Below are 230,686 nucleotides of genomic sequence, written 5' to 3'. Positions count from 1 at the left end.
ATGTAACTGGGTGGATTGAACCCAGCGATGAACCATTTGTATTTGAGAATCGGGTAGTTGGTGGAGCAATTCCCAAAGAATATATCCCAGCTTGTGAAAAAGGTTTCCGCGAGGCGATGACAACAGGAAAACTGTCAGGCTATCCGGTAACTGGGGTGAAAGTCGTGCTGGATGGAGGTTCCTATCATCCAGTTGACTCTTCGGAATTGGCGTTTCGCTCTGCTGCTCATCAAGCACTGGAAAATGCGATCGCCCAAGCTAAACCCTATATCCTCGAACCAATTATGCTCGTCGAAGTGGAAACACCAAACGAGTTCATAGGTAGAGTCCAGGGTGATATATCATCCCGTCGCGGCTTGCTGTTGAGTTCCGAGACAATGCAAGGATACTCTGTGATTCGCGCCGAAGTACCATTAGTGCAGATGTTTGGCTATTCTACAGACTTGCGATCGCTCACTGCCGGTATGGCAACTTTTTCAATGGAATTTGCCTGTTATCGCAAATCCTAAGCCACATGGGCAACTAGCATCTTGAATTAGTTATTTAGGGACACAATTATTCTGTGTCCCTTTTATTTTTGCGATCGGGTTTACTCGTCGCGTGATACCATTTCACGAAGAATCTGATACAGATGTAAACCCTAAAATTCTTGCTACATCTAAGTTTTTTAATTGCGAATTGTGAATTGGTATGAGTGGTATGAATACTCGCCCATACGCTTGTAAAGAAAGCAATACTGTTTGATAATGTTTCTACCTATACCAGCAGTTTAAGATGCAAATCGGCACAAAACAGCGAATAATCTTGTTTTACCGTTAAATTTCTCACTGATAGAGTCGTTATTATAAATTATTCATTATGGAAGCAAGCTTTTTCACTACAGTTGCTCTACCTATAGCCTTAGCAATTATTATGCTGGGAATGGGTTTATCGCTCACACCCGCAGATTTTCAACGTGTCAAAAATTATCCCAAAGCCGTCACCATTGGCTTGATTAGTCAGTTAGTTCTTTTACCAATTATTGGTTTTGCTATTGCGAAATTAGTACCCATGCAGCCTACCATTGCTATGGGTTTAATCATAATTGCGCTTTGTCCAGGTGGGGTATCTTCCAACGTAATTACATTCCTGGCTAAAGGTGATGTTGCGCTGTCGGTGACTTTAACAGCTTTGAGTAGTTTGATTACCGTTTTGACAATTCCAGTATTAGCAAACCTCGCATATCAACACTTCATCGGACAAACTGCGGCGATCGCTCTACCTATTGGTGCAACAATAGTACAAATCTTTCTGATGACACTGCTGCCTATCGGTTTAGGAATGGGAGTGCGTCAGTTATTCCCAGAAGTTGCCCATCGTTTAGAAAAGGTGACTAGCCGTTTAGCCGTTGCCTTCCTGGCTATAATTATTCTCTTACTAATTGTTCGTGAGTGGAATCGTCTCCCTGGCTTTATTCTGCAAGTAGGAATTGCTGTGGTGCTGTTGAACAGTGTCTCAATGCTGGCGGGGTTTTATATTAGCAAACTATTTAACCTCAATCCGTCTCAGCAAATCTGCATCGCCATTGAGGTGGGGATTCAAAATGGTACACTAGCGATCGCCATTACCGCCGGAATACTCAACAATCCTGATATGGCAGTACCAGCAGCCGTTTACAGTTTATTTATGTATGTGACAGGGTTAATTGCGATTAACTACGGTAGAAAGTTAGCTGCAACTACTCCCATTCCCCAAACTCTAGAAAGTAAGGTTTAGCATAATTCAAGATACAGGCTTGACCGAGTAGCAATATGTTATTTTCATCTGACTATAGCGTTGCTTCATCTGCTCAAGTAAAAATTTATCTGCGTTTATCTGCGTCCATCCTCTTCAATCGGCGGTTAAATTTGGTTTTCTGCGCCAACTCCGTTTGAGTCAGATTATTTTTGACGCGCAGTTGTTTTAATTGTCTGCTCAAAGATAGCTTTATCTCAATGAAAGCTACTTCATCAGATGATAGTTCGAGAAAGTCGGCTGCATCGCCTATGCGCCAAGCTGCGGCTTCCAGTCGTTGACTTTTATTTATATCCATCTAAACTCCCCTTACCTCCGCGTTTAAAATCTCCTGTAACTCCCACTCTGATAACTGCTGCACTTCAATTTCCATATCAAAACAGTCTTGTGCAGCAGCAATCAAGGCCGTCATAATTTGTTCGAGGCTGTAAGGGAAATGAAGGTTATTGAATGACTCTGTACCAAATACTTGTGCAAACAGTTCCGCATCTGGTTGCAAGCGAATGGAACCATGTTGCAAAATTACGTTACCGCGTTTGAGTTGGGCGCTACCAATGAGTTTTGCGCCATTGGGTAAAATTAAATCTGCACCTGTCGCCGTCCCAAAGCAGTTGGGGTTATGGATGTAGCCGCGCCCAGCTGTACCGTAGCTTAATTCCACACCAAGCGATCGCCATCCTTGAATTAAAAATTCACAAATCTTTGTATATGCTTGTAAACGGTTTCCAGCTAAACCCGATGTAATGACAGCGTAGGTTAAATCGCCTTGGTGTAATACTGCTCTTCCACCAGTGGGACGGCGGACTAAATCTAGTTTTTTACCTTGCCAAGTTAAATTCTCCCATGCTTGGGGATATTGTCGTTGATGATAGCCGAGAGAAATAGCAGCTGGCGACCAAGTATAAAAGCGCAGAGTTGGAGGATGCTTTCTGAAATGGTGTTGTTCTAATAACCATTTATCGATCGCCATCTGTAATTTACCAGAGGCTTCTAAGAAAGGAATCAGTCGCCATACCTGCTTGTTAGACATGAATGATTACTTAAGCAAGACCAAACTCAGATTGTAAAGCTTCATCGTTGTTATCGGCGATCGTGGCAACAATCGTAATTAACCGTGAGACTTCCCCTGGAGACAACTCCGCTAGGGTACGTGTTGAGATGACAACAACTTTATCATCAATGATGCCAAAACGCGCTTCAAAAGTACTAGAGCAATTCAACTCTAAAAGGTAACGCATTAATTTTGGTTCATCTTTGGCGGGTAACTTTAATACGACAGACCAAACTGTGAAGGTGTCTTCGTCGCTTGTACCCGTGAGTTGTACAAACACTTCCACACTACCGTACTTAAACTTCCAGAGATATCCACCTTCTGGACTCTGGCTAACCATTGCGCTGTCATCTTGTTCTAGAGAGTCGATGACATTTTCAATAATTTCTAGATGGTCGAGGGTAGCTGTGTCTTGCATTAGTTCGTTAAGAAATTCTTCAGTTAGGTTTTCTTGAGAGATTGCCATAAGAATTTTTGGTTCAATATGTTTACTGGTGTAGGACTTACGCAGTGAGACGAAAAAACAAGGGTTTGGGAAGGGTGTAGGGGTATGGGGTGTATGTATCCAAAACCCTTACACCGTTCGGCTGACGCTCACGGCGAAGCCCCTAAACCCAATCTCCACAGACCATCTTTGTGCGTAAGTCTTGTGGTGTATCGGTAGAGAATTCAGAATGAAGGGAAAAGGGTTGAAAATCTCCACTTCGGTGAATTCTGCTGTAACTACACATACTTTATAGCTTGTCAGCAAAATTAGTTTTAGTTCCCTAAGTGATAATCTGGTCATCAGTGACTAGACTAACGCGGAAAAGGATAGGCTGAATTATGTCATCTCTCTCTCAAACTGTGCAAACTTCTGATGTGCGTCAATTGGGGATTAACCCTAACCATTGGTATGTAGTTGCACTGAGTACTGAGGTAACTAATAAACCCGTGGGAGTGATATTATGGCATCAAGCGATCGCACTTTACCGCGACAGTACAGGTAAAATCCACGCCTTAGAAGACCGTTGTCCCCATCGTCAAGTTAAACTCAGCCACGGACAAGCGATCGCTAATGAATTAGAATGCGCTTATCATGGTTGGCGGTTCAATTCATCGGGTGAATGTACAGCAGTTCCTTATTTAGCTGCAAATCAAAAATTACCAAACTGCCAAATTCGTCGTTACCCAGTCAAAGAACAAGATGGTTTTATTTGGCTATTTCCTGGTGATGCAGAATTAGCTGTTGAACCAATGGGTTTACCAGAATGGGAACATCTGAATTATATTGCTTCAGTTGCAGTCATTAACTGTCAAGCCCATTATTCTTATTTAATTGAAAACTTGATGGATATGTATCACGGACATTTACATCAAGATTTACAAGCTTGGGCGGCAGCATCTTTACAAAATATCGACGAAGATAATCACCGTGTAGATGTCCATTATACTGCCCAAAGTTATTATAAAATCGATAAAATTTGGTCAATTTCTCAATTATTTTTCCCCGCATTACGAAAACTCCATCCAGAGCCGTTGGATGTGAGTTATGTCTATCCCCATTGGCAATCTACATTAGGGAAAGATTTTAAAATCTATTGTTTATTGTGTCCTATAAGTGAAACTCAAACCAAAGCTTATTTAATTCACTTCACCTCACTCAATGCCTTTTGGCGATTACATAAATTACCTGTCTGGTTTCGCCGATTTATTAAAGATAGTTTATTTAATGCCGCTAAAAAACTACTTGAAGGTTTAGTAGTGCAGGATGTAGAAATGATTGAGGAAGAACAACAGGCATATTTACAAAATCCGCAACGGCGCAATTTTGAGTTAAATCGAGCTTTAGTTAGTGTGCAGAAATTGATGCGGAGTCAAGTTGAAAGATTAGGCTGAGATATCAGTAAATTATCTACAGCAATCCTATCTGAGTTGTGAAAACATATTATTTTAAACGAACCGCAAAGGACACAAAGAAAGAGAAGGAGAAAAAGAAGGAGAATTTCACAAATGATTTAGGATTACTATAGTTGTAATTGACATTGTTGAAAAATATAGTTGACAGTGGCAAATAAATTGTCTAATTCATAAATAGTGAATGGTGTAATATTTCTAGTGAAATTTTGTGCTTCTAGTTTACCAAATTGCCAAACTGCACCATTAGAAACAATCCCATAGATAACTAAAGACAATTCTTGATTGAGTCTTTGAGCCGCAATCATTTCAGCTAAACATTGCGCCCAACCTGCTTCAAAATTATCTTGTTTCGCTTCTACTAAAATAAAGTATGGTTTATCAAAAACTATTTTCCCTAAAGGCGAACGTTTAGCCAAAATATATTCAGGAAAACCTGATAATTGCTCATCATAGCTTAGTGATTGATGACTCCATAAAGTAAACTTACTATTATACTGCTTCCAAACTTCTTTCAAAACTGGATAAATTAAGTTCTCACAAATAGCAAACTCAGAATTATCCACGACACCTTCGCGCATAACGATTGCTAAATCTTCTCGGAAATATTGAGGAATATTAAACTCTGTTGCTAGAACAAAATTAGCTTCTGTGTAGATAATCTGAAATGTTTTGAGAACTTCGCTAATAGATTTATAACTACTAAAGGCCATACTCACCTCCTGAAGAATTGCTTTACCTTAGCTGTATTTTCCAGTTTGCAACAATAATTGTAATGAAGGGCGATCGCCAAGTATCTTAGAAATAGGTTTGATAGTTGTGGAGTGGCGATCGTGAATACTCAGGAATTCCTGCGATTGATCGATAAACAGGTCTCATGTCCGCAAACCCTACCAAAAGCACTACAAGCTCTGTGGTATGACAAAAAAGGCGATTGGAACCAAGCTCATGAAATAGTCCAAAATGCCCATGATGTTGATAGTGCTTGGGTTCACGCTTACTTACATCGTCAAGAAGGCGATTTGCATAATGCGCGTTATTGGTATCATCGCAGCAGTCAGCCAGAGTTTGTGGGCGAGCTAAACCAGGAATGGGAACAAATTACGTCTCTATTACTGAAAAAGGTCAACACTACTCATGGATGCTGAACAACTCAAACGCAGTTACGATGCAGGGGAGAGATATTTTCCGGCTGCAAATTTAAGTCGAGCCAGGTTAATTTCCGCTTACTTACCAGGAATTAATTTGTGGGGAGCAGACTTGAGCCAAGCGAACCTAGCCAAAGCTAAACTCTGGGGAGCAGACTTGAGTCAAGCTAATTTAGCTCAGGCGAATTTGACGAGAGCTAATTTATGCGGTGTCAAATTAAAAGAAGCAAATCTCCGGGGTGCGAAACTCAACTTTACTAAGCTGTATGGTGCAGATTTAAGTGGTGCTTATTATGATGACAGCACCCGCTTTTCTAGAGGATTTGACCCTGTAAAGAACAATATGCGGAAGTTTTAAGTTTCGGTGGGGTTGAGATTATAGCGGTTCTCAGTTCAATGAGGTACACCTCAACTCCACCCGCAAGCAGGGAGGAGAGCGTTTGCGTAAGAAAATGCGGGGTGGATTCTGACTGTATTACAAGCAAGTGAAAACCGCTATAGTAAGCAGTACAGACACGCATAAATCTGACGAACAGACAGCACTGGAGTTCCCTATGATTCGACCGAGTACGCCCGATGATTCAGAGGCATTAATCGCGATTGCTGTAGCAGCAGAGCTATTCCCCGCGAGCGAAACCGAAGAACTGAGCAAAGTGCTGGCGAGTTACTTCAGTGGTAACATCGGCGAGGGTCATGTGTGGCTCACCGATGAGGAGAATGGGAAAGCGTGCGGGGTCGCCTACTACGCACCTGCCCCGTTTACAGATGGGACATGGGACTTGTTAATGATTGTTGTGCATCCCAACTATCAGAGGCAAGGGCGAGGAGAAGCGTTAGTAAAGTATGTGGAAAATGCCTTACGGGCAAGTGGTCAGAGAATTTTGTTGGTCGAGACTTCGGGGCTGCCCAGCTATGAACGAGCGCGGGCTTTCTACAAAAAGTGCGGTTTCGAGGAGGAGGCGCGTATTCGGGACTTCTACAAGGCAGGGGAAGATAAGGTGGTGTTCCGCAAGGCTTTGAATGCGGAATAGACCACATAAGCGTTTTCTTTTGACAAAGCTTCTGAATGAAGAAGCTAGAGGAAGAATTTAGCTATATCAATACCTCATTACAACTCTTCTGCGACTGGTAAGGGGAAGATTTCGCCGGCTAAGTAAGCATCAAAATTCTTCTGGAAGTATAGCCAAGAAGTCATATCTTCCCCCTCGGAGAATGCTTTGGGAGCTTGTTTATATAAGGGAACGCGGTGATTAATTTCATCTTGCAGTAGTTGGGGTAATTCTGCTAAACCACCAACTTTAGAGCCAAAAGCACTATAGATGAGATTACCAGCGCGATCGCCCATTTTCATCCACGGTAGCCATTGCCCAATCCTATCCCAACTCAGCTTTAGTTGAGAAACAGAATTGAGTTCTGAATTGAATAAATCTGCGGTTGGAACAGATAATTTAAATAATTCTGCGGCTTGATAAGTTTCATAAGGACTATATTCGGCAAATTTTGGATCTTCTGCCAAAGGATTTGGATAAGTTGGAAAAATATCAAATACAAAAGTTGTCGTGTCTCCCTCAACTTGGGCTGGAAATTTACCTTTAAAATGTCCTTGTACCGGATTATTCGCAACGTGTAATACAGGTACAGTTTCACCAGTCCAAGGATTTTCCCATTTGGGCAAAATTTCTTCTGTTTCTGGGTTTAAGTAATAAGTGAGTTCACGAGAAGTAAAATCCCAACTATCTTCTCCTGTGGAAATACATCTACTAACACTCACACCCAAGATTTTAAATAAGAGTTTTCTTTTCTCTCCAGGAATAAAACTATAAATCTTGCCTTGCCAAACTAAAAATGTCGATTCATTGGCATCAAGGGAAGAGCGAGTTTTGACCCATTGTTGTGCATCAAACTCTTTCACTGTTGTGACCATTTTGCGTCTCCTAATTTAACAGAATAAACAAAGGGTAGTCTTAAACAAGGCAAAAATGAAAAGTGCTGAGTTGAAAGTGCTGAGTGCTGAGTTAAAAGACCGCCCGCACTCCCCTACTTCGCCTCACACTCTTTTTCTGGCTCCTGAATTCTTCTTTCAGTTTATTCATCTACTAAATCATTTGCTAATTCGTGGTGTAGCAAGTTTTTACCCCTTTTTTTAGCACCGTACATTAAATTATCGGCTCTTTCGAGAATTTCTGTGACTGAAGCTGGCGGTTTAATAAAGGTAATTGCGCCAATACTCAAGGTGACAGGCCAATTTTCTGCCTGCATGATAGATGATAAGGTTCTGTGTAATCTCTGTAATACTACTGCGGATGCTTCATAACCAGTACGTGGTAATAAAATTGCAAATTCATCACCTCCAAGTCTGGCGATAACATCAATTTTACGTAGATTATTTCTCGCATTTTCCGCAACTAAACATAGCAGGCGATCGCCAACAGTATGCCCAAACTGGTCATTAACAAGTTTAAAGTTATCAACATCAAAATATGCAATAGTTATTGGTTCTTGATGTCTTAAAGATTTATGAACTTCAAAGTTGACTAATTCTAAAAAAAATGACCTGTTATGTAGCCCTGTTAAAGCATCAGTCCTCGCTAGTCTTTCTAAGTTTTTTAATGTGAGTTTTTGTTGTGACAAAAGATAGTTGGTAAATAAGAAAAATACTAAAACTACAACAGTATTCCAATAAGGTACTAAGGGATGTAAATAGTGAAAATTTGGTTTTTGATTGACTACTAAATTTGTAACTGCACTAATCAATGAAATTAATACGCCACTGCAATTATCAGCAAACCAAGTTGCAATGCCAATCGGAATTAAGTAAAAAATTGCTATTAATATTTCTGGTGGGATTTGGTAGTCTAACCAACCTATCAAGCTTGTGAGAAAAACACTGAGGGAGATTACGCACCATTTAGGTTGATTATCTAGGATTTTCATTAACTTCATGTTCTTTCGGCTTCACTGCAACATCTTTTGCAGTTCCTTATTAGTTATCAGCTTCACCTTATTGTTCACCCAATCACATATTTTAGGTTTTGTCAATGTTAATCAAATTTATTTTCTCAATAAAATAATCAATCCAAGCCGTAATTTGGGATTAAAGATGGGTCAAAAATCAATAATAAAGTTATTTGAGTTCATAAGACAAATTGAATACATAATTATAACTGGTTAAATTCTTATCTGTTATGGTCGTAGTCACATAGCTGAGAACAGTACTGATTGCTCAAGGCTTTGAAATTACGGAGTTTCTCCGCAGCAGTCTGCCATCATATTAAATTGATAATTGCTGTACAAGACTGTTTTTTATGTCTCTATCATCATTATTTAAATTGATATTAATAGTTTTTACTAAAGTCTCTCTAATTAGAAAAACATCTTGATCGCTTGATAAATTTATCTGGATATTTGAGAATTCTTTTCGTTATTGTCCATTTCTCCGGATAAGTAAAAAAATACCTGAATAGTAATTCACATAATTTTTCTACACCACAACTTATGGAACTGCCTCAGCGCGTGTCAATTCGCTACAAAGACACTTCCTACAATATGAGTGAGATCCGCCTAAAAACAGTGCAACTAGCATTCAAAATTTGGGAAGAACAAAGCAAACCTCGCAAAACTGAGTTGTATGATTTTATCTTGACTTGTCTGAAACAATTTGACCGTCAAGACCGTTTTATTGTTTCATATCTATTCTTAGAGTTAACAGATATGATTCGTAATTCTTCCTTAGAAAGAACGATGAGAGAGGTGTTAATTAAAACGGCTTTTCGGGAGTTTGCTTGTGCGTTGACAGATTTTGAAAATGCGGAGAAATAGGATTATGGCAAAGTGCTGAGTGCTGAGTACTGAGTAGAAACTCAGGAACATCAGGGATTTCAGCTATAAATATAGTCCTAATCTATACTTTGATTGCTATCAATCAGAGGAATTTACAAGTCAAGAGTCAGAATTTAATTTTATCTTGTCAATTAGTGGAGTAAAAATACCGCCACTAATCGATTCTGACTCCTGAATTCTGACTTCTGAATTCTTATTCAAGGTGATGTTTTAGCGGGTTTTAAATTTCTGGCTTTATAGAAGGTTTCTAGACTTTGGCGATCGCCAACGAAACGCCAATGCCAAGGTTCATAACTCACACCTTGCACATTATCTTGAGGAAAAGACAACTCAAAACCAAAGCGGGCGGCGTTTGCTTGTAGCCAGCTAAAAGCTTTGGTTTGATCAAAGTTAGCCTGAAGATTCGTAGCGGGTGCGGCTCCGTCTCCGACATCTACCGCATAACCTGTGTGATGCTCACTATGGCCTGGCGGCGCACTGAGGGCGGCTCTTTGGGCCGGGGTTTGATTGCGTTGCGCCCCGACTTCAAAAAATAATTGCTCTTGTTCTTTCACAGAGCGAAAGCCAGAAATTGGCACTAAAATTACCCCAGCACTCCGGGCGGCTTGAGTCATGGCGCGAAACTTTTCGGCGGCGGCTGTTCGCATTCTGATGCGGCGATCGCTTGTAATCGCTGCTAACTCTGATTCTGGTGCTTCTGGGTAAGCTAAATGTCCCAACACCGCATTATTATCTTGGGGATTTGCTGAGTTAGTCGCGCCGGGAGTGGTGACAGTCGAGGAATCTGCTGGTGAAGATGAAGAATCGGTGATTTTTTTCGGTGTAGTGAGAGAAAAGAAAAAACCACTAACTACAGCCAGCAAGATAAATCCTGCGACTCCCCCAATAATCAGAACTAAAGGTTGTAAGGGTGTTTTGGACGAGACATCAGGAGTATCGCGTAAAGCTACTGGAATGTCATCACCAGAATCACCGGACGAATTTGGGGCTTTTCCAGAAAACCCAGCTTTATTCAAGGGTTAACTCCTGCTTTTGTTCAAAATTCATAACAGACTGTAGACTGGACAGAGATTAGCATATTCGGTACATATTACATCTGTCTTTGTTAGGGAAATTTTGGCAAACCTCCTAGAACTATACGTCAAACTGGCAGGCTTAATTTTAATCGGATTTTTTCTGGGACGGAAACTGCCTGCCGCAGTTCCACAGCGTTTGGGTCAGTTCCTTTTTTGGGTGGGAGTACCTGTCAGTATTGTGGCTTTTTTACGCCAAGCTGACCTGTCGGCACAGATTTGGATTGCACCTGCGATCGCTCATTTAGCGATTTTATTAGGTGCATTTTTGGCTTGGTTAACAATCAAAGGACAAGCTTATCTGACAAACACAACTTTTCAGCACCCAACTCAGGGAAGTTTTCTCTTGGCGGCAATGGTCGGCAATACAGGTTATATCGGCTTTCCTGTGACTTTAGCAATGGTCGGGCAAGATTATTTTGCTTGGGCTTTATTCTACGATTTATTGGGGTCACTGTTTGGTGCTTATGGTTTGGGTGTCGCTCTCGCATCTCATTATGGCGATGGTGGCACAAACTATTGGCAAATGACTCAAGCCATATTAATTAACCCAGCCTTGTGGAGTTTTGGCTTGGGTTTATGGTTTCGCCAAATTAGTATTTCTCCGACGGCAGAATTTTATCTGGAAAAATTGGGTTGGATTGCTGTCGCTTTATCTTTAGTATTAATTGGAATGCGCCTTTCGCTGCTGACTTCTTGGCACAATTTCCCCCAAGCCGCCATCAGTTTGGCCATCAAAATGCTTTTAGTTCCCCTGCTGCTTGGCAGTACTTTATCTTTATTTGGCGTGACTGGTTCCGCCGCCAAGGTAATTGTTTTACAAATGGCAATGCCGCCAGCATTTGCGACAATGGTGCTGGCTGAAACTTTCAATCTTGACCGTAACCTCGCGGTGACTTCCTTAGCCTTGGGAGTCTTGCTGTTGTTGGTGACTTTGCCTGTGTGGCTGTGGCTATTCTAAATTTTAGATTTTAGATTTTGGATTTTGGATTGGTAAATTCAGTTGTAGGGCAATAATTTGTCAGCATAATTGACTTAGCTTTGCTGCCAAATCTGCGGGGCTGGTATGTTCGTAATGTTCAAAGGGTTGGTGAATCCAAGGATTGTCCGGTAAGTAATCGACGTAATAATCAGGTTTAATCACTGAACAGGCTTTATACCAAACGACGGCGCTGCGAATTTCCGCAATTGAGGAATCGACATTTTCCCGTAACCAAGGAATTGTCTGTTGAAGAGTAATTCCAGAGTCTACCAAGTCGTCAATTAACAGGATATGGGAACCTAACTTTTCCGTGGTCATGGTCAAATGATGGGAAACAGTGAGATTACCTCGCACTTGTTTGCCGGGGCCGCTATAAGATGATGTCGCTAAAATGGCCAATGGCTTTTGATAAATCCGAGAAATAATATCTCCAACTCGCAGTCCGCCTCTGGCTAGGCAAACAATTTGGTTGAATTCCCAACCAGATTGATATACCTGAACCGCCAGTTGTTCAATTTTGTAGTGATATTCTGACCAAGAAACGTAAAGGTCTGGCATAAAAAAAGTAATTTTGAGGTAATACTGATAGCGATCGCAAACTTTTTATTTTAATCCGAGCCTCAGATATTATGAACGATTCTGACCAAAATCCGGCTTTGAGTCCAAAACTGGATTTTAAAACCAAATTAGCTTATGGTGCAGGTGATTTAGGCCCAGCAATTACCGCTAATATTTCCATATTCTTCTTGTTAGTCTTCTTTACCAATGTCGCTGGGATTCCCGCCGGGTTGGCTGGGAGTGTATTGTTGATTGGCAAAATCTGGGACGCTGTTAATGATCCGTTTATCGGATTATTAACAGATAAAACCAAATCTCGGCGCTGGGGTCGTCGGCTACCTTGGATGTTATATGGTGCGGTTCCTTTTGGGATTTTCTTTTTCTTGCAGTGGATTGTACCGCAATTTAGTAGCGATCGCAGTACAAATATTGGGGTTTTGTTTTGGTATTACGTCATAATTGGGTTAATATCGCAGGTATTTTACACCGTTGTGAATTTGCCTTACACGGCGATGACTCCTGAACTTACCCAAGATTATGATGAACGCACCAGTCTGAACAGTTTTCGCTTTACTTTTTCGATTGGTGGCAGTATTTTATCGTTGATTTTAGCGCAAATAGTATTTTCGCAAATTCCTGACCGTCAACAACAATATTTTGTCTTAGCAGCGATTTGTACTGTAATTTCTGTAGTTTCCCTATATTGGTGCATTTTTGGAGTTCGCGATCGCATTTTAGCCTTTGAAGCCAAACGCATCCAACTAGAAGAACCGCCATCAATCCCATTTTTTGAACAGTTAAAAATTGTTTTTACCAATCGCCCGTTTTTATTTGTCATTGGCATATATCTATTTTCTTGGTTGGCTGTGCAAATTACAGCCAGCATCATTCCTTATTTTGTGATCAACTGTATGAAACTCAAAGAAGCAGATGTTCCGACAGTGATGATTGCTGTCCAAGGCACTGCTTTAGTTATGTTATTTGTGTGGAGTAATTTAAGTAAGAAAATTGGTAAAAAACTTGTTTATTTTCTCGGTATGAGTTTATGGATAATCGCCGCCGCCGGACTATTTTTTTTACAAGCTGACCAATTAGTTTTAATGTATATTATGGCTATGATGGCTGGCGTAGGTGTATCCACAGCGTATTTAGTTCCTTGGTCAATGATTCCCGATGTGATTGAATTAGATGAACTCCAAACCGGACAACGCCGCGAAGGTATCTTTTATGGTTTCATGGTTTTGTTACAGAAGTTTGGGTTAGCATTCGGATTATTTCTTGTCGGTAACGCCTTACAATCTGCTGGTTTTAAAGAAGCTGTAGCGGGACAAAGCACTTTACCAATTCAACCAGAATCAGCACTCACCGCTATTCGCCTGGCTGTCGGCCCTATCCCCACTGTTTGTTTAATTTGTGGTTTAGTTTTGACATATTTTTACCCCATTACTAAGGAAATACACGCGGACATATTGTTAAAACTCCGAGAACGTCAGGCAAACAACTCATAAATAATTTTTGGCACTATTTGAACTGAAACTATCTACAAATATGTTTTTAATAGTATAGAACTACAAGATATTCAACTTCAGCAGTTGGATATCTAAAATTCTGCTCACAATTCAGCACTCAGAAGCCAAAATTGAGAACCAATTCAGAATGAATGTTTATCGCCTTTCTTCCCTGGCGAAGTATAAACCGAACTAATTAACCGCAGATGCACGCAGATAAATTTGTACATCAACAGGTCGGGAAATTCTATATTCTGATTATGACTCCTGAATTCTGACTTCTGAATTCTTACATAAATAGGACTTACGCATCAAAACAAAAAATCAAGGGTTTTGGCGAGGGTGTAGGAGTTCAGGGATATGGGGGTGTACTTATTTAAAATCCTTACACCCCAAACCCTTTCACCCTTACACCCAATCTCCACGAATAATCTTTGTGCGTAAGTCCTAATAAAATCAAACATCCTCAAACTCGTAGTTACTGATTATGTGCCAGCTGCTAGGGATGAATTGCAATGTACCCACAGATATTTGCTTTTCCTTTGAAGGTTTTTCCGCACGGGGAGGCAAAACAGATGATCATAGCGATGGTTGGGGTATTGCATTTTTTGAAGGAAAAGGCTGTCGCTTATTGTTAGATGACAAACCTTCGGTGACATCTCCCATAGCAGATTTAGTCAGACGCTATCCCATCCACTCTACTCATGTAATTGCCCATATCCGTAAAGCAACTCAGGGAGAAATCGCCTTAAGAAACTGTCATCCCTTCCAACGAGAACTGTGGGGAAGATATTGGGTATTTGCCCATAACGGCAATTTACCAGATTTCCATCCCCGGAATATGGGTTTTTACGAACCTGTGGGTGATACCGACAGTGAAAAGGCCTTCTGTATTATGTTAGAAACTCTCCGAGAAGCTTTTCCTGAAGGTAAGCCGCCTTTAGAAAAACTTAATGTTGTGCTACGTCAAATTACGGCGGAAATCGCCCAAGTCGGTGTTTTTAACTATTTGTTGTCGGATGGAGAACATTTTTTTGCCCACTGTTCGACAAAACTCTCCTACATCGTCCGTCAGGCCCCCTTCGCCGCCGCCCATTTGATTGATCAAGATATGACGGTGGATTTTCGGGAGTTGACTTCCCCACGCGATCGCGTCGCCGTTATCGCTACTACCCCCCTCACCGACAACGAAGTCTGGACAACCATCCAACCAGGCGAATTACTAGTCTTTCACGACGGTTTACCCCAAAAATAACCATATTCTTCTATGGGGCTGTTATTTGATTTTTGAAAAAATACAGTACAAATCAAACCTGACTACTATAACTTTTAAACTATTGTTTATAGGACTCATATTTGATTTATGAAAAAAATCAGTACACTCAGGTCAAACTTCTTTCCTACTCTCTACTCCCCATTCCCTACTCCCTGCCTACACAACTAGATTCAGAAATCAAATCGGATTCCTATATGCTAAGTTGCGTTCAGAAATAGTATTCTTACTCCCTACTTCCTACCCCCTGCCCAAATTACTATCTTTGATTGCAACTTTGTATTAAATCAAGGTAGAGATTTCTCTAAAACAAGTTTAAGCAAAATTTTGGCTTGGGTGTTCAATTTTTTGATAACTATAGCAATCCTCAAAAAATTACCAACAAATCTACTCCCCACATTCTGGGATAAATTTCCTTAAAAAAATTAACATTATTGTTGCAATCCGCTAAATCGCCAAATTCTGGCTGAAAATTATAAACCCTCAGCACCACATCTCAAAAGATAGATTAATTATCTTTTTATTTTTGATTCATCATCGATAACATTCATATCTTGACCATCACTAATCGGGACAAATTTGTTACTAATTGCCTCTACCATATTTCTTGGCTATCAAAAAGTGAATAATACACAAATATAAATATTGCGATGACTATATGTATATATTTCATGGGTACTGTAAAGAGTATGTAAAGATGCTTTTGGTGAGAATAGACACCTCAGTAAATATACAGTACAATTTCAATAAATTATTTAGATATTACCTAGTTTATTCAACTAAATAATCATAGGTATAAACCCCCTATCTAGCTGTGGGATTGTCTTTCTGTGTCAAATACATCTTTAAGCTTGATGTTTCGCTGTTGGATGAGCGATCGCTAATGATCAAAGGATGGTTAAAATAGAGCCTAAATATGAGTGCTTGTATGAGAATTCATAAAGGCACCAACAATGCAGAGATCAATAACAACTAACAATATCCTACATACCAATTTGACATAAATAATACATCAATTAACCAGCTAAAAACATGCTCATACTCTGAGAAGAGTGTAGTGATTTTACTGGACAACAGTAATGTTCATACAAGATTCAGAAAATTGGTATTGTTTAATCTTAAATTTTACTCACCCTGCAATATCTTGCAAAAGTTTCTCAGTTATCTATGGACTGATGTACTGATGTCACGAGAAACTTCTTCAGAAACTTTGCAAAATCACATTCTATAAGACTTAAAAATCAGCTAAAAAACAATCTATTCTGCAAATGTGTTTCTGAAAAATTTTGGAGAAAACTTTATAAAAAATTACTTTGTTATGTAATCTAAATATGCTTCAGTTAAATATGTTTGTAATTGTTGAAAGCAACAGTAGCCGCCAGGACTATGTTGCGAGTTGTGTATGAATAATTTAACTGAATTGTATTGCTGTGATGCTGAAACAATATGCTGAGAGAGTCAACCATCAGCATAATTTTCATTTTTGAAAACAGCGAAAATTGCAGTTTAAAAACTTTCAACTGGCTGAATCAATCAATTTATTTAGGTAAAAGTTATGGCAAATATCAACGGTACCAATGGCGATGACAACCTGATTGGCACAACTGGCGATGATATTATTACCGGCCGTGGTGGAAATGATAATTTATCAGGTAATGGCGGTAGCGATATTCTAGACGGTGGCGCTGGAGATGATAATATTTCCAATTTTGCAAGCACTGGAAATAGCATCCTTGATGGTGGCGCAGGCGACGATGTATTGGATGTGGATCAGTCTAGCGGTGATAACCTAGTTGATGGTGGTGCCGGTGATGATTATCTCGCCGCCGTAGGTTCCTCTGGGGTTAACGTTCTCAACGGTGGTGGTGGACAAGATATCTTAAACGCGGATCAGTCAACAGGCAATAACCTGCTGAATGGTGGTGGTAATGATGATTTTCTCTCAGCGATCGCATCTGAAGGTAATAACGTCCTTGATGCTGGAGGCGGTAACGACACACTAAATATCAATCAGTCCGATGGCGATAACCTACTTGAAGGCCGTGCTGGTAATGATCAACTGTTGGCTGTTGGTACTTTTGGGAATAACATCCTCAATGGTGGAGATGGCGAGGATACATTAAATGCTGACGATTCCATAGGTAATAACACCCTCAATGGTGGTGGGGGTGCTGATTATATTACGGCTGTGGGTTCATCTGGGAATAACACCCTCAACGGTGGAGGAGATGCTGATACCTTAGATGTCACCGATTCCACAGGGGATAACCAGCTAAATGGGAATGGTGGTGACGATACCTTGACAGCATATCGTTCCACAGGTGACAACACACTCAACGGTGATGCAGGCGCGGATACCTTGGATGTGGATCAGTCCAGTGGCGATAACACCCTGGATGGTGGTGTTGGTGATGATTCTTTGTTTGCGATCGATTCCACTGGAGATAATACTCTCTATGGTCGTGATGGAGAAGATATCTTAAACGTAGATCAATCAACAGGTGCTAATTCTCTCTATGGTGGTGCGAGTAGTGATTATCTGACTGCCGTTGGTTCCTCTGGTAATAACACCCTCAGTGGCGAAGGTGGTAACGACAGATTATTTGTCGATCAGTCCACAGGCAATAACCTACTAGAAGGTGGTGGTGGGGATGATGAACTGTCGGCTGTCGGTGCTTTTGGCGATAACATCCTCAATGGTGGAAATGGTCAGGATACATTAAATGCAGACAATTCCACAGGAGATAACCTGCTGGATGGTGGTGATGGGGCTGATTATATTACGGCTGTAGGTTCATCCGGTTACAACACCCTCAACGGTGGCGCAGGTGCTGATACCTTAGATGTAACCGATTCTACAGGTGATAACATCCTCAATGGCGAGAACGGCAATGATACCCTGACAGCTTATCGTTCATCTGGTTATAACACCCTCAACGGTGGTGCTGGTGCTGATACCTTAGATGTAGATCAGTCAAGTGGCGACAATTATCTCTATGGTGGTGGTGGCGACGATTATCTGTCAGCAATTGATTCTACTGGAGATAATAATCTCTACGGTGATGATGGAGAAGATATCTTAAACGCAGATCAATCCACTGGAGAGAACTATCTCTATGGAGGTGCTAATGATGACTCTCTGTCTGCCGTTGCTTCTGAAGGTAATAACCTCTTGGATGGCGAAGGTGGCGACGATATCTTAACTGTTGATCAGTCTAGTGGCAATAACCTGCTTGAAGGTGGTACAGGGAATGATGAACTGTCGGCTGCTGGTTCATCTGGGAATAACATCCTCAATGGTGGAAATGGTCAGGATACATTAAATGCAGACAATTCCACAGGAGATAACCTGCTGGATGGTGGTGATGGGGCTGATTATATTACGGCTGTAGGTTCATCCGGTTACAACACCCTCAACGGTGGCGCAGGTGCTGATACCTTAGATGTAACAGATTCTACAGGTGATAACATCCTCAATGGCGAGAACGGCGACGATACCCTGACAGCTTATCGTTCATCTGGTTATAACAACCTCAACGGTGGTGCAGGTGACGATACCTTAGATGTAGATCAGTCAAGTGGTGACAATTACCTCTATGGTGGTGGTGGCGACGATTATCTGTCAGCAATTGATTCCACTGGAGATAATAATCTCTACGGTGATGATGGAGAGGATATCTTAACAGCAGATCAATCAACAGGCGATAACTATCTCTATGGTGGTACTGATGATGACTATCTGTCTGCCGTTGGTTCCGAAGGTAATAACCTTCTGGACGGCGGAAATGGCAACGACATCTTAATTATTGATCAGTCTAGTGGCGATAATACCCTTGAAGGTGGTACGGGGAATGATGAACTGTCGGCTGCTGGTTCATCTGGCAATAACACCCTCAATGGTGGCGAAGGCGACGATACAGTAAACGCAGACAATTCCACAGGCAATAATGTCTTCAATGGTGATGCAGGCGCTGATTATATTACGGCTGTGGGTTCATCTGGTAGGAACTTCCTCAATGGTGGCGAAGGCGACGATACTCTAGATGTGACGGATTCCACAGGTAATAACGTCCTCAATGGCCAAGACGGTAACGATACCCTGACAGCTTATCGTTCCACAGGTGATAACATCCTCAATGGTGGCGCAGGCGACGATACCTTAGATGTAGATCAGTCAAGTGGCGACAATTACCTCTATGGTGATATCGGTGATGATTTCTTATCGGCAATCAATTCCACTGGAGATAATACTCTCTACGGTGGTGATGGAGAGGACATCTTAGACGCAGATCAATCAAGTGGCGCTAATTCTCTTTATGGTGGCGCTGATGATGATTATCTGTCTGCCGTTGGTTCCGAAGGTGATAACCTCTTGGATGGTGAAGATGGCGACGACATTTTAATTGTTGATCAGTCCAGTGGCGATAACACCCTAGAAGGTGGGGCTGGTGATGATGAACTGTTGGCTGCTGGTTCATCTGGTAATAACACCCTCAATGGTGGCGAAGGCGACGATACATTAAATGTTGACGATTCCACAGGTAACAACACCCTCAATGGCGATGCAGGAGATGACGAATTGTCTGCCCTGGGTGCATCCGGTAATAACAACCTCAACGGTGGCGGAGGTGATGACGCAATCTATGTGAGTACTGCCTTGCAACAGTCACCAACCTTGGTAGTACAAACAGTTGACGGTGGCGCAGACTACGATTACCTTTTTGTTGATTACAGCAACGCTACAGCCGGCATCACTTCCACATACAACTCGTCAACCAATAGCGGTAGAATTACCGCAGGCACAAATCGAGTTAACTACAGAAATATCGAAAGTCTGGAGCTGATTGGTACAGCCTTCAGTGACAACATCATAGGAACCAACGGCAACGATACACTTTCTGGTGGCAGTGGTGGCAATGATGTTATCAACGGCGGTGCTGGGGATGATTATATTTCAGCGATTGGTTCATCTGGTAATAACACCCTCAACGGTGGCGAAGGTAACGATAGGTTAATAGTTGATGAATCTACCGGGGATAACCTGCTGAATGGTGGTGGCGGTAACGATACTCTATCTGCTTATCGTTCTGAGGGTGATAACACTCTCATTGGTGATGCAGGTGACGACACATTAGATGCGGATGAGTCCATTGGTAATAACACCCTCAATGGTGGTATCGGTGATGATCATCTTTCAGCGATTGGTTCCACTGGGAATAACACCCTCAACGGTGGTCTTGGGCGCAATATCCTAAATGTGAATCAGTCCAGTGGTAATAACACCCTCAATGGTGATAATGCTGACGATGTGTTGTTGGCAGATGCTTCTGTGGGCAATAACACCCTCATTGCTAGAGGTGGTAATGACAGATTAAGTGCGGAATATTCTGAAGGGAATAACCTGCTTGATGGTGGTGCTGGTGATGACTATCTGTCTGCTGTTGGTTCCTTTGGCCTTAACACCCTCAATGGTGGTCATGGTAACGATATAGTGACTGTTGACTATTCCAGTGGTAACAACCTACTCATTGGTGACGATGGTAATGATACCCTGTCTGCTTATCGTTCCACGGGCGATAACACTCTCATTGGGAATACAGGGAGTGACATATTAAATGCCGATGAGTCCACTGGTGATAACACCCTGAATGGTGGTAGCGGCGATGATTATCTCTCGGCAATTGGTTCCTCTGGTGATAACATCCTCAACGGTGGCGCTGGACGCAATACCTTAGATGTCAGTCAATCCACAGGTAATAACACTCTCATTGCTGATACCGGGAACGATACCCTGTCGGCTTATCTTTCTGAGGGCGATAACACTCTCATTGGTAATGCAGGTGACGACACATTAGATGTAGATCAGTCCAGTGGTAATAATACCCTCGAAGGTGGTAACGGTGATGATTATCTTTCGGCAATTGGTTCCTCTGGTGATAACATCCTCAACAGTGGTGTTGGGCGCAATATCTTAGATGTCAGTCAATCCACAGGTGATAACACCCTCAATGGTGGTAACGGTGATGATGTGTTGTTGGCAGATGCTTCTGTGGGCAATAATATCCTCACTGCCGCAGGCGGTAATGACAGGTTAAGTGTGGAATATTCTGAAGGGAATAACTTACTTGATGGTGGTGTTGGTAATGATGAATTGTCCGCCGTCGGTTCGTTTGGCATTAACACCCTCTATGGTGGTATTGGTAACGATGTGTTGACGGTTGACTATTCCAGAGGCAATAACATACTCAATGGTGACAGTGGTAATGATACTCTGTCGGCTGTAGAAGCTACTGGGAATAACACCCTGGATGGCGGTAGCGGAAATGATACTTTGATTGGTGGTAATGGCAATGATTTTCTCATTGGTGGCGTAGGTAATGACTTGATCACGGGTGGTAGCGGTGCAGATACCTTTGTCTTTAATCGTTTTAATGAAGGTATTGACACAATTACTGACTTCAGCATTAGTAATGACATCATTCAGATATCTGCGGCTGGTTTTGGTGGTGGTTTATTAGCTGGGGCGCTATCGATTAGTCAGTTTACCTTGGGAACTGCTGCAAGCAACACCGATCAAAGATTCATCTATAACAATATTACTGGTGCGTTGTACTTTGACCAAGATGGTAATGCTGGTGGATTCAGACAAGTACAACTAGCACAATTGTCTGGTGCGCCGGCTTTGAATGTCAGCAATTTTGTGATTGTTTAAAGACTGTCGCAAAGCTAATTATGAAATTGCAATAGTACAGAAAACAAAGGTTACGCCATCAGCGTAACCTTTTTTCTATTTATTAATTATTTGTGGGAGCGATCGCCAATCATAACCCAATATTTTACCTGTTGTGAAAAGTAGATAACCAATAAAGAATAAGGCTGAGGTGGCAATTAACAATAGCAAGTTAACTGAGGCAAAAATCCGACCAGTAAATATAATTATGAGGATTCCGATAGCAATCAAAATCCAGCCCAGATGACGATTGATCCGTTGTTGACACAATACAAAAATCCCAGCAAAACAAAGCGCAATGCTAGGTAAACCAAAAAATATGCCGATTCTCACATTGGCAGTTAACAGTACAATGCTGGCAACTATTAAACTTAAACCTATCAGCTTAGTTGTTTTATCTACCACTATTGGTTGCTTCTGCTGAACTGGTGGGGGTACAACTTGCGTGCTATGAACTACTGTTGCTAAAGCTGGGGAATTTTGCCAAATGAAAGTGATGGCATCACCTTGACCAAAGTTAATGCGATCGCCTACTTTTAACTGATATCTAGTTCCCGCGTCTAGCTTGACATCGTTAAGAAATGTGCCGTTAGAACTACCTAAGTCTTCAATCAAGTAGTTGCCATTCTCGACGATAATTTGAGCATGAGCGCGAGAAACAACTTCTGCATTTGGCAAACTGGAAAAATCAATATCTGGGGGATTTTGGTCATTTGACTTACCAAGCCGGATGACCGTTAAATTTGGTGGTATGTCAAAAGCGGTGTTGGTTTGAACATGGAATAGCTGTAAACTTAGCCCTGTAGTGCTGAATTGATTGAGATTTTGCATGGCTTACGGTTGTATCGCTAATCCTATGTTAAATAGTTTAGGCGATCGCTGACACCTTTGCGTATTTACCCAGAGGCATGATTGATTTTATCTCTACTACTAGCAGTCTTAGTTGATAGGTGAATAAGTAGTTGGACAAAATTAAATTCATTCGTGGTGATAGGGAACAGGTAACAGAAAAAATGTGTGTAATTAATTTTGTCTGGATACTCAACAAAGACAAGGGAGAGATGCTATTTGTGGTTTAAGCATTTTTGTGTAACTTTACCGAAATCTTAATCAAAAATTCTGTCCCTTTACCTGGTTCGGAAACACATTCCAAGCTACCACCATGTTTTTCGACGATAATTTGGTAGCTAATCGATAATCCTAAACCTGTGCTTTATTTCCCCGATTTAACTCCCGCCTACGCAACTTTACTAAAATTCGGACTCGCCGCTTGAACTGTTCAAAATCATCTGCACTCAATTTTTTTTTTTGCCAGACTGGACGTTGCATAAGTCGCTCAGTCCATTCATTTATCTTGGGATAATTACTCAAGTTAATGCCTAAACTTGGTAAGGAAGACACAGCTATACCAGCAACTATATCTGCTAAAGTTAACTGTTCACTGCCAAAGTAGAAAGAATTACCCAATAATTCCGTCAAGAATAGCAGCACTTTATCTATATGTTGTGTGGCTTTAAGAAATTGTGGTGAGGCTGTATTTTCATAAATTAATGAGACTATTTGTGGAAATAATTCATTAGCAGTCACATACTGTACCATCCGCACTTTTGCTAAAGCTTGATTTTCTTTGGGTAGTAGTGAAGGTGTAGGATATTTTGCTTCTAAATAGTCCATAATTGCCAGAGATTCGACTATTTGTAAGTCATCATCAACTAGGACTGGAATATGATGAAAAGGATTAACTTTTAAAAATTCTGCTTGTAATTGATCACCATCTAAATTCATCAAGATTGGCTCAAAAGCAATTTCTTTTTCTAGTAAAGTGAGCCATACACGCCGCGCATTCGGGGAAATGGGATTGTAGTAAAACTTCAACATCAGGTAATATTCCTCAAAATAAAAGACCGAACGGTTTGTGATTAGGCAAAAAAATGAATAATTATCCAAGAAAGATAATTATAGAAAGTGGTATTTTGATTTACGACTTAGGCATAAATTTAAACTTCTACCTTGTAATTCAAATTTAATTCATCTCCGGTTGTTCCTCTAATGCCCCAGTTAGATTTTGCAGTTTCAAAAATGGTAATTTCAATATCATTCAGAGAAATATCAAAGGTTTTATGAATATTTTCCATAAGTTGGTGAAGTAGCTGTTTTTTGGTTTCGATTGAGCGCCCTTCAAACATGATAATTTCGATGACTAGATAATTATCTGACCTGTCTTGAGGATAGTAAAAGTTTTCTGCTTCTAAGGGGAAAAATCGCTGAAATTTCTTTTCAGGGGTAACTTTGATAATTTCTATTAGTGCGGTATGAATAATGTGGGATAAATCTGATTTAATTGGATTTAGTTTATCGGCTAAACCATATACTTTAACTTGTACCATAGCTTTTAAGATTAGTGTTTATATACTGTTTTAAATGAGTAACTGCTCTTTGGATATGAATTACATCGTTGTATAATTTGCTCATCATGATTGCACCTTCTAAGGTAGCAATAATAATAGTTGCGACTTCCTCAGCATTTACTTCAGTGCGAATTTCACCTCGATTAATTCCCTTGGTAATAATTTGAGAAATTAAGTTAAGCCAAGAGTTCATTGCTTGTCGCGCCCGATCGCGCAATGCTGGATGAGCATCATCACTTTCAATTGCTGTATTTAACAGTGGGCAACCGCCTTTAATTGGCGGATGCTCAACAAAGCTGCTAAATACTTCCATAATCGCTTCTAGACGTTCACTTGCATGGTGTTTACTCCGAATTGCGGCTTTTGTACGCTGACTGACAAGCGCGATCGCAAAATCAAAGGCTTGGAGTGCTAGTTCATCTTTACTAGAAAAGTGATTGTAAATTCCTCCTTTCTGCAATCCGGTAACACGCATAATATCTGAAATTGACGAACCCGCATATCCCTGTTGGTTAAACAGTTCCGCCGCTTGTTGGAGAATGCGAGTTTTGGTTTCTTCACCTTTGGACATAAAAGCATTACCGACCGATTGGTCTGATTAAAAAATAACATAATAAAAAGTGATAAATCAATCCTGACAGAAATGATTAAGAATAAATACAGTCATGGTGATGAATTATGCTTCCCAACCGTTACCAAAACCTTAATCGGATTCAGCAACTTGACCCAGTAACCGACCATAGCCAGATATATTATCTGATGTCGGGTTATGAATTTTCGTGGGAGATGCAGCGATCGCTCGAAATAGCCTTAATGCGAACTTACTGTGTTCCCAGCATGTCTAAATTACTCGATAAGACCAAAGAATTTCATCAGCGTCCGCAAAAACGCTATGACGACACATCGATTTTGTTGGTAGAAATTGTTAAATGGGGTTATGAAAGCGATCGCGGTCAACAAGCATTGCAACGGATGAACGCCATCCACGGACGCTTTAAAATTGACAACGCCGATTTCTTATATGTGCTTTCGACCTTTATTTATGATCCTATCCACTGGAATGCTAATTTTGGTTGGCGGTTGATGTGCGAGCAAGAAAAATTAGCGTCCTTTTACTTTTGGCGAGAAGTCGGTAAGAGGATGCACATTGAAAATATTCCCGAAACCTACGCAGAATTTGAACGCTATAAACTCAATTACGAAAAGGAAAATTTTCGCTATTCTGACACAAACCGCCGTATTGGAGAATCAACACTTGCTTTATTTTTAAGTTGGTTTCCTTGGTGGATGCGAAAACCTTTGAAACCAATCGTCTATGCCTTACTTGATGAGACAATGCTTGATGCCTTTGGTTTTGAACATCCTTCACCATTGCTGCGTTCTTTTATGGTCAAAATCCTCAAATTCCGCGCCAGATTAATGCACTGGCTTCCACCTCGGACTCAGACTAATTTTTATATTGATTCTCCTATCCGCAGTTACCCGAATGGTTATGAAATAGCTAATGTGGGGCCAGAGGAGAAGCCAGAAAAGTTACAGATGAAGTAAGGTTTGTGGTTGAGTAAGCGATCGCTGGGCGGTAAAACTGCAAAAATTAGGCATTGGTGATTCAATTACTCAAACCTGATATAAACTATGAGTCAACTTCCCGATACACTTGAAGATGCGATCGCTCAAGCCCGTGAGGCGACAAAAGCCGCTTTAGCAGACGGTTACAATCGTGTCCAAATTGATTTGCTGTTCCCAGAACTCAAACAAATGCCCATAGCAGAACAATTTATACCGCTATTTGCTGAATATGAATCGCGGTTGAAAGTGTTCTTTGCTGATGCTGGTGGTGCAGCCTTAGCCCGCCGTGATTGGGTAGATGCACCATTCCAAATTCTGGATATTGGTACAGGTAGGGCTGTTTCGATTCAATCTAAAATTCAGCCAGAAGACGAAATTTTCTTATTTGTTTCCCCCACTTCTGTGGAAATACCCCAATTAGAAAAAGTTTGTGAAATTATTGGCGATCGCCCATTGGTCATGTTAAATCCACGCCTCGAAGATTCTGGAACTGTGGGTATTGGTTATGCAGCCAGACAAATTCGCCAACGGTTTTTGAATACCATTGAATCTTGTTATTACCTGCGCCCAGTGGATGAAACCACGGCTGTATTTCGCTGCTATCCTGGACAGTGGGAAGTTTTGGTACAAAAAGGCGAAAATTGGGAAATAATTGCCGAACTACCCAACAAACCATCAGGCGATGATATAGATTATCTTCTCCTACAAGGGCGATCGCAGGGTTCAAGTGACGCTACACCCGTGAAAAAGCCCAGTATGTTTAAGAGTTTGCAACGGTTTATCAAAGCCTTGAGTAGTTAGTCAAGCTGGGGTAGCAAAGGAATATATCTTTGCTACCTCTGTGTTGTAATAAAAAAAAAGGTAGGAAGTCCTACCTTAATACCCAAAAAAAAGCATTTTGTAACCAAATACAGCATTCAATATCACACATAGATGTGACGACGATATTGCAACCACACGACAATGTTGTGAATCATCTTACAGCTTGACGGCTTGGACTAGTTTGCCATCTTCCATCTGCACAATGCGATCGGCTATGTCTAAAATGCGATGATCATGCGTCACCATCAGGATTGTACAACCTTGTTCCTTGGCGAGTTTTTGCATCAGATTGACAACATCTCGACCTGATTGACTATCGAGGGCGGCTGTTGGTTCATCGGCTAAAACAATTTTGGGATAACTCACCAAAGCGCGGGCGATCGCAACTCGTTGTTTTTGTCCGCCTGATAATTTGTCGGGATAGTAATGTAAATGATTTCCCAAGCCAACTTGCTCTAACATCTGAATTGAGCGAGTTTGGATTTCTTGGGAACTAATATGAGTGTGTAATTCTAAACCAACTTTGACATTCTGCACTGCTGTTAAACTACCATGCAGGTTGTGTGCCTGAAAAATGTAACCATTATGGCGGCGAGTTTTAACTAATTGTTCTGCTGTCGCACCACAAAGTTCTTGTCCTAAAATCTGCAAGCTGCCAAATTGTGAAGAACGCAACCCACCAACTAAAGTCAATAATGTAGTTTTACCAGAACCAGAAGGGCCTGTCAAAATAATAATTTCACCAGCGTTAATTTCTAAGTTGATTTTAAACAAAACTTGCTTACGCAATGGCCCATAACCAAAGTAGTGATTGAGATTTTCAATAGCAATAATGGGTTTGTTTGTCATAAGTAATTTGTGGGGTTTAGCTCCCCGACTGCTTCAAGAAGTCGATGAGCTTAGTGATCACGAATGATTTAAGATTGCTATACACAAACGATACTAAAATTGAAAAATATATTGCTGCTCTTTGTACAGATAATATGAACACTAACACCGTCAGTTTACCTGCTCCCCTGGAATTAAATATTGACTTAACTGATGAGCAGTTTTTTCAACTTTGTCAAAATAATCGTGACTTGAGATTTGAGCGTACAGCTACAGGGGAATTAATTATTATGCCACCTACAGGAAGCGAAACTGGTTACTACAATGCCGACATAACTTATCAGTTAAGAGGTTGGAGTCGCCAGAATCAGCTAGGAAAATCTTTTGACTCTTCTGCTGGATTCAAACTTCCTAATAGTGCAGAACGTTCCCCGGATGCGTCGTGGGTGAAGATGGAACGATGGAACGCTTTGACTCAAGCTGAAAAAGAAAGATTTGCACCTTTGTGTCCCGATTTTGTGGTGGAATTAATGTCTCCCAGTGATTCTCTAGAAAAGACACGCGCCAAAATGAGAGAATATATGGAGAATGGCGCGAAATTGGGATGGTTAATTAATCGCCAACAGCAGCATCTGGAAATTTATCGCCCCAATCAAGAAGTTGAAATTTTGCAAAGTCCAAAAACTTTATCGGGAGAGGATGTTTTACCAGGATTTATTTTGGATTTGACGGAAATCTGGTGATGATTTTTGTCTCTTTGAGAATAGGCTATAAATATCCAACAGGATTTAGCGATCGCACTTACAAAGGTAAGTATTGAATGCAATTTTTCAATTCTTCAGGATCAGCAGCTTTAGCAATAATTTCTAAATCACGTACACAATCACCAACAGAAACTCTTAGTTTATGAGCATAAATTACACCCGCAAAGTCTATAGCTTCACCTTGACGACGGTTGGCTTCCGCTAAAAAATCTTCATCTTGGGAAAACAAAACTCGCTCAAGTTCTGTTGCGCGATCTAGTATGAGAGGATCTGGAAAACCAGTACGCTGATCTTCTTGTACTGTTAATACATCTACACCCCGCATTCGCAATCCAATTGTAATCCCCCGATGGACGTTCTCATCTATATAAAGAGCGAGGCTCACTTAATTAATCCTTCCGCGCGGAGTCTTTTAGCTAACGGGGATTCTCCAGCTTCTAAACGCAATCTTTCTGCATACTCAAAGCGTCGCTGCATATCAGCATCAATCTCTGCTTTGTGTTCCCAATAATAAGCTAAAGCTGAATGAATCTGACTCATGTTCAAATGTGGATACTGAAAATGTAATTCTTCTGGACTCCAACCATAGGCATGAATAGAAGTAACTAATTCCACAACTTTCATAGAAGTTCCAGTGATGAATGGCACATTATTTTCATCAATCAGAATATATTTATATTCAGTAGCCGTTGTTTGGTTCATAATTTATCAAATGCTCAAATTATTACATAGATTTAACATAGCCTACTCAATCTTTATAGTGTTTTCTAGTCTACTGAGGTACGAAGTTATCTGTTTCCATCTGCGTAGCCTGCGGCAAGCCGCTTGCGCGTCTACATCCGCGTCCATCTGCGGTTAATTATTCTTGTTATAGCAATCCTGTCTGAGTCGTGAGAAATTTCCTTTTTAACAAACCGCAAAGGACGCAAAGGACACAAAGAAGGAGAAGACAGAGGATTACACAAGTGATTTAGGATTGCTATAGTACCTCACCAGAATGAGAACCGCTATATTCATAAACAAGTATAAAGTTTAAAAATTGAGTAAGGGAACGCAAATTAAGTGAATATTCTCCATCATTTGGGCTTGAAAATCACTAGATAACTAATATTATCATGCAATTGCTTGGCTTTTAAAACATATCCGCAGGGTCAGCAGATTGGAGTTTACGAGTAGCGATCGCCCCTGAAATTGCACACATAATAAAAGTGAGAATTATTACTTGTAATCCCCGCATTAAAGTCATATACATTGGCAGATTTGTAGCAGCGCGAGTTAGTTGATAAAGTCCTAAAGACACGACAACTCCCGGAAGAAAACCAAGTAATGCTAAAATTAATGCCTCTTCAAAAATGACACCAAGTAAATAGTAATTGCGGTAGCCAATGGCTTTAAATGTGGCATATTCTCTGATATGAGCATTCACATCAGCAGAAAGAACTTGGTAAACAATAATTACCCCCACTACAAACCCCATTGATACACCCAGACTAAAAATAAACCCAATGGGTGAGTTGGTTCGCCAAAAGTTATTTTCAAACTCAATAAATTCGGCATGAGTTAACACTTTGACATCATCTCTCAAGTGTGATTTCAAAGCCATTGCTACTTGTTTTGGTTCATAGCCAGGTTTGACTTTAATTAAACCCAAACTAATACTACTGGACTGGCGGCGAGGAAATATCCGCAAAAAGTTTTGGTCGCTAGTCATCAAGCTACCATCTGCCCCAAAAGACGCACCAACTTGGAACAATCCACTAATTCTAATTGTGCGTCGTTCCATTTCTGTAGTGAGAATTTTACCTTGATCAATTTGGGCGATCGCTTTTTGATAATCACCTCTGGCACCACGGTCAAATAGTACGTTATCAGGTAAGGCGATGGTTTGTAATTGTTGGTTGACATCGGGTAAATCAAACACTGGCTTATTAGGATTAAACCCAATGACTAACACCCCCGTCTCACGGCGCGTTTGGGGATTCTTCCAAATACTGTTACTGAAATACATTGGTTCGGCTGACTCAACCCCCGGTACATCCATCGCTTGATACAAGCGTCGCCGCGAAAACGAAGACATACTTTGCAAGTTACGGGCTTGAGGACTCAGTAATACAATATCGGCTTTTAAACTGCGATGCAGTCTTGTATTACTGTCATACAATGCCCTCTCAAAGCCAAGCTGCATAAACATCAGCACATCAGCAAAGGCAATACCTGATAATGCTACTAACAGCCGACTTTTTTCATGACTCAGTTGCAGCCATCCCAAAGGTGTGCGTCGCTGAATGTGTTTGATTATTCCCATCATAAATTAAGTGCTGAGTAATAAGAGTTAAGTAATAAATTACCCTCCTGCCTCCTCAAATTTGAATCACCACTTTCACCTGCATATTGCTGAGGGTGGCTGCTTTTTGAGTAGATGTTTTATCGAGTCGGATATGTACTTCTACGATTCGGTTATCAATGTTACTCAGAGGATCAGTATTCACGAGATTTTGTCGCCGCACTTGTAAGCCTTTGCGTTCTACGGTTCCTTGCAATTCAATGGGTAGAAAATCACCAACGATTTGGACTTTTTGTCCTGGGCTGACTTTACCGATATCGCTTTCGTAAACTTCGGCGACGACATACATTTGGCTAGTTTGTCCAATATCCGCAATGCCATCATTACCAATTAATTCCCCTGGCTGGGCGTGAATTTCAATCACTTGACCATCTTGGAGCGATCGCACGTAAGCTTGTTGTAAATTTACCTTAGCCCGATTCATTGCTGCGATGGCGCGGTTGACTTCGGCTTGGGCGGCTTCTACATCGACTTGCGGCACTTCGGTAATTTGGTCTAATGTAGCTGCGGCTTCTTGAAGTTGTTGTTCACTAGCTGCTTGAATGCGTTTTAACTGGGCTTGGGCTTCCTGGAGACTTTTTTGGGCTGTTTCTAAACTTAAACTTTTGCTATCGCGTTGGGAAACGGAAATTGCACCTTCTTTAAACAGAATTTGATAACGGTTGTTTTCAATAACAGCGTTGGCGACTTCGGCTTGTAAGCGGGAAACAGTGGCGACTTGAGCAGCAATATCACCTTGACGTTCGGCTTGGAGGCGGGCAATTTTCGCGGTTTGGGCGGCAATTTCTCCGCGTTTTGCCCCTGTTTTGGTACGATTTAGGTTTGCTTGGGCGACTTTTACTTGTTCTTGTGCTTCTTTATATGCTGCTTCTAAGCGATCGCGGTTATCTAAAATAGCAATTATTTGCCCTGCTTTTACCTTATCCCCTTCATTAATTAATAATTGTTCGACTCGACTAACTTCTGTTGAGGTCGAGGCGGAGAGTTTTATCAGTTTTCCTTTTGGTTCAATTCGCCCTAAAGCTGTGACTGTTTTGATTTCTGGTAACAGCACAGATGAACTTTGCGCTTTTTGATTAGCAACTTCCCGAAATTTCAACACAGTAAAAAAACTGCTGCCAATTACAGTTAAAGATACAATAGTCGCTATCAAAAAAGGTGGACGGAAAATTAACTGACGAGATATCGGTCTGCCTAGCTTTGAGTTCTGCACGATAGCATACCTTTGAAACCATTCCAATTGGTTGATTCAAATTCCGGTGGCAAAATAGAGTTTTGGTAAATGTCATAACCCAGTTTTGATGATTGGATATTGAAAAGAATATAGAGGTGTAAAATCACACCTACACCCTCATACCCTTACACCCTTATCTATGTAAAACCTGATGTAGATGCTCAACGGTTATTCAAGAACAATGAAGCGGGAAATATAAAACTAAACCGTATAGTTATATAATTAGGATTATACTAAACCGAGTAGTTTAGTCAAGCGATCGCGAAAAAGTATTTACTATTTAAGAGCATTGCTAAACTTACTTCCGAATCAGGTGTTACAGCTACAGGACTTCAGCAGTGAGAGGAAAAATCAAGGGTGTGAGGGAGGGTGTAAGGGTGAAGGGGTGTATGTTAGGACTTACGCAAAAAAACGAAAAAATAAGGTTTTAGTAACGGGTGCAGGGGTATGAGAGTGTAAGGGTGAAAGTATTCAAAACCCTTACACCCCCACACCCAATCCCCACAGACAATTTTGGTGCGTCAGTCCTGGGCTACAGAAAATCTTGAGAACGATTACAAAATCAGGAATATTGCAACATGGCACGCCCAAAAGCGGGAGAAATTGACCGTTCCAATTCCACAGAAAAAGTCGAAAAGATTCTCCAAGGGGCAATGCAGGAGTTTCTCGCCCACGGCTACGCGGCTACGAGTATGGATAAGGTAGCAGAAGCCGCCAACGTTTCTAAAGCCACGGTATACAGTCATTTTCAAGATAAAGAAGGTTTATTTCGGGCATTAATCGAAAAATTGGCAAGAAAGCGGTTTCATTCAATTTTAGGTACTCAACCCCTCCAAGGGGAACCTTATATTGTGCTGCGGCGGTTAGCCAAAACTGCTTTAGACCAAATGGTGAATGACCAAGAATATCAAGCATTTGAGAGGCTGTTAATGGGAGAGTCGGCGCGTTTCCCAGAATTGGCCCAGGTATTTATTGCGAGTATTGCCAAACCCGCAATTGAGACTATCAGTAAATATTTAGCGTCATGTTCGGAATTAAACATCCCTGACCCAGAAGCCACAGCCAGGATACTCATTGGTTCACTGGTGCATTTTGTGATGACCCAAGAGATTATGCACGGTAAGAATATTATGCCAATGGAGAGCGATCGCTTGATTGATGCCTTAACCCACCTCATTGTCAATTGCGCTGATTAACCGCTTGGATTTTCCATAAACCAAAAACTTGCTTTTTTCCTATATAAATAGGTTCTAGATTATAGTTAACACTCAAATATAGGCGTAAATTTCTTGATGGGTAGAACAAAAATAGATTGTCTTTTACTTGAGAAATGACCAAATTTTGAGGCTGAGTAGTTAGCTGAAAATTCACATCGGCATTGACTATATGAGTTAATCCTAAAATAGAGGGGAATTTAGCATCACTTACTAATAAAGGCTGAGAAGTTTGATTGATCACCTCAGCAACTTGATTTAATCTTAAATTATTTGCTGTACCTTTATTCCACCAAATATCAGCCGAAGAAATAATTACACCAGATATCACCCCACAGGAAATGATAAAAATCGTAATTAATCTCCAGATATTTTGCCATTTTATGCTTTGAATGGCGACTAACTTACTAGCTAAAAGATGGGCAACTGTTAATTGTATTCCTAAAAATGTTGGTATGAGATATCTCACAACTACTGAACGCCTCCCGCCAAAGATAACATCGGGAATTATTAAGCTTATGGCTGTTGTTAAAGTTAAAGTAAATATAAATAACCAAGTGGTTTTAGGTGTTGAACAATAGAGATAGTAAAGTCCATAACCAATCAAAACTATCAATGCTAACGTAAATGGTATCAACCAAATTATTGTTTTAAATGGTGTATTTTCATTAATAATTACCCAATCAAGAAAAATTCGCGTGATATTTAGCAGCCATCTCCCAATGAATGCGGGTAAACTCGTTGCTTCGGTTATCCAATCTAACCTTTGAATTCTGCCAGAGATTTTACCTTGATAAATAACTATCAGCCAAGGAATAAAAGCGACAATAGCGGCTGTGACAGATAATAAATAAGCAATTAATGACGGAGTTTTTTTGAACCCATTAATACCTAATATATAAATACCATGACCAAGCACCACAAAAATTGAGAATAAAAATGTGTAAAAACTCAAAATTAGGGAAATTGTATAAATAACCCAACTAAGCAATGTTTTTTTTCTTAAAGCTAAGAGAATTGTGTAGTTAGCAATAATAATAGTTAACGTCCATAAACTATATTCTCTAGCTTCCTGAGCATATAATAAATGAAACGGCGATATGGCTATCAGTGAAACAGTTATCCATCTTGTTAAAGATGATGTAAATAGTTCTCGGCATAAATAATATACGCTGACTAAAGAAAGTACACTAATGACGGCAGATAAACTCCTAATTATAGCGACCGAATTACCAAACCAAGCTGACCAAAACCATGCCAAAATATAATACAGTGGTGGATGTTGAGAATCTTCTATAGCCAGCCGCGTAATTGCACTACTGACACCTTGGGTTGGATTGATTTGTTGATATTGTTTTAACATGCCAACATTAACAATTTCACCATGATAAAATTTGTCAACAATTTCTGTACTGGGATGACCAGAAAGCCATAATGAAGTATAAACTTCATCATTCCAATAAACTTTGCCATCAAGGTTAATAAACCGGAAATAAATTCCTAAAAACAAGATAGAAATAACAAGAACTTTTAGCCAGATATATTCTTGTTTGTAATGTAGAATTTTCATGGTTAGAAAAATGAGAGAGTATTTACCAGGACTTACGCACCAAAATTGTTTGTGGGGATTGGGTGTATGGGTGAAAGGGTATGGGGTGTAAGGGTTTTGAATACTTACACCCTTACACCCTCATACCCCTGCACCCTGTTCTAAAACCTTATTTTTTCGTTTTTTTGCGTAAGTCCTATTTACAAAGTCAGGTTTTAGCTGAATGCACTGCCGTAAAACCTAAATTTTACTCATCCGGTCGTCAGTACACTACCGGAGAAATACTCTCTCTGGCTGGATTTCTTCAGCTAACTATTGAAATAAAATTGGAAAAAGTGATTTTTTATACACTTTTTTGGATATTTCAGTGTAAAGCAAGCGGTTATGCTGATGAAGGTACTGCAATTAACCGCATCTCTAATTCAATATGAGCCGTTACCAGCCATAAACGATGTAGGTTGATTCTTGAGGGCTGACGCAAGAAAACGAAAAATTGAGCTATTCCCGTCAGCAGCCCCACGCCGTCCCGAAGGGCGGCGATGGGAAGAATGACGGGGCGATGACGAACACGCCCCCGAATTAATGTCAGCCGCTAGGCTGACGGGATGAGTGGGGTGGGTGAGGAATCGCCAATTGGTCTTGAACACAAGTCGCGGAGTCTTGGTTTTGCACGTATTGTTTTAAAACCTCGACAGTCACCCCACCGCACGAAGCAATGAAGTAGGCACTATTCCAGAACACAGGTTTATCCCAGTAGACACGCTTAATCTCTGTCAAAAAACATGAGCGAATTTGTTGACTTGTGTAGGATTTTAAGGCGTTGACAAACTTTGATAATTGCATTTGGGGATAGTACCGGAATAACAGGTGAACATGGTCACTTTCGCCATTAAATTCAATGACCTCACAACCCCATTTCTGGGATATGTGGTTAACTAATTCACCTAATCGAATCAACATGATTGGTGTAATTACTTTCCTGCGGTACTTGGTAGTCAAAACCAAATGTTACGCTAAGGCAAACCATCAAACTTTGCAAAATCACAAGATCCACAGTTGAAAATTTGGCCGATTTATTTGAACCAGAGAAAGATTAGACAAGAATGCGAATAGCCTACCAGTACCGTCTACGTCCAACCAAGCAACAGATAGCCACGTTTGAACAATGGCTAGAATTGTGCCGTCGTCAATATAATTATCGACTTGGTGAACGGTTCAACTGGTGGGAGCAAAATCGATGTGACATTGATCGTTGTTCATTGGAAGTTTGTCACCTGCCACAGTTAAAAGATAAGCCCAGTTACTACAGCCAAAAGCGCGAATTAACCAACACCAAAACTCTGTTTTCTGACTATAAAGAACTTCCCTCACATACGCTACAGGACGTAATCGCACGGGTTGAAAAGACATTTGACCGTTGGCTTAAGGGCGATAGTAATGGTAAAAAATCAGGTCGTCCACGCTTTAAGGGTCAAGGGCGTTATCGTTCATTAGCGTTTCCCGACCCCATCAAACCAGAACACATACAGGGTAAATTCATTCAGTTACCCAAAATCGGCAAAGTCAAAATGATTTTGCACCGTCCTATCCCTGACGGTTTCAAAATTAAAACCGCCACGATTACCTGTAAAGCTGACGGATGGTACATCAGTCTTAGTTTGGAAGATGTGACAGTGCCTAGCACTAAAACTGATGTCATCCCCGCGCTGGATAACACTGTGGGTATTGACATGGGGTTGAAATCATTCTTGGTTACAAGCGACAATCAAGAAGTACAAATTCCCCAGTATTACCGCAAAGCCGAGAAGAAACTGAAACGGTTACAGCGTCAATTATCCCGTAGAAAAAAAGGGTCAAAACGTCGTCAAAAATCTATTAAACGTGTTGCAAAATCTCATTTAAAAGTTGCTAACCAGCGCAAAGATTTTCACTATAAAACAGCGATATGGTTATTCACTAAATCTCAGGTCATCGCACATGAAAACCTAAATATCAAAGGACTAGCAAAGTCCATGCTTGCCAAGTCCGTGACTGATGCTGGATGGGGTCATTTTCTACAAATTCTCAACACCAAGGCTGCAAGTGCTGGGTGTTTGGTAGTAGCGGTAAACCCTAACGGCACAAGTCAAGAGTGTTCTGACTGCGGGGCGATAATTCCCAAAGTGCTTGCTGACCGATGGCACAGTTGCCAGTGTGGTGCTAGTTACGACCGTGACCACAACGCGGCGCGAAATATAAAACACAGGGCGGCGGGGCATCCCGTCCTTCAAAGCTCAGGAAATGTCCGACGGGTTGCCGGGAGTCACTGAGAAGCCCCCGCCGTCCCGGAGGGCGGCGCGGGGAGTATGTCACTCTTCAAGGTATTCCAAACCCTTACACCCGTCCCAAGCAACAATCTTTGGCTGTAAGTCCTGGAAGAAGAAAGCACAAATTTTGTGACCTCTATGCCAACAATTTAACCCCCAGATAGATAAAAATTTGTATGCTGAAGTTAACAGGTCTTAATAGTTCTTTTTAAAGATTGTGCAAGAAGATTTTAGATTAATCGTCGATTTAGTATTAGTTTTGGGAGTCGCAGCCTGTGGGGGGTTGTTGGCATCCCTGTTAAAACAACCAGTGCTGTTGGGGTATCTCATCGGCGGAATGGTTGTTGGGCCTGCGGGGCTAGGACTGATTAAAGAGGTTATTCAAGTAGAAACTTTGGCACAGTTCGGGGTAGCCTTCCTTCTATTTGCCTTGGGCGTGGAGTTTTCTTTTGCAGAATTAAAAAAAGTAAAAGCGATCGCTCTTGGTGGAGGTGGACTACAAATCGCCTTGACAATCTTAGTCACAGTGGTGGTGTGTGGCTTAACGGGTGCTTGGGGCAGTTTACCCGCTAAAGGTGTATTCCTGGGGTCAATTCTTTCTTTATCTTCTACCGCCGTTGTCCTCAAATGCTTGATGGAGCGCAACGAAACAGAAACGCCCCACGGACAGGTAATGCTGGGGATTTTGGTAGTACAGGACTTAGCTTTAGGGCTAATGCTGGCTGTTTTACCTGCGCTGCACGCACCAGCAGAAGTGATTGGTGTAGCTGTACTCACAGCCTTGGTACGGATTGGCTTATTTGCGGCTGGGGCAGTTGTGGCTGGTATTTGGCTGATACCGCCATTGTTGCGAATGTTAGCCCGTACGGAAAGCCGGGAATTATTTTTACTCGGTGTAGTGGCTTTGTGTTTAGGTATTGCCCTACTTACAGAATATTTGGGCTTATCAATTGAAATGGGGGCGTTTGTCGCCGGCTTGATGATTTCTGAGGTGGAATACGCCGACCAAACCTTAACTTATGTAGAACCGCTACGAGATATTTTTGCTAGTTTATTCTTCGCCGCCATTGGGATGCTGATTGACCCGGTGTTTTTGTGGAACAACCTGGAATTAATTTTAGGGTTAGTGGCGTTGGTGTTTGTGGGTAAGTTTTTGATTATTACGCCCTTAGTGAAACTCTTCCGCTACCCGTTGAAAACAGCTTTAATTGCTGGGTTTGGACTGGCACAAATTGGGGAATTTTCCTTTGTGTTGGCTAGTGAAGGTCAAGCATTAGGGTTGGTATCTCGACGTATATATTTACTCATTTTAGGAACTACAGCCGTTACCCTGATATTGACTCCTTTTGTGCTGCGGCTATTACCATTTTTGTTTAACTTTGCCGAATCGATGCCTTGGCTGAAACCTTATTTAGCAGGAGAAGGTGAAGCCAGAGATGTATCGGAAGAATTACCTGTAAAAGACCATATAGTTGTTTGTGGCTATGGGCGGGTAGGTAAAAATTTGGTGAAGTTATTGCAACAGCATGACTTACCTGTGGTAGTCATTGACCAATCCGAAAGCCGGATTCAGCAGTTACGAGATGCGGGTGTAGCTTATGTTTATGGTAACTGTGTGAGTTTTCACGTTTTAGAAACCGCAGGCGTAAACCATGCGAAAGGAATGGCGATCGCACTTCCTGACCCTATGAGTACTCGTCTGTGTTTAAAACGCGCTTTAGAATTACATCCAGAATTAAATTTGGTTGTTCGCGCCACCCAAGACAAAAATATTGAGGTGCTTTATCAATTAGGGGCGCGGGAAGTTGTTCAACCAGAATTTGAAGCAAGCTTAGAAATGGCAACTTATTTATTAAACGATCTAGGCTTCTCACAATTTATCGTCCAGCGAGAAATGCAGCAAATCCGCAACGATCATTACTTGGATCTGCGCCCAGAACGTTCTGCTTCTGAGGTTTCCCGCGATTTAGACCAAGCCACCCGCGACTTAAATCGGCGCTGGTATCCCTTACCTGCAACTTCACCTCTCATTGGCATGAGTTTAGAAGAAGCGGATATGCGTTACTTAACAGGGGTCAGCTTGATGGCGATTCGCCGCGCTAATGGCACAGAAATCGACTATCCCAACAATCTCACAAAATTAGAGGAAGGCGATCGCTTATTAGTGGTTGGCGAATCAGAAGAACTAGCAGCCTTAGAAGAATTTGCCCAAGGTAAAATAGCTGTTCCCGGAGAAAATAGTGCTTGTCAATGGATAGCAGTCGAGGCTGATTCTCTCGTTGAGAATAAAACCCTGGCTGACTTAAAAAATCACGAAAAACCATTACAAATCCAAGCACTGCGACGAGATGGTAAGTTTATTCGCCGCCCTGACGAAAAAACAGAACTGAAAGTTGGCGACCAAGTATTATTATGTGGTAGCTTACCCAGTCTGAATCAACTACAATCTTTATTCACCACAGCCAACAAAATACCTTTGTCTATCCCCATAGCCAAAGCGAGTGAAGCACAAACCATCAAAGAGTTTCTGTCTTGAAAGTGCTGAGTTGAGAGTGCTGAGTGCTGAGTTTTGAGTGCTGAGAAAAAATACTAGCCCCTAGCCTCTAACCTCTAGCCTCTAGTCCCTAGCCTCTAGCCCCTAATCAACCCTTGGGTTGAAGATAGACGATCGCTTGTTTCCAAATGGTTGTTTGCTGGCTGTTTTCATCGGCAATACAAACACAACCGGGGTCTTGCCATAAAATCTTACCTGTCAACAAATCGCCTGTGACTAGTTTGAACTCAACTACTGCGGCTTGTTTAATCAGGTTCTGTACTTGGCGAATGCTTGGCAATGAAGTATCAAAATCAGTGGTCGCCATGTTTGATGATGGTTTATGCACAATAAAAAATGTTTTCTGTAAGGAGTTGTAAAGTATGAATTATTGATTATGAAGGATAAAATTTCATCCTCGCCTGCGGCAAGCCACCCAAAGGGTGTCTACATACTTTACACTTCATACTTTCCTAATCATTGATAATTCATCATTAGCAAAATGGCAATTGAATTTACTAAGTATCACGGTCTAGGCAACGACTTCATTTTAATTGACAATCGCGGGGCAGCCACGCCAGTTCTCACACCAGAGAAAGCCGTTGAGTGGTGCGATCGCCACTTTGGTATCGGTGCAGATGGTGTAATTTTCGCCTTACCAGGAAAAAACGGTACTGATTACACCATGCGGATTTTTAATTCTGATGGTTCAGAACCAGAAATGTGTGGTAATGGGATTCGCTGTTTAGCGGCATTTCTCGCCGATTTAGAAGGTATATCCCGCACTCAAGATAAATATCGCATTCATACCTTGGCGGGGACAATTACACCCCAACTAACACCGGATGGTCAAATCAAGGTGGATATGGGTTTACCACATTTACTAGCTGGCGAAATTCCGACTACCCTGGGTGTGGCTGATGCCAAAGTGATTAATCAACCCCTAGAAGTCGCTGGACAAACTTGGGAAGTAACCTGTGTGAGTATGGGGAATCCCCACTGCATCACTTTTGTGGAAGATGTCGCCGCCATTCCCTTAGAAACCATCGGCCCAAAGTTTGAACATCACCCAGTGTTTCCCCAAAGAACCAACACCGAATTTATTCAAGTGGTAAGTCGTGACTACCTAAAAATGCGGGTATGGGAAAGAGGCGCAGGAATTACATTGGCTTGTGGTACAGGTGCTTGTGCTTCTTTAGTGGCTGGTGTGTTAACTGGAAAATGCGATCGCGCCGCGACTGTAGAATTACCAGGAGGTTGCTTAGAAATTGAATGGTCAGAAATTGACGAACGAATTTATATGACTGGCCCCGCCGAACGAGTGTTTAAGGGTACTGCTTGAAGCAGAATTTAGAAGTCACGCGGTGTGAAACTTTCTCTCCAACTTAACCCCCAACCCCTTCCCTGGTAGGTAAAGGGGCAAGATTCAAAGCCTCTTTCCTTGTAGGGGCTACCGTGTACACACAAGTCAAAAATTTTCATGTTCAACCACATCCCGCCTAGAACTAAAGTTCCAGGCTCATAGCCAAAGTCCACAAAGCGTGGACTGTCAGACATTTTTAGTTGAGTCATCTTGAGATGACTTGCGCTATGAGGCTCGGAATTCATTCCGAGGCGGGACAGATGCACTACACGAATATTTGTGTGTACACCGTAGCGGTTACTCAGCAACACCAGTTCGCTCAAGTCGGCACAGAGAGCCGCGCGACTGGCTGCTCAGCACTCAGCACTCCTCATTGCTTAACTGCTTTCATTGACAAACTAATCCGTTTTAATTTCTCGTTCACTTCCAAGACTCTCACTTTGACAACTTGTCCCACCTTGACGATTTGTTTGGGATCTTCCACAAATCTATCGGCAAGTTGGGAAATATGTACTAAACCATCTTGATGTACACCAATATCAACAAATGCACCAAAATTGGCAACATTTGTGACTATTCCTTCTAATTCCATCCCTATTTGTAAATCTCTAATTTCTTTGATGCCTTCTTTAAAGGTGGCATATTTAAATTCGGCGCGGGGGTCTCGTCCTGGTTTTTCGAGTTCGCTGAGGATATCCCGTAATGTCGGTTCACCAATGGTATCGGTGACATATTTTTTCAGATCGAGTTTTTTGAGTTTTTCCGCAATTTGACTGACTTGATTTAATTTAACGTTGAGGTCAGATGCGATCGCTTCTACAACTGAGTAACTTTCAGGATGCACAGCCGTATTATCTAAAGGATGATCACCATTGCGAATCCGCAAAAATCCGGCGGCTTGTTCAAAAGCTTTCGGCCCTAATTTCGGGACTTTCAAAAGTTGGCGGCGATTTTTAAAGGCACCATTTTGATTGCGATAGGTAACAATGTTGTTGGCAACTGCGGCTGTAATCCCAGACACAAACGTTAAAAGTTCTTTAGAAGCTGTATTTAAATCTACACCCACAAAGTTGACGCAGCTTTCTACTGTTTCATCTAGTTTTTTTCTCAACAGTTTCTGATCAACATCGTGCTGATATTGTCCCACACCAATAGATTTGGGATCTATTTTGACTAATTCTGCCAAAGGATCTTGCAAACGGCGACCAATACTAATCGCACCCCGCACTGTCACATCTAAATCAGGAAATTCTTCTAACGCTACTTTGCTGGCAGAATATATTGATGCACCAGATTCATTCACCATTACTTTAATTGGTTGACGGTCGAGAGTTTGTAATACTTGGATGACAAACTCATCAGTTTCCCGCGAAGCTGTCCCGTTACCAATCGCAATTAGCTCAATTTGATATTTTTCAAGCAAATTTTTAATCGTTTGTGCTGCTTTTGTGCGTTGTTCTGCTGCTTGGTGGGGGAAAACTGCCTGATACTCTAAAAATTTGCCTGTTTCATCTAAAACAGCTACTTTACATCCAGTTCTAAATCCCGGATCTATCGCTAAAGTCGGTTTCATCCCCGCAGGTGCAGACAGCAATAACTCCCGCAAATTAGCCTCAAAGGTTTTGATCGATTCTATGTCTGCATAATCTTTTTTGGTAGAAATTACTTCTGCCGTCAGAGAGGTTTTCATCAGCCGGTTAAACGCATCTTTCAGCATCGTCTGATAAAAATCTCGAATATCTCTGACTTTGGTGCGAATTACTTGAGATTCGAGATAACCAAGCACATAATCTTCATCAAAATTAATATCAAAGCTTAATATTCCCTCCGCTTCACCCCGACACAATGCCAACATATTGTGGGGAGCAATATTTTTGACTTTGATTTGATAATTGCGGTACATCTCAAATTTAGTTGTACCTTCAGGATGATCATCTTTAATCCGAGAAACAAAAACTCCAGCTTCTAGGAAATAGTCACGCAAATAAGCCCGCAGTTCAGCTGTTTCAGCTACTGCTTCAGCAAGGATGTCGGCTGCACCTTTTAGCGCCTCATCTGCGGTTTTTACACCTTTCTCTTCAGAAATATACTTGCTTGCTTCTGCTGCTAAAGATGCAGCTACACCATTTTTAATATTGAGAGATTGAATAAACTCAGCTAAAGGTTCTAATCCTTTTTCTTTGGCAATGGTGGCACGGGTGCGGCGCTTTGGTCGATATGGTAAGTATAAATCCTCAAGTTCGGTTTTTTGTTGACAAGAGATAATTTGTGCTTTTAACTCATCAGTGAGTTTACCTTGTTCGGCGATCGCATTTAAAATTACAGATTTTCTTGCCTCTAATTCTGTTAAGTAATTGTACTTATCAAACAAATCGCGCAATTGCACTTCATTCATTTCACCAGTGCGCTCTTTGCGGTACCGTGCAATAAACGGAATCGTTGCACCCTCCGCCAAAAGTTCCAGCGCGTTCTGCACCTGATAAGGTTTAAGCTCTAGTTCAGCTGCTAAGAGTTGAGGAATGTTCAGCATTGGGTATCTAAGGGAAAAACGTTACTTCTAAAGGTAATATCCTAGATAGATATTATAGTGACAGCACTGAGTGTTAAACTTATTTACTAGACAATTACGGAATCTTGATTTGCTGACTGTTTCTTTATTTAGAGTATTGTGAAGAAAACATCTTTAGATGTAAGATTGACAGCAATCATTATGAATAAAACTTTAAATTAAAATTTCTTAATCCTTGGCATCTTAAATTTTAGGAGAAGAATTGCAATGCCTTTGATTTTTTTAATCCCTTTATTCACTGGTTTAGCAACTGGTTACTTATCAAAAAAATGTAGCGATGAACTAGCTTACTTAACTGGCGTGTTTACTATTATCAGCCTAGTAGTCAGTCTAGTCTTAGCACCTTGGCAAATCCAGCTATTACTGTTGGTAGTTGTATTTGTCAGCACTAATAAACTTTTACGAGATAACGATAAAAATTATACGCATGTCAGTAAGAAATAAGTAGAAATTATTAAGTGATAAGAAGATGCGATCGCTACCAGATTCATTGATGTTTGCATAGATGTTTTATGTATACATCAAGAGTATAGTCTGCGATCGCTTTCCATAACAGCAACATTCAACGTTCTCAAAATTTTAATTAATATTGGAAGGAATAGCTGTCATCCAAATTCTCTAAAATCTAGAACCTTATACCCCAATAAGGTTCAGTTAAGAGAATAGTAGGCTGGGTGTAGCGATAGCGAAACCCAACAAAGTATGAGTGAATGTTGGGTTCCGTTCCTCCACCCAACCTACACAAATCTAAGTTGTTGCCTTAACTGAACTGTATTGCCTTATACCCTATCTGACTTTATTGGGATTTACGCAAAAAAATTCTCACACTCTCATTCCTCTGTGAACTTTGCGTCTCTGTGGTGTGATTTTCCGTAGCCTGGGCGTAAGTCCTGTTTGTTAATTATAAATAATGAAGAGAATATTGGTCGTTTAACAGGGTATATTAATTCGCCTACAAGCAAATTTCAGAAAATATTTCTAATAAATTCAGGTTTTGAATATTAATAATCAATATTTGACTGCTTAAATTTTTTATTTAAAATTTACAAATAAAATAGAAAACACACCAAACTTTTATTTGAGAAGTTTAGGTCAAATTTGACTTTTCCTCATTATTGTAAGATGTCTATTAGGTAAATGACACATTCTTGAGAAAATCTAGCCTTGCTTAATTAGCGTAATCAAAGTTATTTGAACTGCGATTAAACTGTTACTTTTGCTTTTTTGTTGCCATATCTACGTTTTAACGCACCCAGTCCTACAGTACCTACACCAAGACCAAGCATAGTGATTGGTTCGGGAACAGGCTGTGGGTTGGGGTTATAATTGGCATTGTAAAATGTGTCACTTCCCCCACCGGGAAAACTAATAACATGAATAGCTAACTGCAACTTACGATTTATGAGGGCATCAATCACATTATTATAGTTTGCAGTAAATTGAAATCCCAACGTTTCTCCACTTTGAACTGCGGCCGCGTTACCTGCATTTTGTTGCCCTCCAGTTACTCTTGTTCCACCAAAAGTTTCACCATCCCATCCTGGAATATTATTACTTTGTGGTGAATTGGGAAGACTTGTGTTGAAATTGACATAACTGCCAGCGTTACTTACATTAGGCGTAACACTAGACAAAAGACCACTTATACTAGGATCAACACTGAAAGCAACATCTCTAATAGCAGTACTTTGTGAAGCAGGACTATTGTTGGAAAAACTAAAAAGAACTGTGCTTGCAGTGTTTTGAGTCACATTTACTGAAAAGTTACCTACATAAATGTCATTAACTTGCTGTGCAGAATCTGCTGGAAAGACATTCTGAAAATTGACAGTAATAGCAGCAGCCGGTCTAGCAGCAGTTGTAACAACTGCTATGCTTGTTCCTACTAGCAAAGTAGAAAGAAGTGAAGTATGCTTCATTAAGTTTATTGGAACCCGAAAAGACAATGCCTTAAAAATATACTGTCCAATTTTCAGTAAATCAATAGGTATAGTATTTAACTTCATCAAAAATTTATCAAAATAAAATATTCAGTTATTTTAAAATTTAATTGGTTTTCATAAATCACAAACTATCCATTTCCCTCAACACTAGTGCATATTGTGAGGAATCAAGCTGATACAGAACAAGCTCTATAAGAACATAAGGCTGTTAGTAGCAGTATGTTTAGTTAACTTGCTATCAAAGCAAAATATCTTAGAACATCTGTGCATGAAATCTATATAAGGGTGTATTAGCTTGATTGATACAACAAGCTACTAATATCATGATTTTACAAACACTTTTTTAACTGTTACTAACCACACCCAGTATATTCAACGGTAAAATCCTTAAATAATCTAAAGCTTGCTCTATCACGGAAGCATCCGTTTTACCTACCCTCACCACCATCAAAACCCCATCCGTATAAGGTGAAAGTACACTAACATCAGACAGCCCAAAGAAGTGAGGAGCATCATAGATGACTAAATCATAATCATCCTGAAAATCTGCCATTAATTGCTTCATTTTTTCAGAAGCCAGTAATTTAATTGGATCATCAGGTGCGGGGCCAGCCGTGATCAAAGATAATTGCTCCATAGAAGGTAGTTTGTGAATGACTTCACTGACTGGTAAATTTGTGGATAGTAAACTACTTAATCCCCATAAATTCTTTAAATTAGCTAGGTTGTGAACCATCGGTTGGCGAAGGTTGGCATCTACTAATAGTACTCGTAGCCCCATTGCTGTAGCTGTTTGAGCTAGATAAAAAGCAACGATAGATTTTCCATCGCCAGGCGTAACCGAACTAACAACCAAAGAGCGTACTTGAGAATCAGGTTTAATTTGTTGAATATTTGTATATAGGAATCTTAACGCATCTAAAAATTCAGTTGAATAACTGCTATATTCCTGAGCAATTGAAATATCTGTATCTTGACTACCTTCTAGTAAAGAATTAAATATCTTAATCGGAAAAAACTTTGATTTGGAAGTTCGAGATTGAAGGGCTTTAACTTCATTATCAAAAGGCACATTTCCCAATAAGGGAAAATTGATTTTCTTTTTCAGCTTGATCACACTATGGTAAGAGTTATCTATTTTTTCTAGTAATAAAGCAACTCCAATACCTGCTGCTAGACTTATAAAAAAGCCTATAATTAAATTTCTGACTCGACTAGAAGCAGTTACAAGTGATGGCTGAAGAGGCGGTTGGATTAACTGCCATCCTAATTCTGTTTGAGATATTTGAATTTCCAAATTCTCGCGGGTTGATAAAAACCGATTCAAACTCTCATTCGCAAACTGTAATTTGCGTTGTATCTCCGTATATCTCCGTGCTAAAATTGGCACTTGCTTACGTTGTTGTGCTACCTGTGTTTCGAGTTTGGCAATTTCGTTGCTTTGTAAATCCAAAGATTGAAGCTGAGTTTTTAACTCGGCTTCTCTTACGCTTAAAAAGCGTTGTCCTTCTTGTTGCAATACTGGTATCAAACTATCTCTTTTTTCTTTCAGAGTTTGCAGTTTTGGGTTAGCATCTTGCAAAATGGTTGACTCTGTAGCAATTTGGGAGTTTAACTCCGTTACCTGATCTAAAAGTTTTTGATATAAAAAAGCAGTATTGAGTACTGTTGTTTTTCCGTTATCTGACTGGAGCAGACTTAACTGATTACGGACTTGCGTTAACTGTAGATTAATATTCTGTCGCGCCTCAGCTAGAGAATTAGCTTGTTTATCCAGCAAATCTCCTTGATTATCTGGATTGTTAAAATTGTATCTTTGACGAAAAATTTGCAGTTCTTGTTGAATTTGATTAACTCGGCTTTGTATCGATGGCAACTGTTTATCAATAAATTGCAGCCCTTGACGCAATTTGGTTTGTCGTCTTTTTTGGCTATATTCTATATAGTCTTTTGAAATTACATCTAATACTGCTTTAACTTGATTTGGGTCTTCTGATCGATAGCGAATGTCTATAATCTTGGTTTCACCTAGCCGATTAATCGTCAACGCTTGTAGTAAAGATTGATAAGTGATATTTGGATAAGAAACTCGCAACTGCTCAAGAATATTAGTCATCAATTCAGGACTTTTGAGGACTAATATTTGACTATCGTAGTCAAGGGTTGAAGTTTTAGGATTATTATCTTGAACAATATTTACTGATTCAGTATCATTGTTAATCGGTTCCACTAACATTAAAAAGTTACTTTCATATTCTCTTGGCTGCTTACTGAGCATGACATTCACAACCACAAAAGTCATGACAGCCATCGATACTCCCACTATAACTAGCGATCGCCGTTTTAATACGTTGAGCCAGTCCTTGATACTAAAATTTTCTTCTTCTTCTTCACCCCAGTTAACAGGCATTGCTTGTGGTTGCGGTGATAATGGCTTATATTTGCCATTTTGTTCAGCGTTTAAGCTGGGATATGATTGTTCACTCATTTTCGTCACTTAAATTATGTTTTAATTATTTTTAAGAATAATGATGAACCTTCCAGTATAATATTGTTTCTGTCTCTGTAACACACATAAGTAAATCTGTGTTCACCATTAATTATTTAGTAGTTAGCTATTGAATCATAGATAAATACTTGTCCAAATAAAAAAGTAGTGTATTATACGTTTTGCTTTGATCAGTATTGTGGTAATCGATAAAATCCCATATAGAGTATCTACACAGATTCTAATTGATACAACACATCTGTATTATAAAGATTTAATTATTCTATATGTAGATACCTTGATACGCGCGTAACTCAGAGATTAGCTCAACATCAATTACTCTGATTCCGAGACAAAATATTTGGACGGTACTGAAGGGATAAGCTTTACATCAATTGCCTCCCCATCACTGGTACGATGACGAAGCAAATTAAGTACTACCACAATTTCAATAATAAATAAGTTCATATAGGAATACGGTTTGATTCCTGAATCTAGTTGTGTGGTGCGCGTTCGCAAAGCGTCTCGCAGAGAAGCGAAGCGCAAGCACGATACGTAGGGAGTAGGGAATGGGGAGTAGGGAGTAGGGAGTAGGAAAGAAGCCTGCTCTGGGTGTACTGATTTTTTTCCCAAATCAAATATGAGTCCTAAAGTCTGGTTTGAATCGCTAACACTCAACTAGTCACCCCAATGTTAATTATACTACTAAGGGGTTTAGGCTGTATAATCAACCTCCCTACAGAATCAACTATTTACCTGCTACTTAAGCTGGTTTGGTAGCTATTTTTGGATTCTGTAATATTTACTTCATATAAAGTTTAATACAAAGCTAAAACAGCCTTTTATGAAGAAACATCTGAAAAATCTTCTGAGAAAATGAACTTTCTATGAAGGATACCAGTTACCTTTAAAACATGGTATCTTATATTTCGTGATCACACTTACGTAAACTAAAGATATTTTGATTTCAATTAGGAGGAAAACCAATACTTAAGAGAAATTTATTAAGTAGTAAAAATAAGTAATTACAAAAAAAAGCAAAAAATCATAAAAGAGGGTGACATCCATTTAATTATTGTAAGCTTGCATACTTTTTAAGAAGTAGTAGTATATTGAAAAATAGTGGTGATTTTTATGTAGCTTAAAACAGCTAACAAATGAAATAGTAGTCACTTTCACATAGTAGAATGCTTGACTGGCGATCAACATAAATCCTTTATCTGGCAAATAGTGACGGTTATTCTTGCTTTTTATTGCTTCTATGTGTTCCCAATTTTGAGAAAAGTATTGAACTCAGAACTATAGCTAGATAGCCTAAATAAACTAAAAAATATTAGGTGAATCACAGAGGATACTAGTTGCAAATCAAAGATCCTCTATGAACCTGGAAAAAAAATCATCAGTCAATATAAGCAATATTTTCAGTTATTAGGATTAATGACTTAGGCAGTTCGGGAGTGTCGTAAACAAAATTTTAAAATTATCCCGTAGGACACAGCCGATGAAATTAAATGAATGGATTAATAACAAATTTGTACCCTCTATTTCTATTCCCATAGAATCCGAAAACGAAGCACCTGTAAAAAGCCAGAAATCTATCAAATTATCTGTAATCACTCAGTTTTTTCCCCCTGATTATGCTGCTACAGGACAGTTGATTGAAGAACTCGTAAAACAGCTAGGGCAGCAAGGTGTAAATGTTGAGGTATTTACAAGTCAACCTGGTTATGCGTTTCAATCTCAGGCGGCTCCCGCCGTTGAATGGGTAGACCGGATTAGAATTCAACGCTCACGTACTGCTCAACTTTGGTCTGGTAGGATTCGTGGTAAAGCCGTTAATGGTGTTCTATATACTTTACGTGCATTACTATATCTGTTCCGGGCTTGGCGGCGCAACAACATATTATTAGTTACTACAGCCCCACCATTTTTACCAATTATTGGATATTTAGCTTATTTATTATTTCGACTACCTTATGTCTGCATACTTTATGATCTATACCCAGATATTGCGATCGCTCTAGGTGTAGTTTCTCCAAATAGTTGGTTAGTGCGTTTGTGGAATGAAATTAACAAACAAGTTTGGTTAAAATCTCAGGGGATTGTGGTACTTAGCCCCGCGATGAAGCAAAAAATATTAGCCCATTGTCCAGAAGTGGCTGATAAAATTGCAGTAATACACAGTTGGGCTAACCCGGAAGCAATTGTCCCAATTCCTAAGAAGGAAAACTAGTTTGCCCACGAATACAATCTAGTTAACAAATTCACTGTGCTTTATTCTGGCAATATGGGTCGCTGCCATGATATAGAAACCATGTTAGAGGCTGCAAAACAATTGCAAGATGAACCAATTCAGTTTGTGTGCATTGGAGGCGGTGCTAAACGTGAAGAATTAATCAAAGAAGTAAATCGTTTAGGGCTAGAAAATTTTACCTTCCTACCTTATCAAGATAAACAAGTACTTCCCTATTCTTTAACAGCCTGTGATTTATCACTAGTGAGTGTAGATTCAATTACAGAGGGTTTAGTTGTACCTAGTAAACTTTACTCAGCTTTAGCAGCAGGTAGACCAATTGCTGTAATTTGCTCCCAGTCTTCTTACCTTAGAGAAATGGTGGCTGAAGCTAACTGTGGGAGTACATTTGAGAATGGAGATAGTCAAGGGTTAGCGCAATTTATCCGTTTCCTCAGCCGTGACCTCCAAGTAGGCGAACGTATGGGCAAAGCTGGTCGTCAGTATTTGCGATCGCACTTCACACCAAAAGTCATATCTCAACAATACTTACGTGTTCTGCAACAGGCAATATCATCTGATGAACTTATGACCAAATCTCAGAGTAATGTAAAGTAAGCTTAGTGAGGTTATTAAAGTTTGGTAATTTCGCAATAATTATCAAATTAATAAAGCCACAAATGTTCAACTACATGGTATAAAAATATCATCAGGTAAATACAAAGTTAAAAACTTGATTGAATTAAACTGTACTTCAATAACATTAAGTTATTGATTAGAGTTTAAAAGCTGGTTTCAAGAGTTTCCAGAGTTGTGAAATAATTAACCAACAAAGGTAGCAAAACAAACAAAATTACCATTGTAATTGAACATTTTGGCTGTATTTTCAAGGAGTTGGGCTTTGATGGTCTTCTTTTGATCTCAGTCCCTCCAACGCAACCTTCCTTGCTCATAGTTGTTGTCTATACAGGAGGTGAAATTGCAGAGAAGGTGTGACCGAAATCGGAAACGTTCTAAACGACGCGGAATTTACTGTCCGATTCATGGCTGTTATCTTGATAGTGTCAGTCAGAAATATCAGATATTTGCCGATAAACCAGGTCAATTACAACAAAGGGGAATGAGTCGGCGGAATGCCTTAATTTTAGTAGCAAATCGAACAGCCGTTCCTCTCGAAGGAGAATGGTTAGAAGCTTTTTGGTGTGAACACTGCCAACAAACCAAATGGTATCACGTCCGTAAACGTGACGATCATGCTTATGAAATTTCAGCAGCACCACAAGAACTATGGCAACAAGCAACAGGAGTGATTAGTTCTCACGGAAATCCTTCCGTAAGTGAATTTACCCGCCGCAGTGCTAGGGATGTTACCTATCAAGGTCTTAATGGTTTCCAGTTTGTGACTTAAGCCTATTAACTTTTGCAAGATATTAATATTCAATCAATAACTTATGAGTAGTACAAATATTAGCTCCAAACAAGAGTTGGTGATTGAAGCGGGACGCAGTGAACAGCAGTATTGGAAAGATATATGGCGTTATAGAGAATTATTTTATTTTCTGGCTTGGCGGGACATTTTGGTCAGGTATAAACAAACTGCGATCGGTATTGCTTGGGCATTAATTCGCCCATTTCTGACGATGGTAGTGTTTTCAGTCGTCTTTGGACAGTTAGCAAAACTGCCTTCCCAGGGTGCGCCCTATCCGATTTTAGTATTCTCCGCTATGTTACCTTGGCAGTTCTTTGCTAACTCCCTTTCCGAGTGCAGCAATAGTTTGATAGGTAATGCCAATTTAATTTCAAAAGTATACTTTCCTCGCCTCATTGTGCCTACTAGCGCAGTGGTAGTTAGTTTTGTAGACTTTATGATTTCGGGGATAATTTTACTAGGATTAATGGCTTGGTATAACTATATTCCAACTTGGCGAATTGTCACCTTACCATTTTTTATTGCCATTGCATTTGCAGCTTCAATGGGTGCAGGATTATGGCTGGCTTCTTTAAATGTTAAATATAGAGATTTTCGTTATATTGTCCCATTTATTGTTCAGTTTGGATTATACATATCACCAGTAGGATTTAGTAGTACCATAGTTCCTGAAAAATGGCGGTTTTTGTACTCCTTAAACCCAATTGTTGGTGTAATTGATGGTTTTCGTTGGGCAATTTTAGGGGGAGAATCGAACTTATATTTACCCGGCTTTTTACTTTCTTTGGGCTTAGTATTTCTATTATTTATCAGTGGAATTTGGTACTTCCGCAGAATGGAACGTACATTTGCAGATGTGATTTAGAGGAACAAGCCGAACAAGAACAGCAACGGGCTGAATGATTGGCTCAAAGATTGCGATCGCTCGGTGTAGACCCAGATACTTTAGAATAATTTTAGGATTCGCACCGATAAGTTTTGTGATAGGTGTGCAATCAATTAAAATCCTATTTATTAACAAACAAATATATTAACTAATATCTAAAAACCTTATGTCTGACACTGTAATTCAGGTAGAAAATCTCGGTAAAAAATATATTATTGGGCATCAAACCCAGGAAAAATACACCGCACTAAGGGATGTTATAGCTAATGGTGCTAAAGGTTTATTTAAGTCATTCCAAGACCAAAAATTTAAACCTGCAAATTATCAGGAAGAGTTTTGGGCTTTAAAAGATGTCTCATTTGAAATTAAGCAAGGTGATAGAGTTGGAATTATTGGACGCAACGGTGCAGGTAAATCTACACTTTTAAAAATTCTCAGTCGTATTACTGAACCCACCCAAGGAAACATCAAAATTAAAGGCAGAGTTGCTAGTTTATTGGAAGTAGGTACAGGCTTTCATCCAGAGTTGACTGGGAGAGAAAATATCTACCTCAATGGCGCAATTTTAGGGATGAGTAAGGCAGAGATTAAACGCAAGTTTGATGAGATTGTAGCCTTTGCAGAGGTCGAGAAATTTTTAGATACGCCTGTCAAACGATACTCTTCAGGGATGTATGTGCGGTTGGCATTTGCGGTAGCAGCGCATTTAGAGCCAGAGATTTTGATTGTAGACGAAGTATTAGCAGTTGGAGATGTGCAGTTTCAGAAAAAATGTTTAGGCAAAATGGAAGAGGTTGGTAAAGAGGGGCGAACTATTTTATTTGTTAGCCATAATATAGGTGTAGTGCAAACACTTTGTAATCGGGGTATTTTTTTACAAAAAGGGTCTGTAGACACAAATGATAGTTCTTATGTAGCGATTACTAGCTACCTTAAATCTTTGGAAGCATCAGTTACAGAAAATTTATTAGATAGAATAGATCGGCGTGGTAAAGGTTTAGTCAAACTATCTCATATACAAATCACTACAGGTGATGATTATTCTTCAACAAAATTATCAACTGGTAGACCTGCTCGTTTTGTTTTTTACTTAACAGATATAAAGCCAAAACTGTCATGTATTTTTACACTTTATGATCAGTATGGACAGCCAGTTATCAACTTTAATAGTAAGATTCACGGTACACAAGATTTAACAGACTCACAAATAGGAAAAGCTTGCATTTGTGAAATTGATGAATTGGGGTTATTACCTGGACGATATCGTATGAATGTCGCTATTCTCAGTGATGGTGAATTACAAGATGCTATAGATGCAGTAACCGTTATAGATGTTGAGCCAGGAGAAATGCGAGGGCGGCCTATGGCGGTTGCTAGTGGATATGGCAACACCTGCGTATATCATAGATGGATTTTACCAGTCTAAAATTAAGATAAAAACTAAGACTTAAAATTAGTAAAAAAAATTTTATAAAAAGATTTTGTGATTTATATGAAAATTTGTTTATTTGATCCAGGGTTAGAAAATAATCAAGGTGTCCCAAGTGCCAATCTAGGAGACTTAATTATTCAAGAAGCTGTTAGTAGAGAGCTTCACAGCTTGTTCCCAAATGGAGAATTTATAAACATTGCAACTCATGAATTTCCTACAGTTGCTCATATCCTCGCAGCCACTAGTTGCCCACTAATTTTTGTTGGTGGGACAAATTTGTTGGGTTCTAGAATGGACTACTACAAGCAATGGAAGGTATCTCTACTACAAAAAATTATATTGAGAAAGGCAATTTTGCTCGGCGTTGGTTGGGAAAGATATCAAGTCAGACCAAATTTATACACCAGAACATCCCTACGTGCTGTACTCTCCAATCAACTAATACATTCTGTTCGGGATAAATATACTAAAGAGAAACTTGAATCGGCGGGTATCAATAACGTTATCAACACTGCCTGCCCAACGATGTGGCCGTTTATAGATATGGATTTTCAAAACATACCCACAAAAAAAGCGGAAAATGTACTGTTAATGCTAACTGATTATTCACAGTGTCCAGAATTAGATCAAAAACTGCTAGAACTAATAGCCGCTAAATATGAAAAAGTATTTGTATGGCCTCAAGGTAGAGGAGATAAAGAATACATATCAAATCTTGTTTCTAGTTTGGCTATACCAGTTGTCATGTTAGAACATTCCTACAGTTCATTTAAAGACTTCCTCAATTCTGGTGTTTCATTTGATTATATAGGTACAAGATTACACGGTGGGATTAAATGTCTTTTAGCAAAAAAACGAGCATTAATTATAGAAATAGACAGCAGAGCTAAGGAAATAGCCAAGGATACTAATCTACCTACCTGTGACCGTGAAGATTTTCCTAGAATTACTCAATGGATAGAAACAGCATCAAAAGTAGAAATTAAAATGCCTAAAGATGCAATCGATAAATGGAAATCTCAATTTTCTAAATTCACTAAAAATTACTAACTTTTAAAACCTACATACACCTAAATAGTAATGAATATGAAAATAGCGATTATTAGTTATGAGTATCCCCCAGATACAGCCTATGGCGGAATTGCAACATATATGTATCAGATTGCCAAAATGCTCACTCAACGAGGACATCTTGTAGAAGTATTCGCATGTAGTCCTTATAGAAGTGGAACTCATATAGAAGATGGTATTAAAATTCATCGGATTCTTGAAGAGAATCGTACGAACAGACGCAATTTTTCTGGTCGGATAGGTAAAGTATTTGCTGAACGCCATACAATAGTTCACTTTGATGTTGTTGAAGGAGCAGAAGCTGGCGCTCATACAAAAGGCTCTCTAGAAATAAATCCCGATATTCCACTTGTTATTAAGCTCCATACTCCAACTTTTATGATTGATGAAATCAATTATGTGGAGCCATCTTTACAGATGAAAATTCGCCGATTTTTTGGTGCATTGCGTCGAGGACAGAAACCAAAACCATTTTTTCACGAGCTTTATAATATAAATACCGACATTGAACGTTTACATACTTTAGAGGCTGATGAGATTACAACTCCATCAAAAGCTCTTGGTGAAAAATTAATTGCTGAGTGGCAACTACCTTCAGAAAAGGTTTTTCATATACCTAATCCTTATATCCCTAGTGAAGAACTGCTCAACATTCCGGTTGAAACTCAAACCGATGTAGTTACCTTTATTGGCAGATTAGAGCTTCGTAAAGGTGTTCTTGAACTTACTCAAGCAATTCCAAATATATTACAACAGTATCCAAAGGCAAAATTTCGTTTTGTTGGCGCACTATGGCCTTCACCTCAACCAGGCTTAGATATGCGGCGATACATAGAAAAGCAGTTAAAACGCTATAGTAATTCTCTAGAATTTACTGGGCCTATACCTCTTGATTCTATTCCTTCAATTTTAGCTACCACTGATGTTTGTGTTTTTCCTAGTCGTTGGGAAAATTTCCCGAATGTTTGTTTAGAAGCAATGGTAGCAGCTCGTGGTGTAGTAGGCAGTAACGCGGGTGGTATGTTTGATATGTTGGATTCGGGCAAAGCAGGATTACTAGTTCCTCCTCATGCACCTGACAAAATTGCTGAGGCGGTTGTTGAGTTGCTGAAAAATCCAAAATTACGTATGCAACTTGGAAGAGTAGCACGCGATCGCGTTCTTAGCGAGTATAACTTAGAACGAATTGGTGCTTTACAAGAAGCTAGTTACATTCGAGCAATTGAGAGAAGACAGGCTTTAGGAAAAAGGGTTGCTGATTATGCAGTGTAGCAACCAGTTTTATCGAAAAAATATTAATTAGTAAAAAAACTAGGATATTCCATGCCTCAAATTTTCAAAAATCTCAAAAGTCTACCTTACTTAAGAAAATTATTCTTTTTTTTTGTTTGTATTTTAAATCAGAATAAGAAAAGTATTATTGGTTCATCTAACAAAATTCATATTGATACACAAGGTACTTTTCCCAAACTGAAAAATGTAGTTATTAAAATTTATGGTAATGAAAACAACATAATAATAAAGCAAGGAGTTAAACTGTTAAATTCAAAAATTGAAATTCATGGAAGTTGCCATCAATTAATTATAGAAGATTATTGCCACATCCAAGGGAGCTATTTATGGATGGAAGATAATGATGGTTTATTAAAAATCGGTCGTGGAACAAGTTTTGAAAAAGAAGTCAAAATATGTGTAACTGAAGCCAATTCTCAGATTAATATCGGTGAAAACTGTATGTTGGCTTACGGTATTGTAATCAGAAGTGGAGATTCTCACTCAATCATAGATTTAGAATCAAACCAGCGCATCAATTATGCTGAAAATATAAATATAAATAATCATGTGTGGATTGGTACTAATGCCCAGGTGCTTAAGGGAAGCAACATAGGTAGTAATAGTATTATTGCTGCGGGAGCTATTGTTACTAAAAATATTCCTGAAAACTGTATAGCAGCAGGTGTACCAGCTAAAGTTAAAAAAGAAAAAGTAACTTGGGTTAGAGAAAAAATTATCAGAACGTTAAATTAGTTAATAAAATTTAAAACAAATAATATTACTTATGTTTTCAAAAAAACTCATTGAATTAAATTCTTCTAGATTTTATTTGGAAAAGTTTGTTAAAGAAGCAGCTGAATCTCTTCCAAGTAGAGCAATAGTCCTTGATGCTGGTGCTGGTAACTGCCCATATAAAAATTTATTTTCTCATGTTAAGTATGAAGCAGCAGATTTTTGTCAACTTGATACAGAATATGGAGCAATAGATTATGTATGTGATTTAACATCTATACCTGTTGATAACAATAAGTATGATTTAGTGATTTGCAATCAGGTTATAGAACATGTACCGGAACCAGAAGCTACTTTAAAAGAGTTATATAGAGTTTTAAAACCCGATGGTCAACTATGGCTGTCAGCACCTTTCTTTTATGAAGAACATGCTATTCCATATGATTTTTATAGATATACCCAATTTGGTCATAAATATTTATTTGAAAAAATTGGTTTTAAAGTAAAAAGGATAGAGCGACTTGAAGGGTATTATGGAACCTTAGCTTATCAATTAGAAACAGCATCTAAATCTCTTCCCACTAATCCAAAATTTTACGGCGGTGGTTTTTCTGGTCTAATTGGAACTAGCGTTGTCTTATTTTCTAGACCATTATTTAAAATTTTATCATTCATATTTTCGTGGTTAGATACCAAGCATAAAAATGTAGCTTCTGGATATTGCAAAAACTATGTAGTTGTTGCTGAAAAACCAAATACATAAAATTTATAATTATGAAAACCAACAAGATTAATACATCTCATATTAGTGAATTATCATATATGCCACAGTTGGATGCTTTAAGAGTATTTGCTGTTTTTTTTATAATGATTGCTCACTATGTTCCAGAAAATAACTTTTTTTATTACCTTTTTCCCTGGGGAGGAATAGGAGTTAGACTTTTCCTGGTTCTAAGTGGTTTTTTAGTAACTAGTATTTTATTACGTTATAAAAATCAAATTGAATTAGAAAATAAAAATTACTGGCTTATAATCAAAAAATTCTATTTGCGTCGAGTATTACGTATTATACCGATTTACTATATAACTATTGTTGTTGTAACAGTTTTTAATATTGATAATATTAGGCAACATTTATTTTGGCATCTTACCTATTTGTCTAACATTTATGTTTCACTACATGGCTGGATTGGATATGCTTCACATTTCTGGACATTAGCTGTGGAGATGCAATTCTATCTTATTTGGCCTTTTATTATATTATTTGCTAATAGAAAATATTTAAAAGAAATTATATTAATAACCATAATAATTGCTCCTATATCTCGTATGCTTTTTTCGCTTATAGGTGCTGATACTGCTGCAATAGCCTTTACTACGTCTAGTTTTGATGGTTTAGGATTTGGGGCTTTAATAGCATATTATAACTGGGAGTCTCCTATATCTCAAAAATCTCTAAGTAAACTTGGTAATTAATGTGCATAAGAAATTGTTGTCAGTATCAAGTATACATCTCATGAATAATCGAATTAGTTTAATAATTTGTACCCATAATCCTCGCAAAGATTATCTTGATAGAGTAATAAACTCCTTAAAAATTCAAACATTACCCATGACAGAATGGGAATTTCTACTAATAGATAATGCTAGCGATCGCACTTTAGCAAAAGAAATAGATATCACTTGGCATCCAAACGCTAGGCACATTAGAGAAGATAATCTTGGGTTAACAGCAGCTAGACTAAGAGCTTTTAAAGAAGCAAGTAACGAAATTTTGGTTTTTGTAGATGATGACAATGTTCTAGATGCCAATTACCTGAAAAATACATCTGAGATTGTACAGGGAAACCCTCATTTAGGCGCAATTGGAGGTAAATCATTACCTGAGTTTGAAATTGAACCAGAATCTTGGATTAACCAATTCTCAGTTTGTTTAGCACTGCGGAATCTTGGGGATGAACCATTGATTTATTTTGCGAAGAAAACAGATTGCTCGTCTGCTCAATATCCACCATTTGCACCTATTGGTGCTGGGTTAGTATTGCGACGAAAAGCGGCTCAAGTTTATGCACAAAATGTTTCTCAAGATAGTTCTAGATTGGCATTAGGACGAACAGGTAAACAGTTAATTTCCGGCGAAGATAATGATATTAACTTGACTATATTAGAAGCTGGTTGGGGAGTTGGTTACTTTCCGCAATTGCAACTGACTCATTTAATATCTGCAAATCGTTTAAGCAAAGATTATCTGGCGCGTCTCAACCGTGCTTCATCACGCTCTTGGGTTCAGGTTTTAGATGCTCATAACATTCGTCCTTGGCAGAAAATACCCAGTTGGACTGTTGTACCAAGAAAGCTAAAGGCATTTTTGAGCTATCAACCTTGGAAAAGTCCTGCTAATTACGTCAGTTGGCAAGGTGCTTGTGGAATTTTTGAAGGTTTAAGCACTTTATCAAGTCAGTAAGGTCATCAAACCTAAAGTTCTTGACTGTATTAAGCAATTAAATCATTTGATAGATAAATTTTACTTGGGGATTAAATGCTAATTTATAGTAGACTCGGTAACAACTTGCGCCAGTTTGCCAAAACATGGCGGTTAGGAGCGATCGCCTATAAATTATATTATGCTCCCAAGGGATTTGTGCAGAAAACCATGCACAGAGGTGCATTGAATATGGCAGTAGATCATTTGTCAAGCCTACAGATGGAAAAGGCTGCTTATGGTTTACCTCCAATTAAGACACAAAATTCACAACCGCCACTGGACATCTATTTTTTGACTGGGCGAAAGTTTTGGTATCAAACCTGCTTTTGTGCTTACTCTATGGCACAAAATACCAACCTGACCTTACGTCCAATTATTTATGATGATGGCTCTTTAGAAAAAAACTATCAAGACGAAATCATCAGGATTTTCCCCAATGCGAAAATCATTCTCAAGCCAGAAATTGAAGAATACATCAATCAATACCTACCTGAAAATAAATTTCCTTATCTGAGAGAACGCCGCCTAAATTATCCAAATATGCGGAAAGTGACAGATATTCATGTGGGTTCTACAGGTTGGAAACTGGTACTTGACTCAGATATGTTATTTTTCCGTACACCAGATTTTCTATTAAACTGGCTCAAATCTCCTCAACAGCCTTGCCACATGGTGGATGTAGAAACTTGCTATGGTTATTCTGACGCTTTAATGACTTCCCTAGCACAAGCAAAAATATCTGAGCGGTTAAATGTAGGAATCTGTGGGTTAAAAAGCGAAGATATTGATTGGGAAAAACTGGAATACTGGTGCAAAACAATGATTGAGCAACAAGGTACTCACTACTATCAAGAACAAGCACTTGTCGCTATGCTGATGGCTGGTAAAGCTTGTGCAATTGCACCATCTGAAGATTACATTGTTATGCCTAGTCGAGAGGAAGTGATTGAGCCTAAAGCTGTGTTACATCACTATGTTTCAGACTCAAAGCCTTGGTATTTCCGCTATGGCTGGAAGAATAGCTTCCATAAAATATTCTTAACACATTAAAGAGTAGTTCCAAACATACAATACTAAATCAAGAAATATAAATCATGCAAAAAAGTAACAAAATCATCCAAGGCTTATGGATAGGTGGAGAGCTTTCTACTATGGAGCAACTATCTATCGCCTCCTTTATAAAGTCTGGTCATGAATATCACTTATATATCTACAATGATGTTCAAAATATTCCTAAAGATACAGTAATTAAGGATGGCAATGAAATTTTACCATCTGAAATGATTTTTACATATCAATCAGGATGGGGAAAAGGAAGTTATGCGGGATTTGCTGACCTCTTTAGATATCACCTTTTAAGGAAAAGAGGTGGTTGGTGGGTAGATACTGATGTAATTTGTCTCAAGCCATTTGATTTTGAATCAGACTCAGTAATCTCTTCTAGTTATGAAGGTAAATGGGGAACTGTGGCTAATACTTGTGTGTTAAAGCTTCCCGAAAATGATTATTTAGCTAATAGTCTTTGTGAAATTAGTCAGCAGAAAGATTTGGGAAACATAGCTTATGGTGATATTGGCCCATTGCTATTACAAAAACTTGTAAGTGAACTGGATTATAAAAAACATTTGGTTTCTCACGAAGCATTTTGTCCAATCACATGGAGAGCCGTCAATAAAATAGTTTACTCTACTGAAAAAATGACAATGAAAAAAGCAGTTAAAGCAGTTAAAGATTTAATTAGGCCCATTATTTATCCCGAAACTAACCCAGGTAAGATTACTTCAAATAGTTACGCGGTTCATCTCTGGAATGAAATATGGCGGCAAAATAAGTTGGATAAAAATGCTAATTATGACAAAAACTGTTTATATGAACGCCTCAAGGCAAAATATTTATAATTATTTATGGAAAATAAACCTTTAGTTTCAATCTTAATACCTGCTTTCAATGTTGAAAAATGGCTAGCAGAAACTCTAGAATCTGCCTTACAGCAGACATGGCAAAACATAGAAATTATTGTTGTAGATGATGGCTCGAAGGATAATACCTTAGCAGTGGCTAAAAGTTTTGCTTCATCTAAGGTCAAAGTCATTAGTCAAGAAAATTCCGGACAAAGCGCCTCAGAAAATCGGGCTTTTCAAGAGGCTCAAGGAGAATTTATCGAATATTTAGATGCTGATGACTTGCTAGCACCTGACAAAATTGAGCGTCAAATACAGCTTTTAGGTGATAGTAATTCTGAGTTTGTCGCATCGGGAGAATGGGCAAGGTTTTACAAATCCCCGGAAGAAGCTTTATTTATTCCTCAACCTCTTTGGGTAGATATGTCACCTGTAGACTGGCTAATTTGCGCCTGGGAAGGACATTACATGATGCACGGTGCTGCTTGGTTAGTTCCACGTAAAATTGCCGAACAAGCAGGGTTATGGAATGAAAAGTTATCTCTCATCAACGATTTTGATTATTTCAGTCGCATTTTGCTAGCTAGTCAAGGAGTTAAGTTCTGTCCAGGAGCCAAAACTTATTATCGGTCGGGAAATACAAGCAGTCTAAGTGGTTCTAAATCTCGCAAAGCATGGGAATCTGCTTTTTTAGCTCTAGAACTTGGGACTAATAATCTTTTGTTAAAAGAAGACAGTCCACGTACACGCCATGCTTGTGCTACTGTTTTTCAACGCTTTATTTATGAGGTGTATCCTGATGTACCAGACCTACAAGATAAAGCAGCAGCCAAGGTTCAACATTTGGGTGGTTCTGATTTAACACCTTCAGGTGGGCCAATGTTTAAATTAATGTCTGGTTTTTTAGGCTGGAAATTGGCAAAAAAAGTGCAACAGCAAGTTTATAAATATGGTTATGCCAAAGCTGGTCTTGGTTGGAAACTCTCGAAATTAAAACAGAGAATTATTTTTAATCCTTAGAATAAATAATTCAATTTTTTATATACTTTCTTTGAAAAAATTATATATGAGTTTTATCTAAAATATATGCTGAAAACTAAATATTCTCAATCAGTCACCCTTTCACATCCTGCTCCTACTCCTTTTGTCCAACAGGTCGGTAGAGCGTTGTTTGAAACAAACCTTCTAAACCGATTTACCACCACAATTGTTTATAAACCGGATGCTCAATGGTTAAATTATCTTAATTCAGTAGCAAAGTTATTAAAAGTTGATTTAAGTAAACAGCTATCACGCCGTTCTGTTACGGAATTTCCTTTATCTCTAGTCAGAGATTATCCCTGGCATGAGGTCTTTCGTCTGTTAGTAGGTCGCTTAGATAAAGATAAAAGACTCACAGATGTGGTATTCCATTGGGGAAACAAGGGTTTTGACCAATGGGTGGCGCGTTCTGCTTTAGCAGGTGCTAAAGCTGTGTATAGTTACGAGACAGCTTGTGTGGAAACCTTTCAAGCTGCCAAAAAACATAACATAGCGTGTATTTATGATGTACCTGCGCCAGAACATGATTTTGTCACTCATCTTCTCAATGAAGAAATTGAAAATTATCCAGAACTGAATACTTCTTACTGGAAATATGTTCTGACCCTTCAAGAGCGTCGCACTCAATGGCGCAGGCAAGAATGGAATTTAGCTGATGTTGTGATTGCTAATTCCGAATTTACTAAGGCTTCCTATGCGGCGGCTGGTTTGGATGTAGAAAAAGTTCGAGTTGTACCTTATGGCGCACCGCCCATTACTACCGAGGTATCTGAGGGTAGTTCGGCAGCAGAGCCTCTGCGATTTTTCTGGGCTGGAACTTTCAGTATTCGCAAAGGCGCTCACTACCTATTAAAAGCTTGGAAAAAACTGCAACCAAATTCTCAAGCCCGTCTGGATGTGTTTGGTGCTTTGGAATTACCCAGTTCTTTGGTTCAGGACTTACCAAAAGAAATCAAAATTTCTGGAACTGTCCCCCGTTCTGAGCTTTATGAACTCTATCGCCAAGCTGATGTGCTGGTATTTCCGACTTTATGTGACGGCTTTGGCATGGTTGTGACTGAAGCATTTGCTCAGGGTTTACCAGTGATTACTACCAACCGGGCTGGTGCGGCTGATTTGGTAAAACATGGTGTTAACGGCTTGATTATTCCCGCCGGAGATGCTGATGCTTTAGCTGAGGCTTTGGACTGGTGTTTAACCCATAGACAGGAACTCAAAGCTATGCGAAAAGCGGCGCTAGAGACTGCTGCTAGTTGGCAGTGGTCTGATTATCGCCGCACTTTGATTGAAAAGATGTTGGATGGACTCAAGGCTGCTGGCTACACCCTATGAAACAGCAACGGATATGTCTAGTTAGTCCTGGTCACGTTGCTTCTAACCCACGATTGGTGAAAGAGGCGAATGCTTTGCATGAAGCTGGCTTTCAAGTCAGGGTGGTTGCTGGAGATTATATGGCAGCGATTCGCCCCTTAGACCAAACTATTTTGTCACAAGCTCCTTGGGCTTGGGTGCAGGTAGGATTAGGTTCTAGACCGAGTTACTTAGCGCGTAGGCTATGGCAAACTTTAGCCCGTCGTGTGACAAAAACTGGCTGGATTCCTGACATATCGATCGCTATTTGGGCGCATAGTACGGTCAGTTTTCAACTTGCTAAAGCGGCGGCGGCTGAACCAGCCGACCTTTACATAGCTCATAATTTAGCAGCACTCCCCGCAGCTGCCATAGCTGCTCAATATCACCATGCGCGATTGGGTTTTGATGCTGAGGATTTTCATGTGGGTGAGTTACCTGATACACCAGAGTATCAGGCGGAAATTGCGGTGCGCGATCGCATTGAACGCACTTTTTTACCCCGTTGTCATCACTTAACTGCTGCTTCACCAGGAATTGCTGCTGCTTATGCCGAACGCTATGGGGTAAATATGCAGCCAATTCTCAATGTATGTCCCTTGTCAGAAGCACCGACATCACCCTGTAAACCCCAAACCTCACAACCCTCGCTTTACTGGTTTTCCCAAACTATTGGCCCTGGTAGGGGACTGGAATCAATTATCCAGGCAATGGGGCAAATGCAGACCCCTGTACATCTGCATCTGCGTGGTCTTGTGGCTGCTGGATACGCACAACAGCTAAAGGAATTAGCGCAAAAGGTGGGTATTGGCGATCGCCTCCATTTGCTTCCGCCTGCACCCCCATCAGAAATGGTGCGCCTAGCTGCCCTTCATGACCTGGGCTTATGTTTAGAATTAAATCAACCCTTCAATCGAGCTATATGTTTGACAAACAAAATTTTTACATATCTTTTGGCAGGTTTACCCATACTTATGAGCAAAACACCTGCCCAAGAAGAAATTTATGAAGAATTAAAAGAAACAGCTTTATTAGTAAATATTCATGAACCAGCCGCCATAGCCATCGCTTTGGATCAGTGGTTTTCTAACCCAGTTAAATTGAAACTAGCTTGTGCTGAAGCTTGGAACTCAGGAAGAGAAATTTATAACTGGGACATAGAGAAACAAAAGTTTTTATTATTGATTAATCTTGCTTTTAAATAATTTATTTACTAGTTATATTGATTAAGTTATGAACCAAGAAAGTTTAATTAAATACTCAGAGGAATTTAAGCAAAAATTATCACGTCAGCCAGTAAAATCGAGATTACGTTTGCTCGCATTTAGTTTACAGCGTTTTATCAATAATTGGCGACTTCAGCAGCTTAATAAGTTACTGTCTGAGGATAATTATAAATCAATTGTTAGAGTACCCCCTTACCTACAAGAACCACCTTATAAATATCAAGGCTACCAAGGCCCTTGGATAGAAGACTTCTTTTACAAATACTGGATTAATAATAATATACATAGCCACTGTATTTATTTACCGATTTTGTTTGATAGTTTTTTCCTTCATAGTCAAGTACATAAATATACTCCTAAACAGTTTGAGTATATTTATACTCAAATACTACAAGTTTTAAAAGAATCTATACATCCCGATAAAATGTATTTTACCGTTTTAGGGATGTACGATTTTCCCATTTGGGACTGGCATAAATTCCCCAAAAATGTATTAGTCTTTAGTGCTGGTGGTGGTGGAGATATTCCTATTCCCTTGTTAAAAGGAAGCCCTTCATTTAAGTGTGATACTAAAGAAATATTGGTTTCTTTTATGGGCAGGTTAGGTGGAGCAAGTAATGCTGGCAATGTGCGGCAGCAAATGTATGAAGCTCTGAAAGATTTTGCTTACTTTGGGCAGGGTGCTAATTGGCGCAGCATCATGGAAAAATCAATATTTACCCTATGCCCACGCGGTTTGGGAAAAACTAGTTTTCGCTTGTATGAAGCAATTAGTGTCGGTTCGATTCCCATTTATATATGGGATGATATAGAATGGTTGCCCTATCAAGATATATTAGATTGGTCAGAAATTGGGATTAGTGTAAATATTAAAGACATCGATAAAATACCTGAATTAGTACAAGCCTATTCTCAGGAAGATATCTCCAGAAAACAGCAACGCATAGCAGAAATTTATGCAGATTTTTTTACTCTTGAAGCCGTATGTCGCAATATTTTACGTATGTTAAATAATTTCCATAATTTAACAGACATCCAAAAAATTACTAGCCAGCGTAAGGTGTAAATAATCATTATGGATTTAGTACAAAAATATAGTTGTAAAGTTCGTTTTGCTATGTCTAAACTGCCGTACTTCCCAGTGAAGTACCATTTGTCTACTGACCAAGCAAAATCAATACCAATTTTCTGGTCTAAAGTTATGCCCTTTTTCAATTCAGAAAAAGGATTATTTAACTTTGAGCTTTGGGGTTGGGATGTGCGTGAGCTACGCTTCCTGAATAAGTTCCTTTTACCAGGAATGGTTGTCTTTGATATAGGTGCTTATCACGGAATTTATTCAGTAATAGCAGGTAAACAAATATCACCTACAGGTCAGGTTTATACATTTGAACCAACACCATCTCACTATCGTCGAATCAAGCAGCATCTTTGGTTAAATAAAATTGACAATGTTGTAGTTGAGCAACTAGCTTTAAGTAACTCAGACGGCACAACAGAGTTTCATATTCCCGTGAGTGGAGTCATGACTGTTGGCAGTTTAAAACCTTCATTATCTAGTAGAGGCAAACTCAAAGCAATTAAGGTAGAGACAAAAAGATTAGATACCTATGTAGAAAAACAAGGAATAGAAAAAATTGACATCATGAAGGTTGATGTGGAAGGTGCAGAAATGCTTTTTCTCGAAGGAGCTAGCCACACAATAAAACGTTTCCAACCTTTATTAATTTTAGAAGCAATTGATGTTTCTTGTGAGCCTTGGGGTTACAAAGCATCTGAACTGCTATCTAAAGTTAAGCAAGACTATGATTACGTTTTTTATGAGTTTGATGAGCAAGGCTATCTTAGTCTTCATACCATTCGTGAAACTTACCCAGCAGTGAGTAATTCCAATTTCTTGGCAGTGCCACGCCTCAAGGTCGATTTTGTCACACCTTTCTTAGCTAAAATATAGATAGAAACTTATCTTATGACATATTGGAATCCACAATATAAAGTTCTAGACCACCGGCGTGGTATTACTGCCTTATGGGCGATGCTTTTTCATGGTTTTGGCACTACTTTTAATAAGTCTCTTCACCTATTGGTAGAAATAATCAAATCTATTGCTGCTCCTGGTTGGTTAGGAGCGCATATCTTCTTTATCGACAAACAATAGCTAAACAAGAAAAATGAAATTAATTATGAAAATTTAAAAACCAATCACATCTGGGAATATATACTAAGTTATGTTTGGGTTTCATTTATTATTATGTTCCATAAAATGAAATAAATAACCATATTTATATGAGAAATGTATATTTAGAATTAATAAGGGGAATAGCAGCACTGGTAGTTTTTAGTGGACATATAACCCTTTATATCAATGGATTTAGAGAAGTTTTGGGGAAAGCTACAATGCTAGTCAATTGGGGAACTGAAGCAGTGATAGTTTTCTTCCTTCTCAGTGGAACAGTAATTCGGCTATCAATGGATGCAAAACCTAAAAGCAAGCTGGAATTTATCCAAAAAAGAGTTGCTCGAATTCTTCCATTGTATGTTGTGGCTATAATTTTAACCATTCTAATTACACTGATTGCTAGAAATGTACCGAGTTTATCAATTGTCATAGGAAATTTACTATTTTTACAAACCCTCCAAGGATACATTTGTCCAACAATATGGGCGAATATGCCTTTATGGAGTCTTTCTTTCGAGGTTTTCTTCTATTTGATTTACGCCATCACAATAGGAAAGCATCAGCAGAAGTTATTATTAATGTGGTTTATAATCAGCATTTTTACTATTATTATTCAGTGGTTATTTCCATTATCAGGACTGTTTGGGCATTTGACTATTATGTTTGCCTATTCAAGTATTTGGCTGTTAGGATATTATTTAGTAGATATCTCCAAATACATAAAATTTAATTTAATCCAATCTTCCGTTTGGATTGGACTTCTACCAATGACTTCGAGATTGAACTTTTCAGATGAATATTTTTTAGCAGCAAAACATTTTATAGTGAGTTGTACAATTATTCCACTTTTTATTTATTTGATTAATCAAGAAAAAACGTTTCCCGAAGCCAATAAAGGAATAAAATGGAAATGGTTTCTATGGATAACGGTTTATAGTGTAATCTTAATCTTTAATTTCCACAGCCAATCTCTATTAATATCTAAAATAATTTATGCTATCTTGCCATTTTTGATTATTTTTATCTTGTCATTGCATAAAAACAAACTGATATCAATACATATTAATCAAGAATTTAGTTTATTCATTGGGCAAATTTCGTATGCACTTTATATTATACATACGCCAGTTATGTATGCAGTCAACTTCCTATCACTTCATTTAAGTATAAAAATAAGTTTATCAGTAATAATACCTCTAATTTTTGCTTACATACTTGAATATTATGTTCATCCCCCAATAGCTCGGAAAATTATTGGCTGCGGCAAAAGAATTTAGGACTTACGCAAAACATGTCCCAAACTCTCATTTCTCCGTGAACTCTGCGCCTCTGTGGTTCGTTCTTCCGTAGCTTGTGCGTAAGTCCTAGAATTATTAGCTAGTTTTTACTTAACAATTTATGAGACCGTAACTGCTAACTATATTACTATGAAAATATTGGTAACGGCTGATCCAGAATTACCAGTACCACCAAAACTATACGGTGGTATTGAACGTATTGTTGATTTACTTGTCACAGGATTGCAAGCTCGTGGACACACTGTGGGACTGGTGGCTCACCCTGACTCAACATCACCTGCAAATCAGTCTTTCAGTTGGTTGGGAAAGCGATCGCAAAACAAATTGGATGCAGTCCAAAACACATTCACCCTATGGTCAGCAGTAAAGCAGTTTCAGCCTGATATTGTCCATAGTTTTTCCCGCATCCTCTATTTATTACCCTTGTTACCTTCATCTGTTCCGAAGGTGATGTCTTATCAAAGATATCCCAGTCATAGCACTACTAGTTGGGGTGTCAAACTTGCTCAGGGTTCTTTGACCTTTACAGGTTGTAGTGATTATATCTGTAAGATTGGACGCAATGCTGGCGGCGTTTGGCATACCATCCACAATTGTGTAGAACTGGAAAAATACACTTTTCAACCAAAGGTAGCTCCCGATGCACCTCTGGTATTCCTCAGTCGAGTAGAACGGATTAAAGGAGCGCACACAGCGATCTCAATTGCCAAAAAAACTGGACGCAGCTTAATTATTGCTGGTAATCATTCCACAACTGGGGAAGCAGGTCAATACTGGCAAGAAGAAATAGTTCCTCATTTGGGAAAAGATGGCATTGAGTATATTGGCGCTGTCAACGACGTGCAGAAAAATGAACTTTTGGGACAAGCTGCTGCCATGATTGTCCCCATAGAATGGGAAGAACCTTTTGGAATTGTTTTTGCTGAAGCTCTGGCTTGTGGTACGCCTGTCATATCCTGTCCCAGAGGAGCATTACCAGAGATTGTGCGTCAAGGCGTTGATGGCTACCTGATTAATAGTATTGAAGAGGCTATAGTAGCAGTAGAAAAATTACCAAATATTCAACGTTATAACTGCCGTGAACGTGTAGAAAAATATTTTTCTGCTGATGTTATAGTAGATAATTATGAGAAAATATACCAAAAACTTTTTACTTAAAATATAATTTGTTTGTATATCTTAATTATCCATACTTTTTACTTTAAGTTAATAAGGTTTTCTCGCTAAATTATCAAATTTACAGGTCAAGTGATGATGAATATATCTGGAATATCAAATAAATCTTTAATAGGAAAAATTTTGCGCTGGCCACTGAAACTCATTCCTCAGACAACAGTCTTGCCTATTCTACAGGGTAGACTAAAAGGTAAGCGGTGGATTACTGGTTCAAGTCAACATGGTTGTTGGTTAGGCAGCTATGAATACGATAAGCAAATTCTATTTGAACAAACTATTAGAGAGGGAAGTATTGTATTTGATTTAGGAGCACATACTGGTTTTTATACACTTTTAGCTTCAACATTAGTTGGTGCTAAGGGGAAAGTATTTGCATTTGAACCAATGCCTACGAATATTAAGTATTTAAAACAACACATTCAATTAAATAGTATATCTAACGTTACTGTTATAGAGTCTGCTGTTTCGGATACTACAGGTATTGATTATTTTGAATTTAATTCCTCTAGTTTTCAAGGACAATTATCATCAAAAGGTACTTTGGAAGTTAAAACAGTTAACCTTGATAATTTAATCTTCAATGGCGAAATTCCTAATCCTAACTACATAAAAATAGATGTAGAAGGAGCAGAAATGAAAGTTTTCGATGGTGCTAAATCTATGCTAATGAACGCTCATCCAACAATCTTTCTAGCAACTCATAGTCATGAACTTCATAAACAGTGTATCGATTTTTTGACTTCATTAGGCTACACAATCAAAGCTATTGGTAATAGTAAAATAGAAGAATCGGAAGAAATAATTGCGGTCTATAAATAAAGTAACATTTGTGTGAATCAACGTAAAATACAGCTTGTTATTGAAAAATTAGATTTTTTATTTAGGGTGTAAGGTGTTTAAATTTGAAACATAAAGTTTTAATCGTCAGCCCCCATTTTCCACCAGTCAATGCGGCTGATCATCAACGGGTGCGAATGTCTCTACCCTATATGGAACAATTCGGTTGGGAAGCACATGTTCTGACAGTCCGTCCAGATTGTGTTGAAGGAATTCAAGACCACTTACTATTAAAAACAGTTCCCTCTTATATTCCCATTACATATACAGGGGCATTACCTGTTCAACAAACTCGACGTATTGGTATTAGCAATTTGGGACTACGATGTTTACCATATATGTTACAAGCAGGCGATCGCTTAATTCGCCAAAAAAAATTTGATTTAATCTACTTTTCCACAACTGTATTTCTCACTATGTGGCTGGGTAGTATATGGTATCGTCGCTTTAAAATACCTTATGTCCTGGACTTTCAAGACCCTTGGCTGAGTGATTACTACAGACAAACAGGAACTCAGCCACCAGGAGGACGCTTTAAGTATGGATTTGCTCAATTCCAAGCCAAACTATTAGAACCAAAGGCTTTAAGTCAAGTTGCTCATATAATTAGCGTTTCACCAGCATATCCAAAAACCTTACAACAACGCTATCCACATTTAAAACCAGAACAATTTACTGTTCTACCTTTTGGTGCACCCGAACCTGATTTCTCAGCACTTTCTAGCCTGAATATTCAGCAAAAAATCTTTAACCCCAATGATGGTAAACGCCATTGGGTGTATGTAGGCAGAGGCGGCTATGATATGGCTTTAGCGGTGCGGTCTCTATTTTTAGGTATTCAGTCACACCGTCACCAGAACCCAGAAATTTGGCAGTCCGTGCAGTTGCACTTTGTCGGTACTAGCTATGCTCCTGGTAGTTTAGCTGTTAAAACTATAGAGCCAATAGCCCAAGAACTAGGGGTTGCAGATTTAGTAACAGAACATCCTCATCGTATTCCCTATTTTGAAGCCATACAAATTCTTGTGGATAGCGACGCTATTCTACTAATTGGTTCTGATGATCCAAGTTATACAGCTTCCAAACTATACCCCTGCATTTTAGCTAAAAAACCAATCTTGGCAATTTTCCATCACCAAAGTTCTGTAGTTGATATTTTACACCGTTGTCAAGCTGGTCAAGCAGTAACCTTTACTTCCAACAATCAGCCTGGAGATTTGCAAGCCGAAATGATTGCTCAAATCAATAGTCTACTATCCATACCCAAAGGATTACAACCGAAAACTGACTGGTTAGCATTTCAACCCTATACAGCGAGAGAAATGACACTTCAGCAGTGCCAAATATTTGATCAGTGTCTTGTTAATTCTTGAAGCACTAAAACTTTATAAAGTTTTTTTTTGATTTCTATGTTTTACTGGCAACGCCAAATACTATAAATTATGTTCATAATAAAAGTAATTCTTAACAGTATTAATTCATAATTTATTATACATACTGTAATTAAAATACTAACTGGTAAGAGTTTGCAGCTACTATTAACTTTATATAATTTGCGCCTTATGTGAATTAAAAATTATCAAGCAATATCCAAGATTTCAGCCTTAGCTTAAATCTCAAGCTCTAGCCTGATTAACGATAGTACGCTGTTTCAGCATTCAACTCAAATAAGGCGTAATTTATGACTTCCAAGTTTAAGTTAGAAACCCCCATAGAATTTAGCAAACGTCAGAAGCGTTGGATGTTGAAAGGCTTTTGGATTGCTCTAATCTTGGTGGTAGTTAAAATTATGACTGCTGATGCACCATCCCCTAGTAAAGCAGGTGCATTGTTAATTGCCGTAATGTCTCTACTACCCGCCTATTTATGGTGTGCTGATCGCGCTAAAGGACTGCCACTATTTCCAATTATGGCGTTAACCTACCTAGCTTCACATGCTTTCCCTTTAGTTTCCAAGAACCCTAATGTTCTTAAATACAGTGAATCATTACATTTTAATGCAGCTGTAGTCGTTGCGATTTTTTTGGTAGTAGGAACGATAACATGGCTGAGATTGGTTCAACATGAACCGCAAGGTAAGTCTGTAATTAAAGTATTTAAACCAAAACAAATAACTCCCTTTTTCCTGCAAATCATCTTTTGTTCTATCTTATTTGATCTTTTACAGAATACTGGGTATATATGGCAAATAATTCCGGGACAAATTTATACAACACTGAAAACCGCACTACCAGCTCTTACTAGCCTTGGATTAATGATCCTAGGCTATCAATTAGGTGCTAAATGTTTAAGTCGTCAACAGGCGATCATATTTTTGGGTCTAATAACGTGTTTGGTATTTCAAGCCGGTGTCAGCCTTTATCTAAACATAGGAGGCGTGTACACTGTCTTAACCAGTTTGGGTTGGATGCTAGGCAGTGGTAAGCTTCCTTGGCGATTACTATTAGTCACTTTCCTGATCATATCATTCCTCAATTTAGGTAAATCAGAAACTCGCGCGATTTACTGGAATAAAGGAGCAATTCAGCCAGGACAATATACAACTGTGTATGTTACCTGGATTAATAATTCCTTGAAACAGATAAATATTCATGAAAACAGCCTAAATAAGCCTAAACAAAAGTCAGAAAGTATCAATGATAGAGCAAGTCTGATACATATTTTGATGAAAGCTATTTCTGATACTGGTACTATAAGAGAATATTTGAACGGAAAAACTTATGCAATTATACCTCAGTTGTTAGTGCCTAGAATATTGAATCCAAATAAGCTTCGTGGGGCTGAAGCAACTAATATGTTAAACATTCACTATGGCAGACAAACATACGAACAAACTCTTACTACTCAGATTTCTTGGGGTATGTTACAGGAAGCTTACGCCAACTTTGGCACGATAGGTTGTGCTGGGTTAGGAGTCTTTTTAGGCAGTTTATATGGTTATGTTACTCGTTTAGCTATGAAAGTTCCCATCACATCTTATCGTTTTTTAATTTCACTAGCTTTAATAATGTTATCAGCCAAAAATGAAGTAACTCTTAGCTCTTTTTTGAGTATATTGTCCCAAGTTTTAATGCTTTTGTTTGCTATTAGAATTGTCTTAATGAAAAACACTACATGTTATCATTACCCAAACACATATAGAATTAGCTATTGAAAATATATAATTTGATTTTGCATAAGATTCACTAGCCATTTATTTATGCCTTATTAGCTTTTCCCTACTGTCAATTCAGAAATCAGACCAGAATACTGCATTTTTCCAGTAGGCTTCTACTTTTATTATTTGAATAACCAAATTAAATCAAATTAATAATTATCAAAATTATGCTGAAAAATCGTATTAATTCATTTGATGGACTCAGAGGAATAGCTATTTTATTAGTAGTGATATATCATTCGCAAAACACTATTAAGTTTGATAGTGATATTTGGAACGTATTATCAATATTCATAGCGAATTCTAGTTTGGGAGTTAGAATATTTTTTGTATTAAGTGGTTATTTAATAACGAGGATTCTTTTGAAAGAAGTTAATGAAACTGGTGTTATTAATTTGCGAAAATTCAATGTAAGACGAGCGATAAGATTGTTTCCTAGCCTCTATTGTTTTGTTGTATCAGTTTTTTTAATCAATGCAATTGCTGGTTTAAATATTGCGAACAAAGATTTTATAGCCGCATCAACGTTTACATGGAATTACTTTGGTATTTTTGAAACTATTTCTTATGGTAAATTTGGAGGAACTTGGTTTTTTGGACATTTATGGACTCTGGCATTAGAAGCACAATTCTATTTACTATGGCCTCTAATGTTATTATTTATAAGCAATAAATACCTACATAAACTATCCCTATTCTTAGTTTTGTCAATGCCAATTGTGCGTGTAGCTAGTTATTTCCTGTTTCCTGTCACTAGAGGATATTTAAATATAATGCTACATACATCAATTGATAGTATTATGATGGGCTGCTTTATGGCTATCTTGACTCAATCACCTATTTATAGAAACCGCATTTCTAAGATAAAGGGTTATTATATAGCTATGTTGGTTACATGGCTAGTATTTATTTCTCCAATTTTAGATTACTTAATTCGTGGGTACTTAATTTCTATTGGTATAACTTTAAATGTAATCTGTTTGGGAATATTAATTGTTTGGCTCCATAATAATCCCAGTTCTTATCTAAGTAAATTATTAAGCAATCCTATTCTCGTTTATGTAGGACAAATTTCTTATAGTGTTTATATATGGCAACAATTATTTTTAACTGATCAAAATACTACGATTACAGGAATATTTCCTTACAATATTGGATTTAGTATTCTAGCAGGTATGGTTTCTTACTATTTAATAGAAAAACCTACATTTAATCTCAAGGACAACAATAAAATTTTAAGCACTTTAGGGTTAAGAAAATAATTTATTTACTAATTAAAAATATATATTATGTAATGAAAAAATTAGCAATTATCTCTACACATCCGATTCAATATTATGCTCCCTGGTTTCGCTATGTTACCCTTAACAAGAATTTGTCTCTTCGAGTATTCTATCTTTGGAACTTCGGCATTACTCCAAAAGTTGATGTAGGTTTCAAACAAGTCATTCAGTGGGATATTCCACTTTTAGATGGCTATGAATATGAATTTGTACCTAATGTTAGTACCAATCCTGGTGTTCATCATTTATTAGGGTTACAAAATCCCTCTTTAGTCTCCCAGATGAAAGCCTATAATCCTGATGCGGTACTTTTGATGTGCTACAACTACGCCAGCATCTATAACTTTTTGGCGAACTGGAACTCTCGTGAGATACCGTTGCTATTTCGGGGTGATTCCCATCGCCTACTAAAACCTACTGGTATCAAAGCATGGGCGCGTCGGCAATTTATTACCCAGGTTTATCGACGTTTTGCGGCTTGTCTTTATGTGGGAAAAGCCAATTATGAGTATTTTCAATATCATGGCGTACCGAGTAATCGTTTATTTTTTTCTCCCCATGCTATAGATAACTATCGCTTTTTCGCTCAAGCTGATGATGCCCAACAACAAGCAATGCTTTGGAAGCAAGAATTGGGTATCCCATCGGATCATGCAGTAATTTTATTTGCCGGGAAATTTGAAAATAAAAAGCGTCCTTTAGATTTGCTACAAGCTTTTTTGGCAGCCAACTTGTCTCAAGTCTCCCTGTTATTCGTCGGTGCAGGTTCTCTAGAGGCGGACTTAAAAGCTGTAGCAACATCACACAAAAATATCTACTTTGCGCCTTTTCAAAATCAAACCTTGATGCCTCGTACCTACGCGATCGCTGATTTATTGGTGTTACCCAGCTACGGGGCTTCAGAAACTTGGGGATTGGCAATTAACGAAGCGATGTGTTTATCTCGTCCAGTTATTGCCAGCAGTCATGTAGGTTGTGCTGAAGATTTAATTCATCACCAACACAATGGGCTGGTATTTTCTGCTGGTGATGTGTCAGCTTTAGCTAGTAGCCTGCAAGAAGCATTTTCTGATCGCCAGCGTTTGCAATGTTGGGGGCAAGAAGGCAAAAAGATTGTGTCTCAATACAGTTATACTCAAGCAACTCAAGGACTAGAAGAGGCACTTGACTATGTAATTTCATCTATCACACTAAATAAGCGTCAGGTTATTGATTCAATTAAAGCTAGGTAAACACAAATCTCCTACATAAGTTTCTCAAGCTGAATTTTTGCTAGTAAAAAAATCAAGTGATTAAACAAACTTTTTCTAAAAATAAATATAATTTTCACCTCTGGTTTCCTGCCCTATTCAACTCAACAGGCGGGATTCAACGTTACTCCTCTTTGTGTCTGACAGCATTTCAAGGTCTTTACCCTGATGGTGCCTACGACATTGTGATTAAACACGATACAGATGTACCAGCAAAGTCTGCTAATTTATGTTTTCATACGGCTGGTCATTGGCCTCTAGCCTTACGTACTCCTGCCCTGGCTGCACAAATGGTTGGTCTTGGGCTTGTGCAACGTCCCAACTTGATTTTTTCCACCCATCCCAACTTTAGTGTGACAGCTTACTGGTTGAAAAAGTTAATAGGCACTCCCTACTGGGTTGCAGCACATGGGATTGATGCTTGGGATATCCAAAATCCCTCGGTCAAGAAAGCCCTAGAAAATGCTGACCTGATTTTAGCCGTAAGTAGCTATACGCGCGATCGCCTCCTCCAAGAACAAAACTTAAAACCAAATCAAGTCGTCGTTTTACCCAATACCTTTAATGCTGATAATTTTCAAATCGCACCCAAGCCAGACCATCTCCTCAAACAATATGGCTTAAATTCTCAACAGCCAGTGATTCTCACCGTCACTCGTCTTGCCCAATCGCCCCAGAGGTGCAAGGGCTATGACAAAATTTTGCAGGCTTTACCGCAAATTCGTCGAGTTATTCCCAATGTGCATTACGTTTTGGTAGGAGAAGGAAATGACCGACCCAGAATTGAACAACTAATATCCCAATTGCAACTCCAAGACTGTGTAACATTAGCTGGCTACATTCCTGATGAACAACTGCGAGATTATTATAATCTTTGTGATGTTTTTGCTATGCCAAGTAAAGGTGAAGGATTTGGCATCGTTCACTTAGAAGCACTGGCTTGTGGTAAAGCTACCTTGGGAGGTAATAAAGATGGGGCTGTTGATGCCCTTTGTCAAGGTGAATTAGGCGCACTTGTTGACCCAGATGATATAGAGGCGATCGCTTACAATATAATTCAAATTCTGCATGGTACATATCCTAATCCTCTGTTATACCAACCAGAAGAACTGAGACATCGGGTAGTCAACAAATTTGGTTTTGAACGCTTTCAAAAAAGCATTGATTATTACCTAAAAGATTATATTTTGGAGAATTAATTTTCTCTGTTTGTTTAAGCTGAATTTATTTTGATAAACAGTCTCTAACATCACAGCCAACCTCTTTTCAAACAACCTCTAAACTATCTTGAACTACTATTTTTAATCAAATTAATATGAAAGTATTACATATTATTCCTTCAGTAGCATCAGTTAGAGGTGGGCCAAGTCAAGCAGTAGTAGAAGCAGTGAAAGCATTAAGAAATGCCGGAGTAGAAGTAGAAATTGCTACTACTAATGATAATGGTGATGATTTACTTGATGTGCCTATTGGTAAACTGGTTGAGTATAAGCAAGTGCCAGTATGGTTTTTTAGGCGCTTTTCCCCCAAAGTTAACTCGATCAGAGAATTTGCCTACTCTCAAGACTTAACTACATGGTTGTGGCAGAATGTTTCTCAGTATGACTTACTTCACGTCCATGCTATTTTTTCCTATCCTTCTACAATAGCAATGACTATTGCTCGTCTGCAAAGAGTACCTTATATTGTTCGTCCTTTGGGACAACTTTGTGAGTGGTCATTGCAACAAAGTTATCAAAAGAAGCAACTATATCTGAAACTTATAGAGAGAGCTAATCTCAACTACAGTAAATGTATTCATTTTACTTCAGAACAAGAACAACAAGAAGCCGCACCATTAAAACTACGTTCGCCATCTTTTGTTGTCCCCCACGGGTTGTACATTCCTCATGTGATTCCTAATGCGCGTCAGCGTTTGCGGCAACAATTAAATTTACCAGATGATGAACCCATTATTTTATTTTTATCTCGTCTCCATGCCAAAAAAGGGCTAGATTATCTAATTCCAGCTTTGAGTAAACTATCAGATTATCGCTTTACTTTTGTTATAGCAGGTAGTGGAGATGACGATTATGAAAGTAAAATTAAATCCTTGGTAGTAGCTCATGATCTGCAAAACCGTACTCATTTCACAGGATTTGTGAAGGGGGAAAATAAAGATTTACTACTGCAAGGGTCTGATTTATTTGCACTTACTTCTCACTCAGAAAACTTTGGGGTAGCTGTTTTAGAAGCTTTAGCGGCGGGGATTCCTGCTATAATTACACCTGGCATTGCTTTAGCTAATATGGTAACAAAGGAAAATTTGGGTTATGTTGCCGAGTTTGATGTAACTGCGATCGCAACTTCTATCAAGCAGGCTTTAGATGATCCCCAAGAGGCAAAAAAAAGGGGCGATCGCGCTCGGAAATTCATCAGTGAAAACTATACCTGGGATTGTATTGCCTCGAAATTGATTTCAGTTTATACAGAAATAAAGAAAATTCCCAATTTTACTGCTTTCAATTAGTACAGATATTGAATAATATCAATTAGCAGAAAAATTAATACGAGTATTGAAAATATATCTCGTATTTTAGCAATCTATTTATATCACAAACATTAATTTAAATTTATTGAGCAATGCTAGAAGAAATTACTCCTCTCATTCTCACATATAACGAAGCCCCAAATATTGGTAGGACACTTCAACATCTTACCTGGGCTAAGACAATCATAGTTATCGATAGCTATAGTACAGATGAAACCTTAGAAATATTATCTTCCCATCCACAAGTTAAAGTTTTTCCCAGAAAATTTGATACTCACGCTCAACAATGGAACTTTGGGTTAGCTCAAGTTGTCTCTCAATGGGTGCTTTCATTAGATGCAGACTACATCATTAGAGATGAACTTACTGCTGAAATTGCCGCTTTACAAGTAGATGAGCAAGTAAATGGTTATTTTGCCAGATTTAAGTATTGTATTGAGGGTAAACCCTTGAGAGGTACAATACTTCCCCCACGCCAAGTTTTATTTCGTAAAGATACAGCGATATATATAGATGATGGACATACTCAACTTTTGCAACTAACTGGGAAGTCTGCTATGTTGTCCAATCATATCCATCACGATGATCGTAAACCCTTGAGTCGTTGGTTATGGGCGCAGGATCGTTATATGGTGATTGAGAGTAAAAAGCTACTGGAAACACATGATAATGAACTGAGTTTAGGCGATCGCATCCGTAAACAAAAAGTGCTAGCTCCCTTTATTATCTTATTGTATTGCCTGATTCTCAAAGGTGGAATCTGGGATGGCTGGACTGGTTGGTACTATGCTTTTCAGCGAATGCTAGCCGAAATCTTGTTATCCATTCGTTTAATTGAGTTAGAAAAATTGCATAATCAGCAAGAATAGACTAATGTGGCTCACATCATCCAAGCATTTAGTCTAGTTATGAAATTATCGCCATACCTACTCAAACAAAATTGGATGTTGTTGTTAGTGGGTTTTATTCTCGCTATACTACTCACTATTCCTGTCCGATTAGCGATCGCTTACTACCAAGCTCCCCAATCTCAAGCTATATTAACCCTTGGCGGTGGCTCAGATAGAGAAGAATTTACTGCTTCATTTGCCCATTTTTATCCAGATTTGAAAATTTGGGTCTCTTCTGGCTCTCCTCCCAAAAGAGCAAGAGAAATTTTTCACGCCGCAGGTATTGATAAAAATAGAGTTTACCTTGACTACGAAGCTACAGACACAGTAACTAACTTTACCACTTTAGTAGATACTTTTAAACAACAGCAGATACAACACGTGTTTCTGATTACTTCTAAATTTCATATGCCCAGAGCCAAGGCGATCGCTACTATCATCCTTGGTAGTCGAGGTATTGCCTTTACTCCTGTCTCTGTACCATCTCACTCAACAGAACTAGAATCTATTTTTCGCATTCTTCGTGATATTCTTCGTTCTCTACTTTGGATAATTACAGGTTATACAGGTGCATAATTTTAACCTGAACGTTAGTTTATGCACTCATAGCACATATTTATAAATACTAAAAAAATGAAACCCACGTATGAGTTTCATCTTTTTGCAATAATTTTTTTAACGAAGGCTAGATGTGACGTACCTAGCCATCAAAAGATTACTTTTTCTTGAACTACGCTGATTTTTTTCTAGCCCAGCGTGTTTCCTTCCAAATCAGAATAAACAAAACTGCGGATATCAAAGCTCCTATATTCCATCTTACAGAGTTTTTCAGTAAATTGAAAGTTACAGAAGACTGATTTGTTTGCTTTTGAGTTTTGAGCTGTTGCTTGGTTTGGTTGAGTTGTGAAAGAATTTGATTTTTGACATCTTCAGGACTTCTACCATTTAATGAACCACCTTGGCGCTTAATTAAATTATCTATGTCTGTGGGTGAAGTTTTATTTAGTTGCTCTTCAACCTGATTAGCTTGAGAAAGTCTTTGTTCATAGCCAGTCTTAATTTGCTCAAGGTTAGTGTTATACAACCTTATTGTGTTAAGCACACCTAAAGGAATTAGCAGCAAGTATAACAATGCAACTAACAGACTTAAACGAGATAATAAAGCCAAAATACCTGATTCCCATCTGGCTCGTTTGGCTAACTTACCAGAAAAGATAAAAAGTAATCCAATTAATGGTATTCCCACTTGGTTTACCAACCTGCCCATCGTTTGGAATTCCCAAGTAGGATTCATAAAGCTTGGTGGCACAAAAATATCAATTAAGTCTAGAAGTGCCAACAACAGCATACCGTAGCCAAGAAAACGCCAAAGATTAACTAGTTCTAGTAGAGGTTGTATATTGCCTACTAGTTTACTTAATTTAGTGAATTCTAACTCAACAAATTCACGGATGTCTGTTTCACGAGCATTAGATTCATTAATGTTAGATTCACGAATGTTTGTTTCAGCCATAATTAAAAGGTAAATAAATTACAAAGGTAAAGTTATTAAAATTCAAGGTTTAGGAAATCGAGGTTGCCACCACTGATACCAAGAAAACCAAGCTTGTTCCAGTGTTTGGTAGGCTTCTTCAGGGGAAGAATTTTTTAAAGGAATTGATAAATATACCCATAAACAGCGTTTGTCTAAAAGGGCTTCTTGTCCTAGTAAGATTGGTACTATTCGATTAAAGCTGATATCTTGAGAAAAGCGATTATCTCTAAACTGTGTATGAGTAAAAGTACTACCTCCTCGTGGGTTGATACAAGCACTGAGATAGGCTTTTTGTTTGTCTACACCCAGTCCGTAGTATCCTATTTGCTTTTGCTGACGCACTGTAGTAGATGATTTTATGCCGATATTGCGTTTAATATATACACCAATATCTGCATAATAAAAATTCTGTAAATAGTGCATTTCAATATCTAGAGGCAAATCATTTTTCAGATATTGATAATGTTTTTGTGCTAATAAATCTTTACTCTCCTTATTTAAAGGTTGTGATGATGTAGCCAATATAGGCTGCCATTCTGCTAAAGGAACTTCTTGCGGAAAAACAAAAGTATTAACTTTTGGTTTATCTGGATTAGGAAATAAAATTGATTTTCCTAAAACTAATATTCCTGAGCAAAATATTAAAGCTAAAAACTTAATACGGGTTTCTTTCCAGTACATTACTCTGCATAATTTATATTGTTTTTACTTTCGTTTTCATTTCTACTGAGTAAAAACCAGCAGAAACAGCATAAGAATATACTAGCAATCATAGCGAATATAAGAGAACCATCCCCTTCATGCCAGTATTCAAATGCTTGTTTATCACCCTGAGCAACTAAAATAGCCATTAATGAAACACGAAAACCATTGACAATAAATCCTATTATTGTAGCTAATATTGGTAACATAATTTTTTGATATGATTTAAAATCAAACATAAAAATAAATAATACTGCTAGGCTAACTAAATCTAAGATCATATCTATCCCAGAACAACCAGAATATACTTCTATAGTTCCTGTTGGCAAACTAACAATAATTCCAGAGCGAGTTACTTTAAAACCTGTATACCAAAGAATGGCTGTAGAAAGTTTAGCAGTTAAAATTGATAGGTCTATTGTTATCAAAAACAACAAATTTCTTATAGTTAGAAAACACAATAGTAACAGTTCTTTGTAGTATTGTTTTAAGCCTTTATAACCAGAAGCAAGTAGAGCAAGACCAAAACCAGAAAACAACGGAGGAAATAAAGATAATATTCCGATATTTATCTGAAATAAACTAATTATAAATATAAATGATATAAATATTAAACCTATAGAACTAGACAATAATCCGCTATCAAAATTTAATTTCTGCTTCTTTTCTTTCAATAAAGTAAAAATAACAATAAAAAATAAAACATTGATGCAGAAGTTAGTTGTTTCGTCTTTCCTTGCAACTAGTGTTAAGTTAATTGCTACTAATGAACTACCTATTCCTAATAACCATAATTCAATGTTTTTTAGTGATTTAAACAAGGTATTTTGCATAGCCATTTTACTTTCATCGTTTTGCATATACGTATAGTATGTATCTCTAGATATAAATTGGCTTTTTTATTAGAATGAAATTGCTTTTTATTAGCAAAAAATCATCCAATATCAATATTAAATTATCTAGATAGTAGGAGTATAGAATTAAAAGTGAATATTTTTACACCTTACTCCTGGGACACTTTGCTGATAAATAAAATTAAAGTTATTGAGTCGTTATACGAGCTTATGTAAATACATTTGCATACAACGTACAAATAATACAACCTTTAGCTAAAATTTTTCATCAAATCTTCATTTAATGTCCGAGTATATTCTGAGCTATGTTCTCCTTCTACATCAAAGAACATCTCTTATTTTGCCAATCCTGGCAGGCACGATAGGCTTATTGCCTATTGTTGTGTTAAAAACTGATTCGACCCTAATGACAAAAATATTCTTCATAATCTTTATAGTCTTACAAAAAATAAATTTCAGAGATACTTTATCAAGAAAGTAAAGCTGAAATCTGTCGAGTGCGTTATGGCAATGCTCAACGCCCTGTATATCTCTGTCTTTCACGGATAATCTTCACTCTTTTAAACCCTCAAAATCTTGTCTAGCCGTAACACACCCTACTTAATAGTTACTTTTCACATCATCCATATTCGTGCAAGATGAGTTATTTTTTATACTTGACATTAATAAAATAGGTTTTTGCTTTGCGTTTATGATGTGAAATTAAAATCAAGGGTTTCTAGATAAACTCTAAACTTTACTTCAGGTAAGGAATACAGGTTAGTATTAATTTTTATTTCTTATTTAATTCCATTATAGAAACAACATAAGCATCAAGTTGAAAACCTTGATTTAGTAAGCGTTTCACATCTTGGTTATCATATTCAGTTTTTTATCAGTACCATCAATCATACTTAACTTAATAGTAAGCGTTTAATAGCATCATACTTGGCTCAAGCTTTGATTTACTAAGTACTTTAGCTTGAAAAGTGTAGATCCTCTTATAAGAGTTTCATATTTTAAAAGTTCTTTATCCCAAGAAATGCTGAGGTTGTTAGGTCGATTCGTAATATATTATCTCAAGTGTCGTTCCGTAATAATTCGTGAACGTAGTAGCAGCTAGTTAACTGCAATTCCCTGTTTCCTATTTTGATTCGGCTTAGAGGAGATGATAAAAAATAAAATTAGTAAATTTTTACTATACGCTGCGATCGCGTTAGTATTTAGCTTGTCTAGTGTTGTTCATGCACAAACTCCTATTAATGCAACATCTAGCTTTCAAGTAGCTGCCAACACAAGTACCATTCCATCAAGCTCTATTGCACCTTGGCCAGTTCTTCAGCGTATAGACGCTCTCAATTTTTCATCCAATGTTGGTTTGAAGACTATTTGGGGCGATTATTGGGAGCGTAGCGAGGAACCGTTTTCCGTCAACTTCGTTTCCGTAACCCAAGAGTTGACTAACGCTGCAAATGGCAATTATGCAGTGTACAACAACCTTGATTTAGGTAGTGGCGTAGAGGCGCTGATGTTACGTATTTCTTTGCCTTCTGGTACAAATAGTGTTGAAGTGCGCCTCGGCTCGGCTAGTGGTTCTGTAGTAGGAAATTGTAGCATCAATAGCACTGGCTCTACGTCAGCTTACCGTACTGTTCTTTGCCCTCTAAATAAAAACCTCGCAAAAGGGACACAAAACTTAGTTATCAGGTTTACGGGAATCAGCACTAGTTTGCGTTTTAATTGGTTTGCCTTTTGGGCAAATAACACAGTACAGAAAATTGACGAGATACAAAAAGTTCAAGATAGTAAGTTTGTCAATCAACCTGCACCATTTAAACCAATAGCAGGCAGTGCGGTACGGACAAAAGATATGCTGCCAGGAAGTTCTGAGATTTTAGCTAAATCATATAGTCTGTGGTCTCCTGGCAAAACATGGGAATGCCCTAAATGGATGCACGATACTTATTGGACGAAGGGGGAAGATGGTAAGGTTTACCCCACATGGCACTCGCCTGTGGATTTTAACCCTGAAACGAACACTTATTGTACATACGGTCATGAGCATGGTGATGACCCGCGCGGTTCAGAGGTGTTTAATATCGCAGGTATGCCTGCTTTTGGTTATGTCAACGAACAGTTAGCAGCTAATAATCCATCTAACCCATCTGTTCACAGACATGAAGATCATTTTGGTCATAAGGTTCTTGTCGCTAACAACTGGCGGATGTATGATGCCAGCGATGCCAGCAAAAAGACAACCTGTGATGCTGTTATCAAAGTCCACATGGGTTCACATTCAGCAGATGCTCTTGTGAACACGGCACATGAGATGTTTGTCTCTGGAAAATGTGATGGTCATGAACCATTTAACTTAAAACAATTTGCTTTATTTGGAGTGCCAGGATCGTTTATTGAGCCTCAAGCGCATTTATGTACACTCCCCGTTACACCTGCAATCACACCAAATCCCACCAATCAGCCAAATGGTGGTTTTCATCGTGCTATTCCGACGGCGGGATGTTATGTACGGGGAACCCAAGATGAGCAATCTTCGTGGATTTTAAAAAGAAACATTGAATTTTGGCTAACGAGTTTTGCTGGACGTAGTTTTTATTTTACGGTTACAAATCCCGCCCGTTTTTATGATCCCTCGTCTGCAACTAAAATCAAGAGAACAGTAGATGTTTGCTATGATTCAAACCATCCTCTTTCTAAAACCTTATTATGCCAAGAAGTTCTAGCCTCTGGAAGCAAGGTTACATGGGATGATCCTCGTTCGCCTTTCCGGGGAACAGTTCATTTAAATACCCATTTCTCAGGACTGGAATTTGCTAATTCTTCAAATTCTGTAATTTATACAGATGCTTACGGGAAAAACAAAAGAACATCACCTGAGCCTGCTAATGGAATTACCTTGAAGCAAATTGTTCCTGTCCAGGGTTTTAGGTATAGGGTCGATGGCAATGCTAGTGTTTTTCCTGCTGGAGACTATTCAGCAGCCGGGAAGAATGGGGTAAGAGCGCCTAATTAAAAGCAAAATAATTAATTGCCAAAACAGTCTATGTACAAACGCCATAGACTGTTTTTGTCTCTTGCAGGACTTACGCAAAAATTCTCAAAAAGCTTAATTTATCGTAGACGCGAAGCGGCTAGAAGTTACGCACTATACAAATCAACCATAATACGTGTAACGGTATTTGGTTGTTTCAAGCGTTTTGTATCACCCAGATTTATTAGCATATTTGCGATCGCTAAGTGCTAAACATGGCTGACACAGCCAAATTGTGTGTAGTACTTATGTACGATGCGTAAGTCCTAGCGGCTTCCCGCAGGGTACCGCCAAGTCGCCTTCGCGTAGCGTCTCCGTCAGGAGAAGAACGCCAAGAAATCGTAGAGTCTGCGTAAGTTCTGTCTTGATTAGTGGAAGTATTGTGCCTCATTCAGAAGGATAGAGAATAATACTATGAGAGATAACATTTTTCATTATTATCTCTATACCTATTCATATTCTTTTTGTGGTAACGCAAGTTCTAACTCGACATTTAAGTACATCCTACTAAGTTTCAGTGAGTGATCTCTATATAGCGGTTCTTATTCCAGTGAGGTACATTTCCCTAGCCTCTAGCCTCTAGTCTCTACCCGGATTTCTCCATCTACTTGTACTGCACTCAACCGAGAAACGCTATAAGTAGACTACAATGTTATTGAGGAATTTACTCAATAAATGCACCTCTCAAAATATCTCTTGTGTATCTACATATCTTTATAATCATCAGATTTCAATGCTGTTAAGCATTGTCTTATGTTAGATAATTAAGTTCATCAATAAATTAAATAGAGTTTATTGATTTTTTATTCTTTATTCTTTATTCAGAAGAAACTATTAAACTTTTGTCAGCAATAAAAAACAGTAAACATAATATATGTTTATTGCAAAGATTTGATGAAATATGCAAGTTAATATTGTAAATTTACGGTACTTCTGAAATCATTGTTTTTACGGTTACTAGTATAGCTCAATTAATTCATCAACCATCATGTTAGTTACATAACGAATGTGGTTACTCATTGGAGTTAATTGATACTTGTATTAGTATTCGCAAACTAACATCAAAAAAATAAACTGGAGCCTTATGAAACAATTTCAATCGGTGTTGTTTGGGGCAACATTAGCAGCTACAACAGCAGCCGCAGTTGCTTTTACTCCTTCTTCGGCACAAGCTATTACTCTCTATGGTGAGTTAGAGCTTCAAGGTGCTGCGGCAGTCCAGAGACTATCACCCAGTCAAGTTTCCATAAATTTTACCGATGTGAAAACGGTCGTATCAGTGCCAACTTTCTCTGATCTTAGTCCCTCTCTTGGTGCTGGTGTACCAGGAGTCCTTCCTATTAATATTGGAGGTGGTTCAGGAATTGATATCCAAGATTTAACTCTTAACCTGGTTTCAGGTACTACTTATGCGACAGCAGCCGTTACATCCTTCCTGAATTTTGGTCAAAGGTCACTAGACGGAGGAAATACATTTGCAGCATTAACTTTTGATCTTAATCCTGCCCAATTTTTTGTTCAAACAATCCCTAATGGCGGTCTAGCTGTATCATTACTGGGTACAACAGGTGTCTGGCGATTTGGTGAAGATATCGTTGGTACAGCTCAAATTAGCGCAAACGACATAGGGAACGTAGGTGGTTACACAATTACTGCAACTGCTGTACCAGAACCCATAACAATGGGTGGTCTAGCTGTGGGTGCTGGTTTTGCTGGTTTCCTCAGAAAACGTTATGCCAAAAAAGACAAGCAACTCACAAAAGCCTAAGTTCAATAATTTTGAACTCAATATCAAATAACGGCTTTTATATTCATTGAGTGTTCCGCTAGTAATATGGTTAAAAAAATTCAAAGCCAAATTTTATGATGAAATTTGATTTGAGTTTTTACACTAGCCATACATCAACTCAGACCAAAGCTAGAGTTTAGTTTTCTTAGCAAGTTCATCATATCTATAAAATTTAGAAAAGTTGGTATTGCTGAGTAAAAGTATAAATTTGTTTCATACAGAGGCACAAAGAGTAAATTTTTAAGACTCAAACTTCTAAAATTTAACCTCAATTCAGCAATACCAAAATTTTGTTATCCCAATTCCATAAGATATAGCGTTTCTCGGTTGAGTGCGGTACAAGTAGATGGAGAAAAGAGGCTAGAGACTAGGGACTGTTTTCAAACTCTGTGATCCCCCCAACCCCCCTTAAAAAGGGGGGCTAAGAAACTCTTAAAGTCCCCCTTTTTAAGGGGAGCCACTGCGTTGCGGAGGTTCCCTCCGTTGTAGCAAGTGGCGTGGATTTAGGGGGATCTAAAAAGTTAGGAGGCAAAATTAATAGTTTTAAAACACGCCCTAGAGGCTAGAGACTAGGGAAATGTACCTCACTGGAATAAGAACCGCAATAATACGGTTCAGTTAAGCAGCAAAGTAGGTTGGGTGAAGCGATAGCGAAACCCAACAAAGTATGTATGGATGTTGGGTTTCGTTCCTCAACCCAACCTACGCCAGAATTGGTTTTTAGTTTATTAACTGAATTGATATATGCGCTTAGATAGCTACACTCTTGGTACTTATACTCCTGGCGCACCTTTATGGAAACAAGTGTTGTGGTATTTCCTCGGTTCTCCGTTAGTGCAGAATCGGTGGTTAACTGCTTCAGGGTTAAAAGTGTGGTTACTCAGAAGTTTTGGAGCGCAGATAGGTGAGAATGTGCGGATTAAACCAGGAGCGCGGGTGAAGTTTCCCTGGCGATTAACTGTAGGTGATCATGTGTGGATTGGAGAAGATGCTTGGATTGATAATCTAGCAAATGTGACAATTGAAAGTCATGTATGTATATCTCAAGGGGTGTATCTATGCACTGGGAACCATGACTGGAGTCATCCCGATTTTAAATTAATGACTGCGCCAATTCACATTCAAGAAAGTAGTTGGATTGCTGCAAAATCAGTAATTGGCCCTGGAGTCACTGTTGGGAAGGGTGCGGTGTTGACTTTGGGTGGAGTTACAGGACGTTCTTTAGAAGCGATGACAATTTATGCTGGGAATCCCGCCCAACCTATTAAGCAGCGTAAGATTTAATTGTGGTAGAAGGCGATCGCACCATAAATCATATCGAGAATAGCACCTCGACTCCGCTCGGTGATCGGAAGCAGAGGGGTGATGGAAGTGATTTGTATTAGCAACTTTGGGAAATGGTATAAGATTTAACAACAGTGGTGAAGAGCGATCTCACTATATGTCAGGTACATCTCCAAGGATGCTGTGTTTATAATTCTGAGGCTGTATCTGGGGCAATAATTTCACCAGTACCTATTTCGAGAATCATATCTTGATCAGTAATTAATTCACTCAATTCTTTGACTTGTAAATTCATTTGTTCACAAGCTTGTCGGAGTTCTTGGGCAAAAGTATTGAGATCATCGCCATAGCCACATTGATAAGCAGCAGTTTCAATTCCTAGTTTGGCATTTGCTCTGGCACAATCTACTAATTCTGTGCCGTACAATGGTTTTGCAGATGGCATAATTCTATTATTTATTGATTAAATGTTAGTTTTAGATTAGCCATTCTTTAAGTATTGACACATCCCTCGGATGGCAGAATCATTACTACAAAATCATAATTAAGTACTCAAAATTGAGAACTTTCTCTTTATTCTTAAAACCAGAATTTTTAGGTAGTAGCAGCAACTTCACTCAAAATTCAGGATGATTTGGGTGTGGAACTTTGTCAGATTCTGGGTGTGTGAGAAAATACTTTGGGCAGAAGTACATCTTGGCCATAAAATTCTACACGGGGAACTAAACAGAGTGCATCCCCAATTTACTGTTAGCCAAGGAGTGTTGTTGTGGACTTATCCCGTATTCCTGCTCAACCAAAACCGGGTATTCTGAACGTTCTGATTGAAATCCCAGGTGGAAGCAAGAATAAATACGAGTATGACAAAGAACTGGAAGCTTTTGCCCTAGACCGAGTGCTTTATTCTTCGGTAAGATATCCCTACGACTATGGTTTTGTGCCGAATACTTTGGCTGATGATGGCGACCCTCTAGATGGGATGGTGATCATCGATGAGCCAACTTTTCCTGGTTGTATCATTGCTGCACGCCCAATAGGTATGTTAGAGATGATTGATGGTGGCGATCGCGATGAAAAAATTCTTTGTGTACCAGACAAAGACCCACGCTATACCCATGTCAAATCTCTCAACGACGTAGCGCCACACCGTTTAGATGAGATTGCTGAATTTTTCCGCAGTTATAAAAACTTGGAAAAGAAAGTAACTGAAATTCTCGGTTGGCAAGATGTTGGTACAGTTTCAGCTTTGGTAGACAAGTGCATCCAAGCTGCTAAATAATCTTTGAGTGCTGAGAGTTGAGCAAACGCCTACAGCATCTATATGTTAGTGCTACATAATAGGCAACATACTCAGCAACGCCAGTTCGTTCAAGTCGGCAGAGCCGCCCACACGACTGGCTCCTCAGCAATCTTCACATTTGAGCTAAAATCATTTTGATCTCGGAATCAAAAAATAAACTGCTATGAGTGATAGAGAAACAGTTCTGGAACTTGTGAAAAGATTACCTCCTCACGTCTCTCTTCGTGATATAGTGCGGGAAATTGAGTTTATTGCTGCTGTCAGAGAGGGTTTAGCAGAAATTGACCAAGGTCAAGGAGTGTCGATTGAGGCTGTTGAGCAAATGATTGCAGCATGGACTACCAAGTAGTTCTCTCTCCAAAAGCTATAGGAGATTTGGAAGCTATTGTTAGGTACATTGCCTTAAGTAATCCTGAAGCTGCAAGAAAATTGGGTCAGCAACTCTTGGAAAAAACCAAAGAGTTAAGCCAGTTTCCTCTCCGAGGTCAAAGAGTACCGGAATTTAATGATTCTCATATCCGTCAGCTGATTCTTAAGCCTTACCGAATTATTTATCGTGTAGAAGAAGATAAACAACGAATCAGTATTGCTAGGTTTTGGCATTCGGCACAAGAGAGCTTAGAGCTTTAAAGAAAACAGGACTCACGTAAGTGTCACAATTGGTGGTTGGTGCGTGACGCGATAAATCTGATGACTATGTTCAAATCTTCTCGTTGCGTCACACACCCTACAGAAAAAATATGCCAGTTGCGTAAGTCCTAGAAAAATTGAGTTTAAAACCCTGTCATTTTACAACGGCTGGATGCTTTTGTGATACTAGAGTCAGGCAATCAAAAAACCTCAAAAATAATGCAGCGTACAGTTCTTTTGGCAAAAATACACAATTGCACCCTGACTGGGGCGAATATTAACTACGTAGGTAGTATCAGCATCGATGAAATGTTGTTAGACAAGGCTGGTATTCTACCATACGAGCAAGTGCAAGTCGTCAATGTTGCCAATGGTGAACGCTTTATTACATACACAATCAAGGCTCCAGCCAATTCGGGAATTATTGAGCTAAATGGGGCGGCGGCACGTCTAGGCATTGTGGGCGATCGCTTGATTATAATGGCTTACGGGCAGTTCTCTTTGGAAGAGTTAAAAAATTACTCTCCTACGGTAGTCATTGTGGACGAAAAAAACCGACTATTAGAAGTGCGGCACTACGATGACCTGCTCAGTAAGGTCTAAATTGTCAGAAAAATGTCAAATCTTGCGCCGTCGGATTTCCAAAGTTCCGTAACTGAAACCGCAACTACAACCGCTAGTAGTTCCGTGGGTGAATTTTTTGTGCAATTTTGGGGTGTCAGAGGTTTAATCGCCACCCCAGCTAGTAACGCCGATCGCTATGGCGGAAATACTGCTTGTGTAGAAATACAAGTAGCAGGTAAACGCTTGATTTTTGATGGTGGAACTGGTCTACGTATTCTCGGTAAATCTTTGCGACAACTGCAACAACCGATAGAAGCACATTTATTTTTTACCAATTCTCAATCAAATCGCATTCAAGGGTTTCCGTTTTTTGCACCAGCATTTGTCCCAGAAAACCGCTTTCATATTTATGGTTCGGCTGCTTCTAACAGTGCTTCGATTAAACAGTGCCTTTGTGATCAGATGTTACAGCCGCACTTTCCTTATCCACTCCAGGTAATGCAGTCGGAATTGCATTTCCATAATGTGATTCCCGGTAATGATGTGCAGCTAGATGATGTCACAGTTACCACAGCCTTGATTAATCAAACACAGCGTTCTGTTGGCTACCGAGTTTCCTGGCAGAACAAAAGTGTTGCTTACGTTACTGATTTAACCAAAAATGCTGATCCTGTTGATCAAGAGCAGATTTTACAACTGGTAAAAGGTGTAGATTTGCTAGTTGCAAATGCTACTTACGTTCCACCAACAGCCAATAGCCACGAATCGACGGATGTACACTGGCAAGCGGCTGTAGAAGTAGCCCAAAATGCAGCAGTGAAGAAATTAGTGATTTCCCATCACCATCCCGATGATGAGGATGATTTTCTGGATCAGGTGCAAACTGATGTAAAAGCAACTTTTGCCCAAGGTTTACTAGCCTGTGAAGGTCTGGTGTTATCTATTGGTGAATAATTTACTTGATACATTTGAGCGTGCCGTATACTCCGCGAGTTTCCACCTGTACACAGTCTGGATGAAAACCTGCGGCGATCGCAATTTGCTGCAATTCATCGGCAGTGAAGAAGCGAAACACTATGCTGGGTAAGGGTTGGAGAAATTTATTGGACAACAGGACAAGCGATCGCTTGCTGTAAACAAGACATCATAATATTTGGATTGTAAAAGTAATTAAATATGCTGCAAGGCATTCTGGGAAGTTGAATTAACTATTTGCTTCAACTCTTGCAATTTAGCCGCGACTACACCATTAGTTAATAGTTCTTTGGCTGTGGCGATACCTGATGCCATATCTGAACACATACCACTGCGCCAGAGATAAAATCCCCCATTCCATAAAGCTGTTTGTAATAATTCCCCTGGTTTGCCTGCTAGAACCTCTTGAATTTGGGTGATTAATTCTTCAGTGGTGCCTAAAGGGACATTTTTGGTGGTAAACCCGTAATCATGGGGTGAGAGAAATAACCTGGCTAAATCTGGGGATGGGGATAAAGCGATAATTGCGGTGCGATCGCGCGGTAAGTCACCACTTCCTTCTAAGCCTTTAATCAAGGTATATTTTCTTACTCCATTTAACTCTAATGCAGATTGAAACATTCCCTCGGTGGGGGGATGAACAAACCCGGCAATTAAGTGAGCATTACCCGCATAAGGACACCAAATTAATTCCATTGTGGCAAAGGGTGGACGTTTACCGAGTTGGTCGCGGTATTCCCAAATACTGTTAGTTAAGGGGAAATGACGAGGTGTGTAGATAAAGCCAATTTTGGTTTGTGCAAAGACTTGCTGGGTTTGAGGTAACGATAAAGCAGTCCAATCAACGCCTAAACCTTGCCAAACTTCGATTAAAGGTAAACCATATTTGGTGGGCAAGCGATCGCCACCGTGCATCACCACAGGTTGTCCAGCCGCCGCGAGAATTAAAGCTGTAACGTTGCTAATGGGTGCAGTCCGAGTTCTGCCATCATAAGGTATTCCCAACACCATCACAGGTGATGTAGCGTTGATCGGCTGGAGTTTTGGCCCTAGTTCATTGTATGTATCTAACATTCCTGCCAACTCTTCGCCCGTTGGTCGTTTGATGCGATGGGCAATTAAGAATGCGCCGATTTGGGCTGGTGTGGCTTCTCCCAACAAAATCATTTTAGTAGCGATCGCAGCTTCCGCACGAGTTAAATTTTCGCCTGTGTGATTGCCACTGCCTACCTTTTTGAGTAGTTCCCTGAAGATATTGCTCATATTTGGTCACTGGTCATTTGTCATTGGTCATTGGTCATTGGTACAGAAATTGACCCTCCAAAGTTTAGATTTTAAATTTTGGATAGTGGAATTGAATCTAAAATCCAAAGTCTCAAATTGGTCGCTCCCTTTATGGGTGCAGACAATCTAAAATCTAAAATCCAAAATCTAAAATTGGTTGACCATTGACTATGGACTGTTGACTAATCATACTTCAGGAAGCCGATCGCTGTTCTTTTGATTGCGGCGGAATATTTTCTAACACCAATTCCCAAAAATGTTTAATCGGGGGAATTTGCAGGCGGTCTTGGGTTGTGACCATAACGACGCGGCGAGTCAACCCAGAATTATCTAAGGGATTATTAGCTAAAGGACGCACGGCTAAAGTTGAGTCGTGACGCGATTCGACTAACGCCGAAGTCGGAAGTAAGGCAATTAATTCACCTTGACGCACCACACCCCGAAACGCATCTAAAGTATTGACTTCTAAAGCCGCATGGAGTACTGCTTCTAAACGCTCAAATTTATCTTGGACTAACCGTTGCATTCCATAGCCATCTTTAAATACCACTTGGGGATAACGCACCAATTCTGACCAAGGAATGCGTTCATATTGGGCGAGAGGATGATTAGCGGCGATGAGGACTTCGATTGGTTCTTCGTATAAAACTTCCACCACCATTTCCCTGCCGGTGGTTAAAAAGCGATTATTCATGACGATCGCTAAATCTACTAAACCATCTTTGAGAACCTTCAGGGCGCGATCGCTCCCCAAAGATGTTACCCGCAACTGGACTTCGGGATAATCTCGGCAGAACTTTTGTAATACTGGCGGTAAGTAAGAAGCACAAAGAGAATGAATCGAAGCAATGCACAACTCTGGTTGCTTACCCGCCATTAAGTCTACTAATTCTTGGGTAGCAACTTGCCACTCCTGACAAATCTTGCGGACACGCGGCAATAAACGTTCCCCGCCCAAAGTTAATTTAGCATGAGTATTGCGGTGAAACAGTTCCACACCCAAATCTGCCTCTAAAGCTTGAATTTGGCGGCTGATAGTTGATTGAGTGACACCACATTGTCGGGCTGCTTGTTGGAAGCTGCCACTGTCTGCGATCGCCAAAAAAGCTTGCAACTGTTCTAGTCGCATGTGAAGGTAGCCTGAATTACATTTACGGCTCTCATCAAGTTAACGGTTTTCCTCCCAAAATTTAGTAGAGTTTGCTACATCTGCTCATAATTGACATATCTTAATAGAAATTTAACTTTTTCTTGTGATCTAAATAAACCGCAGCCGTCAAAAGTCAGTAGGAATTGGGGTCAAAGATGAAAATATCAATTATTACGGCTACATACAATAGACCGCAAAAACTCTACACAGATGCACTGAAGAGTTTAATTAACCAAACTGACCATGATTTTGAGTGGGTTGTAATTAACGATGGCGGCAACCAAGAAACTAGAGAAATTATTGCGGTGTTGCAAGTGTCGTTTACTATTGTTTATCAAGAAATAGAACATTCATCTGTTGGCTTTGGACTCTGCTACGCACGTAATACCGGACTAAATCTAGCTACAGGCAATTTAATTACATACTTAGATGATGACAATAGCTTAGAACCAGAGTTTGTTGCTGTTACCAAGCATTTTTTTAGAGAAAATAACTTTGTGAAATACAGTATGGCAGTGCAGCAGCGTCGCCGAGATGTGGTTTGTCAAGATAAAATCATCCGCACCAGTAAAGTTTTTTTGTCTCCCAAAAATCCTCACTGTACACTTGATCAATTAATTACACAACAAGAGATTTTTGATAGCAATGGATTCACCCACTATCATGACGATACCCTCAAATGGAATCCTGACTATCGAGTATTTGCCGACTATGAATTTTTACTCCAATGCACTAAAAAATATGGCAGTAGTCAATTTCAAATCAACCGCCAAGTTTTAGTGAATTATACTCAATCATCCCAAGGCACTATCGGGGGTTCTCATTATGGTCAGTGGGCAGCAGAATTAAAACAGATAATGAATCAGGCTGGTTTGTACTCGCTGACATCACATCAAATTGCGCGAATTCACCAACTCATCCAAATCTATAATCACAAAGCAAATCACCGCGCACCTGCATTTGTCGCAGAACCTTCCCACCAGGACAAATCATGAAATTTCTCCAGCCTGTACTTTTGTTTGTCCTATGCTTTACCTTGGTAAGCGTGCATTCCTTTGGGCAAACCGTTATGACCGCAGCGCCTCAATTGTTGACAGATCCATTTTTGCAACTACCTACGGCAAACTCAGTCAGAGTAGTGTGGTTTACGGAGTTTGCCGGGAATCAGCATACAGTTGCTTATGGGGAAAATTTGCAGCAAACTGCCAAAGCCACAACGATTAAACTCAGTCGCACCAGAGAAGACCAAAAATCCAGAGTTGGGAAGCAAACCCAAGATGGACAAGTTTATCAACAACCAACAATGCGGGATATTTGGCGACATGAAGCGGAGGTGACAGGGTTAACGCCAGGAGTGCGAGTGAATTATCGAGTTAGCAGTACAAGAGAAGATGGCGCGACTGTTAGCAGTGATGTTTTTAACCTGACAGCCAAACCGGAACCGGGAACACCACTCAAAATCCTGTTAACTTCCGACCATCAACTCAAGCCAATGACCGCCGCCAACCTACAAAAAGTCGTAGAAACAGTGGGAAGAGTCGATGCAGTGTGGTTTGCTGGTGATTTAATTAATGTGAGCGATCGCGCCTCGGAATGGTTTGATGATAATCGGGGTAATGCTTTATTTCCTGGCTTACAAGGTCATGCTAAATATGAAATGCAGCATAATGGCGTGAAAGTCACTTACACAGGCGGGCAAATTATCCAACACGCACCCATGTATAGTTGCATTGGTAATCATGAAGTCATGGGGCGTTTTGGTAGGAAAAACAGTTTAAATGATGAATTTGATGATACCTTTCCCCGCGCGGTTGCCCAAAAATTATATAGTGGCAAATCTCTAATTGATCATTCTTTTAATACAATTACCTACGAAGAAATTTTGAGCTTACCTGAAAGTAAATCAGGTGGAAAAAAATATTATGCAGTTAGTTTTGGTGATGTGCGTTTAATAGTTTTATACATCACAAATATGTGGCGCACACCCAAATTAGACGGAAAATCTACAGGTAGATATCGAGAAGCAGAAAAAGATTTAAATAACCAAGAAAATTGGGGTTATGGGCAGATCATTTATGAGCCAATCGCCAAAGGTAGTACACAATACAATTGGTTAGCAGCAGAACTCAACAGCCCAGAATTTCAACAAGCAAAATACAAAGTTGTGATGTTCCATCACCCGCCCCACACCTTGGGCGATAATATAGTTCCAGCGTACACCGACCCAATACAAATCAGCGATCGCAATCAGCAAAACAAAATTACCTCTGTGCGTTACGAATATCCCAAAAACGCTGACTATATTATCCGTGATGTTGTCCCTTTACTGGAAGCAGCTAATGTGCAATTAGTCTTTTATGGACATTCTCATTTATGGAATCGCTTTATTAGTTCTGGGGGAATGCACTTTTTAGAAACCTCAAATGTGGGTAATACCTATGGTGCTGCTTGGGGCGAAAGAAAACGAGAAGTTCCCACCAACTATCAAGAAAAATATGTTGACCTCGGCGACCCCAATGGTTTAGAACCTGTGGTACCAAACATCGCACCAATATTAGGTGAAAATGGTCAACCAATACCTTATATAGCTAGTAATAACATTACTGTTTTTAGTATCTTTGATACCAGCACAGGTAAAGTAAGTAGCTATCTTTTTGATACGCGCAAACCAGATTCAGAAGTGATCAAGTTTGATGAATTTCAGTTGGCAAGATAGTTAGGACTTAGGTAGGACTTACGCACCACAATTGTCTGTGGGGATTGGGTGTGGGGGTGTAAGGGTTTTGAATACTTCTTACACCCTCAATACGGTTCGGTTCGGATAAGAAACTTACTTGTGTAGGCAAGCAAGGGTGCAGGGGTGAAAGGGGGAACGAAGGTACGCTCTCCCCTGCACCTGAAGCTCCTCCGCCCCCCTGCTCACCTCAACAGATACATTTGTTAACCGAACCGTATTGCTTACACCCTCATACCCCTGCACCCTTTATTAAAACTTATTTTTTCGTTTTTTTGCGTAAGTCCTATTAGGTTTGGAGAAGTCACACATCCCGTTATTTACTCCTCACCCTTGCTCGCTTTTCTTCCTGGCTACCCAGAACAATGGGAATGGTGAAATGAAACTGACTACCTTGGTCTTTCCCTTGCGACTCTGCCCAAATTTCTCCGCCCCAACCATTGACAATTTGCCGACAAATTGCTAAACCCAAACCTGTGCCGCCTGCGGTACGCCGTAGCGCCCCTTCTTCCTGATAAAAGCGGTCAAATACCACCTCCAAGCGATTTGGCTCAATACCCCGTCCGGTATCAGCCACGGTGACTTCTACCATCTGATTGCCGTTTTGAGAGGCTTGAATGGAAATTTCCCCGTCAGAGGGCGTAAATTTGCAGGCGTTGTCGATGAGTTTTGCCAAGACTTCCACTAACCAATCGCCATCGGCTTTAACTAAAGGTAAATTTTCTGTGATTTGGGTTGTGATTTGGGGCGGATTTTCCATTGAAGGGCGGGTGCGAGTGCGACTCAGGGCTAAATCCACACATTCTTGTAAGGTGAGTGATTCGGGATGCCATTCTACGCGGCCGCTTTCTAGGTTAGACAGGGTGAGAAAATCCTGGACGAGTTTCCGCATCCGTTCGGAATCGGCTAGGGCTGTATTTAACATTACCTGCTGTAATTCCAAAGGCATATCTGGTTCGCTGGCGAGGCTTTCTAAGCAAACTTGAATGGTAGATAAGGGGGTACGCAGTTCGTGACCGGTAATGGCTATCAAGTTGCTGCGGGTGCGATCGAGGGCTTCTAGTTGTTGGTTGAGTTCTTCGAGGTTGGCGTAGGCTTCGGCTTGAATTAAAGCGGCCCCGATTTGGGTGGCGATCGCTTTTACCAAGTCAAGTTCTCCGGCTTGCCACTGGTGGGGCGGTACACTGCAATAGTGTAGTTCCACAATCCCCAGCAGTCTTCCCTGAGATAATACTGGTTCCATTAACCAGGAACGAATACTGTATTTTTTGGCAATTAAGGACAGATTTCTAGAACTGCTGATTCGCAAATCATTATGTGTATCAGCTACACAAACACCTTCCCCTAGCTGTACAACTTCCTGAAACAAAGCATTGTTATCTAAATCCCAAGTTTGCCCACACACCGATAAAACGCCAGTCGTCAAAAATTCATGTTCAATTGTGGCTTGGGCTTGTGTGGCTTGAGCGCGGTAAATTAAACAACGACTTGTCCCTAAGTGTTGTCCTAACTCTTGGGCGGCGATTTGCAAGACTTCATGGGGGTCAAGCGATCGCCTAATTGCCGTACTAATAGAATTAATTAAACGTTCTTTACGGGCTTGGGCAATAATTGAGCGATAAGCTTTGTGTAATTTATACTGACTAGCTTGCAAATAAGTTACCAATCGCTGCACAAAAGGATCTGTATCGATATCACAAGCAAATTCGGGTTGTCCGATTTGAGAGTAAATTCTTGGTTCCCCAATGCCAAACCTTTGGCGGGCTTCCTTGATTTTATTTGCCAAGTCTGGGCGATAAATTAAAATCCTGTCCAATAGCAATTGTGCCGCTTTCAGGCTAACTCCTCGCTCTGATGTCCATATACCCTCAAACCTGCGGGCTGTGTCTATATCCAAACCAGTACTAAACTCTGGCACTTGCTGATTTTTGGTAATAGAACCCAAGCTTTCTCGACACACTAAGCAAGTAGCATAATTATCAGCAACCACTACTAAGTGCCACTCTTGCGTTAAAGCATCATCTGGTTCAAAGGCTACTTTCTCATAGTATTCCGAGCTATTGGCAAAGTCCGTTTCTGGAGCAGCTAAAACGTATATTTGATTACTGCGCTGCGCCAGCCTTTGATAGCGATGAGCTTCTTGGCGATAAAATCGCTCGCGTTGAAAGCTGGCAATTACCAAAGGTCTGTCTAAAGTCGCCGCCAAAACCTGATCTTCCATCGCATGGGAGAGGGCGGTTAGTGAAGCTTTGAAATATAGCTGGGGTCGCAGGTAAGGAATGGACTGTAGCAGATCACTCAGCACAGAAGTCGAAATGCTCATGAATATTATTTAAGGAGCCACTTTCACAGAAAAAATCCACGTCACAGCTGCATTGTACAAATTACAATCAACTCTCAAACTAGATAGACCGTTAGATTATGTAAAGAATCCTAAACAGCACCTGCAAAAGGCAGTATCAGCAATTAACTGCCAATCTAGGTTGCTAAAAGTCAAAACAGGCTTTTGGTACATTGTTCAGCTTTTAGTCATCAGATGGCAAGTTATTTTGCTTGACTGCACAAGGAGGAAGTGCCTAGAGGTTTCTTGACAAATATCCCAGTCTCTAGTCAAGTTCAAACCCAATAACGGAGATCAATTCCGTCAGCATCTTTGTTTAGTCAGGCATAGACGTGGTATTGCCATTCTCTCAAGATGCTATGGTCTGGATAGAAATTGTGTTTGTTGATCTAGATTTTGCCCATTGGGATGATTTAAGTCCTAAGCTACTACGCTCAATATACATTTTCGGTCAGAACTGCCCTTTCGTTAACCAAAAGTTGATCAAATCTGAAGTCTGAATTGACTTCTCTGTTAACTGCCCCTCGGTACTGCCTCTTACCTCAACCGCCTAGCGGTAAGTCAAAAGGCAAAAATGAAGAATACTTTTGACTTCTCCGACGTTGCTAGAGTACCTCCTGACTTGACCCGAATTTCTCAGGTATGGGTAGGGGGTGTGGGGAGTGTGGGGAGTGTGGGAAGTTTGGGGGGTGTGGGAAATCTAGGCTTGAAAGTGCTGAGTGCTGAGTAAAAATGCTAGTCCCACTTTCATGCTTGGCTATGAAACAAGTTTCATCGGGACTGCCTTCTGCAATCAGCCCCATAAATCTCCAATTTACTGGTTTTTCGATAGCTTTGCATCTTTTTGCAGCCTGATGAACGTGGAATTCTGGATTTTGCTTTGATTGTGGAGCTTTAGTCCCAAAATACAAGATAAAGCAAGTCAGGTGGGAGTATATACCAGGGTTGATTTAATATCTGTGAAAATCCTGTAATATCAGCCTTGACTTTCACCCCAGACAATATAAATTTATAAAGATTTGTTATGTAAATTTTCTCCCATAAGTTTCTCAGAACTTATTTTTCACAGTTCTGAACAGAATTTTTTGCTTGGATTTTACTGCTGTTGAACTGCTCAAAGTTACTCCGACTACGAAAACATAGACTTATACACGGAACATTGGCTGATGACACCGGATTTGCTAATCACCCAAGATAAAATTTCATTGGACGGCAAGACTTTTATCCCCGCAGAACAATTACCTATGTCAGAGTGGCCTTGTGTGGTAAGTGAACGACCACAACCCACGCTGACGGTAAAAGATGATGATTTATTCTTAGTTACAGATACAATAGGGAACATTTCAGGCTGTTCTCTGAATGATGGCAACCCCAGTATGGGATTGTTTTGTTGTGATACGCGATTTCTCAACCGTTTAGAATTGCAAATTGAAGGGCGATCGCCTACACTCCTAAGCAGCACAGCAGAAAAGGGATTTTCTCTTTCGATTTTGTGTACTAATCCCAGAATTGACGATCGCCTCAAAGCTGATAGTATAGGCATCCGCCGCGAAATCGTCCTCAATGGCGCACTATTTGAAGAAATCGAAATATCTAACTACAGCACCACTACTGTCAGCTTTGAACTCAGCATCAGCTTTGATGCTGATTTTGTTGATTTGTTTGAAGTGCGGGGTTATGAACGACCCCAACGAGGTAAACTTCTACGTCTAGTAGAACCAATACACGAAGACGCAGCCCAATTTAATGGTGATGGTGCTGTACCTGTATCACCTCACCCAGAAGCCCAGAAAGCCGAATTCTTAACCTTAGCTTATCAAGGTCTGGATGGCTTAATCATGGAATCGCGTATTCATTTCCAGCATTACCTACCAGATCACTTTAAAGGTTACACAGCCGTTTGGCGTTTAGAGTTAGCCTCTCATGAAACTCAAAAAATTGGCTATCGGATTAATTTGTTCACTAACAATACTTCCAGTTCTACCGTCAGTGCTGCTTTTACTCTAGGACAAGCTAAAGCCGCAGAAATGATGGAAGAACAAAATTGGGTACAACAAATTACCCGCATTAGTTCCGATAAAAGTACACTCAATCACATCATTAACCGCGCTGAACAAGATATGTACTTGTTACGCCAGTCCTTCGGCAAGTACAAGACAGTTTCTGCGGGCGTACCTTGGTTTTCGGCGTTGTTCGGCCGAGATTCGATTATTACGGCTTCCCAAACCTTAATCTTAAACTCGCAAATCGCCAAAGAAACTTTGCAACTATTAGCCGCTTACCAAGGTAAAACCGAGGACGAATGGCGCGAAGAAGAACCAGGTAAAATTCTGCACGAGTTACGCTTGGGTGAAATGGCGCGTTGTCAAGAAATTCCCCACACACCTTATTACGGTACAGTTGATGCTACGCCTTTGTGGTTGATGCTGTATGGTGAATACTACATTTGGACTAATGACCACGAAACCTTAGAACAGCTTTGGCCAAATGCTTTAGCCGCAATGGAATGGATTGACCGCAACTTGCAAGCAACTGGCTATTTGAGTTACTATCGCAAATCAAAACGCGGTTTAGCTAATCAAGGTTGGAAAGACTCTGGCGACTGTATTGTTGACCGTAAAGGAGATTTGGCTAACGGGACTATTGCTTTGTGTGAAGTCCAAGCTTATGTTTATTCCGCTAAAATCCGTTTGGCTGAAATTGCCCGAATGAAGAAGCGGTTAGATTTAGCAGACCGTTGGCAAGAAGAAGCCAAAAATTTGAAGTTGCGGTTTAATCAAGACTTTTGGATAGAAGACCAAGATTTTTGTGCTTTAGCTTTGGATGGCGAAGGTAAACAGGTAGATAGTGTGACATCTAACCCTGGTCATTGTTTACAGTTGGGCATCTTTACCCCAGAAAAAGCCTATAGTGTGGCGGAAAGGTTACGCGCCCCCGATATGTTTAATGGTTGGGGGATTCGGACTTTAAGCAGTTTATCGCCAGCATACAATCCAATGGGTTATCACACTGGTTCAGTGTGGCCTCATGATAACTCTTTAATTGCAACGGGTTTGCGATCGCTCGGTTTAATCGATCAAGCCTTGGAACTTTTTCAAGGTATACTCGACATGACTAATCACCAGCCTTATCAACGTCCTCCAGAACTGTTTTGCGGCTACGAACGCAATGGTGATAACGCCCCTGTACAATATCCTGTGGCTTGTACACCACAAGCTTGGGCTACAGGTAGCGTGTTTCAAATGCTACAAATGATTGTCAATTTAGTCCCAGACGCGCAAAATAACTGCCTACGAATAATCGACCCCGCTTTACCAGAGTCGATTAATCAACTGTCATTTCACAATTTACGAGTTGGTACAACAATTCTTGATTTGGAGTTTGAGCGTTCTGGTAATACTACTGCCTGCCGCGTAGCAAAAAAACGCGGTAATCTCCGCGTAGTTATCGAAGCTTAATCAAACAATATGAAGTATCAATGAGGCTGGAGGCTAGTACAACAAGGCAAAAGTAAAAAGGTGAGCCATTGCGGTGGACGGGTTTCCCGGCAAAAGCAAATGGTGAACCCGAAGGGCAAAAGGAAAAAGAAAGAATATTCATACCACAAGCCTTTTAGCAATTTCTTATGGTCTGTTTATTTACGCCAATCTGTACTAGGGGCTAGAGGCTAGGGGTTAGAAGTTCAAATTTCAGACTTTTGTGTGGCTTTAGATATAAATATCTAGCCCCTACTCCCTACTCCCTACTCCCTACTCCCTACTCCCTACTCCCTACTTTTCATGATTTTCACTCTTTTGTCCTGGAGAAGCTTCATAAATTGCATCTAGTTGTTGTCTAGCATCTTCAACATTAATGGAACGCATAACTAATAATGGTTCTTTAATGATGTTGCCATTGCTATCTAATAATTCTGGATGGGGTACTGATTGTCTCCCTGAACGATAATTTCGATTTGCTGAAGGTGTGGCTTGATAATTTCGCTCTCTGTCAATAAAACTAAACATAACTAAGTTGCGAATTAAGTTCGCCACTGCAATACAAGCCAAAATCGTAAAAGCAAGAATATAAAGTAGGTGCAACATAATGCGGGTTTCCTCCAGGGCAGCAAGTTTAAAAACCTTATACTGAAAAGCTTCGCTGAGGTTGGGACTCGCAGCGAGTGTAGATTTTTAACGCACTTTTGATGCGCTTATATGATTAATATGAAAAATTTGTCAAGGCTTATTCAATTAACGGTAGCATAGGATACATTATTTGTTAATAAAAAATTTATTAAGTATTTTATAGTATCTATGCGAAGTGTGTGATGTGTCACTAACTCCAGCTAGAGCTATGACTTTTCTTTTTCTTGATGAAAGCGCATCCCTACATTCCAACATTCTGTAACCAATTGATGCCAAGGCGCTAAGGTTGTCATATCCAATCCGACTTGTTTATCAGTGGCTGCAAATAGCATTTTTGCTGTGTTTAGTTCTGTTTGTGCTTGCTTGACTCGTAACAGCAGGTTAGATTGTTCTTGATGACTCATAAATGAGAGTTGCTCAGTTTCTAAAAGGTGGCGCGATCGCCCAAACCAATAGTCAAAGTCTTCTAACAAAGGCTCTAAGACCGTTTTCAGCAACTCAGTCCCTGGTAAATTTGAGTCTTGCATAGCTATGAAGGATACTTCTATTTTTCTTATTAATATTAACGTTTTTTACAAAACTTAACATTATTATATGCTATGTCCTCAGAAAGATAGTAAAAAAAATCTGTCATAATGATTACGAAAAGCAAATCTTCATCAAGAACACAGTAATTTAACCTAAGAAAATTCAGGCTAAAGACTGTAGACAGAAGAAAACACAGTCGGCAAGCTAAGATTAAGTTTCATACTTCAGACTTTACACTTCATACTTCATACAATGCTAGAGTGCATCCAGGACAGCTAAAAGTCCGTCAAGCTGAAATATAACCCTATGTTATATTTGGGTAAGCTTTTCAGCATTTTAACTAATAAATTACTTTTTGCAATTACTTCGCCAATGGTTCAGCAGCCAATGTCGCCTAATCAAAATCTGCATCAAGCAGAACAACCAGAAAAAATTTCTTTACCCCGTACCAGCGAATCAGAGACTTTAAAAAAGATTCGCCACACAACTTCTCATGTGATGGCAATGGCAGTGCAGAAGCTGTTTCCCAAGGCGCAAGTGACAATTGGCCCCTGGATTGAAAATGGATTTTATTACGATTTTGACAGTCCAGAGCCATTTACTGACAAAGACCTCAAAGCCATCCAAAAAGAGATGGCGAAGATTATTAATCGCAAATTGCCAGTAATTAGAGAAGAAGTCAGTCGGGAAGAAGCTGAACGCCGGATTAAGGCAATCAACGAGCCTTATAAATTAGAAATTCTGGCAGATTTAAAAGAACCGATTACTATTTATCACTTGGGTGATCAATGGTGGGATTTGTGCGCCGGGCCTCACGTTGAAAATACTCAAGAATTAAACCCCAAAGCCATTGATTTAGAAAGCGTTGCGGGTGCATATTGGCGTGGGGATGAAACCAAAGCGCAACTACAGCGCATTTACGGTACTGCTTGGGAAACTCCCGAACAACTAGCTGAATACAAGCGCCGCAAAGAAGAAGCACAGCGCCGTGACCATCGCAAACTCGGTAAAGAATTGGGTTTATTTATCTTCTCCGACTTAGTGGGGCCGGGTTTACCTTTATGGACTCCCAAAGGCACTTTATTGCGGAGTATCTTAGAAGACTTCCTCAAGCAAGAACAACTCAAGCGTGGATATTTACCTGTGGTGACTCCCCACATTGCGAGGGTGGATTTATTTAAAACTTCCGGTCACTGGCAAAAGTATAAAGAAGATATGTTTCCCTTAATGGCTGAGGATGAAGCCGCCGCCGCACTTGAGCAAGGCTTTGTCATGAAGCCAATGAACTGTCCCTTCCACATCCAAATATATAAGAGTGAATTACGCTCTTATCGGGAACTACCGATGCGCTTGGCAGAATTTGGCACGGTCTACCGCTACGAACAGTCAGGGGAATTAGGCGGTTTAACCAGAGTGCGCGGTTTTACTGTGGATGACTCGCACTTGTTTGTCACCCCAGAACAACTCGATAGCGAATTCCTGAACGTGGTGGATTTGATTTTGTCGGTGTTCAATAAACTGCAATTAAAGAACTTCAAAGCTAGACTGAGTTTCCGTGATCCTGCTAGTGATAAATACATTGGTGGCGATGAGGTTTGGGATAAAGCCGAAGGTGCAATTCGCCGCGCTGTTCAACAGCTAGGAATGGAACATTTTGAAGGTATTGGGGAAGCCGCATTTTATGGGCCGAAGCTTGACTTTATCTTTAAAGATGCGTTGGAAAGAGAATGGCAATTAGGGACTGTGCAAGTTGACTATAACTTACCAGAACGCTTTGATTTAGAGTACGTTGCTGAAGATGGTTCGCGCAAACGTCCGGTGATGATTCACCGCGCACCTTTCGGTTCCTTAGAACGGCTGATTGGGATATTAATTGAAGAGTATGCAGGTGATTTCCCCTTGTGGTTAGCACCTGTGCAAATCCGATTGCTATCTGTCAGTGATGCACAGCTAGAGTTTGCGAAATCTGTAGTAGCGAAAATGCTGACCTTGGGTATCCGTGCCGAAGTTGACACCAGTGGCGATCGCTTGGGTAAATTAATCCGCAACGCCGAGAAAGATAAAATACCAGTAATGGCAGTGGTAGGTGCAAAAGAAGTTGAAACCAACTCCTTAAGCATCCGTACCCGTGCTTCTGGGGAATTAGGCGCAATTTCTGTAGATGAAGTGGTGCAGAAATTGAAAGATGCGATCGCTAATTTCGATAACTTCTAATGAAGAGTGCTGAGTTGAAAGTGCTGAGTGCTGAGTTAAAAGACCGCCCACACTTCGACAAGCTCAGTGCATCGCAAGGGGCAGGGCATTTACCGAGTACGAAAGTGCTGAGTACTCTTTTTCTTACTCAGCACTCAGCACTCAGCACTCAGCACTCAGTACGGTATGTTATGGATAAGTAATTTTAGAGATTTTTGTGAGCGAAACTGTTTATATTGAGACTAGTATTTTAGGATACTTAACTGCCAGATCAACAGACAATTTGATTCTGGCAGCAAACATGAAAATTACCCAAGATTGGTGGAATATTCGTCGTAATTCTTTTGTGCTGTATGCTTCTGAGATTGTAGAGGATGAAGCAGCCAGAGGAGATGCAGCGATCGCTGCTCAAAGGTTAAATCTGTTACAATCTCTCCCGTTTCTCGATCTCACAGAAGAAACTAGAGAACTTGCACAAGAGTTTTTACAGCAGAGTAACTTACCACCCAAAGCCTCTAATGATGCTTTACATATAGCATTAGCAACAGTTTATGGTTTGGACTACTTGTTAACATGGAACTGTAAGCACATGGCAAACGCCCAAATCCAGAAAAAATTATCACAAATTAGCTCTGAACTTGGATATGAGTTACCCATCATTTGTACACCTTATGAGTTGATGGGATATGACATTGTAGGAGAATAAACTATGTATAAAGATGAAATTCTAGAAGAAATTCACCAGCACAGAGAAGAATACGCTAAATCATTGAACTATAATTTGAATGCAATCTTTAATGATCTACGTAAGAAACAGATCGCTCACGGAGATAAAGTGATAAAACTTCCAATTAAGCGACGCTTGGCAAAATCATTGCAATCGACAAAAACTGAAAACTTCTCTCCTCAAGCTTAAAGTATTTGTGCAGGTTAGAGCAGTCTTTGGCTTTATGCGATCGCTTGGGTAAATTAATCCGCAATGCCGAGAAAGATAAAATACCAGTAATGGCAGTGGTAGGTGCAAAAGAAGTTGAAACCAACTCCTTAAGCATCCGCACCCGCGCTTCTGGGGAATTAGGCGCAATTTCTGTAGATGAAGTGATACAGAAATTAAAAGATGCGATCGCTAATTTCGATAACTTCTAGTACAAACTAGGCTGGGTATTACCCAGCCGAAAAACTAATATTAAATATTCAGTCTATGAGTACCACAAAAGATAAAGTTCAATCTCTTTTGCAGCAAATACCAGATGATTGCTCAATTGAAGATATTCAATACCATTTGTATGTCATAGAGAAAGTTATGCGAGGATTAGAAGTAGCCACTCAATTGGAAGGTAAAAATCAATTACGTAATGCCAGCCAAAGACATTTATCATGATTGTGTAAAAAACGCCCTTATTAAAGATGGGTGGCAGATTACTCATGACCCACTTAGCCTGAAAATTGGCAAGAAAGATATTTTTATTGACTTAGCAGCAGAAAAACTTTTGGCAGCAGAAAAACAGGGAAAAAAGATAGCTGTAGAGATAAAAAGTTTTGTTGGTATGTCGGAAGTAGAAGACCTCAAAAATGCTCTCGGTCAATACATTTTGTATGAAAAAATTTTGCAACGTCTTGAATCAGAGAGAATTCTTTATTTAGCTATTCGTGACACAGTATTTAACAAAATTTTTGCAGAAGAAATTGGCAAAATTTTATTGGAAGACAATACCGTAAAACTGATTGTATTCGACTCACAAGCGGAGGCAATTACCACATGGATAGACTAGAAACTTACCAAAATATAATCCGCAACATACTCAAATCATATCTGAACATTTCTTATGCCAATGCTGATATTCGTAATCGAGCAGCATTTGATTCAGAAAATGACGAGTATTTGATTATTTCTGAAGGTTGGAACGATAAACAACACCTCCACAGTTGTTTAATTCATATTGAAATTATTAACGGTAAAGTTTGGATTCAGTGCGATAATACCGAAGATGGTATTGCAAACGAACTTGTGCAAGCTGGTATCCCTAAAGAAGATATTGTTTTAGGATTTCATGAGCCTGATGTTAGGCAATATACAGGATTTGCCATTGCTTAAAATGCTTACTTGCGACTCTTAGGTAAATTAATACGCAACACCGAGAAAGATTAATTAGTATTTTAGAGTATAAAAATTGACGTTGATAGTAAATAAAGTTACAGTGGTGATTGCAAATCTTTGGTAGGCAAAATAATGGATTTTTCTCGTCTGGAATACATTAAGAATATAAGTGATGATGGGAAAAAATGGGCTTATGAGTACTACAAAGTTAGCGGATACTACCACTTAAACTTTAAACAGGGTAAAGGAGTAGAGAATCATGCTTTACACTTACCGAAAGGGGCATTAATAATCCTGTCTCAAAACCCATTCGAGCAAGAGCGATATCTGACCCACGTAGTTGAACTGGTTAATGAAGGAAGCGAAGATAAACTCCAATGGGACGAATCAGAACAGTGGGGTATTTTTAGATGGGTGAAGGTTCACTGGGTCGCTGATTTCAATAACCCTAGTAAAATTCCCATGGATAAAGAGGTAATGCAAGCGAATTGGGGTTTGTTCGATACGAAAGCAAAATTACTAACTGGCGAAAAACTCATGTCTCGCTGGGGAAACATAGAAAATTTAAGAACGCATTTACAAGCAGTTTTTGAAAAATAGTTAAACAGAGGGTGTTTGAGTTGCTTGAGGCATATTGCAAGCTTAGTATAACTAAGGTATAACTATAAATATCGGCGATTACTGTCAAAACCCCTATGAAAACTGCTATTTCGCTACCAGATTCAGTTTTTGAAGAAGCAGAAGCACTTGCTACACAGTTAGGCATATCACGCAGTGAACTTTATACGAAAGCATTGCAAGCGTATCTGCAAAAGTATAACCGTAATCAAATTCTGAGCAAGCTGAACCAAGTTTATTCTCAAGAATCTTCAGAACTAGATCCACTGTTGGCAAAGATGCAATATCTGTCCCTACCACATGAGGATTGGTAATGTATCGGGGTGAAATTTGGTGGGCAAACCTACCTGAGCCAGTAGGTTCTGAGCCTGGGTATCGTCGTCCTGTTTTGATAATTCAAGATGATACGTTTAATCAAAGCCGCATCAGTACAGTTATAGTTGCTGTTATTACCTCCAATCTTCAATTGGCACAAGCCCCAAGTAATGTATTGTTACCGTGTGAAGCATCAGCCTTACCTAGAGATTCTGTTGTTAACGTATCTCAACTTTTGACTATTGATAAAAGCTTTTTAGTTGAACGAGTTGGAGCATTACCAGACTACTTGCAAGAAGAAGTGGATGAAGGGCTACGAACAATTCTATACCTCTAGCCAAGCTTAAAATGCTCGGTTGAGTGCCATAAGTATTGAAATTGAACAAATCAACCAGTTACATGGGATGCTGGTTGATTGGTTAGGTGAGTATTTGCAGATGTCTGTTATTTCTTCTGTTACGGTTAATGTCCCCGCTACAACTGCTAATTTGGGGCCGGGTTTTGATTGCATCGGTGCAGCTTTGACGCTGTGTAACCAGTTTAAGTTTACACGCCTAGATGAAGGTGGTTTAACTATTCATGTCACAGGTGCAGAAGCCGAACGAGTGCAAACTGATGAGAGTAATTTACTTTATCAGGCGTTTTTGAAGTTATATCAATATATAGATCAGACTCCACCGCCTGTGAAAATTGAGATTGGTTTAGGTGTACCTCTAGCGCGGGGTTTGGGTAGTTCAGCGACGGCAATTGTTGGTGGTTTGGTGGCGGCGAATCAATTGGCGGGTGAGCCTTTGTCTCAGGTGCAGGTGATGGAGATTGCGATCGCAATGGAAGGACATCCTGATAATGTAGTTCCAGCATTAATCGGCGGATGTCGTCTGGCGGCTACTAGTGAAACTGGTTGGGAAATTTGCGATGTACCTTGGGATGAAAATATTGTGCCAGTCGTGGCGATTCCCAATTTTGAACTCTCCACCTCAGAAGCGCGGCGGGTTTTACCTACTGAATTTAGTCGGGCAGATGCAATTTTCAATACTGCCCATTTAGGATTATTGTTACGCGGCTTGGAAACTGGCAAAGGAGAATGGTTAAGGGCGGCTTTACAAGATAAGTTGCATCAGCCTTACCGTAAAGCTTTGATTCCTGGTTACGATGCGGTGAATGCGGCGGCGGTGGCGGCTGGTGCATTCGGTATGGTGATTAGTGGCGCAGGGCCGACATTGTTGGCTTTGGCGGATGCGGCACATTCTCAAGCTGTAGAATTGGCAATGGCTTCAGCCTGGAAAGACGCAGGTATTGAAGCCGAAGTGCGATCGCTTGCTTTAGACACCCAAGGCGCAACAATTTTATGAAGCAGCCAGGAGGAAGATGAAAAATTTTCCCCACTCCCCACTCCCTACTCCCTACTCCCCACTTTTAACTATGGAGCAGATTCAAGTCGAGATAGCAGCACTCAAATCGGAAATTCAAGTTCTTCAGCAAGAACGGGCTGCACTTAATCAAAATCATGGGATATCTGGCGATGATCATTCACCTTCGGCAATTGTTGAGGCGTACCGTCGTCAAGCCAGAGAAAATCCCCAGTTATCAGTGGAACTCAAAGGTATCGATGATGCGATCGCTGCTTTGACAACCCAGCTACAAAAAAAACAAGCCCAATTTGCACGTTGGCAAGTTGAATCCAAACAACTTACCATCGAGCAACAACTAGAAGAAGCGAAAAAAGTGGCACAGGTTCACGCCGATCGCGTTAACGAACTAGCAGCAGAATTAGCCGACGAAATCCGTCAGTTAAAAGCCACTGCTGATTATCTCAGTCCTTTATATTGGCAGGTTTACTACAAACCTTTCATTACCGGATTCAAGACAATCTCCGTTCCTTATGTTCGTTCTGATGGGGAAGTTTGGACGATTGTCAACCGTATTGTTTAGCGCACAACCCAACATCTTTAGGGTAAACTTTCCCTTGAGACATATAATTTATAAAGAAATGTAACGGTGGTATAAGCCACCGTTTTTGTTGACGTTACAAAACTTTATATCTAGAATGGACTTGCCATCTAATTGGATGAGTATTTATTCCTGATTATGGGCAGAATAGGAGAAGTGATGAGTATATATTCTCAGCAAAAACCAAAATTTAATGTTTCTAGAGATAAATAACGTTTACAAAAGTAACGATTCCTTAATATAATGTAATTAAAAGCGAAAACAAAAAACGATTGTCAGAAGTGATGAATGCTATGGATTTTCCCTGGCTAACTGCCATAATTGCCTTGCCCTTGGTGGCTGCCCTAGCCATCCCCATAATTCCAGACAAAGAAGGAAAAACAGTCCGTTGGTATGGTTTAGGTGTAGCGATCGCGGACTTTGCCTTAATGATTTATGCCTTTTGGAGTAGCTACGACTTCCAAAGTTCAACTTACCAATTCGTCGAAAAATACTCCTGGGTTCCCCAAATCGGTTTAAATTGGTCTTTAGCAGTTGATGGCTTATCGATGCCCCTCATCTTGTTAACAGGCTTAATCAATACCCTAGCAATCTTCGCGGCTTGGAAAGTAACCAACAAGCCGCGATTGTTTTATGGGTTGATGTTGGTGATGTACAGCGCCCAGTTGGGTGTGTTTCTTGCCCAAGACTTGCTCTTGTTCTTCCTGATGTGGGAAATCGAGCTAGTTCCTGTATACCTGCTGATTTCAATTTGGGGTGGTGCTAAACGCCGTTACGCTGCTACCAAATTTATTCTCTATACTGCTGCTGCTTCCATATTTATTCTTGTAGCCGGTTTTGCGATGGCTTTCTCTGGTGACAACTTCACCTTTGACATCGCATCTCTGGGAATGAAACAATATCCTAAAGCTTTTGAATTATTAGTTTACGCTGCTTTATTAATTGCCTTTGGTGTGAAGTTGCCTATCTTCCCCTTACACACCTGGCTACCCGATGCTCATGGTGAAGCATCCGCACCTGGTTCCATGATTTTGGCTGGTGTGTTGTTGAAGATGGGTGGTTATGCCTTAATTCGCTTCAACATCGAAATGTTACCTAACGCTCATGTTTACTTTGCTCCAGTTTTAGCAATCTTAGGTGTAGTCAATATTGTTTACGGTGCTTGCTGCGCCTTTGCTCAAACCAACCTCAAACGCCGCTTGGCTTACTCTTCAATTGCCCACATGGGGTTTGTGCTGATTGGTTTAGCTTCCTACACAGAAGTGGGTATCAGTGGAGCCGTGTTACAAATGGTTTCCCACGGTTTGATTGCTGCTAGTTTATTCTTCTTATCTGGTGTAACTTACGAACGCACCCACACCTTAATGATGGATAAAATGGGTGGCATTGGTAAGGTAATGCCGAGAACCTTCGCTTTGTATACTGCTGGTGCAATGGCTTCTCTGGCTTTGCCCGGAATGAGTGGTTTCGTCGGCGAATTGATGGTATTCCTCGGTATTGCTACCAGTGATGTTTACAGTTCCAGTTTCAAGATTGTAGTTGTACTTCTGTCCGCAGTCGGTGTGATTTTGACACCAATCTACTTGCTGTCTATGCTGCGTCAAGTGTTCTACGGTAAGCAAAGTGAAGAGTTACATCTAGATGCTGTAGTTCCTGATGTTAAACCTCGTGAGTTGTTTATCACTGCTTCTCTGTTACTTCCCATCATCGGTATTGGTTTGTATCCCAAACTAGTAACGCAGACTTATGATGTGAAAACAGTAGAAATTGCAACTCACGCTCGTCAAGTTCTACCAGTTGTAGCTCGTCAACAACCAGCAAGCCTTTACTCTCAAATTTTTACTGCGCCAACTTTAGCTAATGCTCAAGTGGAAAGTTTAGTTAATATTTCAAAGTAAAAGTAGATTCACAACAAGGGTGCTGAAAGTAAATTCTAATATGAGGGGAATATGGGGGTGATTACCAAATCACCCCTTAAATTTTTTTAGTTCAGGACTTACGCAGAATCATGAAAAAACGAACCACAAAGGGCGCATAGACGCGGTAGCGGCTTCCCGCAGGGTAGGACACGAAGTTAAGAGGATTCGAGAGGGTTTTTGCGTAAGTCCTATAGTTTAGAGAATAAATAGCTCAGACTGGAAGTCTGGGACTGTTATAGGGTTCTGTCTTATCGATGTCTTAACCGACTTGGCTAATGCCATAACTAATTTTCCCAACTATAGATCCAACAGCAAATATTTGACGTATACCTCTGTAGTGCCAGCAACACAGAGGTTTTAAATTCTGAATTAGACTCAAGGATATTTAAGCCCCTCTCCGACGCGGAGAGGGGTTTGGGGAGAGGTCATTGAACTCACGTTAAATTTATTTTTTAAATTTATAGATCCAAGTTGCTGTTCTTGACGTATTTAATCTTGAAAACCAACAAAACAAGTATTCTACATCAACAGAATACATAGTAACGTGGAGTATTTACTAATATGAAAAGTCCAACAACGACCAATCAAAAAAATTGGCGAAACTTTAGTTTTGCTAATATCAAAGTTCTTATAGGTGTCAGTTTATTGGCTTTAGGTATAACAGTAGGTTGGACAACTTTAACACCAAAATCTGTAACCGCTTCTGACCACGATGATGGGGAAGTCGATACAAAAGGACGCAATTTAAATTTGACTGATTTATATGTCTTCCGTGAGCAAGACCAGAACCCAGCAGCGCGTAAAGATGATTTGATTTTAGTGATGAATACAAATCCGCGATCGCTGGCTCGGCAACAGTATTATTTTAGTACGAATGCTCTATACGAATTCAAAATTAGCCGGGTGACTGATCGAGATGCAACCCCTACAGGTCGAGAAGATGTGATTCTGCGCTTTCAATTTGATGAACCCAACAGCAGAGGCGAACAACCATTTAAATTGACTGTAATTGCTGATCGTTATAGAAGTAGCGATCGCGGCATCACTACTCCTCTAAGTGTTAATCCCAACAACCCTACTATTAACAACTTATATTTGCGTAAAACCCTCAGTCACTGTTTTTGCCGGACTGCGTGAAGACCCCTTTTTCTTTGATGTTGAACAGTTCTTCCGAGTGCGTGCAGGTGCTTTAGGTATCGGCCCGGCTGTGGGTTTTCGTCCGGCTGATCAAGCCATTGACTTTGCCAAAGGCTATAACGTCAACTCCATCGTCGTCAGAATACCCCGTTCTCTAATCGCCGGAAATACCAACGCCACAGTATTTGATGTTTGGCAAACCATCTCATTTAAAAACTATGCGTATGGTAAATTCCAACAAGTTGAGCGTCTAGGAAGACCTGGAATTAATGAAGGTTTAGTAGTCACTAACGATTTTCTTAACGCCTTTAATAGCATTCCCCCAACAGCCGATTTAAGCCAAGCCGCAGCACCTGTAGGAGCAGAAGCCAAAAAGACACTTAAAGCCTTGGGTAATAGTGACCAACGTGCTGATGCACTGCTGGCAGCATTTCTTCCTGACGTGATGCGAATAGATACTAATGTCTCCAGTGGTTATGCTAATGCTCTCAATGCTAAAGGCAGTCCTGTCGCTGGACGTAAGCTGACAGATGATGTCATTGATACTACACTTAGCGTTTTGACTAACGGTGCTGTGACTAGCGATAACGTATCTTATGCAGGGACTCCCGGCAACCCATCCCAAGGACATCAACCTTTAGTCTCGCAATTTCCTTACCTAGCATTACCAAATTAAGGTATCTTCCAGCCCTGCTGCTCTGCTATGTCTACATATTAATTTTCGGTTGGTGAATTATGGCGTTGCTGATTAGTGGGATGGTTTTTGTCTCACGCAAAGGCGCAAAGGCGGAAAGAACAAGAGTTTTCAAAGTTGAATTTTTTGATTTCATTCCACATTTATGCAACGCCCTTGTCTTAGCGTATGTCTGCGTAAAACAATGCAAATACAGCTTTTTCACTACAAATTCCCCGGCAAAATCCTTTGGGTGTTGATTACCGCCCCTATATTATTTATCATTCCTCTTTACCTCAACTCGCAACCAAATTCGCCCTACCGCTATAACTTTTCTCTCTCCTTACCTGGGACTGAAAATAGCCGAGCCACATTACAACAAGAAATCGCCTTTTACCAAACTAAACTACGACAAAGCCCTGATAGTGGTTTGAATTTAACAGCATTAGCGCAAGCATACTTAAAAATGGCCAAAGCTACGGGCGAAAGTAACTGGTATTTATTAGCAGAACAGGCAGCTAATCGCTCTCTGTCTCATTTACCATTCCATAATCAAGGTGCAATTCTGGTTCTGGCTCGTGTTGCCCAAGCTAGACATGACTTTGCCGCCGCGATTCGCCTATCTCAGCAAGTCTTACAATCTCAACCCACTAATGATCATGCTCTGGCTATCTTAGTCACATCAAATCTGGCGACGGGCAATTTAACCGCCGCTAGAACCGCCGCCGATGCTTTGGTGAACAAAATTCCCACCCAAGGTAACTTAACTTTACAAGCTTTGGTATTAGTTGCCCAAGGCCAAGATCAAGCTGCGATCGCCACTTTTAAAAATGCTTTAGCAACTGAAGAACCGGGAGAACTCGGTACTTCCGCTTGGACAAGGGTTGTATTTGGGCAATTTTATGACAAACGCGGACAGCCCGATTTAGCCTCAAGTCTCTATAAAGAGGCTTTACGCATTATACCGAGGTATCCTTTAGCATTGTTGCATCTAGCAGAATTGGCAATGCGTCAAGGTAATTATCAGCAGGCTGAAAGTTTGTACGCCCAAGTTTTACCTAATTCGCAAACATCATCCACCATTTTTGACCATGCTGTGTTTCGAGGTAGGGCGAAAGTTCTGCAATTACAAGGTAAAGCCACAGCCGCACAAACACTGTTAACTCAAGCAGAAAGCTTACTGCGACAAGAAAACGCCGGACATACTAACGGTTCCTTTGGACATCGGCGAGAGTTAGCCAGGTTGTTATTAGAAAAGAATCGCCCTCAAGATACGGCTGAGGCTTTATCGCTAATGCAGGCGGAAATTAAGATTCGCCGTGATGCTCAAACACTAGATACCTTGGCTTGGGCTTTGTTTCGCGTTGGACGTTTCCGGGAAGCGCAACAGCAAATACAAGCAGCCTTGCAATTAGGTACGCGAGATGCAGGTATGTTTTACCGTGCGGGGATAATTGCCAAAGCCTTGGGAAATCAACAGCAGGCTTTGAATTACCAGCAGTTAGCCCAAAGTGTTGATCCGACTTTTAACGCCAAGGCGCGGCTGATATCAGGACTTGGTTTAGATAATTTGGGAATTTAGGGGTGATGATAACTATGTGGCGCAGATACCGAGTGGCTTTCATCTGTTTGATTGCAGCATTTTTAGTAGTAATTGGTTGGGCTAGTCCTAGTCAAGCACATTGGGCTGATTTGGCGGTGGCGGAGGTGACGGTAGAACAGACAAAAACAGCAATGATTTTGACCTTTCCTACAGCTTTAGTACCTGGGGTTGATGATAACCGTGATGGACAACTCTCCATTGATGAAGTTACCACCAATCAATCAGAGTTAGAAAAATTTTTTGGCGATCGCATCCGTCTGATGGATGCACAAGGAGAACCTGGAAAACTAGCGGTGGCTGCAACAAATAACTTACCTGGGAATATGGCGAGTAACAGTAAGACTCACAGCACATTAGAGCTAACTTATACTTGGGCGCAACCAGTCACCGGACTAGTAATTAACTACAATTTATTTCTCCCCAATGTCGCCACTTCTCGATGTCTCGCCACCGTGCTGCAAGGGGGACAAATTCGTAATTTAGTCTTCACTCCCGAACAACGAGAATTTACTTTAATTAACCCTCCAGTATGGCAACAAATTAGTAGCTTTGTCTGGCTAGGAATTGAACATATTTTGACAGGTTATGACCATGTTTTATTTTTAATTAGTTTATTAATGCTGGGTGGTGGTTTTGGTTATTTAACTAAAGTAGTTACAGCTTTTACTATTTCTCATTCTGTGACTTTGACTTTGGCTGTATTGGATATTGTGACTTTACCAGTCAGGTTTGTCGAAAGTGCGATCGCCTTAACTATTGTTTATGTAGCGGCGGAAAATTTCTGGCGTACAAGTTTACGCTGGCGTTGGTTACTCACTTTCATTTTTGGATTAATTCACGGGCTAGGTTTTGCTGGGGTTCTCAAAGAAATTCATCTGAGTCAATCTAATTTGGCTTTATCCTTAGCTAGTTTCAATGTGGGTGTAGAAATTGGACAAATAGCGATTGTCACTATTGCCTTTGTGATTTTCCGTACCATTAAAAAATATCCTGGGGAATTAATAGTACGTCGTTGCTTATCTGCTGTTGTTGTGGGGTTGGGATTAATTTGGTTTGTACAACGAGCCTTTTATTAAAGCCCTGAAAGAAGTATTCATATCAGGACTTACGCACAAAGATTATCTGTGGAGATTGGGTGTAAGGGTGAAAGGGTTTGGGGTGTAAGGATTTTGAATAATTACACCCTTGCCAAAACCCTTAATTTTTCGTTTTTATGCGTAAGTCCTACATATATTTCCTACTTTCAAAAAAGTAAAAACTGTGATGTCAATTGAAAGTTTTAGATACCCGATTTCTTCAAGAAGTCGGGTATCTTTGTGTTCATAAATGATGCAGGACTTATATGTGAAATAAAATCTTTTCTAAGGACGATAAGTATTAGTCCGAGGGCTACGAACGCCAGCAATAGCACCTATTAATGAAGCCGCTAAACTTAATAATGAACCCAGCACAAACCACCATAAAGCTCTAGAAGTAGCCGCAGCAGCTTCACGAGTTTGTTGAGCAGTTATGTTCGGTACATTTTGAGGTACTGCTAAACCACCAGGTTGTTGTACTTGGTTGATAACGTCACCAGCATTAGAAGCAGCAATTCCAAAAGCACCAGATACCCCACTAGCTAATAGCCAAGAACTCAACGCCAAAGTAGTAGCCCAAAGAATTGCACCATTGAGCAAAGCTGTATTCCGGCTCATCGGGCCACAAGCACGACTAGTTATCCATCCCCCAGCAAATAGTGACAGTAATAAAGCCACAGTTGACCAAATTCCGACATTACCAGCCACATCAGGAGCTATTGTTCGAGGTGCGCCAGAATCAGCCACTCTACCTGCACCGATCGCGGCAAAAAATGCACTTAAAATTAACTGTGTAGCTAAAGCAATTAACACCCCGGAAATTATCGGCCCCCAGCGCACACGGTCATGATAATCGGCTACTCTACTAACTACCGCCGGATCAGTTACAATCTCGTCACCTGTGCGATTTACGTATGACATAGTTTATTAGCTCCTTGACTATTTTTTAGTAAATTTTTTTCGCTATATTCATGCTTACGTTTAAAATTAAATTGCTCTTTTCACTTTTTCATATCTATCAACAGAAAGACTTGTTTTATCTATCTAGGGTAAGAATAAATTTAAAAAGATGTAAAACTTCAAGAGAGGAAATTTAGAAGTCATAATTGATTATCTTTTTAATTATTTAGGACTTACGCAAAACACCTCTCAAACTCTCATTTCTCTGTGAACTCTGTGCCTTTGTGGTACCCTGCGGGAAGCCGCTTGTGCGTCTACGATTTTCCGTAGCCTGTGCGTAAGTCCTGTTATTATGACCATAAAAATTTTTAGATTTATTCGCTAATAAGTAATTTGGCACTAACATTACCTATTAGCGATTATCAACAGATGATGAAAAATCTTGTCAGTGACTAACGCATTCTGACGGCTGTACCTGTGGCAGTAATCAACATCAAAACTCCAGACTGGTCAACATTGATTGTTCCGGTATCGATTTCAATCCCAACAACGGCGTTTGCACCTAATCGCTGTGCGCGTTGTTCTAATTCTAAGAGTGCTTTTCTTTGACCTTCTTCAAATAAACGTTCGTAGCTACCGGTGCGACCACCAATCACATCTCGAATGCTGGCAAAAAAATCTCGTAAAAAATTGCTACCGTAAACAACTTCCGCAGTTACAATACCTAAATATGAATCAATTACAGCACCTTGAATTACATCGGTTGTAGTTAAAATCATAAAATCATCTCACAGGTAACAGGTCAAGGAATATTGTACGTCTGAGATTGTTATTATTGGGGTCACTGCTGACGCAAAATTAAACTTAGTGTTGCAAAGCAAGATAAAAATTGATACAGAAATTAAATATTTTAGGCTTTAAAATTAGCATCGTTGTAGTAATATTAGCCAACGATAATAAAATCGTTAGCAAAATCAAGACAGAAGTCTGTTATTGCTGATTTTCAGCTTCAGATAGGGAGTATACTGAATATTTCATACTTGTATAGTAGTCTTGTTGGATATGTAAACAAGAGAGATTAGGGAGACAAGGAGGACAAGGTAGAAAAGGGAGAGATGTTTGTCAATCTGCTATTGATGAGATGGTTCAGTAGAAACTCGAATAAAGTGGTGTCGTTTGCAGCTTGGGAGTTTATAAAATATTAATATTTCGTAAAACAGAATAAATACAGTTTTCAAAAATCCATATTTTTGTTTTAATGTACAAGAAAAAAGTTGCTAGAAGTTCAGGAAATTTACTGTGTACAAACGCATATCACTTATAGTTAGTGCTTTGTTATTAGGATGTAGTGTGGTTACGATTCCTGTGAAGGTTCAGGCGCAGGTCTTAGTCGCCCAAGCAAAAAACCCAGAATTAAAGGAATTGTTTGAAGAAGGTCGCAGACAAGTTGATGCGGGTGACTATAACGGAGCGATCGCCACATATCAAAGAGCCGCAGCCCTAGACCCCAAGAATGCTAAAGTATACTCTGGCATGGGTTATTTGTATGCCCAACAAGGCAATTATCAAGCTGCTTTAGTTGCTTATCGTCGGGCATTGGGTCTTGACCCTGATAATAGTGATTTCTTTTATGCTGTAGGTTACATCAAAGGTAACTTGGGTGATACCAAAGGCTCTAGAGATGCTTACCGTCGCGCCATTCAGCTAAACCGTAACAATTTGAATGCTTATCTGGGATTGGGCGTTACCCAAGCTCGTTTAGGAGATTATGAAGCCGCTAATTGGGCTTATGAACAAGCTATTGGTATAGATCGCAACAATCCTCAGATATATGAATTTATGGCGGCGATGTTTAAACAACGTCGCCAGACAAAACAAGCAAATAGCTTACTACAAAAAGCTCGGAGTTTATACCAACGCCAAAATAACCCCGATGGCGTTGACAGAGTAGAAGCAATGTTGCGGGAGTTGGGCGGTTGAGGTTAATCTAACTGTCTCCCGGTTAATTCCACAAAAATATCTTCTAAATTAGAGGGACGCACCATCATTCCGGTTTTATCTGATTGTTGATTCAGATAATTGTTTGCTGCTTCTAAAGAAGGGAAAAATAAATATTCCCAGCGTCGGGCGCTATCATTACCCGCCTCGGTGATTCCCAATTGTTTCATGACCAAACCTTCACCGTGAGCAGAACGCAACTGTTGGAGCGTTCCTAAAGATATAAGTTTGCCACTATCCATAATCCCGATGCGTCCCGGCCCGGTTGCTTCAAAAGCTCCACACAAGTACTCGACTTCATCCATGTAATGAGTCGTCAGTAACATTGTCATTCCTTGCTTGTTTAAATCTCGAATAATTTCCCAAAGTCGCCGACGAGTTTGGGGGTCTAGTCCGACAGTTGGTTCATCCAAAAATAAAATTTGTGGTTGGTGAAGTAACGCCCTGGCTATTTGTAATCGTCGTTTCATTCCGCCAGACAAAGTTTTGACTAAATCATCTCTTCTGTCTGCTAGTTCCACATACTCTAGCCACTGATTAATTAGTCGTTGTCGCTGTGGGTTGGCTATACGATGTAGCCGCCCATGCAATTCCATATTTTCCCAAACAGTTAAATCACCATCTATACTAGTTTGCTGCAAAACAACACCAATGCTCTGTTTTGCTTGTATTGGTTGTTTGACAACATCATAACCAGCCACTTCTATATGTCCTTGGGATGGTTGGGTTAATGTAGTCAACATCCGAATTGTGGTTGATTTCCCCGCACCGTTCGGGCCTAGCAGGGCAAAAATTTCTCCAGGTGCGATCGCAAATGATAAATCATTAACTACAGGAATATTTTTGTAAAACTTGAAGACATTCTCTAACAGAACAGCAGCAGTCATGGATAACTTTCTTAACATTCAGTTCATCACATAGACTATCATTCGTTGAGTGCTGTACACTGAGCGAACTTGTACTGAGCGCAGCCGAAGTAGTCGAAGTGTGAGTGTTGAGTGTTGATGGGTGTGCCTTGTGCAAATTAGACACACCCATATTGAAGGAAGTATCTAGAGTTTAGATTTTACCCAGGAAACTTCTTCAATAAATCATCGCCAGGAATTACTGTTGTATAGAATACATAATCATTATTAGCAACATAGCGACGGTCTTGTTTAATAATTGACATAAACTCTCTATGTCCTTGACGCATCCGCCCTACAAGACAACCAGCACTGGCATTTTTAATATCATTACTAGGCGCATCATAGCCCCAGTGTTGATTGATGTAGAAAAGACCAGTGTCTGTTTTATCACCAGACCGTTTAAAATCCTTGTTGAAATCACGGTGAACAGTCAATGGTGCAACTTGTACTAATGCTTCGTGACGTTCTGCATTCCCATGCAAACCTACAGCCCAAGCTTTGTATTGTCCAAACTTAATTCTGGCTGCACCAGCAGAATTCATGGGATTTACTGTGTAATATCTGCCGGGTTCGGTGGTTGCTTGCCAGTGATCGACGATTTTGGGAGTACCATTGACGACTTCGATGACAATGCGGCGATCGTTAAAAGCATTGGGTGTGTCACTGTTGAGATTCCAGTCACCATCTATACCTTCAACATAAACAATATTGTATTCTTTAGGGGCAGTAAAGACTTGATAATTTTGTGCCAGCATATACTTCACAATTCTGCTGGCAATGTCGTTACCTAGTTTTAATTCAGGTTTGGGTAATTCGTCGCGTTTGGTTTCAATCAATTCCTTAGCAGTAACCGCACCTATATAATCTGGCTCATCAATTTTCTTTAATTCTTGAAATTTTTTGATAGCAGCCGCAGTTACAGGGCCGAATTTCGCATCCGCAGGTGGTTCTAATAAATCTAAGCCAATTAATAGTATCTGAATCTGGCGAGTCAAATCCTCATCTTTAGCAACAGCCTCAAATCCCCACTTTTCTTCTTTACCTAAGAAATCTTGTAGTTTCATATTGCACCTATCTTCGTTTAGTTCTAACTAGGTATAAACATCATTTCCATAATTGGGAATGTTGTTGGAAACTATACTCGCGGCTCAAAATTTCAGCCGTGAATTTTAGTATTACTTTACTATTCAAGGCAACTTCAGTAATTTACGCAAAAGTAATTCGGTATTTTTGATAAAATCTAATTTGTAGGCTGGGCATTGCCTCTGTAAAATCTGGGAATATGCTGCAAAAATCATAGCAATGCCCAGCTTGTGTTAGGTAGGCGCTACAGTGCTGTCATAATTAACTATCCCGCCTCAGAATGAATTCCGAGTCTCATAGCGTAAGTCATCTCAAGATGACTCAACGAGAAATGTATTCCAGTCCACTTAAGTGGACTTTGGCTATAAGCCTGGAACTTTAGTTCTAGGCGGGATGTAGTTGAACATTTTTGACTGATGTAACACGTAGGTTAACTAGGTGTAGAAACAGGTATGGCTTGATAAGCATTTTTGATGGCTACCCAGCTACTAGCGATGGGCATTCGCCAGCCTGTACCAAAGGCGCGGTCGGTAATTTTCAAGCCGGGGGGTGCTTGGCGGCGCTTAAATTCGGCACGGGCAACCATTTGAATTACTCGGTCTACAATTATGGGGTCGTGACCTGCTTCAACTATTTGGGCGGCTGATTCATGATCATGAATGAAGCGTTGCAAGATGTCGTCTAAAACTTCATAAGCTGGGAGGGAATCTTGGTCAACTTGGCCGGGTTTGAGTTCAGCACTGGGGGCTTTGGTGAGGATATTGTGCGGGATAATTTCACTTATGAGTGCTGAGTGCTGAGTGCTGAGTGCTGAGTGCTGTTCACTGAGCGTTCGCGCAGCGTCTCCGTCAGGAGAAGTCGAAGTGTGAGTTTTGAGTGCTGAGGGATGGGAGTTTAACCAGTGGCAAATTTTATAAACGCGGGTTTTGGGAACATCGGCGATGACTGCTAAACCACCGTTCATGTCACCGTAGAGGGTACAGTAACCAACGGCCATTTCTGATTTGTTGCCAGTGGATAATAAGAGATAGCCAAATTTGTTAGCGATCGCCATTAATAAGTTACCGCGAATCCGGGACTGAATATTTTCCTCAGCTATGCCAAATTCTGTACCAGCAAACAAGTCAGCAAGGCTATGATCAAAACCTTGCATTAATTCGCCTATCGGTAAAATAGTGGTTTGAATGCCTAAATTTTTACCTAATGCCAACGCATCACTTACAGAATGTTCTGAACTGTAAGGTGATGGCATCAGGACACCGAGGACATTTTCTTTACCTAATGCTGCTGTTGCGATCGCAGCGACTAATGCAGAATCTACGCCACCACTTAAACCTAATACTACTTTAGAAAAGCGACATTTCAAGGCATAGTCTTGCACACCCAAAACCAAAGCTTGCCAGACTTCCTCTTCTTCTGATTCGCTCTCTGGTGTTAAAGAACTTAACTCTAAATCTCGTGTTTTTTTGTTAAATTCCACATTTACTAAATCAGTGGCAAAACCACGGGCGCGACACATAATTTCGCCTTGACCATTTAACGCAAAACTATAACCATCGAATATTAAATCATCATTACTACCGACTTGATTGACATAAATCATCGGCTGTTGAAAGCGCACTGCACTATGTTTCAACATCGATTCTCGAAACTGCGGTTTGCCGACGCTGTAAGGTGAAGCAGATAAGTTAACAATTAAATCTACACCCAAAATTGCTAAGTCTGCAATGGGATTAACAGCATAACTACGTTTGCCCCAAAATTCTTCATCATTCCATAAATCTTCGCAAATAGTTACCCCAATATGAATATCATCTAAAGTGAAATGATTTGGTTGTAACCCTGGTTCAAAATAACGGTCTTCATCAAATACATCATAAGTAGGCAACAGCCGCTTATAAAAAATTTGCTTGACTTTCCCCGATTCTAATAAAGCAATACTATTAAATAAACTTTTACCGCCAGTGATATGAGATTTGGTATTTGGTTCAACAGTGCCGACTAAAACAGCTAATTCTGGTGGTAAATCTCTGGCTAATTGTTGTAATGCCGTACTCATAGCCGAGACAAAACTAGGATTTAATAATAAATCTCTGGGTGGATAGCCACACAAAGAAAGTTCTGGAGTTAATAATAAACGTGCGCCTGATTTTACTGCATCTTGGGCGGCTTCTAGAATCTTTTGGACGTTTCCTGGTATATCACCAATGGTTGGATTAAGTTGAGCGATCGCAATTTTCATAAGAAGTAAGAAGTATGAAGTATGAAGTATGAAGTATGAAGTATGAAGTGTGAAGTGTGAAGTGTGAAGTATTTAGACGCGCAGAACGCCTCTCCCTTGGGGAGAAGGGTAGTGTGAAGTAGCAATTTTATGCTTTAGTTTTTTATGTTCAGTTTTTGGACTTTCATCCGGCAAACTTTTTTCAGACTTCAGACTTCACACTTCACACTTTAAATAAACACCAAAGGTTTATCTTTAAAAGGTGCAAAAGCCTCAGCGTCGAATTTATATAAACTAGCTGGTCGACCTGCACCGCGTGATACCTTTACTCCGGTATCGCACAAAAAACCTAACTTGAGTAGTCGCGCCCGAAAATTAGAGTAATCAGAAAAGTTTTCCCCTAAAACTGTTGTATATAGCTGATACAAATCGTTTAAAGTAAACATTTCTGGTAACACTTCAAAGGCGACTGGGCTGTACTCTAATTTATTTCGCAGTCGTCTGTGACCATAAGTTAGCAGTTGATTATGGTCAAAGGCTAATTGTGGCACTTGTTTGACGGGATACCAAGCAATTCCCGCGACTTTATCAGCAATTAATTCGGCTTCTTCAAACCTGACAAGGGCAAAATAACTTACTGATAAATAACGCACACCATAACTATCGGTTGCTTCTCTGGGGTCGCGGTTTGGCCCGCCAAAGGTATACAACTGTTCTAAATAAAGATTGTTGACTCGGATTTTTTCTGCCATGATGCGATAGGCCGCATCTTCTAAAGATTCGCCTTGACGTACTAACGTCCCAGGAAGACTCCAAGAATTTAAAAATGGTTCTTGCTGTCGCATGACTAAGAGAACCAAAAGTCGATTTTGAACAGTGTCTACAGAAAAAATTACATTATCCACACCTACCTTAAAATCAGCCAAAGGTTGTTGATTTAGCGGAGTTGGAATCTTTTTGTGGTTGCGTCCTGGCATTTGTACAAATGCTGTTGATGAATATAGGCAACAATGGGAGCTATCAGGGCTTGAGTATCTCCATGCTCACGATAAGCTGTTGAGGATACATTTAAACCTGTGAGGGTAGCGATCGCAATTTTTCCTCCCAGCTTTTGGATTGCCTCTAAGCTAGATTCTTCTATTGCATATCCTGGTCGTGGCACAACCATTAGTTGCACTTGCTGTAATAAATCTTCAATTCTATACCAGCGTGGTAGTTGGTTGATCAAATCTGAACCAATAACTAAGGTGTATTCTGCTTCTTCACCCCAGTGCTGTTTGGCTTTTTCCACTGTTTCTAGGGTGCGCCAACTACTTAAATCTTGCGTCACTGCTACGTTATCTCTTGGCGCATCCATGTCGGCAATTAATAACCGCAGCATCGCCGCCCGATGTTCTAATTGTGTTTGATGGGACTTAAAGGGATTATCTGCCGCCCAAACTGCCACCCAATCATAACGTTCTGACAACCACCTTAAAATCTCTTGATGCCCAGCCGTTGGCGGATCAGCACTTGTACCAAATAAAGCTATTCTCATCATTTACCTCTGTGTCCTCTGCGTCTTGGCGGTTCGTTCCTTAGTCTTCTCAGTCAATTCCTGCAACTCTTCAGAAATATCCACCGGCAAAGCCACAGGGTTTGATATCTGCCTTGTTTGTTCTGGCAAACTAGCGACTGTTATGGCGGTTCGTTGGCGAATGTCTGCTAAAGTTTCTGGCAGTTGCACTCGTTCGCCTTGCTTCATGAATAATTGCAATAAAGGTGTTTCTGATTGCGGTGTTTCTGTGATTAACCCCAACCTATCAGCTTTTACCTTACCGCCAACAAATGACCGAAAAATCTGCTTGCGTCCGGGATAAGTCCCCTTACCACTGGACTGCTTCATGACGGGAACGCCATCAATTTCCACGAGTTTATAAACCCCGTTGACAGGCGTACCTGTTACCAGTCGTGTTCCCAAACCATAACCATCAATGACTGCCCCAGCCGCTTTGAGTCTGGTGATTTCCCATTCATCTAAATCACCACTGGCAACAATTGGCACATTTGGTAGTAGCGATCGCACTTGTTTTGACAAGCTTACCAAATCTCCAGAATCCAGTCTGACTCCTGATAATTCCATTTCCCCTGCATTGACTTTGGCTGCCAAATTTTCCGCCGCCGCGATGGTGTCGTAAGTATCAATTAACAAGGGCGCACCGGGAAAATAGCGATGAAATGCCGTAAAAGCTTCTGCTTCACTGCCTTCCATCGCTGACAACGCCATGACCAAGGCGTGAGCCATCGTACCACTTGGCTGCTGACCTAGTTGTAATGCTGCTAACACATTCGAGGTAGCATCTAATCCTCCCGCTAAGGCTGCCCGCGCTGCCCATAACGCTCCTTGGGGACTGAATGCCCGCCTTGTGCCGAACTCTAAAAGTTTGGCTTGTTCCCCGGCCACATCACGCAGACGGGCGGCTCTGGTGGCAATCAAAGTTTGATAATTGATGGTATTTAAGAGGTAAGTTTCTATTAGTTGGGCTTGCCAAAGTGGCGCTTCAATTCGCAAAAATGGTTCGTTGGGAAATACGGCTGTGCCTTCGGGAACTGCCCACACATCACCAGTAAATTTAGCTTCAGCCAATAACGACCAAAAGCTCTCGCTGGCTTGGGCGAAAATTCCCGTAGCCTGGAGTGCGGCAATTTGCGAATGAGTAAAACTTAACTTTTCTAAATATGCCAGAACTTGCTCTAAACCCATTGCAATGAGATAGCCAAAATTTTCTGGCGATCGCCTCACAAATAACTCAAAACTAGCTTGTTTTTGTTCTAATCCTTCGCCAACATAACAAGCCGCCATTGTTAGCTGATAAAGGTCGGTGAACAAGCTGTAATCAGCCGCAGAGATTGTCAAGTCTTGGTGCTGGTAGCTGCCCAAGTCTGGGATAGTTGCCATGTAAGAGCGTCCTTACAAGAATGCTGCTTTTTATTATGGTAGATTTTACCATAAATAATGTCAACTCCTCCGTGACAAAGAGGCTATTGACTTCATTAAATCAACATACTCACCACAAAATAATTATATTTTATACAAATATTTAATCTTTTTTAATAGTTTATTCTTCGTAAACTAACTTTTATAAAACACTCATATTTCTCATACAAAAGAGCTTAATTGGGAGTTTTGTTATAATTGGAATTGCAGAGAAACTTTAAACTTTTTTGGCAACCTAAAGTATTGCAAAGCAATCTGAAAAACTATTGCATAAATTCTCAATATATTGAGAGTCTGAGCCATAAGAAAATATCGAATTAAAGTAGAAAGATAACTATCTAACTGACTCAAAAATAAGGAGTCTAAGAGTATGGCTATTTCCCAAATCATTGCTAGGATTACCGAGTATATCTCTGAAGCTGCAATGCGAATTTTTGGCCCTACAGATGATCAATATCCTAATACTGGGGTACAACCTTTTACGGGGGAACCTTATAAAAAAGGTATGAGTGATGTTTGGTAGAAGATGAAATATTTAGATATGAGTGAGGTCAAGGCTTAAGCCAAAAGCTTGAGCCTTTTTATTTGGTAAATTTTAGGAATTACGCACAAAGATTGTCTGTGGAGATTGGGTGTAGGGGTACAAGGGTATGGGGTGTAAGGGTTTTGGATACATACACCCCTATACCCATTGTTAACAGAAAATATTTGTTTTTTAATCAATTAATAAAGGCGCAGCTTGTAAATCAGGAAAGCTAGGATCTAAGGCAAAGCAAAAGCGGTGATCAGCTTCATCTTCATAACACACCTAACAATGCCTGTTTGAATGCAGTTGCACTCTTAAAGTAAATTTCTGGCTTCTCTACCAAGGCCAAATCAATTACATCCGCCAATTTTTGCGGAATTAGTGGGTTTTTCTGACGAATTGGTACAGGGTCATTTTGCAACACTGCTAAGAACGGATCGCCGCCTGTAAAGTTGCGCGGTAAAGTTCCAGTCAGCATATAGTAGAGACAAGCAGCAGTAGCCCAAATATCCACATCTGGTTGGACATATTTGAAATTAAGTACCTGCTGTCGGGGAATAAAAATTGGAGTACCTGCTTTAGTACCAGAGAGAGTTTGTCCGCTTAACCCAGCTATATCAAATGCTTTAGATAAGCCATAATCACCAATTTTTGCAATCACTTGCTCATCAACACAGGCAAGAAATATATTACTGGGTTTGAGGTCACGGTGAACTAAACCCCTACCTTTAAGAAATCCGCCATCACCCATTTTGACGTAAGGAATTTCGGCATTGTGCGTATATTCCAAACCATCTAGAATTTGTAGAGTAATCGGCACCGCTATATCAATAGATAACAACCCACCCTGCTGACGTACTAAATCAGATAGACTACCACCCTGACAATACTCCATTGTAAAGAAAAAAATGTTTTTAAAGTATCCATAATCTATTAACTGCACTACATTGGGATGCCGCAAAGCTTTGGTATTTTCTGTTTCTCTGAGAAACATTTGTATAGCCAATTGATTAGCATTTACGGCTGGTGACATCACTTTCAGAGCTACAAATTTTCCGGATTTATTATGTTGTGCTAAATAAACTTCTCCAAATCCACCTTCCCCCAAAAGCTTAACAATTTGATAGCCACAAATTGTATTTAGATTATTATCGCCAGCTTCAGCTAACCGCAATAACCGTTTCAGTTTTTCAAATAAATTTTGTGGCTGTGTTGGTGGTTGTGTTGGATCATAATCTACATAAATAGTACTAGGAATAAAATTAGGAATATTTATTTTCTGTTTATCAAATTCTATAGTAACTTTAAAAACAGTATGTCCCAGTTTTATTTCATCTCCATCCTGTAAATCGTACTCTGGAAATTGCACATTTGCGCCTTCTTCTGGATTTTGGTCAGCTTGGCGTTGCCCAATTTTTTCATTATTAATGTAAGTTCCATTTTTACTGCCAAAATCCCGCACTCTAATAGCAGGAGGATTGATATCTAATAAACAATGATAACGGGAGATAGTACGATGGTCTTCATCATCCGGTAATTGAGGATTGCAATCTGCATTTCTACCAATAATACAGGTATTACGGCAGTCAAATATAAATTGTCGTCCTTTGAGTTTACCTTGGATAACAGTAAGAGTAATTTTGTCTGGCATACTCAAATCATGGCCTCTTATATTATCAAAATAGAATTCAGGAGTTAGGAGCCAGAATTCATAATTGAATTCTGTGCGAGTGGCGGATGAATAACTAGGTTTAAGACCCCCAGTGGAGGTCTTAAGGAAAATTTGATGCACAGCAAAAGGCTTACCTTAAAATTTTTCTGCCTCCTACCTTGCCTGAAGTCCAGATAAAATCACAAGTAACAAGGAAAAAATATGTTTTTCCTTGTTAATCCTTTTGATGTCTCAATATCCACTTATTAAGGGAATCGTGGATTTTAAGAATCAGTTAGTGGTTGACCACAACTTGAGCAGAAATGATTATTCAATTGATTCACAGAATCGCAATTAGTACAGGTAACATAATCTGGAGGAAATACTGTTGATGAAGCTTCTAATGTTTTATGAGTCTGGTTTGCTGCTGATAACCCATTACTTGAATCAGATGAAGTCTCTAATGTTTTATTAGAACCATTGGTACTATTTCTCAAAGTCCTCAATACTTGAGGCATTACCACATCAATTAATCCCGAACCGCCATCATGAGAATTATTAACCCAGACTTCTGGGAGTTTAAGTTTAACTAACTCTTTCAGTTTTTCAATATCCTGCCAGCCTTCATGACCAATGATATCAATAGTTGTTCGTAAAATTTCTACTTCTATTTCACGTAGTCGTCGGGCTTGTTCTATTTCAAGATCAATTCTGTATTTGTTGGCTATGGCTATGAGTTCAGAAATTTTGACATCTTGTTCAGCCTTAACTACATTTATTTGAATATTGGTCAGTGCTTTTTCTCGCTCAAGTTTTTGACGTTCTTCTTCAGTCTTTCGTTGTGCTTTCAAAGTTTCAGCTTCTTGTATAGCACGTTCCCGATCTGTGACAATTTTTTCTAGATCATCAGGTAATTCTATCTTACCAATTAAAGTTTCAAGTGCTTCAACAGCTCCTTCAACAGCATTTTCTCTGAGTGCGGATTTAATGTATTCTTTTGCTTGTCTTTCTAAATAACTACGTTTGTCTAAAAAGTCTAGAGCTTTAGAATTTTGGGCAGAATTGCGGAAGTAAGCACTAATTGCTGGCTCTAGTACCTTGACAATGAGAGCTTTTATAGAATTAGTACTAGAGCCACTAATCGTGTTACCAACACGATAGATCATTGTAGGAGCTTTTTCCTCTGCTATGCGAATAACTTGTGTCACTTCTATATCAAAAGTAAATGCGTCTTTAGAGCGTAATTCTAAAGGATGAAGATTAGCATCATAGTTTGTAGGTAGTTTTTCTTTGTTTGACCAGTCCAGTGTGATAGGAAGAGTTGGAACTATCTCAACATTCATAACTTTTGTGTTAATTACGTGCTTACCAGGATACAAAGGTGTGTGCCAAACTCCTTTACATCCACGTTCAACAACACCATCTTTATTTTCACAAGATTTACCAACATGAGAGATAACAACGCCAACTGTCCCAACAGGAACGTCTGTTAATTCTACTTGCTCAACTTTGACAAACCAAGGATTTAGATTCCATGAACCAGGGGGCAAAATTTCTTCTTGTAGCCCCCTGCGACCACCTCCGTCAATAAACTTCTGCCCATTTTGAAAGTTATCATGCCCCGCTACTGACACACCAGCTATTTCATCTTTTTGAAGTGGTAGACCATCGTAAGTAGTGACAATACCAATTTTGCCAGCTTCTATTTTGTACACCTGTAAATCTTCTGGTTTCATGTCATACTGCTTGGCATTAGCAGAAGTAATTACAGTGAACAAATCGATGTTGATCTGGTAAATGCCAGCAGTTAAAATTGCTAACTGTTTACCCTTCTGTCCGCCATTTGCAATAAAGGTATGAGCCTCCTGAAAGTTATTGCACTCTACAGTTTTGCCTAACTGTTGTTCAGGTGGCATACTAGCACCATCTTTCGCTACAACTAAGCCAATTTCTCCTTGAGGAATATTAATGACTGGTTCAGTGTAAATGCTAAACAAATCAGTGTTAATCTGGTAAGTGCCAGCTGTAAGAATTTCTAACTGTTTGCCCTTTTGTCCACCATTTGCAATAAAGGCATGGGCATCCTGAAAGTTATTGCATTCTACAACTTTACCCAACTGTCTTCCGGGTGGCATACTAGTACCATCTTTTGCCACAAGTAACCCAATTGTATCTGAGGAAATATTTATCGCTGGTTTTTTCTTAACTTCAAATAGTTCAGTGTTAATCCGGTAAGTACCAGGTTTTAGGATATCTAACTGTTTACCCTTTTGACCGCCATTTGTAAGAAATGCACACGCATCCTGGAAATTGTTACATTCAACAGGTTTACCAAATAGCTGTCCCAGTTGTTCTGGGGGAATATTAGCACCATCTTTGGCCACGACTAATCCAATTTCGTTTGGATGAATTTCGATGAATTTCTCTTTGCGAATAATATATAGCTGAGGAAAATAACCCCAATGCAAACCGGGGGCAAGTATTTTCGCTTGAGGGCCTGCCTCTCCGTTTAAGCCTATGAGTTGATCAACAGGTAGTTTAGGATGAAAGGGGTTCAAATTAAATTTTTTAATTACAATCCCAACTTCACTATCACCAATTACAACAATTCCTTGTCTGGCAATAATTACAAACCCAATCACCCCTCCAGGTACTAATATGAATAATATGAATAATACTAAGAAAGTATCCACAGACTGTCCCGATGATGCTTGTGCAACTATTATGGACTGAGAAGTTGGATTCATTAGATAAGGGCGACTTTGAATAGACGATAGATTTGGAGTGGGTTCTACCGCTAAAGTTTTTAATCGAGGATTCACCGAATCAAGAGATTGGCTCATGATAGCAATGCTACCCAGAGCTATTGAATTCTTCACCAACATCTTTAGCAAGCAGTTGTTTTTCATGGTGATGCTATTTTGACTGATAAAATGAAGTGATGAGTGATGCTAACTACATCTTCTAAATTTACAATTCCAGAGTTCTGAGTACTTTATCCGTTTCTAAATTTGATACAGAATTGACAAAAATCTTAATTTTTTTCATTAAAGAAAATTGCGGATATTTAAAATTATTTAAATATCGTTAAAGAATAATTATTCTAATATATTTCACATTAAATTTTATTCAAAAGACAAGAGTTAATGCGAGGAAGTAAATATTGATAACTGAGTTGCCATTCATGAAATGATTGAACACCATATCCAAATGATGGAAGGTGTCCTTCTTGAGCCTCTAAGCTAAAAATAAAGTTATTATAGCTTAACCACTCATTATTATTTAGCCAGCCAACGTAGCCACCAAACTTATAAAAAGTTGAGATATCAAAACTATTAGGAGAATCGCTAACACTACCCCAGATTCGCTGTTGAACACTCAACCCAAATTTACCGTCACTATACTCTACCCAGAGTTGGTCAATTTTGCAAAGAACAGCACAGGGAAAGTTACATAATTCCTCTGCTCTCATCCAACCCTCATTCTGGCGGTCAACGGCTTGAAGCATGACTAGGTAAGTTTCATCATCTGCTTCTTTCCACTTATTAGCTCTCAAAAATTCCTCTAGTTTGGGGTAATTCAGATTTGATACTGATGGGGAAGGTTGATCTACAAGAGATGGTTGCATAGGTAGCGTTGTTGCAAGGCCAAGCAATTCTCTAAATTTGCGTACTGTTGGCGGTCTATCTTGAGGTTCTAATGCCATTCCCTGAACGATAGCATTATTTACCTTGTAGCTAATTCGGGAATTATACTGCTTTGGTGGCGATAATTGTGCATATTGCCTGTAATTAGCTGGAAAAGGAACAACATTAGTAAGTAAAGTATAGAGCGTTGCAGCTAAAGCATAAACATCAGTATAATCACCAAATTTGCCTTGTCTTTCATACTGTTCAATCGGTGCATAACCTTCGGTCTTAGCATTTGTCATGCTTCCTATTTGGCCAATGGTAAATTCGCGTGCTAAACCGAAATCAATGAGTACAGTTTCTTGTTGATCAGCACGCAGCAAAATATTATTAGGCTTGACATCCCGATGTAAAAATTTTTGTTGGTGGATATATTCCAAGGCCTGTCCAATCTGGTCTATGTAGCATAATGCCTCATCCTCTGGCAACGGCCCATGCTCATCGACATAAACTCCTAAATCTTTCCCATCAATATATTCCATTACCATCCCCCAGAGTCTATTTTCTTTGATAAGTTCGTAGACTTGAACGATATGGGAATGTTTGCAACTTTTTAGAATCAAAGCTTCATTGACGAACTTTACCTGTCGTTCTTCAAAATCTGCTTGATGTTGTTGTTGCTGGTTTAAGGTTTTGATCACAAATAATTTACCGGTAAATTGTTCAATGGCACTATATGTGATCCCAAAACCTCCAGATCCAATAACTTTTTGAATAATGAATCTTCCGTTTTGTATTGGTTGATTTGCTTGCCAAGATTGCATATTTCCAGGTTAATGGCGCTATGAGTAAAAAATACCATTAATATCCTCACTGATGTTGAGAAAAATTAGCCCAAAACAGAAAGCCCTCAATGATACGCCCTCATAGGTGTAGGTTTTTGTAGTGGGTATGAGTCCATACTCGAAAATCAGCCTTTTGAACCTGCTCAAAACTTCACTTTTTATTTGTCAAATGGCTGAAACACTTGAGTCATCGTTTCAGAATTAGGTGAAAAATTATGTATTCATACACAATCCAGACAAATGGAGATTAATAATCCTACATATTGAGCAAGTAATCATCAGCGTTTTAGTCACTCTGTAACAACCTACACCTTTCAGCCATTCCCTACCCCCTAATTCGGTTATTGCGGCATTCTGGCAAGGCTAAAAATCGCAGCGATCGCTACATTAGAAGTATATTGAGATATTTATCAGCATTGATACAACGCTATGAGTGCAGCCACTATTCCCCAAAATCCCTTGTTAAAAGGAACTGGCTTACCGCCATTTACTGAGATTCAAGCAGAACAAGTAATTCCAGCCTTCCAGCAGTTATTAAAAGAACTGGATGAGGAACTGGCTACCTTAGAAGCTAACGCCCAGCCGACTTGGAGTGGTTTAGTTGAACCCTTAGAAAAACTCACCGAACGGCTGACATGGAGTTGGGGTATAGTCAGTCATTTAATGGGAGTCAAGAATAGTCCCCAGCTGCGTGAAGCTTATGAAACTGTCCAACCCCAAGTGGTACAGTTCAGCAATAAACTTGGTCAAAGTCAAGTTATATACAACGCCTTTAAACAACTCCGGGCGAGTGATACTTGGGCAACCTTAGAAGCAGCCCAGCAACGTATTATCGAAACTGCCATCAGAGATGCGGAATTGTCTGGTGTGGGCTTGTCAGGCGAAGCCAGAGATCGGTTTAATGCCATTCAAATGGAGTTAGCAGAATTATCCACGAAATTCTCTAACCATGTATTAGATGCCACCAAAGGTTTTAGCTTAAACCTGACAACCAAAGCAGAAGTTGAGGGTTTACCCCAAAGTTCCCTCAGTTTAGCTGCCCAAGCTGCTCGTGCGGCTGGCGAAGAAAACGCCACCCCCGAAAATGGCCCTTGGCGCATTACTTTAGATTTCCCCAGCTACAGCCCGTTCATGCAGCACAGCACCCGCCGAGACTTACGGGAAAAATTGTATAAAGCATATATCACCCGCGCGGCTTCGGGCGAGTTAGATAATAACCCTTTAATTGTGCGGATTTTAGAGTTACGCCAAGAACTAGCCAATTTATTAGGCTACAAAAATTTTGCTGAGTTAAGCCTTGCTAGTAAAATGGCTCCCAATGTGGCAGCAGTCGAAGCACTGTTAGAAGAACTGCGGAGTGCCAGCTATGATGCTGCTGTTAAAGAGTTAGCCGAACTCAAAGCTTTTGCCGCCACCACAGGCGCACCAGAAGCCCAAGATTTACAACACTGGGATATTAGCTTTTGGGCAGAACGTCAACGGGAAGCAAAATTCTCCTTTACCACGGAAGAATTACGCCCCTATTTCCCCTTACCGCAAGTTTTAGACGGTTTGTTTGGACTGGTGAAGCGGCTGTTTGGTGTTAACGTCACCCCTGCTGATGGACAAGCACCCGTTTGGCATCAAGATGTGAGATATTTCCAAATTGCTGACGAAACAGGTAAACCCGTCGCCTACTTTTACTTAGATCCTTACAGCCGTCCCGCCGAAAAACGCGGTGGTGCTTGGATGGATGTCTGCATTAACCGAGGCAAGATTAACGATAATGGAGCTACATCTGTGCGCTTGCCTGTAGCTTATTTGGTGTGTAACCAAACTCCGCCAGTTGATGGTAAGCCGAGTTTGATGACCTTTTATGAAGTAGAGACATTATTCCACGAATTTGGTCATGGCTTACATCACATGCTGACCAAAGTTGATTACAGCAGCGCCGCCGGGGTGAATAATGTCGAGTGGGATGCTGTGGAACTACCAAGCCAATTCATGGAAAACTGGTGTTATGAACGCCCGACTTTGTTTGGTATGGCGAAGCATTATGAAACTGGCGAACCATTACCAGAGCATTATTACCAAAAACTTTTAGCCGCACGTAACTATATGAGTGGGAGTGCGACACTGCGGCAAATTCACTTCAGCACTGTGGATATAGAATTACACGATCGCTATCTTCCTGGTGGTGATGAAACTCCCGCCCAAGTGCGCCAGCGCATAGCCAAAACTACCACAGTTTTACCACCCCTAGCTGAAGATTCTTTCTTGTGTGCCTTTGGGCATATCTTTGAAGGTGGTTATGCCGCCGGTTACTACAGCTATAAGTGGGCTGAAGTCCTGAGTGCAGATGCTTTCGCCGCTTTTGAAGAAGCTGGTTTAGACGATGAAACCGCCGTTCAAGCCACTGGTAGACGCTACCGTAATACTGTGTTGGCACTTGGCGGTAGTCAGCATCCAATGGAAATCTTCAAAGCCTTCCGGGGAAGGGAACCAAGTACAGTTTCGCTGTTGCGGCACAATGGGTTGCTTCAAGAAGCTCTCAACGAAGTTACTCAGCTTTAACAGGCGATCGCAGTTCTAGAATTAGTCAAGGAAACACTATCAACAAAATTCAATCAATCATGTAAAGTTTTGTATAGTCCAAATTTCAGTTTTTGGGCTATTTTCATTTTTTGTTGATGATCATTCACGGTTTTTTGGTAAAAAGTGAATTTGACAAATTGCAGGACTATAGATTATGGACTTTTGGCTTTAAACTAAAAACTGTTACAGACTATGACGCGATCGCAATATGATCGTGATGGCGGTGTTACGATGCCCTAAAAACCTTGAGAGAATGCTTTATGGCAGAAACACTTTCTGGAAAAACCCCACTGTTCGCCGGTAGTACTGGCGGTTTGCTCACCAAAGCAAAAGAGGAAGAAAAGTACGCTATCACTTGGACAAGCCCCAAGGCTCAGGTGTTTGAATTACCTACAGGTGGCGCAGCTACCATGCACCAAGGCGAAAACTTGCTTTACTTAGCTCGTAAAGAGTACGGCATTGCTTTGGGCGGTCAACTCCGTAAGTTCAAAATCACCGACTACAAAATTTATCGGATTTTGCCTAGCGGAGAAACCACCTTCATTCACCCAGCAGATGGTGTCTTCCCTGAAAAAGTTAACCAAGGCCGCGAAAAAGTACGCCACGTAGCTCGTAGGATTGGCGAAAATCCTGAGCCATCAAAACTGAAATTTAGTGGTACAGCTACCTACGATGCCTAGGGACTAGCAGGGACAGAGGAAGTATGAAGTATGTAGTGTAAAGTGTGAAATAAGTTTTTTCATCCTTTAGCCTTGATGCTTTTACCTCCTCAGTCCCTCATCCCTGATACTCAATCTCTGTAGTAACCTATGATTTTTCCCGATTTCTCTGATTTTTCTCAATTAGCTTCACAAGGTAACTTTGTCCCGGTGTATCAAGAATGGGTGGCTGATTTAGATACACCTGTCTCTGCATGGTACAAAGTTTGTGCTGGACAACCTTACAGCTTTTTGTTGGAATCGGTGGAAGGCGGTGAAAAAATCGGACGCTATAGTTTTGTAGGTTGTGATCCTTTGTGGGTGCTAGAAGCGAGAGGAGAGACAACCACCCAAACACACCGTGATGGTTCACAAGCTGTGTTTACAGGTGATCCTTTTACAGCTTTAGCCCAATGTCTTGAGCCTTATCAGCCAGTAAAACTACCCCAATTACCACCAGGAATTGGGGGATTATTTGGGTTTTGGGGTTATGAATTGATTCGTTGGATTGAACCGCGTGTTCCCGTCCATCCCCCAGATGAACGCAACATTCCCGATGGGTTATGGATGCAGGTAGACCAACTGTTAATTTTTGACCAGGTAAAGCGAAAAATTTGGGCGATCGCCTATGCTGATTTACGCGACCCGAATGTAGATTTACAAGCAGCTTATCAAAAAGCAGGCGATCGCGTGACTAATTTGGTCAGTAAGTTATCTCTACCACTGTCACCGCAAAAAACTATCCTGGAATGGACACCCCCAGGTAATCAGCCAGTAGAAAATAAAGAATTAGCATACACCAGCAACTTCACAAAAACCGAATTCTGCGCCAACGTCCAAAAGGCAAAAGAATATATCAAAGCAGGCGATATCTTCCAAGTTGTCATTTCCCAGCGACTCGCCACAGAATACACAGGCGACCCCTTTGCCCTTTACCGTTCGCTGCGCCAAATTAATCCTTCGCCTTACATGGCTTATTTTCACTTTCAGGACTGGCAAATTATTGGTTCCAGCCCCGAAGTCATGGTGAAAGCTGAACGTGACCCAGATGAGGGAATTATCGCCACAGTCCGTCCCATTGCGGGTACAAGGCCAAGGGGGAAAACCACCAAAGAAGACATCGCCTTTGCAGAAGATTTACTACAAGACCCCAAGGAAATTGCCGAACACGTTATGTTGGTTGACTTGGGGCGGAATGATTTAGGGCGAGTTTGCCAAAGCGGTAGCGTGAAAGTCGATGAATTGATGGTTGTTGAGCGTTACTCTCATGTGATGCACATTGTGAGTAATGTGGTAGGTAAATTAGCCAGCCATAAAAACGCTTGGGATTTAATGAAAGCTTGCTTCCCGGCGGGGACAGTTAGCGGCGCACCCAAAATTCGGGCGATGGAAATTATTAACGAACTAGAACCAAGTCGCCGGGGTGTTTATTCGGGTGTGTATGGCTATTATGATTTTGAAGGACAATTAAATAGTGCGATCGCAATTCGCACAATGGTAGTCAAAGATAACATTGTCAGTGTGCAAGCTGGTGCAGGTTTGGTCGCCGACTCTGAACCAGAAAAAGAATATGAAGAGACGCTAAATAAAGCCAGAGGCCTATTAGTGGCGATTCGCTGTTTGCGTTAACGAAATTTGCCAGAAATCTCAAAAATTTCCACTAGGGACGGACGTAAGTTCGTCCCTACATGTATTTGTTCAAAAATCAAATCGGACTGCTATATCCCTCCTATAAACAGGAACTATCAACGCATAACTGAGAATTTGTTGTACTTTTGTAACGATTTTGTTATATTTCTTTACAGATGGTTGTACAAAGCAATTCACATCCAGTCAAGCATTTGCCCTCAGACTTTCACTGCAAAGTCAGTTCATGCGTACATTTGTTAACCAATTAATTCCACTAAATCGAGTTAAGTAAATGATCATTTGGAAGGCAGGCTGTATGGACACTGATGAACTTCTCAGGCGCTATCAGACAGGAGAGAGAAATTTCACACAGGTTTGCCTGCATTCAGTTAATCTGAGTGAAGTATGTTTAGCTGGGATTAACTTAGGTAGCGCCAGCTTAGTAAATGTCACTTTATCTCATTCCAATTTAAGTGGTGCCAACCTCATAGAAGCAAACTTGGCATTATCTTGTCTTTGGCGAACTAACTTCAGTGGTGCCAGACTAATTTGGACAAACCTCAAAGCAGCTAACTTAATTCGCGCCAACTTGAGTAACGTAGACTTACACAAAGCATCTCTACAAAAATCAGACCTACGTTTAGCTAATTTACACAATGCTGACCTCAGTGGCGCAGATTTAAGTGGTGCAGATTTGAGTTACGCCAACCTCTGTGGTGCTAACTTAGCAGGAGCCAATCTTAAAGGCGCAAACCTCACAGGAGCTAACTTGAGCCAAGCCGACTTGAGTTATGCCGAGCTTCATAAAACCATCTTGTACAAAGCTAATCTCAGTGATGTTGACTTGTCACAAGTTAACTTGAAAAAAGTTGATTTATGTGAAGTGCTGGCTAGTCAATGACTGCTGAAATGTCAGTTGATATCAAGAAAGAAACTGGGGTTTGATGGTGCGGACAAGCTTAATGAAAATAAGCGATCGCTTTCTCTGACTTGGTGAAGCGATCGCTTGGATTGTATACTGGCAGATACGAAAATATTTGAAAAAGTACGCAAAAAATTCAGTATCTTTTGATAGCTTAGAACAAAAAGGTTATTGACTGACCCTGAAACGGTAGTGAAATTGTCAACTTGTAAATCGATATTGATAGATGCGCCCTTGATATGGGCATCAAGTTATTGGCTTATACCGATTGGAAAAATGATTGTGAAGAATTGAAGCTCTTTTCGACTTTCGCGTAGCGGTACTAGCTGTTAGCTTTTTTCAAAGAACGGCGACGAGTGTTGAGTACACCAATTGCACCGATACCAACTAAGGCTAAGGTTGCGGAAGGTTCTGGAACACTCACACCTGTTAATGCAGAAGCATTTTTAGAACCAATATCTACGGCAAAAACGACATCATTATAATCTTTATCGCCGCCACCCCATAAATCTTCATAACCTAAAACCAAGAAGTTTTTGTACACATAAGTCATTACGTGCTGCAAACCATCTGGGTTAGTAGCTTCATTTAAGCCAAATACGCCTTTAACAGTTTGCCCTTGTTGGTTTTTGCCGGAGATACCACCATTGATATCATTAGAATGCAATAAGAAATCAAGTGTAGTACCAGCTTGGAATTTACCTAAGCTAACCCAGTCACCAATATTTAATGGGCTGTCTTGTTGGGTTTTATTAGCTAAAGCATTGTTAGGATTTGCACAAAACTCGTTAAAATTTTGAAAAGCACTATCTTTGGTGCTACAAGATGTATCGCCGAAGATTTTGCCTGTGGTGACAGTATTACCAGAAGTGGCTTTAAAATCTAAACGGTTGCGATAACCACCAGCAGTTTCACCAATAAAGAATACTTTAGTGTCGTGAGCATATTTCAGTGTCAGTTGAGATAAATCAACTTTATGCGCTCCAATTGTCTCAGGTGCTAAGTAACGAGATTCTTTACCCACGAAATCTTTAAAGTCTTGGATATTATCTTTAAAATCAGCCGGGGCTTCATTTCTGCTTTGGATGTTAACCGCATTTGCTGGTGTAGCAGATACCCACAAACCAGTTACTAAAGTTGTTGCAGCGAGTAATTTAGTGAACAATGAACTTTTCATAGCTTGCCTTTTTAGAATCATGAATCCATTTGTAAAAGATTGGCTATGAATGCGTCCAGTTTATTTTAGTAACTTGTTCGATTTTTTATATTGAAAGCATTTAATAAAAACTCATTACAAAACTTATGTATATACACTGGAAATCCAATCATCAACCTTAATTATTGCAAGTGATTTTTAAAGGAATAATTACTGAACAAATACGAAAGTAAAAGTACGCAAATGCAATGTTTATTCATCCGCAAGCATTGATAAATCAAGCTAGTTTCTACTTTTTTCCTCACCAGGCAATTTACTACTTTAGTGGGAAAGCTGTAGAGATTGCGGATGAAAGCAAAAGGTTTTTTAGTGATTTCGCGGTTCTGGTTGAGTTTCATTTTCAGACTTCAATTGAGTGTGACCACAACAATCTTGCTGTTTTATGTCGGATGGTGCAATTTCTGGTACTGGGTCGTAACCGCCAGGATGAAATGGATGACAACGCAAGATGCGGCGAGTAGCCATCCAACCACCGCGCACTACTCCAAACCTCTCAATTGCTTGAATGGCATACATAGAACAAGTTGGCTGAAAGCGACAAGTAGGGGGAAACAACGGCGAGATAAACATTCTGTAACCCCGAATTAACCAAATAAATAATATTTTCATTCCTGCTGCCCAAATCTTATAAATTAGAAACAAGGGTAAAAACTGTCTAGTGTGTAAGATCCTTGTTAACTCTGATTCCTGCTTTAACGTCAATTCCAACTTTGTGGCTGCAAATTACCATAGTTGCAGTTTGGGTGTTGCTTATCCTCCTAGTTTCATGGGTGGTAAGTCGCTTTACTGATGATTCAGAAATAGTTAGAAAAATCGTGCATATTGGCACTGGTAATGTGATTTTACTGGCTTGGTGGCTAGATATTCCGGCGAGTGTAGGCATTACAGCTTCGATTGTAGCGAGTATTGTGACCTTGTTATCTTATCGATTGCCAATTCTGCCGGGGATTAACAGTGTGGGTCGCCAAAGTTTAGGAACGTTTTTTTATGCTGTGAGTTTTGGCATTTTAGTTGGGTGCTTCTGGTATTTGCAACAACCCCAATACGCTGCAATTGGCATTATGGTAATGACTTGGGGAGATGGTTTAGCAGCGTTAGTTGGTCAACGTTTTGGTCAACATAAGTATAAAGTTTTTGGGGCAAGTAAAAGCTGGGAAGGCTCTTTAACAATGACCTTAGTCAGCTACATCGTGAGTAGTTTGATTTTGCTGGGTGTGCAGGGAAATATCTGGCAGATTTGGGTGGTATCATTGGCTGTGGCGATCGCCGCTACTGGTTTAGAAGCTATTTCCTTTTTGGGTGTTGATAATTTAACCGTCCCTTTAGGTAGTGCTGGTCTAGCTTTTGTATTAGTGCAACTATTATTAGCTAACTAAACTTTATTAGCTAAAAAAATAGAATTATTCCGCAAGATTCACTATTGTTACTCGGAGAATACTAGGATATCTGGAACACATAAAAGATTTTTTTATATCTGCTGCTAGTAGTAAAACTAAAGTTGTGATTTCTATCTGTAGATTTATGATTTCCTGAAAAACAGTGCTTATAGTTGGGTACTTAGGTGGTCAATCCACCAGACTTAAGTGAGGCTAACAATCATGTCACATCCAATATTTTTATCAAAGTTGTTGATTGAGTTATCAAATCAACGACAGGAATTAGTTGCTAGTAGTATAGAATTTGAGTTGGCTGGTAGTGGTTTTGCCAACTGCAATATTGGCTAGAAGTAGGATGTAGAAATAATAAAACCATCAACTTCTACTGATTTGCAATTTTTTGAATAATTCACATAGTATTGCAGAATCTAACTTGCTCAAAGGTTGAATATGACACAGCCATTAGCAGCGATGCTGTGGTTATAGCACAATACAGTTCAGTTAAGACTAAAAAGCAATTCTGGTGTAGGTTGGGTGGAGGAACGGAACCCAACAGAGTCTTGAGAATGTTGGGTTACGCTATCGCTACACCCAACCTACTATTCTCTTAACTGTAGTTACAGCACTTTTGAAGTAAGTGAGGTACACCATAAATATTAAGTAATGAGTAATAAGTAGTGAGTAATAAGTAAATTCCTTACTCATTACTTCTTATTCATTACTCCTTACTTTTGTCAATGATTTTGACCAAATTAAGAAGAGGGGAGAGGAGATAGTTATTACTCGCTCAACGTAAGTGAGGTCTTTGAGGGAGTCGAGTCTTCTCCTCTGTTTTCTCTCTGCGTTGCCGACGTTAGAGATATGAGAAAAGTTATGGTTGTGCTTGCTTGTCACACACTTTTCTCGTCCCCCATAACTAATTATAAAAGATTATTGGGGATGATGTTTTCTGTCTTTGAGAAAGGTAATTAATAAAATAATGGCTCAAAGCGATCGCCTCAGAGGCAAACTCTACAATTTGCTTGGTATTTCGCTAGTTTTGTCAGGCAAAATCCCCGTTATTTTGTCTAACTTTTGATAGTTCTACATATAAATTTCTCAAATAAGGTGCAGTACAGTGAATTTCTTACGCGCTCAGGAAAACTATGCTGATAATAGTTTTAATGACCTGAATCCAGAACAACTCCCTGTATTTGATGTCAATGAATTTCTTCCCAGCATTGGTAAATGGATTGGTGTTGCTGGGAGTGTAATGATTAGTATTTTTGTGCTGGGAGTAACTTTATCTGCGATTCTCAAATACAATGTCACAGTTAAAGTTCCGGCAACAATTCGACCTTTAGGGGAACTTAAAGTTGTGGAGTCGGCGATTACTGGAACTGTGGAGAAAATTGAGGCGACAGATAATCAAATAATCAAACAAGGACAAGCGATCGCCTACCTGGATGATGGACGGCTTCAGAATCAAAAAAGTCAGCTACAAAATACAATTCAAAAAAGTAAATTACAACTGAGTCAAATTGATGCACAACTAAGTCAAATTAATATGCAACTGGCGGCGCAAACTGAATTAATGAACCAGACGATTTTAGCGGCGCAAGCAGATTTAAGTGGGACTGAACGCAACTATCAAGACCAGCGAATTAAAGCTTTAGCGGAAATGACACAAGCAGAATCGGCGTTAACGATCGCAAAATTACAAAAAGACAGATTACGGCGCGAAAAACTCCTAACTACGACTGTACAAGAAACCGAAGCCGCCTTGACATTAGCCAGAGTCCAACGCGATCGCTTGCAGCGCGAAAAATTATTCCAATCAACGGTGCAGGAAGCAGAAACCGCCTTGAATATAGCGCAAAAACAAAAAGATAGATTATTACAAGAGCAACTTTTAACAATTACTGTGCAAGAAGCCGAAGCCGCTTTGCAAATGGCCAAGTTACAACGCGATCGCCTACAACCAATAGTCGCACTAGGAGCCGTTTCACTCAATTTATTTGAGGAAAAAATTCAAGCCGTCAAATCTGCGGAAGCTAGGTTAGCAGAAGCCAAAGCCAATACGAAAAATCTTGTGGAAGAAAAAGAACAAGCGGTGATTTCGGCAAAAGCGAAACTCGCACAAGCTCAAGAAAACGCGAAAAATAGCCTAGAAGAAAAACAATTGGCAGTCAAAGCAGCCGAAACGAAGTTAGAACAAGCCAAAGCCAATGCTAAAAATAGTTTAGAAGAAAAAGCCCAAGCCCTCACAGTTGCCCAAACAAACTTAATCAAGGCGAAAACTGCTATTAATCCGACGGATTCGCCTGTAGCTGTTGCACTTGCACGCATTCAGCAAGAACAGGCGAAGAAACAAGCAGATTTAGCGGCGTTGAAAAAAGAAAGAGAAACTTTACTCCAGCAGCGCCTAGAATTTCAAAAGCAAGTAGATAGAACGCAAAAAGAACTGCAACAAACCGAAAATGATTTAAATAAAACGGTGATTCGCGCACCGAGTGATGGAATTTTGTTGCAATTTAATTTACGCAACCCTGGACAAGTTGTCCAACCCAGTGAAGCGATCGCGCAGATTGCACCTTTAGATGCAACATTACAAATCAAAGCCAGAGTTCCCGCGCAAGATATCGATAAGGTAAAACCAAATCAACAAGTACAGATGCAGGTTTCTGCTTGTCCTTATCCAGATTACGGCACACTCAAGGGTACTGTGACCACAGTTGCACCCGACGCTTTAGCTGTGGAGAAAAACGCTACATTACCGACTGTGCAAACACCACCAGCTTATGAAGTGACAATTGTACCGCAAACTTTATCTGTTGGGAGGGGCGATCGCCAGTGTCATCTCAAACCGGGAATGGAAGGACGCGCTGATATTATTTCTCGCCAAGAAACTGTTATGCAATTCATTCTGCGAAAAGCCAGATTAATTGCAGATATTTGAGAGAAGTCTGAAGTGTGAAGTCTGAAGTCTGAAAGGAAAGAAAAATACTACTCCCCACTCTCCACTCCCAACTCCCCATTTTTAACAATCATGTTTGGTCTATTCAAATTTAAACACCAAAAAAAATACGAGTGTGTTTTACAATCCAGTGAAGAAGATTGTGGCGCTGCTTGTTTAGTTTCAATTTGCAAACATTACGGACGCTTCTTGAGTATGAGTAAAAGCCGAGAAGCGGTAGGAACTGGACAGTTAGGCACAACTTTACTCGGATTAAAACGCGGTTCTGAGACGTTGGGATTTAATGCTAGAGCCGTTAAAGCTGCACCGGCAATTATGGATAGAATTACAGAAATCCACTTACCCGCCATTATCCATTGGCATGGTTATCACTGGGTTGTGCTGTACGGTAAGCGGGGGAAAAAGTATGTAATTGGTGATCCGGCTACAGGCTTACGTTATATTAGCCGCGAAGAATTAGCTATTGCTTGGAATGGGGTGATGCTCTTACTAGAGCCTGATTTAACGCGGTTTTTTGTGCAGTTTCAAGAAGAACCAAAGCAGGGTTTTGGTAGGTTTTTTCAGCGTGTATTGCCTTATCGAAATTTATTAAGTCAGGTATTACTCATTAATATTGTTTTAGGTGTGTTGGCGCTTGGTAGTCCGGTTTTACTACAACTTTTAACAGATGATGTTTTAGTGAGAGGAGATACTCAATTACTAGTTGTAATTATCTCAGCCGTTGTGATTACCAGCTTATTTAGTAGTAGTTTGCAGGCTGTACAGTCAATGATGATTGCTCATTTTGGTCAACGCTTGCAATTAGGATTGGTAATGGAATTTGCTCGAAAAATTCTTCAGTTACCTTTGAGTTATTATGAATCGCGCCGCAGTGGGGAAATTTCTAGTCGATTGCGCGATATTGATGAAATTAATCAGTTAGTATCGCAAATCGTCATTTTATTACCCAGTCAGTTTTTTATTGCAGTAATTTCTTTCAGCATCATGCTGTTTTATAGTTGGACTCTCACATTGGCAGTTATCGTAGTTGCTTTATTAATGACTGTATCTACTTTACCTTTTTTGCCAATTCTTCAGCAAAAAACTCGCAGTTTGTTGGTTTTGGGGGCAGAAAATCAAGGTGTGTTAGTAGAAACGTTTAAAGGCGCACAGGTAATTAAAACGACGAATGCTGCTCCTCAATTTTGGGATGAATTTCAAAGCCGTTTTGGTCGGTTGGCACATTTAACTTTTAGCACTATTCAAATTGGGATTATTAACGGAACTGTTGCAAGATTAATTTCTACTATTGGTGGAGTAGTTTTATTAGGTTTGGGTAGTATTTTAGTGATTCAAGGACAGTTAAGCATTGGTCAAATCTTGGCTTTTAATGTTTTACAAGTCAATGTTTTTAATTTAATTAACTCTTTGGTTGGATTTGGAGATGAATATTTCCGATCGCAAACTGCCGTGTCTCGGCTTTTAGAAGTAATTGAAGCAACACCAGAAGTCATTGGTGGAAGTCAAAAACCAACTGTGCAAATCCCGGCTGATGCTGATATTCGGTTTTCTCAAGTCACTTTTCATCATGCGGGGAGAGTTGATTTATTAGAAGAATTTTCGTTAAAACTTCCTGGTGGTAATGTGATTGCTTTAATTGGTAAATCAGGTTGTGGAAAAAGTTCTTTAGCAAAACTCATTGCGGGTTTGTATGAGTTAAATTCAGGAAATATCCGCATTGGTTTTTATAACATTCAAGATATTGCGCTGGATTGTTTACGCCAACAAGTAGTTTATGTACCGCAAGAACCACATTTTTGGAGTCGTTCAATTGTGGATAATTTTCGCTTAGGGACTCCCTATATTTCCTTTGAGGAAATTGTCAAAGCTTGCCAGATTGCGGATGCAGATAATTTTATTAGTCAATTACCGAATAATTATCAAACTGTATTAGGAGAATTTGGTGCAAATCTTTCTGGGGGACAACGCCAAAGATTAGCGATCGCTAGAGGTATTCTCACCAATCCACCTATACTAATCTTAGACGAAGCTACAGCCGGACTTGACCCTGTAAGCGAAGCACAAGTGTTAGATCAGTTGTTAGCATCCCGCAAAGGTAAAACCACAATTTTGATTACTCATCGCCCTAGTGTTGTTCATCGTGCTGACTGGATTGTGATGTTAGATAAAGGTCAAGTGCAGTTACAAGGAACGCTTGAAACATTTCTCTCTCAACAAGGAGAACATTTGAAGTTTTTATCTTTTTAAGATAATTGACTAATTTGTAATTTGTAATTTACATATTTTGTACTTAGCTTCCAATACAGTTTGGTTAACGTTTTAGTATTTTGATATCCCCCCAAACCCCCCTTAAAAAAGGGGGGCTGAAAATCATCTTTTACCCCCTTTCCAAGGCAGGACTGTTTCATTCTAAAAAGGAAAAAAGTAATTTAATATCATGGGCGCAATGCCGTATTGCTCTGGTGAGGGAATCAAAACCATTGTGACGCAAGAGGTTAATCACAAAACTGCGGACAATTGAGAAGTTAGCAGCAGCATAGCCATCAATCATTTGGGAAGAGTCTTCATCAAAAACAACATCCTTAATCCAATGCAATCGATTTTCAATACCCCAATGACCACGAATACCTTGGGCAAAATCCGATGCGGGAAGAGCCAGCGAACTAATATAGTAGGCGGTTTCCTGATAAGGTTTGCCAGCACGAGTCCCAAATCGTTCAACTCGAACAAGAGATTTTAACCCAACCCAGTCAGTTGAAATATTTTCCAAGTTGTCAAACACACTAACTCGACGTTGAGTCAGGCGATCGCTAACTCGCTCTATAGTTGTATTGGTACTGGTTGGTGGGGACAGTTTGATATTTTTTCGGATCTGATTGTAGAGATGAGGCTGGTTTGCTTTGACGGCGATGACATAATCATTGCCACTATCTATGATTTGTTTCACAGTTTTTTTTGACAGTGAAGTGCATCAAAACTAAAAACGACACCGTTTAAATCTAATGCTGCAATCAAATTTTGTACTGTGGTGATTTCGCTGGTTTGCTTATTATTCATTGGTTGCAACCCAACACTCAGTCCTTTTTTACTACTAAATAACGAAACTATACTAATAAATGATTGGTAAGCCTGACTATAATCTGTCACTGTCGATTTGATACTTTTTCCATCTATTGCTAACCATTCCGATTCATCTAGTTGTACGTATTGATTTGCCCAATTGTTAAATATTTGTGTCAACGCCTCAAAATTCACCCGCATCATTACACGTCGAATCGTTGAATATGAGGGAACTCTTGATAGAGGTATCGACAGTACTTCTGCTAGACAGTTTTTATGACGTTTGACAAAATCTCCTAAACTTCGATATCCTTTACATCCACTCATTGTTCCCATGATGACAAACAACAACACCAGCCACAGAGCATATCTTTGCCCCTGTTGAGTCCGAAAATCTGGTACTTTTTTGAGTTCTGTGATTAAGCTGGTAGTCATTAGCACCCTGATTTAATACTGTTATCATCCTGATTCAACCATTTTTCTTTTGAGAATGAAACAGTCCTGCCTTAAAAAGGGGGTCGCCGTAGGCGCTTTCAAGGGCAGGTTTTTAAACCTTCGATAAATAGTTGAGAATATTCTCAATTATGAAACGTAGTTTTAACTGTTCAGACAATAATTTTGGTTTTAAAAGCCCAAAAATTTGTCTAATAAAAAAAGCCTGCCCTTGAAAGCGCCGTAGGCGGGGGATCTTAACCGAACCTTATTGACTTAGCTCCGATAAATGGAAGTCGTGTTAATTATCAATTGTGGCGTAAACCATATCCTAAAAATCATCAACATTTTCATATTTATAACTTCTTTAAGGGGTCGGGAGTATGGTAATTTAATTTATGAGCTTTTACTGGCTTTTTAAATATTTTTAATCCTAAAGAATGAGTTAGCAAATAAAAAGCTACGACTAAAGAATAATTTATTAAAAGACAAAACAACTAATAATAAAGGCATAGGTTTTATATACCTATAAACTTAAGTGAGGTAAAAAATTATGTCAAATAAATTCATTACATCTAATTTAGTTGTTGACTTATCAACAGCAGAACAGCAGTTATTATCTGGTGGACAAGGTACTGGAACAACATCAGATAGTCAGCCAACATACGGTGGACAACCTTCAGGCGGTCAATCAAGATATCCATCAAGTGGGTATAACTATCCTACCTACATTTGTCGTCCGGTTTACGGCAATGAAAGCGGCGAGAAGGATGATTAATGAATACTGAAAGTTAAGCTTAACTTAGGGTAATTACCCAAAACTTAAAGATTGTTATTTTAGCTCAGTGCGATCGCTACACTGAGTTTTTTACATTGTTAACAAAAAACTATTACGTAATCTTACCACTTTTAAAAGCGTCCAAACTATACTGGTGAGGCTGACAAACATAGCTCTGATGCTTGAGCAATTTATGATCGCACTGGAAGGGTACAAAATTTTAAGAGAACTGTATGATAGCCCTCGTTCTCAGGTGTATCAGGGATACCGAGAGTCCGATCGCCAACCAGTCGTGCTGAAATTATTGCGGGAGGAATATCCTACCCCAGAAGCGATCGCTCGGTTTAAACTCGAATACGAACTGACACGCCGCTTTCAGGTTCCGGGAATTATCCAAGCTTACAGCATCGAAAAATATCAAAATACCTTAGTCTTAGTTTTAGAAGATTTTGGTGGACAACCTCTGCGGAGTTGGCTAACTCAAAATCCCTTGGCGCTGGAAAATTTTCTGCACATTGCAATTCAAGTAGCAGCAGCTTTAGGTGCAATTCACCAGCAACAAATTATTCATAAAGATATTAATCCTGGCAATATTTTGCTAAATCCCCAAACGCGCCAAACCAAAATTATTGATTTTGGGATTGCAACGCTGTTGTCGAAAGAAAATCCGACTGTACTGAACCTAAATATTTTAGAAGGAACCTTGGCTTATATTTCGCCAGAACAAACAGGAAGAATGAATCGGGCGATTGATTATCGCAGTGATTTTTATTCTTTGGGGGTGACGTTTTACGAACTGCTGACGCAACAATTACCCTTTATTAGCGAAGATCCTGTAGAACTTGTCCACAGTCATATTGCCAAACAAGCGATTCCGCCCCATAAAATTAATTCGGCAATTCCGGTAGTTATTTCGCAATTAGTGATGAAATTACTCGAAAAGACTGCGGAAGAAAGATATCAAAGCGCCTTTGGTTTACAAGCAGATTTACAACAATGCTTAGATTTATTGACAACAACAGGAGCAATTTCACCCTTTGAACTAGGAAAAAAAGATAGTTCTGATAGATTTCAAATTTCCCAAAAACTTTACGGTAGGGAACAAGAAGTTACCGACTTATTAATAGCTTTTGAACGGGCTAGTCGTGGACAAAGCGAAGTGATGTTGATTGCCGGTTACTCTGGAATTGGTAAATCAGCTTTAGTGCAGGAGATTTACAAACCAATTACGCAAAAACGGGGATATTTCATCTCAGGAAAGTTTGACCAATTTCAACGTAATATTCCCTACAGTTCCTTAATTCAAGCCTTCACAGCTTTAATTCGTCAACTATTAACGGCAACAGAAACAGAAATCAATATTTGGCGGGAAAAATTATTAACTGCTTTGGGTGACAATGGTCAAGTTATTATTGATGTCATTTCCGAAGTAGAACTGATTATTGGTAAGCAACCGCCTGTAGTAGAATTACTACCCCAAGAAGCTGAGAACCGCTTTAATTTAGTATTACAAAACTTTATTACTGTTTTTACTCAAAAAGAACATCCTATAGTCATTTTTTTGGATGATTTGCAGTGGGCGGATGTTGCATCTTTACAGTTAATTGAATTATTGATGAGTCAGTTAGATAGTAAATACTTATTGCTGATCGGGGCGTATCGAGATCATGAAGTAGATGCAACTCATCCTTTGCGGAGTGCGATCGCTACTTTAACAACAGCCGGGGTCACAATTAATGAAATTGCCTTAACACCCTTAGAATTGCCGCAAATTCATGCACTGCTGAGTGATACATTCAATAGTCATGATTGGGATAAATTAACTCCCCTGGCACAATTATTACAGCAAAAAACCAACGGCAATCCTTTCTTTATGAATGAGTTTCTCAAGTCGCTGTATACAGAAGGATTGCTGCAATTTGATGTGCTGCGCCGGGAATGGGATTGGCAACTCAGCCAAATTCAGGCGGCGCAAATTACCGATAATGTTGTGGAATTAATGGCAGGTAAAATTCAAAAACTGCCAATTAATTCTCAGCAAGTTTTACAGTTAGCATCTTGTATTGGCAATCAATTTGATTTAAAAACATTAGCCATTGTCCAAGAAAAATCTCTACCAGAAACAGCCGCCGAGTTATGGGAAGCGGTAGAAATGGGGCTAATTTTTCCCCAAGGTAACGACTATCAATTATTACAAGTAGGCGATCGCGAAGTTGCCGCCAACTTAACAAATTTAGATATCGTCTATAAATTCTTACACGATCGCGTCCAACAAGCAGCCTATTCACTCATTCCTCCCAGAGAAAAACAAGCAGTGCATCTGCAAATTGGGCAATTGTTATTGCAGAATATTACTATTGCAGAACAAGAAGAAAAGATTTTTGACATTGTTAACCAATTAAATTTCGGTTGGGAATTAATTACAGATGCACAACAGCGACAACAATTAGCCCAGTTAAACTTAACAGCCGGAAACAAAGCAAAAGCTTCCGCCGCCTACGAACCTGCTTTGCAATATTTAAAAACAGGAATTAATTGTTTAACAGCAACAAGTTGGCAACAGCAATATTCTCTGACTTTATCTCTGCACGAAGCGACTGTAGAAGCTGCTTATTTGGCTGGGGCGTTTGAATATATGGATGAATTAATTGAGGTGGTGTTACGTCACACTCAAACCACAATTGATCAAGTCCAAGTTTATGCCATTAAAATTCAATCTCTTGTCGCCAGAGATGAATTATTAACAGCCGTAAAATTAGGTTTGCAAGTTCTCAAACTTTTGGGAATCCCTTTAGCAGCTAATCCTGGACAATTGCAAATTTTGTTGGGACTATTAAAAACAAAACTCGCCTTAGCTGGTAGACAAGTACAAAATTTAGCTGATTTACCTCAACTAACTAATCCGACTAAGTTAGCTGCAATTCATATTTTATCTAGTATTGCTTCTTCAACTTATTTAGCAGCGCCAAACTTATTTCCTTTAACTGTGTTTAAACAAGTGGAACTTTCCGCCATACATGGCAATACGCCAGAGTCAGCTTTTGCTTACGCTACTTACGGCTTGATTTTGTGTGGCGTTGTCGGAGATTTAACAGGAGGATATGAGTTTGGTGAGTTGGCATTAAAACTAATAGAACGCTTCAATGCCAAAAATATGCAAGCTAGAGTATTGTTTGTGGTGAATAGTTTTGTGCGTCACTGGCGAGAACCAATTGCTAATACCTTACCTGCATTGCAAATTGCTTTTCAAGTAGGCCGAGATACCGGGGATACAGAGTATGCGTCTTTTTCGGCAAATGTTGGCACCAGTCATAGTTATTTTTGTGGTCAAGATTTAAAAGAAGTAGATCAAAGTTTAGCTAATTATTTAGAAGTAATTCAGAAGTTTAAGAAAAAGCCAGTTTTAGATTTAATTAAAATTTATCGGCAGGCGATCGCTAATTTGCAGGGTAAAAATGCCAATCCCTGTGAGTTGGTAGGGGAATTTTACAATATCACAACCAGCTTACACCTACACATTGAGACAAATTACCGCACAGCAACTTTTACTGTCTACACTCATTTATTGACATTGAATTATTGGTTTGAAGATTACCAAACTGCTTGGCAAAATGCCGAACTAGCAATTCCTTATATAGATGCTGTAGTGGCGTTATTTATCATTGGTTGGTTTTATTTTTATGATTCTTTAGTGCGGTTAGCCTTAGTAACAAATAGCAACTTAACAGAACGGCAAACATTCCTCAAACAAGTTACAGCCAATATCAAAAAGCTAAAAACTTGGGCGCAGTCTGCACCGAGTAATTACAGCCATAAATTAGCCTTAGTCGAAGCAGAATGGCATCGAGTCCATGATGAAACAGCAGAAGCGATCGCTTGTTATGATCGTGCCATTAATTTAGCTCAAGAAAACAACTATCCTAACGAAGCGGCGTTAGCCAATGAACTTGCAGCCAAGTTTTATCTCGCCCAAAATAAACAGAAAGTTGCCCAAGGATATATGCAGGATGCTGCTTATCTTTATTTACAATGGGGCGCAACTGCAAAAGTTAAACATCTAGAAAATCAATATCCCCAATTATTAAGCCGCAAGTTAGAAAGAATTACTAGTCCTCATCTTTCTACTAAAAGTACCAACGCTAGTAGTGTTACAAGTACCAGTGGTTCTGCTTCCCTGGATTTAGTCACAGTGATGAAAGCTTCCCAAGCTTTATCAGGAGAAATTCAGCTAGATAAACTGCTGACTAATTTAATGCAAATTTTAATGGAAAATGCCGGAGCGCAACAGGGATGTTTACTATTAGAAACTAAAGGCAAGTTTTTAATTGAAGCCCAAGGTACAGTTGAAAAAAATAACATTCAAGTCTTAAAATCATTGCCGATAGAAAATAGTTCAATGCTGTCTGTGGCAATTGTCAATTATGTCATCCGCACTAAAACAAGTGTAGTGTTGAATGATGCCACGCGCAAAGGTGAGTTTATCCGTGATCCTTATATTCGCCAATTTCAACCGCGATCGCTTTTATGTGCGCCTTTAATTAATCAAGGCAAACTCACTGGTATCATCTATTTAGAAAATAACTTGACCACAGGCGCATTCACCCCTGATCGTTTAGAGTTACTTAACTTACTTTCAACGCAAGCAGCAATTTCTCTGGAAAACGCCCGTTTATACACCGACTTAGCCGCCTTAAACCAAGCCTACGAACGCTTTGTTCCCCGTCAATTTCTGCAATTCCTGAACAAACAAAGCATTGTTGATGTGCAGTTGGGTGATCAAGTCCAACAGGAAATGTCAGTTTTATTTACCGATATTCGCTCATTCACCACTTTATCAGAAACGTTAACCCCCGCCGAAAACTTTCAATTTATCAACTCATATTTGAGTTGTATGGAACCAATAATTATTCAACATAATGGTTTTATTGATAAATATATTGGCGATGCGATTATGGCTTTATTTGCTGGTAATGCTGATGATGCAGTGCAAGCCGGCATTGCGATGTTACAAGCTTTAGTCACTTACAATCAAGAACGGCAAACTCAAGGTCAAACCCCAATTCAAATTGGTATTGGGATTAACACTGGTTCCCTGATTTTAGGCACAGTCGGCGGCTTTAATCGCATGGATGGCACAGTCATTAGTGATGCGGTAAATTTAGCCTCAAGAATAGAAGGCTTAACCAAAACCTTTAACACACCACTATTAATTACAGACCAAACATTTCAACGGTTGAAAAATTGCGATCGCTCTGATATTCGCATAGTTGGACAAGTAAAAGTCAAAGGTAAAATCACAGCCGTCACCGTCCATGAAGTATTTACCGCCGATGTTCCTGAAATCCGCCAAGGTAAACTAGCAACCACCGAATTATTTAACACTGCCCTTAAGCTTTACCAAACCCAACAATTTACCTTAGCCGCCCAACATTTTCAAGATTGTTTACAACAAAATCCCTTAGATCAAGTCGCGCGAATTTATCTCAATCTTTGTCAGTCAGAGTTGCGATTATCAACTATTTTCACGGAAGAGATTAAATTGTGAAAATACATCTTGCGTTATTGAGCAAATTTAAACTAATATCCAATAACTTCTACTTTGAGTAAATTTAATCCGAAATGCACAATTGGCGCTAAACTAGTTTAGCTGTTATTAAGAAATGATTTGACTAACTTTGTCATTATTAGGGGCTATCTAAAGCTTAAATGAGAGGTATAATTTGGCAATTCTTTCAGATGAATGGATAGAAAATAGTTTACAAAAAAGTGAGCGTCCTTCTCCAGATGCTCCAGTTCAGCAAGAATTATGCGACCTTCTTATTCAACGCTGCTTTGAACATTCTACAAACTTAGCTATCAGAAAAGGACTTTTATTAGCTGCTGCTTTTGATCTACTCATAGCAGCAGAATATTATTGTGCTGTTACGCATAGTAAATGGCTTTACAGTCCAGGTAGGCAGCCTCGTATTTTCTTCCATTACACTAACTGTTGCCCACGTTCAGCTTTAAAAAATGAATTTCACTTTCATCCTTCTCAAAAACCACTATCAGGAAAAATTGGCACAGCTACCGCTAAATTACTTGTGATATTTATTCAAACTATTTTTAGATATTTAAATTACGATGAAGAGGTTCGTAGGGGACGGGAGCCAGTAGATATAATAATTGTTAATAGGAGTATAAAATCAATACTTTTTGCTGAAGTTAAAGCATCTCCATTGCTGACACCTCCTATTTCCGTGATTTCTCAAATTCTTACTGATGAAGAGGAGGGAGAAGCTGTTGAGAGAGGTTTTGGTACTGTAGATAACACTAGTTTTTTTGATCTGCCTTTAGAAATATTTATACCTAAACAAGAAAGTGATGGTGAATGGTCGGAAAATTATTACCCAATTGGGAAAAGGCACGATATACAAGATAAAAATTGGGGGTTTCGAGGTCTTATCTCATTGCTTAATAATTCACCAGACTTCTTTTTATGTTACGTTAATTTCTGGATTAGTGCTTTTAATGCGTATTATCCTAAAGATCGTAAGAGTATTTTTTGGCTTACTAATGCTTGTGGAGTTCCTTCTCCGAGACCATCACAATGGCCTACTGGGAAAAAAGGTGAGGGTCAGAGTCCTGAGTCAATATCCGACTCAAAAACAAGTGTAGGGATGGATAGAACAGATGATATCAAAAAAGGCATTTATCAAGTAATCAAATTGGGCGCAGAAGGAAAACCAAATATTAAAGAGTGGAATTACAAAATAGGACTGATTTCTAACATTCATGCCTATCGACATTTTGGTGAGTATCTTGAACCTCTAAAAGATATTGTTTGGACTCTTGATACAACTAAAAAAGCAAAAAAAATTGGTGATCTACCAGAAGACCAAGAACTGTATAATTTGTTCGATGGAATTATATCTCTTACGGATTTGGTAGCACGTGATGAATGGATTGAAAGCTTGTTCGCTCCTATTATGAAATAAATATATTTTTATATGACAATTCTATTTTGTAAACTTAGAAACAATATTTTCGTTGAATCTGATATTTTTTTGGCAGAAAGGGAACTTAAATCATTCTTTAAAGTTTCAATTCCAATTTATAATTCACAAGAGTTACCTAAACACATTAACCTTCCTCCATCCTGCGCTCAAATCTATATTCGTGAAGATGGAATTATTGGTTATGTTGTCAGGGAAATGGATACTCCGATTGTTGAAATAGTAAAGCAATTAAGTTTTATCCAGGAAATTTGGTGTCCTTATGATTGTATGGATTTGATACAGCTTCCTCCTGCCTCTTGGTGGATTAAATGCAAGCAATCGAACACCGAAATGATAGTTATGCTTCCTCTTATGGCAGCAGGCGAAATTTTGACTAACTCTCCGACAAAACTAGTATCAGAAAATGACATTAATGAATTAGTTAAAACAATAGCGTCTTGTGAAAAAAATACTAAATCAAATTGGTATAAATCTCTCATTCGGAGGAACACATCAACTCCTTATGTACATAATTTGCATAAGTATAAAGCTAAGTTTTTTCCTCGAATGATTCGGTCATTTCTTGTGTCTATTGCTAAACAAGCCCCTCGAACAAAAGATGGTAAAGTAAAAATCATTGATCCTTTTGTTGGCAGTGGAACAGCTTTGGTCGAGGCTTCTCTACTCAATTTTGACTCAATTGGCATAGACATAGATAAGCTCTCTTGCTTAATATCTCAATCTAAATTAACAACGCTTGTACAACATATTAAAATAGAACAAATTAAGAAGATTATTGATACAGTAGAAAAAAATAAATATCCGTTATTTGATAAAAATATAACAGATAATATTTACTCGTTTCCTCAAAAGATTGCTCTAAAATTTGAGAAAAAAGGAAATCTTGAAGAGAAGAATAAATATGAACAAGAAATTGCATACTGGATAGGAATTATCCAAGATATCGAAGATGAAAATACTAAGCTAGTGGTCAGTATCTGCTTAAGTGATGCACTAAGCAGAAAATTTAATATTAGAATGATGGGAACAGGTGTAGGCCGCTTTGCTCTAGAAATTGGCAAATCTGATATATCCTCAATGGTTACAGCTAATCTTAAGTCTCTTATAAAAACTATTTCTGTTTCTCAGACATTAATTAAGGCTTACAATTTATCATTAGGGAATGTAGAAATTATATGTGACAGTGCAACCAATATTCCCCTACAACCATCGAGTGTTTCCGTTATTTTAACATCTCCTCCTTATCTTCCAGCTTCATCAGGCAGGGAAAATTATTTAGTAAGTAAAGCCATCTCAATAAAAGCTCTTAACTTAATGTCAGATGATGAAATAGAGGCTGCTGAAGTTAAGAGTGTTGGTTCTATGAAGAATAGATATGAACTGATGTTAGATGCAGTTCCAAGTGAAGTTGTGGAACTATACAATTGGCTCAAATCAGATGAGCTTAGATACATAAAGGCAACTCCAACAGTTATATATTATCAGAGTCTTAAAAAAGCTTTGGAAGAAACTTATAGAGTTTTGATGCCAAAGGGAGTAGCTATATATGTAATTGGTAAGGAAAGTATATTTTATAAATACAGTACGAGAGAAGTTATTTATAAGGTAAAATGCGATGAAATATTTTATAAGTTAGCTCAAAGTGTTGGTTTTACCATACAGGAGAAATTTGATATAGAGCTTGATAAAAAAAACAAAAATGCCCGTCCTCGCTCTTTAGATTCATATTATGAATCAGTATTTTTTTTGACTAAAAATTAAATAAGAGCTTTTATTAATTGCGATTTTTAGGATCAAGCTCTTATTGATTCATATTCTGTTTGATAAATGATTTGGTTAGTTGTATGTATTTATACTAAAATATAGTATTGTCTCTGAGGGCTGACCATCACTACTTTCCGCAACGCCCAATTTATTCTCTAAAATAGAGGTAGGTAAAAGCGTCAGATTACCAAAAATTTAATTGTGACAACATCTGCTCAAATCCTACCACTAGTCAAAGATCCAGAGCGTCTAGAAAACCGATTAGCTGAAATCCCGCCGGAACCCGGTGTTTATTTTATGCGGGATGGCAGCGATCGCATTATATATATAGGTAAGTCACGGAAATTGCGATCGCGTGTGCGTTCTTATTTTCGTGAAGGTTATACAAAAAGCGAACGCATCGCCACAATGGCGAGACAAGTCACAGAAATTGAGTTTATTGTCACCGACACTGAAGCCGAAGCTTTGGCGTTGGAAGCCAACTTAATTAAGCAGCACCAGCCATACTTTAATGTGCTGCTCAAAGATGATAAAAAATATCCTTACGTTTGCATCACTTGGTCAGAAGACTATCCCCGCATCTTCATTACACGCAAACGTCAACTAGGTAAAGAAAAAGATAAGTTCTACGGCCCTTATACAGATACAGGTTTATTAAGAGAAATCCTCCGCATTAGTAAGCGCATCTTTTCTCTGCGACAACGACCACAACCTTTATTTAAAGACCGTCCCTGTTTGAATTATGACATGGGGCGTTGTCCCGGTGTCTGTCAACAATTGATTTCCCCGTCCGAATATCGCAAAACTGTGCAGAAAGTAGCAATGGTATTCCAAGGTAGAACTCAGGAATTAATTGATATTTTGAGCGAACAAATGCACAAAGCCGCCGAAGCTTTAAACTTTGAATCGGCGGCACGGATACGTGATCAAATTTCTGGGTTAAAATCTCTGACGGCAGATCAAAAAGTATCCTTACCAGATGATACAGTTTCGCGGGATGCCATAGCGTTAGCCGCAGATACACAACACGCCTGCATTCAATTATTTCAAATTCGCGCTGGACAATTAGTCGGACGCTTGGCGTTTGTGGCTGATGCACAAGCTGAATCAGGTGCAATTTTACAACGAGTTTTAGAAGAACATTACCAAACTGCTGACGCGGTGGAAATTCCGACGGAGATTTTGGTACAGCATGAGTTACCCGACACAGAAATATTAGCGGATGTTTTAACTCAGAGGAAGGGTAGAAAAGTCACAATTGTTGCGCCTCAACGCCAAACCAAGGCAGAATTAATTGAGATGGTCGAGCGTAATGCCCAATACGAATTACAAAGAATGCAAAAATTGGGCGATCGCAATACACAAGCCATGCAAGATTTAGCTGATATTCTCGACTTACCAGAATTACCCCACCGCATTGAAGGTTACGACATTTCCCACATCCAAGGTTCCAATGCGGTTGCTTCTCAGGTGGTATTTATTGATGGTTTACCCGCCAAGCAAAATTATCGCCATTACAAAATCAAAAATCCCACCGTCACAATTGGACATTCCGATGATTTTGCCAGTTTAGCAGAAGTCATTCAACGGCGGTTTCGGAAATATAGCGAAGATTCCCAACTACCACGCGCTGGTAATCCTGACTGGCCTGATTTAATTATGATTGATGGCGGTAAAGGTCAGCTATCATCTGTCGTTGGCGTGTTGCAAGAAATGAACTTACTAGAAGACTTGCGGGTTGTGAGTTTGGCAAAACAGCGCGAAGAGATTTTTTTACCGGGAGAGTCGCAACCCTTACCCACCGAAGCAGAACAACCAGGAGTCCAATTACTTAGAAGGTTACGGGATGAAGCCCATCGGTTTGCCGTGAGTTTCCATCGGCAACAACGCAGTGATAAACTAAAGCGATCGCGTTTAGATGAAATCCCCGGCTTAGGACATCATCGCCAAAAGCAACTATTAGGTCATTTTCGCTCAGTCGATTATATCCGCCAAGCTACACCCGCTCAACTCGCCGAAGTTCCGGGAATCGGCCCACGACTAGCACAGGAAATCTACGATTACTTTCATCCCGCGTAAACAAGCTGAATTTCTGTTATTCTTCATTCATTAATCTGCCTAAAATTTCATTCCACTTTTCTTTGTGCATTTTTTGTAGTTCATTATCCGACTCTATCAACTGAGAGTAGCCCTCAATAAAATCACTGATTGACTCGATTAATCTTAAATAATATTTTATTGTCGGGATAATTCCATTCAAAATTACCTGACAACCATGTTCAGATGAAATTTGTGTAATCAATTTATTAATTTCTTCTTGTTCTGATTGCTTAACATCTTTTGCAGCAAAAATATAATATCTTCTAGGATTATATTTAACTATCTTCTCCCTAGCACGATACACAATTTGTAAAGTTATTTCTTGACCATGTTTTACTTCTATCGCTTCAACCAGATGATTATTTTGATTAAATATTTCAATGTCTCCCGCAGTCCTAGAAGTTCTATCGGAAGCTGTATGACTACCTAATTTGCCCAGCTTACAGAAGCTATATCTAGATATTTCCTTAATTAGAATCTGATAAATAGCATAGAAAGCAATCACTGGTAGTTTGGAACCACCTACAGTTGTATAATTATGGTTAAAATGTTCCTCTAAAGCATTAATAACATTTTGTATTGACAACTTCTCTGGATTTGTTAATTTAACAATCTCAACCAAGTTATCATCCTTAGCTGATTTGATAAGTTTCAGCAGCAATTTCAATACATCTTCTGCTTTTTCAGGATGCGTCTGCACAAAATCGATAATATTTAGAAAGGCTATTTTTAAAGATTTAGGGCTTATGTTTCCGTTATAGCTTAATGTGTAAGGGTAAGGTTGTTCAAAAGAACGAGTTAACCAACCACTTTCAGCCATTGCAGGTAAGCCTAACTCGGTTAATGTCGGAGTAATGTATTTTGTATCTATACTTCTTCCAGAAAAACCATCCATCATTTCAGCTTGATGATAGCGAATGTCTTGAGATGGATGTAAAATTTTATGTACCAAAAGAGTTATTAATACTGTGTGAGCAGCTTTTCGTTTAAAGCAATTTCTCGCAACTTCTGTCACATAATGTTGATATTCTTCAGGTAAAATAATTTGATTAATTTCAACCTTAGCTATATCTTGATAAACTTTTAAAAGTTTTTCTCGATGATTCATTCTTAATATTAAAGAGGTAATTCTAGTTGAATAGGTCGCTCAATATGAAAACTTTTATTATGACTAATATTTTTATCGTTTGTTTCTGAATCATGAAAAAACTGTTTCTTAATTTGATTCGCCAATTCATACATGACTGGTATAGCAACAGAATTACCTATTTGCTTATAACACTCTCCTAAATTACTATGAATTTTAAAACTATTAGGGAACCCCATAATTCTATAGCACTCTCTAATAGTTAATTTCCGCACAGCTTTTTCTTCAGGTATATAAATAAAAAATCTACCTGAAGTCTCTTGAGATGGTATTGTTGGATGTACACCTTTAATAGAATATATTCTATTGGGTTGATGATGCACCCTAGATAAATGTTCTGTATTTGGCCTAACACCTGTTTTCCAAATATTTTTATTACGATAACCTACAAAAATTAACCCAGAAGCTTGTTGTTTTGGGTTCTCTATCATTGTGTAATCTTGAGGATTTAAGTACTCAAAATCTCCTGAATTACACAAAAATTCTTTGAGAGTAGGAAACGGATAAGTTTTCTTGAGCAGCTTAAAATCAAATTTTCTATTTCTCGTAGCAACAAATACTACTCTTTCTCTATTTTGTGGCAAACCAAAATCTTTAGAGTTGAGTATTTCGTAATTTACCACATAACCTATATCTTCTAAGGAATATAATATAGTTTCTAATGTTCTTCCTTGATCATGATGTAATATATGCTTAACGTTTTCAAGTACAACAACAGATGGCTTAATATGTTCAATAATTTCGCAAATATGGAAAAATAGAGTACCTCTAGTATCCTGAAACCCTTTTCTTCTGCCACAAATACTAAAAGGTTGGCAAGGAAAGCCTGCTGTCAAAACATCAAAATCAGGTAAACTTTGTATATCTATATTTCTAATATCATCCGCAGGTATATCTCCAAAGTTATTAAAGTAAACTTGTCTACAAGCCTCATTAATCTCACAGGAGAAAACACACTCATATCCAGCTTTTTCAAAAGATAATCTAAAACCTCCAATGCCAGCAAATAAATCAACAAATTTTAGTTTTGTTTCCTCCATAAGATTATGTAAATACTGTTCTAAACGTCTGAGTAAAGCATTATAGCATAATACTATTTTGGATTTGAAATTTTTGATTGTAAGTTAGAGAATATTTTACTGCTGAGATTTTCAGTAATCCGTTTGTCATCATCATTGTTCAAACTTGTGTAAGATAGTGAAAATCTCAGTCAATATAAACTTCGTAAAAGCTTCAAGGTGAAGAAGAGTCGAACTGCATTCTTCTTAATCCGCCTTCAGTTGTACAATCTGCCATTTCACTGAGAAATTCAGGATAATATTCTGTATTTCTAATTAACCAGTCGGCAGTTCTAACTTTAGCATTGCTTTGAAACTTACCTCCAACTGGATAAATTTCATTATTTTTCAGCGCCAAAAAACTTTCAACTCTCCCTGAAACCCTGACATTAGTCTTGTCTTGATAGATTGCTTTAAACCCAGCCATTTTGGTAATAGAAGTACCTTTGTTTAAAGAGCAAGCAGAACCACTCTTGATGTTGGCAGCAATCAATAAGTTATCATTAGTAATAAAAAAGCGCATATTGTTTATTACTAATTCTGTAAATTCAGCACGAGCAGGTAATAAAGCAACAGTCAAACTGGCTAAAGCAATCGGTATGACTAAAAATCTTTTCATTGTCTTCAACATTAAATTCTATGTTTCTAATATCTATAAATTTAGCGATAATGACAATCGTAAGATTAGCGAAATTAAAATCAAGGGAAAATGAACCTTCAGTATATTATTATTAAGTCATTTTCATCTTAGATAAAATCCAAAATCATCTGCGTGCATCCGCGTCCATCTGCGGTTAATTATTTTTTAGTATCTGGCTGCAAATTTAAACCTCACTCTATAACCTATCCCCCATGACGTAAATACAAATAAATCAACAATGCCAAAATTGCCAAAAATAAATTCCATGAAAAACGACTCAGAATAAAACGCCCAATTTCTGGGTAAAAAAACTGTCGCCAACGTAAAGGTTCAAGAACTCTAGCTAACAAAAACAACCCAAAAATAGCATTTCCTCCCAACATCAGTGCAAATAACACTAAACCTCTGTGCCATGAGCGAGAAATTAAGATGATGGGTGGTTGCTTCTGTACCCTTCTTAATAATTTTTCTAACCGCCAAAACATCCACAATAAAAATGGAAATAAACCATAACTGAGAAAGTTAATTGGTACAGCATAGCGCCAAGCAATTGATAAAAAATTCACCAGTGCATGACAAACCACAGAATTGATCAAAGCTGACAAAATTAACTTCTTGTGGTGATGTAATTTGAGATTTGAGGCAAAATAAACTCCTAAAGCATAACCCCAAGGTGCAGAAAACATTGCATGAACTGGTGTACCAATACTCCGGTCAAGAATTGAGGCGGTACCGTGGTAAAGGTAAATCCAGTTTTCTTCGGCGGTAAACCCCAAAGCCACAGCAATGGTAAATAGCAAAATGCTACTGCTGCGGAATCGATATCTGCGTTGGAGATAGATAATGGGGAGAATAACGGCGATGAACTTGCAACCTTCTTCAATGGGGCCGATTTCTATGAGTTGACGTAAGGCTGCGCCAAAAAGCGATCGCTGAATTTGTTGCCAGTTTACAATGGAATTAAATCCCAGTTCCGCCAACCATTGTAAACCCAGGGCAGCACCACCAGAAATTGCCCCGGCTATAAAAAACCACAGCAAACGCAGTAAAGCCGGAGCAAAGACAACACGGTAATAGTAATAACCTAAAAGTAACAGTGGGGGAATTGCCGCCCATAGTATTACAGCTAAATTAGTCACGCACCTTAGCAATTACAGTCCGGTGGCGGGGGCTATTGCTGCTAATTGTAGGACGTTGAAAACCTGCATCCATCAAAGCTTGCTCAATATCCAAAGAAAAGTACTCATCTAAATATGGTTCAGTACTCTTGAGCAAAGTCAAAATGTAGGGAGGCATTTTTTTGTAAATTTCCGATTTGGGATTCATGTCCATAATTGCCAAATGACCACCAGGACGCAACAACCGCCGCGCTTCCGCAAAAATTTGGCGCGTGGGTGCTTGGGGTAATTCATGACAAATCAGAAACAGCGAAACCAAATCAAAAGACGCATCTGGTAGCCCTGTTGATTCGGCTGCGGCATGAAGCCAATTGATATTAGCTTGACGTTGCTGGGCGCGGTAGTTAGCAACAGCCAGAAAGTAGGGAGACAAATCTAAGCCTGTCATTTTCGCTTCGGGATAAACCTGCTGCAAAGCAAAAGTACTTAATCCCACACTACATCCCATATCCAGAATGTCGCGTGGTTCCTCAGCCAAAAAAGGTTTGAGAATATTATGATAACTCTGCCGGAGTTGGCGATCGCCTTCAACTTCAGCACCAGTCCAAATTTTCGCGTGAACAGCATGGGCCGCAGGTTCGACTTCAAACGCCGCTTGCCAACTCAGATTGCCCTGTTCGTAGGCATGAAATGAAGTGACATAATAATCTGGATAGGAAAGCTGCGGATTTTGGACTTGCGCTAAATCTGTTGACCAATTACGCGCTTTTAGTCTCTCTACTTCCTTTGTCCAAGGCACACCAATTTTTTCAGCGCGTTTAATCATCATTTGCCGGGCTTGGTGCTTGGCTAGGTTCGCTAAAGGCTTAATTGCTAAAATGCCGTTTACCAAGTTAACAGCCCAGTTGGGAGAGTTTTGTACAGCAGCAGTCATAAGTTGATTTGCATTGAACAGCCTTTTTTACTTATGACATAATTCCTGCAAGCCAGTCTAGCAATAGTTAAGTTCCGTAACTGAGTTGGAGGTGGGGAATAGGGTGTGGGGAGTGTGGGGAGTGTGGGAAGAGAGGGGAGTGTGGGGAGAGAGGGGAGTGTGGGGAAAGATTTCTTCACCATCCTCCCACACTTCCCCCGCATTTCTCACAAGCTTCAGGCGTTTGATGGGGCAGAGGGGCAGAGGTGCGGAGGGGCAGGGGAGAGAGTACCTTCATTCTCCCCTGCTCCCCTGCTCCCCTGCTCCCCTGCACAGGCTTTGAAAGGTGTGGTGAGAAATCCAGGTAGCCCCTAACCTCTAATCTTTCTTTGCTTCAGGAAATTTATATTATCTGAGTTTCTAACTGCACATTAATCTTTAGAATTAAAATGCTTTGGGATAATTGCTCTAAGTACGGAGGGAGGAAAGTTAAGCAGTGGATATTTTAGACCTGTTTCAAAAGGGTGGGCCAGCGATGTGGCCTTTGGCAGTTTTGTCAATTCTGGCTTTGAGTGTGATTTTAGAGCGTTTGTGGTTTTGGCTGCGGATTTTAAATCAAGAAAAGGAAGTAGTGAACCGTGTACTAGATGCAGCCCAAGAAGATTGGGATATAGCCGCAGATATCGCTAAACGATCTACAGATCAGCCCATTGGGCGATTTCTCTACGCGCCTTTACGCCTGTTAAAAGTGGATTTGGAAACTTTTCGTTTAGCACTAGAAGCCACAGCCGAAGACGAATTAGCCGGGATGCGTCGTGGTGAAAAACTCTTAGAGGCGGTGATTGCACTTTCCCCACTGTTGGGACTATTGGGTACAGTTTTGGGTTTGATACAGTCCTTGCGCTCAATTCGCATTGGTGATTTAGGTACAGAATCAGCTGCTGGCGTAACTACTGGGATTGGTGAATCTTTGATTAGTACTGCCGCAGGGTTAATCGTTGCAATTATTAGTTTGGTATTTTATCGGCTATTCCAAGGTTTTTTAGTTAACCAAGTCAAAATTTTTCGCAAGGCGGGGAATGATTTGGAATTACTTTATCGTCAATCTCCACCAGAATTTAGCAACAATACAGCAATTGTGCATGAAGCTTCTCGTGAAACTGTCACTCCACCCCGCAAAAAAGCTAAAAATCTATTTCCCCAACCTCCAGAAGAACCAGATGTGACTGATTCATTAGATCCTGAGTCATAAGAAGGCAGTGGTTCGGCTCCTTTCGACTGCGCTCAAGGCAAGTCGCTCACCAACCAGAGGCAGGAGGCTCACTTCGACTACGCTCAGTGACCAGGAGGCAGAAGACAATTTATTACTCAGCACTCAGCACTTTGCTATAACTAAAATTTTACAGACGATGAAAGTTAATCTGCATACTCCAGTTGAAGAAGTACAAATTCAAATCATTCCTTTAATTGATGTTGTTTTTTGTATTTTGACGTTTTTTTTGTTAGCAGCATTACAATTTACTCGCCAACAAGCCATTAATGTTGACTTGCCTAAAGCTTCTACCGGGACATCTGCGATCGCAGGACAATCTGGTAGTCAAATTGTGACCATTGATGCTGTGGGTAATATTTACATTGAAAAACAGCCTGTAAAACGTGAGGAATTAGCAGAGATACTCAGGCAATATCTCGCACAAAACCCGAATGGGATTTTGGTATTAAATGCTTCCCGAACTGCAACTTATAATGATGTGGTGGAAACCCTAGATTTGTTACGCCAAGTCGGAGGCGATCGCGTTTCTTTAGGCATTATCCCTGGGCCGAGTCAAACTTCCACCACTCAACCTAATCAACTGCCAGAATCCTATTTTCCAAATAATCCTGGCGTGCCACCTGCACCAGTTCCCGAACCCAATCCCCAGGGAAATTTTAATCCCAATATCCCTATTAACCCTAACCAAATACCTCCCAATTATGGACAGCCCCCCACTGGGGAAGGCGTAATTCCTGGTGTACCAAATGCACCAGCAACACAAATACCAGTAGCACCAGGAAATCCGAATAATTCTGCTCCAAACTGATAAATTTGAGCAGAATTTTCCCACTCAAAATGCAGTGATGGAAGATGCAGCAAAAATCCTTCTTCATCTTCCATTGTGGATTTTGGATTATGACTCCTGACTTCTGACTTTTGGTCACTGAGCGTAGTCGAAGTGAACCTCCTGCCTCCTGATAATTTCTTACCCAAACCTAAAGATATAAAAAATAAATTATTGATAGAGAAAAATATCTGGTAATTTACAAGTAATTGGCAAAGCTTCAAAAAATCTGAAATCGGTTGCTTAAACAAGCGATCGCCAATCGCCATTCGCGTTTCAAGGGTTGTGGCAATGAATGCAATTGTAACGCTTTTTATTGTGTGGGTAGTAACATCTATCAGCCTGCTGATTATTAGTAAACTTCCCCTCGGAGTTGAAGTTGACTCACCTAAAAAAGCCTTTATTTCAGCAGCAGTTCTCGGTATTGTTACGGCGATCATCAGACCGATTTTACGCCTAATCTTTGCAGTACCGAATTTCCTTACATTTGATTTATTATCCGGCATCTTCACTTTTATGATTGCCGTTGTTTGTTTTAGTATTGCTGCTTGGTTAGTAGAGGGCTTCCGGTTACGTTTCGGTATCTGGAGTGCTGTGTTAGGCGCGTTAGCTCTCACCTTCATCAACAGCTTAATCTACAAATTACTCGGTGTCTGATATTTCAGAGGTTAGAGGTTAGTACCGCTACGCGGAAGTCAAAAGTCAAAAGTTAAAAGTCAAAAAGCTTATATTACAAGCTTTTCACTAACTTGAAATGATATCTTTATTTCCGCCGACCTGTACTAGTCCTTAGTCTCTACTCACTTTCTTTCAAAGCAGCGAATAACTAATTCTCAGTGGCGAAACCATGTTAAGATACATCTCAATTATGAAAGCTGTGTTGGATAGATTGGATAAAAACGAACATGGAAGCAGCACTATTATTAGCTAAACTGCCCGAAGCTTACCAAATTTTCGATCCTCTGGTAGACGTTCTTCCAGTAATTCCTGTTTTCTTCTTGTTACTTGCTTTCGTATGGCAAGCAGCTGTGGGATTTAGGTAAGTTAAGTAAATTTTTCATCAATAGGACAGGTATAATACCTGTCCTATTTTTTTTGACAATATGTTTTTGCTAAAACTTGATATTTCTTAATTATTTGTAACAACTAGCAAAAAGTTAAGTAATATAGTTGATACAGACTAATTTAAACTTATGCCAATTGGAAAAAAGATTGCGATCGCATGGATTGACAGAACCTAGACATAGACTGCAATTCTTAATCCAAAATGGTATTAATCTTTTTAGCCAAGGGTTTTACAGTCAACAAGGAATTAAATATTTATGGGTAACATTAAATTTGTTAAAGAAGACAAAGAAGTCATAGCTGCTAATGGCGCTAACTTGCGGCTAAAAGCGGTAGAAAACGGGATTGATTTGTACACACTATTTGGCAAAATGACCAACTGCGGTGGTTACGGACAGTGTGGTACTTGTGTTGTAGAGGTAGTAGAAGGTTTAGAAAATCTTTCGCCGCGCACCGATGTAGAAAAGCGCAAATTTAAGAAAAAACCCGATAATTACCGCCTCGCCTGTCAAGCTTTAGTACATGGCCCTGTGAGTGTAGTAACAAAACCTTAACCCTTAAAGCTTACCTGCCAGCAGCATTGGTGACATAAGAAGTAAAAAAAATAAGGCTAACACGGGCATCGATGATGCTATTCTAAAGTTGTTGACTGGAAAATATAGAGAGGCTTCTTTGCCATGCAAGTTAATGACTTAGGGTTCGTAGCGAGCATTCTGTTCGTACTAGTTCCCTCTGTGTTTTTATTAATTCTGTACATCCAAACAGCCAGCCGCGAAGGTAAAAAAGATAGTTAATAGTTTGTGCATAAGATAAAAAACCCCTACACCACTGGTGCGGGGGTTTTTATTTATCAACCGCTAAATTTGGAGTAGAGAGAGGTTAGAGACTAGAGGCTAGTTAAAAAATACTTATCCTAACGCGATGTGCAACTTATTTTTAAAACCCCTCTCCAAACCTCTCCGCTTCGGGGAGAGGCTTTGAGTCTTGCTCCCCTTCCCTGCGAGGGAAGGGGTTGGGGGTTAGGTTTGAGAGAAAGTTGCACACGGTTTTATCCTAGTACAACGTGGCGGAAGTAAAGATACCATTTCAAGTTAGTGAAAAGCTTGTGATATAAGCTGTTTGACTTTTGACTTTTGACTTTTGACTTCCGGGTAGCGGTACTAGCCTCTAGCTCCTCGTAGTTTTATGCACTAGTTCTTGCCAACAATACTGGACAAGTAGCGTTAACTCGAACATAATCAGACAAAGAAGCACCGATGAGTCTGTCTATATCGACAAAGCTCTTGGCTACTGATGGACGACGATCTGGAGAACCGAGTAGAAGTAAGTCTACACTCAACTCTTCGGCGAGACGACAAATTTCTTCACCGGGTTTACCGCTACTGGTGTAGCAGCGAGTTTGGACACCATATTTTTGAGCTTCGGCGTAAGCTGCGCCAAAAATGGGATTTTTTTCGGGGATAACTTCAGCAACTTCTGAGGTTTTACCGCGCAAATCAGTATTAATATGAGTCAGAATTAATTGGCTACCAGGAACACCTCGCAGCAAGAATAAAGCTAAACTTAAACAATGTTTGGCTGGATCAGAATTGTCTAACGCTACCATGATGCGTTTAATTCTTTTGACATAAATGTCATCTTTAACCAGCAACATGGGGCGAGAAGACAATTGAAAAACATACTGACTGACAGAGTTTGCCAAAATTGACTGCAAACGCTTGAGTCCGCGTGAACCCATGATGATTAAGTCAGCATCAATTTCATCGGCTACTTGACAAACTACGTCTTTGGGTTCACCTTGCCGTAAAATCGAAGAAACTTGGCTAGGATCTAAGTTTAAAGACTGAATGGCGTTGGCAAGAATTTTACCCCCTTCTTCCCATTTATTTGTCATTGCAGAAGCAGTACTTTGGGGAGGTACAACGTGCAGAACTGTTACTTTAGCACGTTGAATTGATGGTACTTCTTTCAAGGTTTTGAGCATTTCTTCTGCATGACCTAAGCCCGAAACCGCTAACAAAATTTTTTCTATCATTGCTTAATTCTGACTTGTAAATGTTGCTTTAGTGTTTGCTATTCAGGAATTGGCTCAGTTGATTTACCAACTTTTGGCTCAATAACCTAACTTTTTTACGCAGGATTACCTGTTGTTTGAAATGTTAATTATTTCTGCCTAACTATCGGACTGAGTATTTGAGAGCAAGTCAAGTTGAAATCACTAGTATATTGCAGATAAAATACATGAAATCAACTAGAAACATTTAGTTTTATTGCTACCTCTTACCTAGTCTTTTTACTAGGCTTCAATAATTAAGCTTACTCTTAATATTAGCTCAGTTAACTTTATAAAATATGATGTTATTTATTATTTTTAATCTATATTAACTTTTATTCATTAGAAGCAAGTTAAGTATTGCAAAGAAGTCTGAGAAAATTAGGGCAATTATACCATTGTTTCTGGGAGCGATCGCCTGCTTTAAAGAAAAGATAGCTTTATCAAATATTAAGTTTTTAATTATAACTTTAGTTTCGTTTATGGGAACAATAAACTATAACTATTTAACTGCATAAAAAACTGTACTTATGCAATTTTCCCCAATACTTGCTACTCTCCTACTGGCTGTCACATCACCAGCTTTAGTATTGTATCATTCACAACTTATCCTTGCTCAAGCGCCAACTCCCACTGCGGAAGAACGCCTCACCGAAGCCATCATGTTAAATAATCAAGGTGAGGGAATAGTTTATAAGGATTTAGTGGGTTTAGCTGATTTACAAGCCGGGTTAGAACTCTTTCAACAGTCCTTAGCAATATTTAAACAGTATGGCGCAAAGGCTGGAGAAGCCAATAGCTTGGTAAATATTGGCTACGTTTATTTACGTAAAGGAGAGTACCATAAAGCACTGAATTTTTTGCAGTCAGCCTTAGATATTCGCCGCAAACTCCGCGATAAAGAGAACGAATGGATACCATTATCTTATATCGCTGAAGTCTATCTGAATCTCGGAGATTATCAAAAAGCCCTCGATTTTTATCAACCAGCTTTAAAAGTTCTCCAAGAACTAAAAGCGGCAAATCCTCAAGGTTATAATTACACAACTAGCGAAACTATTTTATTAGCAGATATAGGCTCAGTTTACTTCCGTACTGGCAAATATTCTCCAGCTTTAGAGTTTTATCAACAAAGTTTGACAATTCAAAAAGCCAAGGGTGATAAAAGTGGTACTGCTCAAACTTTAAACAACATCGGTGTTGTTTATCTCAACTTGGGAAACTATGCTCAAGCCTTAGATTCTTATCAGCAAGGATTAAAAGATTTACAAGAATGCTGTTCTACTTTTTATGGAACGCAAGCAGCGATTTTCAATAATATTTCCGGTGCATATTTTAGCTTAGGTCAGTATCAAAAGTCCTTGGAGTTTGCGGAAAAGTCTACAAATATTTATAAAAAACTTGGCACTGGAGAATATAAAAGTACAGACGAGCAAGCAATCAAGTTATTGTATAATGCCCTTGGTCAGAATGCTCAAGCTCTGCAACAAGTTACCAATCGTGCTAATGTTGGTGATGCGTTTGGCAAAGATTCATTTCAATTTCAAGGTGCAGCGTTAAATCTGAATAACATTGGGCAGATTTATTTTAGCTTGGGTAAGTATGACGAAGCACTCAAGTTATATCAGCAAGCTTTAGAGATATACAAGCAAAATAACTATAAATTAGGGATAGCGGTAGCACTAAATAATATTGGACGAGTTTACCAAAATTTAGGTAGCTATAACCAAGCCTTGGAATATAATCAGCAGGCTTTAGCTAATTATCGGGAAGTTGGCGATCGCACTGGCGAAGGCGTAACAATTAGTAACTTAGGGCAAGTTTATCAAAAACAAAATCAATACGATCAAGCTTTGGGGTTATATCAGCAAGCTGTTGCTATTCATCGAGAGGTGGAAGACAAAATTAGTGAAGCTGCGACACTGAAGTTTTTAGGGGACGTTTTAGCAGCCCAAAATCAACCACCACTAGCGATCGCATTTTACAAGCAATCGGTTAATTTAACCGAAACGATTCGCCAAAGTTTGCGAGGTGTGCCGACAGATGTGCAGAAATTTTACACCGAAACCGTCTCAGAAAGATATCGCCGTCTAGCTGATTTATTATTGCAGCAAAATCGTCCAGCCGAAGCGCAACAAGTTTTAGATTTGCTGAAAATTCAGGAAGTCAGTGATTATATTGGCAATCGCGGCACTAGTACACCAAAAGTCACAAATCGCAATACTCAACGGGGAAGTACTGCAACCGTAGCAGCTAAAGAACCCGAAAAATTACCGTTGAAACCACAGGAAGAGCAAATATCTCAGAAGTATAGCGCCATTCAAGAGCAAGCGATCGCACTTGGTAAAGAACTCACCACCCTGCGAAAAATTCCCCCGCAAACCCGAACCGCGACGCAAGAAAAACGCCTTGCTGAATTGGTGAAACTAGAACAAACCACCAACGCCGAGTTTAACAAGTTTATTAAAAGTCCTTCGGTTGTGGCGTTGGTACAACAATTATCAGCCACATCGGGACAGGAAAATTTAAACTTACGTCAACTCAATTCTTTAAGAGATAACTTACGCCAGTTAAATCAAAAAGCTGTTTTGTTATATCCTTTAGTTTTAGATGACAGGTTAGAGTTAGTTATTGTCTCGGCTGATGCGCCACCAATTCATCGTACTGTACCAGTCAAAGCCGCAGAATTAAACCAAACAATTAATGAATTTCGAGAAGCAATTCTTGTTCCTTACAAAAATAGTAAAACCCCAGCCAATAAATTATATAACTGGTTGATTAAACCTATAGAAAATGATTTGAAACAAGCCGAAGCTAAAACTATAATTTATGCCCCTGATGGTAAATTGAGATATGTGCCGTTAGCCGCATTATATGATGGGCAGAATTGGTTAGTGCAGAAGTTTGTCATTAATAATATTACCTCTGCTAGTTTGACCAAATTAGTAAATCAACCACCAACACCAAGCAATGCTTTAGCTGCGGCTTTTACTAAAGGCGAATATACAGTAGCAGTTGGTCAGAGACAAGAAATGTTTAGTGGTTTAGAATTTGCTAAAGCCGAAGTCGAAAACTTAGCTAAAATTCTTCCTGGTAGTAAGGTTATCTTAGATAAAGATTTTAATCCTAATGCAACAATTCCCCAAATGAATGATTACAAAATTGTACATTTGGCAACGCATGGTAAGTTGGTGAATGGTTCTCCAGAAGATTCATTTATTGTGTTTGGTGATGGCGAACACGCGACTTTAAGAGATATCGAAAATTGGTCTTTATCGAATGTTGATTTAGTAGTATTGAGTGCTTGTCAAACTGGTTTAGGTGAAAAATCAGCAAATGGACAAGAAATTCTAGGGTTAGGATATCAGATACAGTTAGCAGGTGCGAAAGCCACAATGGCTTCATTATGGGCTGTATCTGATGGTGGGACACAAGCTTTAATGAATGAGTTTTATGCAGCTTTGAAAGTGGGGAAAGTTACTAAATCTGAGGCGTTACAAAAGGCGCAAATTGCTTTATTGACGGGGAAGAATAGTGAGTTTAATCATCCTTATTATTGGTCGGCTTTTATTTTAATTGGTAATGGGTTGTAGATGATGAATGTGGGAAAACAAGAATTTTATGTTTCGCGCAAAGGCGCAAAGGCGCAGAGAATTAGGGTGTATACACAAGTCGAAAATTGGCAGTATGAAACGTATCCCGCCTAGAACTAAAGTTCCAGGCTCATAGCTAAAGTCTACTGAAGTAGACTGGAATAAATTGGTCTTTGAGTCCTCTTAAGAGGACTTGCGCTATGAGACTCGGAATTGATTCCGAGGCGGGACAGATGCACCTCACGAACATTTGTGTATATACCGTAGCTCTGTTTCGGGGAGAGGTTTGCAGAGGGGTTTCTTGAATTTGTCGAACTCACTTTTAACTGACTAAATTATCCAGCAATTCTTGTACTTCATCTCGCACATTGTGGACGCGCTCATTACCGGGAACTATGGCTAAGGAACGATTAAAGGCGGCTAATGCTGCTTGTAAATGATTGACGGCTTCTGGTTGTTGGGATAATTGTAAAAGTAATTTACCCCAACTTTCTAACGCATACCCTTTGTTGTTGAGAATTTGGGTGTAGTCAGGAGCAAGATTGAGGGCTTGGTCGTAGGTGGCAATCGCATCGGTGTAAGATTGGATGGCTTGGGAATACTGGGCTAGTTGGGTTTGCAAATTTCCTAAATTTTGTAACGCATTTCCTTTGTTGTTGATAATTTGGATGTCGTCAGGGGTAAGAGTGAGGGCTTGGTCGTAGGCAAAGATCGCATACGTGTAAAATTGGATGGCTTGGGGATGATGGGCTAGTTGGGTTTGCAAATTTCCTAAATTTTGTAACGCTAACCCTTTGTTGTTGATAATTTGGGTGTAGTTAGGAGCGAGACGGAGGGCTTGGTCGCAGGCGGCGATTGCATCGGTGTAAGATTGGATGGCTTGGAGATACTGGGCTAGTTGGGTTTGCAAATTTCCTAAATTTTGTAACGCATTTCCTTTGTTGTTGATAATTTGGATGTCGTCAGGAGCGAGACGAAGGGCTTGGTCGTAGGCAAAAATCGCATCAGTGTAAGATTGGATAGCTTGGGGATGCTGGGCTAGTCGGGTCTGCAAATCCCCTAAATTTTGTAACGCTACCCCTTTGTTGTTGAGACCATTGATATAGTCAGGAGCGAGACGAAGGGCTTGGTCGTAGACAAAGATCGCATCAGTGTAGGATTGGATGGCTTGGGGATACTGGGCTAGTTGGGTTTGCAAATTCCCTAAATTTTGTAACGCTATCCCTTTGTTGTTGAGAGCATAATTGTTGTCAGGAGCAAGATTGAGGGCTTGCTCATAGGCGGTGATTGCATCGGTGTAAGATTGGATGGCTTGGGAATGCTGGGCTAGTTGGGTTTGCAAATCCCCTAAACTTTCTAAAGCTACCCCTTTGTTGTTGAGAGCGTAGTTGTCGTCAGGAACAAGGGTGAGGGCTTGGTTGTAGGTGGCGATCGCATCGGTGTAAGATTGGATGGCTTGGGGATGCTGGGCTAGTTGTGTTTGCAAATTTCCTAAACTTCGTAACGCTATCCCTTTGTTGTTTAGAACTTCGTTGTCATCGGGAGCGAGGTGGAGGGCTTGGTCGTAGGCAGCGATCGCTTCATTGTAAGCTTGCAAGGCTTGGAGATACTCGGCTAGTTGTGTTTGCAAATCCCCGAAACTTTGTAACGCTAACCCTTTATTGTTGAGGGTGGCGGTATCATTGGGGGTGATGGTTAATTTCTGGTTGTATGCAGCCACAGCTTCTAAATATTCTGTTTGTGCTTCAGAATATCTCGCTAATTGAGCATAGTAATCACCTTCAAACTGCGACATTCTACCCAGTTGAAAATCGCTGTTAATGATTAACCCACTCCTAACTTCCAACAGTGAGCGACATTGTTCATAACGACTCAGCCGTAATGCTTTATCAAACACTTCTACCCACTCATTCACACCCCGTCGCCAATCTAAACGGTTAGCGTGATATATTGCTTCTGCGACTTGTCCCTGTTGGCGGTAGTATTTTTCTAAAACAACATGAGCCTGTTGAGTAATTTCATTATTGGTTTCATAGTTTAACCGCCGCAGTAAGTTGTGGATGCGATACCAGTCTTCACCCAACTGTTCCGCATCCCAAACAAAGGAAAATTCTGTGAGGATGTCGAAGGCTGGTTTGCTAGATGTGAAATGTAATTCTGCACCCAGCAGGCGGTAAATTTCAAAGTTAAATGAGCGACAAGCACTTAAAGCATGAACCGCATAACTAATTTCTCTATCTGCATATTTCAGCAGTCGGTTAATCAAGATTTTGGCTTTATCTACTGTCTCTGCTGTTTTGGGGAAATCTGCTGCGGTAAGGGTGACTTGTTGTGCTTGCGCTTGTAAAATCACATCCGCAGACAAACCCAACAGTAAGGGATGTACTTGATTTTCTCTCACACTAGAGTAGGCGATCGCACTTTGTCGTAATTCTTCATTCCTAATCTCAGCACGGAGTAAATACACATCTGCATCAGTTGGGGAAAGATGACTGACTAACTGAGTATCAATATATTGTTGCGGAATCGAAAAATTATCAGCTTCCTCCCAACGCGGTGCTTCTCTCCCAGCAATGACGGCGACTATCCCCCTTGATAATTCCAACTCGGCTAAAAAATACCGCAGCCATTCATCTCGCTGAAAATATAGTATGCCTGTTTGTTGCCGTTGACTTCCCCAAAAAGCTTCATGAGTATCGAAAAATAACACAATTCTGGGTGGTGCTTTCTGTTGCAACATCGCCACATTCAAATCTTGCGCCAGATAGCGGGGGAGTTCGTTGATTAATTCCGTTTCTGCATCCATCCGCCGAATTTCCTTCACATCTGCTTCTTGCAGTCCCCGTCGCTGTAAATATAATCGAAAGTTTTCCCCTAAATGCTTATCAAAAATTCCCAAGACAGTTTTCCCAATAGCTCCCCAAGATGTCTCGCTAACTGCATTAACGATTTCAATTAACAAGTCCATTTCTTCGGCAGGAAACAATTCTGCTAACTTCTCGCGCGTGAGGCGATTTTTTTGCTTGAGATACCAAACACAGGCAAAATCATACAAGGGAAACCGCAGCCGATAGTTTAATTCTGTCGCCGCCCGTGCCAGCGATCGCCTGAGCATCAACAAGCCATAAAATGGGTCTTGGGGTTGATCATCGCCATTCGGTGCTAGTCCAAAGTCTTGTAAAATTGCGGGTACTGGTTGAAACTCCCAAGTTTGGGCAGACTCGATATATTCCGCCACTTCCGCCGCACTTTTCGTCTTTAATTCCTGCCAAATATCCGCACGGAATCGCTTACAACACTTGGTGCGTAAAAACTTCAGCAGTAAAGACTTGCCGTTACCACCATCACCATAAAAAGATAATATTGTTTCTGCTGCTGGCTCGTCATTTATATATGCCGCAAACACGCGAGTCAATTCATGACGGTCTGTAAATAACTGTAACGCCCGATTGCCATCTGTGAGCGATCGCTTTCTGAAATTAATACTCATGCCAGCAGATATCAGAAAAAACTTAATCTAGCTCAAATCCCGCCTCAAAATCAATTGCAAGTTCCATTTATACCAAATCGCTATGCACAAGCATATAATTGCCTGCGAAGTGCAGACTTGGCTTATGTAGCCCCAGACTTCAGTCTGAGGGTTTTATTTTAATTTGTAATGGGTTGTCATCAAAATTGGAGTTAAACAGTGAGTGACAAAAATTCTTTGCGTTTAGGAGTGTGGGGACGCTGGATGCTGTTAACAGTAATCGGCTTTACTCTTGGTGGATTTTTTGGCACTGGCGTAGGATTGTTAGCTATTAGTATAGTGAGTATGTTGTTACCTTCCTCAGCTTTACCGTATGTAGCGTATGGTGGTATGGTTGCGGCGGCGGCGGTGGCTGGTGTAGTGATTGGGATATTTCAATGGTTTGTTTTGCAGAGATGGTTTACCAATTGTCTTTGGTGGATACTTGCCAGTGCTTTTGGCTGGCTGGGAATTGCCTTCACTATTGCTTTTGTGATGTCTACTAGCTGGGGAGTTGGTCAAACTCTTTCTCTTTGGGATAATAGAGGAGCGATCGCTAGTTCTGTTACTGGCTTAATCATCGCGGCGTTGGTAATGGGAATTCTCCAATCTTTAGCACTCAGATTTACACCTCCACAAGCAGCATTGTGGATAGTTATGAATATTGTGGTGTTTTTAATCGCTGCGATAATTATAATTTTTGCGGTACGGAATTTAGCTGGCATTTATAGTCTTCCAGTTTTTCTTGTAGCTTATTCACCCATTTATGCAGCCGTTAGTGGTGTGACACTTATTCGAGTCCAGAATTCAATCACAGTAAAATAATCACTATGACTATCGCTGTCTGAAATTGATACTCATACCAGCAGATATCAGAAAACACTTGCTTTAGCTCAAATCTCGCTTATCATGGGTCAGTTTTTATAGTAATTGGCAATGGCTTGTAATTAAAAACTGGAGTTAAACCATGAGTGACCAAAATTCTTTGAGTGTAGGAGTATGGGGACGCTGGATGCTGTTAACAGTAATCGGCTTTATTGTTGGTGGAGTTGTTGGCACTGGCGTAGGATTTATAGCTATTCCTGTAGTGGGTATATTGTTAGCTTTCTTGCCTTTACCAGGAGCGCAAGGTCAAGGAGCTATTGGTTATCTACTATATGGTAGTGCGATCGCGGCGGCAGTGGTGGCTGGTGTAATAATTGGTATATCTCAATGGTTTGTTTTGCAGAGATGGTTTACCCAGAGGCTGTGGTGGATATTTGCCAGTGCTTTTGGCTGGGCTGGAATTGCCTTCACTATGTCTATTTTGACGTATACTCATGTTGCCGGGCCAGTTGGTCAACCTGATGGGACTTTCTTAGAAACAACTCTTTGGGATAATAGAGGAGCGATCGCTAGTTCTGTTACTGGCGTACTCATAGCGGCTTTGATAATAGGAATCCTCCAAGCTTTAGCACTCAGATTTAAACCTCCACAAGCAGTATTGTGGATAGTTATGAATATTTTGGTATTTTTTATCGCTGCGGTAATTATCATTTTGTGGGTACGAGGTGCAGGTGGAATTTTTGGTGTTCCAGTTTTTTTTGCAGCCTATTCACCAGTATATGCAGCCATTAGTGGTGTGACACTTATTCGAGTCCAGAATTGAAACATTCAGTTATTTAATGCTGAATTTTGAGATTGTCGAATTGGAATTTGAATAATAAATTTTGCACCTGTTCCTGGTGTTGAATAACATTCCAATTGTCCTCGATGCAATTCTACAATAATTTTATAGCTAATAGATAAACCCAAGCCTGTACCTTTACCAATATCTTTGGTGGTAAAAAAGGGATCGAATAATTTTGTTTGCACCGGCTCGGCAATTCCTAACCCATTATCAGCAATACTAATTTCTACCCAATCATGATTGATAACTTTAGTTTCAATCTCAATTGTGGGATGGAAATTCTCTTGAGTGCATCTTTTTTTGATGACTGCTTCTTCTAAAGCATCGGTCGCATTAGCTAAGATATTCATGAATACTTGATTAAGTTGCCCTGCATAACATTCAACTAATGGTAACTTTTCATAATTACGGATAATTTGAATGTCGCTTAACTTATTAGATGATGCCTTAAAACGATTATTTAAAATTACTAAAGTACTATCAATCCCATCATGAATATTAACAGTTTTAAACTCGGCTTCATCCAGGCGAGAAAATGTCCGTAGTGATTTGACTATTTCGCAAATACGCTCTGCACCACACATCATTGATTGAAATAGCTTGTGTGCATCTTCTTGGATAAACTCAAGTTCAATGGCTTTGATTTTTTGCTGGATATCAATTGCGGGGTTGGGATAATGTTTTTGGTAAATTTCCAATAAATCTAGGACATCTTGAAAGTATTTATGAGCATAATTTAAGTTGCCGTAAATAAAACTCACGGGATTATTAATTTCGTGGGCAATTCCCGCCACCAAAACTCCTATAGCCGACATTTTTTCAGATTCTACTAGTTTGATTTGTAAAGCTTTGAGATTCCCCAAAATGGTTTCTAATTCTTGACCGCGATTTTCTAAAGCAATTTGTGATGCTTCCAATTCTCGAATCACATTTTTGAGAACAGCTTCTCTAACTTCACTAGCATTTTCTAATTGTTGGCGGTCTGCTTCAGAACGATCTAATTTTCTTTGCAAAACACGCACAGTTTTTTCTAATTCTTTGAGTCTGCCATCGTAATCTATATCTTGCATAACCCTTTATTTTGTGCCTAATAGCAAAGTCACAAATGTCTCTTGATGATAATATGTAGAACCTTGTGGTTGTATGGGAGCAAATTCACCATAAGTATAGAACCCACAAATCGGAATTTCTTTACCAAGTTCTGTTTTGATAATTTGATACTCTTCTTTGGCTCTTGTGCCTAATAACCAACGCCGACAGCAACAAGAAAATAGTAATATAGCATCTGGTTCTATACCAGGATAATTTTCTAAGGCTGTTTGCAGTGATGTTTTGACAGCGTGAAGAACATCATCGCGGTTAAAGTCGGTCATCTGAACTGTGGCTTTTTCTGGTACACTGCCTAAAAAATTAATGCTACTAGTTGATGTGCAAGTATTGGGAACTCGCATATAGTAGCGATCGCTATTTCCTTCGTATACTGCTAAAGGATTTTCTGCTGTTGGTTGGCGATCGCCCAAATATCGCTGATAAAATGTCAGTGCTGAGACTCCATCAATTTCCTCAACCACCGTTCCGTGAGATTTTGTCACAATACTCTTGCGTCCAATGGGTGTCCAACCGCAGCCAGTTCCATAAGAAAACAAGATATCTCCAGAAAAAATCAGAATTGGCAGTGCATCGGTAAAAACTTCATTCCCAAAAAATTGATAAGCCGTTTTAAACCTAAATTGATCTCCTGCTGCACCGCCTAAAATTGGCACCTCAGAACCTAAAGCTGATTTCAAACTTGCCAAAATTAACTCGCCATTGGTAGTGGAACCATCTGCTAAATAACTAGCAGGTAAGGTGACACATAATTTTGCTGGGGTGCTGCACTTCTGCGTAGCCTGTTGTACAGCTTGCTGCGCTGCCGCCAAGGGATTTTCTTTGGCTTTGTACCCTACCCCTGCATGAATATCTACAGTGTCAGAACAGAACAACATCAGCGTCAAAGAATCTTGCTGAAACCCTAATATTGAAGATATTTCACCATCTGTAGTACAACCAATCAAGTCAATATCTGGAAATACTTGCCGAATTTCTTTGAGAATCAGTGCATGGTCAAAGTCTATCGCTGCAAATATAATACCAGCTTTAATTGGCAGTTCCGGTAAATTACGTAATTGACTCACACATCTATCTATTACCTCTTGCGTCGCCTCTTGAGTATCGGGGTCATCACTATGACCAAGAATCACCTTTAACATTTCATCCTCCCAATTAATTAAAAATGTATTTACTTCAGTCATAAAGCAAATGCAGAAAAAACTTAAATCAAAATATTATTACCTCGATAACAGTTGGATAAATCAATGCACATTTAAATCTGTGCAAACCGGAAAATTCAGCTATTTTCAGAGTTCCCACAAATGAGTAGAGAATAACGCTACTTATATAAATTTTTCAGTAAACTATTATTTAAGAACTCATATCCAGTTCAAATTAACTGGGAAATTGTCATAAAAAAATAGGTAATATATCGTAATTATTCGCAGTATGTCAGCCGCAAATTGACGAGGAATATCATGTTTTTTAAAATCTGATTAAAAATACCAATTTGTACTTAAATTATGAATATGAATGAGCGATCGCCATAAAAGTTTTTGTTATAAATAATACTTAAATTACTTAAAAATCAAGCAAATGACATATTAGCTCACTTTGATCACTTTCGGTCGATAAAAATCTAAAATCCTTACACCCCTAATTCTTAAATTCCGTGGCTTTTCCCAATTACCCAATGTCTGCGGAAAAATCGGGCTAAGGCTGATTCTTCTAGGGATAAATAGATAGGTCTACCGTGGGGACAGGTGCGGGGGTTACGGGTGCGTTGCCATTGGTCTAACAATGTTTGCATTTCTGGTAGACTCAGTGGTGTACCGTTACGAATAGCAGTACGACAAGCAACTGCAACTTGAGCCGCTTGTAAGTCTCCGCCCCAACTAAGTTCTAAAATGGCTGCTGCACAGTCTTCTCGTTGTTGCAAAAGGGCGGGTATATTCCGAACTGCCCAAAGTTGTTCGCCAAAGGTTTCTATATCTAAACCAATGCGTTGTAGTTGTGAAACTTGCGCGGGTGACAATTGATAAAGAATAATTGGGGGTTCCACAGGAACAAGTTGCCAATTATCACAAATTTGTTCATACAAAACTCGCTCGTGGGCAATATGTTGTTCTACTAGCCACATTCCACCAGGATGTTCAGCCACAATGTAAGTGTTGCTTACCTGGGCTACTGCTTTTAAGTGCTGAGTGCCGAGGGCTGTACACTGAGCGGAGTCGAAGCGTGAGTGCTGAGTACTTTCGGTTTTGCTGGGATTAAATTGATAACCGCCTTTTTCTTCTGCGGCTTTGAGTAATTTGCTGACTCTAGTTGTTTGGACAGCTTCTTTAAAGTTCGCATCATCAATGCGGAGTGCTTGGTCAATTGCTTGGGTGATTTGCTCTTGCCAATAGTTTAATTCATTTAGATAGATTTCCGTTTTGGCCGGGTTGCGATTCCAGTTAATTTGGTCGGGAGAAATTTCTAGATGTAATAAACAAATAGGATAGCGATCGCGTGGTAAAGTCCGATGAAACGCTGATAAAATTGTCTGCTCAAGTTCTGGCGATTTTACCATTCTGCCATTAACAGCGATTCTTACCCAGTCTGGGCGATGGCGATGACACCTGTCTGGAAGTCCGACTACTAGGGAGAGTTGGGAGTGGGGAGTGGGGAGTGAGGAGTTGGGAGGAATTTCGAGTTTCAGTTCTTGTAAATCACCTTGGCGGACTTGAGGTAGAATTTGCGGTAGTAGTTGTCCGGTGGTAGTGGCGGGAGAAATGGTGAACCAGATGCGGTCATTGTGCCACAGTTGCCATGTTACTTGCGGATGACACAAAGCGATTTGATGAATTGTGGCTTGCACAGCTTTGATTTGCTGTGCTGCACTGGGTAAACCTTGGCGACGAGATGGGCAATTACCAAAAAGATGAGAGACTGTAACTACTGTACCAGGTGCGATCGCTGTTGCTTCTACTGTTTGTGCTTTGCCATCATCACCATAAACAACTCGCCACCCCAAATTACCATCAGCAGGACGACTCAAAATTTCTAACTCTGCCAAAGTCGTCAAGCTGTGCAACGCTTCACCCCGAAACCCCAAGCTGTGAATTTTCCATAAATCATCGCTAGAGCGAATTTTACTCGTACTATGGGCTGTGGCAGCTTGTTGCAAATCTTCCAGGTTCATCCCACAGCCATTGTCAGCCACACGGATGCGCCATTGTTGCGGCCATAAATAAACCACAATCCTCGTTGCACCTGCATCTAGAGAATTTTCCACCAATTCCCTCACAGCAGATGCCAAGGAGTCTATCACCTCACCAGCTGTAATGAGATATACGACTTCGGTTGGTAAAGCTTGAATAGTAGATGCCATAAATTACAGTTTAGGCTAGTGGGCAACTCTTGTGCAGGAAAAATTACAACCTGTATAAGTCTGCTAGAACTTATACCATTTTGGATTTTAGATTTTAGATTTTGGATTGGGTAAGGGTTGATTGGTAAGCTTTTGAGCCATCCATTTGTCGCAATCATTTTTTAATTTGGTATTACGCAAAAAAACGAAAAACTCAGGTTTTAGAGTAGGGTGTAAGGATGTATCCCGGATTTCTTACGCATGGGTGGGGAGTGTGGGAAGTGTGGGAAGTGTGGGGGGAAAGATTTCTTCACCATCCTCCCACTCCTTCCACACCTCCCACACCTCATCTCCACAATTCTGGTACGTAAGTCCTCACCATGAACACCTAATGCTGAACCCCTAAACTAAAAGAAGGAATTTTAAAATCTGAGGAAGGTGGCTAAAGTGAATTTTTTGGTAGACAAAGGCGGACTCATGTTTCTAGATATTATTGCCCAGACTGCTTATTCTGAAACTTTTCCCTATCTCGCTACAGCACTGGGTTTTACTAGTGTGTTGGGAACAATGGGGTGGCGCAGATGGAAACAAAAAAACACATATAAACCGCTAGAATCACTTCCTTCGCCGCCTAAACATTGGTTGTTAGCAAATATTCCCCAAGTGTTAGCAGCAGTCAAACAAAAGAAATTATTTTGGCAATTTTTTGTTTGGAGTCAACAGCTAGGCCCCATGTATGTGGTGTGGAATGGTAGTAACCCTGTTGTTATATTAAGTAAACCGAAAGTTATTGAAGATACCATTATCAATGGGATGAAAGATGGTAGCTTAATTAGGTCGACGCGATCGCGCCAAGCTTGGAATGATATTACAAGCCCCATTATGATTGGTGAAACTGGGGCTGAGTGGCAATGGCGACGCAAAGCTTGGAACCCAGAATTCAGTTCTAGTAATCTCTCGAAATATGTAGAAATTATCAGCCAAGCTTGTGAACAAGTAATTACAACAATTAAAGAAGCCGCACCACCAAAAGAAATCCAAGTAGATCCTTTATTTGTCGAACTCACAATGAGAGTGATTTCTTGTCTAGTACTGGGCATTCCTGTAGATAGAAACAGTACGAGTCAAGAAGGACTACCCCTCGATGTTGCCAAAGTATACGACGCGATGTCTGTGGTCGGCTATCGCTTCGTGAGACAAGCAACAGGCGAGAAAATCTGGATGAAATATTTGCCAACTCAAAATTCCCGTGATTATTGGAATGCAAGACGATATTTAGAGGAATTTCTTACTCCCCGTGTAGACTTAGCTTTGCAGATGCGAGAAGCAAACCAAACAGATTTACTAAATGTCAGTCCTTTGTTTCGGGAATCAATGTTAGTCAAAATCGCCGCCAAAGAACCGAAATATAATCGTGAAACATTAATAGCAGAATCGGTAGAATTTTTAATAGCTGGAACAGATACAACAGCCCATACTTTATCTTTTGCAGTCGCTGAGTTAAGTTTAAATCCCCAGGTGTTTCAGCAAGCACGAAACATAGTTGATCAAGTTTGGCAAAAATTTGGTGGTGTTAATTTAGAAACCTTCAAAGAATTAACTTATATTCGCGCCATTCTCAAAGAAACTTTGCGTCTTTATACTATCGCCTCTGGCTCAACATCATTAGAAGCTCATCGGGATACTGTCATTGAAGGTCAAGTAATTCCGCGCGGTACTAGAATATCTTGGTCAATATTAGCTGCTGGCAGAGATCCAGAATTTTATCCTCATCCAGAAGAATTTCTGCCAGAACGTTGGTTAGACACCAGTAAAGAAACTAGTTCTCTACCTATGATAAATTTTGGTTCAGGGCTGCATCGTTGCTTGGGTGAGCATCTATCAATGCTGGAAGGAACGATGATGTTAGCATTGTTACTCCGCTACTTCGATTGGGAATTAGTCAACGGTCGTTCTTCTGTAGAAGAATTACAGCAAAACCTGTTAATTCATCCGGCTGATAAAATGCCAGTGCGCTTTCGGTTACGAAATTTGCCTAGTTAATTACCTCAAGTTATACCAATTCGCAATGACGCGACGCTCGTTCCTCGCTAACGCAGGCTCGCTAACGCAATTAAGAAATCTAGCTCCAGTAAGACTTTCCTAATTTCTATCTGTCGCATTTTTTTCTTAAATTGGTATAAATTGTAAAATAAGCATTTTTGATGATAAGTATTAATTGCATCACTGAAAAGTGTAAAGTATTATTACAAAAACTTTGATCAGTGACTGCAAGCAAGTGACAACTCAAAAAGTATTTCTCTGGGGAAAACAAGTTAAAACTACACAATTTCAACTTTTAGTGGCGGATAGTCTGACAATTTTTTGGGGAGAGTGGTTAAAATTACGAGCCAGAATCACTCAAGTTGCCGCAACTGGTTTAATCTCACCACTAATATATATTTTGGCTTTTGGTTTAGGATTGGGTAGCTCAATTAGGCCAGGCTCAAGTGTGACGGGGAATTATGATAATTATTTAGAATTTATTCTGCCGGGGATGGTAGCTTTATCATCAATGACGATTAGTTTTGGTGGTACGACATTTTCCATTTGCGGCGAAAGGCTATTTAGCAAAACCTTTGAAGAGATGTTACTGGTTCCCATAAATCCTTTAGCTCTGCATATTGGTAAAATGCTGGCGGGAATTTTGCGGGGTTTGATGACATCGGGTTCGGTAATTTTAATAGCACTACTGTTTACCGGAAATTGGAATTTTCTAAATCCGTTATTTTTGTTGTTGCTAGTGTTGAATTGTGCTGTATTTGCAGGGTTGGGGGTAATTGTTGGGTTAAGCGTGCGATCGCTCGAATCTGTGGGACTATATAACAACTTCGTAATTGTGCCGATGTCTTTCCTCGGTGCAACCTTTTTTGACCCCAGCACCTTACCAGTCGCATTGAAATGTGTAGTTTACCTATTACCTTTAACTTACGCCAGCACTGGTTTACGGGCAGTTGTTTACTCACCTTTATCCGAGTTTCCCTGGTACAGTATACCGATTTTATTAGTAGTGGCGATCGCTTTATCCTTGTGGGGTAGTTACAAATTTTCTCAGCAAAAAGATTGAGAAGATATATTTTCAGGACAGTCATTTGAGAAATCACAGCAACCCTGACTATCTGGGGTAGTTTTAGATTTAGGACTTACGCAAAAAAACTCTCAAAGTCTCATTCCTCCGTGAACTCTGCGTCTCTGTGGTTCGATTTTCCGTAGCCTGTGCGTAAGTCCTGAGATTTGCGCCAAGTTCGGTAAAAAATTAATTTTTAAGGTGTGATTAAGAACATACATTGTGGGCAAACTAACCTAGTCGTCAAATTTTATCTGCATTACTAGGGAAAATTTCACTGGAGAACACCACAATGTACGCATCTATCAATCTTGATGAACAAAGAAATAATAACATTACTTCCAAAACACCTTTTCAACACCAAATCGAGGCATTTACAGCCCTTAGTAAAACCTTTAAATTTGCTGGTGAAAAACCGGGTAGTGGAATTTTAGTACTACCTACGGGTGCAGGTAAAACGCTTACTGCTGTGAAGTGGTTATCTGAATATGTAATTCCTAAAAATATTAAAATTCTGTGGTTAGCTCCTTCATTTTATCTATTGAGGCAAGCATTCGATACCTTTCATAATAATTCTGTAGATATTCCAGAATCTAAAAAAACATTAAATATTCGGTGCGTTTCTAGCAGTCCTTCTCATGCTAAAGCCTCATCCATAGAACTGACAGATGATATTGTCATTATGACGATACAAACAGCTATCAGTAATTTACATACTGATGCTTTAGACATTAATGGTAATAAATATAAGACAGCTTTTAGAAAATTTATTGACTTCTCTAAAGGTACAGGACTTTTTGTAGTAGTTGATGAAGCCCATCATGCACCAGCCTATGGTTGCAGAAACTTATTAATTGGTGAAAAAGATTCTGCTTTAGGGCTTCGCGGTTTAGTTCCAGAATTAAGTCTGCTCGGACTAACCGCTACACCAACTCATAATGATAAATCTATAAGTGGTTGGCTATGGAAAATATTTGAGAATAAAATCATTTATCAAGCTCAAAAAGAAGCCCTAATTTTACAAGGTATTTTAGCTAAACCTAAGTATATTGAAGTATCCACTGGTCACAAAAGAGCAGTTAATGATGAACTATATAACCGATTAGTTAAGCAACATCAAGACCTACCAGAATATATTATTGATGAGTTAGCAACTAATCAAGACAGAAATAACATTATAGTCAAAACTTATTTAACTAATAAAGAAGCTTATGGCAAAACTATTATCTTTGCTGATCGTTGGTTTCAATGCGTTTACATAAAAGAAAAGCTTTTAGAAAAAGGTATTAAAGCAGATGCAATTTATTCACGTATAGATGCTGATCCTGGTTCTGCGGAGGCAAGGAATAAAAGAACGCAAAAGGATAATGAAAGGATTATGAAAGAATTTACAGAGGGTAAACTAGATGTTTTAATTAATGTACGAATGTTAACAGAGGGTGCTGATGTTCCTAATGTTAAAACCGTATTTCTGACTCGCCAGACAACAAGCTCTATCTTAATGACTCAAATGATAGGTAGAGCATTACGGGGTGAAAAAGTAGGAGGAAGTAGAGAGGCAAATGTTGTTTTATTCTTTGATGAGTGGGAACGTTTAGTTGATTGGGTTACTCGTCCAGAAGGTGATTTTACAGATGGAGGAAAATCTTACGTAAAAGGTTTTTATCCATTGGAATATATATCAATCCGTCTAATTGAAGAACTATCAAAGTCAATTGAAAGTGGAGGAGAATATCAACTAGAGTACAAAAAAATATGCCCTGTTGGATGGTATAAAACCGAAATTGTATATGCTGACTCTGAGAATAACTATGACTCAATGGAAGCATTTACAGAATTTGTTATGGTATATGAGCATACAAAAGCTAAGTTTGAATCTTTTATCAACTTCATCCTTTACACAAACATATTAGATGAATGGGCTAAAGAATATTTAGATGATAATTGGATGCAATCTCAAGCTGAACAATGGATAGTTAAATACTTTAACCGAGAATCAGATGATATTGGACACAAGCTTAAGTCAGATTTAATTAAAATTGTACGTCACATCTCCCAAGAGCCGAATCAATATGCACCTCCATATTATTCATTTGAAGAAAGAGACATTTATGATTTAGATAAAATCGCAGAAACAGTAATAAAGTTGAAGTTAGATGTACAGGCAAAACATCAGTATTTAAGTACAGAATTTTCAAAACCCGATAGTTTGCTAAAAACTTTTTACAAAACATTGCGTAGGTTTGAAACAGCAGTTGACTCAGCAATTATAAATATTATTTATCATTCTAATACTCCAACTGCCATCACTCCACCTGTGCCTACTCCAGTAGAAAGAGAACTAAGCGAAGAAGAAAAAGAAAGTATTAAAAAACGAGACGGTTATACTTGCCTATGTTGTGGAGTTAATAGCAAATTAGCTAAGTTACAAATCGATCATATTAAACCATTCTCTATGGGTGGTATAACATCTGTAGTAAATTCACAAACATTATGTGAAATTTGCAATAGATGTAAAAAACAAAATGAAATCGATTTTCGTATTAATATGACACAACTAAGTGTTCCTAAAAAATTTGATTTATCATTCCCATACCAAGGTCACACAGCTACAAGGACTATAACAAGAATCGTTAACTTGTTTTATCATTGTAAAGCAGTTAAAAAAGTTGATTGGGAAGTATTAACTTACACTTACCACATATATTTATATCCTGGTAATAATCCTGAATGGTTGCTTCAACATAAAACAGAACTTCTTAAGTTTATTCAAAATAAACTTCGTCGTCATGCACACCACGTTCAGGTTACTACAACTAACAAAATATAAATTCAGATTCATACCTAGATGTTTTTTCTCCAAATTAAATATGATTTCTATAGAAAAATCAGGACTAGGAATCAACCCAGCCCCGAAATAAGCCAAAAAAAAGCGGGCTAACCGCTATATGGTTAACCCGTGCAGCTTTGGGAACGCGCAGAGAAATTACTATTGCAATACCAACTTAACGTTAGCGTTTTGCAAACCGCGCTGTTTTACTTCAGCCAAAGTTTTGTTGACTGCATATTTTTGATTAATAGAGTTGATTAACTCGGTTTGGTTGTGCTTTTTAGCAACGCCCCACAGGTCAGCGATGAGGTCGAAGGAACCATCGCTATTGCGAGACCAACCTAGATCATATTCGCCTTCCAAAACAGCAACGATGTCGGAACGTACACGCTGACCGTTATAACCGCGTACATCAGCTTCTGTCTTTACGGTAATACCCAAGTCGCGTAAAGAAGCTTTGAGGATTTCTGCATCGGTGATTTTGGTGCGAAGAGTGCTAAAGTGAGACATTTGGGTTTCCTCCAATGAGAAGATTGAGAAAAGAACAACGGTTTATCATCGGCAAGCCGCACTGAACAAGACGCGGCTTTTTCTCTCAACTGCTAGTTTATTCAACTAGCCTTTCCCCTGGGTTAGCAGGGAAAGCTTTTAGAACTCCATTCGCTGATATTCAGCAACGGAGGATGCGGCTGGTCTTGCTCGCTGTCTAGCCCAGTCTCTGAGGGCTGTTACCTGTTCTTGCATCGTGCGAGACAGTGGCAAGGTTGCTTTCAGTGCCGCAATAATATCTAGTTGGGTGAACTCACGGTCTTGGGCAAAGGCTTCATACATTGCCGCAATAATCGCTTGTTCAATTTCTGCCCCAGAAAAGCCATCCGACATCTTGGCTAGTTGCTCTAAATCAAAGCGGGAGATGTCTTCACGACGGCGCTTGCTTAGGTGAATATTGAAGATATCACGCCGTTCTTCTGGTGTAGGCAGATCCACAAAGAAAATCTCATCAAATCGACCTTTCCTCAAGAATTCTCCAGGTAAGCGTTCGACTCGGTTGGCGGTAGCCATGACAAACACTGGAGATTTTTTCTCTTGCATCCATGTGAGGAAAGACCCAAATATCCTGCTTGATGTGCCACCATCAGAGTCACCAGAACCAGCACTACCAGCAAAGGATTTGTCTAACTCGTCAATAAACAGAATCGCTGGAGAGATAGATTCTGCTGTTTTGAGGGCGTTACGCAGATTTGCCTCACTTCGTCCCACCATTGAGCCGTCATACACACGCCCCATATCCAAGCGTAATAACGGTAAACCCCAAAGCCGGGATGTTGTTTTGGCTATCAATGACTTACCGCAACCGGGTACACCTAAAATTAGCATCCCTTTGGGTTGGGGTAAACCATACTCTCTTGCTCTTTCGGTAAAAGCATTCGAGCGTTGCTTCAGCCATTTCTTTAATTCTTCTAAGCCACCTACACCATCAATGGTTTCATCTTCTTCGATATATTCTAAGATGCCATTGCGCCGGATTAGTTGCTTTTTCTCTGATAAAACTATATCAACTTCTTCTTCGGTTAGTCGTCCGGTGGTGACTTGGGCTTTGCGATATACTTTTTCAGATTCATCTTTGGTTAAACCTAAAGCGGCTCTGAGCAGTTTTTCGCGTGCTTCTGTTGTCAACCGTCGCCCACGATGGTGATCTAAATGGGAAGTTAAAACTTTATTCAACTCCGCCATATCTGGAAGCTGGAAGTCTAATACTACTACTTCCTTCTCCAATTCTATGGGGACTTGGTGCATCGGCGACATTAAAATAATATTTTTTTGTTGCCCTTTAAAACTAGCGATCGCATCTCGCAACGATCGTGTTGTTGCAGGTGCATCAATAAATGGGTGTAAATCTTTAAGAATAAATATACCAGGCTCTTTTTGCCGAATTATCCAATCAATTGCCGCCTCTGGGGAAACTGTGTTGTGTTGGCCTGTGTTGTGTTGGCTTCCAGTCCGGGGTTGACCATATTCCACGATGCCATGAGTTACTGTCCATACATAAACTCGGCGTTGGGGCTTTAACACTTGAGCGATTGTGGAAATTGATTGCTCTGCTCGCTCTTCCTCGGAGGTCACAAGGTAGATTAGAGGGTATTGAGCTTGAATTAAGATGTTGAGCTCTTCTTTCATACAATCGACCTACTTGAGACCTAATACTGTAAAGAACAGAATTGTAACGATGACTGAATTATGAATCAATTACTCATAATTCTTATCTAGCAAGGGACTAACTCTTCTTCACTCTTGGGATGGGTTGGCACTTCTTCGATTTCATCAATGGATATAGGCTCTTGACCAATCAATCCAGGCTGATGACCTAAAGCAACTAATTCCCCATCACGTAACGCAAGTGAACTTTCGCAAGTCGGACAGGAATAAACTCTGTGAGTTCTCCCGTAAGCAGAAGCTTCTAATTCTTCTACTAATTCTGAATTCGCCAAGTAGAAGTAGAGGGCGCGTTCGGCAAGCTCCGACATTGGCTCAGAATCAATTGCTGAACGGATCTTCAACCTTTTGTGCAGTTCTGGCGATATATAAAAAGTAACCTTTTGCTTAGTTTGCGTTTGCATATAACTCTTTGGCGGTCTTACCCGGGTATGTATATCACGTTATCGGCTCCTTGATTGCTTGTCAAGCTGGTAAAACGTTTTGACGGCAATTTCGTTACATTTATTTACATTGTTTTATGCCTGTTAAGGTAAGCTAAGTTATATTTAGAACAAAGCTAAAATTAGCTTAAATAGCAGTCAAATATTAGATAAAAGCTGGAATAATCTCGATAAAACTAAATAATTGCAAGACTTGTATAAACTCAGTGATATGGAAGAAAATATATTATTATGTTTATTTTTTCAGTGAAAACTGGTAGTAAATATAAAAGTTTTTATACAAATTGGCAAGCTGTGGCGAATGCGATCGCTTTATCGTTGCTGTTATCAGGATGCAGCCAACCTTTTAGGGTTGCTGACACTCAATGGCAGACTTATAAAAATTCCCGTTATGACTTTGAATTTCCCTATCCCCGCAATTGGACTGTGTTAGCAACTCCCGACAACGATGATGGTGTTGTCTTAGTTTCACCACGCAGTCAAAATGTGGAAATTAGAGGCTGGGCAAGCAATCTCTCACCAGAACCCAAAAATGCCATCCCGCCTAACTTTCAGACTACACAAGGAGTATCTGGGGTTTTGTTAGTAGAAGTTGGTCAGCAAGAAGGTTCGATGAAATTGACCTTAACTCAAGGTAAAGTTACCTATTACTGGCAGGGAAAAAGCCCCAGCCAAGAGTTTTCCAACTATTACCCGTTGTTTTATTACATAGCCCAGCAATATCGCATTTATAGGGAGTCGGGAGTCGGGAGTCGGGAATAGGGGAAGAAGGATAAAAAGAGTGAAGTATGGAATTTAATGCTTTCAGCTTATGTCTTTTGACAGATGACCAATGACTAATGACTAATAACTCATCACTAATCACTACTTTTGATGGTTGAGGGGGTACAGAAACCTGATAGATTTAGCTATCAGCGAGTAAAAACTGGTGAAAATGAAAGTCCTGGTTATTGGTGGCGATGGGTATTGCGGTTGGGCAACCGCACTTTACCTCTCCAATCGAGGTTACGAAGTTGGAATTTTAGATAGTTTGGTGCGTCGGCACTGGGATAACGAACTTGGGATCGCAACTCTGACTCCGATCGCACCGATTCAGCAACGTATCCAGCGCTGGCAAGATTTGACCGGCAAATCTATCGACCTATTCGTAGGCGATATCACTAATTACGAATTTCTGCAAAAAACTTTACATCAATTTGAACCAAATGCGATCGTGCATTTTGGCGAACAGCGTTCCGCGCCATTCTCCATGATTGACCGCGAACACGCAGTTCTCACCCAAGTCAATAACGTAGTTGGCACACTCAACTTGCTGTATGCCATGCGCGAAGACTTCCCCGACTGCCACTTAGTCAAGTTGGGAACAATGGGTGAATATGGTACACCTAACATCGATATTGAAGAAGGGTATATCACCATTGAACATAATGGGCGCAAAGATACCTTACCGTATCCCAAACAACCCGGTTCAATGTATCACCTCAGCAAAGTGCATGATAGTCATAATATTCACTTTGCTTGTCGGATTTGGGGATTGCGTGCCACCGACTTAAATCAAGGCGTGGTTTATGGTGTCTTAACCGAAGAAACGGGAATGGACGAACTGTTGATTAATCGCCTAGATTACGATGGTGTATTTGGGACAGCATTAAACCGCTTCTGTATTCAAGCTGCCATTGGTCATCCTTTAACGGTGTATGGTAAAGGTGGGCAAACTCGCGGATTCTTAGATATTCGGGATACAGTGCGCTGTATGGAATTAGCGATCGCTAATCCTGCTGAACCTGGAGAATTCCGCGTCTTCAACCAATTTACCGAACTATTTAGTGTGGGTGACTTGGCATTGATGGTCAAAAAAGCAGGTAACGCCTTGGGATTAAATGTTGATATCAACAACATAGATAACCCCAGAGTTGAAAAAGAAGAACATTATTTCAACGCCAAAAATACCAAACTGCTTGACCTCGGCTTACAACCTCACTACCTCTCAGACTCGTTACTTGATTCACTGTTAAACTTTGCAGTTAAGTATCAGCAACGAGTTGATAAAAAACAAATTTTGCCGAAAGTTTCTTGGCATAGAAATTAGGTGAAAACTGTATGAGGTTGGTGACAGAATCTTATCTCAATCAAATCTCTCGCTGGCCTCAAACTGGTCGTCATATACTAGCGCAGTATGACGACCAGACAGTTGTAGTTTATCAGCGAAGCGCAGCGCAAGCATGATAGGCAGGGAGTAGGGAATGGGGAGTAGGGAGTAGGAAAGAAGCCTGATCTGGTTGTACTGATTTTTTTCCAAATCAAAAAATTATGAGTCCTATATCGTCTAGAAAAGGTGAAAGCCTTCTCGAACAGTAGCAATTGCAATAACAATTATGTAATTAGGGGCTTGCAGAAAATAAATTATCCAATTTTCGAGCGAGGGTATTTTTCTTTTTCCCCTGCCCCCTGCCTACACAATGATAGTATATTTTTTTAATTGGAAGCCCCTTACTAAGCTCCTCTATCGCTACGCTCGTAATGACAATTTAAAGGGTATATCAAGTCTGAAACCCTTGTAAATAGTAATTGTGTGTACGCCGTGAATACGGCGTTTTTATGTTAGGCAATATTTCGCCAACGGTATCCGTATTTCGTATTAATACCATATTGGCGACCAATCAACGGTCAAAAATATCAACCTTATTATTCAAAATTACGTAAGATTAATTTTATCTTTATATTTTCTTCTTAAGATTTTGATTATTCTTCATTATTTTTAGACAGATCAGAAAATACTACTTAGTAAATTCTAGTGAAAGTTATTGAATTTACCAATTTCTGATTTGCATAAGTTATCAGCCTTTGCTTAGGGTATTGACAGCACTGTTGAAGTAAGTGAGGTACACCATGCGTATTAAGTAATGAGTAATAAGCAGTGAGTAATAAGTAAATTTCTGACTCATTACTAATTACTTTTTTCAATCAGTTGCTGTAGCTCATAAACATTGGGTCTGTTGTATTTAGGAGGCATCTAGATATCTTATGGTAATCATTCATTAATTGGTAGAGAAAGCAGAGGATTTAAATCATCTGATTCTCAATTTGAGAATGACACTTTAAAAATCTTTGTTCCCTAGAAACTAGTTAGATAAACAAAATGAAAGTAGTAACTGTAAACAAATCATACCAGCTTTCATCTATACAACAAGGAATGCTATTCAACAGTCTAGTTGCTCAAAACTCAGGAGTGGATATTGAGCAGATGATCTGTTTAATACATGAAAAAATTGATGTTTTGGCATTTCAAAAAGCATGGCAGAAAGTTGTAGAAAGACATGCAGTTTTGAGAACTAGTTTTGATTGGGAAACTGGACAAGAAGCGATACAATGTGTGCAGCAGCAGGTAAAAATTTCCTTAGAACAGCAAGATTGGTGTGGCTTGTCTGACACAGAACAATCAACTAAATTGCAAGTTTATCTACAAAGCGATCGCACTCTTGGCTTTCAGTTAAATGTTGCCCCATTGATGCGTCTGGCATTATTTCAGTTGAGAGAATCGGTCTACCAATTTGTTTGGACTTTTCACCATGTTTTGTTAGATGGTCGCTCTTTGTCCATCATTATTAAAGAAGTGTTCACCTTTTACGATGCTTTCTGTCAGGGAAAAGACTTACAACTACCCCAACCTCGTCCTTATCAAGACCACATTGCATGGTTACAGCAGCAGGATTGGTCTAAATCAGAAAGTTTTTGGCGGGACTTGCTCAAAGGTTTTACCGCACCCACGCCTTTATTAGTAGACTCAAACCCTAGTGAGAAAAAGGGTTTTGGCGAACAAGCAATCCGACTCTCAGCAAAAACTACAGTGATGTTGCAGTCTTTAGCAAAACAACATCAAATTACGCTAAATACTTTAGTACAAGGTGCTTGGGCTTTATTGCTCAGTCGTTATAGTGGCGAGTCTGATGTTGTGTTTGGGGCGACAAGAGCCTGTCGTCATTCCTCTGTAACTGGGGCAGATTCGATGGTAGGATTGCTCATCAATACTTTACCAGTGCGAGTCAAGGTGTCAGGGGAAAAACCGCTTTTGACTTGGCTAAAAGAATTGCGATCGCAGTGGGTAGCGTTACGAGACTATGAACACACCCCCTTAACTAATATTCAAAGATGGAGTGATGTTCCTGGCGGTACACCTCTGTTTGATAGCATTCTGGTATTTGAAAACTATGAATTGAATTCGGTTTTACGTTCTCAAGGTGATAGATGGCAAAACCTGGAGATAAAACAAGAAGAACAAACTAACTTTCCCTTGACATTGGTTGGCTATGCAGAGTCAGAACTGTTATTGAAACTCAAATACGACCAAAACAAGTTTGATGATGCCAAAATTGGTCGAATGCTGGGACATCTTCAAACTTTATTGTCCAGTATGGCGACTAATCCTTGGCAGTGTTTAGGAGAATTACCACTCTTGACGACAGATGAAAGACAGCAAATGTTGATGGAGTGGAATAATACACAAACAGATTTTGCAGAACAACTTTGTATTCATCAACTGTTTGAGGCGCAGGTAGAGCAGACACCAGACGCGATCGCCGTTGTTTGTGGACAAGAACAACTCACCTACAAAGAGTTAAACTGGAGAGCTAATCAGTTAGCCCATCACCTCAAGCAACTGGGTGTCAAACCAGGGGTGTTAGTGGGTGTATATTTAGAGCGTTCGCTAGAAATGATTCCGGCTGTCCTGGGGATTTTGAAAGCTGGCGGCGCTTATGTTCCACTAGAACCCAGTTTTCCTAAAGCACGCATTCAATTATTGCTGTCTTCTCTGCAAATTAACTGTCTAGTCACCCAAACTTGCTTGTTACCTAGTATTCATGATCTAGAACTGAGCGCACTGCAACATTTAATCTGTTTAGATAAATCTGCACATAACGCGATGAGCAACTTATTCTTAGAACCACTCTCCATAGAGCAAAGCTCTTCTCGTAGAGTACCTCTCCCCGAAACGGAGAGAGGCTTTGATTCTTGCTCCCCTTCCCTTGTAGGGAAGGGGTTGGGGGTTAGGTCTGAGAGAAAGTCGCACACAGCGTCATATAGTACAGCAGGTAAAAAACCAGAAAATCACCAAGAAATCTTTTCCCCTACACCCCTACACCCTCATACCCCTACACCCTCTATTTGGCATCGTTCCTATCTAGATTTACTGCCCACAGAAAATTTACCAACATCTGCAAGTTCTGATGACATCGCCTATGTAATTTTTACCTCTGGCTCTACAGGTACACCCAAAGGGGTTGTAGTTCGTCATCAACCAGTAATCAACTTGATTGAGTGGGTGAACAAAACCTTCAATGTTAATGCTAACGACAGAGTTTTATTTATCACATCCTTGTGTTTTGACCTGTCAGTTTATGACATTTTTGGACTATTAGCCGCAGGTGGTTCAATTCGGGTTGTATCTAGCCATGATGTCCGAGATCCAGAAGCTTTACTACACATTCTCTGTCATGAGCCGATTACCTTTTGGGATTCTGCGCCGCCTGCACTGCAACAACTGGCTGGCTTTTTCCCCAAAGTTCAAGCAACTAATTGTCATCCCCAACTGCGGTTAGTATTTATGAGTGGTGATTGGATACCAGTCACACTGCCCGATTTACTGAAAACCACCTTCCCAGGGGTTGAGGTGATTAGTTTGGGTGGAGCAACGGAAGCAACTGTTTGGTCTAATTATTATCCCATCGGCAAAGTCGAGCCGCATTGGAAGAGTATTCCCTATGGCAAACCCATCCAAAACGCTCAATATTACATTCTCGATGATTACCTCAATCCCTGTCCTATTGGTGTGACTGGAGAGTTATATATTGGTGGAGAATGTTTAGCCTCTGGCTATTTAAATCAACCAGAACTTACAGCCCAAAAATTTATTCCCAGTCCCTTTGGCAATTCCAAACTATACAAAACTGGGGATTTAGCCCGTTATTTCAGCGATGGGAATATTGAATTCCTCGGTCGAATTGACCATCAAGTTAAGATTCGCGGTTTCCGTATCGAGTTGGGAGAAATTGAGAGTGTACTCACACAACACGAATCTGTCGAGGAAACTGTAGTTATAGCCAGAGAGGATGAGCCAGGAAATAAGCGGTTAGTGGCTTATGTGGTGGTAAATGATGAATCTAAACCTAATATGAATGAATTAAGGCGGTTTTTGCGAGAGAAACTACCAGAGTATATGATTCCATCTGCCTTTGTCGCGATCGCCAAAATTCCTCTGACTCCCAATGGTAAGGTAGATCGCCGCGCTCTGCCCATCCCCGACCAAAGACCAGAATTAGAAAAAGCCTTGATTGCGCCGAGAAACACCATAGAAATTGAGTTAGCGCGAATTTGGTCAGAGGTTTTAGGTATTCAATCAGTTGGAATTAGAGATAATTTCTTTGAATTGGGGGGAAATTCCCTACTGGCGGTGAAATTATTTACACAAATTGAAAAGGCATTTGGTCAAAAACTCCCCCTCGCTACCTTATTACAATCACCAACCATAGAACAATTAGCTGACATTCTCAGCCAATCAAATACAAAAACTTCTTGGTCTTCCTTGGTGACAATTCAGCCTGGTAGTAGTGCGAAACGTCCTTTATTCTTGATTCACGCCCTTGGTGGCAATGTGATTGGCTATCAAACTCTAGTACGTTATCTGGGTACAGAGCAACCCGTGTATGGCTTACAAGCACAAGGACTTGATGGCAAACAAGCTCCCCACACCAGAGTTGAAGACATGGCCTCTCACTACATCAAAGAAATTCGCACCGTTCAACCGCATGGCCCTTATCTTTTGGGCGGTTTCTCTAGTGGTGGGACAATTGCTTATGAAATGGCGCGTCAGTTAGTTGCTCAAGGCGATCGCGTCGAATTACTGGCAATGTTTGATACCTATAGCCCCAGTCTATATATCAATAATCCCTCCCTCTTGCGGACATTGTATGTCTACTGGCTCACCCTATTACGTCTGCCATCTGTAGATAGAAGAAACTATGTTCTCGCCAAAGTGGATTGGTTTAAATCCATGTTATTAGGGAAACACAGTAGCAAATTTGACTTGTGGAACGAACATTCTTTCACTGACGATGCCAACCCTTACAATATGGCACTAATAGAAGCACTCAAACAAGCAACAATGGCAGATTATGTAGTCAAATCCTACCCTGGCAAGGTAACTTTATTTACCACCAAAGAAGTTTTGCGATGGTGTCAGTTCAAACCCTGTAGAGGCTGGAGTGCAATGGCTAAACAAGGGGTAGAAATTCATGAAGTTCCTGGTACACATTTAGGTATGTTGGGAGAACCAGGTGTGCAGATGTTAGCTGAAAAATTGCGGTTTTGCTTAGAGGAAGCACAAGCAGATCATCAGGTAGTATCACCAAAGGCTGAGAAGATGCGGTGGATACTTCAAAACCAAGATTATCGAGTATTTGAACATCAGCATTGATGTAATTAGGGTATTGGGTATAAGGGTGTGTGACGTAAGGTTTTTAGATACATACACCCCTGTACCCCTACACCCTCGCCAAAACCCTTGATTCTTCGTTTTTATGGGTAAGTCCTATATATTTCTCACCGTACACAATTGATTCCGCTACGAGAAACAGTTTACTCTGTTGTAGAACCTGAAATTCAACAGCAGTTGAGATTACCTGCGTGGACTGAAGAATTTTTGTATGAGAATAGCCCTATTCACCGAAACCTTTTTGCCGAAAGTAGATGGCATAGTTACACGTCTACGCCATACAGTTGACCATCTACAGCGTGATGGAAATCAAGTTTTAGTGATTGCCCCAGAGGGTGGAATCACGGAACATAAAGGAGCGAAAGTTTACGGCATTAGTGGCTTTCCTTTGCCTCTGTATCCAGAGTTAAAAATGGCACTACCCCGCCCAGCCATTGGTTATGCTTTAGAAGAATTCCAGCCTGATATTATTCATGTTGTAAACCCTGCTGTTTTAGGATTATCAGGCATTTTTTATAGCAAAGTTTTGAAAATTCCCTTAGTAGCTTCTTACCATACCCATTTACCGCAATATCTCCAGCATTACGGCTTAGGAATGTTAGAAGGCTTGTTGTGGGAATTGCTCAAAGGCGCTCATAATCAAGCATTGTTAAATCTTTGTACCTCGACAGCCATGATGGAGGAATTGTCATCACATGGCATTGAAAGAGTAGACTTGTGGCAGAGGGGCGTAGATACAGAATTATTTCATCCTAATTTAGCCAGTTTAGAGATGCGATCGCACCTGTCCCAAAACCATCCCGAAAGTCCCTTATTATTGTATGTTGGTCGCTTATCTGCCGAAAAAGAAATTGAACGCATTAAACCAATTTTAGAAGCAATTCCCCAAGCGCGATTGGCTTTAGTGGGAGATGGCCCCCATCGCCAAGCCTTAGAAAAACACTTTGCTGGAAGCAACACCCATTTTGTTGGCTATCTCATGGGACGTGAGTTAGGTTCTGCTTTTGCGAGTGCTGATGCTTTTATTTTCCCTTCCCGCACAGAAACTCTGGGGTTAGTCTTATTAGAAGCAATGGCCGCTGGTTGTCCCGTCGTGGCTGCCCGTTCTGGTGGCATCCCTGATATTGTTACAGATGGTGTGAATGGATATCTTTTTAACCCCAAAGCAGACATTCAAGATGCGATTTCTGCTACAATTCGCCTCTTGGAAAATCAGCAAGAACGAGATATCATTCGTCAAAATGCTCGTAAAGAAGCAGAAAAATGGGGATGGGCAGCGGCCACACGCCAGCTGCAAGATTACTATCACAAAATAGTCTCAGTAAAACAGCCAACAGCAGCAGTTTAAATGCAGGATAGGAATTGTGGGGCATTTCTGCTCCACGATTTTCGGAACGATTAACGATAGATAAAAGCACAATCTCAGCTTTAAATCTAAAATCTCAAATCTAAAATCTAAAATTCCATGACTCTTCCCAACCCTGGTAGCGTCTTGGCTACATTAACTGAACTCACACAAGTTAATCGCACCCACGCCTTACTACGTCGTGTCAAAGACCTTTCTGTTAACGAATTTGTCTGTCTACTTGATTTTATAACGGCTGAGTTCCAACAATTTCTCAGAGCCATTGAGTTAATTAATAATGAAGCTCTAGAAACAATGTTGGAAAAGGTACTAGAAGCCATTACCTTAAAAATTGGTCAAATTCTCCAAGCTGAACACACAGCAATTTTTTTAGTTGACTATGATAAAGGTCAACTCTGGTCAAAAGTTCCCCAAGATAATAGTCAAAAATTTTTAGAAATTAGAACGCCAATTAATGTTGGCATTCCTGGCCATGTAGCGAGTACAGCCCAATATTTGAACATTGCGGAAACTGCAACACATCCTTTATTTAGTCCAGATTTAGAAAAACAAATGGGCTATAAAATTCGCAATATTTTATGTATGCCTGTTGTTAGTAGTAAGAGTCAAACTGTTGCTGTTGTGCAACTGGCAAATAAAGAAGGTAATGTGCCTTTTAATCATGAAGATGAAGAATCATTTCGAGATTTTGCTGCTTCTATTGGGATTATTTTAGAAACTTGTCAATCTTTTTATGTAGCAGCCCGCAATCAACGAGGCGCAACAGCATTATTAAGGGCGACTCAAACATTAGGGCAGAGTTTAGACTTAGAAGCAACTTTGCAAATAGTCATGGAACAAGCCCGAATTTTGATGCAAGCAGACCGGAGTACGCTGTTTTTGTATCGCAAAGAAATGGGTGAACTTTGGACAAAAGTTGCAGCCGCAGCATCGCCCACAGACTTTCTTGAAATTCGGATGCCGGCAAATCGGGGAATTGCTGGTTATGTAGCATCAACAGGAGACGCATTAAATATTCCTGATGCTTATAAAGACCCGCGTTTTGACCCCAGTACAGATAGAAAAACTGGCTATGTAACGCGGAATATTTTATGTTTGCCAGTGTTTAATTCTGCTAATGAATTAATTGGGGTAACTCAGCTAATTAATAAGCAAAAAGGCAGTTTTAGCGCCTCTGATGAAGAGTTTATGCGGGCTTTTAATATTCAAGCAGGCATAGCATTAGAAAATGCGCGGCTGTTTGAAAATGTCCTGTTAGAAAAACAGTATCAAAAAGACATTTTGCAAAGTCTATCTGATGCTGTAATTTCGACTGATATGATTGGTCGAATTGTGACAATTAATGATGCGGCTTTAGAGTTATTGGGTTGTCCTTTGGCTGATACTAATAACAAAAGCAATAAATTATTGTGGGAGCAAAATTTAATCGGGCGCTTTGTGTGGGAAGTAGTACCCATTGAAAATTTGCAAATGCGCTTAGAAGACAGTTTGACATCGGGCGCTAGACATTATGTTCCAGAACAAAGTTTGATAGTGGGGCTATATCAAGCACTGACTTTAGACGGGCGAGTGAATAGTGACAATCAAGACTCAGCTTTGCAAACTGGCACAACTCATCAGTTGATTTTAACAGTCCGCGATCGCAATAACCCTGACCTTTTCATTCCTTGGAATTTACTGTTAACTCCTCCATCCCAATTAATCCCCGCTAATCAAGTAGAACAGTTAGAACGCAGTATTAATTTAACTGTAAATCCCCTCACCAACCCAGAAGGGGGAGTGAGAGGCGGTTTAGTAGTTTTAGAAGACATTAGCCAAGAAAAACGCCTGAAAACCACAATGTATCGTTACCTGACTCCCCATGTTGCAGAACAAGTCATGGCTTTGGGTGAAGATGCTTTGATGGTGGGTGAACGTAAGGATGTGACTGTCTTATTTTCTGATATTCGTGGCTACACCACTTTGACGGAAAATTTGGGCGCAGCAGAGGTTGTATCGCTGTTGAACCAATATTTTGAAACAATGGTGGAAGCGGTTTTTAATTATGAAGGCACTTTAGATAAATTTATTGGCGATGCTTTAATGGCTGTGTTTGGTGCGCCTTTACCAATTACAGAAAACCATGCTTGGCAGGCGGTACAATCAGCCTTAGATATGCGCCAACGTCTGCAAGAATTTAACCAACGGCGAATTATTCAGGAACAACCCCAAATTCGTATCGGGATTGGGATTAGTTCTGGGGAAGTTGTTTCTGGTAATATTGGCTCTCACAAACGTATGGATTACACCGTGATTGGCGATAGTGTAAACTTAAGCGCCCGTCTAGAAGCCGTCACGAAAGAATATGGCTGTGATATTATTTTGAGCGAATTTACTTATCAACTTTGCAGCGATCGCATTTGGGTGCGGGAGTTAGATAAAATTCGCGTTAAGGGTAAAAACCAAGCTGTGAATATTTATGAGTTAATTAGCGATCGCAATACGCCTTTAGATGCTGATACCCAAGAGTTTTTGTTTCACTATCATAACGGCCGGGCTGCTTATTTAGCAAAGGATTTTGCCGGGGCGATCGCTAGTTTTACCGCCGCAAAACACCTCCGCCCCAAAGACCAAGCCGTAGAAATTCATCTAGAACGCGCCCAAAATTATCACCAAACACCACCGCCAGATTCCTGGGATGGTGTTTGGACAATTGTCAGCAAATAAATACCCAAATTTTTTAATTTCTGATTACAAAAGCTTTTTGATATTCCTGAATCAGTGAGATGCTGGCAAGCAGTCACGACAAGATAAAGTAATGACTAATATTTGATTTTGAAAAAAATCATTGAACTTAGAAAAGGCTTTTTACTACTCCCTACTCCTTACCTGCACAATTTTTATCTCATTCCTCAGCTTCTCCGCCTTCATTTCTAAAAGGATTTTCGCCAATTTTTAGCTGTTTTTTACTTTGTTTTAGCTGTTTCCACAAAGCTTTGATTTGTTCGTAAGCATCTTCTGGCGGGATTTTTCCACCCGTTTCTAAGCTACAAACATAACTAACTTTATTCGCAAATTCCTGAAGATTAGCATTAAATACTAAGTTTTCGGGTTTAACTTGCCCATAATAGCGACCTTTGGGATAAATAAAATCATCTTTGTCCACCATCTTCTGCTCCACTTATTAAACTCCATTATTGTTTTAATATCTGAACTCAAGCCATGATTTATGCACTTCTAGCAAGTATTTTATGAATTACCAACAAATCGACTCTCTTGTTTCTACCTCAACAGGTATTTGAGAAATCGAGTAGGATTTCTATATTTTGCTGCTAAAAGCAAAAAAGCTTGATTAGTATTGATCGTTGTGCAGTAATTCCTAATAGTGTATCCTTCTGCCAATTACTAATTGACATTCTCTGGTATTAAACACCAATCAAAATTTTCAATAGCTATTTACTTAGTCATGATTTATACTTTATTTTCTATAAAAAAATCAGTTTTTGAGTAAAAAAATCTACAGTCAGAGTGTAATAGTTTCCTGGGAAATTTACCTCTACTAGAGGTTATATATTATATATCTGAGTTTCAGCATCAGGTAATTAATCTTTACTATAACTTACTGGTGCTGACCAGTAAAATTTAATTCTCTAAGGGCAGCTTTTGTCCCACTCCATCAAAGGTATAAACCAATTTTATACGGGTGTATTACAGTCACAAGATTTACGGGTAATACTCAGCAAATTTGATATCAGACTACTGTTGAAAACCCTGAAATCTCATTTCAAAATTGATGAATTTACAGCAGAGTGTCAGTCAATAAAATACAGAATTTAGTTCTCACAGCTAGTAGAGAGCCTATTCTTATGCAGAATTCAGGCTTCTGACTCCTGAATTCTTAGCATTTTTTGATTATGCACTGGCGATTAATTAGCGAATCTTTGTTAACTAAAGATAAAATGGTGAAGCCCGAAAGGACACAAGTCTCCCATTGCTGAAAAGTTGACCTCCTACCATGTCTGTTCATTCTAAAGTCTACGAAGGCAAAGCAAAAATACTCTATACAACAGATAATCCAGAAATCTTGCTGGCTGATTTTAAAGATGATGCGACTGCGTTTAACGCCCAAAAGCGTGGCAGTATCATTGGCAAGGGAAAAATTAACTGTAGTATTTCTAGCCAGTTATTTAAACAGTTGGAAGCCCAAGGGGTTAAAACCCACTTTATTGACAGCCCGTCCCCTAATCAAATGCGGGTGAAAGCGGTGAAAATTTTACCCTTAGAAGTAGTCGTGAGAAATATTGCGGCGGGTAGCCTGAGTCAACAAACAGGTTTACCAGTGGGTACAGTTTTGCCACAGCCCTTGGTAGAGTTTTATTACAAGAATGATCAATTAGGAGACCCGTTGTTGACACGCGATCGCCTACTCTTAATGGAATTAGCTACAGAGGAACAAGTAGACCTAATTAAGAATCTAGCATTGCAAATCAACGAGTTTCTGCGGAGCTTTTGGCAGCAATGTGGCATTACCTTAGTAGACTTCAAACTAGAATTCGGCTTAGATTCACAACAGCAAATACTCCTGGCAGATGAGATTAGTCCAGACACCTGTCGTTTGTGGGACACTACAGAAACTGACCCCAACCGTCGCGTCCTGGATAAAGACCGCTTCCGCCGAGATTTAGGCAATGTAGAAGATGCGTACCAAGAGGTTTTACAGCGAGTGCTGCAAACAGTAGACAGTAAAAATTAAACTGATGTACCTTGTCATTGGTCATTGGTCTTGACAAAGGACAAATGACCAACGACTAATGACTAATAACTAGTGTGTGATTGTGTGCGGAAGTGAAGAGGAATATATAATGCGTTTATCTCCTATATTAGTAGCAGCTGTAGCAATTGCAGCGCCATTAAGTGGCTCTTTTAGAGCGAATGCCCAAACTGCTGAAGATTTACAACCCACAGCGAAAATTTTAAAACCCGCTACAAAGCAGCCACAAGAGAAGGACGCAGGGCAAAGTTCAGCGAGGGAAAGTTTACCAACTGCGATCGCCTCCCCAGAAGCTAAGGTACTTAAAGATACTCAAGCAAAATCTGTGACCATTTTGCCAACACCATCAGATGCAAAATCACAGGTGATAGTCCCAACAATTGCCCAAACGCCAGAAACAATCCCCAACTCTGATACTCAACAGCCCAACACCATTCCTGACAGTTCCACTCCAGCCACAGAACCTGCATCTCCAGAAAATACTACCCCCCCCACTACCATTGAACCGGCATCTCCCCAAAATCCCCAGCCGGAAAATACTACCCCCCCCACCATCGAACCGGCATTTCCCCAAAACCCTCAGCCGGAAAATACCACCCCCCCAACCATCGAACCGGCATTTCCCCAAAATCCCCAGCCAGAAAATACCACCCCCCCCACCATCGAACCTGCGTTTCCCACATCTCCAGGGAATACCCAACCGAATGGCGCTACCGAATCAACAGAACCAAGGGTATTGGTATCAGAAGTAGTCGTCAAACCCCAAGCAGGACAATTACCCCCAGAATTAGAAGATCGAGTTTATCAAGTCATTCGGACTCAACCAGGGCGGACAACCACCCGCACCCAACTACAAGAAGATATTAATTCGATTTTTGGTACAGGTTTCTTTTCTAACGTCCAAGCTGTACCAGAAGATACACCTTTGGGCGTGCGAGTCAGCTTTATTGTCCAGCCCAACCCCGTACTTACAAAAGTGCAAGTCGAAGCTAATCCTGGAACTGGTGTTGCTTCGGTTCTGCCAGCAAGTACGGCGGATGAAGTTTTTAAAGATCAGTATGGTAAAATCCTCAACCTACGCGACTTGCAAGAAGGAATCAAGACCTTAAGCAAACGCTATCAAGACCAAGGTTATGTGTTAGCCAATGTGATTGGTGCGCCCCAAGTTTCGGAAAATGGGGTGGTGACGCTGCAAGTAGCCGAAGGTGTAGTGGAAAATATTAAAGTCCGGTTCCGCAACAAAGAAGGTCAAGAAACAGACGACCAAGGTAGACCAATTCGCGGACGGACACAAGAGTATATTATTACACGGGAAGTAGAATTAAAACCAGGACAAATATTTAATAGAAATACAGTCCAAAAAGACCTACAACGGGTGTTTGGACTAGGTTTATTTGAAGATGTGAATGTTTCTCTAGACCCTGGTACTGACCCCAGCAAAGTAGATGTAGTAATTAATGTTGCCGAACGCAGTAGCGGTTCGATCGCGGCTGGTGCTGGTATTAGTTCTGCCAGTGGATTATTTGGTACAGTCAGCTATCAACAGCAGAACCTCAACGGCAGAAACCAAAAATTAGGTGCAGAAGTCCAGGTAGGAACCAGGGAATTACTATTTGATTTACGCTACACCGACCCCTGGATTGCGGGTGATCCTTACCGCACCTCTTACACAGCCAATATTTTCCGCCGCAGTTCGATTTCCTTGGTATTTGAAGGAGATGAGAACAACGTGGAAACCTTCAGAGCCGGAGATGACGATGGCGATCGCCCCCGTGTGTTACGTTTAGGTGGTGGCGTTACCTTTACTCGTCCGTTGTCCAAAAATCCCTACGAACGTTCCGAATGGACAGCCTCAGCCGGGTTGCAATATCAGCGCGTTTCCACCCGCGACGCTGATGGTAATCTCAGAAGATTTGGTACAGTTTACAACAATGGCCAAGCTGGAGAATTAATTCCCTTAAGCTTCTCTGGTACAGGTCAAGACGACTTAGTATTATTACAACTAGGTACGCAGCGCGATCGCCGTAACAATGCCCTACAGCCTACCAGTGGTTCGTTCCTGCGCTTCGGAGTTGACCAGTCATTACCAATAGGCGAAGGTAATATTTTACTCACTAGACTACGGGGGAGCTATAGCCAATACATCCCCGTGAAGCTCCTGAATTTTTCCAAAGGCGCACAAACTCTCGCCTTTAACATTCAAGGCGGTACTATCCTCGGCGATTTACCTCCCTACGAAGCCTTTACTTTAGGCGGTAGTAACTCCGTGCGTGGTTATGAAGAAGGAACATTAGCCAGCAGCCGTAGTTACGTGCAAGCAACTTTAGAGTATCGCTTCCCTGTATTTTCCATCGTGAGTGGCGCAGCCTTTGTCGATTTTGGTACTGACTTAGGCACCAATACTAGGGCGGCGGATGTTCTCAACAAAAACGGTACTGGCTATGGTTATGGTTTGGGTGTGCGCGTCCAATCACCTCTGGGGCCAATTCGTATCGACTACGGTATCAACGATGATGGTGATAGCCGCATCAACTTCGGCATTGGGGAAAGATTTTAAAAAGTATGAAGTGTGTAGACGCGCTCTGCGCGGCTTCCCGAAGGGTAGTATGAAGTATGAAATTAGCTTTTTCACACTTCATACTTCATACTTTCTCTTGACTCTTTGACCCTCGACCCTTGACTATTTATTAAGGTGTATTAAATTTTCGCCGATGCAACAGCACACCATCGCCGGGGAAATCTGCCAAACAGGAGTCGGACTGCATAGCGGTATTGCTACCAATGTGCGGATATTACCAGCCCCAGCCAATAGCGGGCGTTATTTTGTGCGGGTAGATTTACCAGATTTGCCAATCATTCCCGCCCAAATTGCCGCAGTCAATGAAACTGTACTGTCTACTCAATTGGGTAAAGGTGCAGCATCTGTCCGTACAGTCGAGCATTTATTGGCAACCTTGTCAAGTATGGGTGTGAATAATGCCCGCATTGAAATTGATGGGCCAGAAGTGCCGTTGTTGGATGGTTCAGCCCAAATTTGGGCTGCTAGTGTGGCTCAAGTTGGCTTACAACCGCAAACAGCAGACGATAACTCAGAGCAATGGGTTCTTGCAGAACCAATCTGGATTTATCACAATGATGCCTTTGTTTGTGCTATCCCAGCCGCAGAAACCCGCTTTAGCTATGGGATTGATTTTGATTTACCTGCAATTGGCAATCAATGGCACAGTTGGTTATTAGCGGCTGATGTCGGTGAGGCGGCTGTTAGCTTTGCGGCGGAAATTGCCCCTGCGCGTACCTTTGGTTTATTACATCAAATAGAATACTTACAACAGGCTGGATTAATTAAAGGCGGCAGCTTAGACAATGCACTGGTTTGCGGCTCTGAAGGATGGTTAAATCCGCCATTAAGATTTGCAAATGAGCCAGTCCGTCATAAGATGTTGGACTTAGTAGGAGATTTGAGTTTATTGGGAAATTTCCCCCAAGCTCATTTCTTAGCGTATAAAGCCAGCCACAATTTACATATTCAACTCGCCGAAAGGATTTTAGCGGCACAGCAAAATCCCACTGACAAAATCTGAGGGGTTTCAACGCCATTCCACTTTTAATTTCCACAGTCAAAGTCACACAAACTGCCAATGTCGTCAATTCTTGCAGAAGTAAATAGTAGCGATGCGATCGCATCCTCATCTGATACCACCCAAACTCCCACTGCACCGGAAGTGAAAAAAACCTTCACATCCGAAGAAATTCAGCAGTTGCTCCCTCATCGCTATCCATTTCTACTGGTAGACAAAATTATTGACTATGTACCAGGAAAAGTGGCTGTAGGCGTTAAAAATGTTACTATTAACGAACCTCAATTTCAAGGACATTTCCCCGGTAGACCACTCATGCCAGGTGTGCTAATTGTCGAAGCAATGGCACAAGTCGGTGGAATTGTGTTAACACAACTACCAGAATACAATGCAGGTGGACTGTTTGTCTTTGCTGGCATTGATAAAGCCCGCTTTCGTCGTCAAGTTGTCCCTGGAGATCAACTGATTATGACAGTGGAACTGTTATGTATCAAACAACGTCGGTTTGGGAAGATGCAAGCTCGGGCCGAAGTTGACGGACAACTCGCTGCTGAAGGCGAATTGATGTTTTCTTTAGTTGGTTAACAACTTGTTTGAGTGTCTTGGTACAACCGTGATATGGCAACGTGCTGAGTATAAAACCAGTTATTACAATGTCATAACTGGCTTGGCTATTGTTATATACTGAGGCTCAAATCTAAACAAGCATCACAGATTAACAACTGTCCACACAGTATTTGAAAATTTCTGAATTTTCGCTGCCCTCACACTTAACTTGCTTTGCCCGACACTTTCGATTGTTGAAGTTATCACAACTCAGCAACACCAGTTGCGATTAACGCACTGGTTTCTCACGACAGTTCTGGAGATTCACCCTTGAAGACTCTTATTCATCCAACGGCGGTAGTTCATCCTAAAGCGGAACTCCACCCTACAGTGCAAGTTGGTGCCTATGCTGTGATTGGAGCGCATGTCAAAGTTGGCCCAGAAACAATTATTGGCGCTCATGTAGTGCTGGAAGGGCCTTGCGAAATTGGGGCGCGAAATCAGATTTTTCCAGGTGCAGCTATTGGTATGGAACCCCAGGATCTCAAATTTGTAGGAGAGCCAACCTGGGTAAAAATCGGTGACGACAATGTAATTCGAGAGTATGTCACCGTTAACCGTGCCACAGGTGAGGGAGAAGCCACAATCATCGGCAGTAATAATTTGCTGATGGCTTATGTGCATGTGGCGCATAATTGCATCATTGAAGATCATGTAATTATTCCCAACTCGGTAGCTTTAGCAGGTCATGTCCATATCGAGTCTCGCGCCAGATTAGGCGGCGTTTTAGGAGTTCATCAATTTGTCCATATTGGTAGACACTCAATGGTAGGTGGGATGTCTCGCATTGATCGGGATGTGCCGCCATATATGCTAGTAGAAGGTAATCCAGTACGGGTCAGAACCCTGAATTTGGTGGGGCTGAAGCGTTCTGGAATGTCCGCCAGTGACCTGCAAACCCTCAAAAAAGCCTTCCGCATTCTCTACCGTTCTAACTTGAGTTTCAAAGAAGCATTAGAACAGTTAGAACAGCTAGGAGATACAGAAGAACTACAACATTTGCGTCGTTTTATACTCTTGTCTCAAATGCCAGGAAGACGTGGCTTGATTCCAGGAAAAGGTAAAGCAGGCACAAGTGAGGATTCTTAAGTTATATCTGAGAAATTAGGGTGAATGTATGACAGAAGGCAGGAGGCAGTGGTTCGACTTCGCTCACCAACCAGAGGCAGGAGTTAGGATGTCCCTAAAATTCACCCTGCCAAAATACCCTCATCCGTCTGAAATAAAGCCATAACTTCTAATTTCTCAAGGCAAATTTTTAGTAATTTTTAATTAAAATGCGGATATTTATCAGCACTGGCGAAGTGTCTGGCGATTTGCAAGGTTCGCTGTTGATTGCAGCAATGCAACGCCAAGCTGCTGCTGCTGGGTTGGCGTTAGAAATTGTCGCCCTCGGTGGCGAAAAAATGGCAAAGGTAGGGGCAAATATTTTGGGCAATACCAGTGGGATTGGCTCAATGGGTCTTTTAGAATCTTTGCCTTATGTTGTACCCACTTTATTAGTACAACGAAAAGCGATCGCCTATCTCAAGCAAAACCCGCCAGACTTAGTGGTGCTGATTGATTATATGGGGCCAAACCTCGGCATCGGCACTTATATGCGACAAAATCTGCCAGATGTGCCTGTGGTTTATTACATTGCCCCACAAGAGTGGGTTTGGTCAATGAGTCTGCGAAATACCTCTCGCATCGTTGGTTTTACAGACAAACTCTTAGCAATATTCCCCGAAGAAGCCAGATATTATCAAGAAAATGGCGGAAATGTCAGTTGGGTGGGACATCCGTTAATTGATCGGATGCAGGATGTACCTAATCGTCAGGCGGCGCGTGCTGAATTAGGAATTGCACCAGAACAAATTGCGATCGCACTTCTCCCCGCTTCTCGTCAGCAAGAACTAAAATATCTTTTACCAGTCATTTTTCAAGCAGCGCAGACAATTCAAGCCAAGTTACCAGAAGCTCACTTTTGGATTCCTTTATCTTTGGAAAGCTTTAAACAACCAATAGAGTCAGCAATTCAAAGTTATGGTTTACGAGCCACAATTGTCTCTGGTCAACAACAAGAAGTGTTTGCTGCGGCTGATTTCGCCATTACTAAATCTGGCACAGTCAATTTAGAACTGGCGCTGTTTAACGTGCCGCAAGTTGTAGTTTATCGCCTCAATGCCGTTACCGTTTGGATTGCGCGGAAAATCCTCAAAGGTTCCATTCCCTTTGCTTCTCCAGTCAACTTAGTGGTAATGCGGGAAATTGTACCAGAGTTGTTACAAGAACAAGCCACACCAGAGAATATTACCCAAGCCGCAATGGAAATACTACTGAATCCTGAACGCAGACGGCAGACATTGACAGATTATGCCCAAATGCGACAATGTTTAGGAGATATTGGCGTATGCGATCGCGCGGCTCAAGAAATTTTGCAAATGCTAACTGAAGTGTGAAGTATGAAGTATAAATTATGAAGTGTGAAGTCTGAAGTGTGAAGTTTGAAGACATGAATTCGACAGACCTCTCCCTCTCCTAAAACGCGCTACGGTGTACACACAAATCCGGGTTGAGTGCATCTATCCCGCCTCGGAATCAATTCCGAGTCTCATAGCGCAAGTCCTCTTGGGAGGACTCAACCACAAGTTCATTTCAGTCCACGCTTTGTGGATTTTGGCTATGAGCCTGGAACTAAAGTTCCAGGCTTGATGCGGTTTCATACAGCAAATTTTCGAGCAAACTATTTTTTACTCAGCACTCAGCACTCAGCACTTATTACTCAATGAGAAAACGACGACCAATCGCAGTTGATTTGTTCGCAGGCGCAGGTGGTATGACCCTTGGCTTTGAACAAGCTGGCTTTGATGTATTGGCCGCCGTCGAAATTGATCCTATCCACTGCGCTACTCACGAATTTAACTTTCCAGGGTGTACAGTTTTTTGTAAAAGCGTAGAAGACACCACAGGCAAAGAAATTCGCAAACGTTCCAAAATTGGCAGTCGTGAAATTGATGCGGTTATTTGTGGTAGTCCCTGTCAAGGCTTTTCCCTGATGGGTAAACGGGTTTTTGATGACCCGCGTAACTCTTTAGTATTTCACTTTCATCGGTTGGTGTTAGAACTACAACCAAAATATTTTGTGATGGAAAATGTTCGCGGTATAACTGTTGGCGAACACAAACAAATTCTGAAAAGCTTAATTAGCGAGTTTCAAACTCACGGCTATCAGGTAGAAGAAAATTATCAAATTCTGAATGCTGCTCATTATGGTGTACCACAATCCCGTGAGCGATTATTTCTGTTAGGCGCGAGAGGAGATGTCAACTTACCCAAGTATCCCCAACCAATTACCCAAATAGCCAAGCCAAATCACTCAACATCACAAAATGCTTTACCACTGAGTCCGACAGTGTGGGATGCAATTGGTGATCTCCCAGAAGTAGAAAATTATGCAGAGTTATTAGAAAAAGATTGGGTATTTGCTGATTATGGCAAACCTAGTGATTATGCCTTGATACTGCGCGGTATTAGTAATTTAGCAGATGATTATAGCTGCGATCGCCAATTCGATGCCCGCATTCTCTCTTCTAGTTTCCGCACTCAACACACACCCACAACCATTCAACGTTTTCAAGAAACTCCCCAAGGCGAAAGAGAACCCATCAGCCGTTTTCATAAATTGCATCCGGCTGGTGTCTGCAATACCTTACGCGCCGGAACAGATAGACACAGGGGTTCTTTCACTTCTCCCCGACCAATTCATCCCATGACACCCCGTTGCATCACAGTCAGAGAAGCTGCACGGCTTCATTCTTATCCAGACTGGTTTCGATTTCACGTCACTAAATGGCATGGTTTTCGCCAAGTTGGAAATTCTGTACCGCCGCTATTAGCAAAAGCTGTAGCAAAAGAGATTATTCGCAGTTTAAAATTTATCCCTGTAAAGCCGAATTTTACTCAACAATTAGGGGATGAAACTCTCTTACAGTTGAAAATCTCTCAAGCAACACAGCTTTATTTAAGGGTTTAAATTTTATTGTTTCTCTCCATTATTGAAACTATTAGGATTCACATTAATTAATGGTAAAGCTCCATTACCACCAAGCACTGTAGGAAAACGACCATCCCATTTTTCGATTGCTTGCTTTTGGAGTAACTCTGGTGTTAAAGTTTGTCGTTGTAATTTCTGTGCTTCAGCTTGGCCTTTAGCACGGTTAACTTCTGCCAGAGCTTCTTGAGTAGCTTTTTTAGCAATAAATTCTGCCTGTTTTGCATCTTGCTCTGCTATTTGTTTTGCTTCAATTGCTTTGCTAAACTCTGGAGAAAAATCAAAATTTACAAGTGAAACATCATCTAATACTAAATCATAAGCCATCAGCCGACGTTTGAGATTTTCATCAATTTCCTCTTTTAATTCAGTGCGCTTAGTAATAATCTCTTCTGCTGTTTTTTTGGCAGTTGCCGCTTTCAAAACTTCCGATACAGCAGGAGTAATAATTGCTGGCACAATTTGGGTTTGATCACCAACTTTTTGGAAAACTTTGTTTGCTTTTGTCGGATCAATGTGCCAATTGACAGCGAGTTCAGTTGTGATTTTTTGTAGGTCTTTAGAAGCAGCATCCGATTGAAAAGTGTTTTGCTGCACGCGCACATTGAGACTTCTGACAGTGGTAGCAATTGGCGTAATCAGATGAATTCCTTCATCTAATACCTTGTCTTGAACTTGGCCAAATTTCATCACAACACCCCTCTCACCAGCATTAATAATGGCAAAAGGGCGAAAAAGTGACGCTATTATCAATAAAATTATGCCACCAATGAAATAAACACCGTAGGGAAAATGCTGAAAATTAAAGTTATGGCGAAAGTTATTGCGTATACCAGTCATACTCTCTGTAACCAAACCGATTTTTCCAATCAACTGCTACATAAGCAATCTGGAATTTACGCAAAGGTAAATAAAACTTAACATCAATCACAACATTCTTTCACTATCTTACCTACACAACCACATACATTATTAGCTCAGTTGGCTTACCCATAAACTCTGTAAATACACTGCAATACAGCACATCTACAGTTTAATATGCTCTGTTAAGTATTTCTGCTGTGTGTTATCCATCTCTTGATTTGGCAATTTTTACATTTCTTAACAAAAATACAAATTTACCAATTACCCAAAATCTTTGAAGAGACTTGCCTTAATGAACTAAAATTTCGCAAATTTACGTCAAAAAACTTGTTGAGTTATGTAATTTATGACTTTATAAAAAAAATCTACTGGAATCAATCTATTATCTTTCAAATTGATAGCAATTCTTCAGCTTGGTTGAAAAATATACCATATTTTACTATTTACATCCTATATCTCAAGGTAGAGAATAATGTTTAACATTGTTTTGGGCAATCTAAGCAAATTTATGTCTTAGGGATGTTGGCTCAAAATTAGCCTGCCTAATTTTTCTTTGGTGCAACTGAGGTCAAATGACGCAATCATTTAATGCAGTCCAAGAGTGGGAAAAACGTCGAGATCAAGCAACCCGCTACTACCAGGAAGGAAAACTTCAAGAATCACTCGCCCTGGCAACAAAAAATCTAGAATTAGCTAGAGCAATTTCTGATCGAGCCAAAGAGGGTTATACATTAAACGACCTCGGTTTAGCGCACCTTGGTTGCTGGCAACCTCAAAAAGCATTAGAGTGTTTTGAGCAGGCGCTTTTGGTTGCTCAAGAGATAGGTAACGCCAGCGCCGAAGCAACCGCCTTGAGTAATCTTGGTTCTACTTACAGCCGTCTGGGAAAGTTTTCGCAAGCATTGAAATATTTAGATCAAGCCTTAGATATTTTTAGAAGATTGCACGATACTCAAGGTGAAGTTTCCACTCTCAATGATGTGGCACTAATTTACACCAAATTGGGAGAACCCAAACGCTCACTGTTGCTACAAAACCAAATTCTCTCAATGCGACGATTTTTAGGCGATTTTTCTGGTGAAGCAGCAACATTAAATGGTCTTGGGTTTGCTTACAGTCTTTTAGGCAAACATGGGCAAGCCCTAGAATATTTACAGGAAGCACTTTCTATTCAAAGAGCCGTGAAAAATTTGGTGGGTGAAGCAACCACGATGAATAATATTGCTTCTGTTTACAGTGATTTAGGTCAACCTAAACAAGCACTGCTAATTTACTATCAAGTACTTTTATCTCGTCGCGCCCTCAAAGACATTTCTGGTGAAGCCACAACCTTGAATAATATTGGTTATACCTACAGCATCTTAGGTAATAACTGGCAGGCGATGAAATTTTATAAACAAGCGATCGCAATTTATCAACAATTAGGCGATCGCTTGGGAGAAATTTCGACTTTACTAAATATGGGCAGCTTGTACGCCTCAACAAAACGCAAAAGAAAAGCCCTATCTTGCTACCAAAATGCCCATGAATTATCTCAGCAAATCGAGTCTCAGCCACTTTTACAGAAAGTACAGCAGCACATAGACTCTCTTTTATAGAAGTTAGTTTTGAAAATGGGTGGTAGAGGAGTCGAACCTCTCTATGACGGATTAAAAGCCCGTTGCACAGCCGCTATGCCAACCACCCATAAAGAAAAGACAAGGGAGACAAGGAAGACAAGGGGTAGGGGGAAAAGGAGACGTACTCCCTACTCCCTATTCCCCAAATCAAAATCCACCAGGGAGGTACTGCCCCTCCTATAACTGTGTTATCAGCACAGCGCCTCACTTTTCGGCTTCAGGTGGAAGGCGGAAGATGGAGGAATCGAACCCCTGGGTGTTACCCCACCCCGGTTTTCAAGACCGGTTGCCAACCATTTAGCGGCATCTTCCATTCAAGGGTGTCTGACGGGGCTTAAACCCGCTATGACTGGTTCCACAAACCAGTGCCGCGATCTCTTTGGCTTCAGACACCATCAGTGGAATCAATGGGAATTGAACCCATAACCTCCTGCTTGCAAGGCAGGCGCTCTAGCCATTTGAGCTATGACCCCATAAAGAAAGTAAAAAGTGTCAAGTAAAAAGTAAAAAGAAATACTTAGGACTTACGCAATAACTCTCTAAAACTCTTATAACTTCGTGTCCTTTGTGTCCTTTGCGGTTCGTTTTTTCATACTTTTGCGTAAGTCCTGATACTTTTGCCTTTTAACTTTTAACTTTTGACTTGTTCAGGCGAGAGTGGTAGGACTCAAACCTACAACCTTCGAGTTAGAAGCTCGATGCTCTCTTCGATTGAGCTACACTCCCATTAATTGGTAGTCCTGGCAGGATTTGAACCTGCAACTTATTGCTTGTAAGGCAATTGCTCTACCATTGAACTACAGGACTACGCAAGCGATCGACGAGACTCGAACTCGTACCGTGAGTTTGGAAGACTCTGATGCTGCCGTTACACCACGATCGCACTTCATTCTGGAGCTGGTGACAGGAATTGTAGACGCGGTAGCGGCTTCCCGTTCGGCAAAGCCGTTCCCGAAGGGTAGGGTACCTGCAACCTACTGATTACAAGTCAGTTGCTCTGCCAATTGAGCTACACCAGCACTTGTGAAAAAGTAAAAAATTTTCTTTTTCCTTCTTTTGCCTTTTAACTCTTGCGAGTTCGCCAGTTGCTTTATGCCGGGGAACCCGTCCACCGCACTGGCTCACTTTTTACTTTTGCCTTATTTGGTGACGGGGGCAGGAGTTGCACCTGCTGATATGAGGCTTATGAGACCTCTGAGCCACTCTTGCTCCATCCCCGCATTTCACCAATGCCCCTGACTGGATTTGAACCAGCAACCTCTTCGTTCTAAGCGAAGCGCCTCTTCCGGTTGGGCTACAAGGGCATACTTTGATTTTGGTACTCCCGACAGGAGTCGAACCTGCAAAAAACTAGATCCTCGGTCTAGTGCGTCTTCCGTTCCGCCACGGGAGCTTATACCAATTCGCAATTCGCAACTAAAAAACTTAGATGTAGCAAGGATTTTAGGGTTTACATATTTCTCAGATTTTTCGTGAAATGGTATTAGTACCCCTGACAGGATTTGTAGACGCGAAGCGGCTTCCCGAAGGGTAGCTGCAAAATCTGGACTCTGATTCCAGCACGTATGCCAGTTCCGTCACAGGGGCATATCGGGATGGCAGGATTTGAACCTGCAACCTTCAGCTCCCAAAGCTGCCGCGCTACCAAGTTGCGCCACATCCCGTTGGTACTCCTGGTGGGAGTTGAACCCACACAATTAACAGATTTTAAGTCTGCCGCCTCTTCCAGTTGGGCTACAGGAGCTAGTTTTGGTACTCTTGGTGGGAATTGAACCCACAACATACCGTTTTTGAGACGGCAGCCTCTTCCAATTGGGCTACAAGAGTATAAAGAAATTGGCTGCCTCGCTAGGACTCGAACCTAGAACTTCTGATCCAAATTCAGAAATGTTGCCATTACACCACAAGGCAATAAATGGTTGCCAGGGCAGGGTTTGTAGACGCGGTAGCGGCTTCCCGAAGGGTACCTGCAACCTCATCGTTCAGAGCGATGCGACTTTCCAATTCGTCCACCCGGCAATGAATGGCTGCCTCGGCAGGTATCGTAGACGCGAAGCGGCTTCCCGCAGGGTACCTGCGACCTTTCGCTTAACAGGCGATCGCTACTACCACTGAGCTACGAGGCAACGCAGCCCCCCAGGTCGGAATCGAACCGACGACCTCCTGTTCTTGTCCTTACCGGACACGCTTCGCGAACAGACAGGCGCTACTACCAACTGAGCTACCAGGGGATAAGAAGGAGAGATGGGTAATTACCCCGTGGACTGGTTTAATTCAACTTGAATCAGCCACTCCACCACCTCTCCTATGTAACGAGAACGGAGGGATTTGAACCCTCAAGTCTTCAGTTTCGTAGACTGAGATGTTATCCAGTTACACCACGCTCTCAATAGGGATTAGGGGCTAGAGGCTAGAGACTAGGGGCTAGGGCTAGTGTTTTTCTCAGCACTTTGAACTCAGCACTCAGCACTTTTCAGGCGGAGAGAGAGGGATTTGAACCCTCGACGGGTATTAACTACCCGTTTCCTCTTAGCAGGAGGATGCTTTTAGCCACTCAGCCACCTCTCCACAGTGGGTCGAGCAGGATTTGAACCTGCGAACAAAATAGAACAGTTTTACAGACTGTCGCCTTTAACCAGACTCGGCCATCGACCCATATTCCCCCGACGGGATTTGAACCCGCAATCTCCGCTTTGAAAGAGCAGCGACTTAACCGTTCGTCCACGGGGGCAAAAGAATTTTAGATTTTAAATTTTGGATTTTAGATTAAAAACTCAATCTAAAAGACGCTCGCGGACTCGCTAACGCTACGCTATCGGCAATCCAAAATCCAAAATTGTGTGACGCAGGGACTAGGATTTGAACCTAGAACATCGGATTTGGAGTCACGAGGTGTTGCCGTTACACCATCCCTGCATTGGTAGCAGTGGCGGGAGTTGTAGACGCGATAGCGGCTTCCCGAAGGGTACCCGCATCTACTCGGTTATGAGCCGAGAACTTTGCCGTTAAGTTACACTGCAACGTACCAAAGGCTGAGGTGAGATTTGAACTCACGATGTCGGTTTTGCAGACCAATGCCTTTAACCACTTGGCTACTCAGCCGTTTGGGAGCCTTGACGGGAGTTGCACCCGCTTCTCTGTGCTTGAGAGGCACAGCGACTTATCTAGTCGTCCACAAGGCTACACGGGAGTAACGAGACTCGAACTCGCAACCTATCGCTCGACAGGCGATCGCTCTCACCATTTGAGCTATACCCCCATGATTGGTATCTGTGCCTAATGCTTAGAAGGAAAAAGTAAAAAGGCAAAAGAAAGGTTTTTTACTTTTATCTTTTTAATTTTTCAAGGTACAGATAATTTTTGATGAACTTGCCCATTCCTTATTCAGTTTTCAAGGTTCGGAAAAATTACTTTGCTTGAGAAAACTTTTAACCAAATAACCGACGCTCTAAGTAATAAATCTTTTGTGTATTACTGATATATTCGGCGATTTTCACTTGAGCCAATTGAGAATTTTTGGCTTTGATATCCTCTACTTCTGGTTGTTTAGAAGTGAGAGAGGCTTGGTTGACTGGCAACTTTCGTTGATTCCAGTGCCTGTTCTGTATGTTTGTGTAGAACATGACTTTTACCGTTTGGAGGCTTTGTCTTTCGCCTCACTACATATATACTACATAAATACTACAAAAGATGTCAAGGGGTTGAGGAAAAATTTTTTAAAATTGCTGAAAACCCTTATATTGCTTGGCTTTTGATTTATTAACCTCTCTAAAAAGTAAAACTACAAGCTTATGATGGGCTGAATATTTTTAGGAGCCTAATGTGAAAGAAAAAGACCTGAAGTTATACAGAATATTTGGTTGTGTAGCGATCGCTTTTTGTGTAACAAGCTGTAGCACGTCTGCAAAATTGGAAAATACCCAACCAATTAACAAAGTTCATGCAGCACCAGTGCCAGATCAACCAGTAACCAACTCAATAGATGCTAAATCACAGCCATCAACTAACCTAGAAAACCTTAATTTCGAGGTTCCGGCGAAATTTCAAGGAAAAACCTTATATAAAATAGAACCTAGTAATCAAGAGAAAGTTATTGCCTTGACGGTTGATGATGGCCCCTGGCCAAAAACAACCTTACAAATGCTGGATATCTTCAAAGCAAATAACGTCAAGGTGACATTCTTTTGGGTAGGAAGTGCTTTACAAGCAAATCCTGAAATTGCCAAGCGAGTTGTAGCTGAGGGACACGCCATCGGCAACCATACTTGGCATCACAGGTATAAGAATATGGATGCAGCCACAGCCAAAAAGGAAATTGACCGCACCTCTGAATTGATTTACAAAACAACAGGAGTCAAAACAACTTTGTTTCGACCTCCTGGGGGCTTTCTAAATAATGGATTAGCAGCTTACGCCAAAAGCCAGAAATATTCTGTAGTTATGTGGTCTTTGACTTCTGCCGACACAGACCCCCGTGCTAAACCCCAAGCATTTGTTAAAAATGTTTTGAAAGGTGCGAAACCAGGAGCTATTGTTTTAATGCACGATGGTGGTGGCGATCGCCACAGAACAGTAGAAGCATTGCCACAAATCATCAGAGGGCTGAAACAGCAAGGCTACCGATTCGTGACAATACCAGAACTGCTAGAAAAAAGTGGAAAGTAGAAGTATGAAATTTCACACTTCATACTTCATACTTCACCGATTCACAAGCTTGAGCTTCTTGCCACAGTTTTTGCAGAAAGAACTCAGTGCGATCGCTCATTGTGGTGATGAACACACCCACAGAATCTTCAGCACCATTCGATAGCCAAGAACCGCGCAGAGTCACTTCCACATATTCGCTATCGCAGACACACAAGGCGATGACTTCCCGATCATCTCGTTTCACCTCCGCCTTAAGTGCTTCTACCCCTGGTAGATCAACAGGTAGCAAAAAGGAAGCAGTACTGGGTTCAACACACAAATTTTGTCCAACTCGCATAGCGAAAATTACGCGCTGTGCTACCCACTCCTCTAGTGACTGAGGAATACACTCTAAACAAAAGCTCCTTTCGGTGTAAGTTAATTTCAGCATTCCTTATGCTCTCCTGCTATTCCAGGTTTGCTTGCACATTTGTCCAAAATTGTTCTGCAAAAGCGATCGCGGGGTGAATGGGTGCTTTTGGTATTTTCCGTAGCCGCATTCCAGTCTCAGACAAGGTGCGATCGCCTTTATGGGAGTTACATCTTTCACAAGCTGTGACTACGTTATCCCAAGTATGTAAGCCACCTTTGGATCGGGGGATGACGTGATCTAAGGTCAGACGTTTGCTGCTACCGCAATATTGACAAGTGTGATGGTCTCGCCGCAAAACTTCTCGCCGATTTACTGGTGGTACTTTCCATGTCCGTTCATTAGAGCCTATTTTCAAACGAATGTGTTTTGGTACGTCAATTACTAAACTGGGTGAATGAACTCGCCATCCGCCTTCAGTAGCAAAATCCAGTGGTTCTGCTTTGTTTGTTACTAACAGCACAATCGCTCGTTTGATATTTACGCGACACAGAGGCAAGTAATTTTGCGAAAATACCACTACGGATTGCTCTAACACTTGCATTACGCTCGTCACAGCTTCACTCCTTATTAAAAAACCCCCGCTTCTGGTCTAAGTGAAGCGGGGGTTAGAAATTTACCAAAAACTTCTCTGGTGTTATATCGGTACAGCATTCTCTTGTCTGTACCTCCCGCTTATTTTTTTCAGTTGTGGTTTTGCATTCAGCACGCCTATGCCGAGATATCTAAAATCATAATTCCCCTCTGTGACTAGCCAATGAATATGGCTACCATCGCCCATAAATAAATACTCCACTTCCATAGCGGCTGATTCCCAACGCAATCGGCAGTTGGTAGCACACAAGAAAGTAGAGATGGGGTAAATGGATTTCACAGAAAATTTCACCTATTGAACATTCCTTTAAACATACTACACTTGTATTACTATCCTGTCCATACCTTTAAGGAGAAAAAGTCATGCACACAATTACTCGCACCCCAACAACCGACATGGAAGTTACTAGCATTCGCCTAGAACGAGAACTCAAAGACAAACTTAAAGAAATAGCTGGCAATCAAGGCTATCAAGCCTTAATCCGCGATATTCTCTGGAATTATGTCCAGCAAAAATCCGGTGAGTGGAAGCCGCGATTTTCACGAGCCGACATTCGAGCTAGTATAGCCGCCACCGCCCAGCAGGAAGAACGTTGTGTACTCACGGGTCAATTAATTCAACCTCAACAGCCTATGTTATTGGGACTCACTCGGAATGGGGATATGGTTCCTCTCAGTGTCGAAAGTTTAGCTGGATAGTTGTTTATTCCTGGGAAAGCAGCTTGGTTATTCATTCCGGTCACTAAGCTGCTTTCCATCTTTAGGGGTTACACTCAATCAATATTTTTTATTTAAAATATTTATATATATTTGTTAAGCCATCAACACAGAAGTCAAACTCAAAAGCAAACTGGAGTTTTAGTCACAGGTATGTGATGACACTTGATACAGGAAATGACAAGTTTGATTACCACATCATCAATAATAAACAAGAATTTTATATTACAATCTACAAACCTTGTAGAGAGGGACAAACACACTCACAACGTTTTTCCGAGGTTCTGTCATAATAGAATTTAATTTTTTGCAAAGCCACAGAGATGTACTTAGCACAAGAAAAAGATTTGGCAACAAATATTACTAAAATTAATATATTAGCCAGTATTAATGCGGGAATACTTTTGAGAGTTTTTATCTTAATTCCAGAGAAATTACGGTTTATGTATAGTTACGGACAAGCTATCCTAGGCCAAAGTCTAGTACTTTAGGTCTGCATCCAAGCCCCAAACCCTCTGTAAGCAGTACCTTAATATATTTTAGAGATTTTTATATACCCATGTATAAATTAGTTTAATATACCAGTTACTTATTCATCTGCCAAAGAAAGGGGCTATAACAGGTGAGAGAAACTCTTGATAAAAGACTTGCCACTAACTAGGGTGCAGCGACATAACTAAATGAAAATAATATGCCAAGACATTGGGTGCATACGATATGAGGTCATTATTCAAAAGCGTGCCAGGAATGAAAAAAAGTTTATCATTGCCGCCACAGTGTCCAGATGACCTAGACAGACTACAATCATACCCACTCAAGCTGATGCAGCATCAGAACGAACCAACTCTTCAGTTGGTACAAAAAATTAATCACATCATCGCCAATAACTCAGCAACGACATTGATGCTGCAAGAAATTGCCAGATTACTGGGCAATGCCTTCAAAGTCGATTGCTGTTGTTTAGTCACAGTATCTGCCAGTACAGCAGCCAGTGAATCAATTGCTGCCCATTGGTGTTCTGATGAGTATTTGGCAATGCCGTATCCCGGTCAATTATTTTCCACAGAACATTTGTTAATGGACTCGCCTGTAGTTCAATGTGCGGCGGAACCCTTCACTATTGAGGATATTTCGACTATCCAAGATAGTCTGGTAGTGGGAGGACAACACCTCCAAGTACCTATTAGATCAGTTTTGGCGATTCCTACTAGGTTTGCCGGACAAATCAATGGTGTTATTAGCCTGATTAAATTCCAGCAATACGATTGGAGTGAGTCAGAAAAGCAACTGTTAAATTTTGTTGAGTCAGCTTGTGCGATCGCTTTTTCTCAAGTCGGTCAAATCAATTTAATCGCTTCACAGCAAGAGCATTTGCAAAAAAGCGAACAGCATCAAAGCTTAATCAAACAATTAACAATCTTAAGTCGGAGCAACTTGGAGCTAAATCAAATGCTCCAGTTAGCAATTTCCTCAACGGCCGAATCTTTACAGGCAGACCGAGGATTGTTGATCTTACTGAAATATAAAGATCCTTTATTTAGAGCTCAAACCAAAAAACAAGTTCCCAAAGCCAAGGCCACTGTAGCGGCGGAGTGGAATCGGAACGTACCCAGTGGCACAACTAGTAAATCAGATGTTGAGCCGCAGTCATTTTTGGTTTCTGAGTGTAGTTTGTGCCAACGTGTGTTTACAGACTCCGGCAAAGCCGTAGTAATTGAGGACTACACAGACCTGCAAGATATGGTGACGGTTGCTTCATTGTTTTCAGTGGGACTTTTACCGTCTTTGCTGTTAGTGCCATTAGAAAATCAAGGCAAAGTTCTAGGATTTATTGTCCTGCAACAAAAAACAGCCCGTAGTTGGCAAGCTTCTGAATTAAATTTGGTGGAAATGGTCTGCGCTCAAATGAGCAATGCTATTATTCAATCACAAACATTGCGGCAAGTACAGACTTTGGTAGATGAGCGCACAGCTAAACTCCAAAGTAGCCTAGAACTGCAAGCAAAGTTGCATGAAAAAACACGGCAATATGTTGAGCAGCTACGGGAACTCAATCATCTCAAAGATGAATTTTTGAGTAACATGAGCGATCGCTTGCGGTATCCACTGACAAACATGCAAATGTCCATCAAAAATTTGCGCTTACCGGGAATTCAACCAGAGCGTCAAGCCAGATACATGGATATTCTAGAGCAAGAATGTACGAAAGAAATTAACTTAATTAACGATTTGTTGACACTCCAGAAATTAGAGTCTAAGCAAGAACGTCCCCAGTTTGAAACCATAGATTTAAATACCAGAGTTCAAACCTTGACAACTAATCTGAACTCAAAACTATCAGCTAAAGCTTTAACTATAAATCTCGATTTACCCCAAGATTCTTTAAAAATACAGACTGAATTAGAAAGTTTTAACCGGATCTTGCAAGAATTATTCACGAATGCCTGTACATACTCGGAGCCGGAAACGGTGATTAATGTGCGAGCATATCACCAAGTTGAACAATTAATTGATCAAGTTATTATTAAAGTGACTAATACAGGACGGGGAATTTCTGAAGAAGAAGCAACCTACATCTTTGATCGGTTCCGTCGTGGTAAAGGTGGAAGATGGACTCCGGGAACGGGTTTAGGGCTTGCTTTAGTTAAATCTTTAGTACAGCATTTGAATGGAGCGATCGCCGTTGAAAGTACTCCCATCCCAGATTCTGAACAAAGCCAAGTTTGTTTTACTCTCACACTGCCACAATTTTCCGACGAAAGCGAATTATAACTTCAGACCGTGACTGAACAACACAACCTCACAGCTAACCTGGATTTCACCGCCCCTATTGACGACACTAGCCTAGAAGACAATTTGGCTGTTGATACAGCTAATTTGCCCCCAGTAGTTGTCCAAATCGAGAAAATAGCGGAGCGCAAACGACAAATTTCTGCCACAATCCACATTCCTCATCCTGTGGAACGTATATGGCAAGTATTGACAGATTACGAAGCCTTAGTTGACTTCATCCCTAATCTTGCTAAAAGTCGTTTACTGGAACATCCTAACGGTGGTATTCGACTTGAGCAAGTAGGCTCTCAGCGTTTATTGAATTTCAACTTTTGCGCCCGTGTCGTTTTGGACTTGGAAGAACATTTTCCCAAAGAAATTAGTTTTTCGATGGTTGAGGGAGATTTCAAAGGCTTTTCTGGTAGTTGGAGCCTAGAACCCATTTCTGTTGATGGCACTATGGGAACTAACCTTTGTTACACTATCCAAGTCTGGCCCAAATTAACTATGCCAGTGACGATTATTGAACGTCGTCTGAGCAAGGATTTGCAACTAAATCTTTTAGCCATCTATCAGCGCGTAGAACAATTACCCTAATATTTCGTCAAGTTTCCCTGATTTAACTATTCCTAAACAGGTAAACTTGACCTTTATTATTGCTAGTAATTTTGTTTAAAATACCCCCAGGGGAATTCGAATCCCCGTCGCCTCCGTGAAAGGGAGGTGTCCTAGGCCTCTAGACGATGGGGGCATAAGACTTTCGACTGTGCTTTAGTTTGATGCTGCCTTGCTGGTAAAGTACCCCCAGGGGAATTCGAATCCCCGTCGCCTCCGTGAAAGGGAGGTGTCCTAGGCCTCTAGACGATGGGGGCATCGCAATCAAACCTTTTATAAGTTAACTAATTTTTTCAATGATGTCAACGGCTTTTGCAAAAAAACAATTTTTGTTGCAAACAAACTCAGATGCGGAGAGAGGATGCAGACAGAAGTTGTAAGGCAGCCGGGGTGCAAAGGAGAATTAACAAAGGACAAATCACAAATGACTATTGACCCTTGAGTATGAACTACCACTTTTCTGGGAACTAGTGGACAATGGAGTATTGTACACAACCAAGTATGAAACAAAATCGCAAGTTAATCAGGTACAAAGGATCTAATGCGGTACTCTGGAGAAGTAGTTTTTACACTTCTTTACAAGAGATTTTGAAATCAATCGCTCAAAATCCACAACATGGAAGCATCTCTTGAAATCACCCTACAAATGGTGATCGCTGTTGTCGCAGGTATTAGCGCCCAAGTGATAGCTGCATACTTGCGTGTACCCAGTATTGTGCTATTGCTCTTCTTGGGTATTATCCTCGGTTCCGATGGTCTGGGACTGCTGCACCCCCATTTGCTGGGTACAGGATTAGAAGTAATTGTTTCTCTAGCGACGGCAATCATTCTCTTTGAAGGTGGACTGAATTTAGATTTACGAGAGTTAGGCAGGGTTTCAGTCAGCCTGCAATTGCTTGTTACCCTAGGAACACTAATTACCCTCCTGGGCGGTAGTATGGCAGCCCATTGGCTGGGTGAATTTCCTTGGAATATCGCTTTTCTTTATGCTTCTATAGTCGTGGTTACGGGGCCGACTGTGGTTGGGCCGTTGCTCAAACAAATTAATGTAGATCGACAAGTCGCAACGCTATTAGAAGGGGAAGGGGTTTTAATTGACCCTGTAGGCGCGATTTTGGCATTCGTTGTCTTAGATACGATTGTGAATGGTGATGCTGACCCAGTGAATGCCATTGTAGGTTTAGTGATGCGCTTGGGAGTGGGTGCAGCAATTGGCGCAGTTGGTGGCTACCTGATGAGTTTGGTTTTCAAACGTGCTAGTTTGCTGTCGTTTGAGTTGAAAAATCTGGTAGTTTTGGCAATCCTGTGGGGTCTATTTTCCCTCGCCCAGACAATTCGCAGTGAATCGGGTGTGATGACAACGGTCGTTGCAGGTGCGGTGTTTGCCAATTCTTCAGTACCAGAAGAACGACTGTTACGCAGCTTTAAAGGTCAGTTAACAATTCTCAGCGTGTCTGTATTGTTTATTTTGTTAGCGGCTGATTTATCAATCGCTAGTGTGTTTGCTCTGGGTTGGGGTAGTGTTTTAACGGTTTTAGTACTGATGTTTGTGGTACGGCCGATTAATATCCTGGCTTGTACTTGGAACAGTAACCTCAACTGGCGACAAAAATTATTTTTAAGCTGGGTAGCTCCGAGAGGCATTGTATCGGCTTCTGTAGCTTCGTTATTCGCCATTTTACTAACGCAGCATGGCATCAATGGTGGAGATGCGATTAAGGCTTTAGTATTTTTAACTATTATTATGACTGTGGTTTGCCAAGGGTTAACAGCTGGCGGCATTGCCCAGTTATTACAAATCACCTCCAAAGATGCGACTGGAGTGGTGATTGTTGGTTGTAATCCTTTGAGTTTGTTAATTGCTCGCTTCTTTCAAGAACGGGAAGAGTCTGTGGTGATGATTGACACTGACCCGGAACGCTGTGAAAAAGCCGCCGAGCAGAATATTCGTGTGATTGCTAGTAGCGCCCTAGATACGGGAGTTTTGGAAGAAGCTGAACTGGCTTCGATGGGGACTTTTTTAGCAATGACGAGTAACGGGGAAGTAAATTTTGTGCTGGCGCAACGGGCGGCGGAAGAATTTAATCCTCCACGGGTGTTAGCTGTGTTTCCGCGTGATCCTCAAGCTAGTAATGGCGGAAATCAAAAGACGGTGAGTCAAGCTTTTGTCAGTGAATTAACAATTAAGACTTGGAATGAGTACCTGAATGACGGGCGTGTGAAGTTAGGGACAATTACTTTGGATGCAGCAGATGTTGACAGTCAACAAGAACGCATCCAAGAAAAAATTCGGACTGGGGCGTTGCTACCGCTACTCTTAGAACGAGAAGAGCGTCTCCAAGTTATGCCAGCTAATTATGACTGGGAAGTAGGCGATCGCATTATCTATTTACTGCACGACCCCAGACCAAATTTGTTAAAACGCTTGTCTGGTGCAAGTCAATCCACACCGTTAGTTATCGAAAAGTTACCAGAATTAGAAGAAGTTGCTGTACCAACTTTGGCTCAACTTTCTACTAGCGAAGTTTCAGGAAGTTGATTTAAAACTTCTGCTGTATAAGTTTGCTGTTCTTGCCAGACAAGCGCCAGTAAATGTACCACAGCCAAAATTAAGGTAGCCACCGCCACTATGTAACTGTGGATAGTGTAAAGATGTTCAACTGTGAGGGTGTTAATCGCGCCACCACCAGTTAAGATATTTCGCAATTGCCCGCCAATCAAGGGAATGGCTTCGATGGTTCCCAATTCGATGCTGAACCGCCAGTATCCTTCTTGTGTCCAGTCGAGGAGCATGGCTGTCCAATCTAGCCCGATCGCACTTAAGGTTAATAAAATTCCGCTTACCCAAGCAACTAGCCAACTCTGGCTAAATTGTCGCCCTAAAAACATCACGACAATCTGCACCAAGGCGATCGCAATTAAACCGTTACCTGCGATTTCGTGGGTTCGGTAAAACAGCCAGCCATAAGGCACTTGAGTGTTAATCATTTTCAAAGAATTGTAAGCGCCACCTGCTGTCGGTTCGTAATAAAAAGACAGCAAAACGCCAGTGGTAGTGTAAATCAAGCACAGGGTCAGAATTACGACTGATAATACCGTTGCGAGTCGTCGCAAAATTCTCTCGAACTGGGTGCTTTGCATGGTTCACCCCTCCTGATTTTTAAAAAATATATATTTTTATTACATTCTACATAATTAATTTAAATATTTCTTGTCTTTATTAAAGATATATGTATTTTCAAAGCAAATATTTTACCCAAACCTGGAGTGCTTCTGGGGAACCGTACCAAATTCCCGGACTTCTGGGTGAGTGTCTCACGCCTTCAATGATTAGATTTTCGGCTCCTGCTAGATGGGCGGCAGCAATGGGAGTGATACCATCTCCCCAGGTATTACCTTGGCCGCAGGTTAATTGGTAACTACTGTAAGCCAACCAATTACCAGGCCGTCTTGCGCCCAGAATAGTTTTGCCAGCCACACAGACATAACGGACATTTTTGTAAAATGCGCCGGGATAGTTGTTAGTTACAAAGTCTAAATTCCAACGTGTCCAGCGTTCTTGGCTGATATGAGGTGTGCCTAAAGTGATGAGGGAGGCGACTAAAGGATGAGCATTCCAAATTGATGGATGAGTTTGATTGCGGGGAGTGTAAGGTTTT

189 protein-coding genes, 27 tRNA genes and 3 pseudogenes (2 of these 219 cut by a window edge) are annotated in these 230,686 nt (G+C 40.1%); 122 read left to right on the top strand and 97 right to left on the bottom strand.

The features are described from left to right. A protein-coding gene (gene fusA / locus H6G28_RS01900) for an elongation factor G (protein ID WP_190668565.1) crosses the window boundary here: on the top strand, positions 1–509 show its end. The gene continues 1,495 nt to the left of window position 1, outside the view; the window shows 509 of its 2,004 coding nt (coding positions 1,496–2,004); its start codon lies off the left edge, out of view; it ends in the stop codon at positions 507–509. A 349-nt stretch (positions 510–858) separates the two neighbouring features. Then, positions 859–1,755: a bile acid:sodium symporter family protein gene (locus H6G28_RS01895; RefSeq protein ID WP_190668562.1), complete on the top strand. Its 897-nt coding sequence runs from the start codon at positions 859–861 to the stop codon at positions 1,753–1,755. 85 nt (positions 1,756–1,840) lie between these two features. On the opposite strand, the gene H6G28_RS01890 is transcribed toward H6G28_RS01895, so the two are convergent. Genes H6G28_RS01890 through H6G28_RS01880 form a run of 3 tightly spaced genes read right to left on the bottom strand, consistent with a single transcriptional unit; the run spans position 1,841 to position 3,290 of the window. Next, entirely contained in the window at positions 1,841–2,071 is a 231-nt protein-coding gene (locus tag H6G28_RS01890; protein ID WP_190588099.1) for a hypothetical protein, read from the bottom strand. After that, positions 2,072–2,803: a lipoate--protein ligase family protein gene (locus tag H6G28_RS01885; protein WP_190668559.1), complete on the bottom strand. Its 732-nt coding sequence runs from the start codon at positions 2,801–2,803 to the stop codon at positions 2,072–2,074. It lies immediately after the preceding gene. A gap of 10 nt (positions 2,804–2,813) precedes the next feature. Beyond that, positions 2,814–3,290: a YbjN domain-containing protein gene (locus H6G28_RS01880; protein WP_190668555.1), complete on the bottom strand. Its 477-nt coding sequence runs from the start codon at positions 3,288–3,290 to the stop codon at positions 2,814–2,816. Between the two features lie 359 nt (positions 3,291–3,649). Here H6G28_RS01880 and H6G28_RS01875 point away from each other — a divergent pair, with 359 nt between their 5' ends. Further along, positions 3,650–4,702, top strand: coding sequence for an aromatic ring-hydroxylating dioxygenase subunit alpha (locus H6G28_RS01875; RefSeq protein ID WP_190668552.1), 1,053 nt, complete (start codon positions 3,650–3,652; stop codon positions 4,700–4,702). 128 nt (positions 4,703–4,830) lie between these two features. Here H6G28_RS01875 and H6G28_RS01870 read toward each other — a convergent pair whose 3' ends face one another. Next, positions 4,831–5,433, bottom strand: a complete 603-nt coding sequence (locus tag H6G28_RS01870; RefSeq protein ID WP_190668547.1) for a hypothetical protein — start codon at positions 5,431–5,433, stop codon at positions 4,831–4,833. Between the two features lie 120 nt (positions 5,434–5,553). Here H6G28_RS01870 and H6G28_RS01865 point away from each other — a divergent pair, with 120 nt between their 5' ends. The 3 genes from H6G28_RS01865 to H6G28_RS01855 all read left to right on the top strand — a co-directional run bounded on the left by H6G28_RS01865 (position 5,554) and on the right by H6G28_RS01855 (position 6,899). Next, positions 5,554–5,868, top strand: a complete 315-nt coding sequence (locus tag H6G28_RS01865) for a hypothetical protein (protein WP_190588104.1) — start codon at positions 5,554–5,556, stop codon at positions 5,866–5,868. Further along, positions 5,858–6,226, top strand: coding sequence for a pentapeptide repeat-containing protein (locus H6G28_RS01860; RefSeq protein WP_062294133.1), 369 nt, complete (start codon positions 5,858–5,860; stop codon positions 6,224–6,226). Before H6G28_RS01865 ends, H6G28_RS01860 begins: the two co-directional genes overlap by 11 nt. A gap of 196 nt (positions 6,227–6,422) precedes the next feature. Next, the gene (locus H6G28_RS01855) at positions 6,423–6,899 is read left to right on the top strand and encodes a GNAT family N-acetyltransferase (RefSeq protein WP_190588105.1); all 477 of its coding nucleotides are present in this window, start codon (positions 6,423–6,425) and stop codon (positions 6,897–6,899) included. Positions 6,900–6,976: 77 nt separating this feature from the next. Here the strand turns inward: H6G28_RS01855 and H6G28_RS01850 are convergent, their stop codons facing one another. Both H6G28_RS01850 and H6G28_RS01845 read right to left on the bottom strand, forming a co-directional pair. After that, complete coding sequence (locus H6G28_RS01850) at positions 6,977–7,792, bottom strand: DUF1838 domain-containing protein (RefSeq protein WP_190588106.1); 816 nt, start codon at positions 7,790–7,792, stop codon at positions 6,977–6,979. A gap of 161 nt (positions 7,793–7,953) precedes the next feature. Next, positions 7,954–8,802 carry a GGDEF domain-containing protein gene (locus H6G28_RS01845; RefSeq protein WP_242054430.1) on the bottom strand — a complete coding sequence of 283 codons (849 nt, stop codon included), beginning with the start codon at positions 8,800–8,802 and terminating at the stop codon, positions 7,954–7,956. Between the two features lie 561 nt (positions 8,803–9,363). On the opposite strand from H6G28_RS01845, the gene H6G28_RS01840 reads away from it, so the two are divergent. Continuing rightward, the gene (locus tag H6G28_RS01840) at positions 9,364–9,687 is read left to right on the top strand and encodes a hypothetical protein (RefSeq protein ID WP_062294129.1); all 324 of its coding nucleotides are present in this window, start codon (positions 9,364–9,366) and stop codon (positions 9,685–9,687) included. 218 nt (positions 9,688–9,905) lie between these two features. Here the strand turns inward: H6G28_RS01840 and H6G28_RS01835 are convergent, their stop codons facing one another. After that, complete coding sequence (locus tag H6G28_RS01835) at positions 9,906–10,724, bottom strand: M15 family metallopeptidase (RefSeq protein WP_190588108.1); 819 nt, start codon at positions 10,722–10,724, stop codon at positions 9,906–9,908. A 100-nt stretch (positions 10,725–10,824) separates the two neighbouring features. On the opposite strand from H6G28_RS01835, the gene H6G28_RS01830 reads away from it, so the two are divergent. Continuing rightward, the gene (locus tag H6G28_RS01830) at positions 10,825–11,742 is read left to right on the top strand and encodes an AEC family transporter (RefSeq protein WP_190668542.1); all 918 of its coding nucleotides are present in this window, start codon (positions 10,825–10,827) and stop codon (positions 11,740–11,742) included. Between the two features lie 60 nt (positions 11,743–11,802). Here H6G28_RS01830 and H6G28_RS01825 read toward each other — a convergent pair whose 3' ends face one another. Then, the gene (locus tag H6G28_RS01825; protein WP_190588110.1) at positions 11,803–12,321 is read right to left on the bottom strand and encodes a phosphoribosyltransferase; all 519 of its coding nucleotides are present in this window, start codon (positions 12,319–12,321) and stop codon (positions 11,803–11,805) included. 71 nt (positions 12,322–12,392) lie between these two features. On the opposite strand from H6G28_RS01825, the gene H6G28_RS01820 reads away from it, so the two are divergent. The 3 genes from H6G28_RS01820 (at position 12,393) to H6G28_RS01810 (ending at position 21,814) form a co-directional block, all read left to right on the top strand. Next, entirely contained in the window at positions 12,393–13,829 is a 1,437-nt protein-coding gene (locus H6G28_RS01820; protein ID WP_190668540.1) for an MFS transporter, read from the top strand. Positions 13,830–14,316: 487 nt separating this feature from the next. Then, positions 14,317–15,084: a class II glutamine amidotransferase gene (locus H6G28_RS01815; RefSeq protein WP_190588112.1), complete on the top strand. Its 768-nt coding sequence runs from the start codon at positions 14,317–14,319 to the stop codon at positions 15,082–15,084. A gap of 1,573 nt (positions 15,085–16,657) precedes the next feature. Continuing rightward, the gene (locus H6G28_RS01810; RefSeq protein WP_190668537.1) at positions 16,658–21,814 is read left to right on the top strand and encodes a beta strand repeat-containing protein; all 5,157 of its coding nucleotides are present in this window, start codon (positions 16,658–16,660) and stop codon (positions 21,812–21,814) included. A 75-nt stretch (positions 21,815–21,889) separates the two neighbouring features. Here the strand turns inward: H6G28_RS01810 and H6G28_RS01805 are convergent, their stop codons facing one another. The 5 genes from H6G28_RS01805 to H6G28_RS01785 all read right to left on the bottom strand — a co-directional run bounded on the left by H6G28_RS01805 (position 21,890) and on the right by H6G28_RS01785 (position 24,811). Then, positions 21,890–22,663 (bottom strand): FHA domain-containing protein, encoded by a 774-nt coding sequence (locus H6G28_RS01805; protein ID WP_190588213.1) that lies wholly within the window; start codon positions 22,661–22,663, stop codon positions 21,890–21,892. 244 nt (positions 22,664–22,907) lie between these two features. Continuing rightward, positions 22,908–23,009: a hypothetical protein gene (locus H6G28_RS36640; protein ID WP_313949884.1), complete on the bottom strand. Its 102-nt coding sequence runs from the start codon at positions 23,007–23,009 to the stop codon at positions 22,908–22,910. A gap of 23 nt (positions 23,010–23,032) precedes the next feature. Beyond that, positions 23,033–23,710: a glutathione S-transferase family protein gene (locus H6G28_RS01795; protein WP_190668534.1), complete on the bottom strand. Its 678-nt coding sequence runs from the start codon at positions 23,708–23,710 to the stop codon at positions 23,033–23,035. Positions 23,711–23,829: 119 nt separating this feature from the next. Further along, positions 23,830–24,219, bottom strand: a complete 390-nt coding sequence (locus H6G28_RS01790; RefSeq protein ID WP_190588211.1) for a tautomerase family protein — start codon at positions 24,217–24,219, stop codon at positions 23,830–23,832. Next, a complete protein-coding gene (locus tag H6G28_RS01785; protein WP_190588210.1) occupies positions 24,206–24,811 on the bottom strand; it encodes a TetR/AcrR family transcriptional regulator in 606 nt (201 codons plus the stop codon). Before H6G28_RS01785 ends, H6G28_RS01790 begins: the two co-directional genes overlap by 14 nt. A 107-nt stretch (positions 24,812–24,918) precedes the next feature. Between H6G28_RS01785 and H6G28_RS01780 the strand changes: the two genes are divergently transcribed. Continuing rightward, positions 24,919–25,788, top strand: coding sequence for an oxygenase MpaB family protein (locus tag H6G28_RS01780; protein WP_190588209.1), 870 nt, complete (start codon positions 24,919–24,921; stop codon positions 25,786–25,788). 87 nt (positions 25,789–25,875) lie between these two features. Beyond that, positions 25,876–26,610, top strand: coding sequence for a DUF1995 family protein (locus tag H6G28_RS01775; protein WP_190588208.1), 735 nt, complete (start codon positions 25,876–25,878; stop codon positions 26,608–26,610). 177 nt (positions 26,611–26,787) lie between these two features. Here H6G28_RS01775 and H6G28_RS01770 read toward each other — a convergent pair whose 3' ends face one another. Further along, positions 26,788–27,480 carry a DevA family ABC transporter ATP-binding protein gene (locus tag H6G28_RS01770; protein WP_190668531.1) on the bottom strand — a complete coding sequence of 231 codons (693 nt, stop codon included), beginning with the start codon at positions 27,478–27,480 and terminating at the stop codon, positions 26,788–26,790. Between the two features lie 134 nt (positions 27,481–27,614). Here H6G28_RS01770 and H6G28_RS01765 point away from each other — a divergent pair, with 134 nt between their 5' ends. Next, positions 27,615–28,202: a Uma2 family endonuclease gene (locus H6G28_RS01765; RefSeq protein WP_190668882.1), complete on the top strand. Its 588-nt coding sequence runs from the start codon at positions 27,615–27,617 to the stop codon at positions 28,200–28,202. Positions 28,203–28,260: 58 nt separating this feature from the next. On the opposite strand, the gene H6G28_RS01760 is transcribed toward H6G28_RS01765, so the two are convergent. The 4 genes from H6G28_RS01760 to H6G28_RS01745 all read right to left on the bottom strand — a co-directional run bounded on the left by H6G28_RS01760 (position 28,261) and on the right by H6G28_RS01745 (position 31,780). Then, positions 28,261–28,608, bottom strand: coding sequence for a DUF5615 family PIN-like protein (locus H6G28_RS01760; RefSeq protein ID WP_190588206.1), 348 nt, complete (start codon positions 28,606–28,608; stop codon positions 28,261–28,263). Further along, positions 28,605–28,925: a DUF433 domain-containing protein gene (locus H6G28_RS01755; RefSeq protein WP_190588205.1), complete on the bottom strand. Its 321-nt coding sequence runs from the start codon at positions 28,923–28,925 to the stop codon at positions 28,605–28,607. The genes H6G28_RS01760 and H6G28_RS01755 overlap by 4 nt, the downstream gene beginning before the upstream one ends. Before the next feature lie 430 nt (positions 28,926–29,355). Beyond that, positions 29,356–30,531, bottom strand: coding sequence for an ABC transporter permease DevC (gene devC, locus H6G28_RS01750; protein WP_396019788.1), 1,176 nt, complete (start codon positions 30,529–30,531; stop codon positions 29,356–29,358). A gap of 52 nt (positions 30,532–30,583) precedes the next feature. After that, positions 30,584–31,780, bottom strand: a complete 1,197-nt coding sequence (locus H6G28_RS01745; protein ID WP_190668527.1) for an ABC exporter membrane fusion protein — start codon at positions 31,778–31,780, stop codon at positions 30,584–30,586. Positions 31,781–32,379: 599 nt separating this feature from the next. On the opposite strand from H6G28_RS01745, the gene H6G28_RS01740 reads away from it, so the two are divergent. After that, positions 32,380–32,997 carry a TetR/AcrR family transcriptional regulator gene (locus tag H6G28_RS01740; RefSeq protein WP_190588203.1) on the top strand — a complete coding sequence of 206 codons (618 nt, stop codon included), beginning with the start codon at positions 32,380–32,382 and terminating at the stop codon, positions 32,995–32,997. Here H6G28_RS01740 and H6G28_RS01735 read toward each other — a convergent pair. Continuing rightward, positions 32,981–34,585, bottom strand: coding sequence for a glycosyltransferase family 39 protein (locus H6G28_RS01735; RefSeq protein WP_190668524.1), 1,605 nt, complete (start codon positions 34,583–34,585; stop codon positions 32,981–32,983). The two genes, H6G28_RS01740 and H6G28_RS01735, sit on opposite strands and share 17 nt — an antisense overlap. 564 nt (positions 34,586–35,149) lie before the next feature. Then, a complete protein-coding gene (gene tnpA / locus H6G28_RS01730) occupies positions 35,150–35,569 on the bottom strand; it encodes an IS200/IS605 family transposase (protein ID WP_190668520.1) in 420 nt (139 codons plus the stop codon). Positions 35,570–35,667: 98 nt separating this feature from the next. Here tnpA and H6G28_RS01725 point away from each other — a divergent pair, with 98 nt between their 5' ends. Beyond that, on the top strand, positions 35,668–36,873 hold the full coding sequence (locus H6G28_RS01725; RefSeq protein WP_190668517.1) for an RNA-guided endonuclease InsQ/TnpB family protein: 1,206 nt from the start codon (positions 35,668–35,670) through the stop codon (positions 36,871–36,873). Positions 36,874–37,087: 214 nt separating this feature from the next. After that, positions 37,088–39,406: a cation:proton antiporter domain-containing protein gene (locus tag H6G28_RS01720; protein ID WP_190668514.1), complete on the top strand. Its 2,319-nt coding sequence runs from the start codon at positions 37,088–37,090 to the stop codon at positions 39,404–39,406. A gap of 106 nt (positions 39,407–39,512) precedes the next feature. On the opposite strand, the gene H6G28_RS01715 is transcribed toward H6G28_RS01720, so the two are convergent. Further along, positions 39,513–39,731: an Hfq-related RNA-binding protein gene (locus tag H6G28_RS01715; RefSeq protein WP_190668510.1), complete on the bottom strand. Its 219-nt coding sequence runs from the start codon at positions 39,729–39,731 to the stop codon at positions 39,513–39,515. Positions 39,732–39,905: 174 nt separating this feature from the next. Between H6G28_RS01715 and dapF the strand changes: the two genes are divergently transcribed. Next, a complete protein-coding gene (gene dapF, locus H6G28_RS01710) occupies positions 39,906–40,745 on the top strand; it encodes a diaminopimelate epimerase (RefSeq protein ID WP_190588199.1) in 840 nt (279 codons plus the stop codon). A gap of 8 nt (positions 40,746–40,753) precedes the next feature. Here the strand turns inward: dapF and H6G28_RS01705 are convergent, their stop codons facing one another. Further along, a complete protein-coding gene (locus H6G28_RS01705) occupies positions 40,754–40,960 on the bottom strand; it encodes a hypothetical protein (protein ID WP_206758253.1) in 207 nt (68 codons plus the stop codon). Positions 40,961–41,136: 176 nt separating this feature from the next. Further along, complete coding sequence (locus H6G28_RS01700; RefSeq protein ID WP_190668504.1) at positions 41,137–43,296, bottom strand: Tex family protein; 2,160 nt, start codon at positions 43,294–43,296, stop codon at positions 41,137–41,139. A gap of 246 nt (positions 43,297–43,542) precedes the next feature. Between H6G28_RS01700 and H6G28_RS01695 the strand changes: the two genes are divergently transcribed. Continuing rightward, positions 43,543–43,779, top strand: coding sequence for a hypothetical protein (locus H6G28_RS01695; RefSeq protein ID WP_190668502.1), 237 nt, complete (start codon positions 43,543–43,545; stop codon positions 43,777–43,779). A 758-nt stretch (positions 43,780–44,537) separates the two neighbouring features. Here H6G28_RS01695 and H6G28_RS01690 read toward each other — a convergent pair. Next, positions 44,538–45,341 (bottom strand): PEP-CTERM sorting domain-containing protein, encoded by an 804-nt coding sequence (locus tag H6G28_RS01690; protein ID WP_190668500.1) that lies wholly within the window; start codon positions 45,339–45,341, stop codon positions 44,538–44,540. A 280-nt stretch (positions 45,342–45,621) separates the two neighbouring features. Next, positions 45,622–47,766: a GumC family protein gene (locus H6G28_RS01685; protein ID WP_190668497.1), complete on the bottom strand. Its 2,145-nt coding sequence runs from the start codon at positions 47,764–47,766 to the stop codon at positions 45,622–45,624. Between the two features lie 1,501 nt (positions 47,767–49,267). On the opposite strand from H6G28_RS01685, the pseudogene H6G28_RS01680 reads away from it, so the two are divergent. The 28 genes and pseudogenes from H6G28_RS01680 (at position 49,268) to H6G28_RS01545 (ending at position 80,003) form a co-directional block, all read left to right on the top strand. Beyond that, positions 49,268–50,617: pseudogene (locus H6G28_RS01680) on the top strand (glycosyltransferase family 4 protein). Between the two features lie 361 nt (positions 50,618–50,978). Further along, positions 50,979–51,407, top strand: coding sequence for a hypothetical protein (locus tag H6G28_RS01675; protein ID WP_190668495.1), 429 nt, complete (start codon positions 50,979–50,981; stop codon positions 51,405–51,407). A gap of 43 nt (positions 51,408–51,450) precedes the next feature. Then, positions 51,451–52,293 carry an ABC transporter permease gene (locus H6G28_RS01670; RefSeq protein WP_190668492.1) on the top strand — a complete coding sequence of 281 codons (843 nt, stop codon included), beginning with the start codon at positions 51,451–51,453 and terminating at the stop codon, positions 52,291–52,293. Between the two features lie 187 nt (positions 52,294–52,480). Continuing rightward, positions 52,481–53,740: an ABC transporter ATP-binding protein gene (locus H6G28_RS01665; protein ID WP_190668489.1), complete on the top strand. Its 1,260-nt coding sequence runs from the start codon at positions 52,481–52,483 to the stop codon at positions 53,738–53,740. 66 nt (positions 53,741–53,806) lie between these two features. Further along, the gene (locus H6G28_RS01660; protein WP_190668484.1) at positions 53,807–54,796 is read left to right on the top strand and encodes a polysaccharide pyruvyl transferase family protein; all 990 of its coding nucleotides are present in this window, start codon (positions 53,807–53,809) and stop codon (positions 54,794–54,796) included. 36 nt (positions 54,797–54,832) lie between these two features. Beyond that, on the top strand, positions 54,833–56,089 hold the full coding sequence (locus tag H6G28_RS01655) for a glycosyltransferase family 4 protein (RefSeq protein ID WP_190668481.1): 1,257 nt from the start codon (positions 54,833–54,835) through the stop codon (positions 56,087–56,089). 51 nt (positions 56,090–56,140) lie between these two features. Further along, positions 56,141–56,845, top strand: coding sequence for an acyltransferase (locus H6G28_RS01650; protein ID WP_190668478.1), 705 nt, complete (start codon positions 56,141–56,143; stop codon positions 56,843–56,845). Between the two features lie 31 nt (positions 56,846–56,876). Next, entirely contained in the window at positions 56,877–57,587 is a 711-nt protein-coding gene (locus H6G28_RS01645) for a class I SAM-dependent methyltransferase (protein ID WP_190668475.1), read from the top strand. An 11-nt stretch (positions 57,588–57,598) separates the two neighbouring features. Then, entirely contained in the window at positions 57,599–58,300 is a 702-nt protein-coding gene (locus H6G28_RS01640; RefSeq protein ID WP_190668472.1) for an acyltransferase family protein, read from the top strand. A gap of 40 nt (positions 58,301–58,340) precedes the next feature. Then, the gene (locus H6G28_RS01635) at positions 58,341–59,288 is read left to right on the top strand and encodes a glycosyltransferase (RefSeq protein WP_190668468.1); all 948 of its coding nucleotides are present in this window, start codon (positions 58,341–58,343) and stop codon (positions 59,286–59,288) included. Positions 59,289–59,363: 75 nt separating this feature from the next. Next, a complete protein-coding gene (locus H6G28_RS01630) occupies positions 59,364–60,359 on the top strand; it encodes a glycosyl transferase (RefSeq protein WP_190668466.1) in 996 nt (331 codons plus the stop codon). 44 nt (positions 60,360–60,403) lie between these two features. Next, the gene (locus tag H6G28_RS01625; RefSeq protein WP_190668464.1) at positions 60,404–61,207 is read left to right on the top strand and encodes a glycosyltransferase; all 804 of its coding nucleotides are present in this window, start codon (positions 60,404–60,406) and stop codon (positions 61,205–61,207) included. Between the two features lie 6 nt (positions 61,208–61,213). Continuing rightward, positions 61,214–62,230: a glycosyltransferase family 2 protein gene (locus tag H6G28_RS01620; protein WP_190668461.1), complete on the top strand. Its 1,017-nt coding sequence runs from the start codon at positions 61,214–61,216 to the stop codon at positions 62,228–62,230. Between the two features lie 66 nt (positions 62,231–62,296). After that, complete coding sequence (locus H6G28_RS01615; protein ID WP_190668459.1) at positions 62,297–63,583, top strand: glycosyltransferase family 4 protein; 1,287 nt, start codon at positions 62,297–62,299, stop codon at positions 63,581–63,583. Further along, entirely contained in the window at positions 63,580–64,806 is a 1,227-nt protein-coding gene (locus H6G28_RS01610) for a glycosyltransferase (protein ID WP_190668456.1), read from the top strand. The genes H6G28_RS01615 and H6G28_RS01610 overlap by 4 nt, the downstream gene beginning before the upstream one ends. Before the next feature lie 28 nt (positions 64,807–64,834). Further along, on the top strand, positions 64,835–65,893 hold the full coding sequence (locus H6G28_RS01605) for an exostosin domain-containing protein (protein ID WP_190668453.1): 1,059 nt from the start codon (positions 64,835–64,837) through the stop codon (positions 65,891–65,893). Between the two features lie 9 nt (positions 65,894–65,902). Then, the gene (locus H6G28_RS01600) at positions 65,903–66,781 is read left to right on the top strand and encodes an FkbM family methyltransferase (protein WP_190668450.1); all 879 of its coding nucleotides are present in this window, start codon (positions 65,903–65,905) and stop codon (positions 66,779–66,781) included. Between the two features lie 332 nt (positions 66,782–67,113). Beyond that, positions 67,114–68,283 (top strand): acyltransferase family protein, encoded by a 1,170-nt coding sequence (locus H6G28_RS01595; RefSeq protein ID WP_190668447.1) that lies wholly within the window; start codon positions 67,114–67,116, stop codon positions 68,281–68,283. A gap of 150 nt (positions 68,284–68,433) precedes the next feature. Then, positions 68,434–69,462 carry a glycosyltransferase gene (locus H6G28_RS01590; RefSeq protein WP_190668443.1) on the top strand — a complete coding sequence of 343 codons (1,029 nt, stop codon included), beginning with the start codon at positions 68,434–68,436 and terminating at the stop codon, positions 69,460–69,462. Between the two features lie 93 nt (positions 69,463–69,555). Further along, positions 69,556–70,299 (top strand): FkbM family methyltransferase, encoded by a 744-nt coding sequence (locus tag H6G28_RS01585; RefSeq protein WP_199332754.1) that lies wholly within the window; start codon positions 69,556–69,558, stop codon positions 70,297–70,299. Positions 70,300–70,382: 83 nt separating this feature from the next. After that, positions 70,383–71,690, top strand: coding sequence for a glycosyltransferase (locus H6G28_RS01580; protein ID WP_190668440.1), 1,308 nt, complete (start codon positions 70,383–70,385; stop codon positions 71,688–71,690). Positions 71,691–71,998: 308 nt separating this feature from the next. Further along, positions 71,999–73,471 carry a hypothetical protein gene (locus tag H6G28_RS01575; RefSeq protein WP_190668437.1) on the top strand — a complete coding sequence of 491 codons (1,473 nt, stop codon included), beginning with the start codon at positions 71,999–72,001 and terminating at the stop codon, positions 73,469–73,471. Between the two features lie 170 nt (positions 73,472–73,641). Continuing rightward, positions 73,642–74,736, top strand: coding sequence for an acyltransferase family protein (locus H6G28_RS01570; RefSeq protein WP_190668433.1), 1,095 nt, complete (start codon positions 73,642–73,644; stop codon positions 74,734–74,736). A gap of 32 nt (positions 74,737–74,768) precedes the next feature. Then, positions 74,769–75,989, top strand: a complete 1,221-nt coding sequence (locus H6G28_RS01565) for a glycosyltransferase family 4 protein (protein WP_190668430.1) — start codon at positions 74,769–74,771, stop codon at positions 75,987–75,989. Between the two features lie 56 nt (positions 75,990–76,045). Next, positions 76,046–77,206 (top strand): glycosyltransferase, encoded by a 1,161-nt coding sequence (locus H6G28_RS01560; RefSeq protein WP_397328930.1) that lies wholly within the window; start codon positions 76,046–76,048, stop codon positions 77,204–77,206. 116 nt (positions 77,207–77,322) lie between these two features. Beyond that, entirely contained in the window at positions 77,323–78,516 is a 1,194-nt protein-coding gene (locus H6G28_RS01555; RefSeq protein ID WP_190668426.1) for a glycosyltransferase, read from the top strand. A 113-nt stretch (positions 78,517–78,629) separates the two neighbouring features. Further along, positions 78,630–79,406 carry a glycosyltransferase family 2 protein gene (locus H6G28_RS01550; RefSeq protein WP_190668423.1) on the top strand — a complete coding sequence of 259 codons (777 nt, stop codon included), beginning with the start codon at positions 78,630–78,632 and terminating at the stop codon, positions 79,404–79,406. A gap of 39 nt (positions 79,407–79,445) precedes the next feature. Beyond that, on the top strand, positions 79,446–80,003 hold the full coding sequence (locus tag H6G28_RS01545; protein ID WP_242054429.1) for a YdcF family protein: 558 nt from the start codon (positions 79,446–79,448) through the stop codon (positions 80,001–80,003). Between the two features lie 154 nt (positions 80,004–80,157). On the opposite strand, the gene hpsJ-A is transcribed toward H6G28_RS01545, so the two are convergent. The 3 genes from hpsJ-A to crtA are packed head-to-tail and all read right to left on the bottom strand — an operon-like array spanning position 80,158 to position 82,523. Then, positions 80,158–80,940 (bottom strand): HpsJ-like protein, cyanoexosortase A-associated, encoded by a 783-nt coding sequence (gene hpsJ-A / locus H6G28_RS01540; protein ID WP_190668421.1) that lies wholly within the window; start codon positions 80,938–80,940, stop codon positions 80,158–80,160. A gap of 42 nt (positions 80,941–80,982) precedes the next feature. Beyond that, entirely contained in the window at positions 80,983–81,642 is a 660-nt protein-coding gene (locus H6G28_RS01535; protein WP_190668418.1) for a cyanoexosortase A system-associated protein, read from the bottom strand. Continuing rightward, positions 81,642–82,523, bottom strand: coding sequence for a cyanoexosortase A (gene crtA, locus H6G28_RS01530; RefSeq protein WP_242054428.1), 882 nt, complete (start codon positions 82,521–82,523; stop codon positions 81,642–81,644). Before crtA ends, H6G28_RS01535 begins: the two co-directional genes overlap by 1 nt. 1,141 nt (positions 82,524–83,664) lie before the next feature. Here crtA and H6G28_RS01525 point away from each other — a divergent pair. From H6G28_RS01525 to H6G28_RS01515, 3 genes are all read left to right on the top strand, one after another. Continuing rightward, positions 83,665–85,527, top strand: a complete 1,863-nt coding sequence (locus H6G28_RS01525) for a carbohydrate-binding protein (protein WP_190668414.1) — start codon at positions 83,665–83,667, stop codon at positions 85,525–85,527. Between the two features lie 1,102 nt (positions 85,528–86,629). Next, positions 86,630–87,313 (top strand): PEP-CTERM sorting domain-containing protein, encoded by a 684-nt coding sequence (locus tag H6G28_RS01520; RefSeq protein WP_190668411.1) that lies wholly within the window; start codon positions 86,630–86,632, stop codon positions 87,311–87,313. Between the two features lie 765 nt (positions 87,314–88,078). Continuing rightward, positions 88,079–88,618 (top strand): WcaF family extracellular polysaccharide biosynthesis acetyltransferase, encoded by a 540-nt coding sequence (locus tag H6G28_RS01515; protein WP_190668409.1) that lies wholly within the window; start codon positions 88,079–88,081, stop codon positions 88,616–88,618. 187 nt (positions 88,619–88,805) lie between these two features. On the opposite strand, the gene H6G28_RS01510 is transcribed toward H6G28_RS01515, so the two are convergent. Beyond that, on the bottom strand, positions 88,806–89,063 hold the full coding sequence (locus H6G28_RS01510) for a hypothetical protein (protein WP_190668406.1): 258 nt from the start codon (positions 89,061–89,063) through the stop codon (positions 88,806–88,808). 324 nt (positions 89,064–89,387) lie between these two features. Here H6G28_RS01510 and H6G28_RS01505 point away from each other — a divergent pair, with 324 nt between their 5' ends. The 5 genes from H6G28_RS01505 (at position 89,388) to H6G28_RS01485 (ending at position 92,066) form a co-directional block, all read left to right on the top strand. Further along, entirely contained in the window at positions 89,388–89,897 is a 510-nt protein-coding gene (locus H6G28_RS01505) for an inorganic diphosphatase (RefSeq protein WP_190668403.1), read from the top strand. Between the two features lie 184 nt (positions 89,898–90,081). Further along, entirely contained in the window at positions 90,082–90,267 is a 186-nt protein-coding gene (locus tag H6G28_RS01500; RefSeq protein ID WP_190588161.1) for a hypothetical protein, read from the top strand. Continuing rightward, entirely contained in the window at positions 90,252–90,548 is a 297-nt protein-coding gene (locus H6G28_RS01495; RefSeq protein ID WP_190588160.1) for a type II toxin-antitoxin system RelE/ParE family toxin, read from the top strand. The genes H6G28_RS01500 and H6G28_RS01495 overlap by 16 nt, the downstream gene beginning before the upstream one ends. A gap of 219 nt (positions 90,549–90,767) precedes the next feature. Then, a complete protein-coding gene (gene panD, locus H6G28_RS01490) occupies positions 90,768–91,151 on the top strand; it encodes an aspartate 1-decarboxylase (RefSeq protein WP_190588159.1) in 384 nt (127 codons plus the stop codon). A gap of 12 nt (positions 91,152–91,163) precedes the next feature. After that, a complete protein-coding gene (locus H6G28_RS01485) occupies positions 91,164–92,066 on the top strand; it encodes an MBL fold metallo-hydrolase (RefSeq protein WP_190668401.1) in 903 nt (300 codons plus the stop codon). A gap of 1 nt (position 92,067) precedes the next feature. Here H6G28_RS01485 and H6G28_RS01480 read toward each other — a convergent pair whose 3' ends face one another. The 3 genes from H6G28_RS01480 to H6G28_RS01470 form a co-directional block, all read right to left on the bottom strand. Next, positions 92,068–92,223: a hypothetical protein gene (locus H6G28_RS01480; protein ID WP_190588157.1), complete on the bottom strand. Its 156-nt coding sequence runs from the start codon at positions 92,221–92,223 to the stop codon at positions 92,068–92,070. A 59-nt stretch (positions 92,224–92,282) separates the two neighbouring features. Continuing rightward, positions 92,283–93,350, bottom strand: a complete 1,068-nt coding sequence (locus H6G28_RS01475) for an anthranilate phosphoribosyltransferase family protein (RefSeq protein ID WP_190668398.1) — start codon at positions 93,348–93,350, stop codon at positions 92,283–92,285. A gap of 214 nt (positions 93,351–93,564) precedes the next feature. Then, entirely contained in the window at positions 93,565–94,500 is a 936-nt protein-coding gene (locus H6G28_RS01470) for a LysR family transcriptional regulator (protein WP_190588155.1), read from the bottom strand. Between the two features lie 176 nt (positions 94,501–94,676). Between H6G28_RS01470 and H6G28_RS01465 the strand changes: the two genes are divergently transcribed. Both H6G28_RS01465 and H6G28_RS01460 read left to right on the top strand, forming a co-directional pair. Beyond that, positions 94,677–95,516 carry a glycosyltransferase family 2 protein gene (locus H6G28_RS01465; RefSeq protein WP_190668395.1) on the top strand — a complete coding sequence of 280 codons (840 nt, stop codon included), beginning with the start codon at positions 94,677–94,679 and terminating at the stop codon, positions 95,514–95,516. A gap of 74 nt (positions 95,517–95,590) precedes the next feature. Then, positions 95,591–97,237, top strand: a complete 1,647-nt coding sequence (locus H6G28_RS01460; protein WP_242054427.1) for a purple acid phosphatase family protein — start codon at positions 95,591–95,593, stop codon at positions 97,235–97,237. 334 nt (positions 97,238–97,571) lie between these two features. Here H6G28_RS01460 and H6G28_RS01455 read toward each other — a convergent pair whose 3' ends face one another. Continuing rightward, positions 97,572–99,578: a DICT sensory domain-containing protein gene (locus H6G28_RS01455; protein WP_190588149.1), complete on the bottom strand. Its 2,007-nt coding sequence runs from the start codon at positions 99,576–99,578 to the stop codon at positions 97,572–97,574. A 592-nt stretch (positions 99,579–100,170) separates the two neighbouring features. Between H6G28_RS01455 and H6G28_RS01450 the strand changes: the two genes are divergently transcribed. Both H6G28_RS01450 and H6G28_RS01445 read left to right on the top strand, forming a co-directional pair. After that, entirely contained in the window at positions 100,171–100,326 is a 156-nt protein-coding gene (locus tag H6G28_RS01450) for a hypothetical protein (protein ID WP_190668391.1), read from the top strand. Between the two features lie 436 nt (positions 100,327–100,762). Then, the gene (locus H6G28_RS01445) at positions 100,763–103,054 is read left to right on the top strand and encodes an amylo-alpha-1,6-glucosidase (protein ID WP_190588147.1); all 2,292 of its coding nucleotides are present in this window, start codon (positions 100,763–100,765) and stop codon (positions 103,052–103,054) included. A 312-nt stretch (positions 103,055–103,366) separates the two neighbouring features. Here the strand turns inward: H6G28_RS01445 and H6G28_RS01440 are convergent, their stop codons facing one another. Continuing rightward, complete coding sequence (locus H6G28_RS01440) at positions 103,367–103,678, bottom strand: DUF2973 domain-containing protein (protein WP_190668388.1); 312 nt, start codon at positions 103,676–103,678, stop codon at positions 103,367–103,369. Between the two features lie 248 nt (positions 103,679–103,926). Continuing rightward, positions 103,927–104,247 carry a DUF2605 domain-containing protein gene (locus tag H6G28_RS01435; protein ID WP_190588145.1) on the bottom strand — a complete coding sequence of 107 codons (321 nt, stop codon included), beginning with the start codon at positions 104,245–104,247 and terminating at the stop codon, positions 103,927–103,929. Between the two features lie 373 nt (positions 104,248–104,620). Here H6G28_RS01435 and thrS point away from each other — a divergent pair, with 373 nt between their 5' ends. The 17 genes and pseudogenes from thrS (at position 104,621) to H6G28_RS01355 (ending at position 117,830) form a co-directional block, all read left to right on the top strand. Continuing rightward, a complete protein-coding gene (gene thrS, locus H6G28_RS01430; RefSeq protein WP_190668386.1) occupies positions 104,621–106,462 on the top strand; it encodes a threonine--tRNA ligase in 1,842 nt (613 codons plus the stop codon). 196 nt (positions 106,463–106,658) lie between these two features. Further along, complete coding sequence (locus tag H6G28_RS01425) at positions 106,659–107,147, top strand: type II toxin-antitoxin system VapC family toxin (RefSeq protein WP_190668383.1); 489 nt, start codon at positions 106,659–106,661, stop codon at positions 107,145–107,147. A gap of 3 nt (positions 107,148–107,150) precedes the next feature. Continuing rightward, the gene (locus tag H6G28_RS01420; RefSeq protein ID WP_190668380.1) at positions 107,151–107,357 is read left to right on the top strand and encodes a hypothetical protein; all 207 of its coding nucleotides are present in this window, start codon (positions 107,151–107,153) and stop codon (positions 107,355–107,357) included. Positions 107,358–107,395: 38 nt separating this feature from the next. Then, positions 107,396–107,587: pseudogene (locus H6G28_RS01415) on the top strand (His/Gly/Thr/Pro-type tRNA ligase C-terminal domain-containing protein); the annotation flags it as partial. A 55-nt stretch (positions 107,588–107,642) separates the two neighbouring features. Then, a complete protein-coding gene (locus H6G28_RS01410) occupies positions 107,643–107,822 on the top strand; it encodes a hypothetical protein (protein ID WP_190668377.1) in 180 nt (59 codons plus the stop codon). Continuing rightward, entirely contained in the window at positions 107,797–108,213 is a 417-nt protein-coding gene (locus tag H6G28_RS01405; RefSeq protein WP_190668374.1) for a XisH family protein, read from the top strand. Before H6G28_RS01410 ends, H6G28_RS01405 begins: the two co-directional genes overlap by 26 nt. Beyond that, on the top strand, positions 108,201–108,536 hold the full coding sequence (locus tag H6G28_RS01400; protein ID WP_190668371.1) for a XisI protein: 336 nt from the start codon (positions 108,201–108,203) through the stop codon (positions 108,534–108,536). Before H6G28_RS01405 ends, H6G28_RS01400 begins: the two co-directional genes overlap by 13 nt. A 135-nt stretch (positions 108,537–108,671) precedes the next feature. Further along, positions 108,672–109,139, top strand: coding sequence for a hypothetical protein (locus H6G28_RS01395; RefSeq protein ID WP_190668368.1), 468 nt, complete (start codon positions 108,672–108,674; stop codon positions 109,137–109,139). Between the two features lie 95 nt (positions 109,140–109,234). Continuing rightward, positions 109,235–109,471 carry a ribbon-helix-helix domain-containing protein gene (locus H6G28_RS01390; protein ID WP_190668365.1) on the top strand — a complete coding sequence of 79 codons (237 nt, stop codon included), beginning with the start codon at positions 109,235–109,237 and terminating at the stop codon, positions 109,469–109,471. Then, on the top strand, positions 109,471–109,809 hold the full coding sequence (locus H6G28_RS01385; RefSeq protein ID WP_277883213.1) for a type II toxin-antitoxin system PemK/MazF family toxin: 339 nt from the start codon (positions 109,471–109,473) through the stop codon (positions 109,807–109,809). Before H6G28_RS01390 ends, H6G28_RS01385 begins: the two co-directional genes overlap by 1 nt. A 100-nt stretch (positions 109,810–109,909) precedes the next feature. Beyond that, positions 109,910–110,824 (top strand): homoserine kinase, encoded by a 915-nt coding sequence (gene thrB / locus H6G28_RS01380; RefSeq protein ID WP_190668871.1) that lies wholly within the window; start codon positions 109,910–109,912, stop codon positions 110,822–110,824. 70 nt (positions 110,825–110,894) lie between these two features. Further along, a complete protein-coding gene (locus tag H6G28_RS01375) occupies positions 110,895–111,404 on the top strand; it encodes a hypothetical protein (RefSeq protein WP_190588135.1) in 510 nt (169 codons plus the stop codon). 302 nt (positions 111,405–111,706) lie between these two features. Further along, positions 111,707–113,320: an NAD(P)H-quinone oxidoreductase subunit 4 gene (locus H6G28_RS01370; RefSeq protein WP_190588134.1), complete on the top strand. Its 1,614-nt coding sequence runs from the start codon at positions 111,707–111,709 to the stop codon at positions 113,318–113,320. 582 nt (positions 113,321–113,902) lie between these two features. Next, positions 113,903–114,478, top strand: a complete 576-nt coding sequence (locus H6G28_RS36415; RefSeq protein WP_199332753.1) for a DUF4331 family protein — start codon at positions 113,903–113,905, stop codon at positions 114,476–114,478. Beyond that, entirely contained in the window at positions 114,399–115,154 is a 756-nt protein-coding gene (locus H6G28_RS36410; RefSeq protein WP_199332752.1) for a DUF4331 family protein, read from the top strand. Before H6G28_RS36415 ends, H6G28_RS36410 begins: the two co-directional genes overlap by 80 nt. 202 nt (positions 115,155–115,356) lie before the next feature. Next, positions 115,357–116,733, top strand: a complete 1,377-nt coding sequence (locus H6G28_RS01360) for a tetratricopeptide repeat protein (RefSeq protein ID WP_190668359.1) — start codon at positions 115,357–115,359, stop codon at positions 116,731–116,733. A gap of 14 nt (positions 116,734–116,747) precedes the next feature. Continuing rightward, positions 116,748–117,830, top strand: coding sequence for a HupE/UreJ family protein (locus tag H6G28_RS01355; protein WP_190668356.1), 1,083 nt, complete (start codon positions 116,748–116,750; stop codon positions 117,828–117,830). A gap of 285 nt (positions 117,831–118,115) precedes the next feature. Here the strand turns inward: H6G28_RS01355 and H6G28_RS01350 are convergent, their stop codons facing one another. Together H6G28_RS01350 and H6G28_RS01345 are read right to left on the bottom strand one after the other, a co-directional pair. After that, a complete protein-coding gene (locus tag H6G28_RS01350) occupies positions 118,116–118,751 on the bottom strand; it encodes a hypothetical protein (RefSeq protein ID WP_190668353.1) in 636 nt (211 codons plus the stop codon). Between the two features lie 431 nt (positions 118,752–119,182). Next, a complete protein-coding gene (locus H6G28_RS01345; protein WP_190588129.1) occupies positions 119,183–119,509 on the bottom strand; it encodes a YbjQ family protein in 327 nt (108 codons plus the stop codon). A 520-nt stretch (positions 119,510–120,029) separates the two neighbouring features. Here H6G28_RS01345 and H6G28_RS01340 point away from each other — a divergent pair. Continuing rightward, positions 120,030–120,710 carry a tetratricopeptide repeat protein gene (locus H6G28_RS01340; protein WP_190668350.1) on the top strand — a complete coding sequence of 227 codons (681 nt, stop codon included), beginning with the start codon at positions 120,030–120,032 and terminating at the stop codon, positions 120,708–120,710. Between the two features lie 2 nt (positions 120,711–120,712). Here H6G28_RS01340 and H6G28_RS01335 read toward each other — a convergent pair whose 3' ends face one another. The 6 genes from H6G28_RS01335 to H6G28_RS01310 form a co-directional block, all read right to left on the bottom strand. Next, positions 120,713–121,615 carry an ABC transporter ATP-binding protein gene (locus H6G28_RS01335; protein WP_190588127.1) on the bottom strand — a complete coding sequence of 301 codons (903 nt, stop codon included), beginning with the start codon at positions 121,613–121,615 and terminating at the stop codon, positions 120,713–120,715. Between the two features lie 179 nt (positions 121,616–121,794). Next, positions 121,795–122,700, bottom strand: a complete 906-nt coding sequence (locus H6G28_RS01330; RefSeq protein ID WP_190668348.1) for a peptidoglycan-binding domain-containing protein — start codon at positions 122,698–122,700, stop codon at positions 121,795–121,797. A gap of 449 nt (positions 122,701–123,149) precedes the next feature. Beyond that, on the bottom strand, positions 123,150–124,961 hold the full coding sequence (locus H6G28_RS01325; RefSeq protein ID WP_190668345.1) for an NAD+ synthase: 1,812 nt from the start codon (positions 124,959–124,961) through the stop codon (positions 123,150–123,152). 209 nt (positions 124,962–125,170) lie between these two features. Then, positions 125,171–125,917 (bottom strand): NUDIX hydrolase, encoded by a 747-nt coding sequence (locus H6G28_RS01320; protein ID WP_190588125.1) that lies wholly within the window; start codon positions 125,915–125,917, stop codon positions 125,171–125,173. Then, the gene (locus H6G28_RS01315; RefSeq protein WP_190668869.1) at positions 125,878–126,477 is read right to left on the bottom strand and encodes a nicotinate-nucleotide adenylyltransferase; all 600 of its coding nucleotides are present in this window, start codon (positions 126,475–126,477) and stop codon (positions 125,878–125,880) included. Before H6G28_RS01315 ends, H6G28_RS01320 begins: the two co-directional genes overlap by 40 nt. A gap of 3 nt (positions 126,478–126,480) precedes the next feature. Then, positions 126,481–127,878, bottom strand: coding sequence for a nicotinate phosphoribosyltransferase (locus H6G28_RS01310; protein WP_190668342.1), 1,398 nt, complete (start codon positions 127,876–127,878; stop codon positions 126,481–126,483). A 409-nt stretch (positions 127,879–128,287) separates the two neighbouring features. Here H6G28_RS01310 and H6G28_RS01305 point away from each other — a divergent pair, with 409 nt between their 5' ends. Next, positions 128,288–128,440, top strand: coding sequence for a hypothetical protein (locus tag H6G28_RS01305; RefSeq protein WP_190588123.1), 153 nt, complete (start codon positions 128,288–128,290; stop codon positions 128,438–128,440). A 274-nt stretch (positions 128,441–128,714) separates the two neighbouring features. Here H6G28_RS01305 and H6G28_RS01300 read toward each other — a convergent pair whose 3' ends face one another. The 3 genes from H6G28_RS01300 to H6G28_RS01290 all read right to left on the bottom strand — a co-directional run bounded on the left by H6G28_RS01300 (position 128,715) and on the right by H6G28_RS01290 (position 134,547). Further along, complete coding sequence (locus H6G28_RS01300) at positions 128,715–130,094, bottom strand: protein kinase domain-containing protein (RefSeq protein WP_190668339.1); 1,380 nt, start codon at positions 130,092–130,094, stop codon at positions 128,715–128,717. 284 nt (positions 130,095–130,378) lie between these two features. After that, positions 130,379–132,937 carry an SPFH domain-containing protein gene (locus H6G28_RS01295; protein ID WP_190668336.1) on the bottom strand — a complete coding sequence of 853 codons (2,559 nt, stop codon included), beginning with the start codon at positions 132,935–132,937 and terminating at the stop codon, positions 130,379–130,381. Positions 132,938–133,212: 275 nt separating this feature from the next. After that, the gene (locus tag H6G28_RS01290; protein WP_190668333.1) at positions 133,213–134,547 is read right to left on the bottom strand and encodes a serine/threonine-protein kinase; all 1,335 of its coding nucleotides are present in this window, start codon (positions 134,545–134,547) and stop codon (positions 133,213–133,215) included. Between the two features lie 450 nt (positions 134,548–134,997). On the opposite strand from H6G28_RS01290, the gene H6G28_RS01285 reads away from it, so the two are divergent. The 4 genes from H6G28_RS01285 to H6G28_RS01270 all read left to right on the top strand — a co-directional run bounded on the left by H6G28_RS01285 (position 134,998) and on the right by H6G28_RS01270 (position 140,370). Then, a complete protein-coding gene (locus tag H6G28_RS01285; protein WP_190668330.1) occupies positions 134,998–137,121 on the top strand; it encodes a M3 family metallopeptidase in 2,124 nt (707 codons plus the stop codon). 281 nt (positions 137,122–137,402) lie between these two features. Then, positions 137,403–137,822, top strand: coding sequence for a photosystem I reaction center subunit II PsaD (gene psaD, locus H6G28_RS01280; protein ID WP_190588119.1), 420 nt, complete (start codon positions 137,403–137,405; stop codon positions 137,820–137,822). Positions 137,823–137,951: 129 nt separating this feature from the next. Continuing rightward, positions 137,952–139,469 (top strand): anthranilate synthase component I, encoded by a 1,518-nt coding sequence (trpE, locus tag H6G28_RS01275; RefSeq protein WP_190588118.1) that lies wholly within the window; start codon positions 137,952–137,954, stop codon positions 139,467–139,469. 316 nt (positions 139,470–139,785) lie between these two features. Beyond that, the gene (locus H6G28_RS01270; RefSeq protein ID WP_190588117.1) at positions 139,786–140,370 is read left to right on the top strand and encodes a pentapeptide repeat-containing protein; all 585 of its coding nucleotides are present in this window, start codon (positions 139,786–139,788) and stop codon (positions 140,368–140,370) included. A gap of 343 nt (positions 140,371–140,713) precedes the next feature. Here H6G28_RS01270 and H6G28_RS01265 read toward each other — a convergent pair whose 3' ends face one another. Further along, positions 140,714–141,568: a DUF4114 domain-containing protein gene (locus H6G28_RS01265; RefSeq protein WP_190588116.1), complete on the bottom strand. Its 855-nt coding sequence runs from the start codon at positions 141,566–141,568 to the stop codon at positions 140,714–140,716. 345 nt (positions 141,569–141,913) lie between these two features. Then, on the bottom strand, positions 141,914–142,216 hold the full coding sequence (gene yidD, locus H6G28_RS01260; protein ID WP_190588115.1) for a membrane protein insertion efficiency factor YidD: 303 nt from the start codon (positions 142,214–142,216) through the stop codon (positions 141,914–141,916). Between the two features lie 62 nt (positions 142,217–142,278). Here yidD and H6G28_RS01255 point away from each other — a divergent pair, with 62 nt between their 5' ends. From H6G28_RS01255 to H6G28_RS01245, 4 genes are all read left to right on the top strand, one after another. Then, the gene (locus tag H6G28_RS01255; protein WP_190588114.1) at positions 142,279–142,983 is read left to right on the top strand and encodes a diacylglycerol/polyprenol kinase family protein; all 705 of its coding nucleotides are present in this window, start codon (positions 142,279–142,281) and stop codon (positions 142,981–142,983) included. 222 nt (positions 142,984–143,205) lie between these two features. Continuing rightward, positions 143,206–143,331: a hypothetical protein gene (locus H6G28_RS37240; RefSeq protein WP_277877196.1), complete on the top strand. Its 126-nt coding sequence runs from the start codon at positions 143,206–143,208 to the stop codon at positions 143,329–143,331. 769 nt (positions 143,332–144,100) lie between these two features. Beyond that, complete coding sequence (locus H6G28_RS01250; protein ID WP_313949880.1) at positions 144,101–145,921, top strand: beta-barrel domain-containing protein; 1,821 nt, start codon at positions 144,101–144,103, stop codon at positions 145,919–145,921. A 90-nt stretch (positions 145,922–146,011) separates the two neighbouring features. Then, positions 146,012–148,186, top strand: coding sequence for a peptidase domain-containing ABC transporter (locus H6G28_RS01245; protein WP_190668328.1), 2,175 nt, complete (start codon positions 146,012–146,014; stop codon positions 148,184–148,186). Positions 148,187–148,343: 157 nt separating this feature from the next. Here H6G28_RS01245 and H6G28_RS36635 read toward each other — a convergent pair. Beyond that, positions 148,344–149,434: pseudogene (locus H6G28_RS36635) on the bottom strand (ISAs1 family transposase). A 550-nt stretch (positions 149,435–149,984) separates the two neighbouring features. Here H6G28_RS36635 and H6G28_RS01230 point away from each other — a divergent pair. The 5 genes from H6G28_RS01230 to uvrC all read left to right on the top strand — a co-directional run bounded on the left by H6G28_RS01230 (position 149,985) and on the right by uvrC (position 161,050). Next, a complete protein-coding gene (locus tag H6G28_RS01230; protein WP_190588215.1) occupies positions 149,985–150,209 on the top strand; it encodes a hypothetical protein in 225 nt (74 codons plus the stop codon). 178 nt (positions 150,210–150,387) lie between these two features. Beyond that, positions 150,388–155,754, top strand: a complete 5,367-nt coding sequence (locus tag H6G28_RS01225; RefSeq protein WP_242054426.1) for an AAA family ATPase — start codon at positions 150,388–150,390, stop codon at positions 155,752–155,754. 175 nt (positions 155,755–155,929) lie between these two features. Further along, on the top strand, positions 155,930–157,186 hold the full coding sequence (locus H6G28_RS01220) for a hypothetical protein (protein ID WP_199332751.1): 1,257 nt from the start codon (positions 155,930–155,932) through the stop codon (positions 157,184–157,186). Positions 157,187–157,198: 12 nt separating this feature from the next. Next, the gene (locus H6G28_RS01215; RefSeq protein ID WP_190668319.1) at positions 157,199–158,968 is read left to right on the top strand and encodes a TRM11 family methyltransferase; all 1,770 of its coding nucleotides are present in this window, start codon (positions 157,199–157,201) and stop codon (positions 158,966–158,968) included. Positions 158,969–159,172: 204 nt separating this feature from the next. Further along, positions 159,173–161,050: an excinuclease ABC subunit UvrC gene (uvrC, locus tag H6G28_RS01210; protein ID WP_190668317.1), complete on the top strand. Its 1,878-nt coding sequence runs from the start codon at positions 159,173–159,175 to the stop codon at positions 161,048–161,050. A gap of 16 nt (positions 161,051–161,066) precedes the next feature. Here the strand turns inward: uvrC and H6G28_RS36630 are convergent, their stop codons facing one another. The 5 genes from H6G28_RS36630 to H6G28_RS01185 all read right to left on the bottom strand — a co-directional run bounded on the left by H6G28_RS36630 (position 161,067) and on the right by H6G28_RS01185 (position 165,968). Further along, positions 161,067–162,179: a hypothetical protein gene (locus tag H6G28_RS36630; protein WP_190668314.1), complete on the bottom strand. Its 1,113-nt coding sequence runs from the start codon at positions 162,177–162,179 to the stop codon at positions 161,067–161,069. 8 nt (positions 162,180–162,187) lie between these two features. Further along, entirely contained in the window at positions 162,188–163,258 is a 1,071-nt protein-coding gene (gene dcm / locus H6G28_RS36625; RefSeq protein ID WP_190668311.1) for a DNA cytosine methyltransferase, read from the bottom strand. 193 nt (positions 163,259–163,451) lie between these two features. Further along, positions 163,452–163,895, bottom strand: coding sequence for a hypothetical protein (locus H6G28_RS01195; RefSeq protein ID WP_199332750.1), 444 nt, complete (start codon positions 163,893–163,895; stop codon positions 163,452–163,454). A 224-nt stretch (positions 163,896–164,119) separates the two neighbouring features. Next, positions 164,120–165,055, bottom strand: coding sequence for a PrsW family glutamic-type intramembrane protease (locus tag H6G28_RS01190; RefSeq protein WP_190668308.1), 936 nt, complete (start codon positions 165,053–165,055; stop codon positions 164,120–164,122). Further along, the gene (locus tag H6G28_RS01185; RefSeq protein WP_190668304.1) at positions 165,048–165,968 is read right to left on the bottom strand and encodes a class I SAM-dependent methyltransferase; all 921 of its coding nucleotides are present in this window, start codon (positions 165,966–165,968) and stop codon (positions 165,048–165,050) included. Before H6G28_RS01185 ends, H6G28_RS01190 begins: the two co-directional genes overlap by 8 nt. Positions 165,969–166,443: 475 nt before the next feature. On the opposite strand from H6G28_RS01185, the gene H6G28_RS01180 reads away from it, so the two are divergent. The 6 genes from H6G28_RS01180 (at position 166,444) to psbM (ending at position 169,905) form a co-directional block, all read left to right on the top strand. Continuing rightward, positions 166,444–167,199, top strand: coding sequence for a MotA/TolQ/ExbB proton channel family protein (locus tag H6G28_RS01180; RefSeq protein ID WP_190588223.1), 756 nt, complete (start codon positions 166,444–166,446; stop codon positions 167,197–167,199). 157 nt (positions 167,200–167,356) lie between these two features. Next, entirely contained in the window at positions 167,357–168,028 is a 672-nt protein-coding gene (locus H6G28_RS01175; RefSeq protein ID WP_190668302.1) for an ExbD/TolR family protein, read from the top strand. Between the two features lie 309 nt (positions 168,029–168,337). Next, the gene (locus tag H6G28_RS01170) at positions 168,338–168,703 is read left to right on the top strand and encodes a phage holin family protein (protein WP_062295233.1); all 366 of its coding nucleotides are present in this window, start codon (positions 168,338–168,340) and stop codon (positions 168,701–168,703) included. A 248-nt stretch (positions 168,704–168,951) separates the two neighbouring features. Then, on the top strand, positions 168,952–169,089 hold the full coding sequence (locus tag H6G28_RS01165) for a photosystem II reaction center protein K (protein WP_006195022.1): 138 nt from the start codon (positions 168,952–168,954) through the stop codon (positions 169,087–169,089). A gap of 279 nt (positions 169,090–169,368) precedes the next feature. Beyond that, positions 169,369–169,665, top strand: coding sequence for a 2Fe-2S iron-sulfur cluster-binding protein (locus H6G28_RS01160; protein ID WP_190588225.1), 297 nt, complete (start codon positions 169,369–169,371; stop codon positions 169,663–169,665). Positions 169,666–169,788: 123 nt separating this feature from the next. Then, on the top strand, positions 169,789–169,905 hold the full coding sequence (gene psbM, locus H6G28_RS01155) for a photosystem II reaction center protein PsbM (RefSeq protein ID WP_015113622.1): 117 nt from the start codon (positions 169,789–169,791) through the stop codon (positions 169,903–169,905). Positions 169,906–170,294: 389 nt separating this feature from the next. Here psbM and H6G28_RS01150 read toward each other — a convergent pair whose 3' ends face one another. Then, positions 170,295–171,146 (bottom strand): universal stress protein, encoded by an 852-nt coding sequence (locus H6G28_RS01150; RefSeq protein ID WP_190588226.1) that lies wholly within the window; start codon positions 171,144–171,146, stop codon positions 170,295–170,297. 548 nt (positions 171,147–171,694) lie between these two features. Between H6G28_RS01150 and H6G28_RS01145 the strand changes: the two genes are divergently transcribed. Beyond that, positions 171,695–174,757 carry a CHAT domain-containing protein gene (locus H6G28_RS01145; RefSeq protein WP_190668298.1) on the top strand — a complete coding sequence of 1,021 codons (3,063 nt, stop codon included), beginning with the start codon at positions 171,695–171,697 and terminating at the stop codon, positions 174,755–174,757. A 322-nt stretch (positions 174,758–175,079) separates the two neighbouring features. Here H6G28_RS01145 and H6G28_RS01140 read toward each other — a convergent pair whose 3' ends face one another. After that, positions 175,080–178,247, bottom strand: coding sequence for a tetratricopeptide repeat protein (locus H6G28_RS01140; RefSeq protein ID WP_190668295.1), 3,168 nt, complete (start codon positions 178,245–178,247; stop codon positions 175,080–175,082). Positions 178,248–178,445: 198 nt separating this feature from the next. Here H6G28_RS01140 and H6G28_RS01135 point away from each other — a divergent pair, with 198 nt between their 5' ends. Together H6G28_RS01135 and H6G28_RS01130 are read left to right on the top strand one after the other, a co-directional pair. Further along, complete coding sequence (locus tag H6G28_RS01135; RefSeq protein WP_190668293.1) at positions 178,446–179,090, top strand: hypothetical protein; 645 nt, start codon at positions 178,446–178,448, stop codon at positions 179,088–179,090. A gap of 142 nt (positions 179,091–179,232) precedes the next feature. After that, positions 179,233–179,913 (top strand): hypothetical protein, encoded by a 681-nt coding sequence (locus H6G28_RS01130; RefSeq protein ID WP_190668289.1) that lies wholly within the window; start codon positions 179,233–179,235, stop codon positions 179,911–179,913. 5 nt (positions 179,914–179,918) lie between these two features. Here H6G28_RS01130 and H6G28_RS01125 read toward each other — a convergent pair whose 3' ends face one another. The 3 genes from H6G28_RS01125 to mutL form a co-directional block, all read right to left on the bottom strand. Continuing rightward, positions 179,919–181,004 carry a sensor histidine kinase gene (locus H6G28_RS01125; RefSeq protein ID WP_190668286.1) on the bottom strand — a complete coding sequence of 362 codons (1,086 nt, stop codon included), beginning with the start codon at positions 181,002–181,004 and terminating at the stop codon, positions 179,919–179,921. A gap of 6 nt (positions 181,005–181,010) precedes the next feature. Then, entirely contained in the window at positions 181,011–182,183 is a 1,173-nt protein-coding gene (locus H6G28_RS01120; protein ID WP_190668859.1) for an FIST signal transduction protein, read from the bottom strand. Positions 182,184–182,686: 503 nt separating this feature from the next. Then, positions 182,687–184,396 (bottom strand): DNA mismatch repair endonuclease MutL, encoded by a 1,710-nt coding sequence (gene mutL / locus H6G28_RS01115; RefSeq protein ID WP_190668284.1) that lies wholly within the window; start codon positions 184,394–184,396, stop codon positions 182,687–182,689. 417 nt (positions 184,397–184,813) lie between these two features. On the opposite strand from mutL, the gene H6G28_RS01110 reads away from it, so the two are divergent. From H6G28_RS01110 to H6G28_RS01100, 3 genes are all read left to right on the top strand, one after another. Continuing rightward, a complete protein-coding gene (locus tag H6G28_RS01110) occupies positions 184,814–186,418 on the top strand; it encodes a cytochrome P450 (protein WP_313949879.1) in 1,605 nt (534 codons plus the stop codon). A 235-nt stretch (positions 186,419–186,653) separates the two neighbouring features. Continuing rightward, positions 186,654–187,481: an ABC transporter permease gene (locus H6G28_RS01105; protein ID WP_190668281.1), complete on the top strand. Its 828-nt coding sequence runs from the start codon at positions 186,654–186,656 to the stop codon at positions 187,479–187,481. Between the two features lie 292 nt (positions 187,482–187,773). Continuing rightward, positions 187,774–190,311 carry a DEAD/DEAH box helicase gene (locus H6G28_RS01100; RefSeq protein WP_190668277.1) on the top strand — a complete coding sequence of 846 codons (2,538 nt, stop codon included), beginning with the start codon at positions 187,774–187,776 and terminating at the stop codon, positions 190,309–190,311. 159 nt (positions 190,312–190,470) lie between these two features. On the opposite strand, the gene H6G28_RS01095 is transcribed toward H6G28_RS01100, so the two are convergent. The 3 genes from H6G28_RS01095 to H6G28_RS01085 form a co-directional block, all read right to left on the bottom strand. Then, positions 190,471–190,821, bottom strand: coding sequence for a DUF1257 domain-containing protein (locus tag H6G28_RS01095; RefSeq protein WP_015113818.1), 351 nt, complete (start codon positions 190,819–190,821; stop codon positions 190,471–190,473). A 138-nt stretch (positions 190,822–190,959) separates the two neighbouring features. Further along, the gene (gene ycf46 / locus H6G28_RS01090) at positions 190,960–192,489 is read right to left on the bottom strand and encodes a stress-responsive protein Ycf46 (protein ID WP_190668274.1); all 1,530 of its coding nucleotides are present in this window, start codon (positions 192,487–192,489) and stop codon (positions 190,960–190,962) included. Positions 192,490–192,575: 86 nt separating this feature from the next. After that, complete coding sequence (locus H6G28_RS01085; RefSeq protein WP_190588241.1) at positions 192,576–192,929, bottom strand: slr0373 family blue light stress response protein; 354 nt, start codon at positions 192,927–192,929, stop codon at positions 192,576–192,578. A 270-nt stretch (positions 192,930–193,199) separates the two neighbouring features. Here H6G28_RS01085 and H6G28_RS01080 point away from each other — a divergent pair, with 270 nt between their 5' ends. From H6G28_RS01080 to H6G28_RS01055, 6 genes are all read left to right on the top strand, one after another. Then, on the top strand, positions 193,200–193,730 hold the full coding sequence (locus tag H6G28_RS01080) for a hypothetical protein (protein WP_190588242.1): 531 nt from the start codon (positions 193,200–193,202) through the stop codon (positions 193,728–193,730). Between the two features lie 172 nt (positions 193,731–193,902). After that, the gene (locus H6G28_RS01075) at positions 193,903–195,057 is read left to right on the top strand and encodes an NAD-dependent epimerase/dehydratase family protein (protein WP_062294327.1); all 1,155 of its coding nucleotides are present in this window, start codon (positions 193,903–193,905) and stop codon (positions 195,055–195,057) included. 11 nt (positions 195,058–195,068) lie between these two features. Next, positions 195,069–195,194, top strand: a complete 126-nt coding sequence (locus H6G28_RS37235) for a hypothetical protein (RefSeq protein WP_277883212.1) — start codon at positions 195,069–195,071, stop codon at positions 195,192–195,194. 913 nt (positions 195,195–196,107) lie between these two features. After that, positions 196,108–200,439, top strand: coding sequence for a non-ribosomal peptide synthetase (locus H6G28_RS01065; RefSeq protein WP_190668271.1), 4,332 nt, complete (start codon positions 196,108–196,110; stop codon positions 200,437–200,439). Between the two features lie 229 nt (positions 200,440–200,668). Next, complete coding sequence (locus H6G28_RS01060; RefSeq protein WP_190588244.1) at positions 200,669–201,805, top strand: glycosyltransferase family 4 protein; 1,137 nt, start codon at positions 200,669–200,671, stop codon at positions 201,803–201,805. A gap of 117 nt (positions 201,806–201,922) precedes the next feature. Beyond that, entirely contained in the window at positions 201,923–204,529 is a 2,607-nt protein-coding gene (locus H6G28_RS01055; protein WP_190588245.1) for a GAF domain-containing protein, read from the top strand. Between the two features lie 178 nt (positions 204,530–204,707). Here H6G28_RS01055 and H6G28_RS01050 read toward each other — a convergent pair whose 3' ends face one another. Then, positions 204,708–204,971, bottom strand: a complete 264-nt coding sequence (locus H6G28_RS01050; RefSeq protein ID WP_190668268.1) for a DUF7219 family protein — start codon at positions 204,969–204,971, stop codon at positions 204,708–204,710. Positions 204,972–205,817: 846 nt separating this feature from the next. Between H6G28_RS01050 and purC the strand changes: the two genes are divergently transcribed. The 7 genes from purC to dcm (H6G28_RS01015) all read left to right on the top strand — a co-directional run bounded on the left by purC (position 205,818) and on the right by dcm (H6G28_RS01015) (position 214,772). Beyond that, positions 205,818–206,555, top strand: coding sequence for a phosphoribosylaminoimidazolesuccinocarboxamide synthase (gene purC, locus H6G28_RS01045; protein WP_190668265.1), 738 nt, complete (start codon positions 205,818–205,820; stop codon positions 206,553–206,555). 109 nt (positions 206,556–206,664) lie between these two features. Further along, on the top strand, positions 206,665–209,130 hold the full coding sequence (locus H6G28_RS01040; protein WP_190668263.1) for a BamA/TamA family outer membrane protein: 2,466 nt from the start codon (positions 206,665–206,667) through the stop codon (positions 209,128–209,130). A gap of 154 nt (positions 209,131–209,284) precedes the next feature. Next, positions 209,285–210,154, top strand: a complete 870-nt coding sequence (gene lpxC, locus H6G28_RS01035) for a UDP-3-O-acyl-N-acetylglucosamine deacetylase (RefSeq protein WP_190668259.1) — start codon at positions 209,285–209,287, stop codon at positions 210,152–210,154. A 57-nt stretch (positions 210,155–210,211) separates the two neighbouring features. Continuing rightward, on the top strand, positions 210,212–210,736 hold the full coding sequence (gene fabZ, locus H6G28_RS01030; protein WP_062294314.1) for a 3-hydroxyacyl-ACP dehydratase FabZ: 525 nt from the start codon (positions 210,212–210,214) through the stop codon (positions 210,734–210,736). A gap of 291 nt (positions 210,737–211,027) precedes the next feature. Next, positions 211,028–211,846, top strand: a complete 819-nt coding sequence (lpxA, locus tag H6G28_RS01025) for an acyl-ACP--UDP-N-acetylglucosamine O-acyltransferase (RefSeq protein WP_190668257.1) — start codon at positions 211,028–211,030, stop codon at positions 211,844–211,846. 188 nt (positions 211,847–212,034) lie between these two features. After that, entirely contained in the window at positions 212,035–213,198 is a 1,164-nt protein-coding gene (gene lpxB, locus H6G28_RS01020) for a lipid-A-disaccharide synthase (protein ID WP_190668255.1), read from the top strand. A 326-nt stretch (positions 213,199–213,524) separates the two neighbouring features. Then, a complete protein-coding gene (gene dcm, locus H6G28_RS01015) occupies positions 213,525–214,772 on the top strand; it encodes a DNA cytosine methyltransferase (protein ID WP_190668252.1) in 1,248 nt (415 codons plus the stop codon). Between the two features lie 3 nt (positions 214,773–214,775). Here the strand turns inward: dcm (H6G28_RS01015) and H6G28_RS01010 are convergent, their stop codons facing one another. Further along, positions 214,776–215,630, bottom strand: a complete 855-nt coding sequence (locus H6G28_RS01010; protein ID WP_190668249.1) for a prohibitin family protein — start codon at positions 215,628–215,630, stop codon at positions 214,776–214,778. A 596-nt stretch (positions 215,631–216,226) separates the two neighbouring features. Here H6G28_RS01010 and H6G28_RS01005 point away from each other — a divergent pair. Continuing rightward, positions 216,227–217,252: a tetratricopeptide repeat protein gene (locus H6G28_RS01005; protein WP_190668247.1), complete on the top strand. Its 1,026-nt coding sequence runs from the start codon at positions 216,227–216,229 to the stop codon at positions 217,250–217,252. A gap of 16 nt (positions 217,253–217,268) precedes the next feature. On the opposite strand, the gene H6G28_RS01000 is transcribed toward H6G28_RS01005, so the two are convergent. The 26 genes from H6G28_RS01000 to H6G28_RS00875 form a co-directional block, all read right to left on the bottom strand. Continuing rightward, positions 217,269–217,340, bottom strand: a tRNA-Lys gene (locus H6G28_RS01000). A gap of 332 nt (positions 217,341–217,672) precedes the next feature. Continuing rightward, a tRNA-Ala gene (locus tag H6G28_RS00995) sits at positions 217,673–217,746 on the bottom strand. Positions 217,747–217,925: 179 nt separating this feature from the next. After that, positions 217,926–217,999, bottom strand: a tRNA-Arg gene (locus H6G28_RS00990). A 6-nt stretch (positions 218,000–218,005) separates the two neighbouring features. Beyond that, positions 218,006–218,080: transfer RNA gene (locus tag H6G28_RS00985), tRNA-Val, on the bottom strand. Between the two features lie 5 nt (positions 218,081–218,085). Next, a tRNA-Gly gene (locus H6G28_RS00980) sits at positions 218,086–218,156 on the bottom strand. Between the two features lie 9 nt (positions 218,157–218,165). Then, positions 218,166–218,292: transfer RNA gene (locus tag H6G28_RS00975), tRNA-Thr, on the bottom strand. A gap of 125 nt (positions 218,293–218,417) precedes the next feature. After that, positions 218,418–218,493: transfer RNA gene (locus H6G28_RS00970), tRNA-Met, on the bottom strand. Between the two features lie 10 nt (positions 218,494–218,503). Then, positions 218,504–218,577: transfer RNA gene (locus H6G28_RS00965), tRNA-Leu, on the bottom strand. Positions 218,578–218,589: 12 nt separating this feature from the next. Then, positions 218,590–218,666 (bottom strand) — tRNA-Leu (locus H6G28_RS00960). A gap of 197 nt (positions 218,667–218,863) precedes the next feature. Continuing rightward, positions 218,864–218,937 (bottom strand) — tRNA-Pro (locus H6G28_RS00955). 1 nt (position 218,938) lies between these two features. Beyond that, positions 218,939–219,017: transfer RNA gene (locus H6G28_RS00950), tRNA-Leu, on the bottom strand. A gap of 6 nt (positions 219,018–219,023) precedes the next feature. Then, positions 219,024–219,100: transfer RNA gene (locus H6G28_RS00945), tRNA-Leu, on the bottom strand. Between the two features lie 10 nt (positions 219,101–219,110). Then, a tRNA-Gln gene (locus H6G28_RS00940) sits at positions 219,111–219,184 on the bottom strand. 5 nt (positions 219,185–219,189) lie between these two features. Further along, positions 219,190–219,292 (bottom strand) — tRNA-Gln (locus H6G28_RS00935). Between the two features lie 5 nt (positions 219,293–219,297). After that, positions 219,298–219,399: transfer RNA gene (locus H6G28_RS00930), tRNA-Asn, on the bottom strand. 6 nt (positions 219,400–219,405) lie between these two features. After that, a tRNA-OTHER gene (locus H6G28_RS00925) sits at positions 219,406–219,504 on the bottom strand. Positions 219,505–219,586: 82 nt separating this feature from the next. Continuing rightward, a tRNA-Arg gene (locus tag H6G28_RS00920) sits at positions 219,587–219,661 on the bottom strand. Positions 219,662–219,751: 90 nt separating this feature from the next. After that, a tRNA-Ser gene (locus H6G28_RS00915) sits at positions 219,752–219,841 on the bottom strand. A gap of 4 nt (positions 219,842–219,845) precedes the next feature. Beyond that, positions 219,846–219,928, bottom strand: a tRNA-Tyr gene (locus H6G28_RS00910). A gap of 3 nt (positions 219,929–219,931) precedes the next feature. After that, positions 219,932–220,003 (bottom strand) — tRNA-Glu (locus H6G28_RS00905). A 114-nt stretch (positions 220,004–220,117) separates the two neighbouring features. Beyond that, a tRNA-Trp gene (locus tag H6G28_RS00900) sits at positions 220,118–220,189 on the bottom strand. Between the two features lie 2 nt (positions 220,190–220,191). Then, positions 220,192–220,293, bottom strand: a tRNA-Ile gene (locus H6G28_RS00895). A 9-nt stretch (positions 220,294–220,302) separates the two neighbouring features. Continuing rightward, positions 220,303–220,375, bottom strand: a tRNA-Cys gene (locus H6G28_RS00890). A gap of 3 nt (positions 220,376–220,378) precedes the next feature. Continuing rightward, a tRNA-Glu gene (locus H6G28_RS00885) sits at positions 220,379–220,455 on the bottom strand. Between the two features lie 3 nt (positions 220,456–220,458). After that, positions 220,459–220,532, bottom strand: a tRNA-Asp gene (locus H6G28_RS00880). 169 nt (positions 220,533–220,701) lie between these two features. Further along, positions 220,702–220,896 (bottom strand): hypothetical protein, encoded by a 195-nt coding sequence (locus H6G28_RS00875; RefSeq protein ID WP_190668245.1) that lies wholly within the window; start codon positions 220,894–220,896, stop codon positions 220,702–220,704. Between the two features lie 199 nt (positions 220,897–221,095). On the opposite strand from H6G28_RS00875, the gene H6G28_RS00870 reads away from it, so the two are divergent. Beyond that, positions 221,096–221,938, top strand: a complete 843-nt coding sequence (locus tag H6G28_RS00870) for a polysaccharide deacetylase family protein (protein WP_313949878.1) — start codon at positions 221,096–221,098, stop codon at positions 221,936–221,938. 19 nt (positions 221,939–221,957) lie between these two features. Here H6G28_RS00870 and H6G28_RS00865 read toward each other — a convergent pair whose 3' ends face one another. From H6G28_RS00865 to H6G28_RS00855, 3 genes are all read right to left on the bottom strand, one after another. Continuing rightward, a complete protein-coding gene (locus H6G28_RS00865; protein WP_190668242.1) occupies positions 221,958–222,350 on the bottom strand; it encodes an alr0857 family protein in 393 nt (130 codons plus the stop codon). Between the two features lie 16 nt (positions 222,351–222,366). Further along, on the bottom strand, positions 222,367–222,885 hold the full coding sequence (locus tag H6G28_RS00860) for an HNH endonuclease (protein WP_190588258.1): 519 nt from the start codon (positions 222,883–222,885) through the stop codon (positions 222,367–222,369). 81 nt (positions 222,886–222,966) lie between these two features. Next, complete coding sequence (locus tag H6G28_RS00855; RefSeq protein ID WP_190588259.1) at positions 222,967–223,215, bottom strand: hypothetical protein; 249 nt, start codon at positions 223,213–223,215, stop codon at positions 222,967–222,969. Positions 223,216–223,286: 71 nt separating this feature from the next. Here H6G28_RS00855 and H6G28_RS00850 point away from each other — a divergent pair, with 71 nt between their 5' ends. The 3 genes from H6G28_RS00850 (at position 223,287) to H6G28_RS00840 (ending at position 227,009) form a co-directional block, all read left to right on the top strand. Beyond that, positions 223,287–223,622: a ribbon-helix-helix domain-containing protein gene (locus H6G28_RS00850; protein WP_015113795.1), complete on the top strand. Its 336-nt coding sequence runs from the start codon at positions 223,287–223,289 to the stop codon at positions 223,620–223,622. Positions 223,623–224,387: 765 nt separating this feature from the next. Continuing rightward, complete coding sequence (locus H6G28_RS00845) at positions 224,388–226,412, top strand: GAF domain-containing sensor histidine kinase (RefSeq protein ID WP_190668237.1); 2,025 nt, start codon at positions 224,388–224,390, stop codon at positions 226,410–226,412. A gap of 9 nt (positions 226,413–226,421) precedes the next feature. After that, a complete protein-coding gene (locus H6G28_RS00840) occupies positions 226,422–227,009 on the top strand; it encodes an SRPBCC family protein (RefSeq protein WP_190668234.1) in 588 nt (195 codons plus the stop codon). Between the two features lie 81 nt (positions 227,010–227,090). Here H6G28_RS00840 and H6G28_RS00835 read toward each other — a convergent pair. Both H6G28_RS00835 and H6G28_RS00830 read right to left on the bottom strand, forming a co-directional pair. Beyond that, positions 227,091–227,163: transfer RNA gene (locus tag H6G28_RS00835), tRNA-Glu, on the bottom strand. 48 nt (positions 227,164–227,211) lie between these two features. Next, positions 227,212–227,284 (bottom strand) — tRNA-Glu (locus H6G28_RS00830). A 359-nt stretch (positions 227,285–227,643) separates the two neighbouring features. Here H6G28_RS00830 and H6G28_RS00825 point away from each other — a divergent pair. Then, positions 227,644–229,566 carry a cation:proton antiporter gene (locus H6G28_RS00825; protein WP_190668232.1) on the top strand — a complete coding sequence of 641 codons (1,923 nt, stop codon included), beginning with the start codon at positions 227,644–227,646 and terminating at the stop codon, positions 229,564–229,566. Here H6G28_RS00825 and H6G28_RS00820 read toward each other — a convergent pair. Together H6G28_RS00820 and H6G28_RS00815 are read right to left on the bottom strand one after the other, a co-directional pair. Then, entirely contained in the window at positions 229,533–230,168 is a 636-nt protein-coding gene (locus H6G28_RS00820) for a cytochrome b N-terminal domain-containing protein (RefSeq protein ID WP_190588263.1), read from the bottom strand. The two genes, H6G28_RS00825 and H6G28_RS00820, sit on opposite strands and share 34 nt — an antisense overlap. Positions 230,169–230,265: 97 nt before the next feature. Beyond that, positions 230,266–230,686: the 3' portion of an esterase/lipase family protein gene (locus H6G28_RS00815; protein ID WP_190668230.1), read on the bottom strand. The gene runs 275 nt beyond the window's last position; the window shows 421 of its 696 coding nt (coding positions 276–696); its start codon lies off the right edge, out of view; its stop codon occupies positions 230,266–230,268.

Source organism: Nostoc sp. FACHB-190, assembly GCF_014696905.1.
In the GTDB taxonomy this organism is placed as follows: domain Bacteria; phylum Cyanobacteriota; class Cyanobacteriia; order Cyanobacteriales; family Nostocaceae; genus Nostoc_B.
The sequence above is the reverse complement of the archived record's forward strand: the minus strand, read 5'-3'. Positions and strand labels throughout refer to the sequence as shown.

What these genes read in the sequence shown, in the direction of transcription:
- H6G28_RS01895 (WP_190668562.1), top strand. Translation starts at nt 859, where the DNA reads ATGGAAGCAAGCTTTTTCACTACAGTTGCTCTACCTATAGCCTTAGCA.
- H6G28_RS01890 (WP_190588099.1), bottom strand. Translation starts at nt 2,071, where the DNA reads ATGGATATAAATAAAAGTCAACGACTGGAAGCCGCAGCTTGGCGCATA.
- H6G28_RS01885 (WP_190668559.1), bottom strand. Translation starts at nt 2,803, where the DNA reads ATGTCTAACAAGCAGGTATGGCGACTGATTCCTTTCTTAGAAGCCTCT.
- H6G28_RS01880 (WP_190668555.1), bottom strand. Translation starts at nt 3,290, where the DNA reads ATGGCAATCTCTCAAGAAAACCTAACTGAAGAATTTCTTAACGAACTA.
- H6G28_RS01875 (WP_190668552.1), top strand. Translation starts at nt 3,650, where the DNA reads ATGTCATCTCTCTCTCAAACTGTGCAAACTTCTGATGTGCGTCAATTG.
- H6G28_RS01870 (WP_190668547.1), bottom strand. Translation starts at nt 5,433, where the DNA reads ATGGCCTTTAGTAGTTATAAATCTATTAGCGAAGTTCTCAAAACATTT.
- H6G28_RS01860 (WP_062294133.1), top strand. Translation starts at nt 5,858, where the DNA reads ATGGATGCTGAACAACTCAAACGCAGTTACGATGCAGGGGAGAGATAT.
- H6G28_RS01855 (WP_190588105.1), top strand. Translation starts at nt 6,423, where the DNA reads ATGATTCGACCGAGTACGCCCGATGATTCAGAGGCATTAATCGCGATT.
- H6G28_RS01850 (WP_190588106.1), bottom strand. Translation starts at nt 7,792, where the DNA reads ATGGTCACAACAGTGAAAGAGTTTGATGCACAACAATGGGTCAAAACT.
- H6G28_RS01845 (WP_242054430.1), bottom strand. Translation starts at nt 8,802, where the DNA reads ATGAAAATCCTAGATAATCAACCTAAATGGTGCGTAATCTCCCTCAGT.
- H6G28_RS01840 (WP_062294129.1), top strand. Translation starts at nt 9,364, where the DNA reads ATGGAACTGCCTCAGCGCGTGTCAATTCGCTACAAAGACACTTCCTAC.
- H6G28_RS01825 (WP_190588110.1), bottom strand. Translation starts at nt 12,321, where the DNA reads ATGCCAGACCTTTACGTTTCTTGGTCAGAATATCACTACAAAATTGAA.
- H6G28_RS01820 (WP_190668540.1), top strand. Translation starts at nt 12,393, where the DNA reads ATGAACGATTCTGACCAAAATCCGGCTTTGAGTCCAAAACTGGATTTT.
- H6G28_RS01815 (WP_190588112.1), top strand. Translation starts at nt 14,317, where the DNA reads ATGTGCCAGCTGCTAGGGATGAATTGCAATGTACCCACAGATATTTGC.
- H6G28_RS01810 (WP_190668537.1), top strand. Translation starts at nt 16,658, where the DNA reads ATGGCAAATATCAACGGTACCAATGGCGATGACAACCTGATTGGCACA.
- H6G28_RS01805 (WP_190588213.1), bottom strand. Translation starts at nt 22,663, where the DNA reads ATGCAAAATCTCAATCAATTCAGCACTACAGGGCTAAGTTTACAGCTA.
- H6G28_RS01795 (WP_190668534.1), bottom strand. Translation starts at nt 23,710, where the DNA reads ATGTTGAAGTTTTACTACAATCCCATTTCCCCGAATGCGCGGCGTGTA.
- H6G28_RS01790 (WP_190588211.1), bottom strand. Translation starts at nt 24,219, where the DNA reads ATGGTACAAGTTAAAGTATATGGTTTAGCCGATAAACTAAATCCAATT.
- H6G28_RS01785 (WP_190588210.1), bottom strand. Translation starts at nt 24,811, where the DNA reads ATGTCCAAAGGTGAAGAAACCAAAACTCGCATTCTCCAACAAGCGGCG.
- H6G28_RS01780 (WP_190588209.1), top strand. Translation starts at nt 24,919, where the DNA reads ATGCTTCCCAACCGTTACCAAAACCTTAATCGGATTCAGCAACTTGAC.
- H6G28_RS01775 (WP_190588208.1), top strand. Translation starts at nt 25,876, where the DNA reads ATGAGTCAACTTCCCGATACACTTGAAGATGCGATCGCTCAAGCCCGT.
- H6G28_RS01770 (WP_190668531.1), bottom strand. Translation starts at nt 27,480, where the DNA reads ATGACAAACAAACCCATTATTGCTATTGAAAATCTCAATCACTACTTT.
- H6G28_RS01765 (WP_190668882.1), top strand. Translation starts at nt 27,615, where the DNA reads ATGAACACTAACACCGTCAGTTTACCTGCTCCCCTGGAATTAAATATT.
- H6G28_RS01755 (WP_190588205.1), bottom strand. Translation starts at nt 28,925, where the DNA reads ATGAACCAAACAACGGCTACTGAATATAAATATATTCTGATTGATGAA.
- devC (WP_396019788.1), bottom strand. Translation starts at nt 30,531, where the DNA reads ATGATGGGAATAATCAAACACATTCAGCGACGCACACCTTTGGGATGG.
- H6G28_RS01740 (WP_190588203.1), top strand. Translation starts at nt 32,380, where the DNA reads ATGGCACGCCCAAAAGCGGGAGAAATTGACCGTTCCAATTCCACAGAA.
- H6G28_RS01735 (WP_190668524.1), bottom strand. Translation starts at nt 34,585, where the DNA reads ATGAAAATTCTACATTACAAACAAGAATATATCTGGCTAAAAGTTCTT.
- H6G28_RS01725 (WP_190668517.1), top strand. Translation starts at nt 35,668, where the DNA reads ATGCGAATAGCCTACCAGTACCGTCTACGTCCAACCAAGCAACAGATA.
- H6G28_RS01715 (WP_190668510.1), bottom strand. Translation starts at nt 39,731, where the DNA reads ATGGCGACCACTGATTTTGATACTTCATTGCCAAGCATTCGCCAAGTA.
- dapF (WP_190588199.1), top strand. Translation starts at nt 39,906, where the DNA reads ATGGCAATTGAATTTACTAAGTATCACGGTCTAGGCAACGACTTCATT.
- H6G28_RS01705 (WP_206758253.1), bottom strand. Translation starts at nt 40,960, where the DNA reads ATGTCTGACAGTCCACGCTTTGTGGACTTTGGCTATGAGCCTGGAACT.
- H6G28_RS01700 (WP_190668504.1), bottom strand. Translation starts at nt 43,296, where the DNA reads ATGCTGAACATTCCTCAACTCTTAGCAGCTGAACTAGAGCTTAAACCT.
- H6G28_RS01695 (WP_190668502.1), top strand. Translation starts at nt 43,543, where the DNA reads ATGCCTTTGATTTTTTTAATCCCTTTATTCACTGGTTTAGCAACTGGT.
- H6G28_RS01690 (WP_190668500.1), bottom strand. Translation starts at nt 45,341, where the DNA reads ATGAAGTTAAATACTATACCTATTGATTTACTGAAAATTGGACAGTAT.
- H6G28_RS01685 (WP_190668497.1), bottom strand. Translation starts at nt 47,766, where the DNA reads ATGAGTGAACAATCATATCCCAGCTTAAACGCTGAACAAAATGGCAAA.
- H6G28_RS01670 (WP_190668492.1), top strand. Translation starts at nt 51,451, where the DNA reads ATGAGTAGTACAAATATTAGCTCCAAACAAGAGTTGGTGATTGAAGCG.
- H6G28_RS01665 (WP_190668489.1), top strand. Translation starts at nt 52,481, where the DNA reads ATGTCTGACACTGTAATTCAGGTAGAAAATCTCGGTAAAAAATATATT.
- H6G28_RS01660 (WP_190668484.1), top strand. Translation starts at nt 53,807, where the DNA reads ATGAAAATTTGTTTATTTGATCCAGGGTTAGAAAATAATCAAGGTGTC.
- H6G28_RS01655 (WP_190668481.1), top strand. Translation starts at nt 54,833, where the DNA reads ATGAAAATAGCGATTATTAGTTATGAGTATCCCCCAGATACAGCCTAT.
- H6G28_RS01650 (WP_190668478.1), top strand. Translation starts at nt 56,141, where the DNA reads ATGCCTCAAATTTTCAAAAATCTCAAAAGTCTACCTTACTTAAGAAAA.
- H6G28_RS01645 (WP_190668475.1), top strand. Translation starts at nt 56,877, where the DNA reads ATGTTTTCAAAAAAACTCATTGAATTAAATTCTTCTAGATTTTATTTG.
- H6G28_RS01640 (WP_190668472.1), top strand. Translation starts at nt 57,599, where the DNA reads ATGAAAACCAACAAGATTAATACATCTCATATTAGTGAATTATCATAT.
- H6G28_RS01635 (WP_190668468.1), top strand. Translation starts at nt 58,341, where the DNA reads ATGAATAATCGAATTAGTTTAATAATTTGTACCCATAATCCTCGCAAA.
- H6G28_RS01630 (WP_190668466.1), top strand. Translation starts at nt 59,364, where the DNA reads ATGCTAATTTATAGTAGACTCGGTAACAACTTGCGCCAGTTTGCCAAA.
- H6G28_RS01625 (WP_190668464.1), top strand. Translation starts at nt 60,404, where the DNA reads ATGCAAAAAAGTAACAAAATCATCCAAGGCTTATGGATAGGTGGAGAG.
- H6G28_RS01620 (WP_190668461.1), top strand. Translation starts at nt 61,214, where the DNA reads ATGGAAAATAAACCTTTAGTTTCAATCTTAATACCTGCTTTCAATGTT.
- H6G28_RS01615 (WP_190668459.1), top strand. Translation starts at nt 62,297, where the DNA reads ATGCTGAAAACTAAATATTCTCAATCAGTCACCCTTTCACATCCTGCT.
- H6G28_RS01610 (WP_190668456.1), top strand. Translation starts at nt 63,580, where the DNA reads ATGAAACAGCAACGGATATGTCTAGTTAGTCCTGGTCACGTTGCTTCT.
- H6G28_RS01605 (WP_190668453.1), top strand. Translation starts at nt 64,835, where the DNA reads ATGAACCAAGAAAGTTTAATTAAATACTCAGAGGAATTTAAGCAAAAA.
- H6G28_RS01600 (WP_190668450.1), top strand. Translation starts at nt 65,903, where the DNA reads ATGGATTTAGTACAAAAATATAGTTGTAAAGTTCGTTTTGCTATGTCT.
- H6G28_RS01595 (WP_190668447.1), top strand. Translation starts at nt 67,114, where the DNA reads ATGAGAAATGTATATTTAGAATTAATAAGGGGAATAGCAGCACTGGTA.
- H6G28_RS01590 (WP_190668443.1), top strand. Translation starts at nt 68,434, where the DNA reads ATGAAAATATTGGTAACGGCTGATCCAGAATTACCAGTACCACCAAAA.
- H6G28_RS01585 (WP_199332754.1), top strand. Translation starts at nt 69,556, where the DNA reads ATGATGAATATATCTGGAATATCAAATAAATCTTTAATAGGAAAAATT.
- H6G28_RS01575 (WP_190668437.1), top strand. Translation starts at nt 71,999, where the DNA reads ATGACTTCCAAGTTTAAGTTAGAAACCCCCATAGAATTTAGCAAACGT.
- H6G28_RS01570 (WP_190668433.1), top strand. Translation starts at nt 73,642, where the DNA reads ATGCTGAAAAATCGTATTAATTCATTTGATGGACTCAGAGGAATAGCT.
- H6G28_RS01565 (WP_190668430.1), top strand. Translation starts at nt 74,769, where the DNA reads ATGAAAAAATTAGCAATTATCTCTACACATCCGATTCAATATTATGCT.
- H6G28_RS01555 (WP_190668426.1), top strand. Translation starts at nt 77,323, where the DNA reads ATGAAAGTATTACATATTATTCCTTCAGTAGCATCAGTTAGAGGTGGG.
- H6G28_RS01550 (WP_190668423.1), top strand. Translation starts at nt 78,630, where the DNA reads ATGCTAGAAGAAATTACTCCTCTCATTCTCACATATAACGAAGCCCCA.
- H6G28_RS01545 (WP_242054429.1), top strand. Translation starts at nt 79,446, where the DNA reads ATGAAATTATCGCCATACCTACTCAAACAAAATTGGATGTTGTTGTTA.
- hpsJ-A (WP_190668421.1), bottom strand. Translation starts at nt 80,940, where the DNA reads ATGGCTGAAACAAACATTCGTGAATCTAACATTAATGAATCTAATGCT.
- H6G28_RS01535 (WP_190668418.1), bottom strand. Translation starts at nt 81,642, where the DNA reads ATGTACTGGAAAGAAACCCGTATTAAGTTTTTAGCTTTAATATTTTGC.
- crtA (WP_242054428.1), bottom strand. Translation starts at nt 82,523, where the DNA reads ATGCAAAACGATGAAAGTAAAATGGCTATGCAAAATACCTTGTTTAAA.
- H6G28_RS01525 (WP_190668414.1), top strand. Translation starts at nt 83,665, where the DNA reads ATGATAAAAAATAAAATTAGTAAATTTTTACTATACGCTGCGATCGCG.
- H6G28_RS01520 (WP_190668411.1), top strand. Translation starts at nt 86,630, where the DNA reads ATGAAACAATTTCAATCGGTGTTGTTTGGGGCAACATTAGCAGCTACA.
- H6G28_RS01515 (WP_190668409.1), top strand. Translation starts at nt 88,079, where the DNA reads ATGCGCTTAGATAGCTACACTCTTGGTACTTATACTCCTGGCGCACCT.
- H6G28_RS01510 (WP_190668406.1), bottom strand. Translation starts at nt 89,063, where the DNA reads ATGCCATCTGCAAAACCATTGTACGGCACAGAATTAGTAGATTGTGCC.
- H6G28_RS01500 (WP_190588161.1), top strand. Translation starts at nt 90,082, where the DNA reads ATGAGTGATAGAGAAACAGTTCTGGAACTTGTGAAAAGATTACCTCCT.
- H6G28_RS01495 (WP_190588160.1), top strand. Translation starts at nt 90,252, where the DNA reads ATGGACTACCAAGTAGTTCTCTCTCCAAAAGCTATAGGAGATTTGGAA.
- panD (WP_190588159.1), top strand. Translation starts at nt 90,768, where the DNA reads ATGCAGCGTACAGTTCTTTTGGCAAAAATACACAATTGCACCCTGACT.
- H6G28_RS01485 (WP_190668401.1), top strand. Translation starts at nt 91,164, where the DNA reads ATGTCAAATCTTGCGCCGTCGGATTTCCAAAGTTCCGTAACTGAAACC.
- H6G28_RS01475 (WP_190668398.1), bottom strand. Translation starts at nt 93,350, where the DNA reads ATGAGCAATATCTTCAGGGAACTACTCAAAAAGGTAGGCAGTGGCAAT.
- H6G28_RS01470 (WP_190588155.1), bottom strand. Translation starts at nt 94,500, where the DNA reads ATGCGACTAGAACAGTTGCAAGCTTTTTTGGCGATCGCAGACAGTGGC.
- H6G28_RS01465 (WP_190668395.1), top strand. Translation starts at nt 94,677, where the DNA reads ATGAAAATATCAATTATTACGGCTACATACAATAGACCGCAAAAACTC.
- H6G28_RS01460 (WP_242054427.1), top strand. Translation starts at nt 95,591, where the DNA reads ATGACCGCAGCGCCTCAATTGTTGACAGATCCATTTTTGCAACTACCT.
- H6G28_RS01455 (WP_190588149.1), bottom strand. Translation starts at nt 99,578, where the DNA reads ATGAGCATTTCGACTTCTGTGCTGAGTGATCTGCTACAGTCCATTCCT.
- H6G28_RS01450 (WP_190668391.1), top strand. Translation starts at nt 100,171, where the DNA reads ATGAAGAATACTTTTGACTTCTCCGACGTTGCTAGAGTACCTCCTGAC.
- H6G28_RS01445 (WP_190588147.1), top strand. Translation starts at nt 100,763, where the DNA reads ATGACACCGGATTTGCTAATCACCCAAGATAAAATTTCATTGGACGGC.
- H6G28_RS01440 (WP_190668388.1), bottom strand. Translation starts at nt 103,678, where the DNA reads ATGTTGCACCTACTTTATATTCTTGCTTTTACGATTTTGGCTTGTATT.
- H6G28_RS01435 (WP_190588145.1), bottom strand. Translation starts at nt 104,247, where the DNA reads ATGCAAGACTCAAATTTACCAGGGACTGAGTTGCTGAAAACGGTCTTA.
- thrS (WP_190668386.1), top strand. Translation starts at nt 104,621, where the DNA reads ATGGTTCAGCAGCCAATGTCGCCTAATCAAAATCTGCATCAAGCAGAA.
- H6G28_RS01420 (WP_190668380.1), top strand. Translation starts at nt 107,151, where the DNA reads ATGTATAAAGATGAAATTCTAGAAGAAATTCACCAGCACAGAGAAGAA.
- H6G28_RS01410 (WP_190668377.1), top strand. Translation starts at nt 107,643, where the DNA reads ATGAGTACCACAAAAGATAAAGTTCAATCTCTTTTGCAGCAAATACCA.
- H6G28_RS01405 (WP_190668374.1), top strand. Translation starts at nt 107,797, where the DNA reads ATGCCAGCCAAAGACATTTATCATGATTGTGTAAAAAACGCCCTTATT.
- H6G28_RS01400 (WP_190668371.1), top strand. Translation starts at nt 108,201, where the DNA reads ATGGATAGACTAGAAACTTACCAAAATATAATCCGCAACATACTCAAA.
- H6G28_RS01395 (WP_190668368.1), top strand. Translation starts at nt 108,672, where the DNA reads ATGGATTTTTCTCGTCTGGAATACATTAAGAATATAAGTGATGATGGG.
- H6G28_RS01390 (WP_190668365.1), top strand. Translation starts at nt 109,235, where the DNA reads ATGAAAACTGCTATTTCGCTACCAGATTCAGTTTTTGAAGAAGCAGAA.
- H6G28_RS01385 (WP_277883213.1), top strand. Translation starts at nt 109,471, where the DNA reads ATGTATCGGGGTGAAATTTGGTGGGCAAACCTACCTGAGCCAGTAGGT.
- thrB (WP_190668871.1), top strand. Translation starts at nt 109,910, where the DNA reads ATGTCTGTTATTTCTTCTGTTACGGTTAATGTCCCCGCTACAACTGCT.
- H6G28_RS01375 (WP_190588135.1), top strand. Translation starts at nt 110,895, where the DNA reads ATGGAGCAGATTCAAGTCGAGATAGCAGCACTCAAATCGGAAATTCAA.
- H6G28_RS01370 (WP_190588134.1), top strand. Translation starts at nt 111,707, where the DNA reads ATGAATGCTATGGATTTTCCCTGGCTAACTGCCATAATTGCCTTGCCC.
- H6G28_RS36415 (WP_199332753.1), top strand. Translation starts at nt 113,903, where the DNA reads ATGAAAAGTCCAACAACGACCAATCAAAAAAATTGGCGAAACTTTAGT.
- H6G28_RS01360 (WP_190668359.1), top strand. Translation starts at nt 115,357, where the DNA reads ATGCAAATACAGCTTTTTCACTACAAATTCCCCGGCAAAATCCTTTGG.
- H6G28_RS01355 (WP_190668356.1), top strand. Translation starts at nt 116,748, where the DNA reads ATGTGGCGCAGATACCGAGTGGCTTTCATCTGTTTGATTGCAGCATTT.
- H6G28_RS01350 (WP_190668353.1), bottom strand. Translation starts at nt 118,751, where the DNA reads ATGTCATACGTAAATCGCACAGGTGACGAGATTGTAACTGATCCGGCG.
- H6G28_RS01345 (WP_190588129.1), bottom strand. Translation starts at nt 119,509, where the DNA reads ATGATTTTAACTACAACCGATGTAATTCAAGGTGCTGTAATTGATTCA.
- H6G28_RS01335 (WP_190588127.1), bottom strand. Translation starts at nt 121,615, where the DNA reads ATGACTGCTGCTGTTCTGTTAGAGAATGTCTTCAAGTTTTACAAAAAT.
- H6G28_RS01330 (WP_190668348.1), bottom strand. Translation starts at nt 122,700, where the DNA reads ATGAAACTACAAGATTTCTTAGGTAAAGAAGAAAAGTGGGGATTTGAG.
- H6G28_RS01325 (WP_190668345.1), bottom strand. Translation starts at nt 124,961, where the DNA reads ATGAAAATTGCGATCGCTCAACTTAATCCAACCATTGGTGATATACCA.
- H6G28_RS01320 (WP_190588125.1), bottom strand. Translation starts at nt 125,917, where the DNA reads ATGCCAGGACGCAACCACAAAAAGATTCCAACTCCGCTAAATCAACAA.
- H6G28_RS01315 (WP_190668869.1), bottom strand. Translation starts at nt 126,477, where the DNA reads ATGAGAATAGCTTTATTTGGTACAAGTGCTGATCCGCCAACGGCTGGG.
- H6G28_RS01310 (WP_190668342.1), bottom strand. Translation starts at nt 127,878, where the DNA reads ATGGCAACTATCCCAGACTTGGGCAGCTACCAGCACCAAGACTTGACA.
- H6G28_RS01305 (WP_190588123.1), top strand. Translation starts at nt 128,288, where the DNA reads ATGGCTATTTCCCAAATCATTGCTAGGATTACCGAGTATATCTCTGAA.
- H6G28_RS01300 (WP_190668339.1), bottom strand. Translation starts at nt 130,094, where the DNA reads ATGCCAGACAAAATTACTCTTACTGTTATCCAAGGTAAACTCAAAGGA.
- H6G28_RS01295 (WP_190668336.1), bottom strand. Translation starts at nt 132,937, where the DNA reads ATGAGCCAATCTCTTGATTCGGTGAATCCTCGATTAAAAACTTTAGCG.
- H6G28_RS01290 (WP_190668333.1), bottom strand. Translation starts at nt 134,547, where the DNA reads ATGCAATCTTGGCAAGCAAATCAACCAATACAAAACGGAAGATTCATT.
- H6G28_RS01285 (WP_190668330.1), top strand. Translation starts at nt 134,998, where the DNA reads ATGAGTGCAGCCACTATTCCCCAAAATCCCTTGTTAAAAGGAACTGGC.
- psaD (WP_190588119.1), top strand. Translation starts at nt 137,403, where the DNA reads ATGGCAGAAACACTTTCTGGAAAAACCCCACTGTTCGCCGGTAGTACT.
- trpE (WP_190588118.1), top strand. Translation starts at nt 137,952, where the DNA reads ATGATTTTTCCCGATTTCTCTGATTTTTCTCAATTAGCTTCACAAGGT.
- H6G28_RS01270 (WP_190588117.1), top strand. Translation starts at nt 139,786, where the DNA reads ATGGACACTGATGAACTTCTCAGGCGCTATCAGACAGGAGAGAGAAAT.
- H6G28_RS01265 (WP_190588116.1), bottom strand. Translation starts at nt 141,568, where the DNA reads ATGAAAAGTTCATTGTTCACTAAATTACTCGCTGCAACAACTTTAGTA.
- yidD (WP_190588115.1), bottom strand. Translation starts at nt 142,216, where the DNA reads ATGAAAATATTATTTATTTGGTTAATTCGGGGTTACAGAATGTTTATC.
- H6G28_RS37240 (WP_277877196.1), top strand. Translation starts at nt 143,206, where the DNA reads ATGTCACATCCAATATTTTTATCAAAGTTGTTGATTGAGTTATCAAAT.
- H6G28_RS01245 (WP_190668328.1), top strand. Translation starts at nt 146,012, where the DNA reads ATGTTTGGTCTATTCAAATTTAAACACCAAAAAAAATACGAGTGTGTT.
- H6G28_RS01230 (WP_190588215.1), top strand. Translation starts at nt 149,985, where the DNA reads ATGTCAAATAAATTCATTACATCTAATTTAGTTGTTGACTTATCAACA.
- H6G28_RS01225 (WP_242054426.1), top strand. Translation starts at nt 150,388, where the DNA reads ATGCTTGAGCAATTTATGATCGCACTGGAAGGGTACAAAATTTTAAGA.
- H6G28_RS01215 (WP_190668319.1), top strand. Translation starts at nt 157,199, where the DNA reads ATGACAATTCTATTTTGTAAACTTAGAAACAATATTTTCGTTGAATCT.
- H6G28_RS36630 (WP_190668314.1), bottom strand. Translation starts at nt 162,179, where the DNA reads ATGAATCATCGAGAAAAACTTTTAAAAGTTTATCAAGATATAGCTAAG.
- dcm (WP_190668311.1), bottom strand. Translation starts at nt 163,258, where the DNA reads ATGGAGGAAACAAAACTAAAATTTGTTGATTTATTTGCTGGCATTGGA.
- H6G28_RS01195 (WP_199332750.1), bottom strand. Translation starts at nt 163,895, where the DNA reads ATGAAAAGATTTTTAGTCATACCGATTGCTTTAGCCAGTTTGACTGTT.
- H6G28_RS01185 (WP_190668304.1), bottom strand. Translation starts at nt 165,968, where the DNA reads ATGACTGCTGCTGTACAAAACTCTCCCAACTGGGCTGTTAACTTGGTA.
- H6G28_RS01175 (WP_190668302.1), top strand. Translation starts at nt 167,357, where the DNA reads ATGAAAGTTAATCTGCATACTCCAGTTGAAGAAGTACAAATTCAAATC.
- H6G28_RS01170 (WP_062295233.1), top strand. Translation starts at nt 168,338, where the DNA reads ATGAATGCAATTGTAACGCTTTTTATTGTGTGGGTAGTAACATCTATC.
- H6G28_RS01165 (WP_006195022.1), top strand. Translation starts at nt 168,952, where the DNA reads ATGGAAGCAGCACTATTATTAGCTAAACTGCCCGAAGCTTACCAAATT.
- H6G28_RS01160 (WP_190588225.1), top strand. Translation starts at nt 169,369, where the DNA reads ATGGGTAACATTAAATTTGTTAAAGAAGACAAAGAAGTCATAGCTGCT.
- psbM (WP_015113622.1), top strand. Translation starts at nt 169,789, where the DNA reads ATGCAAGTTAATGACTTAGGGTTCGTAGCGAGCATTCTGTTCGTACTA.
- H6G28_RS01150 (WP_190588226.1), bottom strand. Translation starts at nt 171,146, where the DNA reads ATGATAGAAAAAATTTTGTTAGCGGTTTCGGGCTTAGGTCATGCAGAA.
- H6G28_RS01145 (WP_190668298.1), top strand. Translation starts at nt 171,695, where the DNA reads ATGCAATTTTCCCCAATACTTGCTACTCTCCTACTGGCTGTCACATCA.
- H6G28_RS01140 (WP_190668295.1), bottom strand. Translation starts at nt 178,247, where the DNA reads ATGAGTATTAATTTCAGAAAGCGATCGCTCACAGATGGCAATCGGGCG.
- H6G28_RS01130 (WP_190668289.1), top strand. Translation starts at nt 179,233, where the DNA reads ATGAGTGACCAAAATTCTTTGAGTGTAGGAGTATGGGGACGCTGGATG.
- H6G28_RS01125 (WP_190668286.1), bottom strand. Translation starts at nt 181,004, where the DNA reads ATGCAAGATATAGATTACGATGGCAGACTCAAAGAATTAGAAAAAACT.
- H6G28_RS01120 (WP_190668859.1), bottom strand. Translation starts at nt 182,183, where the DNA reads ATGTTAAAGGTGATTCTTGGTCATAGTGATGACCCCGATACTCAAGAG.
- mutL (WP_190668284.1), bottom strand. Translation starts at nt 184,396, where the DNA reads ATGGCATCTACTATTCAAGCTTTACCAACCGAAGTCGTATATCTCATT.
- H6G28_RS01100 (WP_190668277.1), top strand. Translation starts at nt 187,774, where the DNA reads ATGTACGCATCTATCAATCTTGATGAACAAAGAAATAATAACATTACT.
- H6G28_RS01095 (WP_015113818.1), bottom strand. Translation starts at nt 190,821, where the DNA reads ATGTCTCACTTTAGCACTCTTCGCACCAAAATCACCGATGCAGAAATC.
- ycf46 (WP_190668274.1), bottom strand. Translation starts at nt 192,489, where the DNA reads ATGAAAGAAGAGCTCAACATCTTAATTCAAGCTCAATACCCTCTAATC.
- H6G28_RS01085 (WP_190588241.1), bottom strand. Translation starts at nt 192,929, where the DNA reads ATGCAAACGCAAACTAAGCAAAAGGTTACTTTTTATATATCGCCAGAA.
- H6G28_RS01080 (WP_190588242.1), top strand. Translation starts at nt 193,200, where the DNA reads ATGTTTATTTTTTCAGTGAAAACTGGTAGTAAATATAAAAGTTTTTAT.
- H6G28_RS01075 (WP_062294327.1), top strand. Translation starts at nt 193,903, where the DNA reads ATGAAAGTCCTGGTTATTGGTGGCGATGGGTATTGCGGTTGGGCAACC.
- H6G28_RS37235 (WP_277883212.1), top strand. Translation starts at nt 195,069, where the DNA reads ATGAGGTTGGTGACAGAATCTTATCTCAATCAAATCTCTCGCTGGCCT.
- H6G28_RS01065 (WP_190668271.1), top strand. Translation starts at nt 196,108, where the DNA reads ATGAAAGTAGTAACTGTAAACAAATCATACCAGCTTTCATCTATACAA.
- H6G28_RS01060 (WP_190588244.1), top strand. Translation starts at nt 200,669, where the DNA reads ATGAGAATAGCCCTATTCACCGAAACCTTTTTGCCGAAAGTAGATGGC.
- H6G28_RS01055 (WP_190588245.1), top strand. Translation starts at nt 201,923, where the DNA reads ATGACTCTTCCCAACCCTGGTAGCGTCTTGGCTACATTAACTGAACTC.
- H6G28_RS01050 (WP_190668268.1), bottom strand. Translation starts at nt 204,971, where the DNA reads ATGGTGGACAAAGATGATTTTATTTATCCCAAAGGTCGCTATTATGGG.
- purC (WP_190668265.1), top strand. Translation starts at nt 205,818, where the DNA reads ATGTCTGTTCATTCTAAAGTCTACGAAGGCAAAGCAAAAATACTCTAT.
- H6G28_RS01040 (WP_190668263.1), top strand. Translation starts at nt 206,665, where the DNA reads ATGCGTTTATCTCCTATATTAGTAGCAGCTGTAGCAATTGCAGCGCCA.
- lpxC (WP_190668259.1), top strand. Translation starts at nt 209,285, where the DNA reads ATGCAACAGCACACCATCGCCGGGGAAATCTGCCAAACAGGAGTCGGA.
- fabZ (WP_062294314.1), top strand. Translation starts at nt 210,212, where the DNA reads ATGTCGTCAATTCTTGCAGAAGTAAATAGTAGCGATGCGATCGCATCC.
- lpxB (WP_190668255.1), top strand. Translation starts at nt 212,035, where the DNA reads ATGCGGATATTTATCAGCACTGGCGAAGTGTCTGGCGATTTGCAAGGT.
- dcm (WP_190668252.1), top strand. Translation starts at nt 213,525, where the DNA reads ATGAGAAAACGACGACCAATCGCAGTTGATTTGTTCGCAGGCGCAGGT.
- H6G28_RS01010 (WP_190668249.1), bottom strand. Translation starts at nt 215,630, where the DNA reads ATGACTGGTATACGCAATAACTTTCGCCATAACTTTAATTTTCAGCAT.
- H6G28_RS01005 (WP_190668247.1), top strand. Translation starts at nt 216,227, where the DNA reads ATGACGCAATCATTTAATGCAGTCCAAGAGTGGGAAAAACGTCGAGAT.
- H6G28_RS00875 (WP_190668245.1), bottom strand. Translation starts at nt 220,896, where the DNA reads ATGTTCTACACAAACATACAGAACAGGCACTGGAATCAACGAAAGTTG.
- H6G28_RS00865 (WP_190668242.1), bottom strand. Translation starts at nt 222,350, where the DNA reads ATGCTGAAATTAACTTACACCGAAAGGAGCTTTTGTTTAGAGTGTATT.
- H6G28_RS00850 (WP_015113795.1), top strand. Translation starts at nt 223,287, where the DNA reads ATGCACACAATTACTCGCACCCCAACAACCGACATGGAAGTTACTAGC.
- H6G28_RS00845 (WP_190668237.1), top strand. Translation starts at nt 224,388, where the DNA reads ATGAAAAAAAGTTTATCATTGCCGCCACAGTGTCCAGATGACCTAGAC.
- H6G28_RS00825 (WP_190668232.1), top strand. Translation starts at nt 227,644, where the DNA reads ATGGAAGCATCTCTTGAAATCACCCTACAAATGGTGATCGCTGTTGTC.
- H6G28_RS00820 (WP_190588263.1), bottom strand. Translation starts at nt 230,168, where the DNA reads ATGCAAAGCACCCAGTTCGAGAGAATTTTGCGACGACTCGCAACGGTA.